This window comes from Stenotrophomonas sp. pho, assembly GCF_006228405.1.
GTDB classification, from domain to species: domain Bacteria; phylum Pseudomonadota; class Gammaproteobacteria; order Xanthomonadales; family Xanthomonadaceae; genus Stenotrophomonas; species Stenotrophomonas sepilia.
The window spans coordinates 2,479,058-2,709,743 of sequence record NZ_CP029759.1 but is presented as its reverse complement, the minus strand read 5'-3'; the positions used below and the strand labels follow the sequence as shown (position 1 = coordinate 2,709,743).

At 67.1% G+C, this 230,686-nt stretch carries 174 protein-coding genes, 6 tRNA genes and 36 pseudogenes (2 of these 216 cut by a window edge); 124 read left to right on the top strand and 92 right to left on the bottom strand.

Translation table 11 applies throughout. From position 1 onward, the window contains the following. Window positions 1–658 carry the 5' portion of an SOS response-associated peptidase family protein gene (locus tag DL544_RS12750; RefSeq protein ID WP_065178515.1) on the bottom strand. 299 nt of this gene lie to the left of the window's left edge, so the window shows 658 of its 957 coding nt (coding positions 1–658); the start codon lies at window positions 656–658; its stop codon lies beyond the left edge, outside the window. 76 nt (window positions 659–734) lie between these two features. Between DL544_RS12750 and DL544_RS12745 the strand changes: the two genes are divergently transcribed. After that, on the top strand, window positions 735–1,151 hold the full coding sequence (locus tag DL544_RS12745; RefSeq protein WP_139727277.1) for a GNAT family N-acetyltransferase: 417 nt from the start codon (window positions 735–737) through the stop codon (window positions 1,149–1,151). A 95-nt stretch (window positions 1,152–1,246) separates the two neighbouring features. On the opposite strand, the gene DL544_RS12740 is transcribed toward DL544_RS12745, so the two are convergent. The 7 genes from DL544_RS12740 to DL544_RS12710 all read right to left on the bottom strand — a co-directional run bounded on the left by DL544_RS12740 (window position 1,247) and on the right by DL544_RS12710 (window position 2,583). Next, window positions 1,247–1,322: transfer RNA gene (locus DL544_RS12740), tRNA-Glu, on the bottom strand. A gap of 47 nt (window positions 1,323–1,369) precedes the next feature. After that, a tRNA-Ala gene (locus DL544_RS12735) sits at window positions 1,370–1,445 on the bottom strand. A 44-nt stretch (window positions 1,446–1,489) separates the two neighbouring features. Further along, window positions 1,490–1,565, bottom strand: a tRNA-Glu gene (locus tag DL544_RS12730). Between the two features lie 49 nt (window positions 1,566–1,614). Then, window positions 1,615–1,690: transfer RNA gene (locus DL544_RS12725), tRNA-Ala, on the bottom strand. 185 nt (window positions 1,691–1,875) lie between these two features. Beyond that, window positions 1,876–1,951: transfer RNA gene (locus DL544_RS12720), tRNA-Glu, on the bottom strand. A gap of 54 nt (window positions 1,952–2,005) precedes the next feature. Continuing rightward, window positions 2,006–2,081, bottom strand: a tRNA-Ala gene (locus DL544_RS12715). Between the two features lie 103 nt (window positions 2,082–2,184). After that, window positions 2,185–2,583 (bottom strand): heavy metal-responsive transcriptional regulator, encoded by a 399-nt coding sequence (locus DL544_RS12710; RefSeq protein WP_049415383.1) that lies wholly within the window; start codon window positions 2,581–2,583, stop codon window positions 2,185–2,187. Between the two features lie 186 nt (window positions 2,584–2,769). Between DL544_RS12710 and DL544_RS12705 the strand changes: the two genes are divergently transcribed. From DL544_RS12705 to DL544_RS12675, 7 genes are all read left to right on the top strand, one after another. After that, a complete protein-coding gene (locus DL544_RS12705) occupies window positions 2,770–3,837 on the top strand; it encodes a GlxA family transcriptional regulator (protein WP_005417111.1) in 1,068 nt (355 codons plus the stop codon). 82 nt (window positions 3,838–3,919) lie between these two features. Next, window positions 3,920–4,723: a redoxin family protein gene (locus DL544_RS12700; protein ID WP_032954270.1), complete on the top strand. Its 804-nt coding sequence runs from the start codon at window positions 3,920–3,922 to the stop codon at window positions 4,721–4,723. Window positions 4,724–4,753: 30 nt separating this feature from the next. Further along, on the top strand, window positions 4,754–5,593 hold the full coding sequence (gene dsbG, locus DL544_RS12695) for a thiol:disulfide interchange protein DsbG (protein WP_139727275.1): 840 nt from the start codon (window positions 4,754–4,756) through the stop codon (window positions 5,591–5,593). A 514-nt stretch (window positions 5,594–6,107) separates the two neighbouring features. Continuing rightward, the gene (locus DL544_RS12690; protein ID WP_139727273.1) at window positions 6,108–7,538 is read left to right on the top strand and encodes a DcaP family trimeric outer membrane transporter; all 1,431 of its coding nucleotides are present in this window, start codon (window positions 6,108–6,110) and stop codon (window positions 7,536–7,538) included. A gap of 76 nt (window positions 7,539–7,614) precedes the next feature. After that, window positions 7,615–8,967, top strand: a complete 1,353-nt coding sequence (adiC, locus tag DL544_RS12685; protein ID WP_005410068.1) for an arginine/agmatine antiporter — start codon at window positions 7,615–7,617, stop codon at window positions 8,965–8,967. Window positions 8,968–8,987: 20 nt separating this feature from the next. Next, window positions 8,988–11,276, top strand: coding sequence for an Orn/Lys/Arg family decarboxylase (locus DL544_RS12680; protein WP_065178511.1), 2,289 nt, complete (start codon window positions 8,988–8,990; stop codon window positions 11,274–11,276). Window positions 11,277–11,304: 28 nt separating this feature from the next. Then, the gene (locus tag DL544_RS12675) at window positions 11,305–12,207 is read left to right on the top strand and encodes a cation diffusion facilitator family transporter (RefSeq protein WP_065178510.1); all 903 of its coding nucleotides are present in this window, start codon (window positions 11,305–11,307) and stop codon (window positions 12,205–12,207) included. A 216-nt stretch (window positions 12,208–12,423) separates the two neighbouring features. Here DL544_RS12675 and DL544_RS22500 read toward each other — a convergent pair. The 7 genes and pseudogenes from DL544_RS22500 to DL544_RS12645 form a co-directional block, all read right to left on the bottom strand. Next, window positions 12,424–13,136 (bottom strand): annotated as a pseudogene (locus tag DL544_RS22500) (energy transducer TonB family protein). Then, a pseudogene (locus DL544_RS21295) lies at window positions 13,129–13,299 on the bottom strand (ChaN family lipoprotein); the annotation flags it as partial. The pseudogenes DL544_RS21295 and DL544_RS22500, both read right to left, overlap by 8 nt. Before the next feature lies 1 nt (window position 13,300). Next, window positions 13,301–13,507, bottom strand: a pseudogene (locus tag DL544_RS12665) (RNA polymerase sigma factor); the annotation flags it as partial. A 210-nt stretch (window positions 13,508–13,717) separates the two neighbouring features. Beyond that, window positions 13,718–14,137: a hypothetical protein gene (locus tag DL544_RS12660; protein ID WP_255312960.1), complete on the bottom strand. Its 420-nt coding sequence runs from the start codon at window positions 14,135–14,137 to the stop codon at window positions 13,718–13,720. Window positions 14,138–14,245: 108 nt separating this feature from the next. Continuing rightward, entirely contained in the window at window positions 14,246–14,470 is a 225-nt protein-coding gene (locus DL544_RS12655) for a hypothetical protein (RefSeq protein ID WP_005417095.1), read from the bottom strand. Next, on the bottom strand, window positions 14,467–15,168 hold the full coding sequence (locus DL544_RS12650; RefSeq protein ID WP_005417093.1) for a glutamine amidotransferase: 702 nt from the start codon (window positions 15,166–15,168) through the stop codon (window positions 14,467–14,469). Before DL544_RS12650 ends, DL544_RS12655 begins: the two co-directional genes overlap by 4 nt. Continuing rightward, window positions 15,165–15,938 carry a YggS family pyridoxal phosphate-dependent enzyme gene (locus DL544_RS12645; RefSeq protein WP_065185754.1) on the bottom strand — a complete coding sequence of 258 codons (774 nt, stop codon included), beginning with the start codon at window positions 15,936–15,938 and terminating at the stop codon, window positions 15,165–15,167. The genes DL544_RS12650 and DL544_RS12645 overlap by 4 nt, the downstream gene beginning before the upstream one ends. Window positions 15,939–16,014: 76 nt before the next feature. Between DL544_RS12645 and ptsJ the strand changes: the two genes are divergently transcribed. Next, window positions 16,015–17,301, top strand: coding sequence for a MocR-like B6 salvage transcription factor PtsJ (gene ptsJ / locus DL544_RS12640; protein WP_053499651.1), 1,287 nt, complete (start codon window positions 16,015–16,017; stop codon window positions 17,299–17,301). A gap of 30 nt (window positions 17,302–17,331) precedes the next feature. Here ptsJ and DL544_RS22495 read toward each other — a convergent pair. The 7 genes and pseudogenes from DL544_RS22495 to DL544_RS12605 form a co-directional block, all read right to left on the bottom strand. Beyond that, window positions 17,332–17,836, bottom strand: a pseudogene (locus DL544_RS22495) (hypothetical protein). An 81-nt stretch (window positions 17,837–17,917) separates the two neighbouring features. Beyond that, window positions 17,918–21,028, bottom strand: coding sequence for an error-prone DNA polymerase (locus tag DL544_RS12630; RefSeq protein ID WP_139727271.1), 3,111 nt, complete (start codon window positions 21,026–21,028; stop codon window positions 17,918–17,920). 6 nt (window positions 21,029–21,034) lie between these two features. Beyond that, window positions 21,035–22,443 (bottom strand): annotated as a pseudogene (locus tag DL544_RS12625) (Y-family DNA polymerase). Between the two features lie 9 nt (window positions 22,444–22,452). Further along, window positions 22,453–23,067 (bottom strand): translesion DNA synthesis-associated protein ImuA, encoded by a 615-nt coding sequence (imuA, locus tag DL544_RS12620; RefSeq protein WP_139727269.1) that lies wholly within the window; start codon window positions 23,065–23,067, stop codon window positions 22,453–22,455. A 338-nt stretch (window positions 23,068–23,405) separates the two neighbouring features. Next, the gene (locus tag DL544_RS12615) at window positions 23,406–24,413 is read right to left on the bottom strand and encodes a cyclase family protein (protein WP_139727267.1); all 1,008 of its coding nucleotides are present in this window, start codon (window positions 24,411–24,413) and stop codon (window positions 23,406–23,408) included. A 36-nt stretch (window positions 24,414–24,449) separates the two neighbouring features. Beyond that, on the bottom strand, window positions 24,450–25,100 hold the full coding sequence (locus DL544_RS12610) for a DsbA family oxidoreductase (protein WP_053499638.1): 651 nt from the start codon (window positions 25,098–25,100) through the stop codon (window positions 24,450–24,452). 92 nt (window positions 25,101–25,192) lie between these two features. Continuing rightward, complete coding sequence (locus DL544_RS12605) at window positions 25,193–26,143, bottom strand: LysR family transcriptional regulator (RefSeq protein ID WP_176556926.1); 951 nt, start codon at window positions 26,141–26,143, stop codon at window positions 25,193–25,195. A gap of 116 nt (window positions 26,144–26,259) precedes the next feature. Between DL544_RS12605 and DL544_RS12600 the strand changes: the two genes are divergently transcribed. Next, on the top strand, window positions 26,260–27,138 hold the full coding sequence (locus DL544_RS12600; protein WP_005417061.1) for a sterol desaturase family protein: 879 nt from the start codon (window positions 26,260–26,262) through the stop codon (window positions 27,136–27,138). Window positions 27,139–27,147: 9 nt separating this feature from the next. On the opposite strand, the gene DL544_RS12595 is transcribed toward DL544_RS12600, so the two are convergent. Both DL544_RS12595 and DL544_RS12590 read right to left on the bottom strand, forming a co-directional pair. After that, window positions 27,148–27,852: an AraC family transcriptional regulator gene (locus DL544_RS12595; protein WP_065178503.1), complete on the bottom strand. Its 705-nt coding sequence runs from the start codon at window positions 27,850–27,852 to the stop codon at window positions 27,148–27,150. 303 nt (window positions 27,853–28,155) lie between these two features. After that, window positions 28,156–28,590: a VOC family protein gene (locus tag DL544_RS12590; RefSeq protein WP_005417059.1), complete on the bottom strand. Its 435-nt coding sequence runs from the start codon at window positions 28,588–28,590 to the stop codon at window positions 28,156–28,158. Between the two features lie 338 nt (window positions 28,591–28,928). Here DL544_RS12590 and DL544_RS12585 point away from each other — a divergent pair, with 338 nt between their 5' ends. Then, complete coding sequence (locus DL544_RS12585) at window positions 28,929–31,724, top strand: beta-glucosidase family protein (RefSeq protein ID WP_081275781.1); 2,796 nt, start codon at window positions 28,929–28,931, stop codon at window positions 31,722–31,724. A 99-nt stretch (window positions 31,725–31,823) separates the two neighbouring features. On the opposite strand, the gene DL544_RS12580 is transcribed toward DL544_RS12585, so the two are convergent. Next, on the bottom strand, window positions 31,824–32,720 hold the full coding sequence (locus tag DL544_RS12580) for a LysR family transcriptional regulator (RefSeq protein ID WP_065178502.1): 897 nt from the start codon (window positions 32,718–32,720) through the stop codon (window positions 31,824–31,826). A 106-nt stretch (window positions 32,721–32,826) separates the two neighbouring features. Here DL544_RS12580 and DL544_RS12575 point away from each other — a divergent pair, with 106 nt between their 5' ends. From DL544_RS12575 to DL544_RS12565, 3 genes and pseudogenes are all read left to right on the top strand, one after another. Then, entirely contained in the window at window positions 32,827–34,188 is a 1,362-nt protein-coding gene (locus tag DL544_RS12575; RefSeq protein ID WP_139727265.1) for an MFS transporter, read from the top strand. Continuing rightward, window positions 34,185–34,571: a DUF4440 domain-containing protein gene (locus DL544_RS12570; RefSeq protein ID WP_005417047.1), complete on the top strand. Its 387-nt coding sequence runs from the start codon at window positions 34,185–34,187 to the stop codon at window positions 34,569–34,571. Before DL544_RS12575 ends, DL544_RS12570 begins: the two co-directional genes overlap by 4 nt. 222 nt (window positions 34,572–34,793) lie before the next feature. Then, window positions 34,794–36,703, top strand: a pseudogene (locus DL544_RS12565) (CocE/NonD family hydrolase). A 268-nt stretch (window positions 36,704–36,971) separates the two neighbouring features. Here DL544_RS12565 and DL544_RS12560 read toward each other — a convergent pair. Then, window positions 36,972–37,925, bottom strand: coding sequence for a helix-turn-helix transcriptional regulator (locus DL544_RS12560; RefSeq protein ID WP_053499560.1), 954 nt, complete (start codon window positions 37,923–37,925; stop codon window positions 36,972–36,974). A gap of 319 nt (window positions 37,926–38,244) precedes the next feature. Between DL544_RS12560 and DL544_RS12555 the strand changes: the two genes are divergently transcribed. From DL544_RS12555 to DL544_RS12525, 7 genes and pseudogenes are all read left to right on the top strand, one after another. Then, window positions 38,245–39,003 (top strand): SDR family NAD(P)-dependent oxidoreductase, encoded by a 759-nt coding sequence (locus DL544_RS12555; protein WP_065185748.1) that lies wholly within the window; start codon window positions 38,245–38,247, stop codon window positions 39,001–39,003. A gap of 129 nt (window positions 39,004–39,132) precedes the next feature. Continuing rightward, a complete protein-coding gene (locus DL544_RS12550; RefSeq protein ID WP_005413774.1) occupies window positions 39,133–39,585 on the top strand; it encodes an MgtC/SapB family protein in 453 nt (150 codons plus the stop codon). Between the two features lie 220 nt (window positions 39,586–39,805). Next, window positions 39,806–41,464: an L-lactate permease gene (gene lldP, locus DL544_RS12545; protein WP_053499572.1), complete on the top strand. Its 1,659-nt coding sequence runs from the start codon at window positions 39,806–39,808 to the stop codon at window positions 41,462–41,464. Window positions 41,465–41,517: 53 nt separating this feature from the next. After that, window positions 41,518–42,273 (top strand): annotated as a pseudogene (lldR, locus tag DL544_RS12540) (transcriptional regulator LldR); the annotation flags it as partial. 12 nt (window positions 42,274–42,285) lie between these two features. Further along, window positions 42,286–43,424, top strand: a pseudogene (gene lldD, locus DL544_RS12535) (FMN-dependent L-lactate dehydrogenase LldD). After that, window positions 43,421–45,127: a D-lactate dehydrogenase gene (gene dld / locus DL544_RS12530; protein WP_005417037.1), complete on the top strand. Its 1,707-nt coding sequence runs from the start codon at window positions 43,421–43,423 to the stop codon at window positions 45,125–45,127. Before lldD ends, dld begins: the two are co-directional and overlap by 4 nt. Window positions 45,128–45,237: 110 nt before the next feature. Then, a complete protein-coding gene (locus DL544_RS12525) occupies window positions 45,238–46,122 on the top strand; it encodes a hypothetical protein (RefSeq protein WP_065178495.1) in 885 nt (294 codons plus the stop codon). Window positions 46,123–46,220: 98 nt separating this feature from the next. Here the strand turns inward: DL544_RS12525 and DL544_RS12520 are convergent, their stop codons facing one another. Then, window positions 46,221–46,517: a hypothetical protein gene (locus DL544_RS12520; protein ID WP_005417035.1), complete on the bottom strand. Its 297-nt coding sequence runs from the start codon at window positions 46,515–46,517 to the stop codon at window positions 46,221–46,223. A gap of 169 nt (window positions 46,518–46,686) precedes the next feature. On the opposite strand from DL544_RS12520, the gene DL544_RS12515 reads away from it, so the two are divergent. Beyond that, window positions 46,687–47,346, top strand: a complete 660-nt coding sequence (locus tag DL544_RS12515) for a hypothetical protein (RefSeq protein ID WP_032954259.1) — start codon at window positions 46,687–46,689, stop codon at window positions 47,344–47,346. Between the two features lie 68 nt (window positions 47,347–47,414). Further along, on the top strand, window positions 47,415–48,194 hold the full coding sequence (locus DL544_RS12510) for a CDP-diacylglycerol diphosphatase (protein WP_139727263.1): 780 nt from the start codon (window positions 47,415–47,417) through the stop codon (window positions 48,192–48,194). On the opposite strand, the gene DL544_RS12505 is transcribed toward DL544_RS12510, so the two are convergent. Beyond that, window positions 48,191–48,826: a GNAT family N-acetyltransferase gene (locus DL544_RS12505; RefSeq protein ID WP_065185742.1), complete on the bottom strand. Its 636-nt coding sequence runs from the start codon at window positions 48,824–48,826 to the stop codon at window positions 48,191–48,193. The two genes, DL544_RS12510 and DL544_RS12505, sit on opposite strands and share 4 nt — an antisense overlap. A 180-nt stretch (window positions 48,827–49,006) precedes the next feature. Between DL544_RS12505 and DL544_RS12500 the strand changes: the two genes are divergently transcribed. Beyond that, on the top strand, window positions 49,007–51,733 hold the full coding sequence (locus DL544_RS12500) for a TonB-dependent receptor plug domain-containing protein (RefSeq protein ID WP_139727261.1): 2,727 nt from the start codon (window positions 49,007–49,009) through the stop codon (window positions 51,731–51,733). A gap of 110 nt (window positions 51,734–51,843) precedes the next feature. Continuing rightward, window positions 51,844–52,527 carry a hypothetical protein gene (locus DL544_RS12495; RefSeq protein ID WP_255312957.1) on the top strand — a complete coding sequence of 228 codons (684 nt, stop codon included), beginning with the start codon at window positions 51,844–51,846 and terminating at the stop codon, window positions 52,525–52,527. On the opposite strand, the pseudogene DL544_RS12490 reads toward DL544_RS12495, so the two are convergent. After that, window positions 52,501–53,141: pseudogene (locus DL544_RS12490) on the bottom strand (hypothetical protein). The gene DL544_RS12495 and the pseudogene DL544_RS12490 sit on opposite strands and share 27 nt — an antisense overlap. Before the next feature lie 183 nt (window positions 53,142–53,324). Between DL544_RS12490 and DL544_RS12485 the strand changes: the two are divergent. Next, on the top strand, window positions 53,325–54,485 hold the full coding sequence (locus DL544_RS12485; protein ID WP_005417027.1) for an amidohydrolase family protein: 1,161 nt from the start codon (window positions 53,325–53,327) through the stop codon (window positions 54,483–54,485). A gap of 48 nt (window positions 54,486–54,533) precedes the next feature. On the opposite strand, the gene DL544_RS12480 is transcribed toward DL544_RS12485, so the two are convergent. After that, window positions 54,534–54,971 (bottom strand): DUF3806 domain-containing protein, encoded by a 438-nt coding sequence (locus DL544_RS12480; protein ID WP_005417026.1) that lies wholly within the window; start codon window positions 54,969–54,971, stop codon window positions 54,534–54,536. 131 nt (window positions 54,972–55,102) lie between these two features. Continuing rightward, entirely contained in the window at window positions 55,103–55,984 is an 882-nt protein-coding gene (locus tag DL544_RS12475) for a LysR substrate-binding domain-containing protein (RefSeq protein WP_005417024.1), read from the bottom strand. A gap of 115 nt (window positions 55,985–56,099) precedes the next feature. Between DL544_RS12475 and DL544_RS22490 the strand changes: the two are divergent. Further along, window positions 56,100–56,800 (top strand): annotated as a pseudogene (locus tag DL544_RS22490) (ankyrin repeat domain-containing protein). 54 nt (window positions 56,801–56,854) lie between these two features. Continuing rightward, window positions 56,855–58,311 (top strand): annotated as a pseudogene (locus DL544_RS12465) (amidohydrolase family protein). A 93-nt stretch (window positions 58,312–58,404) separates the two neighbouring features. On the opposite strand, the gene DL544_RS12460 reads toward DL544_RS12465, so the two are convergent. Beyond that, window positions 58,405–59,334, bottom strand: coding sequence for a LysR family transcriptional regulator (locus DL544_RS12460; protein ID WP_005417015.1), 930 nt, complete (start codon window positions 59,332–59,334; stop codon window positions 58,405–58,407). 93 nt (window positions 59,335–59,427) lie between these two features. Between DL544_RS12460 and DL544_RS12455 the strand changes: the two genes are divergently transcribed. Beyond that, on the top strand, window positions 59,428–60,621 hold the full coding sequence (locus tag DL544_RS12455) for an MFS transporter (RefSeq protein WP_032954258.1): 1,194 nt from the start codon (window positions 59,428–59,430) through the stop codon (window positions 60,619–60,621). A 599-nt stretch (window positions 60,622–61,220) separates the two neighbouring features. On the opposite strand, the gene DL544_RS12450 is transcribed toward DL544_RS12455, so the two are convergent. Together DL544_RS12450 and DL544_RS12445 are read right to left on the bottom strand one after the other, a co-directional pair. Further along, window positions 61,221–61,874, bottom strand: a complete 654-nt coding sequence (locus DL544_RS12450; protein ID WP_065196123.1) for a response regulator — start codon at window positions 61,872–61,874, stop codon at window positions 61,221–61,223. Then, window positions 61,867–64,895 (bottom strand): annotated as a pseudogene (locus tag DL544_RS12445) (sensor histidine kinase). The gene DL544_RS12450 and the pseudogene DL544_RS12445 overlap by 8 nt, the downstream one beginning before the upstream one ends. A gap of 96 nt (window positions 64,896–64,991) precedes the next feature. Here DL544_RS12445 and DL544_RS12440 point away from each other — a divergent pair. The 7 genes and pseudogenes from DL544_RS12440 to DL544_RS12410 all read left to right on the top strand — a co-directional run bounded on the left by DL544_RS12440 (window position 64,992) and on the right by DL544_RS12410 (window position 71,769). Next, on the top strand, window positions 64,992–65,324 hold the full coding sequence (locus tag DL544_RS12440) for a hypothetical protein (protein ID WP_005417009.1): 333 nt from the start codon (window positions 64,992–64,994) through the stop codon (window positions 65,322–65,324). A 50-nt stretch (window positions 65,325–65,374) separates the two neighbouring features. Then, window positions 65,375–65,818: a helix-turn-helix transcriptional regulator gene (locus DL544_RS12435; RefSeq protein ID WP_050562701.1), complete on the top strand. Its 444-nt coding sequence runs from the start codon at window positions 65,375–65,377 to the stop codon at window positions 65,816–65,818. Then, on the top strand, window positions 65,815–66,471 hold the full coding sequence (locus tag DL544_RS12430) for a hydrolase (protein ID WP_005417006.1): 657 nt from the start codon (window positions 65,815–65,817) through the stop codon (window positions 66,469–66,471). The genes DL544_RS12435 and DL544_RS12430 overlap by 4 nt, the downstream gene beginning before the upstream one ends. 2 nt (window positions 66,472–66,473) lie before the next feature. Then, window positions 66,474–66,898 (top strand): annotated as a pseudogene (locus tag DL544_RS12425) (DoxX family protein). Between the two features lie 119 nt (window positions 66,899–67,017). Further along, window positions 67,018–68,865 carry an amidohydrolase gene (locus DL544_RS12420; protein WP_171955791.1) on the top strand — a complete coding sequence of 616 codons (1,848 nt, stop codon included), beginning with the start codon at window positions 67,018–67,020 and terminating at the stop codon, window positions 68,863–68,865. Next, entirely contained in the window at window positions 68,844–70,127 is a 1,284-nt protein-coding gene (locus tag DL544_RS12415) for an alginate export family protein (protein ID WP_005416999.1), read from the top strand. The genes DL544_RS12420 and DL544_RS12415 overlap by 22 nt, the downstream gene beginning before the upstream one ends. Before the next feature lie 61 nt (window positions 70,128–70,188). Beyond that, on the top strand, window positions 70,189–71,769 hold the full coding sequence (locus DL544_RS12410; RefSeq protein ID WP_139727257.1) for an MFS transporter: 1,581 nt from the start codon (window positions 70,189–70,191) through the stop codon (window positions 71,767–71,769). A gap of 105 nt (window positions 71,770–71,874) precedes the next feature. Here the strand turns inward: DL544_RS12410 and DL544_RS12405 are convergent, their stop codons facing one another. Next, window positions 71,875–72,699: an alpha/beta fold hydrolase gene (locus DL544_RS12405; protein WP_065196126.1), complete on the bottom strand. Its 825-nt coding sequence runs from the start codon at window positions 72,697–72,699 to the stop codon at window positions 71,875–71,877. Between the two features lie 186 nt (window positions 72,700–72,885). Between DL544_RS12405 and DL544_RS12400 the strand changes: the two genes are divergently transcribed. Continuing rightward, the gene (locus DL544_RS12400) at window positions 72,886–73,272 is read left to right on the top strand and encodes a hypothetical protein (RefSeq protein WP_005416995.1); all 387 of its coding nucleotides are present in this window, start codon (window positions 72,886–72,888) and stop codon (window positions 73,270–73,272) included. Window positions 73,273–73,346: 74 nt separating this feature from the next. Here the strand turns inward: DL544_RS12400 and DL544_RS12395 are convergent, their stop codons facing one another. The 13 genes and pseudogenes from DL544_RS12395 to DL544_RS12335 all read right to left on the bottom strand — a co-directional run bounded on the left by DL544_RS12395 (window position 73,347) and on the right by DL544_RS12335 (window position 85,936). Next, entirely contained in the window at window positions 73,347–74,051 is a 705-nt protein-coding gene (locus DL544_RS12395) for a DUF2968 domain-containing protein (protein ID WP_032954256.1), read from the bottom strand. A gap of 99 nt (window positions 74,052–74,150) precedes the next feature. Then, on the bottom strand, window positions 74,151–76,301 hold the full coding sequence (locus DL544_RS12390; RefSeq protein ID WP_005416993.1) for a TadG family pilus assembly protein: 2,151 nt from the start codon (window positions 76,299–76,301) through the stop codon (window positions 74,151–74,153). 8 nt (window positions 76,302–76,309) lie between these two features. Then, the gene (locus DL544_RS12385) at window positions 76,310–76,780 is read right to left on the bottom strand and encodes a DUF3613 domain-containing protein (RefSeq protein ID WP_139727255.1); all 471 of its coding nucleotides are present in this window, start codon (window positions 76,778–76,780) and stop codon (window positions 76,310–76,312) included. After that, a pseudogene (locus DL544_RS12380) lies at window positions 76,777–77,666 on the bottom strand (tetratricopeptide repeat protein). Before DL544_RS12380 ends, DL544_RS12385 begins: the two are co-directional and overlap by 4 nt. After that, complete coding sequence (locus tag DL544_RS12375; protein WP_005416989.1) at window positions 77,666–78,601, bottom strand: type II secretion system F family protein; 936 nt, start codon at window positions 78,599–78,601, stop codon at window positions 77,666–77,668. The pseudogene DL544_RS12380 and the gene DL544_RS12375 overlap by 1 nt, the downstream one beginning before the upstream one ends. 28 nt (window positions 78,602–78,629) lie before the next feature. Then, window positions 78,630–79,586, bottom strand: a complete 957-nt coding sequence (locus tag DL544_RS12370; RefSeq protein ID WP_005416988.1) for a type II secretion system F family protein — start codon at window positions 79,584–79,586, stop codon at window positions 78,630–78,632. 2 nt (window positions 79,587–79,588) lie between these two features. Next, entirely contained in the window at window positions 79,589–80,935 is a 1,347-nt protein-coding gene (locus tag DL544_RS12365; RefSeq protein ID WP_053500164.1) for a TadA family conjugal transfer-associated ATPase, read from the bottom strand. After that, a complete protein-coding gene (locus tag DL544_RS12360; RefSeq protein ID WP_065185731.1) occupies window positions 80,920–82,176 on the bottom strand; it encodes a CpaE/TadZ family protein in 1,257 nt (418 codons plus the stop codon). The genes DL544_RS12365 and DL544_RS12360 overlap by 16 nt, the downstream gene beginning before the upstream one ends. Before the next feature lie 28 nt (window positions 82,177–82,204). Beyond that, a pseudogene (locus DL544_RS12355) lies at window positions 82,205–83,562 on the bottom strand (type II and III secretion system protein family protein). An 18-nt stretch (window positions 83,563–83,580) separates the two neighbouring features. Further along, on the bottom strand, window positions 83,581–84,615 hold the full coding sequence (gene cpaB / locus DL544_RS12350) for a Flp pilus assembly protein CpaB (protein ID WP_139727253.1): 1,035 nt from the start codon (window positions 84,613–84,615) through the stop codon (window positions 83,581–83,583). Window positions 84,616–84,640: 25 nt separating this feature from the next. Further along, window positions 84,641–85,116, bottom strand: a pseudogene (locus tag DL544_RS12345) (TadE/TadG family type IV pilus assembly protein). Continuing rightward, window positions 85,113–85,658: an A24 family peptidase gene (locus DL544_RS12340; RefSeq protein WP_065185730.1), complete on the bottom strand. Its 546-nt coding sequence runs from the start codon at window positions 85,656–85,658 to the stop codon at window positions 85,113–85,115. The pseudogene DL544_RS12345 and the gene DL544_RS12340 overlap by 4 nt, the downstream one beginning before the upstream one ends. Window positions 85,659–85,747: 89 nt before the next feature. Continuing rightward, window positions 85,748–85,936, bottom strand: a complete 189-nt coding sequence (locus DL544_RS12335; protein WP_005416979.1) for a Flp family type IVb pilin — start codon at window positions 85,934–85,936, stop codon at window positions 85,748–85,750. Between the two features lie 686 nt (window positions 85,937–86,622). Between DL544_RS12335 and DL544_RS12330 the strand changes: the two are divergent. The 4 genes and pseudogenes from DL544_RS12330 to DL544_RS12315 all read left to right on the top strand — a co-directional run bounded on the left by DL544_RS12330 (window position 86,623) and on the right by DL544_RS12315 (window position 94,540). Further along, window positions 86,623–87,602, top strand: a pseudogene (locus DL544_RS12330) (AraC family transcriptional regulator). Between the two features lie 235 nt (window positions 87,603–87,837). After that, a complete protein-coding gene (locus DL544_RS12325) occupies window positions 87,838–93,231 on the top strand; it encodes an ESPR-type extended signal peptide-containing protein (RefSeq protein WP_139727251.1) in 5,394 nt (1,797 codons plus the stop codon). 61 nt (window positions 93,232–93,292) lie between these two features. Continuing rightward, window positions 93,293–94,129, top strand: a complete 837-nt coding sequence (locus tag DL544_RS12320) for an OmpA family protein (protein ID WP_095377118.1) — start codon at window positions 93,293–93,295, stop codon at window positions 94,127–94,129. A gap of 147 nt (window positions 94,130–94,276) precedes the next feature. After that, a complete protein-coding gene (locus DL544_RS12315) occupies window positions 94,277–94,540 on the top strand; it encodes a DUF6959 family protein (protein WP_223224455.1) in 264 nt (87 codons plus the stop codon). Between the two features lie 80 nt (window positions 94,541–94,620). Here DL544_RS12315 and DL544_RS12310 read toward each other — a convergent pair whose 3' ends face one another. Continuing rightward, entirely contained in the window at window positions 94,621–95,448 is an 828-nt protein-coding gene (locus DL544_RS12310; protein ID WP_005416972.1) for a class I SAM-dependent methyltransferase, read from the bottom strand. Window positions 95,449–95,511: 63 nt separating this feature from the next. On the opposite strand from DL544_RS12310, the gene DL544_RS12305 reads away from it, so the two are divergent. Then, window positions 95,512–95,916 (top strand): MerR family transcriptional regulator, encoded by a 405-nt coding sequence (locus DL544_RS12305; protein ID WP_005416971.1) that lies wholly within the window; start codon window positions 95,512–95,514, stop codon window positions 95,914–95,916. Window position 95,917: 1 nt separating this feature from the next. Here the strand turns inward: DL544_RS12305 and DL544_RS12300 are convergent, their stop codons facing one another. From DL544_RS12300 to DL544_RS12290, 3 genes are all read right to left on the bottom strand, one after another. Then, entirely contained in the window at window positions 95,918–96,634 is a 717-nt protein-coding gene (locus tag DL544_RS12300; protein ID WP_139727249.1) for an MgtC/SapB family protein, read from the bottom strand. A gap of 101 nt (window positions 96,635–96,735) precedes the next feature. After that, window positions 96,736–98,508, bottom strand: a complete 1,773-nt coding sequence (locus DL544_RS12295) for a chloride channel protein (protein ID WP_050562703.1) — start codon at window positions 98,506–98,508, stop codon at window positions 96,736–96,738. Window positions 98,509–98,570: 62 nt separating this feature from the next. Further along, entirely contained in the window at window positions 98,571–100,652 is a 2,082-nt protein-coding gene (locus tag DL544_RS12290; RefSeq protein WP_139727247.1) for a TonB-dependent receptor family protein, read from the bottom strand. A gap of 131 nt (window positions 100,653–100,783) precedes the next feature. Between DL544_RS12290 and DL544_RS12285 the strand changes: the two genes are divergently transcribed. Further along, on the top strand, window positions 100,784–101,704 hold the full coding sequence (locus DL544_RS12285) for a M14 family metallopeptidase (protein WP_005416963.1): 921 nt from the start codon (window positions 100,784–100,786) through the stop codon (window positions 101,702–101,704). Window positions 101,705–101,737: 33 nt separating this feature from the next. Here DL544_RS12285 and DL544_RS12280 read toward each other — a convergent pair whose 3' ends face one another. Next, complete coding sequence (locus tag DL544_RS12280) at window positions 101,738–102,589, bottom strand: LysR family transcriptional regulator (RefSeq protein WP_005416961.1); 852 nt, start codon at window positions 102,587–102,589, stop codon at window positions 101,738–101,740. A 158-nt stretch (window positions 102,590–102,747) separates the two neighbouring features. Here DL544_RS12280 and DL544_RS12275 point away from each other — a divergent pair, with 158 nt between their 5' ends. The 4 genes from DL544_RS12275 (at window position 102,748) to betT (ending at window position 106,077) form a co-directional block, all read left to right on the top strand. Continuing rightward, window positions 102,748–103,101, top strand: a complete 354-nt coding sequence (locus DL544_RS12275; protein WP_005416959.1) for an SMR family transporter — start codon at window positions 102,748–102,750, stop codon at window positions 103,099–103,101. Continuing rightward, window positions 103,101–103,424: a DMT family transporter gene (locus tag DL544_RS12270; RefSeq protein WP_065179190.1), complete on the top strand. Its 324-nt coding sequence runs from the start codon at window positions 103,101–103,103 to the stop codon at window positions 103,422–103,424. The genes DL544_RS12275 and DL544_RS12270 overlap by 1 nt, the downstream gene beginning before the upstream one ends. A 96-nt stretch (window positions 103,425–103,520) precedes the next feature. Next, complete coding sequence (locus DL544_RS12265; RefSeq protein WP_005416954.1) at window positions 103,521–103,901, top strand: VOC family protein; 381 nt, start codon at window positions 103,521–103,523, stop codon at window positions 103,899–103,901. A gap of 196 nt (window positions 103,902–104,097) precedes the next feature. Then, window positions 104,098–106,077, top strand: a complete 1,980-nt coding sequence (gene betT / locus DL544_RS12260) for a choline BCCT transporter BetT (RefSeq protein ID WP_005416952.1) — start codon at window positions 104,098–104,100, stop codon at window positions 106,075–106,077. Window positions 106,078–106,143: 66 nt separating this feature from the next. Here betT and DL544_RS12255 read toward each other — a convergent pair. Continuing rightward, window positions 106,144–108,770: pseudogene (locus tag DL544_RS12255) on the bottom strand (TonB-dependent receptor). A gap of 201 nt (window positions 108,771–108,971) precedes the next feature. Further along, window positions 108,972–109,949, bottom strand: a complete 978-nt coding sequence (locus tag DL544_RS12250; RefSeq protein WP_065179191.1) for a zinc-binding dehydrogenase — start codon at window positions 109,947–109,949, stop codon at window positions 108,972–108,974. A 432-nt stretch (window positions 109,950–110,381) separates the two neighbouring features. Between DL544_RS12250 and DL544_RS12245 the strand changes: the two genes are divergently transcribed. The 4 genes from DL544_RS12245 (at window position 110,382) to DL544_RS12230 (ending at window position 114,648) form a co-directional block, all read left to right on the top strand. Beyond that, window positions 110,382–112,745 (top strand): ribonucleoside-diphosphate reductase subunit alpha, encoded by a 2,364-nt coding sequence (locus DL544_RS12245; RefSeq protein WP_139727245.1) that lies wholly within the window; start codon window positions 110,382–110,384, stop codon window positions 112,743–112,745. A 71-nt stretch (window positions 112,746–112,816) separates the two neighbouring features. Beyond that, window positions 112,817–113,857 (top strand): ribonucleotide-diphosphate reductase subunit beta, encoded by a 1,041-nt coding sequence (locus DL544_RS12240; RefSeq protein WP_005416944.1) that lies wholly within the window; start codon window positions 112,817–112,819, stop codon window positions 113,855–113,857. Between the two features lie 25 nt (window positions 113,858–113,882). Further along, on the top strand, window positions 113,883–114,350 hold the full coding sequence (locus tag DL544_RS12235; protein ID WP_080375118.1) for a flavodoxin: 468 nt from the start codon (window positions 113,883–113,885) through the stop codon (window positions 114,348–114,350). Next, entirely contained in the window at window positions 114,322–114,648 is a 327-nt protein-coding gene (locus DL544_RS12230) for a thioredoxin family protein (protein WP_005416939.1), read from the top strand. Before DL544_RS12235 ends, DL544_RS12230 begins: the two co-directional genes overlap by 29 nt. 86 nt (window positions 114,649–114,734) lie before the next feature. Here DL544_RS12230 and DL544_RS12225 read toward each other — a convergent pair whose 3' ends face one another. Further along, on the bottom strand, window positions 114,735–116,066 hold the full coding sequence (locus tag DL544_RS12225; protein ID WP_139727243.1) for an Nramp family divalent metal transporter: 1,332 nt from the start codon (window positions 116,064–116,066) through the stop codon (window positions 114,735–114,737). A gap of 117 nt (window positions 116,067–116,183) precedes the next feature. Here DL544_RS12225 and mntR point away from each other — a divergent pair, with 117 nt between their 5' ends. Then, a complete protein-coding gene (gene mntR, locus DL544_RS12220) occupies window positions 116,184–116,648 on the top strand; it encodes a manganese-binding transcriptional regulator MntR (protein ID WP_005416934.1) in 465 nt (154 codons plus the stop codon). A 78-nt stretch (window positions 116,649–116,726) separates the two neighbouring features. Here mntR and DL544_RS12215 read toward each other — a convergent pair whose 3' ends face one another. The 3 genes from DL544_RS12215 to fabR all read right to left on the bottom strand — a co-directional run bounded on the left by DL544_RS12215 (window position 116,727) and on the right by fabR (window position 120,357). Then, entirely contained in the window at window positions 116,727–117,275 is a 549-nt protein-coding gene (locus DL544_RS12215; RefSeq protein WP_065179192.1) for a thioredoxin-like domain-containing protein, read from the bottom strand. Then, entirely contained in the window at window positions 117,265–119,424 is a 2,160-nt protein-coding gene (locus DL544_RS12210) for a TonB-dependent receptor plug domain-containing protein (protein ID WP_139727241.1), read from the bottom strand. Before DL544_RS12210 ends, DL544_RS12215 begins: the two co-directional genes overlap by 11 nt. A 276-nt stretch (window positions 119,425–119,700) precedes the next feature. Continuing rightward, window positions 119,701–120,357, bottom strand: a complete 657-nt coding sequence (gene fabR / locus DL544_RS12205; protein ID WP_005416927.1) for an HTH-type transcriptional repressor FabR — start codon at window positions 120,355–120,357, stop codon at window positions 119,701–119,703. Between the two features lie 92 nt (window positions 120,358–120,449). On the opposite strand from fabR, the gene DL544_RS12200 reads away from it, so the two are divergent. Beyond that, window positions 120,450–121,520 carry a ferredoxin reductase gene (locus DL544_RS12200; protein ID WP_176556924.1) on the top strand — a complete coding sequence of 357 codons (1,071 nt, stop codon included), beginning with the start codon at window positions 120,450–120,452 and terminating at the stop codon, window positions 121,518–121,520. An 11-nt stretch (window positions 121,521–121,531) separates the two neighbouring features. Continuing rightward, a complete protein-coding gene (locus tag DL544_RS12195) occupies window positions 121,532–122,680 on the top strand; it encodes a fatty acid desaturase family protein (protein ID WP_005416924.1) in 1,149 nt (382 codons plus the stop codon). Window positions 122,681–122,685: 5 nt separating this feature from the next. Here the strand turns inward: DL544_RS12195 and DL544_RS12190 are convergent, their stop codons facing one another. The 5 genes from DL544_RS12190 to DL544_RS12170 all read right to left on the bottom strand — a co-directional run bounded on the left by DL544_RS12190 (window position 122,686) and on the right by DL544_RS12170 (window position 126,749). Next, the gene (locus DL544_RS12190) at window positions 122,686–123,021 is read right to left on the bottom strand and encodes a tetratricopeptide repeat protein (protein ID WP_139727237.1); all 336 of its coding nucleotides are present in this window, start codon (window positions 123,019–123,021) and stop codon (window positions 122,686–122,688) included. After that, complete coding sequence (locus DL544_RS12185; RefSeq protein WP_139727235.1) at window positions 123,018–123,596, bottom strand: flavin reductase family protein; 579 nt, start codon at window positions 123,594–123,596, stop codon at window positions 123,018–123,020. The genes DL544_RS12190 and DL544_RS12185 overlap by 4 nt, the downstream gene beginning before the upstream one ends. Beyond that, on the bottom strand, window positions 123,593–124,222 hold the full coding sequence (locus DL544_RS12180) for a superoxide dismutase (protein WP_139727233.1): 630 nt from the start codon (window positions 124,220–124,222) through the stop codon (window positions 123,593–123,595). The genes DL544_RS12185 and DL544_RS12180 overlap by 4 nt, the downstream gene beginning before the upstream one ends. A gap of 437 nt (window positions 124,223–124,659) precedes the next feature. Continuing rightward, on the bottom strand, window positions 124,660–126,171 hold the full coding sequence (locus DL544_RS12175; protein WP_065179197.1) for a thioredoxin family protein: 1,512 nt from the start codon (window positions 126,169–126,171) through the stop codon (window positions 124,660–124,662). A gap of 128 nt (window positions 126,172–126,299) precedes the next feature. Then, complete coding sequence (locus tag DL544_RS12170) at window positions 126,300–126,749, bottom strand: GNAT family N-acetyltransferase (RefSeq protein ID WP_065185774.1); 450 nt, start codon at window positions 126,747–126,749, stop codon at window positions 126,300–126,302. A 66-nt stretch (window positions 126,750–126,815) separates the two neighbouring features. On the opposite strand from DL544_RS12170, the gene DL544_RS12165 reads away from it, so the two are divergent. From DL544_RS12165 to DL544_RS12125, 9 genes and pseudogenes are all read left to right on the top strand, one after another. Beyond that, on the top strand, window positions 126,816–127,751 hold the full coding sequence (locus DL544_RS12165) for a TIGR03571 family LLM class oxidoreductase (protein WP_139727231.1): 936 nt from the start codon (window positions 126,816–126,818) through the stop codon (window positions 127,749–127,751). A gap of 177 nt (window positions 127,752–127,928) precedes the next feature. Continuing rightward, window positions 127,929–128,239: pseudogene (locus DL544_RS12160) on the top strand (DUF3817 domain-containing protein). A gap of 154 nt (window positions 128,240–128,393) precedes the next feature. Continuing rightward, window positions 128,394–129,590, top strand: coding sequence for an MFS transporter (locus DL544_RS12155; protein WP_139727229.1), 1,197 nt, complete (start codon window positions 128,394–128,396; stop codon window positions 129,588–129,590). Next, a complete protein-coding gene (locus DL544_RS12150) occupies window positions 129,587–130,780 on the top strand; it encodes an isochorismate synthase (protein ID WP_139727227.1) in 1,194 nt (397 codons plus the stop codon). Before DL544_RS12155 ends, DL544_RS12150 begins: the two co-directional genes overlap by 4 nt. After that, entirely contained in the window at window positions 130,777–132,429 is a 1,653-nt protein-coding gene (locus DL544_RS12145) for a (2,3-dihydroxybenzoyl)adenylate synthase (protein ID WP_139727226.1), read from the top strand. Before DL544_RS12150 ends, DL544_RS12145 begins: the two co-directional genes overlap by 4 nt. After that, entirely contained in the window at window positions 132,429–133,061 is a 633-nt protein-coding gene (locus DL544_RS12140; protein ID WP_139727224.1) for an isochorismatase family protein, read from the top strand. Before DL544_RS12145 ends, DL544_RS12140 begins: the two co-directional genes overlap by 1 nt. Further along, window positions 133,061–133,318: a phosphopantetheine-binding protein gene (locus DL544_RS12135; protein ID WP_065179204.1), complete on the top strand. Its 258-nt coding sequence runs from the start codon at window positions 133,061–133,063 to the stop codon at window positions 133,316–133,318. Before DL544_RS12140 ends, DL544_RS12135 begins: the two co-directional genes overlap by 1 nt. Continuing rightward, window positions 133,315–137,204: pseudogene (locus tag DL544_RS12130) on the top strand (amino acid adenylation domain-containing protein). The gene DL544_RS12135 and the pseudogene DL544_RS12130 overlap by 4 nt, the downstream one beginning before the upstream one ends. Beyond that, window positions 137,195–137,953, top strand: coding sequence for a 2,3-dihydro-2,3-dihydroxybenzoate dehydrogenase (locus tag DL544_RS12125; RefSeq protein WP_139727222.1), 759 nt, complete (start codon window positions 137,195–137,197; stop codon window positions 137,951–137,953). Before DL544_RS12130 ends, DL544_RS12125 begins: the two are co-directional and overlap by 10 nt. A 32-nt stretch (window positions 137,954–137,985) precedes the next feature. Here the strand turns inward: DL544_RS12125 and DL544_RS21940 are convergent, their stop codons facing one another. Then, entirely contained in the window at window positions 137,986–138,201 is a 216-nt protein-coding gene (locus DL544_RS21940; protein ID WP_255313145.1) for a hypothetical protein, read from the bottom strand. Between DL544_RS21940 and DL544_RS12120 the strand changes: the two are divergent. Beyond that, window positions 138,103–138,507: pseudogene (locus DL544_RS12120) on the top strand (REP-associated tyrosine transposase); the annotation flags it as partial. The gene DL544_RS21940 and the pseudogene DL544_RS12120 sit on opposite strands and share 99 nt — an antisense overlap. Window positions 138,508–138,659: 152 nt before the next feature. On the opposite strand, the gene DL544_RS12115 reads toward DL544_RS12120, so the two are convergent. The 4 genes and pseudogenes from DL544_RS12115 to DL544_RS12100 all read right to left on the bottom strand — a co-directional run bounded on the left by DL544_RS12115 (window position 138,660) and on the right by DL544_RS12100 (window position 142,580). Beyond that, complete coding sequence (locus tag DL544_RS12115) at window positions 138,660–139,028, bottom strand: DUF2894 domain-containing protein (RefSeq protein WP_065179208.1); 369 nt, start codon at window positions 139,026–139,028, stop codon at window positions 138,660–138,662. After that, entirely contained in the window at window positions 139,018–139,656 is a 639-nt protein-coding gene (locus DL544_RS12110; protein ID WP_065179209.1) for an OmpA family protein, read from the bottom strand. Before DL544_RS12110 ends, DL544_RS12115 begins: the two co-directional genes overlap by 11 nt. Continuing rightward, window positions 139,653–141,917, bottom strand: coding sequence for a DUF802 domain-containing protein (locus DL544_RS12105; RefSeq protein ID WP_139727220.1), 2,265 nt, complete (start codon window positions 141,915–141,917; stop codon window positions 139,653–139,655). The genes DL544_RS12110 and DL544_RS12105 overlap by 4 nt, the downstream gene beginning before the upstream one ends. Before the next feature lie 10 nt (window positions 141,918–141,927). Further along, window positions 141,928–142,580: pseudogene (locus DL544_RS12100) on the bottom strand (DUF3348 family protein). Window positions 142,581–142,724: 144 nt separating this feature from the next. Between DL544_RS12100 and DL544_RS12095 the strand changes: the two are divergent. After that, window positions 142,725–143,647 (top strand): annotated as a pseudogene (locus DL544_RS12095) (M14 family metallopeptidase). Here DL544_RS12095 and DL544_RS12090 read toward each other — a convergent pair. The 10 genes and pseudogenes from DL544_RS12090 to DL544_RS12045 all read right to left on the bottom strand — a co-directional run bounded on the left by DL544_RS12090 (window position 143,551) and on the right by DL544_RS12045 (window position 153,177). Continuing rightward, window positions 143,551–145,362, bottom strand: coding sequence for a phosphoethanolamine transferase (locus DL544_RS12090; protein ID WP_065185704.1), 1,812 nt, complete (start codon window positions 145,360–145,362; stop codon window positions 143,551–143,553). The pseudogene DL544_RS12095 and the gene DL544_RS12090 overlap by 97 nt on opposite strands. Window positions 145,363–145,435: 73 nt before the next feature. Continuing rightward, complete coding sequence (locus DL544_RS12085) at window positions 145,436–145,822, bottom strand: diacylglycerol kinase (protein ID WP_139727218.1); 387 nt, start codon at window positions 145,820–145,822, stop codon at window positions 145,436–145,438. A gap of 59 nt (window positions 145,823–145,881) precedes the next feature. Further along, window positions 145,882–147,113, bottom strand: a pseudogene (locus DL544_RS12080) (HAMP domain-containing sensor histidine kinase). Continuing rightward, entirely contained in the window at window positions 147,110–147,784 is a 675-nt protein-coding gene (locus DL544_RS12075; protein ID WP_139727216.1) for a response regulator transcription factor, read from the bottom strand. Before DL544_RS12075 ends, DL544_RS12080 begins: the two are co-directional and overlap by 4 nt. Before the next feature lie 117 nt (window positions 147,785–147,901). Then, window positions 147,902–148,123: pseudogene (locus DL544_RS12070) on the bottom strand (nuclear transport factor 2 family protein); the annotation flags it as partial. Window positions 148,124–148,194: 71 nt separating this feature from the next. Continuing rightward, window positions 148,195–148,542: an RcnB family protein gene (locus DL544_RS12065; protein ID WP_021204235.1), complete on the bottom strand. Its 348-nt coding sequence runs from the start codon at window positions 148,540–148,542 to the stop codon at window positions 148,195–148,197. 134 nt (window positions 148,543–148,676) lie between these two features. Beyond that, window positions 148,677–150,110 (bottom strand): annotated as a pseudogene (locus DL544_RS12060) (efflux transporter outer membrane subunit). Further along, on the bottom strand, window positions 150,107–150,991 hold the full coding sequence (locus DL544_RS12055) for an HlyD family secretion protein (RefSeq protein WP_065185699.1): 885 nt from the start codon (window positions 150,989–150,991) through the stop codon (window positions 150,107–150,109). The pseudogene DL544_RS12060 and the gene DL544_RS12055 overlap by 4 nt, the downstream one beginning before the upstream one ends. A gap of 1 nt (window position 150,992) precedes the next feature. After that, complete coding sequence (locus DL544_RS12050; protein ID WP_065179218.1) at window positions 150,993–151,202, bottom strand: DUF1656 domain-containing protein; 210 nt, start codon at window positions 151,200–151,202, stop codon at window positions 150,993–150,995. Between the two features lie 4 nt (window positions 151,203–151,206). Continuing rightward, window positions 151,207–153,177, bottom strand: a complete 1,971-nt coding sequence (locus DL544_RS12045; RefSeq protein WP_255312945.1) for an FUSC family protein — start codon at window positions 153,175–153,177, stop codon at window positions 151,207–151,209. A gap of 45 nt (window positions 153,178–153,222) precedes the next feature. Here DL544_RS12045 and DL544_RS12040 point away from each other — a divergent pair, with 45 nt between their 5' ends. Further along, window positions 153,223–154,041 carry an AraC family transcriptional regulator gene (locus DL544_RS12040; RefSeq protein ID WP_479692448.1) on the top strand — a complete coding sequence of 273 codons (819 nt, stop codon included), beginning with the start codon at window positions 153,223–153,225 and terminating at the stop codon, window positions 154,039–154,041. Between the two features lie 35 nt (window positions 154,042–154,076). Here the strand turns inward: DL544_RS12040 and DL544_RS12035 are convergent. Next, a pseudogene (locus tag DL544_RS12035) lies at window positions 154,077–154,897 on the bottom strand (alpha/beta fold hydrolase). Window positions 154,898–155,044: 147 nt separating this feature from the next. Here DL544_RS12035 and DL544_RS12030 point away from each other — a divergent pair. From DL544_RS12030 to DL544_RS11985, 11 genes and pseudogenes are all read left to right on the top strand, one after another. Next, window positions 155,045–155,428 carry a hypothetical protein gene (locus DL544_RS12030; protein ID WP_139727213.1) on the top strand — a complete coding sequence of 128 codons (384 nt, stop codon included), beginning with the start codon at window positions 155,045–155,047 and terminating at the stop codon, window positions 155,426–155,428. Window positions 155,429–155,474: 46 nt separating this feature from the next. Next, window positions 155,475–156,214, top strand: a pseudogene (locus DL544_RS12025) (RHS repeat-associated core domain-containing protein); the annotation flags it as partial. A 452-nt stretch (window positions 156,215–156,666) separates the two neighbouring features. Continuing rightward, window positions 156,667–157,092, top strand: a complete 426-nt coding sequence (locus DL544_RS12020; RefSeq protein ID WP_065185773.1) for a hypothetical protein — start codon at window positions 156,667–156,669, stop codon at window positions 157,090–157,092. Between the two features lies 1 nt (window position 157,093). Then, a complete protein-coding gene (locus DL544_RS12015) occupies window positions 157,094–157,666 on the top strand; it encodes a hypothetical protein (protein ID WP_139727211.1) in 573 nt (190 codons plus the stop codon). A gap of 14 nt (window positions 157,667–157,680) precedes the next feature. Next, a pseudogene (locus DL544_RS12010) lies at window positions 157,681–158,164 on the top strand (RHS repeat-associated core domain-containing protein); the annotation flags it as partial. A gap of 307 nt (window positions 158,165–158,471) precedes the next feature. Next, window positions 158,472–158,756 carry a hypothetical protein gene (locus tag DL544_RS21290; RefSeq protein ID WP_164229610.1) on the top strand — a complete coding sequence of 95 codons (285 nt, stop codon included), beginning with the start codon at window positions 158,472–158,474 and terminating at the stop codon, window positions 158,754–158,756. Between the two features lie 38 nt (window positions 158,757–158,794). Next, window positions 158,795–159,265 (top strand): annotated as a pseudogene (locus DL544_RS12005) (RHS repeat-associated core domain-containing protein); the annotation flags it as partial. A 175-nt stretch (window positions 159,266–159,440) separates the two neighbouring features. Then, entirely contained in the window at window positions 159,441–159,881 is a 441-nt protein-coding gene (locus DL544_RS12000) for a YbbD-related protein (protein ID WP_139727209.1), read from the top strand. A gap of 200 nt (window positions 159,882–160,081) precedes the next feature. Beyond that, window positions 160,082–160,495, top strand: a complete 414-nt coding sequence (locus DL544_RS11995; protein WP_176556923.1) for a hypothetical protein — start codon at window positions 160,082–160,084, stop codon at window positions 160,493–160,495. 487 nt (window positions 160,496–160,982) lie between these two features. Continuing rightward, the gene (locus tag DL544_RS11990; protein ID WP_065185693.1) at window positions 160,983–161,372 is read left to right on the top strand and encodes a hypothetical protein; all 390 of its coding nucleotides are present in this window, start codon (window positions 160,983–160,985) and stop codon (window positions 161,370–161,372) included. Between the two features lie 150 nt (window positions 161,373–161,522). Further along, complete coding sequence (locus tag DL544_RS11985) at window positions 161,523–162,002, top strand: hypothetical protein (RefSeq protein WP_235646153.1); 480 nt, start codon at window positions 161,523–161,525, stop codon at window positions 162,000–162,002. A 19-nt stretch (window positions 162,003–162,021) separates the two neighbouring features. Here DL544_RS11985 and DL544_RS11980 read toward each other — a convergent pair whose 3' ends face one another. Next, the gene (locus tag DL544_RS11980; RefSeq protein WP_065185692.1) at window positions 162,022–162,396 is read right to left on the bottom strand and encodes a hypothetical protein; all 375 of its coding nucleotides are present in this window, start codon (window positions 162,394–162,396) and stop codon (window positions 162,022–162,024) included. Between the two features lie 573 nt (window positions 162,397–162,969). On the opposite strand from DL544_RS11980, the gene DL544_RS11975 reads away from it, so the two are divergent. Next, window positions 162,970–163,299: a hypothetical protein gene (locus DL544_RS11975; RefSeq protein WP_005416862.1), complete on the top strand. Its 330-nt coding sequence runs from the start codon at window positions 162,970–162,972 to the stop codon at window positions 163,297–163,299. Here DL544_RS11975 and DL544_RS11970 read toward each other — a convergent pair. Then, entirely contained in the window at window positions 163,293–163,697 is a 405-nt protein-coding gene (locus tag DL544_RS11970; protein WP_139728120.1) for a ribonucleotide reductase subunit alpha, read from the bottom strand. The genes DL544_RS11975 and DL544_RS11970 overlap by 7 nt on opposite strands. Window positions 163,698–163,890: 193 nt before the next feature. Here DL544_RS11970 and moaA point away from each other — a divergent pair, with 193 nt between their 5' ends. The 20 genes and pseudogenes from moaA to DL544_RS11875 all read left to right on the top strand — a co-directional run bounded on the left by moaA (window position 163,891) and on the right by DL544_RS11875 (window position 183,701). Continuing rightward, a complete protein-coding gene (gene moaA, locus DL544_RS11965) occupies window positions 163,891–164,871 on the top strand; it encodes a GTP 3',8-cyclase MoaA (protein ID WP_139727205.1) in 981 nt (326 codons plus the stop codon). 8 nt (window positions 164,872–164,879) lie between these two features. Beyond that, a complete protein-coding gene (moaCB, locus tag DL544_RS11960) occupies window positions 164,880–165,878 on the top strand; it encodes a bifunctional molybdenum cofactor biosynthesis protein MoaC/MoaB (protein ID WP_139727203.1) in 999 nt (332 codons plus the stop codon). Then, complete coding sequence (locus tag DL544_RS11955; protein ID WP_139727200.1) at window positions 165,875–167,128, top strand: molybdopterin molybdotransferase MoeA; 1,254 nt, start codon at window positions 165,875–165,877, stop codon at window positions 167,126–167,128. The genes moaCB and DL544_RS11955 overlap by 4 nt, the downstream gene beginning before the upstream one ends. Continuing rightward, a complete protein-coding gene (locus DL544_RS11950) occupies window positions 167,128–167,388 on the top strand; it encodes a MoaD/ThiS family protein (protein WP_065177647.1) in 261 nt (86 codons plus the stop codon). Before DL544_RS11955 ends, DL544_RS11950 begins: the two co-directional genes overlap by 1 nt. A 3-nt stretch (window positions 167,389–167,391) precedes the next feature. Continuing rightward, window positions 167,392–167,892, top strand: a complete 501-nt coding sequence (locus DL544_RS11945) for a molybdenum cofactor biosynthesis protein MoaE (protein ID WP_005416853.1) — start codon at window positions 167,392–167,394, stop codon at window positions 167,890–167,892. 36 nt (window positions 167,893–167,928) lie between these two features. Then, complete coding sequence (gene mobA, locus DL544_RS11940) at window positions 167,929–168,471, top strand: molybdenum cofactor guanylyltransferase (protein ID WP_065185687.1); 543 nt, start codon at window positions 167,929–167,931, stop codon at window positions 168,469–168,471. Beyond that, window positions 168,468–168,833: a hypothetical protein gene (locus DL544_RS11935; protein WP_053499740.1), complete on the top strand. Its 366-nt coding sequence runs from the start codon at window positions 168,468–168,470 to the stop codon at window positions 168,831–168,833. Before mobA ends, DL544_RS11935 begins: the two co-directional genes overlap by 4 nt. 144 nt (window positions 168,834–168,977) lie before the next feature. Further along, on the top strand, window positions 168,978–169,952 hold the full coding sequence (locus DL544_RS11930; RefSeq protein ID WP_306287067.1) for an MFS transporter: 975 nt from the start codon (window positions 168,978–168,980) through the stop codon (window positions 169,950–169,952). Between the two features lie 20 nt (window positions 169,953–169,972). Continuing rightward, complete coding sequence (locus tag DL544_RS22240) at window positions 169,973–170,395, top strand: MFS transporter (protein ID WP_306287066.1); 423 nt, start codon at window positions 169,973–169,975, stop codon at window positions 170,393–170,395. Between the two features lie 72 nt (window positions 170,396–170,467). Continuing rightward, window positions 170,468–174,210 (top strand): annotated as a pseudogene (locus DL544_RS11925) (nitrate reductase subunit alpha). Continuing rightward, window positions 174,210–175,754: a nitrate reductase subunit beta gene (gene narH, locus DL544_RS11920; RefSeq protein WP_065177652.1), complete on the top strand. Its 1,545-nt coding sequence runs from the start codon at window positions 174,210–174,212 to the stop codon at window positions 175,752–175,754. Before DL544_RS11925 ends, narH begins: the two are co-directional and overlap by 1 nt. Beyond that, a pseudogene (gene narJ / locus DL544_RS11915) lies at window positions 175,754–176,433 on the top strand (nitrate reductase molybdenum cofactor assembly chaperone). Before narH ends, narJ begins: the two are co-directional and overlap by 1 nt. Beyond that, on the top strand, window positions 176,430–177,137 hold the full coding sequence (narI, locus tag DL544_RS11910; protein WP_005416840.1) for a respiratory nitrate reductase subunit gamma: 708 nt from the start codon (window positions 176,430–176,432) through the stop codon (window positions 177,135–177,137). The pseudogene narJ and the gene narI overlap by 4 nt, the downstream one beginning before the upstream one ends. A 3-nt stretch (window positions 177,138–177,140) precedes the next feature. After that, window positions 177,141–178,040: a peptidylprolyl isomerase gene (locus tag DL544_RS11905; RefSeq protein WP_139727198.1), complete on the top strand. Its 900-nt coding sequence runs from the start codon at window positions 177,141–177,143 to the stop codon at window positions 178,038–178,040. 23 nt (window positions 178,041–178,063) lie between these two features. Continuing rightward, window positions 178,064–179,395: an MFS transporter gene (locus DL544_RS11900; RefSeq protein ID WP_139727196.1), complete on the top strand. Its 1,332-nt coding sequence runs from the start codon at window positions 178,064–178,066 to the stop codon at window positions 179,393–179,395. Between the two features lie 195 nt (window positions 179,396–179,590). Beyond that, on the top strand, window positions 179,591–180,805 hold the full coding sequence (locus tag DL544_RS11895) for an oxygen-independent coproporphyrinogen III oxidase (protein ID WP_065177654.1): 1,215 nt from the start codon (window positions 179,591–179,593) through the stop codon (window positions 180,803–180,805). An 11-nt stretch (window positions 180,806–180,816) separates the two neighbouring features. Continuing rightward, a complete protein-coding gene (locus DL544_RS11890; RefSeq protein ID WP_005416832.1) occupies window positions 180,817–181,593 on the top strand; it encodes a helix-turn-helix domain-containing protein in 777 nt (258 codons plus the stop codon). A 19-nt stretch (window positions 181,594–181,612) separates the two neighbouring features. After that, complete coding sequence (gene modA, locus DL544_RS11885) at window positions 181,613–182,356, top strand: molybdate ABC transporter substrate-binding protein (RefSeq protein WP_065185684.1); 744 nt, start codon at window positions 181,613–181,615, stop codon at window positions 182,354–182,356. Between the two features lie 3 nt (window positions 182,357–182,359). After that, complete coding sequence (gene modB, locus DL544_RS11880; protein ID WP_065177657.1) at window positions 182,360–183,043, top strand: molybdate ABC transporter permease subunit; 684 nt, start codon at window positions 182,360–182,362, stop codon at window positions 183,041–183,043. Further along, window positions 183,033–183,701 (top strand): sulfate/molybdate ABC transporter ATP-binding protein, encoded by a 669-nt coding sequence (locus DL544_RS11875; RefSeq protein WP_065185683.1) that lies wholly within the window; start codon window positions 183,033–183,035, stop codon window positions 183,699–183,701. The genes modB and DL544_RS11875 overlap by 11 nt, the downstream gene beginning before the upstream one ends. Window positions 183,702–183,839: 138 nt before the next feature. Here the strand turns inward: DL544_RS11875 and DL544_RS11870 are convergent, their stop codons facing one another. The 5 genes from DL544_RS11870 to DL544_RS11850 all read right to left on the bottom strand — a co-directional run bounded on the left by DL544_RS11870 (window position 183,840) and on the right by DL544_RS11850 (window position 188,119). Beyond that, entirely contained in the window at window positions 183,840–185,369 is a 1,530-nt protein-coding gene (locus DL544_RS11870) for a diflavin oxidoreductase (protein WP_139727194.1), read from the bottom strand. Further along, window positions 185,366–185,794 (bottom strand): PAS domain-containing protein, encoded by a 429-nt coding sequence (locus tag DL544_RS11865; protein WP_005416824.1) that lies wholly within the window; start codon window positions 185,792–185,794, stop codon window positions 185,366–185,368. The genes DL544_RS11870 and DL544_RS11865 overlap by 4 nt, the downstream gene beginning before the upstream one ends. Before the next feature lie 136 nt (window positions 185,795–185,930). Beyond that, window positions 185,931–186,485 carry a ubiquitin family protein gene (locus DL544_RS11860; protein WP_139727192.1) on the bottom strand — a complete coding sequence of 185 codons (555 nt, stop codon included), beginning with the start codon at window positions 186,483–186,485 and terminating at the stop codon, window positions 185,931–185,933. A gap of 591 nt (window positions 186,486–187,076) precedes the next feature. Further along, window positions 187,077–187,391 (bottom strand): AzlD family protein, encoded by a 315-nt coding sequence (locus DL544_RS11855; RefSeq protein WP_005409898.1) that lies wholly within the window; start codon window positions 187,389–187,391, stop codon window positions 187,077–187,079. Beyond that, window positions 187,388–188,119, bottom strand: a complete 732-nt coding sequence (locus DL544_RS11850) for an AzlC family ABC transporter permease (RefSeq protein WP_005416820.1) — start codon at window positions 188,117–188,119, stop codon at window positions 187,388–187,390. The genes DL544_RS11855 and DL544_RS11850 overlap by 4 nt, the downstream gene beginning before the upstream one ends. A 127-nt stretch (window positions 188,120–188,246) precedes the next feature. On the opposite strand from DL544_RS11850, the gene DL544_RS11845 reads away from it, so the two are divergent. The 15 genes and pseudogenes from DL544_RS11845 (at window position 188,247) to DL544_RS11775 (ending at window position 214,861) form a co-directional block, all read left to right on the top strand. Continuing rightward, window positions 188,247–188,711 (top strand): Lrp/AsnC family transcriptional regulator, encoded by a 465-nt coding sequence (locus DL544_RS11845; RefSeq protein ID WP_005413654.1) that lies wholly within the window; start codon window positions 188,247–188,249, stop codon window positions 188,709–188,711. A 479-nt stretch (window positions 188,712–189,190) separates the two neighbouring features. Further along, window positions 189,191–189,871 (top strand): TonB C-terminal domain-containing protein, encoded by a 681-nt coding sequence (locus DL544_RS11840; protein WP_032954240.1) that lies wholly within the window; start codon window positions 189,191–189,193, stop codon window positions 189,869–189,871. Window positions 189,872–189,887: 16 nt separating this feature from the next. Further along, on the top strand, window positions 189,888–190,418 hold the full coding sequence (locus DL544_RS11835; RefSeq protein WP_005416809.1) for an RNA polymerase sigma factor: 531 nt from the start codon (window positions 189,888–189,890) through the stop codon (window positions 190,416–190,418). 68 nt (window positions 190,419–190,486) lie between these two features. Next, complete coding sequence (locus DL544_RS11830; RefSeq protein ID WP_095377489.1) at window positions 190,487–191,467, top strand: FecR family protein; 981 nt, start codon at window positions 190,487–190,489, stop codon at window positions 191,465–191,467. 58 nt (window positions 191,468–191,525) lie between these two features. Further along, window positions 191,526–192,076: pseudogene (locus DL544_RS11825) on the top strand (hypothetical protein). 120 nt (window positions 192,077–192,196) lie between these two features. Next, window positions 192,197–192,778: a hypothetical protein gene (locus tag DL544_RS11820; RefSeq protein ID WP_005416801.1), complete on the top strand. Its 582-nt coding sequence runs from the start codon at window positions 192,197–192,199 to the stop codon at window positions 192,776–192,778. Between the two features lie 57 nt (window positions 192,779–192,835). Continuing rightward, the gene (gene gspG / locus DL544_RS11815; RefSeq protein ID WP_005416799.1) at window positions 192,836–193,273 is read left to right on the top strand and encodes a type II secretion system major pseudopilin GspG; all 438 of its coding nucleotides are present in this window, start codon (window positions 192,836–192,838) and stop codon (window positions 193,271–193,273) included. Between the two features lie 9 nt (window positions 193,274–193,282). After that, window positions 193,283–194,188, top strand: a complete 906-nt coding sequence (gene gspK, locus DL544_RS11810) for a type II secretion system minor pseudopilin GspK (protein WP_032954238.1) — start codon at window positions 193,283–193,285, stop codon at window positions 194,186–194,188. Continuing rightward, window positions 194,185–195,348 carry a type II secretion system protein GspL gene (gene gspL, locus DL544_RS11805; protein WP_139727190.1) on the top strand — a complete coding sequence of 388 codons (1,164 nt, stop codon included), beginning with the start codon at window positions 194,185–194,187 and terminating at the stop codon, window positions 195,346–195,348. Before gspK ends, gspL begins: the two co-directional genes overlap by 4 nt. Beyond that, window positions 195,345–195,872 carry a type II secretion system protein GspM gene (gene gspM, locus DL544_RS11800; RefSeq protein ID WP_021203914.1) on the top strand — a complete coding sequence of 176 codons (528 nt, stop codon included), beginning with the start codon at window positions 195,345–195,347 and terminating at the stop codon, window positions 195,870–195,872. Before gspL ends, gspM begins: the two co-directional genes overlap by 4 nt. Continuing rightward, entirely contained in the window at window positions 195,869–198,250 is a 2,382-nt protein-coding gene (gspD, locus tag DL544_RS11795) for a type II secretion system secretin GspD (RefSeq protein ID WP_139727188.1), read from the top strand. The genes gspM and gspD overlap by 4 nt, the downstream gene beginning before the upstream one ends. After that, window positions 198,247–199,680 (top strand): type II secretion system ATPase GspE, encoded by a 1,434-nt coding sequence (gspE, locus tag DL544_RS11790; protein WP_139727186.1) that lies wholly within the window; start codon window positions 198,247–198,249, stop codon window positions 199,678–199,680. The genes gspD and gspE overlap by 4 nt, the downstream gene beginning before the upstream one ends. Window positions 199,681–199,687: 7 nt before the next feature. After that, complete coding sequence (gspF, locus tag DL544_RS11785; protein WP_065177670.1) at window positions 199,688–200,887, top strand: type II secretion system inner membrane protein GspF; 1,200 nt, start codon at window positions 199,688–199,690, stop codon at window positions 200,885–200,887. Window positions 200,888–201,104: 217 nt separating this feature from the next. Further along, the gene (locus DL544_RS11780) at window positions 201,105–202,280 is read left to right on the top strand and encodes a substrate-binding domain-containing protein (protein WP_139727184.1); all 1,176 of its coding nucleotides are present in this window, start codon (window positions 201,105–201,107) and stop codon (window positions 202,278–202,280) included. Window positions 202,281–202,479: 199 nt separating this feature from the next. Then, a pseudogene (locus DL544_RS11775) lies at window positions 202,480–214,861 on the top strand (filamentous haemagglutinin family protein). Between the two features lie 451 nt (window positions 214,862–215,312). On the opposite strand, the pseudogene DL544_RS22485 reads toward DL544_RS11775, so the two are convergent. The 3 genes and pseudogenes from DL544_RS22485 to gspH form a co-directional block, all read right to left on the bottom strand. After that, window positions 215,313–215,925 (bottom strand): annotated as a pseudogene (locus tag DL544_RS22485) (prepilin-type N-terminal cleavage/methylation domain-containing protein). Then, complete coding sequence (gspI, locus tag DL544_RS11765) at window positions 215,922–216,284, bottom strand: type II secretion system minor pseudopilin GspI (protein WP_005416768.1); 363 nt, start codon at window positions 216,282–216,284, stop codon at window positions 215,922–215,924. Before gspI ends, DL544_RS22485 begins: the two are co-directional and overlap by 4 nt. Further along, a complete protein-coding gene (gene gspH / locus DL544_RS11760; protein WP_065196397.1) occupies window positions 216,281–216,727 on the bottom strand; it encodes a type II secretion system minor pseudopilin GspH in 447 nt (148 codons plus the stop codon). Before gspH ends, gspI begins: the two co-directional genes overlap by 4 nt. 103 nt (window positions 216,728–216,830) lie before the next feature. Here gspH and DL544_RS11755 point away from each other — a divergent pair, with 103 nt between their 5' ends. Continuing rightward, the gene (locus tag DL544_RS11755; RefSeq protein ID WP_176556922.1) at window positions 216,831–217,307 is read left to right on the top strand and encodes a general secretion pathway protein; all 477 of its coding nucleotides are present in this window, start codon (window positions 216,831–216,833) and stop codon (window positions 217,305–217,307) included. 93 nt (window positions 217,308–217,400) lie between these two features. Here DL544_RS11755 and DL544_RS11750 read toward each other — a convergent pair whose 3' ends face one another. Beyond that, window positions 217,401–217,736, bottom strand: coding sequence for a hypothetical protein (locus DL544_RS11750; RefSeq protein ID WP_053500982.1), 336 nt, complete (start codon window positions 217,734–217,736; stop codon window positions 217,401–217,403). A 201-nt stretch (window positions 217,737–217,937) separates the two neighbouring features. Between DL544_RS11750 and DL544_RS11745 the strand changes: the two genes are divergently transcribed. From DL544_RS11745 to DL544_RS22480, 6 genes are all read left to right on the top strand, one after another. Beyond that, a complete protein-coding gene (locus DL544_RS11745; RefSeq protein ID WP_139727182.1) occupies window positions 217,938–219,554 on the top strand; it encodes a ShlB/FhaC/HecB family hemolysin secretion/activation protein in 1,617 nt (538 codons plus the stop codon). 38 nt (window positions 219,555–219,592) lie between these two features. Next, window positions 219,593–221,377: a DUF2341 domain-containing protein gene (locus DL544_RS11740; RefSeq protein ID WP_139727180.1), complete on the top strand. Its 1,785-nt coding sequence runs from the start codon at window positions 219,593–219,595 to the stop codon at window positions 221,375–221,377. Between the two features lie 10 nt (window positions 221,378–221,387). Continuing rightward, window positions 221,388–221,801, top strand: a complete 414-nt coding sequence (locus DL544_RS11735; protein ID WP_139727179.1) for an ExbD/TolR family protein — start codon at window positions 221,388–221,390, stop codon at window positions 221,799–221,801. 109 nt (window positions 221,802–221,910) lie between these two features. Then, window positions 221,911–222,504, top strand: a complete 594-nt coding sequence (gene tolA / locus DL544_RS11730) for a cell envelope integrity protein TolA (RefSeq protein ID WP_255312940.1) — start codon at window positions 221,911–221,913, stop codon at window positions 222,502–222,504. Window positions 222,505–222,547: 43 nt separating this feature from the next. Next, window positions 222,548–224,293 (top strand): putative porin, encoded by a 1,746-nt coding sequence (locus DL544_RS11725; protein ID WP_139727178.1) that lies wholly within the window; start codon window positions 222,548–222,550, stop codon window positions 224,291–224,293. Between the two features lie 97 nt (window positions 224,294–224,390). Then, on the top strand, window positions 224,391–224,720 hold the full coding sequence (locus DL544_RS22480) for a hypothetical protein (RefSeq protein ID WP_053500994.1): 330 nt from the start codon (window positions 224,391–224,393) through the stop codon (window positions 224,718–224,720). A 74-nt stretch (window positions 224,721–224,794) separates the two neighbouring features. Here DL544_RS22480 and DL544_RS11715 read toward each other — a convergent pair. Then, a pseudogene (locus DL544_RS11715) lies at window positions 224,795–225,181 on the bottom strand (OsmC family protein); the annotation flags it as partial. Between the two features lie 321 nt (window positions 225,182–225,502). Between DL544_RS11715 and DL544_RS11705 the strand changes: the two are divergent. The 4 genes from DL544_RS11705 to DL544_RS11690 all read left to right on the top strand — a co-directional run. Then, window positions 225,503–226,006: an RNA polymerase sigma factor gene (locus tag DL544_RS11705; protein ID WP_005416753.1), complete on the top strand. Its 504-nt coding sequence runs from the start codon at window positions 225,503–225,505 to the stop codon at window positions 226,004–226,006. A gap of 82 nt (window positions 226,007–226,088) precedes the next feature. Beyond that, complete coding sequence (locus tag DL544_RS11700) at window positions 226,089–227,045, top strand: FecR family protein (protein WP_065186513.1); 957 nt, start codon at window positions 226,089–226,091, stop codon at window positions 227,043–227,045. A gap of 182 nt (window positions 227,046–227,227) precedes the next feature. Next, window positions 227,228–230,350 (top strand): TonB-dependent receptor, encoded by a 3,123-nt coding sequence (locus tag DL544_RS11695; RefSeq protein WP_139727177.1) that lies wholly within the window; start codon window positions 227,228–227,230, stop codon window positions 230,348–230,350. Between the two features lie 52 nt (window positions 230,351–230,402). Next, window positions 230,403–230,686 carry the 5' portion of a Slam-dependent surface lipoprotein gene (locus tag DL544_RS11690; RefSeq protein WP_065186511.1) on the top strand. The gene runs 481 nt beyond the window's last position, so 284 of the gene's 765 nt are visible here — the first part of the coding sequence; it begins with the start codon at window positions 230,403–230,405; its stop codon lies off the right edge, out of view.

Sequence of the window (230,686 nt, the reverse complement as noted above, 5' to 3'; positions counted from 1 at the left end):
CACCGAGGGTGCGGCCGGCGATGGCGTGGCGGGGCACGTGCTCGTAGAACGCCTGTACCACCACCACGCCATGGCGCAGTCCGAACGCACCCCGCCAGTAACCTTCCAGGCTGTCGCGCCGCGCATTGTAGGTGCCGGGGTAAAGCACGTCGTTGCGCGCCGGCTTGTCCGGCAGCCGGCACTGGTAGCGCATCGGCCTGATCACGCGCTGGCCGTTCTCGCTGACCATCACCGGTGCGTAGGTGCCGGGGAAAATGCGGTTGTCACGCGGCAGCAGCTGCACCCGATGCAGGTCTTCCAGCCGGGCCTGTGCGCGCTCGATGCGGTTGCCGGCCACGCGCAGGTCGTTGCGCGCCTTCTGCGTGGGCCGGGTGGCCAGCGTGGCATGGGCAATATCGCGTCGTTCGCGTTGCCGGGCCAGTTCGGCCTCCAGTGCCTGTTGCTCCTGCGCATGCCATTGCTGGATCTTCGCCACGATGTCCCGCCCCTGTTCGGTACGCGCACCGGCGAATCCGTCATCCATCGCCTTCGGGGTCTTCGGCCGCTTCTTGCCCGGATCGTGTGCGTACAGCTCGGCGAAGTCCTCCAGCGACAGGATGGCGCCGAACTCGCGTACCAGCTTGGCGTAGTCAGCGCGGATCAGGGCGGAATAGCACATGGGACTCTTTGGGCCTGGGTCGCAGCGGCTGCGACGTGGATGCGGCAGGATAGCCCGACCCATCCGGAGATGTCGCATGAATGATTCCATCACCTGCCAGTTCCGCGAAGCCGTGCCCACGGTCGAGGACTATTGCCAGTTGCGTGTGCTCGCAGGCCTCAGCGCCAAGACCCGGGAAGCAGCTGCGCGCGCGCTGCCCAATACGCTGTTCGGCGTGTGTGCCTACCAGGGTGCAGAACTTGTGGCGATGGGGCGTATCGTCGGCGATGGCGGCTGCCACCTGCAGGTCTGCGACATCGCGGTGCTGCCGCGGTTGCAGGGGCAGGGTCTGGGCAAGGAGGTGATGCGGCGCCTGGACGGCTGGATGCAGGCCAACCTGCCGCCGTCGGCTTACGTCAGCCTGCTGGCCGATGGCGAGGCGCATCGGCTGTATGCACAGTTTGGTTTCGCACCGACTGCGCCGGCATCGATCGGGATGTATCGGCGGTTCTGAGCCGTGGGCGGGGTGAAGTCATCTACGCGCAGGGCGGTTTGATGGCAGATCGCGGGCAAAGAAAAACCCCGGCCGAAGCCGGGGTTTTCAAGAATTGGCGTCCCCACGGGGATTCGAACCCCGGTCGCCACCGTGAAAGGGTGATGTCCTAGGCCTCTAGACGATGGGGACGCACGAAAACTTCAAGTTGTAGATCCTTCGACGGCCTAATGTCGAAGTGGTGGAGCCAAGCGGGATCGAACCGCTGACCTCCTGCATGCCATGCAGGCGCTCTCCCAGCTGAGCTATGGCCCCATGAAACTCTGGATATCTGCCAGGAGCAGAGTCCGTCTTGAAACTGGCGTCCCCACGGGGATTCGAACCCCGGTCGCCACCGTGAAAGGGTGATGTCCTAGGCCTCTAGACGATGGGGACGCACGAAAAACTTCAAGTTGTAGAACTTTCGACGGCCTAATGTCGAAAGTGGTGGAGCCAAGCGGGATCGAACCGCTGACCTCCTGCATGCCATGCAGGCGCTCTCCCAGCTGAGCTATGGCCCCGTGTTACCGAGCCGCCTATCATACCTGCGTGTTCACGTTTGTGGAAGCTTTTTTCGAACTTTTTTCGTCCCGGTTCAACCTTCGCCACCAAGGGCAGGGGAACCGCAACGCCACAACCTGAATGCCAGTAGGCGGTGAACAAAAAAGACCCGGTTATCGGCCGGGTCCTCGTTGTTCGTGATGAGTGGCGTCCCCACGGGGATTCGAACCCCGGTCGCCACCGTGAAAGGGTGATGTCCTAGGCCTCTAGACGATGGGGACGCAATTCTCATCAATGTTCTTTAGCGACCTTTCGACGGCCTAATGCCGAAAGATTGGTGGAGCCAAGCGGGATCGAACCGCTGACCTCCTGCATGCCATGCAGGCGCTCTCCCAGCTGAGCTATGGCCCCACGTCGCTGAGGAGCGAAATAATAGCCTTGCCCCAGAGGGTTGGCAAGCATTTGTTGCACTTTTCTTCACGTGCGTTGCGAGGGGGGCGACGATCGCACGTACTCAGTCGGCGCCGTCGGTCAGCGCCGCCAGGATCGGGCACTGATCCAGGGTGCCGTGGCCGGGGCAGGCGTCGACCAGCTGCGAGAGCGCGCTGTGCATGCGTTGCAGTTCAGCCATGCGCTGCGCGATGTCCTGTAGGCGGGCCTGTGCCGCGTCGCGCACGCTGCCCATGTCCTGCGGGTGGCGATCACTGAGTGCCAGCAGTTCGGCGATTTGTTCCAGGCTGAAGCCCAGCGTCTTGGCGCGGCGGATGAAGCGCAGCCGGCGCAGGTCCTGCTCACCGAAGATGCGGTAGCCCCCGGCCGAGCGTGCCGCGGTGGGCAGCAACTGCTGGCGCTCGTAGTAGCGCACGGTATCGATCGGTACGCCGGCCTGGCGCGCCAGTTGACCAATGTTCATGGCGGATTCCTGCGGATGCTGCCGGTCATTCTGAAGCCTGGAGTCAGGTCCAGGGTCAAGCTCCCGTCGCTGACGGCGCATTCAGCGCACTTTGCAACTTTCTTCATAGCCCCGCCGTCGTGGCAGTTCCTACCCTGCGCCTGAACCGGCCGCTGGATGGCCTGCAACGAACCGAGGAGATGCTCTGTGGAAGGATTCAGGAACGAGGGATTCGTAGAGGTCGCGGTGGTCGAGTACCCGGGAGGGGACCCGTCGGCGGCCTCGGTGCTGACCGAAATGGCACACGTCGCCAACCGGCTTGCCCAGCAGCAGCGTCGCCCGTTCAAGCGTGTCCTGGTGACCCGCTGGGTCGTGCCAGCCAGCCAGACCGGCGTGCATCGCATTGCCGGCGCGGAGATGCTCGAGGCGGACATTCCCGCCGTGATCGCCGTGCCTGGCCAGATCAGTCAAGGCGTCTGCCTGCGCGCCGATGAGGTCCTGCTGGATTGGCTGCGCGCGCATTACGATGGCGGCAGTCTGCTGGCAGCTGCCAGCGATGGTGTCAGCATGCTGGCACGCGCGGGTCTGCTTGCCGGGCGCACCGTCAGTGGGCCGGACCTCGGGCGCCATCCGGGCCTGCAGGGGCAGTCGGCCAGCTGGGTGCCCAGTGAGCGCGCGCTGGTCGACGACGGTGATCTGCTGACAGTGGCCGGTTCCCAGGCCTGGCGCTTCCTCGCCCTGCGGCTGCTGTACCGGCTGCACGGCCAGGGCGTAGCGAGTTCCGTGGCGCAGCAGTTGGGGATCACGGTGCCCGCGGCGATCCAGCAGGATCTGGAGCGTTTCAGTGCCAACTTCGCCCACGGCGATCGCGACGTACTGAAGGCGCAACGCTGGCTGCATACCACCGCTGCGCGTGGGGCCACGCTCGGAGCGATCTGCGAGGTTTCCGGACTGGAGCCACGGACTCTGCAGCGGCGCTTCCTGAAGGCCACCGGCCTGCGTCCGATCGAGTATTGCCAGCGGTTGCGTATCGCCAAGGCGCAGACATTGCTGCAGCAGGGGGCGGGTATCGATGAAGTGGCCTGGGGCGTGGGCTATGCAGACCAGAGCGCATTCCGCCGCCTGTTCCTGCGCATTGTCGGAATGACGCCGGCCAACTATCGCCGGCAGGTCAACAACAAACGGCGCGAACGGCCGCTGTTGTCGTCGGTGGCGGGCAGCCTGCGCGGGCTGCAACCGGCGCCTGGCATGCAGATGCCGCGCAGCGCGGCCTGAAGCCGGCGTTGGGCGTCGCACTTGCAACCTGGGCGCGACGCTTTGACCATGCAGGCAACGAGATGATGGGACAGGTGGGTTGATGTCGAGTGTTGGACCGGTGCCGATGCCGGTGGTGCTGATCCTGATGTGCGTGCTGCTGGCCATGGCGGTGGCACACCTGTGGCCGCGGCCGAAGGACGGGATGGCAGTGCCTTCCGGGGCCAGCCTGGTCCTGGACATGTTGCTGATCGGCCTGCTGTGTGGACGCATCAGCTTCGTGGCCTTGAACTTCGCGCTCTACCGTGAGGCCCCCTGGAGCATCCTGCAGATCGCCGACGGTGGGTATCACCTTGCAGTCGTGCTGGTTGCGGGCCTAGCGTGGGGCACCTGGCGGCTGCGGTTGTGGCGCGCGTTACGTGCGCCGGTGTTGGCGGGGGCGCTGGTGGGTGTGGTGCTGTGGGCGGCGGGCAGCCACCTGCTGGCAACATGGCAGGAGCAGCGGATGCCGCTACCGGCAGTACAGGTGGCCGATCTGCAGGGGCGCAGGATCGATCTGCAGCAGTTCCGTGGCAAACCGGTGGTGCTGAATCTCTGGGCCAGCTGGTGTGGTCCCTGCCGTCGCGAGATGCCGGTACTGGCATCCGCACAGCAGACCCACACTGACGTGCAGTTCGTGTTCCTCAACCAGGGGGAAACCCTGGACGAAGTGAAGGGTTTCATCGCATCCGAACAGCTCTGGCTGGGCAACGTATTGCTGGACGATACCGCGTCGGCGTCAACCGTGCTGGGTGTACAGGCCTATCCGTCGACGCTGTTCTTCGACGCCGAAGGCCGCCTGCGTGAACTGCACCTTGGCGAACTGACGGCGGCGGGTCTTGAACACAAACTGCGCCGGCTGCGGTAGCCTGCGCGGGCATCTCACTACGGAGTTCCCATGTTGTCGACTTCCCTGCGCATCGCTCCGGCGGTGCTGTTGCTGCCGGTCATGCTGGCATTGGCCGCCTGCAGCCAGGCCCAGACCCCGCCGGGCAAGGCGGCCGCGCCGGCAGCGAGCGCTCAGGCCCCAGCGCCCAAGGGCGAGCGCCCTGCAGTGCTGAAAGGCATCGAGAAGCACGGTTTTGAAGTCGTTGCCGAGTTCGATGCGCCGGGTGGCCTGCGTGGATTCGCTGGCGTGGTGGGCGGGCAGCAGCCGGCCGCAGCCTATGTCACCGCCGACGGCAAGCATGTGCTGGTAGGCAGCCTGTTCGATGCCGAGGGCAACGACGTGGCCGCCGAGGCGGTGGAGAAGCTGGTCGCAGCACCGATGTCGGCCAAGATGTGGACCAAGCTGGAGGCCAGTGCCTGGGTGCGTGACGGCAAGGCCGATGCGCCGCGCGTGGTCTATACCTTCAGTGATGCCAACTGCCCGTACTGCCACAAGTTCTGGGAAGCAGCGCGTCCGTGGGTCGACGCCGGCAAGGTGCAGTTGCGCCACATCATGGTCGGCGTGATTCGCGAGGACAGCCCGGCCAAGGCTGCGGCCATCCTGTCTGCGCGTGACCCGAGTGCGGCCTTGCTGGAAAACGAACACCAGTTCGACCGTGGTGGCATCAAGGCCCTGCCGAGCATCAGCCGCGAGATCGCCGGCAAGCTCGATGCCAACCAGGTGCTGATGATTGAAATGGGCTTCCAGGGCACGCCGGGCATCCTGTTCCAGGATGCACAGGGCCAGGTGCAGCGTCGCGCCGGCCTGCCACAGGGCGCTGACCTGCAGACGGTGCTGGGCCCGCGCTGACCGGCACCCACGCCGTGATGCGACACCACAGGCCCGCATGGCAGCATGCGGGCCTGTTGCTTTTCGTCACCTGTGCGGGTGATGCAGGCTGCGCACCTCCTGTTCGTCGTCACGTCTGAATCGTGACTGACATCAAGCATCGCGCCTTGATTCCAATCAAGGCCAAAAACGACAGGCGGATTAGCCTGTGACGCATGGAATACAGCGTCAACGCGCCAGGGATGCCGCGCCTGACACGCCCTGAACCGGGGCAGTCGGCACAGCCATTCACGACGTTCTCACTCCCTGGTTGTTACCCAGACCGCTGCGGTCGCCACCTCTCCGGCAGTGCGGCCCTGATGGCGTCGATATCGGTACGGGCGGGGCAGTGTCATCGTCCTGTTGCCTGCCACGCGCAGGCTGGCCGGTGTCGTCGACGCAGTACCCGCATTTCCAGCAACGGCAACGCAACGTCGGAGCTGCGCCTGCGCGCGCGCCGTCAGTGCGCTGCGAATGTTCGTCCAGGGAGGATGCAATGCGCTTTGCGGTACTGAGTCTGGCCTGCCTGACCGCGCTGGCGGTCACGCCAGCATCTGCGCAGCAGAATGGCCAGGAGGATGCGCACGCATTGCGCCAGGAAATCGCTGCCATGCGGCAGGCACTGGAGGGCATGCAGAAGCGCCTGGATCAGCTCGAACAACGCGAGGGCGCTGTCGCGGCCGCTGCGCAGGTAGCGGCGCCGGTGACACCACCTGGCAGCAGCGCCAACCTGCTGCATCCCACCCAGGTGCCGGGTGTGGCGCAACCGGTGCTGCCGCAACGCGAATCGGTGGCCGATCCCTCAACGGCGGCCTCGCGTCCCGACAGCGCTGCTGGGCCGACCGACCCGGATCTGAAGGGCTTCTTTGCCATTCCAGGTACTGACACGGTGATCCGCATTGGCGGCTATGCCAAGCTCGATGCGATTGCAGATTCGCGTGCGGCCGGTGACGAGGATCAGTTCATCCCTTCGTCGATGCCGGTGGGCGGCAGCCATCGCGATGTTTCCAATTTCAACATCCACGCCAAGCAGACCCGCTTCAGCTTCGAGGCGCGGCGCCCGACCACGCACGGCAACCTGCGCTTCTACCTGGAGAATGATTTCTTCGGCAGCAGCGATGGCTACGCGTTCCGCCTGCGCCACGCGTATGGCCAGCTTGGCAATACCTATGCCGGCTACGGTTACTCCAGTTTCATGGACCCGGACAGCCTGCCCGACACGCTCGACTTCGCCGGTCCCGGCGGCGCCGGCTATCTGCTGGTGGCCGGCATCCACCACAGCTTCGCGATGGGCAAGGGCAACACCCTGACGCTGGCCGCCGAAGACCCCCAGACCGAACTGGCCGGTGCCAGTGATGAACGGGCCGCAGTGAACCGGCTGCCGGATGTGACCGTGACCGCACGCATGGAGCGTGACTGGGGCCATCTTCAGCTGGGCGCGGTGGCGCGCAGCCTGGCCTATGACGGTGAGGGCGAGCGCGACCGGCGCATGGCCGGCGGCCTGCAGTTCAGTGGCTCGGCATCGGTAGGCGAGCGCGATCTGTTGCTGTTCGGCGCGCTCGGCGGGCGCGGCCTCAGCCGCTACACCGCGGACCTGACCGGCTCCGGGCTGGACGCGGTGGTCGGTGCCGATGGCCGTCTCGACGCGCTGGACCTGCACGGCGGCTTCGTCGGCTACACGCATTACTGGTCCGAGCTATGGCGTTCGAACCTGATCTTCGGCCAGCTGACCCTGGAGCGGAACGCGGCACTCGCTGCCGACGCCTTCCGGCAGAGCCGATACGGCGTGTTCAACCTGATCTGGAGCCCGGCGCCGTCGTGGACGATGGGCATGGAGCTGCTGTACGGCCGCCTGGAACAGCAGGGCGGCGCGCGCGGCGACACGGTCCGGGTGCAGGGCAGCCTGCAATACAACTTCATCAAGTAAGCGCCAGCGGCGTTACGCCAGCGCAACCGTCCCCACGCCCGGCCGCACCGGGCTCATGCCAGTACAGGAGATTGTCATGGCAGAAGCAAAGAAAATCGGGGTGGTCGGAGCCACCTTCCTCGTCGCCGGCAACATGATGGGCTCAGGCGTGTTCCTGTTGCCGTCCAGCCTGGCCAAGATCGGTACCGCATCGATCTGGGGCTGGCTGATCACCACGGCCGGTGCGCTGTTGCTGGCCTTCGTATTCGCCAAGCTGGGCAAGCTGGCGCCGAAGGCGGGCGGTCCGTATGCCTATGCGCGTGACTGGTTCGGGCCTTACATGGGCTTCCAGACCAATACCATCTACTGGTTCGCCAACTGGATCGGCAACGTTGCCATACCGATTGCCGCGGTGGGCTACTTCAGCTACTTCTTCCCGATCCTGTCCGAGCCGCTGGTGCGCTGCATCGCGGTGCTGATCCTGGTGTGGGCGCTGAGCTTTGCCAACGTGATCGGCCCGGCCTTCGTCAGCCGTGTGCAGACGGTCACCACCAGTTTCGCGCTGGTGCCGATCCTGGGCATCGCCATTTTCGGCTGGTTCTTCTTCGATGCCGACATTTTCAAGGGCGCCTACAACGTGTCCGGTGAGTCCAACTTCGGTGCGATCTCCAGTGCCGCGGCACTGACCCTGTGGGCTTTCATCGGTGTCGAATCGGCTTCGGTCACGGCTGGCGTGGTCGAGAACCCGGAGAAGAACGTGGCCCGTGCCACTCTGGCCGGTGTGTTCCTGGCTGCCATCGCCTACATCGCCAGTTCCTCAGTGATCATGGGCATGGTGCCCAATGGCGAGCTGCAGACCTCCGACGCGCCGTTCGCGCTGGCGGCGGCCAAGGCGGTCGGCGGCTGGGGCGGCGCGCTGGTCAGCCTGTGCGCCTTCATCGGCGCCGCCGGTTCGCTGGGCGGCTGGATCCTGCTGACCGCGCAGAGTGCCAAGGCGGCCTCGGATGATGGCCTGTTCCCGAGCATCTTCAGCAAGACCAACAAGGACGACGTGCCGGTCAAGGGCGTGCTGATCGTGGCGGTGCTGATGACCCTGGCGGTGCTGGTGACGTCCACCTCGGAAACCGCGTCGGCCCAGTTCGACGTGATCACGTCGGCGGCCGTGGTGCTGACCCTGCTGCCCTACATCTACTCGTGCGTGGCCTGCTACTTCGTGGTCGAGCGTTCGCACACCCTGGTCCATACCGGTGCGTTCTGGACCCTCACCAGCCTGACCGTCGTGTACTGCCTGTGGGCGATCTACGGCTCGTCGGGAACCATCGTGCAGTACGCCTTCCTGTTCGTGCTGTTCATCACCGTGTTCTATCCCTTCTTCAGCGAGGAGCGCCGTCAGCAGCGGCAGCGCGCCCGCGAGGCATCGGCCATCAGCGCCGGCGCCCAGCGTTCCTGAGTTCGACAAGGAGAATCAACGTGTACTTCAAGTCCCTGGACTACCCGGTCATTGTCATCGACAACGACTACGAGTCGCCGCGCATCGGCGGCATCCTGATCCGCGCCCTGGTGGAAGAGCTGCGCAGCAACGACCAGCGGGTGCTGTGCGGGCTGAACCTGGATGATGCGCGTGCCGGAGCCCGTACCTACGTGGCGGCCTCGGCGGTGCTGATCTCGATCGATGGCAGCGAAGAGGTGGATGGCGAGTTCCAACGCCTCACCGCCTTCCTGCGCGAGCAGAGTGCGCGCCGCGCCAACCTGCCGGTGTTCCTGTACGGCGAGCGCCGCACCATCGAAAAGGTGCCGAGCAAGCTGCTCAAGTACATCCACGGCTTCATCTTCCTGTTTGAAGACACCAAGAGCTTCATCTCGCGGCAGGTGATGCGCGCGGCCGAAGACTACATGAAGAATCTCTTGCCGCCGTTCTTCAAGGCGCTGATCCATCATGCGGCAGAGTCGAACTACTCCTGGCATACGCCGGGCCATGCAGGCGGCGTGGCATTCACCAAGTCGCCGGTCGGCCGTGCGTTCCACCAGTTCTACGGTGAGAACACCCTGCGCAGCGATCTGTCGATCTCGGTGCCGGAGCTGGGCTCACTGCTGGATCACACCGGCCCGATCAAGGATGCCGAGGAAGAGGCGGCGCGCAACTTCGGTGCCGACCATACCTTCTTCGTCACCAATGGCACCTCCACCGCCAACAAGATCGTCTGGCATGGCACGGTGGCCCGCGGCGACGTGGTGTTCGTCGACCGCAACTGCCACAAGTCGCTGCTGCACGCGCTGATCATGACCGGCGCGGTTCCGGTGTACTTCACCCCAAGCCGCAACGCACACGGCATCATCGGCCCGATCAGCCTGGATCAGTTCACACCGGAATCGCTGCAGCAGCGCATCGCCGTCAACCCGCTGGCCAGCCAGGCCTACAAGGCCGGTTCCAAGCCGCGCATTGCGGTGGTGACCAACTCGACCTACGACGGCCTGTGCTACAACGCCGAGAAGATCGCCGACGAAATCGGCAGCGCGGTCGACTTCCTGCACTTCGACGAAGCCTGGTACGCCTACGCCGCGTTCCATCCGTTCTATGAGAACCACTACGGCATGGCCAAGGGCAAGCCGCGCGAGCAGGATGCGATCATCTTCACCACGCATTCCACCCACAAGTTGCTGGCCGCGTTCTCGCAGGCGTCGATGATCCACGTACGCAACTCGGCGCAGCGCGACCTGGATGCCGAGCGCTTCAACGAGTCGTTCATGATGCACACCTCGACCAGCCCGCATTATGGGGTGATCGCGGCCTGTGACGTGGCCTCGAAGATGATGGAGGGCGAGGCCGGCCGTTCGCTGGTGCAGGAAATGCATGACGAGGCGATCGCCTTCCGCCGCGCGATGCTGCACGTGCGTGACGACCTCGGGCGCGACGATTGGTGGTTCAGTGTGTGGCAGCCGACCAAGGTCGAGCGCAGCCTGGACAAGGGCGATACGCCGGCTCCGCTGGTGGCCAAGCGCGAGGAGTGGTACCTGCAGCCGGATGCGCACTGGCACGGCTTCGAGAATCTGGTCGATGACTACGTGCTGATCGACCCGATCAAAGTGACCCTGCTGACCCCGGGCCTGGCGATGGACGGCAGCATGGGCAAGCTGGGCATTCCGGCGGCGGTGCTGAGCAAGTTCCTGTGGGGCCGCGGCATCACTGTGGAGAAGACCAACCTGTATTCGGTGCTGTTCCTGTTCTCGATGGGCATCACCAAGGGCAAGTGGAGCACGCTGGTCACCGAGCTGATGGCCTTCAAGGAGCTGTACGACTGCAACGCGCCGTTGAGCCAGGCATTGCCGACGCTGGCGGCGGACTATCCGATTGCCTACGCTGGCTGGGGACTGCGTGACCTGTGCGATGCATTGCACGCGTTCAACCAGGAATTCGAGGTCGCCAAGGTGATGCGCGAGATGTACGTGGATCTGCCGACGCCGGTGATGACCCCGGCCGATGCCTACAACCACCTGGTGAAGGGCGAGATCGAGCGGGTCGACATCGAGCAGCTCAGTGGTCGCGTCGCGGCGACCATGCTGGTGCCGTATCCGCCGGGCATTCCGACCATCATGCCGGGCGAGCGATTCGGCGACAGCGACGAACCGATCATCCAGTCACTGCGTATTGCCCGTGAACAGAATGCGCGCTTCCCGGGCTTCGAGTCGGATGTGCACGGGCTCATCATCGAGCACGATGGCGATGTGACCTCGTACAGGGTGGAGGTGCTGAAGGCCTGACCGGCGACGGTCGGCCCTTCGGCGAGCGATGGATACCGCGCGCGAGCAACGCATCCTGAAATTCTCCATCGGGGTGACCATCGCGGTGAGCGCGGTCGGCTTCATCGGTGGCCTGCTGGTGGGATCGCAGGCCATCCTGTTCGACGGCGTGTACAGCCTGGTCGACGTTGCCTTGACCCTGGTGTCGTTGTCGGTACTGCGGCTGGTGGCGCGGGAGCAGAGCCCGCGCTTCCAGTACGGCTATTGGCATCTGGAGCCGATGGTCGAGGCACTCGGCGGGGTGATCCTGTCGCTGGCCTGCGTGTACGCGCTGGCCAACGCGGTCATCGGCTTGACCACGGGCGGGCACGAAGTGAAATTCGGGCCCGCGCTGTGGTGGGCGGCGCTGCTGAGTGCCAGCAACCTGGCAATGGCGACGTTCGTCGCGCAGCGTGCGCGGCGCCTGCGCTCGGCGTTGTTGTGGCTGGATGTAAGAGGCTGGCTGCTGGGTGGATTGATGAGCCTGGCGGTGGTGCTGGCCTTCGTGCTGGCCCTTGTCCTGCATGGCGGCAAGTGGCACCACTGGGTCCCGTACCTGGATTCGATCGTGCTGGCGTTGATCAGCCTGGCGGTACTGCCAGTGCCGGCGCGCAGTGCATGGAAGGCCATGCGCGAAGTGCTGCAGGTGGCGCCGGATGACCTGGACCGGCGCGTGCAGCAGGTAATGCAGGCATTCGTGTCCGAGCGTGGCTATGCCGGTTTCACCAGCCACGTGGCGAAGATGGGGCGGATGCGCTTCATCGAGATCCATGTGCTGGCAGACCCCGGTACGCCATTGGGCTCGGTGGGCGAGGTCGATGCGATGCGCGATGAGATCGCCGTGCGGCTGGATGCGCGGGGCAGCACGTTCTGGTTGACCATCGATTTCACTGCGGATCCGGCGTGGACGTAGCCCTGCCTCTTTCGCGCCGGGGCCTCGCCCGGCCAGGTTCTGTTCCCCTGTAGAGCCGAGCCCATGCTCGGCTGCCGTTCGCATGGAGCAGCCGGGCATGGGCCCGGCGATACAGCACGCTGCGATCGTTGCACACGGCGGACTGCTCTGTTGCGCCGGATGTGTTTGACCTGAACCTGGGTTGAGGTTGCAGACTGCAGCACAGTTCCACAACGCCTAGCGCAGGTAGTACTCCACCGGCACCACCAGTTCCTGTGGTGCCTTCAGTTCATCGGGAATGGGCGGCAGCGGCTGCGCGCGGCGGAAGGTCTGCAGTGCGGCGCCGTCAAGCATCGGCTGGCCACTGGACTGCTCCAACCGCAGGGCCAGCAGGCGTCCCTGGCGATCGATGCTGGCCCTGACCCAGGCAGTGCCCTGCTGGCGCCGTGAGCGGGCCGCAGCAGGGTAGTAGCGATAGCGCTCCAGCCGCGCCATCAGGCGGGCTTCCCACTGATCGCTGGCGGCGCCGGCCTGGAAGTCCGCCGGTGGGGCGTCGGGAGCGGGCGGCGCGGCCGTGATCGATGCCGGTGCGGGACTTGCATCGGTCGCGGCCGCAGGCGGGGCGACCGGCAGGGCTTGCCGGCCAGCGCCACTGCGTTCGCTGGCGGCCACTTCGCCCTCGCGTGCGGCGGTGGGCTTCGGTGGAGGGGGCGACTTCGTGGGTTGGGATGCGCGCGCCTGCTGCGCCTGGCTGGGGTGTCGGCCTGGCGTTCTTCCACTGGCTGCGGCGGCGTCGCCGGTGCCAGGAGGCGCAGGCTGATGCGCACGTCCTGCTCGGGCGGCGGCAGCAATGGCGGCGCGGCCACCCAGTGCACCAACAGCAGCAGGGGCAACAGGTGAAGCCCGATGCTGATGGCGATCGCCTGCCAGTGTTGGCCGCGCTCACTCATCGTCCAGCACCCATAGCAGGTCGGCGTCGGTCGCATCGACGGATGCACCGACTGAAGCGAGCGCGATCACCAGCGCTGGTGTGCCCGCTGGCAGGTAGCCCGGCATGCCAGTACCGCGCAGTACATGCCAGCGACCGGCCACCAGCAGCGCGGGTGCCGCGGCTCAGGTTGTGGGCGACGCGGTACAGGTAGGCGCGGCCATTGCTCAGCAGGCCACTGGCGGCGATTCTGACGACGCCCAGCCAGGTCTCCTGGACGACATCATCGGCGTCGCTGCGTTGCGGGAGCTTACGGCGGACATGGGCGTGCAGCGGCTGGTAGTGGGCCGCGCACAGCTGCGCGACATCCGTCGGTTCGACAGGCGTGGACACGGGCGGGCGACAACTGGGAAAGGGAACAGCCCGCGGCGGCAAGGGCAGCGGCTACACCTTACGGCAAAAGAGAATCATTTGCATCCATGGACGCGAGTCGCGGCATGCGTGGCCGACTGCGAGGTCAGCGCGGACGAAAGTCGCAGTGGATCTGCAGGGCTTCGGTGGGGTTGTGATGCAGCTCGAAACCGCAGTGCTGGAGGCTGCGCTTCACCCGGGCGATCGCTTCGGCATGGCGGGCGGTGCGACGCTGCTGCCAGCGCGGCGGGTGAACACGCCCAGTGGCAGCAGCCGCAGCCGCTTGCCGTGCAATACCACTGAGACATCGATATGACGGCCATCGATGTCGTGGCCGTTGGCGCCGAAGATGGCATCGACTTCATCATGGCGCTGCGGATAGCAGGCGCGGAACACCGCGATGCCGAGCCAACGCACGCCACGACGGAAGCCGCCGAGCCGGCTGTGGCTGGGTTCGAAGCCGCGCGTGACGAGCAGGCCCAGCCCGGCAGGCAGCAATGCCTGCGCGTCGAGCAAACGTTGCAGCACTTCTTCTTCCAGCTGGATGCGGGTAGAGGGCCAGCGCGGTGCGATGAGCAGTCCGTGGTGGCTGCCGCGTTGCAGGGTCAGCATGGGTGAAGCTTCGCACGCGGGCGAACAGCCGGGGTAGTGCCGGCCGCTGGCCGGCAAATCTGTTGCCCGTCAGGTGCCGGCCAGCGGCCGGCACTACCGTGACGATCGTCAGAGGTCGCGGTACTGGATCTGCGAAGCCAGTACGCGCAGGCCATCGGCATTGCTGGACAGGATGCGCTCTTCGCCGATGCCTTTCTGCCGTTTCAGCTGGAAGCCCTGGTCTGCAGGCAGCTGTGCGGCGATGGCGTCCATGCGTTGCATGGCATCGGGGCCGCTGCAGTCGAAGTGGCCCCAGTAGGCGCCATCGCGGTGGATCTGCAATCGGTAGTTCATCGCGGTAGCTCCGGCAGGTCCTGCAGCCAATGGTCGAACATCGCGGTGGCGGCCGCGGCCAGTGGCGCGCCATAGCGACGCGCCTGCGTGCGCAGGTCGTTCGGATCGATGCCGGCCTGCGCCAGTTCCAGGGTGTGACCGATCAGCCAGCGCTCGAACTGGCGCGCGTCCAGCTCCGGATGGCATTGCAGTGCCAACGCATGGTTACCGATGGCAAAGGCCTGGTGGCGGCAGGCCGGCGTGCTGGCCAGGCGGCGTGCACCCGCTGGGAGTTCGAACGCCTCGCCATGCCAATGCAGTACCGGAATGCCCTGCAGGGCCTGCAGTGGCGAGCGCTGACCGTCATCGGTGAGCAGCAGTGGCGCAAAGCCGATCTCCTTGCCACCACTGGCGGCGACATCGGCACCGAGTGCACGTGCCATCAGCTGCGCGCCCAGGCAGATGCCCAGCGTGGGCCGCTGCTGCTGCAAACGCCCTTGCAACAGCGCGATGCTATCGTTGAGGAACGGGTAAACATCAACATCGTTGACGCTGATCGGGCCACCCAGCACCACCAGCAGGTCAGCCGCTTCGGCCGGATCGAGTGCATCTACACCCGCCTGCAGCACCTGCAGCTGCCAGCTCTGGGCCAGCAGCAACGGTTGCAGGGTGCCAAGGTCCTCGAAGGCAACGTGTTGCAGGACAACCGCGTGCTTCATGCCGGGGCTCCATTGCTGGGCCAGTAGAAACTGTCCGGGGTGGCGCGTGCGCCGAAGATGGCCTGGCCGACACGGACCACGGTGGCGCCTTCCTCGATGGCCACTTCGAAGTCGCCGGACATGCCCATCGACAGCTGCGACAGGTCGATGCCGGGTGGGGCGGTACGCTGCAGCTGCTCGCGCAGTTCGCGCAGGCGCACGAAGCACGCGCGCACACGTTCGACTTCGGGAGTGAAGATGGCCAGAGTCATCAGGCCACGCACGCGTAGCCGGTCGAAGACTGGCAGCTGCTGCACGAATGCCTCGACGGCAGCGGGTTCCAGTCCGTACTTGCTGGGTTCGGCGGAGGTGTTGACCTGCACGAAAACATCCAGCGTGCGGTCTTCCAGCTGCAGGCGCTGCTGCAGCGCTTCGGCCACGCGCAGGCTGTCAAGCGCCTGGAACTCGCTGGCGAAGCGCGCCACGTAGCGCGCCTTGTTGGTCTGCAGATGCCCGATCACCGACCAGTGCACGCCCAGATCGGCCATCGTCTCGGCCTTGCGTTGCGCCTCCTGCACCTTGTTCTCGCCCAGCTCGCGGCAACCGGCGGCCACCGCCATGCGGATGCGGGCGTCATCGACGGTCTTGCTGACCGGCAGCAGGCGCACGCTGGCCGGGTCCCGGCCGACGCGGGCACACGCATCGGCGATGCGTTGGCGCACCGTGACCAGGTTGGCGGCGATCTGTTCAACAGACTGGGCGACGGGCCAGTCGGCGGCGGCAAGGGGCATGCGGGCACCTCCAATGCAGGGCGGCCAGGGTGGGATACACTGGCACAGGACAAGAATTATTTTGGCATAGGACAAAATGAAAATCACCGGGCATAGCGCCGAGTCGATCTTCGACAGCATCCGCGATGGCATCGGCAAAGGCCGTCTGCCGGCCGGCAGCGTGCTGCCGCCGGTTCGCGATCTGGCCGATCAGTTGGGGGTCAATCGCAACACCGTGGCCGCCGCCTACAAGCGATTGGACGCGGCCGGCCTGGCCAGCACCGCAGGCCGGCGCGGCACGGTGGTGCGTGGCCTGCCGCCGATGCTGGCGCGCGAGGGCAGTACGCCGGGGTTGGCGCTGCAGGACCTGGCCGGTGGCAACCCGGATCCGCGCCTGTTGCCCAGCCTGCGCCTGGCCGCGGCGGCACCGCGGTTGTATGGCGTGGGCACGGTCGACCCGAGGTTGCAGGCGTTGGCACGCGCCTCGCTGGATGCGGATTGCCCCGAGGGGTACGCGCTGGAGCTGACCCATGGCGCGGTCGATGGCATCGAGCGCCTGTTGGCGGCATGGCTGCTGCCGGGCGATCGCATCGCGGTGGAGGATCCATGCTTCCTCGGTAGCCTCAATGTGCTCAATGCCGTCGGCCATGCGCCGTTGCCGGTGACGATGGATGCGCATGGCATGCAGGTCGAATCGCTGCGACAGGCGCTGGAGGCCGGTGCACGCGCGGTGCTGTTGACACCACGGGCGCACAATCCGACCGGGGCCAGCCTGGATGCGAAGCGGGCACGGGCGTTGCGCCAGCTGCTGGCGGCCTATCCGCAGGTGGCGGTGCTGATCGATGACCACTACGCACTGCTCTCGCAGCAGGCCTACCACTCGGTACTGCCGCTGGATGGCCGGCGCTGGGCGCTGCTGCGTTCGCTGTCCAAGCCGCTCGGCCCCGACCTGCGCCTGGCCTGGCTGGCCTGTGATGACGAGACCGCGATGCGGTTGCGGTTGCGGTTGGCGTCCGGCATCGGTTGGGTCAGTCATCTGCTGCAGGATGCCGCCACTTCGGTGCTGGCATCGGCGCCGCAGCGGGCAAAGATCGCCTCGGCAGGCGAGCGGTACCAGCAGCGCCTGCAGTCGCTACAGGAACTGCTGCGCGTGCGTGGCGTGCCGACGCCGTTGCCGATGGAGGGATTGAACCTGTGGCTGCCGTTGCCGGCCGACAGCCATCCACAGGTGCTGGCGCTGGCTGCGCGCGGATGGCATGTGCGTGCTGGCGAAGTGTTTGCGGTGGCTGCACCAGCGCATGGCCTGCGCATCACCTGCGCGGCGCTGGGGGCGGCGCAGCTGCGGCAGCTGGCCGATGACCTGGCGGCGGTGTGTGGGGTATAGCGCCCAGCCATGCTCGACGCTAGAAGCAGATCAGGGCGCGGCGTTGGCGTTGGGGCGCACGTAGTAGGACTGGCCACTGTCATCGACGAACATCAGCTCCGGCTTGCCCTGCCAGGACGTGAGCATGGCGCCGGTATTGTTCTGGTGCTTGACCATCAGGCTGGCGCCACGGTCCGGATTGGCGACGACCTTGAAGACTTCGGTGGTGCCGGTGGCATCGTCCAGAGTGAGTAGGGCTTCGCCCCGCGGTCGCTGGTGCCATAACCGCCGCGCTCGGAACCGTCGGGGCCAAGCAGGATCAGGCCGGACAGCGCGGTTGCACGCGGTCCTTGGGTGCGGCCCCTGCTGAGGGGTCCGGCACCGGCGCACCGAGGATCAGCCGTGGTTGGCCAGTGCCATCGTGGATGACCAGGCCGCGCGCTTCGATGATCCGCTCAGGCGATTGGCTGCGATGCAGGCTCCAGGCGGTCCAGCCGGAAACGAGCAGGGCAAGGGTTGAGACCACCAGGGTGGTCAGCAGCAGCACACGGGGCATCGGGTCGTCCTTCCTTGGATAGGCCGACGATAGCGGATGCCAGCGGGCAAAGGCCAGTTCGTTGTGTGACGATCTGTATCGTCAGTGGAAATCGCGGCTGTGGCTGCGCAGTCCCTGCAGCAGCTCATCCAGGCAGTGCATGCGCTGCACGATGACATGCTGCACGCCATCAACGCGCTCCAGGCGGCCATCGATCTGCATCAGCTGGGTGTCGACCAGCACCCGGTGCTGGCGATCGGCCAGGTGGCGCCAGACCACGGCGTTGACCATCCCGGTCTCGTCTTCAAGGGTGAGGAAGGTAACGCCACTGGCGGTCTGCGGGCGCTGGCGCATGCGCACCAGTCCGGCGATGCGCACGCGGCGGCCATGGCCGTGCCCGGCCAGCTGCGCGGCATCCAGGCAGCCGCGGCTGCGCAGCTGCGCGCGCAGGAACGAGATCGGGTGGCGGCCGAGGGTGGTGCCGGTGCTGCGGTAGTCGGCCTGCATGTCCTCCCAGGCGCTGGGCAGTGGCAGGGGCACGCGGGCTTCGGCAGTGGCACGGGCCTGGTCGAACAGCGGCAGCCGGTTCTCTACGCCCGAGATATCCCAGCGTGCACGATGGCGATGGCCACTGAGCCCGCGCAGTGCGCCGGCATCGGCCAGCAGGCCCTGCTGGCGGCGGTCCAGCGCGGTGCGCTGGCACAGGTCGCCGACGTCGTCGAACGGGCGCCGCGCGCGCTCGCGCATGATGGCCTGCACGGCATCTTCGTTGCAGCCGTCGATCAGACGCAGGCCCAGACGGATCGCCGCCGGCCCCCTGCTGAAGTCCAGCGTGCAGTCCCAGTCGCTGTGGCGTACGTCCACGGGAAGAACGGTAATGCCATGCCGCCGCGCGTCCTGCAGCAGCTGGTCAGGGCTGTAGAAACCCAGCGGCTGGCTGTTGATCAGGCTGGCAGTGAACGCGGCGGGATGATGGCACTTCAGCCAGCAGCTGGCATAGGTCAGCAGGGCGAAGCTGGCGGCATGACTTTCCGGGAAACCGTAATCGCCGAATCCCTTGATCTGCTCGAACAGGTGCTCGCCGTATTCGCGGCTGAAGTTGTTTCTCAGCATGCCGGCCAGCAGTTTCTCGCGATGTGGTTCCAGCCCACCGCGGCGCTTCCAGGCCGCCATCGAACGGCGCAGGGCATCGGCCTCGCCCGGGGTGTAGCCGGCCGCATCCACCGCCAGCTGCATCACCTGCTCCTGGAACAATGGCACGCCCAGCGTACGCGCGAACACGCGTTCCAGCTGCGGTGGGTAGAGCGGGTTGTCCGGGTCGTTCAACGCGTCCGGGCCTTGTTCGCGCAGGATCCGGCGCCGCTCCAGGTAGGGATGCACCATGTCGCCCTGGATCGGGCCGGGACGCACGATCGCCACTTCGATCACCAGATCGTAGAAGTTGCGTGGCTGCATGCGCGGCAGCATCGCCATCTGTGCGCGCGACTCGATCTGGAACACGCCGATTGTGTCGGCGGCGCTGATCATGTCGTAGGTGGGGATGTCTTCGTCGGGGATCGCATCCATGCGCCCGCTGTGCAGGCCATGCTGTTTCAGCATCGCCAGGCATTTGCGGATGGCCGTGAGCATGCCCAATGCCAGGCAGTCGACCTTCATCAGGCCGGTGGCATCCAGGTCATCCTTGTCCCACTGGATGACGGTGCGGTCGGCCATCGCCGCGTTCTCCACCGGTACCAGGGTCGACAGTGGATGCTCGGAAATCACGAAACCGCCCGGGTGCTGCGACAGGTGGCGCGGAAAATCGATCAGCTCTGCGGTGAGTGCCAGCAGGCGCCGCATCAACGGCGTGTCCGGATCGAAGCCACGCTCGCGCAGGGTTTCCGGCAGCGGGATGTTGCCGCCCCAGTGGTCCATCGCCGCGCCCAGTTCGTTGACCTGGTCCATCGGCAGGCCCAGCGCGCGGGCCACGTCGCGGATCGCGCTGCGGCCACGGTAGCTGATCGCCACCGCGGTCAGTGCGGCGCGCTCGCGGCCGTAGCGCTTGAACACGTACTGCAGCACCTCCTCGCGCCGCTCGTGCTCGAAGTCGATGTCGATATCCGGTGGTTCGTCGCGCTCGGCGGAGATGAAGCGCTCGAACAGCAGGTTGCTGCGTGCCGGGTCGATCTCGGTCACGCCCAGCACGAAGCACACCGCTGAGTTGGCCGCTGAGCCACGGCCTTGGCAGAGGATGTCCTGGCTGCGCGCAAAGCGCACGATGTCCTGCACGGTGAGGAAGTAGGAGGCATAGTTCTTCTGCTTGATCAGCGCCAGTTCGTGCTCGATCTGCGTGCGTTGCTTCGCTTCGATGCCGCCTTTCCAGCGCCACTGGATGCCGCGCTCGACCAGCACGCGCAGCCAGCTGTCCGGATCGTGTCCTTCGGGCACCAGCTCGCGCGGATAGGTGTACTGCAGCTGTTCCAGGGTGAAGTGGCAGCGCTCGGCGATGCGCAGGGTTTCAGCCAGCAGTTCGGGCGGATACAGCTGGGCCAGCGCGGTACGCGGGCGCAGGTGGCGCTCGCCATTGGGAAACAGGCGCCAGCCGGCCTCGGCCACGCTGCAGCGGTGGCGGATCGCGGTCAGCGTATCCTGCAGGGCGCGGCGGCGTCGCACGTGCATGTGCACGTCGCCACTGGCGACCAGGGGCAGGCGGTGGCGTTCGCCGAAGGCCTGCAGCTGCTGCAGGCGGCGTGCGTCATCGTGTTCGCGGTGCAGTTCCACCGCCAGCCACAGCCGATCATTGAAGCCGGTGCGCAGCAGTTCCAGGTCGGTAGCGGCCGGTTGCCGGTCCAGCCATAGACAGAGCAGGCCGTTGGGCAGGCCGAGCAGGTCCTCGCGCAGGCAGAGGTACTCGCCCTTGGCAGCCCGCCGCCGGCAGGTCGTGATCAACTGGCAGAGCCCGGCATAGGCGGCCTGGTCGGTGCACAGCAGGGCCAGCTTCGGCCCGTCCTCGACCTGGAATTCGGCACCGACGATCAGCGCCACGCCATGCGCCTTCGCCGCTTGCCAGGCACGCACGATGCCGGCCAGCGAGCATTCGTCGGTGATCGCCAACGCGCGGTAGCCCTGGCCAGCGGCGCGCGCGAACAACTCTTCGGCGATCGAAGCACCGCGCTGGAAACTGAAGGCCGACAGGCAGTGCAGTTCGGCGTAGCCGGGCAGTTCGCTGCGCATGGCGGCTCAGCCGAACCAGCCGTGCAGCATCCACGGCGCATGCGGATCGTTGCGCGCGCGGAAGGCCCAGCCGCGCTGGCCATGCGCGGTTTCCACCACGTAGTAGTCGCGGCGCGCGTCAGCCTGGTCCCACCAGCCCGATTCGATCCGCTCCGGCCCGGCGATGATGCGCAGGCGCGGGTCACGCAGCGGCTGTGGAGCGTCCAGCAGCCAACCGGGGCGCAGTGGCCAGTATGCCGGTGGCCTGGCTGCTGGCTGGGTGCCGCTGGCGCGTTCGGGGCGATGGTCGGCCTGCACTGCCAGCGGCTGCACGGCGTCATCGCCGAGCCGCGCGCGCAGGCGCTCACGCAGCTGGTTCCACGGCATCGCCTGCGCCGGACGGGTATCGAACAGGTCACGCGCGGCGGGCACGAACGGCGGCAGCTGTTCGGCCTGCAGGCGCAGTGCGCGGCTGCCGGCCGGCAGGGCGAACGCTTCCATGCGGTTGCGCGCGATCTCGAACAGCAACGCGGGATCGCGTTCGGGCGCCAACAGGCCGATGGTCAGCACGCTGGCCGGCAACAGGTCATGCTCGAAATGCAGGTCGAAGCGCTGCACGCCGCCATCGCGCGAACACAGGAACGCGGCCAGGTCGAGCAGCAGGCGGCGCAGCGGGAACAGCAGGGCCTGGCTGGATTCGATCTCGTATTCGAATTCGATGCGCGCATCGAAACGGTCCGGTGGCTGGTAGTAGCGCAATGGCGCGGTGGGCAGCCCGCGCAATGCATCCAGCTGCTGCAGGACCTCGGGGCGAAGCGCCGGGCCAGGCTGTCGCGCGGCAGCTTGAGCACCGCGCCCAACGTGCGCAGGCCGGAACGGCCAAGCACCGTCACCGCCTCGCTGGGCAGGCCGCAGCGCGCCAGGGGCAGCTGCGCCAGCGCCGCCGGCAGCTGCTGCGCATCAAGGCCGAGGCCATCGTGGACGTTGGCCAGCACGCGCGCGGCATGTGGGGTAGGCGCGGCCACCAGGCGGTGGCGGAAGCCGAGTTCGTGCAGTTCGTTGCGCAGGCGCTGCTGGATCGTCAGCCAGTCACCGAACAGGGCGCGGCTGGCACCGATTTCCAGCACCAGCGCATGCGGAAAATCGAGGCTGACCTGCGAGCTGTAGGCATAGGCCCAGCTGGCCAGCAGCTGCCGGGTGTGCTGTTCGGCATTGGGGTCGTAGTCGTGCAGGTGCATGTCCTGCACCAGTACCTGTGCAGCCGACAGCAGCATGCCCGGGCGCAACCCCGCGGCGCGTGCTGACGGGCTGACTGCACGCACTACGCGTCGCTGTGCCGGCCCCTGCAGCAGCACCAAGGGCCGCTGTGGGTCGGGCTGCAGGCGCAGCACGCTGTCCAGCGCCAACTGCGGCAACAACAGGCAGGCCCAGTGCATGGCGCGTCCTCAGTGGGCGATGGCCAGCGGCAACGGTTGTGCCGGCGGCAGGCCGCCACGGCACTTCAGCACCCGCACCTGGCCGTGGTCGAGCTGCAGGCGCAGGCTGGCCGGGGAGGGATTGCGCGCGGCCTGCGCCTCGCGGAACACGAAGCCCAGGCACTGGCCGCTGTCGGCGGCCACCTGCAGGCGGCGCAGGGCGCGGTCGTCGGCTTGATGCGGCCAGCACAGTACCGCCGCGCAGGCCGCAGAGCGCAGGCACTGTTCGGCGGCCCACAGTGCCTGCTTCGGCGTGGCCTGGATGACCTGCAGCTGGGCCAGTTCCAGCCCGGCCGCTGCCCAGGCCGGAGCGTGCGGGCGATAGGGCGGAGCGACCAGCACGATCGGGCGGTCGCGCTGGCTCAGCCTGGCCAGTGCCGGCCATACCAGCGCCAATTCGCCAACGCCGGGCACCGCCTGCAGTACCTCGCACAGTCCGCTGGCCGGCCAGCCGCCGCCGGGCAGGCGTGCATCCAGTGCCGGATGGCCGCTGGCCAGATGGTCGCTGGCTGGGCCCTGGCGGGCCGGGCCGCGCCACAGCTGGCGCCCGTCCAGCAGCCGGTCGAGGGCAACGACCGCACCCATCAGCCGATCCTCCAGGGGAGGCGCCGGGTGGGCTGGAAGCGGCAGGAACGGGCGGAAACGGCGGGCATGGCGCGAGTATCGACGAGCCGGTATCAGGGGCTGAGACCAGACATGCTACTCGCGTTGTAAGTAGAATTACTAATGAAATCGGAGGATCCGGTTTCAGGTTGCTGAAGGGGGAAAGCATCCACGCATGGCGTGGATCTACTGGAGAGCCACGGCAAATCCATGCCGCAGCCTGGTAGATCCACGCCATGCGTGGATAGCGGTAAAGAGCGGTGCCGACCAAGGTCGGCACCCACCCGGCATGGCCCGTTGCTACCCGGGGATGCCCCTGGTTACGGGCGCACCGGCAGCGCCACCGGGCGCAGTGGCGCGGCATCGCCACCGCGGATCTTCAGCGGGCCGCCGATGAAGGCGAATTCGTAGACCTTGTCGCGGGCCAGTTCGTCCAGCGCCACCAGCTCGATGATCGGCGCACCCTGCTGTGCCAGCAGGTAGGTGTGCAGCGGCACGTAGTCGTCGGACACCTCCGAAGGGAAGGTCTCGAAGCTGAGGTTGTCGGCGCCGACGATCATCGCGCCGCCGTCCTCGACCAGGAAGCGTGCCGCGTCCAGGCCCATGCCCGGCGGGTTGGCCATGTAGGCCCTGGGCTGCTCGAACAGGCGCATGCGGCCGGTGCGGATCAGCACCACGTCACCCTGCTGCAGTTTCACCTTCTGGCGTGCCAGCGCATCCTTCAGGTCCTGGCGGGTGACGCGGTAGCTGTCCGGCAGCATGTCCACGCCCTTGGCGCCGGCCACGTCGATCAGCACGTCACGCGCGATCAGCGGCGGGAATTTCTCGATGCCGGTGACATTCCAGCCGCGGTCGCCGAGGTGCTTGTCGGCCTCGAAGCCGTTCCAGATCTTCCCGTGGATGCCGAAGTGGTTCAGCGCATCGATGTGGGTGCCGGTGTGGCTGTACATCGAGAACGCGGTGCCGGTGTAGCTGCGGGTGAGGTTCATGGCCTCGCCCACGCCCATCGGATCGTCCATCACTGTGCCGCGCGGGGTGTGGGTCATCCAGAACTGGTAGTGCGGGTCGCCGGCATCCTGCCAGCTGGGCATGCCGACGTAGTAGTCGGTGGCCAGGTCATAGGCCTTGCCGCCGCTGACCCGCGACAGGATCGCCGCACGCGAGGCTTCGGTGATCAGGTTGAGGCGGCCGATCTCGTCCTTCGGCCCCCACGGGCTGGTGCCGACCTGCTGGCCGGAGGGAACGCGTTCGTGCGCGGACACGGTGGTGGACGCGGCGGTGGCGGCCAGCAGCAGGGCCAGCGCGGTGGACAGGGTACGTGGGGTCATGGGGAAATCTCCTTGCAGGGTGGGGGAGGGGGCGGCTCAGGCCGCGACCAGGGGCGCCAGGGCCTGGCGCAGGTGTGGGAGCGGCAGGGTCTGCAGGCGCAGGCCGTTGCCGCCGATCACGGTGGGGATGGAGCGGATGCCGAGCGCGGCAGCTTCGGCGCGATCGGCCTGCACGCGCTGGCGCACCGCGTCGCTGCGCATGTGGTCAGCGAAGGCGCCACGTGGATGGCCCAGCGATTCGGCAATATCCAGCAGCACTTCGGCATCGCCGATGTTGCGGTGCTGGTGCAGGTGCGCCCATTGCACCGCGTCGAACATCGCGCCATGGGCATCATTGCCACCGATCAGCCCTGCGGTCTGGCAGGCCAGTGCGCCGAGCCAGCCGGACGGATACTCGAAGTCCTGTGCGCGCATGCCTTCGATATCGATGCGCGCGATGTCTTCATGCGCGGCGCAGTCGGTCCAGTGGCGCAGGATGATCGCCTTGGCGCGCGCCATCGAGCCGAACACCTCGACCATCTGCGCGCGCGAGTCCTGCAGCACGAAGCTGCGGTGGCGCACCTGGATGCCGAGTTCGGCGGAGACCTGCTGCAGGCGCGGGGCCAGCACGAAGCACCAGCCGCAGACCACGTCGTGGAAGAAATCGACCACCGGCGCTGCGGTGGCGGGGGAAGGAACGGGAGACATCTGCCTGCCATCGGTGAGAGGAGAGGCGGCAGAGTAGGCAGCGCGGCGTGGCCGAAACAGCACGCTGCGGACAGCTCAGTTTTCGCTGGCAGTTACGAATCCAGGCCGGCGCAGCCGGGCAGCTCGGCGTGCAGGAAGTCGATGAAGGCACGCACCTTGGGCTGCAGGTGGCGCGAGGTGGGGTAGACCGCATGCACGAAGCGCGGCGGATAGCGGTGGTCGGGCAGCACCTGCTGCAGTTCGCCCCGCGCCAATGCCGGCGCGGCCAGGAACGAAGGCAGGGCGCCGATGCCCATGCCCGCCACCAGCAGGTCACGCAGCAGCAGGCTGTTGTTGACGGTCACGCGTGCCGGAAGGGTGATCGTCACCTGGCCATCCGGGCCGAGCAGCGGCCAACTGCCCGGTGAGTCGGACAGGCTGTAGGCCAGCACGCTATGGGCCTGCAGATCCCCTACTGCCTGCGGTGCCGGATGCTGCCGCAGGTAGGAGGGCGCCGCGCACAGCACCTGCTGCAGCGAGGCCAGCCGGCGTGCCACCAAGCGTGAATCATCCAGCTCGGCACGCAGCCGCAGCGACACATCGAAACCCTCACCGACTGCATCGAGCAGGCGATCTTCCATCACCAGGTCCAGCGACAACTGTGGATGCTGCTGCAGGAAGCGCGGCAGCAGCGGCGACAGCGTGCTCAGTGCGAATGACTGCGGCGCGTTCACGCGCAGGCGCCCGGCCACCTCGCCGCGCTGTTCGGCGATGCCGCGTTCCAGCGCTTCCAGCTCGTCGAGCAGGCGGCAGCATTCGCGGTAATAGGCGTGGCCGGTTTCGGTCAGGCTCATGCGCCGCGTGGTCCGCTGCAGCAGCACCACGCCCAGATGCGTTTCCAGCGTGCGCAACTGCTTGCTCAGGCCGGCCGGCGACATGCCCAGGTCTTCGGCGGCACGAGCGAGCCCGCCGCGTTCGACGATGCGGCGGAAGGCGCGCATCAGGTTGAAGGAGTCCATGCCGGTCCCGGGCGCGATGAGAGCGTCATTGTAGATCCACGCCATGCGTGGATGTGGGAAGCGTGGTGCCCGCAGGGTTGCGCCGTTTGTTCAAGCCAGCAACCCACACGCCACGCCAGCATGCAGGCCCCTCACTTCCCGGGTTGCCCATGAAGCACTGGATGCTCCGCCTGTATGCCCCGCTGTTCCTGCTTGGATTCGTCGCCACTGCCGTCGTCTGGGTGGGCCACTGCCATGGCGATCCGTTGTGGCTGCTGACCCTGCTGGCGATCGCCATTGCGGTTTCGTTCGTCGCCGAGCGCGCCTGGCCGTATGACCCTGCGTTCAACCGTGACCACGGCGACCGTGTGCGTGACGCCCTGCACGCGCTGGTCAACGAAGGCCTGAACCTGTTGTCGATCGCGGCGGTGCCGCTGCTGGCGGCGATCATTCCGTGGCAGTTGTGGCCGCTGCAGTGGCCGTTCGCACTGCAGCTACTGGTGGCGATCATCGCTGCCGATCTCGGCATCACCCTGGTGCACTACGCCAGCCATCGCATCGGCTGGCTATGGCGCCTGCATGCCGTGCATCACAGCGTGACCCGCATGTATGGCTTCAACGGGCTGATGAAACACCCACTGCACCAGGCCGCCGAAGCGGTGGGCGGCGTGCTGCCGCTGCTGCTGTTGGGCCTGCCGATGCCGGTGGCGGCGGTGCTGGCGTTTGCCATCGCCATCCAGCTGCTGCTGCAGCACTCCAACGTGGACATGCGCCCGGGTGTGCTGGGCCGGGTGATGGCGTGGGCACCGCTGCATCGCTTCCATCACATACGTTACGGCACCGCCGGTGACGTGAACTTCGGCCTGTTCCTGACCGTCTGGGATCACCTGCTGGGGACCGCCTTCGATGCGCCGGGCTATCGACTGCAGCAACGCGACCTCGGCATCGGCAGCCAACCTGACTATCCACGCGATTACGCGGGGCAGCTGCTGGCGCCGTTTCGTGAACTGCCGCATGGCGAGGTGCCGGAGCTGCCCGAAGGCCTGCGCAGGCGTGGGTGATCGGCCGTGTCAGGTCGCGCGCAACTGCAGGCCCTGCAGCTGTGCGGCACCGATGCCGAACATGCGGCGCAGGCTGCGCGAGAGATGGGCCAGGTCGGCGAAGCCGGCGGCATGCGCGCTGGCGGTCAGACTGTGCCCCTGCAGGTGGTGCGCGAGCGCGGTACGCAAACGCTGCCACAGCACCCAGCCGCGCAGGGTCACCGCCAGGTCGGACTGGAAACGCCGGTGCAGCTGGCTGGTCGACAGGTGCGCGGCTCCGGCGATGTCGGCAGCCGGCACCGGGCCAGGCAGGTAGTGGCTGATGCGGGCCAGCGCCGCCTCTACCCGCCGGTCCAGTGGCTGCGCGCGGCTCAGCCGTGGCAGCCAGCGGTGCAGCCCGGCCGCAGTGCCGGGCAGCGAGTGCAGGTGCTGCTGGATCTGTTCGAGGTCGGCATGCGCCGGCTCAAGGAACACCGTGCAGCCCGCGTCCGGTGCCGACAGGATCGCGTGCGGCCGGAACGACGGCACCCACAGCCGTTGGCCCTGCTGGCGCACACCGTCGATCTCGACGTGCCAGGGAGTGGCTTCGCTCAACAGCAGCTGATGGGCATAGTGCGCGTGTACATCGCTGTCACCGGCACGCCCCTGCAACACGGCCACGTGAGCATCCAGCAGCAGCGTGCCATTCCAGGGCAGGGCGGGGGAGGGCATGGAGGGATTGTAGATCCACACCATGCGTGGATGAATCTCCATCGAAATCGAGTAATTCGACGATTGATCGAAGAGCATCCACGCATGGCGTGGATCTACTGCAGATTGCGACGAACTGTCGAAGGCGGGGTGGGTCCGGTTGCGGGGGCGTGAGCGCCATGGATGGCGCGACCGAGCCTCCAGGGACGGATTCACGGCGTCCCCGCAACCGGACCCACCCCGCCATCCCACAGGAAGCCCGCTTTTGCTTCGGCTGTCGCTTCTGAGGTTGCCGGCCAGCGGCCGGCACTACCGCGGGGGCCGGGCGCAGCCTGGCCGTTCGCCCCCTCACCGCCCCTGCGGATCCGGCCGGTGATGCACGTACTCGACCACCGTGCCATCGGGATGCACCGCATTGAACGCCGCCCCGGTCGGGACCACCTGCAACGGGAAGATGATCTCGGCGCCGGCGGCAACCAGTTTGTCGTGATAAGGCCGAACGTCATCGACCAGCAGTGTCCCCGTGGTCGAGGTGAACGGCGCCAGCGCCGCCTCGCTGCCCTCGATCAACAGGAACGCACCGACCATGGCCAGGCGCAGCCCGGCCTCCGGAAACGGAAAGCCCGCATCGGCCACCACGCCCTGCAGCTGCTCGTAGAAGGACACGCTGCGTTCCAGCTCACCGGGGGCCACGAACACCCGGATCAGCACGCGCGGTGCGCGCTGGCTGGAGGTATCGCAGCGGTCGCGCCAGAGATGGTCGAAGTCGCGGTGGACGGTCATGGGCTCGGTTCGTGGCCAGGGACCTTCATTATCGGCAGCCTCGCACGGCGCGCTGATGACCGCCGGTGATGGCCTGATAACTGCAGGCTGGGATCGCCCCTGTGACTTAGGTCCTGTTGACAGGTGTGAACGCCCTCGCACAATCTTCACAGGATTGGGTCGCCCTGCGCGGCCCGGGCAGGCAGGTTGTCACGGCGGGAGGAGGGTCCCGCGCGCAGACCGGCCCGTCCTTCGGCCTGCGGGAGGTTGCCTGGCAACCCCTGCGCGGCATGAACGCTGCACCCTTCGGCGGCACTTTCCCTGGACCGATTGCCTTGGCAACGGAATTACGCCCGTCGATGAAAACGTTTACAAAGCAGCTTGTACTGTCCCTGGCCCTGTCCGCTGCACTGGCCGCTCCGGCCTGGGCCGACCCTGCCGCGTTCACCGTGCTGACCCTGGAACAGGCCCCGACCGCCGAGGCGATGCCGGCCCTGGCCGCCCAGCTGAAGACCCTGCAGGTGGACGCGGTGAGCGTACGCCAGGTGCAGCGCGGCATCGGCCAGGTCGATCCGCTGCAGGTGCTGGCCGACGGACTGGGTTACGAATACCGCTTCATTGCCGCGGGCAGGGATGATGGCCAGACCCAGCGCGGCCAGGCCGTACTGACCCGGCTGCCGATCGCCGCTGAATCCGGCCCGGACCAGCCGGGCCTGAACTACCTGCGCCTGGACGATGGCCGCCACACCGTGGCGGTCTATACCGATGCCGGTGCAGGTGCCGCGCAGCTGCCAGCGCTGGTCACCCGTTCGCGGCTGGGTGCACCGGCGGTGCTGCTCGGCGCGGTGGCCGGTGAATCGGCCAAGGCCGCCGGCTTCGATCCGGCGCGTGTGGCGCTGGAAGCCGATGCCAGCTATTTCAGCGATGGTTTCCAGGCCGCCAGCAGCGCGCCGTTCAAGGTGGAAGGCAGCGCCTTGCGCGCCACCCTGCTGACACTGGCCTATGCCGCCGACACGCATGGCGACAGGCCGTGGATGGACACCACCCTCAACGCCGATGCGCGCGCCGCGCTGCTGCTGAAGGCGATGACCGAGGATGAGAAGTTCCAGATGCTGCACAGCTACTTCGGGCTGGGCAAGGATGGTGGCCCACTGCCGGAAGGCGCGGTCGGTTCGGCCGGTTTCGTGCCGGGCGTGGCGCGGCTGGGCATTCCGTCGCAGCAGTCGGCCGATGCCGGTGTCGGCGTGACCAATCCGGGCGGCATCCGCCCGGGTGATTTCGCCACGGCGATGCCATCGGGCCCATCCACCGCGTCCAGCTGGAACCGCGAAGTGGCTTTCGCCGGTGGCGCGACCATGGGCCGCGAGGCATGGCAGCAGCGCTTCAACATCCTGCTGTCGGGCAGCGTCAACCTGCAGCGCGATCCACGCAACGGCCGCAACTTCGAATATGCCGGTGAGGACCCGCTGCTGGCCGGTTCGATGGTCGGCGCGCTGATCCAGGGCGTGCAGAGCCAGCACGTGATCTCCTCGATGAAGCACTTCGCGCTGAACGACATGGAGACCCGGCGCAACTTCCACGACGTGCGCATCGGCGAACAGGCCATGCACGAGTCGGACCTGCTGGCGTTCGAGATTGCGCTGGAGGCTGGCCGCCCGGGCGTGGCGATGTGCTCGTACAACAAGATCAACGGCACCTACGGCTGCGAGAACGGCTACCTGATGAACCAGGTGCTGAAGCAGGAATGGAAGTTCCCCGGTTTCGTGATGTCCGACTGGGGCGGCGTGCACAGCGGTTCGAAGGCGGCGCTGGCCGGCCTGGACCAGCAGTCGGCCGGTGAAGTGTTCGACGCAGCGGTGTTCTTCGACGAACCGCTGCGTCTGGCCGTGCATGGCGGCGTGGTGCCGCAGGCGCGCCTGAATGACATGGTCACGCGCATCCTGCGCACGATGTTCCTGCACGGCAACTTCGACAACCCGCCGCAGCACCAGAAGGTGGATGCCGAGGCCGGCTTCGCCGTGGCCCAGCGCACGGTGGAAGAGGGCAGCGTGCTGCTGCGCAATGAAGGCAACCTGCTGCCGCTGGCCGACAGCGTGAAGCGCATTGTCATCATCGGTGGCCACGCCGACAAGGGCGTGATCGGTGGCGGTGGTTCGTCGATGGTGGGCGTGACCGCCAAGGGCACCAACGCGGTGCCGGGCGTACTGCCGACCACCTGGCCGGGCCCGGTGATCTTCCACCCGTCCTCGCCGCTGGAATCGCTGCGTGCGGCGCGCCCTGACGCAACCATCGAGTATGTGGACGGGACCAATGCCGCCGCTGCGGCCAGGGCCGCCGCGCAGGCCGATGTGGCCATTGTGTTTGCCACGCAGTGGGCCGCCGAATCGGTGGACCTGCCGGACATGCAGCTGCCGGACAACCAGGACGCACTGATCTCGGCGGTGGCCGCGGCAAACCCGAAGACCGTGCTGGTGCTGGAAACCAACGGCCCGGTGCGCACCCCTTGGCTGGGGCAGGTGCCAGCGATGCTGCAGGCCTGGTACCCGGGCATCCGCGGCGGCGAAGGCATCGCCGCGCTGCTGACCGGTCAGGTCAATCCGTCGGGCCGCCTGCCGGTGACCTGGGTGACGGACGAATCGCAGCTGCCGCGCCCGCATATCGATGGCCTCGGCTTCAAGCCGGCCAAGCCTTTCGGTGATGTGTTCGATTTCGATATCGAAGGCGCCAACGTCGGCTACAAGTGGATGGCGGTCAAGGGCCTGACCCCGACCTTCGCCTTTGGTCATGGCCTGTCCTACACCTCGTTCGCCTATGACAACCTGAAGGTGAGCGTGGAAGGCTCGCGCCTGGTCGCCAGCGTCGATATCCGCAATACCGGCAAGCGCGCCGGCGCCGATGTGGCCCAGCTGTACCTGAAGCTGCCGGCAGGCAGCACCACCCCGATCCGCCTGATCGGCTACGACAAGGTGAACCTGCAGCCGGGCGAACAGCGCCGCATCCGCATCGAAGCCGAGCCGAAGACCCTGGCCCACTACGATGCACAGGCGCGCCAGTGGAAGATCGACGGTGGCACCTACCAGGTGCAGCTGGCGCGCAATGCCGCCGAGCCGCTGCAGACCGTGGACGTGCAGCTGGTGGAGCAGGTGCTGCGCTGATGCCTGACGACACGGCCCGCACAGGGCCGTGTCTGAAAAAGGGGACGGAGGGGATTAAGTCGTTTATGCATAAACGACTTAATCCCCTCCGTCCCCTTTTTATGTGGCGAACCGGTCGCGCAGGAAATCAATCAGCTGCCGTACCTTCGGTGAGGGCTGCGTGCTGTGCGGGTAGACCGCGTAGACACTCTGCTGCGGGAAGCGGTGCTGGCGCAGCACCGGGCGCAGCCGGTCCTGGGCCAGGTCGTCCTCGATCAGCCAGCGTGGCAGCACGGTGACCCCGGCGCCGGCCAGGGCGAACGCGCGCAGGCTGCTGGCACCATCCACGCGTACCACCGCGTTGCCCGGGTTGGTGGCAAACAGGGCGCCGCTGCCATCAGGCGCGATCACCGGCACATCGGCCAGGCGCGGATAGCCCAGGCGGGGCAGGGTGCCCAGCTGTGCCGGGTCATCGGCAGCCTCGGCAGAGGGCAGACGCGCCAGCAGCGAGGGAGCGGCCACCGCGCACAGTGGGTGGCGCTCCAATTCACTGGCGTGAAGGCCCGAATCCGGCAGGCGGCCGAGGCGGATCGCCAGGTCGAAGCGTTCGGGAATGAGGTCCGCTGGCGCTGGAGAAGTTGATAGGTGCAGCTGCAGGGCCGGGTGCTGCGCGCGGAACGCCTCCAACGCGGGAATCAGGCGTAGCTGGGCGTACTCCGGTGTGGTGGTCAGGCGCAGCACGCCCTGCAGCTGGTGCTGGTCGCGGCGCGCGGCATCGATCGCCGCCTGCGCAGCATCCAATGCCTGCACGCAATGTTGCAGGAACTGCTCGCCGGCCTCGGTCAGGGCCAAGTGGCGGGTGCTGCGCAACAGCAGGGTCACGCCCAGCTCCTGCTCCAGCCGCTTCAGGTTGAAGCTGACCACCGCGCGGCTGAGGCCGAGCCGATCGGCCGCAGCGGTCAGGCTGCCGGCTTCGACCACGGCACGGAAAATATCGAAGCGATCGAGGCTGACCATGGCGATTCATTGTCAAAACAGTTTTGACAGTGTCGCAGGTGCTGTCGTGTTTTTCCAACAACCCCCCGGGCGGCATGCTGATGGCTTCTCTGTTGGAGCGCCGCCGATGCCGTCCCCCCGCCTGCGCCATGAGGCGATTTTCCTGCTGGTATTCGCCCTGGATCTGGTCAACATGTTCATCGCCACGGTGGCCTATCCGGCATTGGCAGCGGAGCTGCACGCCGACGTCAGCACCCTGGCCTGGGTCGGCACGGCGTACATGCTGGGCCTGAGCGTGGTGATTCCGCTGGCGCCGTGGCTGGCCGCGCGCTGTGGCGAGCGTCGCTTGCTGCTGGTGGCGTTGCTGTTGTTCGCGGTTGCCGCTGCGCTGGTAGGTTCCGCATCGGGGATCGGCTGGCTGCTCGGATGGCGCCTGCTGCAGGGGTTGGCCGGCGGTCTGCTGATTCCCGTGGCGCAAGCCGCGGCGTACCGGCAATGCACGGCCGGGCAACGTGGCGCGCTGACCCGTCGCATCCTGCTGGTGGCGCTTCTGGTGCCGGCCCTGGCACCGGCACTGGGCGGGCTGCTGGTGCAGTGGCTGTCCTGGCGCGGCGTGCTCTGGGCCAGCCTGCCATTGGCGGTGGTGGCCATCGGTCTGGTGCTGGCCTGGATGCCGGCCGACTGCGCGCGCAGTGCGCCGCGCCTGCAGGCCTATGCCCTGTCCACCGCGATGCTGGCGCTGGGCGCGCTGCTGCTGGCGCTGACCTGGCTGGGCGAATCGGGACATCGCGGTGCAGGTGCCGTGTTGCTGCTGGCCGCGCTGTTGCTTGCGGCGACGCACCTGCGGCATGCACGTCGGCAGGCGCAGCCACTGCTGCGCTGGTCGTTGCTGTCCCATCGCGGGCTGCGGCTGGCGATGCTGGTGTATCTCGCCGTACCCGGTGTGTTCATCGGCAGCCAACTGGTCAGTACCCTGCAATTGCACCACGCCGGTTACAGCGCGGCACGCATCGGCGCGCTGATGCTGCCCTGGGCGCTGGCTGCGGCCATCGCGATCATGGCCAGCAAGCGCCTGCTGGCTCGCTTCGGTCCGGCCGCGGTACTGCGCGCCGGCATGCTCCTGCAGGCCAGCGGCCTGTTGTTGATGGCGCTGCTGCCGCAGCCGGCCTTCGTGCTGGCCGGATTGTTGTTCGCGCTGATGGGCGCCGGCGGCAGCCTGTGCAGCAGCACCGCGCAGACGCTGGCCTTCCATGGCGTGGAAGGTGAGGCGTTGGGCGATGCCAGTGCACTCTGGAACCTCAACCGCCAGCTCAGCTTCTGCCTCGGCACCGCCGCCATCGCACTGCTGCTGGCATTGGCCATGCAATGGCTGCCGGCACGCGCCACCAGCGTGGCGCTGGGTTTGGCCGCTGCAATGACGCTGCTGCCGATGGCGCTGCTGCGCCGTTCGCAATCGATCTCTCTTTCCCAACCCGAGACAATGCAATGACGATGACCGCAGAGAACGAGTTCCATGATCTGATCGCCAAGCTGCAGGCCTGGTTCCGTGCGGAAGCAGCCGCCAGTACGCTGGATGCGCTGATGGATCATTTCTGCACCGACTTCAGCATGGTCGGTATTGCTGGGCAGCGCCTGGACCGCGAAGCACTGGCCGGCATGTTCGCTGGCGGCCACGGTGCCCGCCCGGGCCTGTGTATCGAAATCGATGCCCTGCAGTTCATTGCGGTGCCGGCACCGTTGGCAATGCTGCGCTACCGTGAAGGGCAGGGCGTTGCTGAAGGTGGGATGGCCTGGCGTGAAGCACTGGCCGTGCTGCGGCAGGAAGACGGCCGTTGGCGTTGGCTGGCGTTGCATGAAGTAACGGCAGCCTGATCGGGTAGTGCCGGCCGCTGGCCGGCAACTTCATGATCCTGGGGCGCGTTACGCGGTTGCCGGCCAGCGGCCGGCACTACCTTTCGCCGACGAGCGCAGCGGCACCGCAGGCACATGTGCCATCAGTCCTGCCCGCATCCACCGAAGAATGCAAAGCCTGCACACACTTCACGGCGCCAGGCAGGAGTAGGCTTGGGGCTTTCCTGCCGGGAGGGGTTGTCCATGCGTGTGCGTGCCGTCGCTGTAGCCATTGCCCTTTGCCTGTCCAGCACCGTGCTGGCCGCCGATACCCCGCCGATGACCCCGGATATCAGCGGCAAGCCGTTCGTTGCCCCGATGTCGGTCGCGACTACGACAAGCGCGTGGTGATGGTGCCGATGCGTGATGGCACCAAGCTGTATACGGTGATCGTGGTGCCCAAGGGCGCCCACAATGCGCCGATCCTGCTGACCCGGACTCCCTATGATGCTGCCGGTCGCGCCAGCCGCAGTGATTCGCCGCGCATGCGCGACCTGTTGCCGCAGGGTGACGAGGTGTTTGTCGACGGCGGCTACATCCGCGTGTTCCAGGATATCCGCGGCAAGTATGGTTCCGAGGGCGATTACGTGATGACCCGGCCGCTGCGCGGGCCGTTGAACAACACCAAAGTCGACCATTCCACCGACGCCTGGGACACCATCGACTGGCTGGTGAAGAACGTACCGGAGAGCAATGGAAAGGTCGGCATGCTCGGCTCGTCGTACGAGGGCTTCACCGTGGTGATGGCGCTGACCGACCCGCACCCGGCACTGAAGGTGGCCGCACCACAGAGCCCGATGGTCGATGGCTGGATGGGCGACGACTGGCTCAACTACGGTGCGTTCCGCCAGGTCAACTTCAACTACTTCGCCATGCAGACCGAGAAGCGCGGCAAGGGTACGCCGCTGCCCAGCCTCGGCTACGACGACTACAGCACTTTCCTGCGCATCGGTTCGGCAGGCGACTACGCGCGTTTCACCGGCGTGGACCAGTTGACCTGGTGGAAGAAGCTGGTCGAGCATCCGGCCTATGATGGCTTCTGGCAGGGCCAGGCGCTGGACGCGGTGATGGCCAAGACACCGCTGAAGGTGCCGACCATGTGGCTGCAGGGCTTGTGGGACCAGGAAGACATGTGGGGTGCCAACCACGCCTACCAGGCGATGGAAGGACGCGATAGCGGCAACAACCGCAACTACCTGGTGATGGGCCCGTGGCGGCACAGCCAGGTGAACTACGGCGGCAGCGAGCTCGGTGCGCTGAAGTTCGATGGCGATACCGCGCTGCAGTTCCGTCGCGATGTGCTCAAGCCGTTCTTCGACCAGTACCTGGTGGATGGCGCGCCGAAGGCCGATACGCCGCCGGTGCTGATCTACAACACCGGCGAAAACCACTGGGACCGCCTGAAGGGTTGGCCGCGCAGCTGCGACAAGGGCTGTGCCGCCAGCAGCAAGCCGCTGTACCTGCGCGCCGGTGGCAAGCTGGCGTTCCAGGCACCGGCGGCGGGCGAGGGCGACTTCGAGGAATACGTGTCCGACCCGGCCAAGCCGGTGCCGTTCGTGCCGCGCCCGGTCCGCTTCGGTGACCGCGACATGTGGACCACCTGGCTGGTCAAGGACCAGCGCTTTGTCGATGGTCGTCCGGATGTGCTGACCTTCATCACCGAACCGCTGACCGCGCCGTTGCGCATCGGCGGCGCGCCGGTGGTGCACCTGCAGGCCTCGACCAGCGGCACCGACAGCGACTGGGTGGTGAAGCTGATCGACGTGTATCCGGACCAGGAAGCGTCGACGCCGGAAATGGGGGGCTATGAGTTGCCGGTGTCGCTGGCGATCTTCCGTGGCCGCTACCGCGAGAGCTTCAGCGATCCGAAGCCGCTGCCCGCCAACCAGGTGCTGCCGTACCGTTTTGACCTGCCCAACGCCAACCACACGTTCCAGAAGGGCCACCGGGTGATGGTGCAGGTGCAGTCCAGCCTGTTCCCGTTGTACGACCGCAACCCGCAGACCTACGTGCCGAACATCTACCTGGCCAAGCCGGGCGATTACCAGAAGGCCACGCAGCGCGTGTGGCACAGCGCGGCGCAGGCCAGCTACATCGATCTACCGGTGTATTGAGGCCCGCAGGGTGACGCCGGGCCGTGCCTGGTAGCACGTGGTAGTGCCGGTCGCTGGCCGGCATCCGCGATGGCGCAGGAGCGTGTCGACCAAGGTCGACACCTACCGGGGCTGAGTCATGGCAGGTTGATTCAGGCGGGTGTGGTAGTGCCGGCCGCTGGCCGGCATCGGCGATGGCGCAGGAGCGTGTCGACCAAGGTCGACACCTACCAAAGCTGGGCCATGGCATGCCGATCGACCAAGGTCGACACCTACCGGGCAGAGGCTTTCAGCCGACCTTCGAGGGGCCCGTACGCCAGCGGCTGGGGACCAGGCCGAAGCGCTTGCGGAACGCGGCGGCGAAGTTGCTGGGGTGGCGGTAGCCGCTGGCGGCGGCAGCCTGCTCGACGGTCCATCCGTTTTCGCGCAGGCCCTGTTCGGCATGGCGCATGCGCTGCTCATGCAGGTAGTCGAACACCGAGCTTCCATATTGCTGGGCAAAATGGCGGCGCAAGGAGCTGGGGCTCATGCAGGCCAGCTGGGCCAGTTCGATCAGGCTGTGGGCATGGCTGGGGTCGTCATGCAGATAGCTGCGCACTCGCTCCAGCCGCTCGCGCTGGCCGGCGCGCAGCGTGCGTATATGCTCGGTCTGCATATCCTCGGCCTGCAGGCCGACGGCCAACACCTGCAGGGCCACGCCTTCGCGCCACAGCGCATCGATGTCGTCCTGCCAGGGGCTGTCGAACAATTGGGCGAGCGTCGGCAGCAAGGCATGCGGAATGGCCCAGTGGCGGCACTGCAGAGGGGAATGAAGGACCCGTTGTAGTGCCGGCAGGCGCAGCATGTCCACGTCCAGATCGGCCGGTACGCTCAAGCTGACCCCGCGCAGGTGGCTGCCACCGGGATGCAGCCCGGCCATCGACACAGGTTCATGGTGGCTGGTGGTCATGCCTGTGCCGGCGCGCAGGGTGAACCCCTTGCGACGAGGAAACTGGACATCCACTTCGCCCTGAAGCATCAGGCGGATGGTCAGGCCGGCACCGTGCACAGCGGTGGCCGTGTAGGTGAACCGGTTGTGCACGTCCGAGGCGATCAGGCCCAGGCCACCGCGCAGTGACTGTTCGTGGACGTCGCCACGCCCTGCCCATTGGTCGTCGCGCAGTTCACTCCCTTCGATCCGGTAGTCGTAGCCATGGCGTTCGCCGAACTGGCGGTAATCAGCAAAAGTGAAATATCGGGACATCGCTCTGCGCAAACACAGGTTGAATTGAATGTGTCGAAGAATCTGGAAGCGTTTCCCATTGTCGCCGCGATTCGCGCGCTTTTGACTTCGATAAGGTCAAAACGATTGGCGATTACGGCCAAAGTGAAAATGCCGAAGAACATACGCCGGCGTTCTGCACGCATATCCGTACGTAGTTCCATACATAAACTGCGGTTGAGGTTTCATGGCTGGAACGATCTGGAGATGCGATGTCAGCCCGACCATCACGGGCGTGCGCGTAGGGTGGGTGGGTTGGCTGTTGCAGGCCACTTTGATACCCCACCGATGGAGAATGGAGATGATTGATTACCAGTTGACCGGCAAGACCGCGATCGTGACCGGCGGCGTGTCGGGCATCGGCCTGGCCGTGGCCCAGACACTGGCCACATCCGGTGCCCGTATCTCGGTCTGGGACCTCAAGCAGGATGCAGTGGATGCCACCGTGGCGCAGTTGCGCAGCACCGGCACACAGGCCATCGGCATCGCGCTGGACGTCACCGACGACGCGGCGGTGGAGGCAGCGGTGCAGCGCACGATCAAGGAACTCGACGGCCTGCACGTGGCGGTCAACAACGCCGGCATCAGCGGGCCGGCGGCCAGCAGCGGCGACTATCCGATTGATGGCTGGCAGCGCGTGATCGATGTCAACCTCACCAGCGTGTTCCTGTGCCAGCGTGCGCAGATCCAGGCCATGCGCGCGGCCGGCACGGGCGGCAGCATCATCAACATGGCCTCGATCCTGGGCCAGGTGGGCTATGCCGGTTCCACTGCGTACGTGGCGGCCAAGCACGGCGTGGTCGGGCTGACCCAGACCGCCGCCTGGGAGCATGCGGCCGACGGCATTCGTGTCAACGCGGTCGGCCCGGGCTTCATCAGCACACCGCTGCTGGAGAAGATGGACCCGAAGGTGCGCGCCACGCTGGAAGGGCGGCACGCGTTGAAGCGGCTGGGTACGCCGGAGGAAGTGGCCGCATTGGTAGCCTGGCTGGCCAGCGACGATGCCTCGTTCGCGACCGGCACGTACTACGCCATCGATGGTGGCTACCTCGCGCAGTGATGCGCTGAACGCGGGTTGCGGCGTCGCCGGGCATCGCCCGGCGCCACCGGGTGAACGCACTGTGGGGTGGTCTTCACCTCTGTGCCACGCATGCCACGCGACGCTCGGGGAAATACCCGGAGCCTGCCCATGGAACTCACCCAGGATGTCTCGATCCTGCTGCGCGTAGCCGCAGCGATGCTGTTCGGCGGTGTGCTCGGTGTCGAGCGGGAAATGGGCAAGCACGCCGCCGGCCTGCGTACGCACATGCTCATTGCCGGAGCGGCGGCATTGATCGTCGGTCTCGGCGACTCGGTGGCCGAGCATTTCCAGCAGGAGCGTTACCGCGATCTGCTGCAGGTTGATCCGGTGCGCCTGATCGAAGCGGTGGTGGCCTGTGTCGGCTTCGTGGCCGCTGGCACCATTCTGCGCGGCTCACGCGAGGACCAGGTCAGCGGCTTGACCACGGCCAGTTCGCTGATCATGGCGGCGGCGATCGGGATTGCGGTGGGGATCAGCAAGTACGTGATCGCGATCGGGGTCAGCGTGCTGTGCGTGCTGGTGCTGGCGGTGATGCGGCGGTTGGAGAAACGGATCTCGTAGGGAAGGTCGAGTTGTCGGCCAGCGGCCGGCACCATAATGGCTCTAATGGTCGGACCAATATGAAGGCTAGCCCTATGGTCTAATAGGCTCTTCGTCGGAGAGGCGGTTAAATCCGCTGCAAGTGGTCTGATCGCGATCATTAATGGTAATACCAATGATCGACGGCCACGGCGACCCACCGCCTGCGGTGGGCTCCTTCCGTTTCCAGTCGAGAGTCTTCATGCAGCCCTGGCAACACCTGTACGACCCCGCCGGCAACCTGTGGTTGTCGAGCCTGATCGCGCTGCTGCCGATCGCGTTCTTCTTCGTTGCCCTGGCAGTGCTGCGCATGAAGGGCTGGCTGGCCGGCACGATCACCGTGGCCATCGCACTCAGCGTGGCCCTGTTGTTCTACCGCATGCCGGTGCCCCAGGCGCTGGGCGCGGCCGGCTTCGGTTTCGTCTACGGCCTGTGGCCCATCGCGTGGATCATCATCGGTGCGGTGTTCCTCTACAAAGTTTCGGTCAAGACCGGGCAGTTCGACATCATCCGGGCCTCGATCCTCTCGGTGACCGAAGATCAGCGCCTGCAGATGCTGATGGTCGGCTTCGCTTTTGGCGCCTTCCTGGAAGGGGCGGCCGGTTTCGGTGCGCCGGTGGCGATCACCGCAGCGTTGCTGGTCGGGCTGGGCTTCAAGCCGCTGTATGCCGCCGGCCTGTGCCTGATCGTCAACACCGCGCCGGTAGCGTTCGGCGCGATGGGCATTCCGATCATCGTGGCCGGGCAGGTCACCGGCCTGGACGCATTCGAGATCGGCCAGATGGCCGGCCGCCAGTTGCCGTTCCTGACCATCATCGTGCTGTTCTGGATCATGGCGATCATGGATGGTTGGCGCGGTATCAAGGAGACCTGGCCGGCGGTGCTGGTTGCGGGTGGTTCGTTCGCCATCGCGCAGTACCTGACCTCCAATTTCATCGGCCCGGAACTACCGGACATCACCGCGTCGCTCGCGTCGCTGGTGTGCCTGACCCTGTTCCTGCGCCGCTGGAAGCCGGTGCGGATCTTCCGTTTCGACACCGAAACCAGCGCCGAGGCGGCCGCACAGGCACTGGAGGCACCGCGCCACAGCGTCGGCCAGATCGCCAGGGCATGGTCGCCGTTCCTGATCCTCACCGCGATGGTCACGCTGTGGAGCATCAAGCCGTTCAAGTCGCTGTTCGCGGCGGGCGGTCCGCTGGAAGGCTGGGTGCTGAAGATCCCAGTGCCGGGCCTGGACCAGCTGGTGCAGAAGATGCCACCGATCGTGGATGCGCCGCTGAGCTATGACGCCATCTACAAGTTCGACTGGTTCTCGGCCACCGGTACCTCGATCATCCTGGCCGGGGTGATTGCCATCATCGTGCTGCGCATGCCTGCACGTTCGGCGCTGCAGACCTTCGGCGAGACCGTGCGTGAGCTGCGCATGCCGATCTACTCGATTGGCATGGTGCTGGCGTTCGCCTTCATCGCCAACTACTCGGGACTGTCTGCCACGTTGGCCCTGGCACTGGCGCATACCGGCGACGCGTTCCCGTTCTTCTCACCGTTCCTGGGCTGGCTGGGCGTGTTCCTGACCGGTTCGGATACCTCGTCCAATGCCTTGTTCTCGGCACTGCAGGCCACCACCGCACAGCAGATCGGCGTGTCCGACGTGCTGCTGGTAGCGGCCAACACCACCGGCGGTGTCACCGGCAAGATGATCTCACCGCAGTCGATCGCCATTGCCTGCGCGGCGGTCGGCCTGGCCGGCAAGGAGTCGGATCTGTTCCGCTTCACGGTCAAGCACAGCCTGATCTTCACCACGATGGTCGGCCTGATCACCCTGGCCCAGGCTTACTGGCTGACCTGGATGATTCCCTGAGCCATGCGCGGCTGGCCGACCACCCGCTGCGCGCTTCGGGCCACAATGGCGCCATGAGCACGCAACGTATTTCGGACAAGGTGGCTGCGCAGCTGCGCGGCCTGGTGCAGGAACAACAGCTGCGGCCGGGCGACCGGCTGCCGGCCGAGCGCACCCTGGCGGTGCAGCTGGGGGTCTCGCGCACCGCGCTGCGCGAGGCCATCGCGCAGCTGGCCAGCCAGGGCCTGTTGACCGCACGGGTCGGTGGCGGCACCTACGTGGCCGAGCCTGCGGCACGCGCGCGGCAGGCGCTGGATGAACCGCTGGCGCCGTACCTGCCGCTGTTCCAGGGCGACCCGGAATACCGCTTCGACGTGCTGGAGATCCGCCACGCGCTGGAAGGTGCCACCGCTTGGCATGCGGCGCTGCGTGCCACCGACGAGGACCGCGCGCGCATCGCACAGGCCTTCCAGACCATGATGGACGCGCACGGCAAGGACGACCCCACCGGCGAGGCGGAGGCCGACGCGGCCTTCCACCTGTCCATCGCCGAGGCCTCGCACAACCTGGTGCTGCTGCAGGTGATGCGCGGGCTGTTCGAACTGCTGCAGACCAACATCTCGCAGAGCCGCGAAAAGCTCTACACCTCGGCGAAGACCTTCTCGCCGCTGTCCGACCAGCACCGCGAGATGATGGATGCGGTGCTGGCCGGCGACCCCGAACGCGCGCGCGCCGCCGCGCATGCCCACCTCGAGTTCGTGCACACCACGCTGCGCACCCTCGATGACAACGAAGCCCGGCGTGCGCGGGCCTCGCGCCTGCCTTCCCCCACGGTTGACCCCATGATCATCTCCGCCTCCACCGATTACCGTGCTGCTGCCGAACGCCGGCTGCCGCCGTTCCTGTTCCACTACATCGATGGCGGCGCGTATGCCGAGCACACGCTGAAGCGCAACGTTTCCGACCTGTCCGACATCGCGCTGCGCCAGCGCATCCTGCGCAACATGTCCGACCTGAGCCTGGAAACCCAGCTGTTCGGCGAAAAACTGGCGATGCCGGTGGCGCTGGCGCCGGTCGGCCTGACCGGAATGTATGCGCGGCGCGGCGAGGTACAGGCGGCGCGCGCGGCCGACAGCCGCGGCATCCCGTTCACCCTGTCCACGGTGTCGGTGTGCCCGATCGAGGAAGTGGCACCGGCCATCCAGCGGCCGATGTGGTTCCAGCTGTACGTGCTGCGTGACCGTGGCTTCATGCGCAACGCGCTGGAGCGGGCGCAGGCCGCCGGCGTGACCACGCTGGTGTTCACCGTGGACATGCCGGTGCCGGGCGCGCGCTACCGCGATGCACACTCGGGCATGAGCGGCCCGAATGCCTCGCTGCGCCGTATCGGCCAGGCCATCACCCATCCGCACTGGGCGTGGGACGTGGGCCTGTTCGGCCGCCCGCATGACCTCGGCAACATCTCCACCTACCGCGGCAACCCGACCGGGCTGGAGGATTACATCGGTTGGCTGGGCAGCAACTTCGATCCCTCCATTTCGTGGAAGGACCTGGAGTGGATCCGCGAATTCTGGAAGGGCCCGATGGTGATCAAGGGCATCCTCGACCCGGATGACGCGCGTGATGCGGTGAAGTTCGGTGCCGATGGCATCGTGGTCTCCAATCACGGTGGCCGCCAGCTGGACGGCGTGCTGTCCACCGCACGTGCGTTGCCGGCCATCGCCGATGCGGTGCAGGGCGACCTGAAGATCCTCGCCGATTCCGGCATCCGCACTGGCCTGGACGTGGTGCGCATGTTGGCGCTGGGGCCGATACCGTGCTGCTGGGCCGCGCCTTCATCTATGCGCTGGCCGCGCAGGGCGAGGCCGGCGTGGCCAACCTGCTGGACCTGATCGCCAAGGAAATGCGCGTGGCGATGACCCTGACCGGTGCGCGCCGCATCGCCGACATCGGCCGCGACTCGCTGGTCAGCCTGCCATGAGCGGCCACGACGCCGTGCTGGCACAGTTGCGCGATGCGGTCGGCAATCGCCATGTAATGACCGGCGACAAGGCTACGCGCCGCTTCCGCCGCGGCTACCGTTTCGGCGATGGCCCAGTGCTGGCGGTGGTGCGCCCGGGGACGCTGCTGGAACTGTGGCGCGTGCTGCAGGCAGCGGTGCAGGGCGGCGCGGCGATCATCCTGCAGGCGGCCAACACCGGCCTGACCGGCGGCTCGACCCCGGACGGCGATGACTATGGCCGGCCGATCGTGCTGGTCAACACGCTGCGCCTGACCGGCATCCAGTTGTTGAACGAAGGCCGCCAGGTGCTGTGCCTGCCCGGTGCCACGCTGGACCGCCTGGAGCAGACGCTGGCCCCGCTGGGTCGCGAACCGCATTCGGTGATCGGCTCGTCCTGCATCGGTGCCTCGGTGCTGGGCGGCATCTGCAACAACTCCGGTGGCGCGCTGGTGCGACGTGGCCCGGCCTACACCGAGCTGGCGCTGTATGCGCAGGTCGATGCGCAGGGCCAGTTGCAGCTGGTCAACCATCTGGGCATCGCGCTGGGTGATACGCCCGAGCAGATCCTGCAGCGCCTGCAGGCCGGTGACTACACGGCCGCCGACGTGGGCGATGGCGACGGCCGTGCGGCTTCCGATCCACGCTATGCCGAGGAAGTACGCAAAGTCGGTGCCGATACTCCCGCACGCTTCAATGCGGATCCCAGCCGCCACTTCGAGGCAGCGGGATCTGCCGGCAAGCTGGCAGTGTTCGCGGTGCGCCTGGACACCTTCGAGAAGGAGGCTGCCGAGGTCTTCTATATCGGCAGCAATCGCACCGACAGCCTCACCGCGATCCGTCGCCAGCTGCTGACCGGCTTCGAGCGCCTGCCGATCGCGGGCGAGTACATTCACCGCGATGCCTATGACATCGGCGAGCGCTACGGCAAGGACAGCTTCCTGCTGATCGATCGCCTCGGTACCTCCCGTGTGCCCGCGGCGTTCGCATTGAAGAGCCGCGTCGATGGCTGGTTCGAACGGCTGGGCCTGCGCGGGGTGACCGACCGGGTGATGCAGGTGCTGACCGGCCTGCTGCCCTCGCACCTGCCAAAGCGCATGGGCGAGTTCCGGCAACGCTACGAGCATCACCTGTTGCTGAAGGTCTCTGCCCAGGACGCTGCGGAAACCGAGGCCTGGTTGCGCGGGTTCTTCGCCGGGCACGAAGGCGGCTATTTCCACTGCACGGCCGAGGAGGGACGCAAGGCGTTCCTGCATCGCTTCGCGGTGGCCGGTGCGGCAGTCCGCTATCGTGAAGTGCATCGTGAGCAGGTGCAGGACATCGTCGCGCTGGATATCGCATTGCGCCGCGACGATACGGATTGGTTCGAGCAGTTGCCGGCCGATATCGACGGCCGCCTGCTGCACAAGCTGTACTACGGCCACTTCCTGTGCCACGTGTTCCACCAGGACTACATCGCGCGCAAGGGCGAAGACCCGGTGGCGATCGAGCATGCGATGTGGGCGCTGCTGGACCAGCGTGGCGCCGAGTATCCGGCCGAGCACAACGTCGGCCACCTGTACCCGGCCAAGCCGGCGTTGGCAGGTTTCTACCGGCAGCTGGACCCGAGCAATACCTTCAACCCGGGTATTGGCCAGACGTCGAAGGCGAAGGGGTGGGGCAGCTGCGATTGCAGTGGGCATTGAGGACGGACAGGGCAGTCGAGCGTGGCTCGACGCTACAAGGGCGATGCCGGGCAGGTCCGCCGCCGTCCGGGTAACGGTTACCATCGGAATCCCAGCCACAGGAGCCGCCCATGCCTTCCATTCCCGTCCGCGCCGCCCTGTGCGCTGCATTGCTGGCGACCCCGCTGCTGGTGCTGGCGCAGTCTTCTATCCTGCCGCAGCAGCGCGATGCCGCCGGCAACGTGATGGAACCGCTGGGGCAGGTGCTGGAACAGGGCGGGCAGGGCGAAGTACGCACGCAGTACTGCACGCTTGATCGTGTCTGGTGCGTGCGTGTGCAACTGGTGGCCGAGGACGGTGATCGGCCAACGACGCTGGAAGTCTCTGAACGGGTGGCCGGCGAAAGCGAAGCGCATACCTACCACGTCAGCATCGACGTGCCGCAGGAAAGCGAGCTGTCGCTGTGGCCGTGGATCGTGCGCCTGGCTCCGGGTATCGGCAGCGATGAGCCGGTGACCGACCCGCAGCAGCGCGCCCACCAGAATGTGCTGGTAGGCGGCATCGTCAAGTTCAGCACCATGTACTCCGGTGGAGGTGCCGACGCGTCCACGCTGCAGTTGGCACGCGTGCGCCACCTGCAGGACGACATCCAGGTGGACGACGACGTGCTGACGGTGCCATGGCTGGGCAATGCGATGATCCGTGCGTGTTTCAGCGAGCAGGACATGAAGCAGCGCGCAGGCGCCTGCCACGACGAATACGGGTTCTCGGCCAGGCTCGGGCTGGATCCGGTGGCCGAGGGCATGCCGGTGCTGCGCTACCAGACGGTGGCAACCCGCTTTCCGGCGGGCGTTTCGCGTTTCGAGGATTCGCTGGCCAAGGGCCCGCTGAAGAAGAAGGACCTGCGCACCGAGCAGGACCCGGCATGCAGCTACACGCGGCTGTTCCGCTTCAATGATGGGGTGTTCCACCCCGACCAGGCGCTGCCGGACTGCGCGGGGTATACCGAACCCTGAGCCCTGGAGAGCCGAGCCATGCTCGACTCGGGTTCTCGCGTGGCCCGACCGCAGAGCAACCGAGCGTGGGCTCGGCTCTACAAAAACTGAGGCGGCGCTTACTCGCAACGGGTAGCGGTGATGATGTTGTCCTTGTCCACGTACACGCGCAGGCGATCCTGGCGGATGTCCTTCGTGGTGATGGTGCTGGGGCCGATCGGGTTGACCAGGCCGGCGCCGCTCTCGCTGGACAGGCGGCGGATGTTGGGTTCGTTGGCCGGCTGGCCGATTGCCCAGCCCAGCTGGCTGGCATCGCAGTGGCCGGTACCCTTGACCTGCGGGCCAGGGGTGCTGACGCAGGCCGACAGCAGCAGGGCCGACGCAGGCAGTAACAGGGACAGACGGAAGGCGGACATGCGAGCGCTCCTGCGCAGGGAAGATGGTGGAACGATAGCACCCGTCGCGCGAAAGGCGTCAGCACTCCGGTCATTGCCGGCACAGCGTGGTCATTGCATAGTGGGAGGGATGGCTGGCAGCACGCCAGCGGGCAGGCCGGGCCATTCCGGTGCAGGTGTTGGATACGCTATGACGGCAGGCAGTTTGCGCGACAAGCGCAGGGCGAGAAGAGTACTGGCAGTGTCGGTGCTGGGCGTGGCGTTTGCCGCCTCTGCCATCGAGCCGACGCCGGACGCCGCTGCGGAAGCGCCGGTGTTCGGTGCCTGGCGCAACCTGCAGACCGAGGCAGGCTACGCACCCGCCCAGCGCAACCTGGCGTTCGCGATGCTGCCGCAGGCCGCCACCCGCGGCGATCGATTCGCCATTGTCGATCGTGAGGGCAAGCGCGCGGTGTGCTGCCTGCAGGTGGCCAGCCCGTCGCTGGGCGTGGCCGCACTGCGCGAGCAATACCACCTGCCACAGGCCTGGGTGACCGACCTCAGCAATGGCCGCAGCCCGGCACGCCCCTACCTGCCGCACGTCTATGCGATGCAGCGCGTGGATGAACTGGCTGACTATGGTTTCACCGATGTGCCGGGGGCCTACAGCGACCTGGGGGGGCTGCTGATTCCCGAAGGTGCCGCGCTGGAGGCCGATGGCAGCGCCGTGCGCCTGGGTGATGACCGTTATCCCCTGCATTTCCAGCGCCAGCCGCACGCCGAAGATGATGGCGCACTGGACCGCTACACCCTGCAGGCGGGCGAGGGCGTGGCTCCGATCGTGGTTGAAGTGCCGTTCGGCACCTACTGATTGCAGCACCGCGCTGGCTAGAATGCAGTGCGGCGCCGCCTGCCGTGCCTGTTCCGTGAGTCGCCGCCGTGTCCCTGCGCTCGTTGCTGCTGTCGCCGCTGCTGCTGTTGTCCGCCTGTGCGAGCGCGCCGCCTCCGCCGCCCGCCCATTCCGATGCGCTGTGGCGCCTGATCGAGCGTGACTGCCAGGCAGCTGACGGCCCGCGCGGCAGCTGCCTGCGGGTGGAGACGGCGGCCGGCCGCCGTGACGTGCTGGTCAAGGATGCACACGGTGACTACCAGTTCCTGCTGATGCCGCTGGACAAGGTAAGTGGCATCGAGAACCGCGGTCTTTACCAGCGTGGGGCGCCCAACTATTTCGCGGCCGCCTGGCAGGCGCGCGCGCGCACCGAACAGGCCCTGGGCCAGCCATTACCGCGCAACGTAGCCAGCCTGGCGCTGAATTCACCGCACGGACGGTCGCAGCACCAGTTGCATATCCATGTCGATTGCCTGCGCACGGACGTGCTGCAGGCCCTGGATGCACACGCCGGCGCCCTGGGGCCACGCTGGTCACCGTTGCCGGTGCTTCTGCGCGGGCATCAGTACCAGGCCTATCTGTTGCCCGGTGCGGAAATGACCGCCAATCCGCTCAACCTGCTGGCCTATGGCCTGAGCGGCGTAGGCGATGTGGGCCAGTGGAGCCTGGTGGTGGCCGGACGCGATGACGTGCAGGGTGGCCCCGGCTTCATCCTGCTGGCCACCCGCGTGGATGCCGCCAGCGGCAACGATGCCAGCGGCGAAGAACTGCAGGATCACGCCTGCACGGTGCTGACCGGCGCGGGTGCGGCACTGGAGCGGGTGCGCTAGCCGATCCGCTGCAGGTGGCTGCGCCACGCTGGCGCGGTAAGCGCCAGCAACTGGCGGTCATGCCATCCCTCGGCGTCCAGGTGGAAGTCGCGCAGGATGCCTTCACGCATGAAGCCCAGGGCCTGCAGTGCCTGGGCGAAAGGGGTGGTGCAACCCGGTGGCAGCAGTACGAAGATGCGATGCAGGCCGACATTGTCGAACAGGAACGGGCACAGCGCGCGCAGTGCGGCCTGTGGATGGGCGTTGCGGTGCTGCAGCGACTGCAGTTCTGCGCAGCGCGAATGCAGTGACTGCAGGCGGACATGCAGTTGGTCGTGCAGGATGCCCTGCGCGTCGTCGAACACGCCCAGTACCAGCAGATCGTTGTCTTCCTGTAGGCGTGAACGATGGACGCTGGCGAGGAAGCGGGCCTCTTCATCAATGCCGTAGGAAGGCCGTTGGCCGCGCTGGCGACGGTCGTCGAAGGTGCGCCAGCGCGGCAGATCGGTGCGCTGGAAGGAACGCAGGGTGATGGGCGTTGCCTGGAGGTGCAGCAGGTGGCGGCGCAGGACGGGGCGCAGCGGGGCGAGGTGAGTGTAGGTGGCGCGGTTGGTCATCCATGCACGATGCGTATCGGAAGCGCGCCAGACCATGCAATTCATTGCAAAAGTGTGGCGGTGCCGTGGGTCCGTCTGATTCGGTTCAGGCATAAGCCCATCAGGGCTGGTCATTTCCGTTGAAACCACCCATTCAGGACACTTTCGTTACGGGATCGTTATGTGCCGCACAGGCCACGGCTCCCCCGTACACCCGCCCACTCCCCCAGGAAGCCCATGTCCGCCTCCCACAAGGCGTTGCGCCCGCGTCCGCTGGTGCTCGCGCTGTCGTCCCTGATGCTGGTCTCGCTGCCGGCCTTCGCGCAGGAAAGCGCACCCACCACATTGCAGGAAGTGAAGGTCACCGGCTCGCGCATTCCCCGTGCCAGTGTCGAGGGGCCCTCGCCAGTGACGGTGATCAGCCGCGAGCAGATCGATGCGCAGGGCTACCGCAATGCCTTCGACGCGCTGAGCGCGCTGACCGAGAACACCGGCAACGTGCAGGGCGAGGACTTCGGCAATACGTTCACGCCGGCCGCCAACACCATCAACCTGCGTGGACTGGGTCCGAACCGCACGCTGGTGCTGGTCAACGGCCGCCGCCAGGCCGACTACCCGCTGGCCTACGAGGGCTCGGTGAACGTGGTCAACCTCGCCAACATTCCCAGCGCCCTGATCGAGCGCATCGAGGTGCTCGCCGCGGGTGCGTCGGCGGTGTATGGCTCCGATGCCATCGCCGGCGTGGTCAACATCATCCTCAAGGACCGCTTTGAAGGCGTGGACGTGAACGTGCGCGCCGGCGGCACCCAGCAGGGCGGGGGTGACAACCAGCGCGCGCAGGTGGTCGGTGGCAGTTCCGGCGAGCGTTGGGATGCGCTGTTCGGCTTCGAATTCGACGTGCGCAAGGCGATCCACGCGCGCCAACGCGACTTCATGGATTCACTGGACGATGATCCGGCCGGCAAGGCGCCGCAGGCGACCGCGATCGCCTATCGCCGCAATGCTGCCACCGGCCGCAACATCGATCCGGGCGTGAGCGGCTGCGACGCAGCGTCGGGCATTTATGGCGGCAGCGTGTTCCGTGCCAACAACCCGCGCCAGGGCTGGTACTGCGGCAGCAACGAGGCCGCCGCCAGCTACTGGACCGTGCAGACCCAGAAGCGCAACCTCAATGGCTATGGCCTGTTGACCTTCCACGTCAACGACACCACCGACCTGTTCGCCGATGTCGCCGTGGGCAGCGCGCGCATCTACAACAACACGCGCGCGCCGACCTGGACGTCCTCACGCAACTACTTCTACAACCAGAACAGCGGGAACCTGGAGAGCTGGTACCGCCGCTTCGCGCCGGAAGAAAACGGTGGCCTGCCGCGCAATGCCAATCGGTTCCTGGAGAACTCGTGGTCGTTCAACGTGGGCGCACGCGGCCAGATCGGCGACAGCGGCTGGGACTACGAGGCGGCCTACAGCCGGTCGCGCTACGAGAACCGAACCCGTCGCCCGGTGCTGCTGGCCGGCATCAACGAGTACCTGCTGGGCCCGAAGCTGGGCGTGCGCAATGGCGTGGAGGTCTATGCGCCGGACCCGGTGCGCCTGTTCAAGCCTTTGACTCCGAACGAGTATGCGGGCCTGTCCGACTATCAGGAAAGTCGCAACGCGGCGTGGCTGCAGACCTTCAGTGCCAGTGTCAATGGCCGCCTGTTCGCACTGCCGGGCGGCGATGCTGCGCTGGCCGCAGTGGTCGAGGCCGGCAGCCAGGGCTACCGCAACCGCCCGGACCCGCGGCTGGGCACCGGCGAGTTCTGGAACACCAGCGCCGGTATCGGTGCCGGCGGTGATCGCGATCGCTATGCGGCCGGCGTTGAACTGCAGTTGCCGTTGCTGCAATCGCTGACCACCACGCTGGCCGGCCGCTACGACCAGTACCGCGCAGGCGGCGAGCACATCGGCAAGGCGACCTGGAGCTTCGGCGTCGAGTTCCGCCCGATCGAGAGCCTGTTGATCCGCGGCTCTGCCGCGACCAGCTTCCGTGCGCCGGACATGAACTACGTGTTCGCCACCGAGACCCGCGGCTACAACCCGGGCATGACCGATTACTGGCGCTGCCGTACTGCAGGCCAGTCGTACGACAACTGCGACTACAACGGCCTGTCGATCGACTACAGCAACCGCGCCAACGCACAGTTGCAGCCGGAAACCGCAAAGTCGTACGGCTTCGGCGTGGTCTGGTCGCCGCTGTCCGGGCTGGATTTCAGCGCCGACTACTACGACATCCGCATCGACAACGAGGTGACCAGCCTCGATACCAGCCGTATCCTGCGTGACGAGGCCGATTGCCGCCTGGGCCGCACGCTGGGCGGCGAAGCGCGCGATATCGGTTCACCGCTGTGCCAGGACGCACTGTCGCGGGTGATCCGCAATCCGTCCAACGCCACGGTGCAGCCGGACCAGGTGACCCGCGTGCTGATCAATCCGATCAACGCGGCCTCCGAATCGGTGCGTGGCCTGGACCTGAAGGGCAACTGGCGTTTCGATGCCGGCCGCTATGGCCGCTTCACCACGCGCCTGGCCTACACCGTGGTGCTGGAGCACAAGTACCGGCAGTTCTCCGATGATCCGGAGCGTGACATCCGCAATTCGCTGGATGATTACCAGTGGCGCAGCAAGGCCAATGGCAGCATCACCTGGAACCAGGGTGACTGGACCACCACGCTGTACGGCAATCGTTTCGGTTCACTGCCGAAGACCGATGGCAGTGGCCGGATCGCGCCGTACATGACCTACAACGCCAGCGTGTTCCGCCAGTTCGGCGAGAACCTGTCGGTGGGCGTGATCGTCAACAACCTGCGTGACAGCCGCCCGCCGGCAGACAGGAACGGGGGCGGCTGGCCGTTCTACCCGGTCGGCAACTACGACCCGTATGGCCGCCAATACTGGCTGCAGCTGGATTACCGGTTCCGTTGATCCGGCAGGCGAACGAAAGGCCCGGCATTGCCGGGCTTTTCTTTGTGCAGTGCACCGGTGCTGCCGCTGCGCGCGTGGCATGCTGTGGCGATACCCGGAGGATGATGCGCATGGATGCCAGAGTGTGGAGTGTGATTGCCGTGCTGGCCATTGCCGGTTGCAGCAGCAAGCAGGCGGCCAGTGTGGACGATGCTGCGGAGGCGGCCAGCGCCGCGCCCGTGCCGTCTCTTTCCAATGCAGTGACCGATGCTGGATCAGCGCGCGTGCCAACGGCATCGACGCGTGCGACGGCCGGGCAAGGGCCTGCGGATCCGGAGGGACACTTCCTTGAGGGCGAGCGCTTGCTGTTGACTGAAGGAGCACTGTCGGCGGAAAAGAGCGACGTGATCCTGGGCTCGGACAACGCCTTTGCGCAGGCGATCAGCCAGTTCGAGCAGGATGCGGCGGGCCACCCGGAAGTGCAGGACCTGACCCGGCTCTACAGGAAGGCTGCGACCCGGCTCATCGGCAGCGACGGCACGCTGGTGTCTTTTGCCTGTGGCTACAGCCTGTGTGTCGGCGAGATCCGCAGCCGCACCGATGAGGATTTCAGCGCCTGGTCCGAGGCGATCGGCATGGACAAGGCGAGTCCGGCCTACAGCCTGGCCACGGCACCGATGACGTGGGGCAGGGACCAGCACGGTGGGCGTTTCGTGTTCTCGGTGGACCCGGCCGCCAACGCCATCACGGGTCGGAAGCGGCGGGATATGCCCGGGACCCACTGCGCGTTACGGCAGCGCCTGCTGCAGGTATGACTCGATGACGTAGCTGAAAGGCTGCTGCTGGCGGTCGCGCAACAAGGCACGCACCTCGAGGATCACGCCGTGATCGCCTTCGCCCCGCGGCGGCCAGAACGTCTGGTCAGCCAGGGTCTGGCGCTGGAAACCGAGCGGGCCGACCACGCGACCGAACGGTTCGTCGGTGCTGTCCAGCACCTGGTTCATGGCCGGGCTGAGGTGGCCAGGCAGGTACCAGTTGTCGGCCTCGGACAGCACGCGGCTGCCGCAGACCAGCTGTACGCGGCGATAGCGCAGTTCGGTACCCGGCGTCGCGCCCAGCGCCTGCAGAACGTCGGCGGGGCAGGCTTGTCCTGGCCGTGCACGCGCACCGCGCGCACCCGGGCTTGTTCGGCCAGCCCATGTTCGGCGCACCAGTGTTCCAGCGTGGCGGTGGCGCTCTGCCCGGACAGCACGCGCTGGTGCAGGCGCTCGACCAGTGCAGCCGGTGCGATGCGCTGCTGGCCAGGCGGCGACTGCAGCGGTGCAGCGGCCGCAGCATCAGTGGCGGACAGGCTGGCGATCGGGGCGGCGGCGAGCAGGGATGCGGCCTGCCAGCGGCGGAGACGATCGTGGCGGTCGGACGGGCCCATGCGGCATCACAACGGAAACAGGCGCCCATGTTACCTGTTCAGGGGTGTGCACGGCGTGGCTGCGACCGGTTGTCGCAGGCGCAATCATCGTCCTGGTGAATGCGTGCCATCCAGATATTTCGTTGGTCGATGGGTGCAGCGGGGCGCACGATGGCGGCAGTCTTGGCATTCCAGGAGTTCCCGATGACCCTCCAGTTCGTCCATGGCGGTGTCGACCGCAACGGTGCGCCGCTGCATTTCCATATCCGTGATGGCCGCATCAGCGGCCTCAATGGCGAGGCCTCGCCGGCCGACGGGGCGGAATGCGTCGACCTGCAGGGCTTCGCGGTCCTGCCCGGGCTGGTCGACGGCCACATCCATCTGGACAAGAGTTTTGTCGGAGACCGCTGGCACCCGCATCAGCCGGTGAACAGCCTGCGTGAGCGGCTGGCGGTGGAGAAGGCCGCGGTAGCGGGTGCCGCGCCGATGGTGGACCGTGCCGAGGCATTGATCCGCCAGTGCAGCCGCTTCGGCACGGTGGCCATGCGCTGCCACGTCGACATCGACGGCAGCACGGGCCTGCGTCATCTCGAGGCGGTACGCGAGGCCTCGCTCCGCTGTGCCGGCCTCATGCGCATCCAGCTGGTAGCGTTCCCGCAGGCCGGGGTGATGTCCTGTCCGGGTACCGCCGCCGTGCTTGAGCAGGCCCTTGCAGCGGGCGTGGAGGTGCTGGGAGGCATCGACCCGACCACGCTGGATGGCGATGCCGAAGGCCAACTGGCACTGCTGTTCGGCCTGGCCGAGCGCTATGGCGTGCGCCTGGACATCCACCTGCACGAGCCCGGCGAAACCGGACTGGCCCAGTTGCTGCGCATTGCCGCGCGGACCCGGGCCGCTGGCCTGCAGGGGCGGGTGGCGGTCAGTCATGCCTACTCGCTGGGCGAAGTGCCGCTGGCGCGCGCGGTGCAGGTGGGCGAGGCGCTGGCGACGGCGGGCGTAGCGATCATGAGCAACGCGCCGGGGGATCATCCGTTCCCGCCGCTGCGTGCGCTGCATGATGCCGGCGTGCGCGTGTTCGCTGGCAATGACAACATCCGTGACTGCTGGTGGCCGTACGGCAACGGCGATCTGCTGCAGCGGGCGATGCTGCTGGGCTACCGCTCGGGCTTCTACACCGATGCCGACCTGATGCTGGCGCTGGACATGGTCACCACCCACGCCGCGCAGGTGATCGGGCTGCCGCAGCACGGCATTGCCGAAGGCCTGCCGGCCACCTTCGTGGCGGTGCGCGCCGATCACGGTCCGGCGGCCGTGGCCGCAGTGCCGGTGGAGCGACGCGTGGTGGTGGACGGCCGCTGGCTGTAGATCCAGGCCGCGCCAACCTCTGTAGCACCGAGCCATGCCCGGCGGCTTTCAGGCGTAATCGTCGGCGCGGGTAGCGACGAATTCTTCCAGCCACGCCAGCAGATGGGCGATGTCGATGACCTCGCCCTGCTCCACGCGCTTGAGCAGCAGGGTGCTGGCGCCGATCTGCAGGCTGCTGTCGGCATAGCGCAGCACCGCATCGATGCCCCAGGCATCGGTGACCTGCATCCAGGCCAGGCCCGGCACGCGCTGGGCCAGAATGTCACCGAACGCCACGCCCAGCGCTTCCCAGCCGCCGCAGTCGTCACGATCGATCAGTTCGGCATCGACCACGCGCTGCAATGTGCTGGCGGCCAGCGGCCATTGCACCGGCAACGTCGGGAAGCTGGCGGCCACGCGTGAGGCGATCCGTGCACGCTGGTGCTGCAGGTGCGTCTGCAGGGCTGCAGGCAGGGGATCGAATCGGGTCGGGGGTTGGTCGGACATGGCGAGGCGCCGTGGAGCACGGAAGCAGGGGGCACTGTACGAGGCGATGATTCCCGCCGTGCGGCAAGATTGATCAGATATCGATGATCAATGCGCGAAAGGCATCCACGCGTGGCGTGGATCTATCGTGGTCAGTCCGGTTCGCGCTGTACCTGCCGCCACAGCTCGCTGGCCAGTGCCCGCACCGCATCATCGGCATCGGCACGATGCAGCAGACCGATTTCGTAGTTGTCGATCACCGGCAGCCCGCGCTCGCCATCGATGATGCGGTGCTCGCGCGTGACCGCGCGGCGCGGCAGCAGGCTGACGCCGATGCCATCAGCCACCGCGCCCTGGATGCCACTCAGCGACGAACTGGTGAAGGCAATGCGCCAGCGCAGGCCCAGCGCTTCCACGGCGTGGATCATCTCGTCGCGGTACAGCCCTCGCGGCGGGAAGGTGACCAGCGGCAGCGGGTCCTGCTGCAGGCAGCTGCTGCGCAGGCTGTCGATCCAGTGCATCGGCTCGTGCCGGCAATGCACCGCCTGGCGGCTGTTGCGGCGTTGCTTGACCAGCACCAGGTCCAGCTCGCCGTGGTCGAAGCCCTGGGCCAGGTCACGGCTCAGGCCGCTGCTGATCTCCAGCTTCACCTGCGGGTGGCGGCGGCTGAAGGCGGCCAGCATGCGGGTGGTCTGCGGGTTGACGAAGTCTTCGGGTACGCCGATGCGGACCGCAGTTTCCACCGTCGCGCCGGCCAGCGCCTGTGCCATTTCCTCGTTCAGGTCGAGCATGCGCCGCGCATAGCCGAGCAGGGTGTGGCCGGCGTCGGTGGGGTGTACATCGCGGTGGCCGCGCTCGAGCAGGCGATGCCCGGCCAGTTCCTCCAGCCGCCGTACCTTCTGGCTGACCGTGGACTGCGTCGAATGCAGGCGCGTGGCCGCCGTGGTGAAGCTGCCGCAGTCGGCCACCATCACCAGCGCCCGCAGCAGGTCCAGTTCGAACAGGGTTCTATTCGATTTGGCACTGTCTTGCATTTGAACATTTCACTTCTGGATACCCAGGCCGACTTCTACCATGCGGGGCAGGGGCCGGCAATGCGCGGCTCCTGCGACCATCTCGCTGCGGCGATGGAGAAAAGGAGACACCGTGATGCGCTTCCATTGCCCTGCTGGCTGGCCTGCACCGTTCACGCGCGTGCTGTTGTTGTGTCTGCTGGCCATGGTCACCCCTGCCTGCACTGCCACCTCCAGAGCCGACGCAGACGCGCGCCTGCGTGATGCCGCCAGCCGCGGCGACGCCGATGCGGTGCGACAGGCGATCGAGGATGGCGCCACGCTGGAGGCGCACGATGGCCAGGGCCGCACGGCGCTGCTGCTGGCCACGCAGGGCAACAACGTGGATGCCGCGCGCGAACTGATCGAGGCCGGGGCGGACGTCAATGCCAAGGATGCGCTGCAGGACAGTGCCTACCTGTATGCCGGCGCGCGCGGCCTGGATGAGATCCTGGCGATGACCCTGGCGCACGGCGCCGATCTGCGCAGCACCAACCGCTATGGGGCACTGCGTTGATTCCGGCCGCCGAGCGCGGCCACGTCAGCACCGTGCGCATGCTGCTGCGTGCAGGTGTGGCGGTGGACCACGTCAACCGCCTGCACTGGACCGCGCTGCTGGAAGCGATCCTGCTTGGCGACGGTGGTGAACGCCATGTGCAGATCGTGCAGCTGCTGCTGGAGGCCGGTGCCGACCCGGAGCTGGCCGATGGCGATGGCGTAACGCCACTGGCGCACGCGCGCCAGCGTGGCTATGCCGGCATTGAAACCCTGCTGCGCCAGCACGGCGCGGCGCGCTGAACCGCTACTCCTTCCACCCGCACGCTGGCCGTGCCTACCAGGATGCTGTCCATCATGTTCCGTTCCCGCCCGTTGTCCCTTGCCATCCTTCTTGCGGTGGCGCCGCTGTCGGTATCTGCTGCCGAGCGCGCCGACCTGCTGATCCGCAATGCCATCGTGGTCGACGTCGAGCACGCCAGCACGCGGGCCGGGCAGAGCGTGGTGATCCGCGGCGAGGACATCGTCGCGGTGGGCCCGGACGCGCAGCTGCGCAGCCAGTGGAGCGCGGCCCGCCAGATCGATGCCAAGGGCAAATACCTGATCCCGGGCCTGTGGGACATGCATGTGCACTTCGGTGGTGGCCCGGCGCTGATCGAAGAGAACAAGGCACTGTTGCCGCTGTACATCGCGCACGGCATCACCACCGTGCGTGACTGCTCGGGCGACCTGCCCGAGCAGGTGCTGCAGTGGCGTGGCGAGATCGCCAGGGGCACGCTGTTCGGCCCGCGCCTGCTCAGTTCCGGCGCGAAGATCGAAGGCATCAAGCCGGTCTGGAAGGGCACGATCGAAGCGGGTAGCGAGGCCGACGTCGACAAGGCGATCACCCGACTGCAGCACGACAGGGTCGACTTCGTGAAGATCACCGACAGCACGCTGAAGCCGGATCTGTTCCTGTATTCGGCCAGCGCAGCGCGCAAGGCCGGCTTCAAGGCCTCGGGCCACATTCCGATGGCGCTGACGGTGGAGCAGGCGGTCGATGCCGGCCTGGCCTCGATCGAGCACCTGGACTACGCATTCAAGGCCGGCAGCAAGGACGAAGCGAAGATCGCCGCCGACTTCGGCGCCGGCCGCATCGACCGCGCGGAAGCCAATCGCCGCCTCGACGCCAGCTTCGACCGTGACACCGCGATGCACGCCTACCGTGATTTCGCCAAGCGCGGCGTATTCGTGACCCCGACCCTCAACGGTGGCCGTATCCTCGATTTCCTGGACCAGGATGACCACGCCAACGATCCGTACCTGGCCTACATCGGCCCGGGCCTGCGCGCGACCTACCAGTGGCGCGTGGACCGCGCCGCGAAGGCGACGCCGGCACAGATCGAGGCGCGCCACGCGCAGTACCACCAGGTGGCGGCCGTGCTGCCGTTGCTGCAGGAGGCGGGCGTGACGATCATTGCCGGCACCGATGCGGGCTTCCTCAACTCGTTCAACTTCCCGGGCATCGCCCTGCACCAGGAACTGCAGCTGTTCGTGAAGGAGGGTCTGAGCGCGCCGCAGGCGCTGTCGGCCGCAACCCGTTCCGGCCCGGCCTGGTTCGGCCAGATGGACCGTTACGGTGATGTCGCGCGGGCAAGGCCGCCGACCTGGTGCTGCTGACCGCCAACCCACTGCAGGACATCGCCGCCACCGAGAAGATCGACAGCGTGATCCTGCGCGGCAACGTGTATGACCGCGCCGCGCTGGACAAGATGCTGGCCGACACCAAGGCCAAGGTCGCGGCGTGGAATGCCGAGGCTGCGAAGGCGCAATGATCGACAGGGTCGGATCCCTTCTCAACGGGAAGGGCTCTGACCCTGTGGTCTTGAACGAAATCCACGCCATGCGTGGATGATGCGGCCGGTGACCTAGCGCGGTGCCGGCCGCATTCCGTGCAGCTGCGGCAACGCGGCCTTCATCGCATCGATGAAGGCGCGCAGCCGTGGCGGCTGCTGGCGCGCGGCAGGAAACACGACGTGTACCGGCAGTGCCGGTGCCTGCCAGTCCGGCAGCAGCTGCACCAGCCGCCCTTGTGCGAGGTCGTCGGCCACCAGCCAGGCCGAGACCACCGCTGCGCCCAGCCCGGCGCGCGCAGCCTGCTGTACCACGAACAGGTTATCGCTGAGCAGGCGCGGGCTGATTGACAGCGTATGCGCCCGGCCCTGCGCATCATGCAGCAGCAGGCGTTCGCGGTAGTAGGTGACCAGCGAGATCCACGGCAGTGACTGTGCCTGTTCCGGCGTACTGACCGCCGTGGCGTCCACCAGCGAGGGCGCTGCCACGACGATGCGCGGCACTTCTGCGAGCGGCAGTGCAACCATGCGCGGTTCGTCGACAGGGCCCACCCGCACCGCGCAGTCGATGCCTTCTGCGATGAAATCCGGGCGACGATCTTCAAGGATCCACTCCAGGCTCAGCTGCGGGTGCTGGGCGAGGAATGCGAGCATGGTAGGCAGCAGCTGCGCCTGGCCAAAGGCGTGCGGCACCATCACCCGCAGGCGTCCGCGCAGCGTTTCCGGTTCGCCGTTCAGCTCGGCCTGCAGCGACTCCCATTCGTCGACCACGCGCTGCGCATGACGCTGGCAGCGCAGGCCGTCCTCGGTCAGTTGCAGGCCATGGGTGGAGCGCTGCAGCAGACGCAGGCCGAGCTGCCGCTCCAGTGCCTGCAGGCGTCGGCTGACCGTCGGCTGGGTGGTGCCCAGCTGCAGGGCCGCAGCAGACAGGCTGCCGGCATCGACGATGCGCAGGAAGGTGCGCAGCAGATCCAGGCGATCAGCGCCGGTGGCGAGGTCATTCATGCGTGTGGCGTATGAAATATATGTGCCAGAGCCTACTACAGACGTTTGGCGAATACAGGCAGGATACGCTCACTTCCTCTACGGGGCTCCCCCATGTCTACCCCCTCGCTGTCTGTTGCGGCCGCACCGGCGACCGTGCCTTCCGCCCCATTGGTGCTGGCAATGGCGGCCGGTGCCGGCTTCTCGGTCGCGTCGCTGTATTACAGCCAGCCCATGCTGGGCCTGATCGCCCAGGACCTTGGCGCCGGTGAGCGCGCCGCCGGCCTGGTGCCAACCTTGACCCAGCTCGGCTACGCACTGGGCATCCTGCTGCTGGCACCGCTGGGCGATCGCTTCGACCGCCGCCATCTGATCCTGTTGAAGTCCGCGCTGCTGGCGCTGGCACTGGGCGCCGCCGCGATGGCCGGGCACCTGCCGGGCCTGCTGATGGCCAGCCTGCTGGTCGGGCTGATGGCAACGCTGGCGCAGGACATCGTTCCCGCCGCTGCGGTGCTGGCACCGGATGCGCAGCGCGGCCAGATCGTCGGCCGGGTGATGACCGGCCTGCTGCTCGGCATCCTGTTGTCGCGGGTGGTCAGTGGCGTGGTGGCTGAAGCGTGGGGCTGGCGCACGCAGTTCGTGCTGGCGGCGGTATCCGTGGCGGCGATGGGCGCGGTGATGGCGCGTGCACTGCCGCGTTTCGCGCCGACCAGCACGCTGCGCTATCCGGCGTTGCTGGGTTCGTTGCTGGCGTTGTGGCGCGAGCAGCCGCAGCTGCGCCGTGCGGTGGCCAGCCAGTCGCTGCTGGCCGTGGGATTCAGCGCGTTCTGGTCGACCCTGGCGCTGATGCTGCATGCACGTCTGGGCCTCGGCAGTGCGGCGGCGGGTGCGTTCGGTATCGCCGGTGCGGCCGGTGCATTGGCCGCGCCGTTTGCCGGCCGTTTCGCTGATCGACTGGGGTGCCATGCGGTGGCACGGCTGGCGATTGCGGTGGCGCTGCTGGGCTTCGGCCTGCTGCTGGCCGAAGCCTGGTTGCCGGCCGCCGCGCTGTTGCCGTTGCTGGTGGTGAGTGCGCTGCTGTTCGACTTCGGCTTCCAGTCGGCGCTGGTGGCGCACCAGACCCTGGTCTACGGGCTGGTGCCGCCGGCACGCAGCCGGCTCAATGCGCTGTTGTTCACCGGCATGTTCATCGGCATGGCCGCCGGTGGTGCGCTGGGGAGCCTGGCGCTGGCGCAGTGGGGGTGGCACGGCGTGGCCTGGCTGGCGGTGGTGTGTGCGGGGGGCAGCCTGGCACTGCGTTTGAAGTAGGGGGTTGTTCGGCAGGGCTTGCAGCCCTGCACCTGCTGGAGGCAACAGCAACAGCAACAGCAACAGCAACAGCGGGGTTCCTGTAGGGAGGCGGGGTGGGTCCGGTTGCGGGGGACGCCGTGAATCCCCAGTCCGGCCCAGCCGCTGGCGGCTGGGCGTTCGGGCGCTTGCGAAGCAATGCTTCGCAAGCGAAGCGCCCTCACCCATGGAGGCTCGGTCGCGCCATCCATGGCGCTCACGCCCCCGCAACCGGACCCACCCCGCCTTCTGTTGGAATGGCTCTTGGGGTCAGATCCGTTTTCCGGAGGAAAACGGATCTGACCCCAGATTGATTTCGATATCTGAGAGAAGTGTCGACCAAGGTCGACGCCTACCGACAGCCGCAGGAATCTGTCAGAGGTGGGGCGGTGTCGGAGTGCGGGGTGTCAGCCGCATGGATGCGGCTGCCAAGCTTACAGGGACGTACTTGCAGCGTCCCCGCACTCCGACACCGCCGCGCCATCCCACGGAGAGCGCGCTTTTGATTTTGCTGTTGAAGTTGCCGGCCAGCGGCCGGCACTACCGCGGGTGCAGGGCTGCAAGCCCTGCCGGACAACCCCCTAATCGTGACCGCTGTCGTCCAGGCTGATGATGCCGCGCCGCAGCGCCTGGGTTACCGCATGCGTGCGATCACCCACGCCGAGCTTGTCCATCAGGCTTTTCATGTGCGCCTTCACCGTCTGCTCGGAAATCTGCATGCGCTCGCCGATGCGCTTGTTCGACAGCCCTCCGGCCACGTGCCGCAGTACCTCGGTCTCGCGCGGCGACAAGCGATCTTCCACTACATGCGCGGCGATGCTGGCCGCCACGGCCGGGGGAATCGGTGCGCGCCGGCCGCCGGCGACCATGCGGATGGTGTCGACCAGTTCATGGCGCAGCATGTCCTTCAGCAGGTACGCGCTGGCGCCGGCCTGCAGCGCCCGCACCGCACGTACGTCACCACGGTAGGTGGTCAGCACGATGATGCGCGCGCGCGGATCCATCGTGCGGATCCGCACGATGGCTTCCACACCATCCAGGCGTGGCATCTGCAGGTCCATCAGTACCACGTCTGGCTGCAGCTGCTGATAGCGCGCGATGGCTTCCTCGCCATCGGCGGCCTCGCCGAGCAGGCGCAGGTCGGAATGGGCGCCCAGCAGCGCAGCCAGGCCGTCACGCAGCAACGGGTGATCATCGACCACCAGTACGCCGATCGGGGTAGGCGATTCAGTCATGGCTCGTTCTACTCCAGGGCCAGCGCCAACGCGATGGGCGGCGGTGATACAGGCGACGGGCGGGAACCGCCAGCGCGATCTCGGTGCCCAGCCCGGGGCGGGTCCACAGCTGCAGTTCCGCGCCGAGGCGCTGGGCGCGCTCACGCATGCCCTGCAGGCCCCAATGGCCATGGCCGGCGTTCTCGTCGGCAATGCCGGCGCCGTCGTCGCGCACGTGCAGCAGGAAACAACGCGTGCCATAGGACAGTTCCACTTCAATGGCACTGGCATTGGCATGGCGCAACGCATTGCGGATGGCCTCGCGCCCGATCAGGAACACCTCTTCGGCCGCGTCGGCCTGCAGCGGTGGCGTCGCGCCTTCCACGGTCAGGCGCAGGGGATTGATGCCATGCCCGGCGTATTCGGCGTGCACGTCGGCCAGCGCCGAAGCGAGGTCGCGGCCCGCGAACGGCGCCTCGCGCAGCGCATTGACCCGCTCGCGACCCTCGGCCAGGTTGCGCTCGGCCAGCTGCATCGCTGACTCAAGCTGACTGCGCACAGGCTCCGGTGTCTGCGCTGACTGGCTGATCGCGTGCAGGCGCAGGATCAGGCCCTGGCTACCCTGCAGCAGGGTGTCGTGCAGGTCGCGCGCGATGCGTTCGCGCTCGCCGTTGCGTTCCTGCAGTCGGGCGCGGAACAGTGCGGCCAGCTGCCCGCTGCGGATGCGTACCGCCAGCACCAGCAGTGCAAGCACGGCGGCGGTGCACAGCAGCTTGAACCACACTGTCTGCATGAAGGTGGGAGCGATGCGGAAGCTGCGGCTGGCCGGTGCGGTGCTCCAGATGCCGTCCTCGTTGGCGGCTTCCACCTCGAACCGGTAGCTGCCGGGCGCGAGGTTGGTGTAGTACGCACGTGTGCTGCTGCCAGCGTCCTGCCAGCCGTCATCCACGCCCGACAGGCGGTAGCGGTAGCGGTTGCGCTCCGGACGTGCCAACGACAGCGCCACGTACTCAATCTGCAGCTGGCTGGTGCCGGCCGGGAGGCGCAGGCCATCGCGTAGCGGCGCGTGCTCGCTGCCATACAGCACCTCGCCGATGCGCACGCTGGGAGCCATCGTATTGACGTGCGAGCGGGTGGTGTCCAGCCAGGCCAGGCCCTGGTTGGTGGCCAGCCACAGCAGGCCGTCGTCGGCCAGGGCGGCGGTAGCGATCGGTCCGCTCTGCAGGGCGATGCCGGGCATGCCGTCGATGGCATCGAACAGGCGTGGCGTCACTGGCAGACCGGTGCGCAGGGCACGGCGCAGCAACCCGCTTTCCATCCGTACCAGGCCACGGCTGCCGTTTAGCCACAGGTGCCCATTGGCATCGGCGACCATGCCGGTGATGCCCTCCAGGACACCGGCCATGTCGGTGCGCACCGGAACGAACCGGCCGTTGTCCAGCCGTGCCGCCAGCCCCGCTTCGCCGGCGACCAGCAGAAGGTCCCGGTGGTGCAGCATCGCGGTGATCGGCCCTACCGACAGGCCGTTCCCGGCGTCGAAGGTCTCGGTGCCATTCGTACCCAGGCGGCGCAGGCGGCCATCGGCATAGCCGAGCAGCAGCTGGCCATCGGCATCCAGCGCCAGCGATGAGCAGGCCTGCTCTGGCAGGCGGATTTCACGTTGCCACTGGTCATGCTGGTAGTGCAGCACCCCGCGTTCTCCGGCGCAGACCCAGGCCTGTCCGTCATCGGGAACAACAGGGCATGCAGCGGCTGCCCGGTGAACGGGGCCGGCAGCGGGATCAATGTGGTGTGGCCGGCGACCGTGCGCGCGAGGTTGACCCAGTCGAACTGCCAGATCGGCGTGGGTGCCTGCCGAGCGGCGGCCTGCAGCTGCGTGGCGCTGCCATCCAGCAAGGGGCGCCGCAGGTCGTAGGGCTTGAGGTCTTCGCCATAGCCATACACGCGGCCATCACTGGCCCGCACCAGCGAGCGGTACGGATCGCTTGGGCCGACCACCAGGGCGTGCACGCTGCGTGCGCGGAAGCGGTTGAGGCCGAGATTGGTGCCAATCCAGAGATTGCCTTCGCGATCGACGATGATCGGCACTGCCGATGTGGCGGTCAGTCCTTGCGGCGAATCGAAGCGTTCCATGCGCACGGCCCGGGTGCCGTCGAAGGTGATGCGGGCGACGCCGCCGTGCGGGCTCATCGTGGCCCACAGCGCGCCATCGGCAGTGAACTGCAGGCGCGCAGCAACCAGTTCCGGCAACCGCCGCGCCTCACGTTCGCTGTCTGCCAGCAGACCCTGCGCGTTGGCCAGCGGCGAGGTGCCTCTCACCCGGTCGGCCAGCCACACTTCACCCTGCGGGCTTTCGGCCAGCGTCGCCATCTGCGAGACCGCGATGCCGGTGTCCTCGAACGCGGTCTGGCCCGCCGCACGCATCCAGATCTTCAGGTCGGCCAGCACCCAGAACCTGCCCCGGCTGTCGTGCAGCACCCACTGCACACGGCGCTCTGGCAGGCCGGCAGCGGCCGGCAGTGGCTGCCAGCGATGTCCGTCAAAGCGGCGCAGCCCGCCATTGATCGCCGCCCAGAGCTGGCCCTGGCGATCCTGGCTGAAGCGTGGGACCACGCCGACCGGCACCCCCTGCTCGCGGCCGTAGCTGCGCAGCTGCCCATGCGTGAACTGGCTGATGCCGGCCTGGAAGTAGCCGATCCACAGCGCACCGCCGGCGGCATGCGCCAGCGTGACCATGTTGGTGGACGGGAACTGGCTGCCGGCGGGCGCCGCCTGCCGTTCGAAGCGACGGCCATCGAAGCGGTACAGGCCCGAGCCGGTAGCCAGCCACAACAGGCCCTCACGGTCCTGGGCAATGTCCCAGATATCGCCCGGCGCGCCCTGGCCGACGCGCCAGGCGGTGTGTTCGTAATCGGGCAGCCCGCCGCTCACCGGCGGGCGCTGCACGGCAAAGGCGGGCAGGGAGGTCAACAGGAGCAGGCACGTCAGCAGCGTCGGCAGGCGACGCACGGACGGGAAGGGGCGGCCACGCATGGCGCGCATTCTGGCAGGTGTGGGGCAGTCCGGGGTGACCCGAACGGGGTAGGCGGCGTGCGCCGGCGTCGGCTATCACGCCGGCATGCCCTCCGGAGCCCCGCCATGCAGCGCCTGTTCGTGATGTTCCCCGACCGCGGTCCGGGCATCGGCCTGCTGTGGTTGCGGTTGTGCCTGTCCGCTGCGCTGTTCACGCCCGGCATGCAGGCGGGCGGGTGGTCGGCGTTGTGCCTGCTGGCAGTGCTGATGCTCGTGCTGGGTGCGTTGACGCCGTTGGCGGCGCTGATGGCGGCCGTGGGCATGTTCGCGCAGCAGGCGCCGTGGCCGCAGGCGGTGCTGCCATTGGCGCTGTTGATGCTGGGCCCTGGCGCCTATTCATTGGATGCGCGGTTGTTCGGGCGCCGCCTGCTCGGCCGTCGGCCTCCCCCATTCGGGTAGGTGCTGGCCTCGACCGACGGGGGTGGGGCATCACGCAGGGGTCACGCACCATGGGGCACCCCTTCGCGGCGTCCCGCATGGCCACCCTCTTCCCGCCTGATCCGCCCGCCGCTTCACTGGCACCGCAACAGGCCGCCGCGTTGCAGCGCGCCCTGCGCTATGTCGATGAGCATCTGTCGCAGCCGCTGCGGGTGACCGAGCTGGCGGCGGCCGCCTGCGTCAGCCGCTTCCATCTGGTACGCCTGTTCCGCGCCGGTACCGGCGCCAGCCCGCTGCGCTATGTCCGCCGCCGTCGCATCGAGCGCGCGCGCCAGCTGCTGCCGGGCGCGCAGCTGCCGATGGCCTGCCTGGCCCAGCAGCTGGGCTTCTTCGACCAGAGCCATTTCGTCCGCAGCTTCCGCGCGGAGACCGGCTGCAGCCCCGGCCAGTACGTTGCCGGCGATGCCGCCCTGTTGCATCCCCTTGATCGTGTTTCCAACGGAGTCCACCCATGAGCCTTGCCACCGCCACTCCCGCCCCGGCGCTGCTGTCGCCGACCGACCACGCCCTGGTGCTGATCGACTTCCAGTCGCAGATGGCGTTCGCCACCCACACCATCGACATTTCCGCGCTGCGCAACAACGTGTCGCTGATCGGCAAGGGCGCCAAGGGCTTCAATGTACCGGTCGTGCTGACCACGGTCGCCGAGGCATCGTTCTCCGGGCCGATGTTCCCGGAACTGCCGCAGATCTTTCCGGGCCAGACGGTGTTCGATCGCACCTCGATGAACACCTGGGAAGACCAGCCTGTGATCGATGAGATCAACCGCATCGGCAAGCGCCGTCTGGTCATCGCCGGCCTGTGGACCAGCGTCTGCATCGTCGGCCCGGCACTGTCGGCGCTGGCGCAGGGCTTTGAGGTGTATGTGATCACCGATGCCTGTGGCGATGTCAGCGAGGAAGCGCACGAGCGTGCGATCACCCGCATGGTGCAGGCCGGCGCGGTGCCGATGACCAGCGTGCAGTACCTGCTCGAACTGCAGCGCGACTGGGCACGGGGTGAAACCTACGACCTGACCACCGGCATTGCGCGCGATCACGCTGGCGGCTACGGCATCGGCATCCAGTACGCCAAGCGGATGTTCGGTGCGCAGGAAGGCGGGCACTGAGCATGGTTGCCGGCCATGGCCTCGACCTGGCCCTGCTGATGCTGCGCGTGGCGGCAGGAGGCTTCCTGCTGCCGCACGCGCTGGGCAAGCTGTTCGGCTGGTTCGGGGGCCGGGGCTTTCCGGCTTCGCCACCGAGCTGCGCGGTTTCGGGCTGCCGGCAGTGGCACCGTTGCCATTGCTGTTGGCCTTGCTGCAGGTGTTGTCCGGGCTGGCCGTGCTGCTGGGGTGGCAGACCCGCATCGCCGCGCTTGCGGCGGCTGCCTTCATCGGCTTCACCGTGCTGTTGGCCCTGCCCAAGGGCTGGTTCTGGATGCGCGGCGGCAGTGAGTACCCGTTGATGTGGACCACGGTGCTGCTGGCCCTCGCGCTGGCCGGCCCCGGCGCCTGGGCGCTGGACGGCCAACGCCTTCCGGGAGAATTCGCATGAGTCACGATCCCCTCGATCACGGCCGCCGCAACGTGGTGCTGGCCAGCGGCGCCGCTGTTGCGCTCGGCCTGGCAGGTCGCGCCGGTGCCGCACTCGATTCCACTTCCAAGGAGCGTCGCATGAGCACGCTGGTCATCCGCAATGCCCGCATCACCACCCTCGACCCGCAGCAGCCGCATGCGCAGGCGCTGGCTGTACAGGAAGGCCGCATCGTCGCCGTCGGCAGCGACGAGGAGATCATGCGCGGCTGGGGCAATGAAGCGACGCTGATCGACGCGCAGGGCCGGCGCCTGCTGCCCGGCCTCAACGACAGCCATACCCACCTCATCCGTGGTGGCCTGAACTACAACCTGGAACTGCGCTGGGACGGCCTGCGTTCGCTGGGCGACGCCCTGGACATGCTGAAGGCCCAGGTAGACCGTACTCCCGCGCCGCAGTGGGTCCGCGTGGTCGGTGGCTTTACCGCCGCGCAGTTCAACGAGAAGCGCCTGCCGACGCTGCAGGAGCTCAACGACATCGCGCCGGATACGCCGGTGTTCCTGCTGCACCTGTATGACCGCGCACTGCTCAACCGCGCCGCGCTGCGCGCCTGCGGCTACAGCAAGGACACACCGGATCCGCCGGGTGGCCAGATCGTGCGCGATTCGCTGGGCAACCCGACCGGGCTGCTGCTGGCCAAGCCGAATGCGCTGATCCTCTACGCGACGCTGGCCAAGGGCCCGCGCCTGCCGATCGAGTACCAGGCCAACTCGACGCGCCACTTCATGCGCGAACTGAACCGGCTTGGCATCACCTCGGTGATCGACGCCGGCGGTGGCTTCCAGAACTACCCCGAGGACTACCAGGTCATCGAGCAGCTGCATCGCGATGACCAGCTGACGGTGCGCATCGCCTACAACCTGTTCACCCAGAACAAGGGCAGGGAAGTGGATGACTTCCGTGGCTGGAGCGAGATCCTGCAGCCGCGCCAGGGCGATGACCTGCTGCGCCACAACGGCGCGGGCGAGATGCTGGTGTTCTCCGCCGCCGACTTCGAACTGTTCAACGAGCCGCGCCCGGAACTGCCGCCGGAGCTGGAGCCCGAACTGCACGACGTGGTGAAGCTGCTGGTCGAGAAGCGCTGGCCGTTCCGCATCCACGCCACCTACGACGAGAGCATCACCCGCATCCTGGATGTATACGAACAGGTCAACCGCGAGGTGCCATTCGATGGCCTGCACTGGTTCATCGACCACGCCGAGACCATCACTCCGCGCAATATCGAGCGCATCCGCGCGCTGGGTGGGGGTATCGCCGTGCAGCACCGCATGGCCTACCAGGGCGAAGCCTTCGTCGAGCGCTACGGCGTGCAGGCGGCACGGCACACGCCGCCGGTCAAGCGCATGTTGGCCGAGGGCGTGCCGGTGGGCGCAGGCACCGACGCCACCCGCGTGGCCAGCTACAACCCGTGGGTGGCGTTGTCCTGGCTGGTGACCGGGCGCACCGTGGGCGGGTTGGCCCTGTATGGCGAGGAAAACCTGCTCGAACGCGAGCAGGCGCTGCGCCTGTGGACCCAGGGCAGCGCCTGGTTCTCCGGCGACGAAGCAGTGAAGGGGACATTGAAGGTTGGTCAGCTGGCCGACTTCATCCTGCTCTCGGCCGATTTCTTCCGCGTCGACGACGCGCAGATCGCCGACATCACCAGCATGCTGACCGTGGTCGGCGGGCGCATCGTGCACGCCGACGGCGATTATGCTGGGCTGGCGCCGCAGCTGCCGCCGGCGATGCCGGACTGGTCGCCGGTCAACCGGTTCGGTGGTTACCACGTTGGTGGTGCCGCCACCGGATTGGCCGCTGCCCATCGCCACCATCACGGTGTGGCCTGCAGTACGCATGGTGCTCACGGTCATGCCGCGCATCACGCGGCGCCGACCGATGACCTGGCCGGGTTCTGGGGCGCGATGGGATGCTCGTGCTTCGCGTTCTGAGCCTGGCGCTGCTGTCCGTGCCCTCGCTGGCGCTGGCCTGCGAGGGCGGCCGCTGCAGCGACGCGGGCAACGGTGAGCTGCAGCTGGACGCATCGCTGCGCCTGCGTGGCCTGTACTACGACCCGACCCGGTTTGGTATCGGCGGCAGCGAAGATGGCTATGGCCTGCTGCGCGCACTGGCTTCGGCCACCTATGTGGAGGACACCTGGCAGGCAAAACTGCAGCTGGGCGTGCATGCCGAGAATGGCAAGGCAGGCGGCCCGGGCCGCACCGACCGTGGTGCCTTGGACGTGCAGCAGGCGTACTGGCGCTGGCAGCGCGGTGGCTTCCATGTGCAGCTCGGCCGGCAGGAAGCCGGCTATGGCAGCTCGCGGCTGTTGTCGGTACGCGATGGGCCGAACATCCGCCTGGCCTTCGATGGTGCGCGCCTGGGCTGGAAGGGGCGGCTCGGCACGCTTGACCTGATGGCCCTGCGGCCGGTCGAGAACCGGCCGGGTGCCTTTGATGATCGCAGCGAACACGGTGCGCACCTGTGGGGTGCCTATGCCACCGCGGCACGCGGGCAGGGCGTGGGACAGTGGGATCTGTACCTGCTGGACTATCGTCGCGACGGTGCGCGCTTTGCGGCGGGCTCGGGAACCGAGCGCCGGCAGACACTCGGTGCGCGCTGGTTCGGCCAGTCAGGTCTGCTGGACTGGAACAGTGAGCTGGTGGCGCAGGGCGGTGAACTGCGTGCCGCCACCGGCCCACTCGACGTCCGTGCCTGGACGCTGGCGACCGACACGGGCTGGCGCTGGAGGGAGCGGCCACTGCAACCGCGGCTGGGGCTGAAGGCCGACATCGCCAGTGGCGATGGCAACCTGCACGACCGGCGACTGGGCACCTTCAATGCACTGTTCCCGAAATCGGCCTACTTCAGCGAGGCCAGCCTGCTGGCCCCGGCCAATCTGATGGACCTGCAGCCGACCCTGACCCTGCGCCTGCACGACGCGGTGACGACGGAACTGGGCGTACAGATGGCCTGGAAGCATCGTCGTGCCGATGCGGTCTACACCACGCCGGCGCCGCTGGTGGCGTTGCCGGGCAGCGCCGGTGGCGCGCGCCGCATCGGCACCCAGTACAAATCCGAAACCCGCTGGCAGGCCAGCGAACACTGGCAATGGCAGCTGCAGCTGGCCTGGGTCGACGCCGGTCCTGCACTGAAGCAGGCTGGAGGCCAGGACACGCTGTTCGCCTCGATCGTTGGAGCATGGCAATGGTGAACGCAACCGCGTCGCAACCCCCGTACAGGACGCAGGTGCCTGGTCCCCGCTGAAGATCCAGATGTTCCGTTCGATCTGGCTGGCGATCCTGGCCAGCAACATCGGCACCTGGGTCAATGATGTGGCCGCCGCCTGGGTGATGGCCGAGCGCACCGGTTCGCCGCTGATGGTGGCCCTGGTGCAGTCGGCCACCACGGTGCCGATCGTGCTGCTGGCGCTCGCTGCCGGCACCCTGGCCGACATTGTCGATCGTCGGAAGTACCTGTTGGCGACCCAGGGCTGGATGCTGCTGGTGGCCGCAGCGATGGCTGCGTTGACCGCGATGGACCTGCTGACCCCGCAGTTGCTGGTGCTGCTGACCTTCTGCATGGGCTGCGGTGCGGCGATGGCAATGCCCGCGCAGGCCGCCATCGTCTCCGAACTGGTGCCACAGCCGATGCTGGCCTCGGCGGTGGCGCTGAACTCGATCGGCATCAATATCGCCCGTTCGATCGGCCCGGCCATCGGCGGCGTGATCGTCGCCCAGCTGGGTGCGGTCTGGGCGTTCGGCTTCAATGCCATCACCTTCGCGGCGATGCTGTTCGTGGTGTGGGGCTGGAAGCGCGACCCAAAGCAGTCGAGCTTGCCGCCGGAAGGCTTCGGTGCCGGATTGAAAGCGGGCCTGCGCTACGCGAGCCGTGCCGGACGGCTGCAGGCGGTGCTGATCAAGTCGGTCGGCTTCTTCTTCTTCGCCGCGGCAATGAACGCGCTGTTGCCGGTGGTAGTGCGTGGGCAGATGCAGGGTGGGGCGGGGCAGTACGGCATGCTGCTGGGCTGCATCGGCATCGGCGCAGTGGGTGGTGCGTTGCTGCTGCCGAAGCTGCGCGCACGGATGGATCGCGACCTGCTGGTGCTGCTGGCGACGTTGTCGCTGGCCCTGAGCCTGGTCGGGCTGGCGCTGACCCGCAGCTGGTACGTGCTTCCGGCGGTGATGCTGGTCAATGGTTTTGCGTGGATCACCGTGCTGTCGTCGCTGCAGATCGCTGCGCAGACTGCGGTTCCGGCATGGGTACGTGCGCGTGCGCTGGCGCTGTACATCATGGTGTTCTCTGCCGGCATGGCCGCCGGCGGCCTGAGCTGGGGCGCGCTCGCTCAGCGCACCTCGCCCGAACTGGCATTGCTGGTGGCAGCGGCCGGTGCGGTGATCGGTGGGTTGCTGGTGTGGCGCGTGCGCATCGCCGGCACCGAAGACCTGAACCTGCGCCCGGCCGGGCACTGGCCGGCACCCGAGCTGTCGGTGCCGGTGTCGAATGATCGAGGCCCGGTGCTGGTCACCATCGAGTACCGCATCGATGATGCTGATCGTGCCACGTTCCAGGCGCAGATGCGCGCGCTGGGCACGATCCGCCGCCGCGATGGCGCCGTGGTCTGGGGCGTGGTCGAGGACGTGGCCAGCCCGGGCATCCACCTGGAGTATTTCGTGACCCCGTCGTGGCTGGAGCACCTGCGCCAGCATGAGCGCATCACCGCCGACGACAAGGCGATCCAGGAAGTGCTGCGGGAACTGCATCGCGGTGAGCGCGCACCGGTGGTACGCCACTTCGTGGGTGGCCATGATCCGCTGCCGAAGACCGGGGTACCACACCATCACAGCGATATCTGACACAAAAAGGGGACGGAGGGGATTAAGTCGTTTGTGCACAAACGACTTAATCCCCTCCGTCCCCTTTTTTGCGGCGGCGCTGGGTAGCGCCGCCGCCGCGATACCTCACTTGCGTGCGAACGCCAGCAGGTCGGCGTTGAACTGGTCGGCGTGGGTGATGGTCAGGCCATGCGGCGCACCGGCGTACACCTTCAGTTCGGCATCCTTGATGATCTGCGAGGACAGCTTGGCCGAGGCATCGAACGGCACGATCTGGTCGTCATCGCCGTGCACGACCAGCGCCGGCACGTCGATCTTCTTCAGGTCCTCGGTGTAGTCCACTTCCGAGAATTCGTGCACGCAGTCGTACTGGCCCTTGACGCCACCGAGCATGCCCTGCAGCCAGAACGCATCGCGCATGCCCTGGGTGACGTTGTTGCCATCCCGGTTGGCGCCGAAGAACGGGGTGGTCAGGTCCTTGAAGAACTGCGAACGGTCGCCGCCGGTACCCTTGCGGATGCCGTCGAAGACCTCCAGCGGGGTGCCGGCGGGGTTGCCAGCGGTCTTCAGCATCAGCGGCGGCACGGCGCCGACCAGCACCACCTTGGCCACGCGCGCGCTGCCGTGGCGGCCGATGTAATGGGCCACTTCACCGCCGCCGGTGGAATGGCCGACCAGGATCGCGTCCTTCAGGTCCAGCGCTTCGATCACCGCGGCCAGGTCATCGGCATAGGTGTCCATGTTGTTGCCGTTCCAGGTCTGGCTGGAGCGTCCGTGGCTGCGGCGATCGTGGGCGACCACGCGGAAGCCGTTCTGGCCCATGAACAGCATCTGCGGATCCCAGGCATCGGAAGACAGCGGCCAACCGTGGGCGAACACGATCGGCTGGCCGGTGCCCCAATCCTTGTAGAAGATGCGGGCGCCATCGGCGACGGTGACGAAGTTGCTCATTGCAGGTTCCTTGGCGGAAGGGAGGGAAGGCTTCGGCAGGATGCCGGTGCCTTCGGCAGTACAGCGCAGGCGCAGGCGACCGACTTGCACGGCTGTGCTGGATTGCATCGGATGTGACGCGTATCGCTCTGGCAGGACGGGAGCCGTATGCCGAGGATGAGCGCAGCCCGCCACAGGAACGCACGGATGCCCGCCATGCGATGGTCGCTGATGCTGTGCCTGCTGCTGCCCATGGCAGCGCCGGCACAGACCCATGTCTACAAGTGCGTGGATGGACCGCACCCGGTCTACCAGCAGACACCCTGCCAGGGGCGTGCCGCATGGCGCTGGGACGTGCCCGCGGAGCAGTCATTGTCCCGCGGCGCTGTGGCGCCAGCGGCCTCGACACCGAAGCCAACGCCGCGGCCACGGCGTGCGGCGCGGGCGCACGGTGCGCTGATCACGATCAGCACGGATGCGGCAGCCTGCGAGCGTGCCCGGCGTGATCGTGAGAAGGCGTTGCTCAAGCGTCGGCGCCTGGATTTCGTGCAGCGCCGGCAGCTGGATGACGCGGTCTACGACGCCTGCCAGTGATGCGGGACGCTGAAGTGTCGAAAACGACAACGGCGCCATAGGGCGCCGTCGCGTGAGTACCGTGAGTGCAGCTCTCAGCGACCGTCGCTTGCGGCGGCCGGTGCGGGCACACTGTCCGGCTTGGGCAGGCTCAACTCCGGGTTGCCCTGTTCGGCCTGCAGGATCTGGATGCGGCGCTGCAGGGCGTCCAGCTGGCTGTTGGTGCTCTGCACGTCGGTGCTGAGGCTCACGGCCTGCTGCTGGGCCTGCTGCAGGGCCGCGCTGACCTGTGCCGACTGCGCCTGCTGCTGTTCCATTTCCTGCTGCAGGGTGCGCAGGCGTTCTTCGTTGTAGGCCACCAGGCGCTCGGTGTAGCGCTTGCCGGCTTCAAGACGGGTGGTGTCGATGTAGACCTGGGCGAGCTGTTCGGACTGCTGCGCGAAGGTGCGGTAGACGCGCTCGGCGTTGTCCACCGCATCGGTCTTGATCACCCGCCAGAAGTTCTTCTCCTGGAACAGGGCGACGTAGTAGGTCAGGGTGTTGGCATTGAACAGCAGGCTGGCGCCGTAGTTGCCGTTGTAAGTGGTGCGCAGCTCGGTCAGCTGGCGCGAGTCCATCAACTGCTTGAGTTCGTCCACGGTATTGCGCACCACAGGCGCGCTGCGCGCCGGTTCGGCTGCCGCCTCGCGGTCGCCACGTGCAGCCATCGCTGCCGGTGCCACCAGCATCATGACCACGGCCAGCACTGCCGCGCTGCGCGCGTGCCGGGCAAAGACCGCGCCCCCTGAAGTTTCTCGCATGTCTAGACCATCCACGGATGAGTGTGGGTTGAGATGAAGGTGGTTCCCCGCCGGGAGTCTAGCATGGGTGTGGGCGCCGCCAAGGGCGCCCGTCACCGGTCAGTAGACCAGCTGTGCGGCGCTGCACTGGATCGACTGCACATTGACGTCGGTCCGGCCCAGTTCAACGCCCAGCACGCTGGCCAGCAGGTTGGTCAGCAGGGTGCCAATACTGTTGAGCACCGGCCGCAGTGCGGCCAGGATCGGCTTCAGCAGGGTGCACAGCAGTCCGCTGCAGCTGACGCTGCCATCGGGGTTGGTGACACCCGTTCCCCCGGCACCATCGAGAAAGCCGGCCGGTGCGGTCTGGATGTAGGACGCCAGATTGTTGCGCACGCAGCCGTTGTAATCGATCAGGTTGCCGAGCAGGCTGTCGCAGCGGTTGATCAGCAGGCCGCCGACCAGCGAGCCAAGCAGGCCATCGAGCAGGCCCAGGCCCTGGCCGGTGACGGTCGTCCTGTAACCGGTCCACACCGAACCGTCTTCCCAGCAGGTGGTCAGGCCCAGCAGGCAAGGCTTGGGGACGCCATTCTTCACCGTCCAGTTGCCCAGCGGGGCGAGATTGCGCGCCGGATCGCCATCGCGCAGCAGCGGGATGACCTGGTCGACGTTGTAGCGTCCGCCAGTCGGAAAGGCCGCCTGCAGGTAGCGATCGGCCAGCGCCTTGGCGGTGTCGTTGGCGTTCATGCCCTGCTTGGGCGAATTGAGCATGCCCGACAGCACCCGTAGCAGTTCGTTGACCAGGCTCGACACTGCGTCACCAATTGCGAGCGGATTGAACCGGGTCGAGCCGGTCTCGCCGGCGGCCAGGGTCAGGGTCTGCGTGCTGGTCAGGGCGGGCAGGGTAATCCTGTCGTTGATCAATGGTTGGCCCAGCAGCTTCAGCAGCTGTTCGTCCTGCAGCGTGGCATCGCAGACATTGGCCTTGGAGAAGCGCTGTGCGGGGTCGACATTGCCGACGCAGGCGCGCAGCACCGACGAGTCCACCTGGATCGTGGCCTTGGGTGGACTGCCGCCGCACTGGATGCCGGTCAAGGTGCCCATACCGTTGGCCACGTCGACGTGCAACGGCAGGTGCAGGCGCGTGCCAAGCAGGTTCAGCAGCGGCCCCAGCGCGAACAGGTTGTTGCTGTCCACGTCCGCCATCAGCCGCACCTGCGCGTTGTAGGCACGGCTGCCGACGCCGCCGATGGCGATCGATGGCGGCTCGACCACGCCGGCCTGGATCCTGATGCCCAGCAGGTCCAGTCCCTTGACCGCCACGCCGTTACCATCGTTGGCGATGGAGATCGCGGTGTTGATCAGGTTGAGCACGTTGATCTGTGACTCCAGTGCGCTGCCGACCGTGCCGTCGGGCGAGACAACTTCGGCAAATAGGCCACCGCCGCCGGACTGGCTGCCAAGCACGATGTTGAGCTTGTTGATGTCCAGCTGGGTGGCAACCAGATCGGACAGGGCGCGCAGCTGCACCCCCACTGCGGAGTCACGGCCGACTACGGTGGCGGTAGCATCGACCAGCTGTGCCAGCGAAATCTTGTTGACCGACAGCAGGCGATTGAAGTCGGCCACGCTGAGGTTGGCGCTTACCGGTATGTTGAGCGCTTTCAGCAGGCCGGACGGAGTCACGTTGGCCTGCGCCAGGCCGTCATAGGACAGCACCGTGGCATTGGTGACGTCCAGGCCAACCAGGCGCAGGGTGGACAGCAGCACTGAATCGCCATTGGTCCGCAGCAGCTGCGAGCCGACCGCAAACACCGCGGTGGGTTCGGCACGGCGCGCCACGGCCTGCACGCTCACGGTGGGCAGGCTGGAAGTCTGACCGAAGAAGGGCAGCACGCTGCGCTCGGCGATCACCTGAACCGCATTGCGGGGATTGCTGGCATCGACGCTGGTGACGAAGCGGGTGCCGGTGCCACGGCTGGCGCTCCAGTTGCCGCAGCGGATCTGCAGGGTGCCTGCGAACCCGTTCTGGACCACCGCATTCTGCCGGGCAGCGCTGTTGTCGCTGTTGTCCGGGCTGCACAGCTCCAGCCGCTGTGCGCCGGCCAGTGCGGCAAGGTCGGCCACCTTCTGCGCGTCACGCTTGGCCCAGAACAGATAGCCGATCTCGATCAGGCCCAGCATGGCCACCAGCGCCAGCATGACCAGCATCATCGTGACCGACATGCCGCCGCGTGCGCGGCTGAAACTGAACTGTCGTGGGCGTTTCATGGCCGACCTCAGCGTCCGGAGGAGGCGTCCTTGGACCGGGAGACATCGGTCTCAAAGAAGTCCGGGATCTCGTGTTCAAAGCTCTTCAGGTAACGCGCATAGCTCAGCGTGGCCTGGTCACCCAGGATCGGCAGCCGTTGGCCGGCCTGCTGCCCGGAGGCCTGCAGGCGGAACAGGTTGCGGGTCGCCTCGCCGCTCTGCAGGCGTGCACGTGGTGCGGCGGGCGGTGCTGAAAGAGGTGCGACGTCGGTCGCGATGGTCGACGCTTGCGCTCCAGTCACCTCGGCGGATGCAGCCGGTGCGGCCAACTCCACGGTGGGGAGCGGTTCGGCCTGCATCGGCGCTGTAGCCGGTGCCGACAGTGAGGGGCCACCGAGCATCTGTCCGGTCAATGGCTGTTGCTGTGCCTGCACGGCACCGGCCACAAGCAGGCAGCACAGCACGGGCAACAGGCGTCGGATCTGGCGCATCGTGGTCATGGTGTGCTTCCGGTCGGGTGGTCGGTGGCGCTGAAGCGTTCCAGCATCGAGGGTGGCAGGCGCTGCGGATCGCGTTGGTCGCGCGGGTCGCGGCGGGGTTCGCTCGCCAGCCGTGCGCCGCCCGATGCACGAGCGCCACTCTCGACGCTCGCCGTGTGTGCAGGTGTGGCTGCGTTGGCGGCGGCAGCGGCCTGTCGTTGCTGCAGGCGCGTGCGGATCTGCTGGGCCTGCTGCTGGATGCTTCGGCGCGTTTCCTCGTTGAGGCTGGCCTGTGCCGATAGCCGCTCCGCCGTGGCCTGGTCGCCGCGCAGTACCGCCCAGAGTGCAAGGTTGGCCGTTGCCTTGGCGTTGCCCGGTGAAAGTTCCAGGGCCTTGGCCAGCGGCTCGCGGGCTTGATCGAACTGGCCGGCACGCAGCCGTGCATAGCCCAGGTCGCCCAGATAGTCGGTGTTCAAGGGCTGCAGCTGCGTGGCGCGCGCCAGCGCCTGTTCGCTTCCGGCGTCGTCGTCGCGGCGTGCAGCGATCAGGCCCAGGCCGTGGGCGGCCGCCGCGGCCTGCGGCCCGCTGGACAGCTCGCGATACAGCGCGACCGCCGCGTCGGCCTGGCCGGTCTCGCGCAGTGCGTCGGCCTGCAGCAGGCGCAGGGCAGGGCGATCACCATAGCGCTGGCGGAAGGCCTCCACGTGGGCCAGCGAGGCATACCAGGCGCCCTGCTGCTGCAGCGTTCGATCAGCTCCAGATAGGCGTTGCGGCTGTCCTGCGGATCGGGTTCCGGCGGCGCAAGGCTGGGCGCCCGCACATATTTCGGTGTGGTCGAGGCGCAGCCACTGGCCAGGGCGGCGAGGGCGACGGCAAGCAGCAGGCAGGAGGTGCGCAGGGCAGGCATCAGGGAGATCCCATCTTGGACAGGGTGGTGGCCAGCGCGACCAGCGCCGGGCCGGCAAGCACCAGCATCAGTGCCGGCAACAGGGTCAGCATCATCACCACGGTCATCTTCACCGAGAGCTTGCCGACCTTTTCCTTCAACGCGTTGCGGCGCTGTTCGCGCAGGCGGATGCTGAACTGGCGCAACGGCTCCTGCACTGCGCCGCCGTGCGCATGCACCTGCAGGATCAACTGCATCAGGCTGGCCAGGTCATCATCGGCGTAGACCTCGCTCAGACGCCGCAACGACTGCGCGCGCGTGCGGCCATGGGTATAGGCCACATTGGCTTCCTGCAGTTCGCCGCCGAGTACCGGCAATGCATCGCGCAGCTTGTCACCCAGCGTCTGCAGGCTCTGGTCCATGCTGAAGCCCACGCCCTGCAGCAGGCGCAGCAGGTCGATCAGCAGGGGCAGCTCGTTCTCGACCGCACGGCGGCGGCGCTTGACCCACGACGACAGCACGAACTTCGGCAGCAGCAGCCCGGCCGCCAGCGCACCGATCACCACCATCACCTTGGCAAGCCCGTGCGCGCTGCTGAACGCCAGCGCCAGCGCCAGCACCAACAGGGCAAGCAGCAGGCGCAGGCCGAGATAGATCGCGGTGCCACGGCGCGTGTTCCAGCCAGCCAGGTCCAACAGCAGCTTGTCTTCGTTGGCAAGCAGCGCAGCCTCCAGGCGGCCGCCACTGAGCGAGCGCCCGAAACGCTCGATCCAGCCCAGCGAGTCGCGGCGCGTGGCCTCGGTGTCGCGGCCTTCCTCACGCGGCTGCAGGGCGGTTTTCAGTGTGGCTGAGGTGCGGTGCTCGCGATGGCTGCGCACCCAGCCGGCAATACCGAGCAGGGCGACGCCGGCCGCCAGCACCAGCAGCGAAAGGGCGAACCAGGCGCTGGCGCTCATCGGGCACCTCCGGGGCGGCTGTGGGCGGTCATAGTGATTTGGCCAGGCGGTACAGCAGGAACGCCCCTAGCAGTTCCAGGCCCAGCGCGATCAACAGGATCCTGTGACCGAGCGGGTCGTGCAGCACCGGCTGGAAAAACGCCGGGCTGGAGATTGCCATCAGCACCGCACTGGCGGGCGGCAGCAGCCCCAGTACCCAGGCCGACATCCGTGTTTCCGAGGTGGTGGCCGCCAGTTCCTGCTGGGCCTGTTCCAGGTCGCGCATGAAATCGCCCATGCGTTGCAGGATCTGGTCGGCGCGGCCACCGATGCGCACGCTCACGCCGATCACCACTGCCAGCACCTTCAGTACGTCCATCCGGTACGGCTGCGCGGCCAGGCTCAATGCACGATCCAGGTCCATGCCGCTGCGCGCATAGCGCACCGTGGTGTCGAGCAGGCCGCGCAGTGGTGCGCTGGTCTGCATCGAAGACACCTGGAACGCGGCCTGCAGGCTGTTGCCCAGCGCGGTGAGGCGGACCAGGTTGTCGAGAAAGTCCGGCATCTGGTGCAGCAGCTGCGCGCGCAGCTTCGTGATCCGGCGCATCACCCACAGCCAGCAGCCCAGCAGGTACAGCAGCAGGGTCAGCGGAAACATCCAGGCCGTGCCCAGCCGCATCGCCGCCACGACCGCAAGCATCAGTCCCGGCACCAGCAGCATCAGTGGCAGCTTCCAGCCCGGCGGAAGGCCGGCGCGCTGCAGGACACCGTCCCACGGCAGTACACGGGTTCCGGTGCTGGCCGGGCGGGTCGAATCGTTGGCCGCCGCAACGGCAGGCCCGGCCGGTACCGCGCCGGCCGCGCTGCCGCGCGCCAGTTGTTGCTCGGCATGCTGCAGCGAGGCCTGGCGCTGCTCACGGCTGGCGGCGGTGCCCCATAGCCAGACGGCCAGCGCCAGCAGCACCGAGATGATGCTCAACACGCCCAGCAGCAGGCCGGTGCCCATGCTCAGAAGTCCCCGTAGAGCGATTCACGCAGTTGCTGGCGGAACGGCTCCAGCTTGTGCGAGTGCGGATGGAAGCCCAGGCCGATCCAGCGGTCGGTCTCGCGGCCGGTGGCGTCGATCTGCACCTCGTGGCGGAACATTTCCTGGGTGGTGATCAGGTTGTCGCTGACCCCGGTGATCTCGGTGATCGAGACCAGCACCCGGCGCCCGCTGCCCAGCCGCGAGATCTGCACGATGAAGTCGATGGCGCTGGCAATCTGCCGGCGCAGGCTGTCCTCGCTGCCCTGGAAGCCGGCAAAGCCTGCCAGCATCTCGATGCGGTACAGGCAGTCGCGTGGCGTGTTGGCGTGGATGGTGGCCATCGATCCGTCATGGCCGGTATTCATCGCCTGCAGCATTTCCAGCACTTCAGCGCCGCGCACTTCGCCGACCACGATGCGGTCCGGGCGCATGCGCAGACTGTTGCGCACCAGGTCGCGGATGCTGACCGCGCCCTGGCCCTCGGCGCCGCCGATGCGGCTTTCCAGGCGCACCACGTGCGGATGGTTCAGCGAAAGCTCGGCGGTGTCCTCCACGGTGATGACGCGCTCGCTGGGTGGCACGTAGCTGGCCAGTGCATTCAGCAGCGAGGTCTTGCCGGAACTGGTGCCGCCGGAGACCAGGATGTTGCAGCGGCCCAGCACCATCGCCTTCAGCAGGGCCTGCATCGGTGCGTCGAAGGTGCCCTTGGCAAGCAGCTCGTCGGGGGTGAACGGGTCCTTGCGGAACTTGCGGATGGACACCATCGGCCCGTCCACCGCCAGTGGCGAGATGATCGCGTTGAGGCGGCCGCCGTTGGGCAGGCGCGCATCGACCATCGGATTGGAATCATCCAGCCGGCGGCCAAGCGGCGCGAGGATGCGGCGCAGGATGCGCAGCAGGTGGGTGTCATCGGTGAAGCGCTGGGTGGCACGCCGGAGCTGGCCACCCTGCGAAACGTGCACGTCCTTGAAACCGTTGATCAGGATGTCTTCGATGGAGGGGTCGTGGAGCAGGTCGTCCAGCGGGCCGAAACCGGTCAGCTCCTTGACCAGGCCCTCGGCAACCACCTGCATCTCTTCTTCGTTGATCGGGATGCGCCATTCCTGGATGAAGCCCACGGTCTGTACCTGCACCCAGCGGGCGATGGTATCCGGGGCCCAGGAATCGATGTCGATGCGCTCGTCCTCGATGCTGTTGAGCAGGTGCTCATGCGCGGCCGACAGCACCTTCTGGTACTGCTCGGTCTGTGCGAACGGCAGGTGGCCCGGGCTTTCGTGCAGCAGCGGGCGGGCAACGGCATGCGGGAACGGGGTTACCTTGTCTTCCATTGCGATCCACCAAGGGCAAGGGAGAGTCTTTCCCGCAGGCCATGCGGCTGGACCGGGCAGGCAGCCGGGTCCAGCCGTGACACGAGCGGGGCGAGGGCACGCAGGTAGGGATCGCGCGGCGCATCCTGCAGCAGCAGGCGGCCCTGGCTGGCGGCAAGGCGCACACGCGGTCGTTCAGGCAATGTCGCCAGCAACGGCAGTTCGAAGCGGCGTGCGATCTGTTCCGGGCTCATGCCGCTGCTGTCGTCGTGGCGGTTGATCACCAGTTGCAGGCGCTTTTCGCGCTCGCGCTGGCCTGCAAGATGCTTCAGTGCCTGGTCCAGCGAGACCAGCGTGGCGATCGACGCATCGGTGACCAGCCAGATCTCGTCTGCCTGGTCCAGCAACAGCGGCGGCAGCTGCCGCAGCGGGCAGCCGCCTGCATCACACAGCACGCTGGCGAACACCCCGCGCAGGCGCTGCAGCAGCGCGCCAGGGTCGGACGGGGGCACGGCATCACTGCCGCCGGCGCGGTCCAGCAGCACCAGCCCGGAGTCATGGCGCGCCATCGCGGTGCGTGCGAGGGTGGCGTCGATGCGGCTGGCGTTGCGCAGCGCATCCTCGTAGTGGAAGCGGCTGTCGAGATTGAGGTACAGCGCAAGGTCACCGGTGGGCTGTGCCAGTTCCATCAGGAGGCCGTCCTGTTGCACTGCATCGCCCTGGGCGAGGGCCCGCGTCTGTTGCGCCAGCACCGAAAGATGTGCGGCCAGGGTACTGGTGCCGACGCCTGCGCGCACGCCCAGCAGCACGATCAGGCGCGCCTTGTGCGCATGCTGCGCCACCGCGGCCGGGCGCGGTGACAGTGCGCGCCGCAGTGCCGCCTCGATGCCGGCGTTGTCACTGTCCAGGTCCAGCACATCGCGCAGGCCGGCGCGCAGCGCGATCACCACGCCTTCGACCTGGCCGGCGCTGGTGGCGCCGACCGCGACCAGCGCCAGGTCCGGTTGGGTCTGCTGCAGCTGCTGTGCCAGTACGCTCGAGGCAGCCGCGTGCTCGGGCCGGAAGTCAAGCAGCACCAGGCTCTGCGGGCCGCGTTGCAGGTCCTGCGCCGACGTCGGCGCACTGCTGTCCTGCCAGTGCAGGGTGGTGGTCGGCGGCAGCTTGGCGGCCAGCCGGGGCAGCAGTTCGCGGTCGATGCCGTACAGGACCAGGTTCATCGGCGGTCCTTGCGGATGCAGCGGCTGGGCGGTGGCGTAGGGCATGGGCGTGGTTCTACAGGCATCATGGAAGTCAGCGCGAGAAGCCGGGCACCGGGTCCTGGCTGACCGGCCCCAGCAACCACGATCCCCATTCGGGAAGATGCGGCTTGGCTTCGCGCTCGCCAGGCAGCGGCAGTTCGGTATTGCGTGCCAGCGGCTGCACCAGACGCGGGGTGACGATGATCACCAGCTCCTTGTCCTGGCGCTTGTAGTCGAAGTTGCGGAAGAACGAACCAATGATCGGCAGGTCGCCCAGCAGTGGAATCTTGTTGACGTTGGAGACGATGTTGGAGCTGACCAGGCCACCGATGACGAAGCTCTCGCCATCGCCCAGCTCGACCGTGGTATCGGCGCGACGGGTGGTGATCGAGGGAATCTGCACGTTGTTGAGCACGATCGCGTTGCTGTAGTCCAGGTCGCTCGCCTCCGGCGCCACCTTCAGCGCGATCCGGTTCGGCGCCAGTACCGTTGGGGTCACGGTCAGGCCGATGCCGAAGGGCTTGTAGGTGATGGTGGTGGTGCCAAGCCCCTGCGGCTCCAGGATCGGCAGCTCGCCACCGGCCAGGAAGCTGGCGCTCTGGCCGGACAGTGCCACCAGCGTCGGCTCGGCCAGCACGCGGGCCATGCCATTGCTCTGCAGCAGTTCGACATCGGCGTTCCACAGTCCCTTGGTCGAGCCGAACACCAGCCGGAACGCCGAGGAAATCGGCGACACGGCCTCGTTGCTGCTGTTGCCTTCCTTCATGCCGGGCAGCAGGCCGGTATTGCCGGGCAGGCCAGTGCCGGGCCGCGCGAAGCCATAGGCGAAGCCCCCGTTGCGGTTCTGGAAGTTGATGCCGATCTGCTTCATCGCGGTCTTGTTGAACTCGACCACCTTGACCTCGACCTGGACCACGCCCCCACTGTTGATGGTGGACGCATCGGCAAGCATGCCGTCCTTGCCCAGCGCCATCGCCGCAGTGCGCTGTTCCTGCATGTGCGTGAGCATGCTGTCGGTGCTTCCCTGCAGGAGGCCCTGCTGGTCCTGCTGGGTGAACACCAGCCCGGTACCGCCGGTGCTGGCAGCGCCCTGTACGGCGCTCTGCACCCGTACCGTCAACCGCTGTGGCTCGGCCTGTCTGTGGTGCCACAGCAGCAGGGTGGTGGTGCCAGGCGTCTTGCCGACCAGCAGCGCCTGGCGCTGCCCGCGCAGCATCACGATGTCGGCCACACCCGGTCGGCAATGGCCACCCGCTCCAGGTCGGCCGGCAGGTTCCAGGGACGCTGCTCGCGCGCCTGCAGCACCAGGTCATCGGCGGCCACGCTCGTTGCCGGCGCCAGCAGCACCAGCAGCAGGGCCAGCCAGCGCTGGCGGAGGGAGAGGCGTGGACGGCGGCGACGTTCGGTCATGGATGCACTCGATGCAGGTCAAAGGGAGGCACGGGATGCGGAACTGTCGCCGCGGATGATCTCGATCCCCGACGCGCGCGGTGCACTGCGACGTGACGCCGGCGCGCGCGCCGGTGCATCCGGGGTGCTGCGTGGCGGTGCACTGCCACGTCCGGCCAGCGCGTCGCTGTCGATACCGGCAAAGGCGTGGTTCTCCGGCCGCTGCAGGGCGAGCTGCTGTTCGGCGTCGAGCCCACGCAGCGGGTCGATCACTCCGCGCGATTGCGGGAACAACGCCAGGTCGGGCAGGCCGGTATCGGCGGGATTGCGCAGGGCCAGGAAAAGCTTGCCCTGCTGCGCACCCAGCAGCAGCCGGTTGGCGTCGGCCACCGGTACCGCAAGCACCGCGCTGCGTGCGGGTTGCGGCGCTTCATTGCTGCTGTGCGTGCTGCCACTTCCGGTGATGTCGGCAGCGCGCGGGTCGTTGCGGGTGTCGGCCTCGCTGTCGGAAGTAGTCTCTGTGGCCAGCGGCACGATGTCCTGCTGGCCGTAGCTCAGGACGCGCAGGCGCGACAGCAGCAGGCGCGTCTGCGCCGCTTCGCCAGGGCTGTTGATGCTGGGCTGGGCGTTGCGGAGGTTGAGGAAGACGTCGACGAAATCACCGGGAAGGATGCGGTTGCCGGCACCGACCAGTTCGTCCACGGGTACGGCCAGGGCACGCTCGCCCGGCCGCAGCTGCAGCGAGAAGCCCTGAGCCAACGCGCTGCCGTTGATCACACTGCCTTCGGCAATGTCCTGCACCGGCACCTTGCCGGTCACGGCGGCAATGCTGGTAGCGGCGCCGGGGACGGGTGAGGTGCGCTGGGCCAGGCGCAGGCCGTTGGCGCTGATCGGCTCGCCCGCAGGCAGGCGTGCCACGGCTTCGACCACGGTGATCGCCTGGGCCTCGTTGTGAGCGACTGGCGCGACCGTTGCAGGTGCGGCGGGTTTGCGCCCGATCATGAAGGCGATCAGCGCCAGCAGCACGGCCAGGCCGATCAGGGCGACGGCAGCGATGCGGGTCAACTTGAGCATGGAACCGTCTCCAAAGTACCGATCATCAATTGCCGCTGCCGAGATCGAGCTGCGCGACCGCGACGCTGCGGATGGGGGCCTGCATCACCCACTTGTAGAGCGTGGCGGTGCCGGGCAGGAAGGGATGGTTGGCGTAGTCGTAGCTGACCGTCACGGTCATGCACTGGGCCGTGGCCAGACCGGCGCAGGGCGCCTGTGCCGACACCACGATGGCGTTGCTGCCCCCGCGCTGCAGTCCACGTTCTGCCTGGAAAACTGCAGCAACCATTGCATCGAGGTGCGTGCGGCGACGCAGGCGGCTGTGCGTCGTTCGCTGGCGGTGCCGTAGCGCAGCGAGGCACGCGCGCCTTCGGCCGAGGCGGTGGCCAGGGTCTGTTGCGCCGCCATGATCATCACCCCGGAGAAGGTGAACAGCAGCAGCGGCAACAGGCCGAGCATCAGCATCAGGGCGAACTCGATGCTGGCGACACCGCGTTGCAGGCGTGGGCTGCGGATGTTCATGGTGCACCTCCGTAGATGCTGGCCAGCACCCAGCCGATGGCGGCCAGTGCCAGGTAGGCTGCATAGGGAATGCCACGTCGTCCCTGGCGGGCGGCCTGCATGTCACGCAGCACCGGATGCGCTTGCCACTGCGTGCTGGTGCGGTTGACCTGCATCTGCAGGTGACCGGGCAGCAGCACGCCCAGGCGGCGACCGGCCAGCACCAGCACGGCATGCAACCCAGCCGCGAGGCTCGCTACCAGCCAGACCGGCAGCAGCGCCTGCCAGCCCAGCATCAGGCCCACCACGGCGAAGAACTTCACGTCCCCGGCGCCCATCCAGCGCAGGGCATGGAACGGCAGCAGCGCCAACAGGCCGATCGCCGCGCCGGCCAGGTGGGGCAGCCACGGCTGGCGCGGCGCACTGAACTGGCCGACCACGATCACCGCAGTGGCGATCACGCATGCGGCGACCAGCCAGGTGTTGGGCACCCGACGGGCATACAGATCACTGATCGCGATCCGCAGGCAGACGCCGATGGCCAACAATCCCAGCACTGTCATCGCACACTCCATCGTCCGTCACTGGACGGTCTTCGCCTGGTTCCATGCGCCCCGCCGTCGCGGCCCTGCCGGCCGCGCGCGGTCGCCGCTCAGGTCGTCGAGCCCGACGCCTTGGTGGCCAGTGCGGAGAGGTTCTTGAACAGCGTTTCGAAGAACCCCTTGATCTGGTCGTTGCCGACCGCAATCAGGACGCCAGCGATGACGGCAGCCAGCAGCCCGTACTCGAGCGCGGTGACGCCGTCTTCTTCCTTCAGGAATTTGCGGATCGATGCGTTCATGACCAATGTCTCCCTCTACCTGTCTGCGGATGCAGTACACCTGCGTTGGGCGGTGGCCCGGCTCCGCCGGGATCGTCCGTGGGCCTCCGCGCGTCCTGGCGGAGGAGGCACGGCGGGACTGGCCCGCTGTGCTCAAGCAGGGTGATCGTTTCCAGGCGGGACATCGGCCGCACGGTCGCGACCGGACGGCCCGGGGCCGGTGGTCGAGGCATCCAGTGATGCGTGCGTGGTCATGCTGTCCCCCTGGGTGCGGCCAGATGGCCGGATCACCGTAATGTCGACTTTGCCTGAATGGCGGTTGGCTGCAACCGGAACCTATATGCAAATTCGGCAGAAACCCCGGAAGCCTGAAAATTTCAGATGGTTTCTGTGACGAAAATCCGTTCGCACGCAAAACGATTCATTGTCGTGCAGATAATGTGATTCGCTTTGTGGTCCATGCGAAAACCGTGCCAGCCGCTCCGACATTTTCTTCACTTGTGTATCCATTTTCATCATGCCGGGCCGCGGGTTTACCTTTGCCGATTATTGGGCATACTCGCATTCAAGCTCTTGCATTGATTTGTACGATCGCATCGACGCCGGTGCTGCCGGCGTGGCAACAGAAATGGATTCTGGATCGTTGCGCGCCCTGTCAGGCAGTGGGGCCGCAGCGGATGGCGGATCAACGGGGGGACAACACTGTCATGGTCGATGGTGGGGTAGAGGACAGCGACGACAGCGGCCTTCGGTCCATAGACCTGGCCACGCTGAGCGGCGTGCTTCGCGTCTGTGATGTCGAACTGCTGCTGCTGGATGGCAACGGGCCACGGGCGGCGTTCGCTTCGCGCGTGCACGAGGAAGCCCTGTTCTGCAGCATCAGCTGCGGCTTCCATTGCCGTGGCCGTTTCATGCTGCCGCCGGACTGGGCGATGCTGGGTACCTGCACGCCACCGATGAAACGATGAGCTGGTGCCACGGCGTGCCGCTCACGCCGGGCATGGCGCTGACGATCATGCCGGAGGGCATCAGTGAGTTCACCCTGAGCCCGGGCACGCACATGACCCTGATGCTGGTGCCGGTGGCCCGCGTCCAGCGCAAGCTGACCGAACTGAGCCTGCGCAGCACGCCACCTGCCGGCCAGGCACTTTCGCTGTTCAACCTGGCCAGCGACGCCACGCCGCTGGCGCGCCATTACCAGCAGCTGCACCTGCAGCTGGGACAGGGGGCAGGGCTGCAGCCGGATGAAACCGAGAACCTGCTGCATGAGCATGTGCAGGCCCTGCTGGGCGCCGGTGCGGCGGATCGCCCGGGCTGCACCCGTGCGCGGCGCACGCATTATCTGATCGCGCAGCGTGCAGAGAACTTCATGCGGCTCAACCTGCGTCGCAACATCTACATGAACGAGATCTGCGATGCCGCCGGCGTCAGCGAGCGCGGCCTGCGCTATGCGTTCGAGGACCTGTTTGGAACCTCGCCGAACCGCTACCTCTCAATGCTGCGCCTGTGCGCGGCCTGCCGCAGCCTGTCGATGGCAGACTCCAGCCGTCGCTCGGTGAAGGCGATCGCCCTGAGCTGCGGGCTGTGGGACCTGTCGCGCTTCGCTGACAACTACCGCAAGGTATTCGGCGAACTGCCGCGCGACACCCTGATGCGCGCACCCGCGCAGATCGGCCAACCGGCCTGATCCAGGCCCGGCAAGGGTTTTTGCGGTGTTTATGCCGGAATTGCGTATCCGCTTGCCGATCGTGTTGCCGCTTATGCATAGCCGGCTGCCGATTCCGGCCGTGGATTTGCCGGAATGCGCGATTGCCGTGCCGGATTGAAGTGCACCGCCCTCGTTGCAACCGCTGAAATGTCAGTCACCTGCCTAGCGGCAAGTCCACAGACATTCCAGTTGTTCGCCTACGGGGGAAATGCTCATGAACCGCATCTACCGGCGTGTATGGAACCGCCAGCTCAATGCTCTGGTTGTGGCCTCGGAACTGGCCACCGGCGACAGCGGCGGCAGCGCCGCACGCGATCCGCGCGCCTTCCTGCTGATGCCCACGGCCCTGGCGCTGGCACTGCTGTGTGCGCTGGCCAGCGGTCACGCTGGGGCCTCGGAAACCAATCAATCGCTGCGTGACCTGCAAGCACTCGCGGCAAAGTATGCGCAGCCGATGCCGGTCAAGGTTGACGCGGAAGTGGCCCTGGCTGCTGCCGCGCGGCAGGCGCAGAACAGCCCCGCAATCAGTGCGGATGCTCGTCTGGGCCTGCAGTTGAGTACCACGTCGCTGCCGTTGGTACCTGACGTGTTGCCGGCCACAGTGCAGGTGAAGCTGGCAGCGAACACCGTGCCGAAGCAAGTGGCCGTGCCGGCGCTGGCGGCTGATGTCCGCGCCAATGTTGGCGTGGGCAACGCTGCGGCCAGGGCGGCACAGGTGGATGCATCGCTGGCTGCGCACGTTGCGCCCGGCGCCCAGGCGCCGCTGGGCGTCGCTGCCGATGCGCGCGCCAGGGCCAAGGTCGGCATCGCTGGCCGCCAGGTCGCTTCGATCGATACGGGTGCCCGGGCGGCCGCCGGCCTCAGCGGTGCAGCCGCCGGATCACTGCCTGGGCTGAAAGCCACCGTCGACGGCAAGGCCGACACGCATCTGGCGGTCGCTGGCCATCACATCGAAGGGCAGGGCCAGGCCCGGGCGACGGCGGCAGTCACGCTGCCCGCCAAGGAGGAGCTGCCGGGTGAGACCCATGATCGTGCCATCAGCGCCGCCTTCGATGCCGGCGTCGCCGGCAAGGTGCGCGTGCAGGCGCCGGACGGCCAGGAGGTAGTGGCCGATCGCAACCTGAAGCTGGCCGGACAGGCGACCGTCGCGGCGCAGCACAGCGCACTGGGCGTCGGCAACCTGGTGGGTGGTGCGGTGGGTGCTGTCGGTGGGACGCTTCACAGTGCCGCGGGTGCAGTTGGTAGCGCAGTGGGTGGCGCGCTGAACGGCACAGTCAGCACGGTTGGCAGCGCCGTGGGTGGCACGCTCAACAACACGGTGGGCGCAGTCGGTGACGCAGTTGGCGGTGCTCTGAACGGTACTGTCGGTACCGTTGGAAGTGCAGTGGGCGGCGCACTGAACGGCACCGTCGGCCAGGTCGGCAGCGCCGTGGGCGGCACGCTCAACAACACGGTAGGCGCAGTCGGCGGCGCAGTGGACGGTGCTCTGAACGGCACTGTCGGTACCGTTGGAAGTGCAGTGGGCGGCGCACTGAACGGCACCGTCGGCCAGGTCGGCAGCGCCGTGGGTGGCACGCTCAACAACACGGTGGGCGCAGTCGGTGGCGCAGTTGGCGGTTCTCTGAACGGTACTGTCGGTACCGTTGGAAGTGCAGTGGGCGGCACGCTCCACAACGCGGTCGGCGCAGTCGGTGGCGCAGTTGGCGGTGCTCTGAACGGCACTGTCGGTACCGTTGGAAGTGCAGTGGGCGGCGCACTGAACGGCACCGTCGGCCAGGTTGGCGGCGCCGTGGGTGGCACGCTCAACAACACCGTCGGCCAGGTCGGCGGCGCCGTGGACGGTGCTCTGAACGGCACTGTCGGTACCGTTGGAAGTGCAGTGGGCGGCGCACTGAACGGCACCGTTGGCCAGGTCGGCAGCGCCGTGGGCGGCATTCTCAACGGCACCACCGGCAGCCCCACCGGCGACCTGGGCGGCGTGCTGGGCGGCGTGCTGGGCAGCACGCTGGGCAGTGTCGGAAGCGCGGTGGGCAACCTGCTCAACGGCAATCTCAATGGCACCGTCGGCAACCTGGGCAGCGCCGTGGGTGGCCTGGTGGGAGGCACGCTGGGCAGCCTCGGCCTGACCCAACCCTCGGCGATTCCGCCAACCAGTCCGAAGGCGCCCGCGCCGGCCGACCCGAATGCTGGCCTGATCATCGGCACCGGTGGCCTGGTCGGCAATGTCGGCCAGCTGATCGGGCCGACCACCACCAGCCTGTTCGGCGGCAACGGCTACCTGAGCAACGGCAATCTCAAGCTCAGCAACGCCAACGTCATGCAGACCTATTCGACGGTCAATGTGCTGGGCCTGCCTGTGGTCAACCTGTCGCCGGTCGGCAGCACGCTCAATGGCCTGGGCGGCGCAGCCACGGGCGGCAGCTCGCACCTGACCCTGATCGGTGGCGTGACTTCCGACAGTTACATCTACAACATCAACAACGGCAATCCCGGTGGCCTGCTGGGCCTCCTTCTGCCAACCGACTCGCCGGCGTGGGCGGCCAAGTGCCTGGACATCGCGCTGGCCGATATTTCCTGCTGGGCGGTCAACGCGGCACAGGACTACCAGGTGTTGATGGGCGATGGCGCCTTCGCCAACGGGTCCAAGGAAGTGGTGATCGGTGCCAATGCACGCCATGAACTGCCGAAGGTCGATGCCAATGTCGCCTTCCCCGGCGATGGCGTGAACGATCCCAGCAATCCGACCGGCGTGCCGACGGCCGACTATGCCGCCCGCATGGGCCACTCGGTCGTCGTCGGTGACAGTGCCGTGGGCACCGCCAACGGACAGACCCTGCTGGGTGCCGAAGCCACTTCTAACCAGGCCAACTCGGTCGCGCTGGGTTACCGCTCCGCTGCACTGCGCGGCGCTCAGGCCAGCTACAGCGCGTACGGCCTCACCGCACCCCAGGTCTCGGCCGGCGAAGTGTCGGTGGGCACGGCCGGTGGCGGCGAGCGCCAGATCACCAACCTTGCCGCGGGCAGCGCCAATACCGATGCTGTCAACGTGGCCCAGCTGAAGGGCGCCATCAGTCTGATCGACGATGTGGCCTCCGCAGCGGTCACCTATGACCTGGACGGCTCGGGCAACCCGAACTATCGCCGGGTCACGCTCGGCGCAGGCACCGGCACCACCACCATCGGCAATCTTGCCGCCGGCGCGGTCACCGCCGGTAGCCTGGAGGCGGTCAACGGCGGCCAGCTGGCGGCTACCAACAGTGCCATCGCCAGTTTCTTCGGTGGTCGTGCGGCTTTCGATCCGGCCAGCGGCATCTTTACTGCACCGTTGTTCGAGATCAGCACGATCTCCACTGGTGGTGCCATCGCCAAGGGCCTGTATGAGAATGCCACCGATGCCTTCGCCGCAGTCGATGGCTCGCTGGTCAACCTCAATACGCAGATCACCGACATCCGCAACGGTGGCACCAAGTACCTGCGGGTGAACTCGACCGGTACCGAGGCGCTGGCCACCGGCGCCGACTCGATCGCGGTCGGTACCAACGCCCGCGCCACTGCCGCCAACAGTATCGCGGTGGGTGCCGGCAGCCTGGCCGACCGTGCCAACAGCGTGTCCATCGGTGCGGCCGGTGCCGAGCGCCAGGTCACCAACATGGCGGCCGGTACTGCTGCGACCGACGCGGTCAATGTTGGCCAGCTGCAGGCATCGGAACAGGGCGCGCTGCGCTATGACCTCAACGCCGATGGCAGTGTCAACTACGCCAGCGCCACGCTGGGCCAGACCGGCACGGCAACCACGCTGCGCAACCTTGGCCCGGGCCAGGTCAGTGCCACCAGCAGTGAGGCCATCAATGGTGCCCAGCTGTTTGCCGCCAACCAGGCGGTAGCCACCCATCTGGGCGGTGGTGCCGCGGTCGATGCCAACGGCGTACTGACCGCACCGACCTACTCGATCAACAACGTCGCCGCCAACGGCACCGTGACCAAGGGCAGCTACAACGATGTTGGCACCGCGTTCGATGCCGTCAGCAACTCGCTGGCCAACGTTGCCGACCAGACCGGCGAGATCGACAAGCTGGCCGTGAAGTACGACGTCGATGGCAGTGGCAACGTGCTCAACAGCGTGACGCTGACGGGTACCGGCACCGGCGCGGTGAAGATCACCAACGTCGCCGCCGGCAGCATCCTGGCTGGCAGCAGTGATGCCATCACCGGCGACCAGCTGTTCAGCACGAACAGCACCATCGCCACCTACTTCGGCGGCACCACCGCCTACAACGGCACCACCAACGTGTGGACCGCGCCGACGTTCAGCATCTCCAGCATCGCCACCGATGGCACCTTCACCAGCGGCGACTACAACAACGTCACCGCCGCCTTCACCGCTGTCGACGGCTCGCTGAAGGTCCTAAACCAGCGCATCACCAATGGCGGTGGTGGCAGTGCGTACCTGGCGGTCAACTCAACGGCGGCCGCAGCCACCGCGGCAGGTGCGGAAGCGGTGGCGGTCGGCCCGCAGGCCAGCGCAGCCGGTGCGAACAGCGTGGCGGTCGGCAACGGTGCCAGCAGCAGTGCCGGCAACAGCGTGGCGCTGGGTGCCGGTTCGGTCGCCAGCGTCGGTGCACAGAGCGGCTACACCGGCGCCTACGGGCAGACCGGTGCCAGCAATTCGGCCGGTGAGGTCTCGGTCGGCAGCAGTGGCAGCGAACGCAAGATCACCCACGTAGCCGATGGCTCGGACACCTATGACGCGACCAATGTCGGCCAACTGAAGAACGGCGTGAACTACGCCATCGACGAGTCGAAGAAGTACACCGACCAGAAGATCCAGAACATCACCAACGTGGCGGGCAGCTTCCGCGCCAACAACACCAACAACCTGGCCGATCCGTCCGCCAGCGGCGCCAACTCGGCCGCCGGCGGCGCAGGCTCCACCGCCGCCGGTGCCAACTCGACCGCGCTGGGCAATGGTTCGCAGGCGCAGGCCGACAACTCGGTGGCGCTGGGTGCGGGTTCGGTGGCGAACCGGGCCAACACGGTCTCTGTCGGTGCCGCCGGTGCCGAACGCCAGGTGGTCAACGTGGCAGACGGCTCGCAGGCCACCGATGCGGTCAACGTGCGCCAGCTGCAGGCTTCGCAGCAGGGCACGATCCGCTACGACACCACGGTGAACGGCGCGACCAACTACAACAGTGTCACCCTGGGCAGCACCAGCAGCGGCCCGACCACGGTGCGCAACGTCGCCGCCGGTACTGCTGGCACCGATGCCGTCAACGTCGACCAGCTGAAGTCGGGCATGGCGCAGACCCTGGACTGGTCCAAGGCCTACACCGACGAGCGCATGGGCGGCTTCGAGCGCGACCTGCGCAAGACCGACAATCGTGCTTCGGCCGGTATCGCGTCGGCGATGGCCACCGCAGCGCTGCCGCAGCCGAGCGAGGCGGGCCGCAGCATGGCCTCGATCGCGGCTGGCAGCTACAACGGCGAATCGGGCGTGGCGGTCGGTATCTCCGGTGTCTCCGAAGGCGGCCGCTGGATCTACAAGTTCAGCGGTTCGACCAACAGCCGTGGCGAGGCCGGTGTGGCCGTCGGTGCCGGCATCCAGTGGTAATCCCCGCCGCCGGGCCGCACCCGCGGCCCGGCATCGCGGAAACGTCTACAGGGGGAACGACATGAAACAGCATCGCATCGCCCGCGCCGGCCAATGTGCCGCCACGCTGGGCCTGATCCTGGGGATGGGCCTGCTGGCCGCCTGCCGCAGCCATGCGCCGGCCGCCGACGGTCCTGCCGAAGCCACCGCCGTGCACTTCCCGGAGGCCTCCAAGGCCTCGCTGAAGGAAGGCATCTATCCCGACGTCGCCGACCTGCGCCGCTTCGCGCCGGGCATGAGCAAGCGGCAGCTGTACACGCTGCTGGGCACGCCGCACTTCAATGAAGGCATGTGGGGCGTGCGCGAGTGGAACTACCTGTTCAACTTCCGCACCACGCAGGGCGCGGAGTACTTCACCTGCCAGTTCCAGGTGCGCTTCGACAGCAAGGGCATCGCGCAGGGCGGTTATTGGAAGCCGGAGTCGTGCGCGGCCGTGCTCGAACCGCCGCGGCCACCAGCGCCGCTGGCACCGGCACCGCTGCCGGAGCAGCCCCTGCGGCTGTCGGCCGACGCGCTGTTCGGATTCGACAGCGCGGTACTCAGCGCCGAAGGCCAGCAGGCGGTGCAGGGCATCCTGGCGCAGGTACGCGAGGCCGCGCAGGTGCAGTCGATCAAGGTAACCGGCTACACCGACCGCATTGGCAGCGCCAGCTACAACCAGGCACTGTCGCAGCGCCGCGCCGATGCCGTGCGCAACGCCCTGGTGCAGGGGGGCGTGCCTGCAGCCAGCATCAGTGCCGAAGGACGCGGTGCGGCCGAGCCGATCGTGCAGTGCGAGCAGCGCAACCGGCGCGAGCTGATTGCCTGCCTGGCGCCGAACCGGCGCGTGCAGATCGCCGGGATGGCACAGCCACGTTGACCTTCCTGCGCCGGGGCGATGCCCCGGCATCCCGAGTCCCCCTGACCGCCGGCAGGCGTGGCAACGTCTCCCCCGTCGTCCACGCCTGCCTGCGGCTCAGGTTTCCAAACGGTGCACGCGATGAATGCCCAATTCCTGCCCCTCTCCATGAAGACGGAAGCTACGCTCAGCGTGTACGGCCAGCTCGGCAACCATGCCGTGGTGCGCATCCCCGGGCGGCGCCTGCCGGGCCTGATCCTGCAGGCCGATACCGTGGCCGGGTTCCTGGCCCAGCTGCAGGAAGCCCAGGCCTGCCTGCGCAGTGGCCGCGCACAGCGCACCGATGCCGAGCTGGACATGCTGATCGACGTGCTGCAGCAGTGGTACGCACTGATCGAATCGCGCCTGGCCGACGCCGGCGAGGCCCTCTAGCAGAAAAAGGGACGGAGGGGATTAAGTCGTTTCCGGCACAACCGGGGCATATGCGACTTAATCCCCTCCGTCCCCTTTTTTCAAGCGTGGGCGCGGATCAACCAACATGCGGCATCCACGCGAACGCGGTCACCTTCGATGAACGGCGCGAATGCGGCCAGTGCTTTTTCGCGAAGCACTGCGGCGCGGGCTTCCGGCATCGATCGTAGGGCCAGTCCCAACGGTCCCAGGTGACCGACATAGGTCGGCAGGTCTTCGCGGGCGAGCGAACAGGGCAGGTCCACCGCAACCACTTCCACGTCATTCCAGCCGGCGGCCTGCAACAGGCGCTGCACGCGCTCGCCATCGGCAAAAGCGAACTGTCCCGGTGCGCCGGGTACGCGGGGCGGAAGATCCAGTTCATCGCCAATGGCGCGCTCGGCGGTGGTCATGAACGGATTCTCCCCGGCACTGCGCCACGCGATGAAGCGCAGCCCAGCGCCCGGTGTCCTGGCACGATGCAGGTTGGCGAACGCGGCCTGGCTGTCCTCGAAGAACATGACGCCCAGCCGCGACTGGATCCAGTCGAAGTGCGCGGGCGGCAGCGGATGGCGCTGCGCGTCTGCCACGATGAAGTCCGCGTCCAGTCCTGCCGCCTTGGCGCGCTGATGGGCCAGCGCCAGCATCGGCGCGGAGATGTCCAGGCCGGTGCAATGTGCCGCGGGACGCGCTGCGGCCGCGGCCAGCAGGCTGGCGCCGGTGCCGCAGCCGATGTCGAGCAGTTCGGTAACGGTCTCAGGAAGTTCGGTGACCAGCAGGTCAGCCATCGGCTGGAACAGGCCGTCAAGAACAGCCTGTTGCGCAACCCACGCCTGGCCGCCAGGGCCGTTCCACAGGGCGTTCTGATCAATGGGAGATGTGCTTGCCATGGCCTTGCCTCGCCGGGTAGTTGCCCATAGCTTGGTGCTTGAAGGTCACTTGAGGTCAAGCCCGTGCGCGAACTGGATATCGGCGAGGTGGTCAAGCGCAGTGGCGTGCCGGCCTCGACCCTGCGCTACTACGAACAGCTGGGGTTGCTGCAGGCGCTGGGGCGCCGCGGCCTGCGCCGGCAGTACGACGCGCAGGTGCTGGAACGGCTGGCGCTGATCGGCCTGGGCCAGGCGGCCGGGCTGTCGCTGCAGCAGATCGGTGCATCGCTGCCGTCGCAGCAGGGGTGCATCTCACTCGACCGCGAGGCACTGCTGGCACAAGCCGAGGTGCTGCAGCGGCAGATCACCCGGTTGCAGCGGGTGCGCCGGCACCTGCAGCGCGCAGCGGCCTGCCCGCAGGCGGAGGATGCCCGCAAGTGCGGTTCGTTCCGGAAACTGTTGCGCGCGCAGCAGCGGATGGGCGGTTGAATCAATCGCGGGTACTGACTTCCCACGTGGCATGCAGCACGCCCGGCACCTGCTCCATCCGTGCCAGCACCACGTCCAGTTCATCGGCACTCACGGCCGTACTGACCAGCACCGCGATCACATCGGTAGGCGCGTCGGCATGCTGGACCACCTGCACATCGCCCACCGGATACTGCGCCGCTTCCAGCGCATCGACCAGGCGCTCGCGCACCCGCGGCACGGCGTCGGCATCCACGCTCAGGCGCACCTCGTAGGTGGCTTCGGTCGCTGCCTCGTTGATCGGAATGCGGTTGATGGCATTCACCAACGGCCGCAGCAGGGTGTTGCCGGCGATGATCAACACGGTCAGCAGCACGCCTTCGGCCAGCATGTCCGCGCCGGTGCAGCTGCCGACCGCTGCAGAGCACCACAGGGTGGCGGCGGTGTTCAGGCCACGCACGTTCATGCCTTCCTTCATGATCACGCCGGCGCCGAGGAAGCCGACACCGGAGACCACGTAGGAGATCACCCGCACCGCCTCGGCACTGCCGGCGATGCGCATGCCCAGGTCGACGAAGGCGGCGGCGCCGACTGCCACAAGCACGTTGGTGCGCAGGCCGGCGGTGCGTTGCCGGTACTGGCGCTCGGCACCGATCAACGTACCCAGCACGAAGGCGGCCAGCAGGCTGACCACGGTGTCGGCGAAGGGACCTGCCTGGAAAGTCTCAATGAAGCGCATGGCCGGAGTCTACCCGGTCGAGGTGACAGTAGATCCACGCCATGCGTGGATTTCGAAAGTGCCAGAAGCGACTTAATCCCCTCCGTCCCCTTTTTGTCGGGTCAGTCGGTGTCGTCGACGCGCTCGCCCATCAGTTCGCGCTGGCGCTTGTCCAGCTCCTCAGCGTAGCGCTTGCGTACGAAGGCTTCGGACACTACGCCCAGCACCTGGCCGTCGGCGCCGACCACGGCCAGTTCATCGGCCTGGGTCTGGTCGAAGCGCTGCATCACGCTGACCACGTCCGCGGACGGCGACAGCGACACGTCACGGTTCTCGGCCAGCTCGCCAATCGCCGTCTCCGGTTTCACGCCGTCGCCGTAGACGCGCGGAATCTGCACGATGCCGGCGTAGTGGCCCTCGCTGTCGATCAGGATCACCCGGCTGCCCGAGCCCAGCGGGAAGCGCTGGCGGAACGTGGCGGCGTCAAGGTCGGACGGGGCGGTGGCCACGCCCTTGCGCATCAGTCGGCCGGCGTTGAGGTTCTGTACCCAGCCCACGTCGCGGGCACTCTTGATGGTCTCCCCGCGCAGGTGCATGCGCCAGGTCGAGAACGAATAACCAAACCACTGCCGTACCAGCGTGCTGGAGACCAGCACCGCACTCATCACCACGCTGGTCAGCAGGAAGTCGTGGGTGCCTTCCAGTACCAGCATGGCCATGGTCATCGGCGCGCCGACCACGGCTGCGGCCAGCGCTGCCATGCCGGCCAGCGCGGCGGAGGTGGCGTCGACCACCGGCACGCCGGTGGCCATGGCCAGCAGTCCGGCGAACAGCGCGCCGACCAGGGTGCCCATGAACAGCGAGGCGAAGAACAGGCCGCCACGGAAGCCGAAGCCCAGCGAGATGCCCGAGGCCAGGCACTTCAGGGTCAGCAGGCCGCCGATCCAGATCAGCGGCAGGTGCGTGGTCAGGTCCAGGTGCAGGGCGCCATGTCCGGACGACAGCACCTGCGGGCTGGCCAGGGCCAGCGGTATCAGCAGCAGTCCACCGACCACCGGCCGACCCCAGGCAGGCAGCGGGCTGCGCTTGACCGTGCCCTCGATCGAGGCGATCAGCCGCATGATGGCAATGCCGACCATCGCGCAGCAGCAGCCGAGCAGACCGTAGATGGCGTAGTCGGCGGCGCGAACGTCGATGGTCGAGGCAGCGGGCAGCAGGTAGGCCTCGATGCCAGCCTGGTCGGCCACGAACGCGCCGGCCAGTGCAGCCACCGCCACCGGCGCCAGTGCGGCCGGGGTGTAGGCGCCGATGACGATCTCGAACGCATAGAACGCGCCCGCCAGTGGCGCACCGAAGGCGGCGGCGATGGCGCCGGCGGCACCGGCGCCGACCAGGATGCGCACGTCATTGCGGCGCAGGCGCATCACCCGGCCCAGCTGCGAACCACTGCCGGCGCCCATCTGCGTATACGAAGCCTCCAGACCCACCGAGGCGCCGCAGCCATTGGACAGCAGGGTCTGGGTCAGTACGATCAGGTTGTCGCGCATCGACATGCGGCCGCCATGCAGGGCATTGGCTTCCACCGCATCGAGCAGGGGCCGCTTGAGCCGGGTCGCGGCCAGGCTGACCAGGCCGACCAGCAGGCCACCCAGCGGCAGCACCAGCAGCGCGGTCCATGTCAGCGAGGGCAGGGAGCTCAGGCGCATACCGTCGTCCAGCCCATACAGCGTGCCCTGCAGCCAGCGCGCGATGCCCGACTGCAGCAGGGTCAGGTAGCCGGCGATCAAGCCGACCAGCAACGCCAGCGCGATGAACCACAGGTCGCTGCCACGCAGGCGCAGGCGCAGGCCCTGGAAGGCCAGATGCAGGCGCGATGGCGAAACAGGCAGTGACATGGTGGCGGCATGATACGCCGCCACCGTGAGCGCCACCGTCACCGCATCGGGTGGCTACCGCCTCAGAAGCGGTAGCGGCCCTGCACGTAGAACGTGCGCGGCGCGGCCACCATGCGGCCGGCGTTGCCATCAACGTTGCGGGTGTACCAGCGCTTGTCGGCCAGGTTGTTCACGCCCAGCGCAATCTCGCTGTCGCCCAGGCCCGGCACCTGCCAGGCCACCTGCGCGTTCCACAGGCGCACGCCCGGCACGCGGCCCACGCGCGCATCGGCGGTTTCTTCCCAGGTGTTGGCGGCATCGGAGAACTGGCCGCTCTGGTGGGTGCTGGAGACATTGAAGGTCCAGCCGGCCAGTGCGTAGCGGGCGCCGACGCTGTCGGTGTCGCGCGAGTAGAACGGCACGTCCAGGCCACGGTTGTCGCCCGACTGCTGGATCGCCTTGGTCCAGGTGTAGTTGGCGTACAGCTCCAACCCGGCCAGCGCACTGTCCTCGGCGAAGTGGTACTCCAGTGCACTCTCCACGCCCTTGTGGTCGGTGGCGCCGATGTTCTGGAAGGTCGGCGGGGTGATTCCCGGTACCTGCAGGATCTGGTTGTCGAAGCGCATCTTGAACACGGTCACTTCCGCGCGCAGGGCGCCGTCCTGCCAGCGCGCGCCCAGCTCGGTGGTCCTGGCGATTTCCGGGTTCAGCGGGTTGTTGGCCGTCTGCGAATTGAGCTGGATGTTCTGCACCGGCCCGAACGAGGTGGTGTAGTTGCCGAACACGGTCAGCTGCGGGGTCAGCAGGTAGGCGATGTTGAGCGAGGGCAGGGCCTTGTCGTTGCGGCTGCTGAAGGTCGCCGCGCCACCGGTCTGGCGGCGGTCCATGTCGATCCACTCCATGCGCACGCCCGGGGTGATCCGCCACTGGCCGATCGCGATGCGGTCGTCGATGTAGAACGCATGCGCATCGGTGGCGTTGTCGAAGCGGGTGGTGGCACTGGCCGCGCCGGTGCGGCGGGCGACGGTGTAGCTGCGGTCGTTGCCGCGCTCGCGCAGGAAGCGGTAGCCGGCGGTGATGTCATGCATCGCGCTGCCCCAGTGCAGGCGCTGGGTATAGCGCGGCTCGATGCCGAGCACGCGGTAGTCGCGCGGCTGCACGGTCAGCTGGGTGTTGGCGGCGTTGATCAGCGAGCTGGCACGGGTGCTCTCGTTGTAATAGGCCAGCACCTCGAACTCGCTGTTGGCCGACAGCGTGTTGGTGTAGCCCAGGTCGACGCCGGTGCGGTGGCCCTTCCAGAAATCGGTGGGGCGGGTGTTCTGGAACGGATCGGCCTCGTACTGGGTGCGGGTCAGGCCGCCCGGGGTCAGCGAGCGCACATCGTAGTAGGACAGCTTTGCGCGCAGTTCCTGCTGCGCATCGATGGCGTAGGCGAACTTCAGCGCGAGATCATTGAAGCGGTCATCGCTGCCCCGGCGCCAGCCGCGACCATCCTGGCCGGAGTACAGCAGGGCCGCGCCCAGGCCATTGTCGCCGGTACCGCCGAGGAAGGCGTTGTACTGGGTGCTGTCACCGCCGCCATGGTCGTAGGCGGTGTAGCGCATGCCGGCTTCGCCGTGCAGGCCGGCCTCGGTGGGAATGGAGCGGGTGCTGAAGTTGATGATGCCGCCCACGTTCTGCGGCCCGTAGCGCACCGCGCCGCCGCCGCGCACCACGTCGATCGACTCGATGTTGGACAGGCTGGTCGGCGCGAACGACAGCTGTGGCTGGCCATACGGCGCCACCGCCAGCGGCACGCCGTCCAACAGTACGGTCGAGCGCGGCGAGTAGCGCCCGGTGAGGCCGCGCACGCCGATGTTCAGCGACACCGAACTGCCCGCGGTGCCGGAGTTGTCGGTGACCTGCACGCCGGGGATGCGGCGCATCGCATCGCCGAGGCTGGCCGCGCCGCTGGCCTCGATGCGCTGGCGGTCGACCACGGTGCGCGCGCCGGCGAAGCTCTTCACGCTGTCATGCAGGCCGGTGCCCAGCCAGCTGCCCGAGACCTGGATGCTGTCCAGCGTGGTGGCGCCGTCCTGGGCGAAGGCGGTGGCGGCCGGGAGCAGGCACAGGGTAAGGGCGGCGGCCAGCGGCAGGCGGGCCGGTTGCAGGGCAGGGATGGGCATCGGTGCGGGCTGTGGAAGGCGGTAAATGAGAATTATTGCTGATTCCATTCGCCAATGGAATGCGCCGCCGGTTCACGCTGTTCCCCCAGTGGTAGAGTGGGCGATCGCTTCCTGACTCGCTGAGATCTGCCATGTCCCAAGCCGCCTTCTACCCCGTCGGAACCCCTGGCCAGCCGTGGGGAGCGGCGGAACGGGAGACGTGGCGTGGCCGCCAGCAGCGCCTGCGTCGCTATGACGAGGAAGTGCTGCCGCGCATCGAGGCGCTGGCCTCGCGCTTCGACAAGGTGGCCTACGGCCAGCTCGACTACGCTGGCGAGACCTACACCCTGTTCGCTCTGCGCAGCCGCGATTGGAACCCGGTGCTGCCGGCTGCCCTGGTTACCGGTGGCGTGCACGGTTATGAGACCAGCGGCGTGATGGGCGCGCTGGAATTCCTCGAAAAGCACGCCGCCGACTACGCCGGCAAGGCCAATCTGCTGGTGGCACCGTGCGTGAATCCGTGGGGCTTCGAGCGCATCAACCGCTGGAACTTCGATGCGATCGACCCGAACCGCAACTTCCGCGCCGACGGCCCGGCGCGTGAATCAACGGCGGTGATCGATCTGATCGCGCCGTACAAGGGCCAGTTCGTGCTGCACATCGACCTGCACGAGACCACCGACAGCGACGAGAGCGAGTTCCGCCCGGCGTTGGCCGCGCGTGACGGCAGGCCGTTCGAACCGGGCCTGATCCCCGATGGCTTCTACCTGGTGGATGACAGCGAGAACCCGCAGCCGGTCTTCCAGCAGGCGGTGATCGCCGCGGTGGAGAAGGTCACCCACATCGCGCCGGCTGACGACAAGGGCGAGATCATCGGTTCGCCGCTGGTGGCCCACGGCGTGATCGAATATCCGCTGGTGAAGCTGGGACTGTGCGCGGGCATCACCGGTGCGAAGTTCACTACCACCACCGAGGTCTACCCGGACAGCTCCCGGGCGACCCCGCAGCAGTGCAACGACGCGCAGGTGGCCGCGGTGTGCGCGGCACTGGATTACGCGCTCGCCCATCGTTGACCGGTAGTGCCGGCGGCTGGCCGGCAACTCGTATCACCCCAACGCGTCGGCCCACCACAGTGCGGCCGGTCCCGGCGGCGCGTCGCGGCGCCAGAGCAGGTCGCTGTGGATGCGCCGCGGCCAGCCGGGCAGCGTCAGTTCCACCAGTCGCCCGCGGTCATAACGTTGCACCAGTGCCCGCGGCAGCTCGGCCCAGCCGATGCCGTCCTCGGCCATCTCCATCACCATCAGATAGTCGGTGGCGGTCCAGGCCAGGCCGGTGACGATGTGGGATTGATCGACCTCCGCACTCAATCGCACCTGCCGGTGCCGCGCCAGCTGTGCGGCGCTGCGACGGCCGGCGCTGGCCAGTGGGTGCTCGCGCGCCACGTACACCGACAGTTCGCTGTGATGGGCCAACGGCCGGGCCATCAGGCCATCCGGATAGCTTTCCTGTTGCGGCAGCAGGCCCAGCGCGGCGCGGCCGCTGCCGACCAGCTCCAGCACGTCATCGCCTTCGGCATCCAGCCATTCCAGTTCGATCTCCGGGAATGCTTCGGCAAAGCGCTGCAGCACGCGCTGCTCCGGATCGAGCTGGTACACGTCGGAGAACACCACGGTCAGCCGCGCTTCGACCGGCGCGGCCAGGCGCACACTCAACTGCTGCAGGCGGGCATCGGCGGCGAGGATTTCCTGGGCATGGCCGAGCACCTGGCGCCCGGCCTCGGTCAACCGGGGGTAGCGCCCGCTGCGGTCGAACAGGCTCACGCCCAGGTCGGCCTCCAGATGGGCAATGGCGGTACTGACCGTTGACTGGGTCTTGCGCAGGCGGCGCGCCGCCGCCGAGAACGAGCCCAGCGCGGCCGCTTCCACGAAGGCCTGCAGGGATTCGGGGGAATAGGGCATTGATCCATCGCTCCTGTCGATGGGATCCATTTTGGTGCCACCGTAAAAGGCGATGATACTGGCCGCCGTCGCCCCTGTCTGCGGGCGTTCCGGACCCTCCACGCATGCCGTGGACCCATTGAAGAGGCGGCGCGGTCCCCGCCTGCAAGGAGCTTCACATGTCCCGTACTGTTCCCGCCCGTGGCGCGCTGGCCGCCTGGGCCTGCCTGACCGTGGCGATCATCGCCGAGGTGGTCGGCACCTCGTTCATGGCCCATGCCGCCCGCGACGGCGGCTGGAGCGGCTACCTGATCATGGCTGGCGCGCTGGCGCTGTCCTACTTCTTCCTCGCGCAGTCGGTGCGCCGCATTGCTGTGGGCGTGGCCTACGCGGTGTGGGAAGGCCTCGGCCTGACCCTGCTGACCGTGGTCGGCCTCACCGTGTTCGGCGAGAGCCTGTCGCTGCAGCAGCTGGCCGGCCTGATGCTGGCGGTGGCCGGCATCGTCTGCGTCACCCTCGGGGAGGCGCACTGATGAACACCCTGGCCCTGTTTTTCGTGATCTGCTCGGCGCTGATCGACGTCGCCGCCAACATGATGGTGGCCAAGTCGGAAGGTTTCCGTCGTTGGCGCTGGGGCGTCGGTGCGATCGTCCTGGTCTGGATCGCCTTCGCCCTGCTGGGCCAGGCCGTGCGCTACATGGATCTGGCCACGGCCTATGCGATGTGGGGGGCGATCGGCGTGATCGGCACCGCCAGCTGCGGCCGCCTGTTGTTCGGCAACCGCCTGCGGCCGATCGGCTGGGTCGGCATCGGTCTGGTCACGGCGGCGGTACTGCTGCTCAGCACCGCCAAGTAGCAGCACGCCCGGTCGCGAGCGGGGCGGCGAGGGTGCAGCGATTTGCGAAGTCGCCCGCGCTCATCGACACTGCGGTTTTCCACATGGAGTGCCCGCATGTTCAGCCACATCACCGTAGGGACGAACGACATGGATGCCGCACGTCGCTTCTACGACGCCCTGTTCGCCGCGATGGACGCGCGTGCGGGCGTATTCGACGAGAAGGGACGGCTGCTGTACTTCAAGGATGGGCGGATGTTCGGTGTAACCGCGCCGATCGATGGGCAGCCAGCGTGCCATGCCAACGGCGGCACCATCGGTTTCAGTCTGGGCAGTGCAGAGGCCGTGCGTGCCTGGCAGGAAGCTGGAGTGGCTCACGGTGGCAGCGCCATCGAAGATCCGCCCGGCGTCCGCAACATGTCCGGTCGGCAGGTGTTCCTGGCCTATCTGCGTGACCCGGATGGCAACAAGCTGTGTGCGGTGCATGTAATGTCGTGATCGGACAGGATGCGCGTGGCCGCGCCGCAGGCGGTGCGCGCGGCCCGCGCAAGCAAGGGTGCGTCGCAGCGCGCGCGTGATACCACGGAATGAGCGGACGGGCCTGCGACCACAGGCCGCAACTTCATGCTCTGTCCACTGCGGTTCAGCCAGACTCGGTCGGCTAACCCTTTGATCTTCCGGAGAACGCCGCCCCATGGAAGTACTGGAGCCGCAACAATCCCCGGTGCGCACCCTTCGGCCTGTGTTCGCCTTCGCGGCGATCGTTGTCGTGGCGTTCGCGCTGTTCGTCAGCCTGTTCCCGCTCGGCGCGGGCCGCCTTCTGCTCAAGGCACAGGACTGGGCCGCCCTCAACGTCGGCTGGTACTACCTGCTGGCCATGACCCTGTACCTGGTGTTCGTGGTGGGCGTGGCGTTGTCCAAGTACGGTGGCATCAAGCTGGGTGCCGACCATGACGAGCCGGAGTTCAGTTACCTCTCATGGGCCGGCATGCTGTTCGCCGCCGGCATCAGCATCACCCTGTTCTTCTTCTGCGTATCCGAACCGCTGACCCACTACCTGCAGCCGCCGCAGGGCGATCCGGCCGCAGGCGAGGCTGGCGCGCGCCAGGCCATGCAGCTGCTGTTCCTGCACTGGGGCCTGCACGGCTGGGGCGTGTTCGCGCTGGCGGCGATGGCGATGGCCTACTTCGCCTATCGCCACAACCTGCCACTGGCCCTGCGCTCTGCGCTGTACCCACTGATCGGCAAGCGCATCAATGGCCCGATCGGCTACACCGTGGATGCGCTGGGCATCGTCGCCACCGTATTCGGCATCGGTGCCGACATGGGCTTCGGCGTGCTGCACCTCAATGCCGGCCTCTCGCACCTGTTCGACATTCCGCACTCCAACCTGGTGCAGATCATCCTGGTGGTCAGCATGATGGGCGCGGCCGTGGCCGTGGCCGTGTCCGGCGTCGAGAAGGGCGTGCGCTGGATGGCCAACATCAACATGCTGCTGGCGATCGCGCTGGTGCTGTTCATGCTGTTCGCCGGGCCGACGCAGTACCTGTTCAGCACGCTGATGCAGAACCTGGGCGACTACCTGGGCAGCGTGGTCGGCAAGAGTTTCGATGTGTACGCCTATGGCGGCCGACCGGAATGGCTGGGCGGCTGGACGGTGTTCTACTGGGCCTGGTGGATCGGCTGGGCACCGTTCGTCGGCCTGTTCATCGCGCGCATCTCACGTGGCCGTACCATCCGCGAATTCGTGTTCGGGGTGCTGCTGATCCCGCTCGGCTTCACCCTGGCCTGGCTGTCGATCTTCGGCAACAGCGCGCTGGACCAGGTGCTCCACCACGGCCAGCAGCAACTGGCGCAGCTGGCGGTGGATGACCCACCGACCGTGTTGTATGCACTGCTGGATGGCTACCCGTGGAGCCGCACGGTGATCGCGGTGACGGTGCTGGTGAGCTTCATCTTCTTCGTGACCTCCGCTGATTCGGGAGCGGTGGTGTTGTCCACGCTGTCGTCGCATGGTGGATCACCCGAAGACGATGGTCCGCGCTGGCTGCGCGTGTTCTGGGGCACAGTGATTGCGGTGCTGACCGCAGGGTTGTTGCTGGCCGGCAGCATCGATGCATTGAAATCGGCGGTGGTGCTGGCATCGCTGCCGTTCTCGGCGATCCTGCTGCTGATGATGTGGGGCCTGACCCGCGCGTTCAGTGACGAGTCGCACCGCAAGCGCGCGCTGCAGTACCGGCCTTCGCCGTTGATCGGAGACGATCGCCATCATCAGGGCTGGCGCCAGCGCCTGAGCCAGGCCATGCACTTCCCGGTGCGCGACCAGGTCTACCGCTTCATGGATGACACCGTGAAGCCGGCGATGGAGGCGGTGGCCGAACAGCTGCGCGGGCAGGGTTGGGATGTATCCACCCGCTTCGAGGCCGGCGACATGGAGCTGACGGTGAACCACGGCGAGCAGCAGGACTTCCTGTACCGGGTGATCCTGAGCGGCTACCTGACCCCGTCGTTTGCCGCGCAGCAGCTGCGCAACCAGCGCTACTACCGCGCCGAGGTGCATCTGTTCGAAGGCAGCCAGGACTACGACCTGGTGGGCTACAGCCGCAAGCAGATCATCAACGACATCATCAGCCAGTACGAACGGCACCTGCAGTTCCTGCACCTGAGCCGGTGATGGTAGTGCCGGCCGCTGGCCGGCAACGCGAACGGGGCGGCGCACCATCGCCGCCCCGTTGGCGCATCAGAACCGGTAGCGCGCACCCAGCGAGACGAACTGTCCGCGAAGGTTGTACTGGCTGATGTCGAAGCCGTTGGAACCGCCAGCCGGATCGAACGGCGGATCCTTGTCGGTCAGGTTCAGCACCGACAGCGACAGCGTGGTATTCGGAATTCCCTCGTACGCCACGTAAAGGTCCAGCTGGTGATACGGCTTGACGCGGTTACGCAGCCCCGGATTGCTGGTCGCCGTCGCCACGCGCTGGTCGTAGCCGCTCACGTACTGCAGGCTCAGCGTGCTGCTCCAGTCGCCCACCGCCCAGTTCAATGAGGTGGTGCCGCGCGTACGCGGCAGTGCGCCGTGGCGGTTGTTGCCGGCGCCTTCGTACGGCGACTGGCCAGCCACCAGCGGCTGCTTGAAGCTCAGCAGGTGGGTCCAGCTGCCGGCCACGGTGAAGTTGCCCCAGCCGTCGGTACGGAAGGTGCGGCTGGCGTCCAGGTCCAGCCCGAGGTGGTCAACTCGCCCTGGTTGGCATACTGGTTGGAGATGAACTGGATGCGTCCCTGGGCATCACGTTGCACGCGGCCCGGGAACAGGGTCGGGTTGTCGACGATGAACTGCGCGCTGTCCGGCTTGACCAGGTTGTCCTGCTCGATGCGGTACCAGTCCAGGCCGATGCTGGTATCACCATCCGGAGACCACACCGCACCCACGTTGAAGTTGCGCGAGCGTTCGGCCTTCAGGTCGGGGTTGCCGGTGCGGATGTTGGTGACGCCACGGCTGCCGCCGGGCTGCAGCGGATCCAGCGGATCGATCACCGAGCCGTAGCTGACGGTCTGGCCGGGCGCGATCTCCGGCAGCGAGGGGGCGCGGAAGCCACGCGAGAACGAACCACGCAGCAGCAGGCTGTCCAGCGGCTGCCAGCGCAGCGCCACCTTCGGCGAGAACGCCTTGCCGAAGTCGTCATAGTGATCGCCGCGGCCAGCCGCCTGCAGCTCCAACGTGCGGTGCAGTGGCACGCTCAGTTCGGCATAGGCGGCACTGACCTGGCGCTCGCCGTTGACCACGTTGATGGCCGGGCGCAGTTCGGTGCCCGACAGCACCTGCGCGCTGGTGCGCGCGTCAAGCGATTCCTTGCGGAACTCGGCACCCCAGGCAAAGCCGACCGTACCGGCGGGCATCTGCCACAGCGAGGTCGAGGCCTTCAGGTTCAACGCGTGCAGCTTGTACCAGCCTGGCCGCTTGGTCTGCAGACGCAGTGCATCCAGCGCGCCCGGCGTGGCGGACGGGTTGAGGAAGTTGTAGCTGCCGTCGCGCAGGATCTGTTCGAACGCATAGCGGTTGACGAAATTGTCGACGTACTCGCGCTGCGCACTTTGCGAGGTCAGCGCCGCGACTTCCCAGTCCCAGCGTTCACCGCTGCCGCGCACGCCGGCCAGGGCACGGTAGAACACCTGCGTGTTGTCCTTCAGGCGCGGGCCGAGATCGAAGAAGGTGTACTCGAACGGCAGCGGCGTGCTGCCCGGGTTGTTCGGGTGGCCGACCGGCAGCACCGCCGGCACGTCAATCAGCGTGCCGGTGGCCGGGTTGTACGCGCGCAGGCCGGGGCCGACGGTCAGCGGCGCGCTGAAGATCTGGTCGGCCTTGTTGTGGCTGTACAGCATATCGGCGAAGGCCTCGACGCTGTCATTGAAGCGGTAGGTTGCACTCAACGAGGCCTGCAGGCGCTCGGCGCCGGGTTGCAGGGTCTTGAACGGCTGCGCATTGAAGGCGCAGGCCTGGCCGGGCAGGGTACTGCCGAAGTCGCTGTACGGGCGCAGCTGGCTGCCCTCGGGGCAGTTGGCGAACGGCTGAGGTGCACGTGGGTTGGACAGCCAGTTGCCACCGGCGGTGGACCAGCCGGCCAGGCGTCCGCCGGGCTTGTCGCGGAAATCGCCGCTGCGGGTATAGGCGCGCTGGTCGGCGTCGAGGCGATCACTCTTGACCAGGTCCAAGCCGAACAGCACGTTCCAGCCCTGCTGTTCGAGGTCGCCGAAGCCGGCCAGCAGGTTGGCCTTGCGTTCGTTCAGGCCGCCCTGGGTGGCGGTACCGAAGCCGCCACCCACTTCCACGCCCTGGAAGTTCCTGCGCAGGATGATGTTGATGACACCTGCGATGGCATCGGAGCCATACACCGCCGAAGCACCATCCTTGAGCACTTCGATGCGCTCGACTGCGCTGATCGGCAGCGCGTTGAGGTCGACGAACGTGTCCTGGGTATTGAGCGCGAAGCCGAAGTTGGACACGCGGTAGCCGTTGACCAGCACCAGCGTGTTCTTCGGCGACAGGCCACGCAGGCCGATCGATGCAGAGCCGGCGGCGAAGCTGCCCGTGTACTGCTCGTCGAAGCTGTTGCCGGCATTGGCCGACAGATTGCGCAGCACGTCGGTGAGGGTGGAGCGGCCGGTCTGCTCGATCTGTTCACGGCTGACGATCTGCACCGCGTTGGGCCCGGCGGTATCGCTGCGCTTGATGTTGGAGCCGGTCACCAGCACGGCGCCGAGGGTGGTGCTGTCCTTGCCGGCATCGGTGGTTTCAGAGGCGCTGGCGGTGCCAGCAGTGAGGCCCAGCGCGATCGCGCCGGCAAGCAGGTTCAGGGTGGTGCGGTACATGGAAGCGGCAACGCCGAACGGGGGAGGAGCCGTCAGTACCGCATGCAGGTACCTGCGCCTTCCAATGACGAAAGCGCATTCAGTTATACATCACAGGTTCTTAACGAGCCGACTCGGTGGGTGCGGACCGTTGGTCCGCACTCCTCCTGGGGGTCAGATCCCTTTCCGTTGGAAAAGGATCTGACCCCGGTTGTCCGGCCATCACGGCCGCAGCAGCACCTTGCCGTTACGGCCCGAACCGGCGCCCGCCTTCGCCGCTTGGGCGATATCGTCCAGCGCGAAGATCTGCTCCACCGGCAAGGTCAGTTCGCCGCTGGCCGCGCGCTTGAGCAGCTCGCCGACCAGCCGGCGCTTGTCCTCCACCGCCATCGCCTGGCTGACCTTGCTGCCCCAGAAGCCCTTCACCGTGGCCTCCTTGTAGATCAGGCCGCCGGCGGGAATGTGCATCGGTTCGCCACTCATCACACCGAACGACACCAGCGTGCCGTGGTGGCCGAGCAGGTCGACCAGATCGCCACTGGCGTCGCCGCCGATGGAATCCACTGCGGCCGCGGCCTGTGCTTCGCCGGTCGCCTCACGCACGCGATCCTTCCAGCCGTCCACCGAGGTGTCGAATACATGATCGATGCCCAGCGCCTGCAACTGCGCTACGGCCGCGGCATTGCGCACCAGGTTGGCCACGTGCACGCCGCGCGCCTTTGCCAGCATCGCCAGCGACTTGCCGACCGCGCCGTTGGCGGTGTTCTGCACGATCCACTGGCCTGCTTGGACGTGCAGGAATTCCAGCAGCATCAGCGCGCTCAGCGGCATCGCGATCAACTGTGCGGCCATCTCGTCCGGGATCGCCTCCGGCATCGGAATCACCATGCGTGCCGGTGCGACGAAGGCCTCGGCCCAGGTGCCGTGCACCGAGGCGGCGGCTACCCGCTGGCCGATCTGTAGGCCGTCCACGCCATCGCCGAGTGCATCGACCACGCCCAGTGCTTCACTGCCACCGATCGCCGGCAATGTCGGCTTGTACCCGTAGAGGCCACGCACGGTCAGCAGGTCGTGGTTGTGGATCGAGGCCAGCACGGTGCGGATGCGCACCTCGCCGGGGCCGGGCTCGGGCAGGGCGGCATCGGCAATGGCGAGGACGTCGGCCGGGTTGCCGAAGGAGGAGTACTGGGCAGCGCGCATGGGGCGGTGTTCCGGGGAAAGTGGATGTTGTACCGAACTGGGGACGCAGGGCATGTCGACAAGGCGTCGCCGCTGCAACACGGCATCCTGCGACTGATCGTCGCGGCATGTCGTGATTACCGCATCTTGTGTTGACGGTGCGCGTCATCCCCACTATGTTGTGGCCGTCACTCCCGGTCAGCCGCCGCCGCCGGACATGCAGCAAACGTCCCGCGGCCCGCCCCTGAAGGCTTGCCGTGTCGACGCGGCCGCCATCGTGCGGACGCAGGTCGCCCCCACGGCCCGGATACCGGCCGCAGGCGCAGGCAGATGCCGACGACCTACGTTCCCGCACCCTGGCAATCCACCCGTTCGCCCCGTGCGCCGGTATCGCGTCCAGGGCCGCCATGGCATCGAGCGCCAATGCGCGTGCGAGCCTGGAGTTTCACCACCATGACCGACAGTACCTTCCGCGTGGCCGATCCGGCCGGCGCTGGCGACGCCTTGCGCGCCGGTGGCGAGCGCGTACGGACCTGGATCACCAAGGAGGCCGGCAACCGCCGCCTGCCGTTCGACGCCGAGCGCCTGCAGCGCAGCATCGATGCCGTGCATGCCGAGTTCCCGCAGCTGGATGTGAGCGACTACCGCCGCGTGGTGCAGGCAATGGTCGAGCGCAAGCCCAGCATCAGCGCCGATGACCTGGTCGATCTGTTGATCCGCGAGGCCGAATCGCGGGTGGACCTGGTCGCGCCCGAGTGGGAACAGTTCGCCGCGCGCATCTACCTGCGCCGCCTGTACAAGCGTGCCAGCCGCAACCGCTTCTACGATGTCAGCCTGAAGTACGGCTCTTACGTGGGCCTGCAGGAAAGCCTGGCTGACCGCGGCATCTACAGCAACGACATCCTGCGCTGCTATTCGAAGGAAGAGCTGCAGCAGGCCGGTGAGATGATCGATCCGGAACGCGACCGCCTGTTCGCCTACAACGGCCTGTACCTGCTGGCCACCCGCTATCTGGCCAGCGACCGCAGCCGCGAGGTCTATGAACTGCCGCAGGAGCGCTGGCTGACCATTGCGCTGTACCTGATGCAGGAGGAAAAGCCGCGCGAACGCCGCATGCAGCTGGTCGGCGAGGCGTACTGGGCGCTGTCCAACCTGTACATGACGGTGGCTACGCCGACCCTGGCCAACGCCGGCAAGGTGGGCGGCCAGCTGTCCAGCTGCTTCATCGACACGGTGGACGACAGCCTGCAGGGCATCTATGACTCCAACACCGATATCGCGCGCGTGTCCAAGCACGGCGGCGGTGTTGGCGCCTACCTGGGCTACGTGCGCAGCAGCGGCGCACCGATCCGTGGCGTGGCCAACTCCTCCGGCGGCGTGGTGCCGTGGATCAAGCAGCTCAACAACACGGCGGTGTCGGTTGATCAGCTTGGCCAGCGCAAGGGCGCAGTGGCGGTGTACCTGGACATCTGGCATCGCGACATCGAAGCCTTCATGGACCTGCGCCTGAACAACGGCGACCAGCGCCTGCGCGCGCACGATGTGTTCACCTCGGTGTGCGTACCCGACCTGTTCATGGAAGCGGTCGAGCGCCGCGCCGACTGGTACCTGTTCGACCCGCACGAGGTGAAGCAGGCCAAGGGCTGGTACCTGCAGGACTTCTACGATGAGAAGCGCGGTTCGGGCAGCTTCCGCGACCGCTATGCCGAGCTGGTGGCCGATGAGAGCATCAGCCGCCGAACGGTGAAGGCCATTGATCTGTTCAAGCGGATCATGCTCAGCCAGCTGGAGACCGGCAACCCGTTCCTGTTCTACCGCGACGAGGTCAATCGCAGGAATCCGAACAAGCACGCAGGCATGATCTATTCCAGCAACCTGTGCACCGAGATCCTGCAGAACATGAGCCCGACGCGGATGATCCAGGAGATCGTCAGCGGCGACCAGATCGTCACCACGCGCCGCGCCGGTGACTTCGTGGTCTGCAACCTGTCCTCGATCAACCTCGGCCGGGCAATCAGTGCGCCGGATGACCTGCTGGCCACCGATGTGCTGGAGCGCCTGATCCCGATCCAGGTACGCATGCTCGACAACGTGATCGACCTCAATGCGTTGCCGGTGCCGCAGGCCACGATCACCAACCGCAAGTACCGCGCCATCGGCCTGGGCACGTTCGGTTGGCACCACCTGCTGGCGCAGCAGGCGATCCAGTGGGAATCTCCGGATGCCGAAGAATTGGCCGACCGTCTCTACGAACGCATCAACTTCCTGACCATCCAGGCCAGCGCGCAACTGGCGCAGGAGAAGGGCAGCTACCCGATGTTCGCGGGCAGCGACTGGCACAACGGGCGCTACTTCCGTGACCGCGACTACACTGGCGCCGCATGGGACAGCCTGGCCCGCGAGGTCGCCACGCACGGCCTGCGCAACGGATGGCTGCTGGCCGTGGCGCCGAACATGAGCACCGCGCAGATTGCCGGTTCCACCGCTTCGATCGACCCGATCTACAGCGCGTTCTACTACGAGGAGAAGAAGGACTTCCGGCGACCGGTGGCAGCACCGGGACTGTCGCTGGAGACCTGGCCGTACTACGAGAAGGGCGCCTACAAGGTCGACCAGTTCGCCAGCGTGCGCCAGAACGCGCGCCGCCAGCGGCATGTCGACCAGTCGATCAGTTTCAACCTGTACGTGCCCAGCACCATCCGTGCGAGCACGCTGCTGGAGCTGCACCTGAGCGCCTGGCGCGAAGGCCTGAAGACCACCTATTACGTGCGCTCCAACGACATCGACATCAGCGAATGCGAGTGGTGCGCCAGCTGACCACCGGCGACCCACGGTAGTGCCGGCCGCTGGCCGGCAACACGATAGAAAGAGAACGAAGGCAGAAGCCCATGGCAACCCCCCTCGACCGCATCAAGATCCTCGAACCGCGCCATCCCAACCGCAGCACCGGCATCATCAACGGCCAGACCAGCGGCATCCTCAACTGGAACGATATCCCGTACCCGTCGTTCTATCGGGCCTACAAGGAGCTGTCGACCAACTTCTGGATTCCCGACGAGGTGGACATGAAGCTGGACGCGCGCCAGTACGGCGAGCTGTCAGGGCGCGAGAAGAACGCCTACGACTCGATCATCGGCCTGCTGGCCACGCTGGATTCGCCACAGACGCGATTCATCTACAACGTGGCCGAGTACATCACCGACCCGGCTGCACATGCCAACGCGGCGATCATCGGCCAGCAGGAAGTGATCCACAACGAGAGCTACAGTTACGTGCTGGCCTCGATCACCGACCTGCCGAACCAGAACCGGATCTTCGAGATCGCCCGCACCCACCCGACCATCATCAAGCGCAATGCCCCGATCATGGGTGCGTACGACGACTTCATGCGCGAGAAGACCGCCGAGACCCTGCTCAAGTCGTTGATCCAGTCCTCGATCCTGGAGGGCATCAATTTCTATTCCGGGTTCGCGTACTTCTACAACATGGTGCGGCAGAACCGCATGAACGGCACCGGCAAGATCATCAGCTTCATCAATCGCGACGAGCTGGCCCATACCAAGTTCATCAGCGAGCTGATCCGCGCCATCATCGGCGAAAACCCCGAGCTGCAGACCAATGAGTTGACCGCCTATGTGCACCAGTCATTCGAACATGCCATCGAGCTTGAGACGCAGTGGTCGTCGGAGGTGCTGGATGGCATCGATGGCATCGACGTGGACGAGATGGTGCGCTACGTGAAGTACCGCGCCAACAAGATGGCCGGCATGCTCGGCATCGAGCGCCTGTACAGCGACACCACCGACAACGTGATGCCTTGGATCAGGGCCTACGCCGACAACTTCACCGAGACCAAGACCGACTTCTTCGAGATGCGCAATGCAAGTTACAAGAAGACCAACGTCGACAACGGCTTCGACGACCTCTGAGCCCGGCACCGCGCTGAGCATCCTGATGGTGGTCGCCTCCTTGAGCGGCAACACCCGCGAGCTCGGCCGGCAGATCGCCGAGCGCTGCCGCGCCGCAGGTCATGCGGTGCACTGGCAGGAGGCCGACGACCTGCGGCAGGCGCCGCCGCTGGCTGCCGGCGAGGCCGACCTGGTGCTGCTGGGCTGCTGGACCGACAACGCCGGGCGCACGCCAGCGGAGATGAAGGCGTGGGTGGCTGGCATTGCCGAGCGCGGTCAGCAGCCACGCCAGCTGGCGGTGTTCGGCACCGGCGAAACGCAGTGGGGGCAGGAGTACTACTGTGGTGCCGTGCACCGGCTGATCCGCTATTTCCGCAGCGACTACCCGCCGCTGGAGATCGAACAGATGCCGCATGGCGAGCGTCATGCCGAAGCCATCGACGCCTGGACCGATGCGGTCCTGGCCCACTACTGGAGCAACCACGATGCAGATCATCGACGCCACCACGCCTGAGCAGTTCCAGCAGCTGCTGGCCGAGCACCCGCGGGTGCTGGTGGATTTCCACAAGGACCAGTGCCCCGGGTGCCGGATGCTGGAAGTGTCGCTGCACCGCGTGGCCAACAGCGTGGCGGGGCAGGGCACCACCTTGCTTCGCGTGCAGCTGGAAGTGCTGGGTGAGGCGTTCTTCAGGGAACTGGGGCTGCGGCAGACGCCGACGCTGTCCCTGTTCCGTGATGGTAACGAACGCACGCGCCTGGCCGGGTTCCAGTCGCCGCAGCAGATCGAGGCCGCGATCGCGTTACATTTGTAGAGCCGAGCCATGCTCGGCTGCTGTTCGTGCCGGGTGCGATGAGTCGAGCATGGCTCGACTCTTCAACGGCGCCTTGGCATTTCACGCTATGCGCCGTTGAAGGTATCCACCAGCAGCTTCACGTTCAACACCACGATCACCAGCGCGATCACCCAGGCGATCGCGCCCAGCCAGCGCGGGGCCACCAGCGCCCCCATCGTCACCTTGTCGGTCACGATCCGCACCAGCGGGATGATCGCGAACGGCAGCTGCATCGACAGCACTACCTGGCTCAGCACCAGCAGCTTCACCGCGCCCTGGTCGCCGAACAGCAGGATCACCACCACCACCGGAATGATCGCCAGTGCGCGGGTGATCAGCCGTCGCAGCCACGGCGGCATTCGCAGGTGCAGGAAACCTTCCATCACGATCTGGCCGGCCAGCGTCGCGGTCACCGTCGAGTTCAGGCCGGAGGCCAGCAACGCGATCGCAAACAACGTTGCCGCCACGCCCACGCCCAGCATCGGCGCCAGCAGCTGGTGCGCCTGCTCGATGTCTTCCACGTCGAAACGACCATTGGCATGGAACACCGCCGCCGCCAGGATCAGGATGCTGGCGTTGATGAACAATGCGAGTGTCAACGCGAGAGTGCTATCGGTAACCGCCCAGCGCAGCGCACTGCGGCGGCCTTCATTGGTACGCGGGTAGGCGCGGGTCTGCACGATGGACGAATGCAGGTAGAGATTGTGCGGCATCACCGTGGCACCGATGATGCCGATCGCGATGTACAGCGCGTGCGGATCGGTCACCACCTGCGCGCGCGGAATGAAGCCTCCCAGCACCGCCATCACTGGCGGCGCAGCCATCGCGATCTGCACCACGAAGCAGGCGAAGATCACCATCAGCAGCGCGATCACGAAGGCTTCCAGCGCACGGAAGCCGCGGTTCATCAGCAGCAGCACCAGCAGCGTATCCAGCGCAGTGATCACCGCGCCCCAGAGCAGTGGCAGGTCGAACAGCAGCTTCAGCGCGATCGCGGTGCCGATCACCTCGGCCAGGTCGCAGGCGATGATCGCCGCCTCGCACAGCGCCCACAGCGCCAGGTTCACCGGCTTCGGGTAGCGGGCGCGGCAGGCCTGCGCGAGGTCCATGCCGGTGGCGATGCCGAGCCGTGCCGACAGCGCCTGCAGGATCACCGCCATCAGGTTGGAAATGAGGATGACCGACAGCAACAGGTAGCCGAAGCGCGAACCGCCGGCGAGGTCGGTGGCCCAGTTGCCTGGGTCCATGTATCCGACCGAGATCATGTAGCCCGGACCAAGGAAGGCCAGCAGGCGGAACCACCAATGGCCCTTGTCGGGCACCGCGACCGAGGCGTTGAGCGCACCCAGGCTGGCCGGAGTGGAGGCCGAAGGGTCGCGGGGCGCCAGGGTGTTCATGGGTCCGAATATAGCTCCTGCTATAGTCATTAGCAATGTGAAACAATCGTCTTTATCGCGTTACTGGTCCAGAATTCAGGTTCAACACTGGATCACCCCGGAAGGACAGGCGCAGGCGTGGGCAAGACCGACGATTCGACATCGCTGAAAAGCACCCCCTTGATCGAGGCCGAGCGCCAGGTCGAGAGCTTCCGGCAAGTGCGCGAGGCGCACCGGATGGAACTGGTGGAGGACTATGTCGAGCTGATTTCGGACCTGCTGGCCGATGGCGGCGAGGCCCGCCAGGTCGACATTGCCACGCGCCTGGGTGTGGCCCAGCCCACCGTGGCGAAGATGCTGCGGCGCCTGGCCCGTGATGGTTGGGTGGTGCAGCGGCCGTACCGCGGCGTGTTCCTGACCCCGGAAGGCGAGGCGCTGGCCCATGCCAGCCGCCAGCGGCACCAGACCGTGGAGCGTTTCCTGCTGGCGCTGGGCGTGGACGCAGACACCGCGCGGCGCGATGCGGAGGGCATCGAGCACCATGTCAGCGAACAGACGCTGGCGTTGTTCGAGGCATTCGTGCGCAGGGCCGAGGGCGGCTGAGCCACGTTTCCTGTAGAGCCGAGCCATGCTCGGCTGCTGTTCGCGCGATGACAGGGAGCATCCACGCATGGCGTGGATCTACAATCCAGGCGGGCAGCGCGCCTGCTGTTGCGCGCACGCGCGTTTCGTCCATTCCTTCAACACTGGCTGCAGGCCTTCATAGCGCCGGCCCTGCCATCCGTTGGCCAGCACCTTCCCATCCGCATCGATCAGCACCAGGTTCGGTGGTCCCAGCCCGGCCAGTGCCTGCAGTGCGGGCATGCGCGCGGCGCGGCGCGGGTCCAGTACCGGCCACGGCATGTCCTGCGCGTGCATGTAGCGCCGCAATGCAGCCTCGCTCTCATCCAGGCTGACGTACACCACTTCGGTATCGGCGCCGGTCTCGCGCAACGCGTCGCGCACACTGCGCAGCGTGGGTACGAAGGCATGGCACGGTGCACACCAGTCGGCGCCGAAGTACAGCGCCACCAGCTTCGGTGGCGGCGACCATTGCATGGGCCGCAGTGACCGCTGTTCTGGCCGCATCAACGAGGCGGCGACCTGCGCGTGCAGGTCTGCCGCCATCGCCGGTACGGCCAGCAGGAGCGCGCCGGTCAGCAACAGCGTCCGCAGTGCTTCAGAACGCATAGCGCAGGTTGAGGTACCACGAGCGCGCGAAGCGCGGCCCGTAGACATAGTCGCTGTCCCGCAGCGCGCCCACTTCGAGGTCCTTCTGGCGCTGGTCGAATACGTTCTTGACGCCCGCAGCTACCGACACTTCCTGCTGCGCCTGTGCGCCCAGATGCCGGTGCCAGCGCGCACCAAGGTCGGTGACCAGGAACGAACGTGTGCGGTGCAGCTCGCCCAGCCGGTTGTTCAGCACCGACATCGGCCCGGTATGGCGCAGCGCGACGAAGGTCTCCCACGGTTCGGCCGGAATCCAGCTGAGCTGTGCCAGGCCGGTCCAGCGCGGTGTCTTCAGGTAGTCGCGGCTTTCGATCACGGTGTCACCGCCGTCGCCGGTGTCATCGAAGATGCGCTGCGGTTCGCGGAAGCGTGAGCGATACCACGAGGCACCGGCGGTCAGGCGCCACTGCGGCGAGGGTTGCCAGCCGAGGTTGGTTTCCGCGCCCAGCACGTTGGAGCCGGAAGCGTTGTAGCGCAGCTGGCTCAGCTGGCCGTCATCGCCGCGCTGGATCTCGCCCAGCGCGAAGGTGTCGCGGATGCGTGCATAGGAGGCGGTGGCATCCCAGCTCCACACCGGATTGGCCGGGTCCGAACGCCAGTCGAAGCCGAACAGGGTGGTCAACGCGCGTTCCTCTTTCAGACCGTCCGTGTTGCGCACGCGCACCTGCTCGCCACCCAGCGTATCGACATGCACGTCCTCGACGAAGATCTCCGGGGCACGGAAGCCGGTGGCGATGCCGGCGCGCCACTTCAGGTTCGGGGTCGCCTGCCAGGCCAGCGCGATACGCGGCGAGAACACTGCGCTGTCCAGTTCCGAGCTCTTGTCCACGCGCGCACCCAATACCAGGTCGACGTTGTCGCGCAGGCTCCACTCGTCCTGGATGAAGGCGCCGATGTTGTGGAAGGTGGCGTCTTCCAGCACCGCCAGGCGCTGGCCATCACCGGTACGGTTGTCGTCGCCCAGCGCCTCGTGCTTGTACTGCACACCGAAGGCCAGTGCATGCGCGCCCAGCCGCCAGTTCAACTGGCTGTCGATGTAGTGCAGCGGGTTGTGGGTGTGGCCGTACTGGCGCCATGAACGCGAGGCCGCGCTGCCGGCCAGGTTGCGGTCAAGCTGCAACGGGTCATGGCCGGGCGCCGAGGGATCGGTGACCACGTCGCCCAGGCCGCCGTAGAAGCTGTCGCGGTCGATGTCGGCGAAGGCGTAGGCCAGGCGGAAATCGACGTCGGCGGTGATCTCCTGGTCCCACGACACACTGCCGCGGCGGTATTTCGTATCCAGCGATTCGGCGATGTTGGCCAGGTACTCTGGCTGGTCCAGGCGATTGCCGCCGCGGCGGGTTTCATCGGTCACCTGCAGGTCCAGGCGCAGCCGCGTGCCCGGCGTGGGCGCGTACCAGGCCTGCAGCCCGCCGACCTTGAGGTTCTTGCGGGTGATCTCGGTGTAGCCGTCACCGTTGTAGTCGATGCCGTTGTTCCAGTTGCGCTGGGCAATCACCGACAGACCGGCGTCTGCGTCCTTGGCGACCAGGTCCAGTCGAACGTCGGCGTTCTTCTGAGGTGTACCCTCCAGCACATCCACGCCGGCCTGCACATGGCCGCCGCTGCGCGCCGGCAGCGGCGGAATCAGGTTGATCACACCGGCAACCGCGCCCGGTCCGTACAGCGCCGATCCACCGCCCTTGACCACTTCGATGCGGTCGACCAACCCGGCCGGGATCTGTTCCAGGCCGTACACGCTGCCCAGCGTGGACAGCAGCGGGATGCCATCGAACAGGAGCTGGTTGTAGGCGCCGGGCAGGCCCAGCAGCTGTACTTCGCTGGTGTTGCAGTTCTGGCAGTTGCTCTCCACGCGCAGGCCGTTGATCAGCTCGGCGGCGCGCGAGAAGTCGGTGGCCGCGCGCAGCGCGATGTCTTCCTTGCGCAGCACTTCCGTGCGGATCGGCACGTCCGACAGCAGGCGTTCACTGCGCGTGGCGGTGCTGACCTTGACCTGCACACGGTCCAGTTCGGTCGGTTTCGGAGTGTCAGCCAGTGCAGGCAGCGGCAGGGCCAGGGTAATGGCGGCGGCCAGCGGCAACCTTCGGAAGCGGTGGGGGATAGAGCACATGAGGGCGTCGTCCTTGGGGAAGAAAGGCGGCGAGGGCGACCTGGCTGATGCATATGGAAGCAGCGGCTTATCAATATAGCAAGCGCTATATAACGAAGCCGCAGCAATTCCGAGTGGAGCGCCGGCCGGGTCAGATCAGGGAGTGTTATAACATTACATAAAACAACCACAAACCTGCCGGTGGTCATGTCCGGAGGATGGAGTTGCCGTGTGGGCAGTGAGGTTGGGGTCAGAGCCCTTTCCTTTGGAAAGGGATCCGACCCCAGGGCGCGATCGTCAGCCGCGGCGGAATGCGGCGGGCGTGCGGGCGCCGACGATGATCATGCGGATCATCGTGGAGATCTGTTCGACCAGCTCCGGATCCTTCTCCGGAGGCAGGTCCATGGCGGTGGCGCCCATCGCGAACACCAGCCGGGTGATGGCCTTGGCTACCAGTTCCGGAGCGTGCAGCACCGCGCCATCCAGTGCGGCCAGGCGCACCAGGTCGTGCTGCAGCTCTTCCTCGAAATAATGCAGCTCGCGCTCGACTGCGTGCTTGAAGTCGTCCGAGCCGACCGCGCCTTCGCGCAACAGCACGTGCAGCAGCTTGTCGTCGGCGCGCAGTTGTTCCATGAAGGTCTCCACCGAAACCCGCACCACGCTGGTGGCGGTGGAGGTGGCGCGCTGGCGGGCCTCGCCGATGATGGTGCGCAGCGAGCGGCCGGCTGCGTCGATCAGCGCTACGGCCAGTTCGTCCATGTCGCGGAACTGCCGGTAGAAGCTGTTCGGCGCGATGCCGGCCTCGCGTGCCACTTCGCGCAGGCTGAGCGTGGACAGGCTGCGGTGCGGCCCGATCAGCTTCAGGGCGGCGGCCAGCAGATCTTCGCGGCTCACCGTACGGCGGGCCGGGCTGTTGGCATCTTCAGGCGTCGACAAGACGGTGGCGGCGGCCATGACGGTTCCGGTGGGGCGAGGCTGAATCATACCCAATCCGGTTCAATATACACATGTATACACAGGTGTATGTGCGCCCGTATAGTGCGCCCATGAGCGCTGTCGTCCGTCCATCCCTGTTCTCTCCGTACCGCTGGCTCTCGCCGTCGCTGTTCGATTTCTGGGCGGGCCAGCTCAATCCCCTGTGGACCCTGCGCGAGCCGGTGGCCCGCCTGGTCCGGCGCGAGCCGGCCGGCGAGGGCGCGGCGACCCTGGTCCTGCGCACCAACCGGCACTGGGCCGGCATGCGCGCGGGCCAGCACGTCACCCTCGGCGTGGAGATTGAAGGACGCCTGTGGCAGCGCAGCTACAGCCCCACCGCACTGGGACCGCGCGAACTGGCGATCACCGTCAAGGCGGTCGAGGGCGGCCGGGTCAGCCAGCATCTGGTCAACCATGCGCAGCCGGGCGAGCTGTTCCGCGTGGAGGCTGCGTTCGGAGAATTCCAGTTGCCGGCCGCGGCTCCGGTATTGCTGCTGGCGGCCGGTAGTGGCATCACGCCGATGCGCAGCCTGCTGCGCGACGCCTGCCAGCGCCCGCTGGCCGCGCCGGTGGACCTGTTCTACTGGGAGCGCAGTGCCGCCCAGCTGCAGTTCCGTGATGAGCTGCAGGCGCTGGCCGCGCGCCAGCCGAACCTGCGTGTGCACCTGCTGACCACCCGCGAGGGTGATGCGCCTGCCGCACGCATCGATACTCACGATCTGCAGGTCGCCGGCGATGACACCCCGTTGGCGCAGCGCCACGTGCTGGCCTGTGGCCCGGATGGATTCGTTGCCGCTGCGCGCGAACGCCTGGCGCACCAGGTCGCGGGTTTCCAGGCGGAAGCGTTCACTCCGCCGGCGCCGTTGCGCGACGCCAGCAGCGAAGGCGAAGTGTCGCTGACCCTTGCCCGCAGTGGCCGCCAGCTGAGCGTGCCGCGCGGCCGCTCGTTGCTGGAAAGCCTCGAAGCCCATGGCATCAAGCCCAAGCATGGCTGCCGCATGGGCATCTGCAATACCTGTAGCTGTGACCGCGTCAGTGGCGCCACCCGCCACCTGCGCACCGGCGACCTGCAGTCCGAATCGGCACAGCCGGTGCGGATCTGCGTGAGCGCACCGACCACCGACCTGACCCTGGATCTCTGAGGACGCCTGCCATGACCCGCGCCACCGACCGTGCCCTGAGTACTGCCGAGATGCATGCCTTCGGCGAGGAACTCGACGCGATCCGCGACCGTGTGATCGGCAGCCTCGGCGCCTCCGATACCCGCTACATCCGCCGCGTGGCCGCCGCCGTGCGCTGGTTCGGCGTGGGTGGCCGTGGCCTGCTGTTCCTGGCAGCGTTTTCGCCGCTGTTCTGGATGCCGCTGCTGTGGCCGGCCGCGATCACCGGCACGCTGCTGCTGGCGCTGTCGAAGATCCTGGAGAACATGGAGCTGGGCCACAACGTGATGCACGGCCAGTTCGACTGGACCGGTGATCCCAAGCTCAATGGCAACACCTACGAGTGGGACATCGTTGCCACCGCCGACAACTGGCGCAAGACCCACAATTTCCGCCACCACACCTACACCAATGTGCGTGGCATGGACGATGACATCGGCTATGGCCTGCTGCGCATCTTCCCCGAACAGCGCTGGAAGCCGTTCTACCTGCTGCAGCCGATCATCGCGCCGATCTTCGCACTGCTGTTCCAGTGGGGTGTGGCGGCGCAGGACCTTCGCCTTGGCCGCTGGCTGAAGGGCCGCATGAGTGCCCGTGCGATGTGGCTGCAGACCCGCCCGGTGGCGCGCAAGATGCTGCGCCAGGTGCTGAAGGACTACGTGTTCTTCCCGCTGCTGGCGGGTCCGTTCTTCCTCACCGTGATGCTGGGCAACCTGGTCGCCAACGGCCTGCGCAACATCTGGACCTACGTGATCATCTTCTGCGGGCACTTCACCGCCGAATCGGAAACCTTCCCCAAGGAGTGCCTGCGCAATGAGTCGCGCGGCCACTGGTACCTGCGCCAGCTGCGCGGTTCGTCCAACATCAGCGGTGGGTTCCTGATCAACGTGCTGTCGGGCAACCTCAGCCACCAGATCGAGCACCATTTCTACCCGGATCTGCCGGCCAACCGCTATGCGGCCATCGCCAAGGAAGTGAAGGACATCTGCCGCCGCTACGGCCAGCACTACAACAACGGCTCGCTGCCGCGCCAGTTCGGCCAGGTGGTCTGGCGCATCCTGCGCCACGCATTCCCGAGCAAGCCGCGCCGCCTGCCGATGCCGGACATCATGTCCGCACCGGCATCGGCCAACGCGGGCTGATCGACTCAGCCCGCCTTCGCCAGGGCCGCCTGCTCGCGGTCCAGGCGGCGCAGGAACACCTGCATTTCCCTGCGTGCCTGCTGGTCGCCCTTGCTGCCGGCCACGCTCAAGCCGCGCTGCCACGCCTCACGGGCCGCCTGTGGCTGGCCACTGGCCAGCCAGGCTTTGCCCAGCAGCCTCCAGGCCGCCGAGTACTGCGGATCAAGCACCACGCAACGGCCCAGGTGGGTTGCCGCGCGTACCGGGTTGCCGGCATCCAGCCAGCCCTTGCCCAGGCCGAAGCGCAGCAGCGCGCCGTCCTTGCCGGCGGCGAGCATGCATTCCAGTGCTTCGATGTTCATCCGCGTACCTCCACCAGCAGTTCGGCCGGACCCGGCTGGAACCGACCGCGATGGAACAGCAGCGGCGCGCCGCCGTTCTCGTGCACTTCGATGATGCGACCGGCCAGCAGCAGGTGATCGCCCACCGGCCACTGCGCGTGGCGGGTACAGGTGAGATGGGCGACCGCACCGGTGATGCGGGGTGGGGCGTCCTCATCGTCATCCAGCAATGCCAGGCCGTCGAAGCGGTTGCGGACCTGCGGATCGGCGAAGCGCCGGGCCAGCGCTTCCTGGTCGGCCGCCAGCACGCTGAGCGCAAAGCGCGTGGCGCGCTGGAAGGTGGACAGGCTCTGTGCGTGCAACGCCAGGTTCCACAGCACCAACGGTGGCTGCAGTGAGACCGGCACGAACGAGTTGATGGTCAGGCCGACCGGCTTGCCCTGTGCATCGCGCGCGCAGACGATGGCCACGCCGGTCGGGAAATGGCCGAGCAGCCGCCGCAGGGCACGCGGCGGCATCTCGACCGATGGCACCGGGGCCGGGGCGGGGAACACCCCGGCCCACGGCCCGGCGTAGGGCAGTGTCTCGCCGCTCATGAGGCCCGGGCCTGGTGGTAGCGCCGGCCGACTTCGGCCCAGTTGATGATGTTGAAGAAGGCGCCGATGTAGTCCGGGCGGCGGTTCTGGTAGTGCAGGTAGTAGGCGTGTTCCCAGACATCCAGTGCGAGGATCGGGGTGTGGCCGGACAGGCCTACGGCTGCACCCATCAGCGGGCTGTCCTGGTTGGCGCTGCTTTCCACCTGCAGGCGACCATCGCGATCGCTGGTCAGCCAGGCCCAGCCACTGCCGAAGCGGGTCTGCGCGGCCTTGGTGAAGGCCACCTTGAAAGCATCGAAACCGCCGAGGTCACGGTCGATGGCGGCGGCCAGTTCGTCATCGGGTGCACCACCGGTGGTGCTGAGCACGGTCCAGAACAGGCTGTGGTTGGCGTGGCCGCCGCCGTTGTTGCGGACCGCGCCACGCTGGGCCTCGGGCACGGCATCGAGGTTGGCGATCAGCGCCTCGACCGGCTGCTCGGCGATGCCGGCCTGCTCGATGGCGGCGTTGAGATTGTTGACGTAGGTCTGGTGGTGCTTGCTGTGGTGGATCTCCATCGTGCGCGCATCGAAATGCGGCTCAAGGGCGTCGTAGGCGTAGGGGAGCGGGGGAAGCGAGTACGACATCGAAGCAATCTCCGTGGGAAGGCCAGGGGGCTGGCCGTGGGGAGATCGTTATCGCACCTCAACATTGGTTGAGGTCAAGGGGCGGGATTGAGGTGCGTGCGCGTTCATCGCTTTGATTCTTCCTGCAGGACAGCACGAGCGGAATGGTAGTGCCGGCCGCTGGCCGGCATGCTGGCAAGGTCGGGTTGCCGGCCAGCGGCCGGCACTACCAGAACCCGCTTTTCTAACCTCACCGGCGCGCTGAAGTGCTGCCCGCGCTCGCAGGAAACCGTCCGGTGGCGGGGGGAGGGGCTGGCCGGGACCGTTGGCGCCATGGATGGCGCCATCGAGCCCCCAAGGATGGGTTTACGGCGTGTCCCGGCCAGCCCCTCCCCCGGCCACAACCGGCATCAACAAAGGCGCCGGCAGGCGAACCAGCCGCCCGCGTTTTCATCAACTCAACTCAACCAGTCCTTGCACGCGCCATCCACCTGTTCACCGCACGCCTGCTGCATCCTCTGCTGCAATCGCGCCAGCGTCTCGGCACCCTGGTGCTTCCCGCTCCACGCCTTCAGCTGCCCGGCCAGGCGCTCGAAACGCTGGCGGGTGCGCTGGTGGTAACCCGACGGCTGCGCCTCCAGTTCGGCGATCAGCGAGGCGGTGGCCTGCTCGATGCGCGGCGCGTCGTTCGGCGCCAGCTTCAGCAACCCTTCCACGTACAGCACGCCCCATTGCACGCGGGTGGCCGGGCCCTGCGCACCGTCGTAGGCACGCTTCAACCACTCCAGCGCACCGGCAGTGTCGCCGCGCTGCTCGGCCAGTTCGGCCAGCTCGGGCATGTAGTAGTAGGGCTGCTCGCTGCGCTTCAGCTCCGCCAGCAACAACGCCTCGGCACCGGCGTCGTCACCGACCTGGCGCAGTGCGTAGACCGCGCTGCTGATCGTGGCCTGGCGTGCATGCGCATCAGTGGCGGTGGCGTCGGCCGCGGCCACGCGCTGCTTGACCCGATCAACCAGCGGCGCGGGCAGTGCGCCCTTCGGCTGCTGCTGGCGGGCCAGCGATACTTCCGTCAGTGCGCGCGACAATGCGTCGTCGGCGCGGTCGCCGCGCTCGGCATCTGCGCGTTCCAGCGCGACCAGCAGCTGCTGGCCCAGCGTGTTGCGGGTGGCCGGCCCAGTACTGGCCTGCGTGACCAGCTGTGCGCCTGCATAGCCCAGCAACTCACGGTTGCGGCGGACTTCGGCCGGCTGCGCCAGCACGGCCTGCAGCAGCTCGCGTACTTCGGTAGGCGAGCTGGCGGGCGTGTCGGCGGTGGCCAAGGCCAGCAGGGCGAAGCGGCGCTGCAGGGCGGCATCCGGTGCCGCCTTGGACAGCTGGCGCAGTACATCCTGACTCCTGCGCTCGCCGGCCAGGCGGTTGGCGTCGACTTCCCAGCCGTAGTCGCCCAGTACCTGCCAGTCTTCTGCAGCCAACTTCTCCGGCGTGGCCAGGGCGGTGGCCAGAGTGGCAGCGATTGCACTGCGGCGCCCGGCGGCAACGGTCAACGCCCGGGTCAGTTCGGCGGCGTCGTTGCCACCGGCCACGCGGGTAAGTTCATTGCGCTGTGGGTCCAGTACGATCAGGGTCGGGTAGCCGCGCACCCCGAAGCGTTCGCCCCAGGCCTGCGCACCTTCCTCGTCGCCATCCAGATAGACCGGCACGAACTTGCCGGTCAAGGCGATGAAGGCCGGGTCCTTGAACAGGCCGGCCTTGAGCTGGTTGCACGGCGGGCACCAGACCGCGCCCCAGTACAGCAGCACCGGCTTGCCGCTGTCTGCGGCTTCGGCGAAGGCATCATCGACGTCACCCTGGCGCCACGCGATTCCCTTGGCCGGCGCAGGTGCCTCGGCGGAGTTGGCGGTGGAAACCGGGGCCGGGGCGCAGGCACTCAGCGCCGAAGCCAGCAGCAACACGGAAAGCGCGACGCGCATCGGCAGGATCTCGAAGGGCAGGGTGACAGGGCATTGTAGGAACGCGCAGGGAACCCGCTGATTCAGTTTGCTCATGACGGACATGCGCCGGGGCATGACGCCCCGGGCATTGGCCGGGGCCCGTGCCTTCAGGCGGCTGCCCGCACCATCTGCTGGTAGACCAGTCCGTTGAACTCGCCGGCCTCACCGTCAATCACGAAGCCATAGCGCAGATAGGTCGGCACAGCGTTGAGCGATGCGCGTACGGTCAGGGCCGGCGCGCGTACCTGAGGCAGCACCGCCTCGAACAGTGCATGGCCGATGCCCTGTCCCTGGCAGCCGGGATCGACGAACAGCATCGCCAGGTGGCGACCTTCCTTCAGCTCGACCACGCCGATGATACGGCCGTCCTGCTCGGCCACCAGGATATGGTTGTCGCCGTGCAGGCGTTCACCGAACGCATCGGCGGCGGCGACATTGCCGAACGTGGCGATGCCGGTTGCGCTGAGCGAGGGCGCCACCGCCGCAGTGAACGCGGCCAGGCACACCGCGCTGATCGCGGGCAGGTCATCGACGCGGGCAGGGCGGATCGTCGGCATGCAGTGTTCTTCCCGTGGCGGGCTGCGCGTCATCGCTGCCCCATGCCTGCACGCTAAGCTGCAGGCATGAGTGATTTCAATCCCGCGTACGCTGCGTTGTTTCCAGGGCAGGGCTTGAGCCTGGGCCTGATGACGCCGGTGGCGTCGCAGGGGCTGGCCGATCCGCATCAGGCGCGGCGCATCGCGCGGTTGGCCGACGATCTTGGTTTCGCCGCGTTGTGGGCGCGCGATGTGCCGCTGATGGTGCCGCAGGGTCCGGACGCGACAGCAAGTGCGCTGGACGATCCGTTCCTGTGGCTGGGCATGCTGGCGGCCGCGACGGGGCACATCGTGGTCGGCAGCGCGGCCATCGTGCTGCCATTGCGCCAGCCCCTGCAGGTGGCGAAGTCGGCGTTGAGCCTGGACCGGATCAGCGGCGGACGCTTCGTACTGGGCCTGGGTTCGGGTGACCGCCCGGAAGAGTTCGCCGCATTCGGCGAGGATCTGGAGGGCAGGGCGGCGACCTTCCGTGAGCGTTGGACGTTGTTGCGGGCGGCGCTGTCACCGGCCGCCGATGAGCGCACCGCCGTATTGCAGGCCACTGGTGGCTTCGACGTGCTGCCAGCGCCGGCAACCCGCATTCCGATGCTGGTGGTGGGTACCGCGCGGCAGAGCCTGCAGTGGATAGCGCGTGAGGCCGAAGGCTGGGCCACCTATCACCGCGAAGAGGCCGCGCAGGAAGGGCGCATCGGCCTGTGGCAGCAGGCGCTGGCGCAGCGCGGCGGGCCAGGCAAGCCGTTCGTGCAGTCGATGCTGCTGGACCTGCAGGCAGATCCGCAGGCGCCGCCCGAGCCGCTGCCGCTGGGCCTGAAGGTCGGCCGCGATGGCCTGCGTGAGTATCTGCTGCGCGTGCATGCGCAGGGCGTGGCGCATGTGATGTTCAACCTGATCGATAACGGGCGGACGATGGATGACGTGCTGCGCGAGATCGGGGAGCAGGTTCTGCCGGATATGCCCGGGTAGGTGTCCACCTTGGTGGACACGCTCTCGCCGCTGCGCCCGCTGAACTGCTGAGTGTTTCCTTCAGTGGCCGAGGCAGAAGCAGTCGAGCACGGCTCGACTCTACATGCAGCGCGCATCTGCGTATCATTCGCATTTGATACCCCGATGCCGGAGCCCCACGTGACCCAACGTTCCCCCATGCACCCGACCGGACGCCTGTTCGCTGCGGTCGCTTTCATCGAGGCCGTGACCTGGGCCGGCCTGCTCATCGGCATGTGGATGAAGTACGGCCCGATGGCCAACGTGGCCCTGGTGAAGGTGTTCGGGCCGCTGCACGGCGTGGCTTTCCTCGTCTATGTGGCGGTGACGCTGCTCGCGGCGGTGCGCCTGCGCTGGCCGTGGTGGGCCAGTGCCCTGGCCCTGCTGGCAGCGATCCCGCCGCTGGTGACACTGCCCTGGAGTGGTGGTTCAAGCGCCGTGGCCTGCTCGGCCTGCGTGCAATGCGCTGAACCCAGTGTTGCGCGCCCATTCAAGAGAATGGGTATCAAATGCAAATACGAGCCGTTATCATTTGAGGGTGGCATCTGGCCCTGAGCAGGGTCGGTGCCGGGTGGGGCGCGCAGGCGCGCCCGGCCAATCCTTTCCTGTTACGGCTGGTGTTTCATGCACGCACGTCCCGTCGTTCCCGGCTTGCCGGCGCTGGTGTTGGCTGCCCTGATTGGCACCATGGCGATGATGTCCTTCGTCGCCGTGATCGGCCCGGTGGTCCGCATGCTCGGTTTGTCCGAGTGGCATGCCGGGCTGTCAGTCACCGCCGCAGGCGTGTTGTGGATGCTGGCCGCGCGCCCCTGGGGCCAGCTCAGCGACCGCATCGGCCGCAAGCGCGTGCTGATGCTGGCGATGAGTGCCTACACCGTGGTCTACATCGCGCTGGCGGTGTTCATCGACGTGGCCCTGCAGGCGGTGCCGCCGGTGCTGGTGTCAGTGCTGGTGCTGGTCGCTGCGCGCGGCCTGATCGGCCTGTTCTACGCAGCGGTGCCTCCTACCGCAGCTGCGCTGATCGCCGACAAGGCACCGACCGGGCAGCGTGCGAAGTTCCTCGCCCGCCTGGGCAGCGCCAACGCGTTGGGCATGGTGCTGGGCCCGGCTGCCGCGGGTTGGCTGGCCTATACGAACCTGTCGCTGGCGCTGTACGTGGCCGCACTGTTGCCACTGCTGGCGTTGGCGCTGCTGGCCTGGCGACTGCCGGCCACAGCGCCTGTAATGGGCGTTTCCGCCCAGCGCCGTGCGCCGATAAGCCGCCTCGACCCGCGCCTGCGCCTGCCGCAGCTGGCGGCGTTCATCGCCATGGTTTCCGTGACCATCGCGCAGGTCACGGTTGGCTTCTTCGCGATTGATCGCCTGGGCCTGGATGCGGCGGCCGGTGCGCGCATGGCCGGCATCGCGCTGACGGCGGTCGGCGTTGGCCTGATCCTGGCGCAGGCGCTGGTGATGAAGCTGGAGGTTCATCCGCGCCGCTGGATCGCCCTCGGCGCCGTGATCTCAGGCATCGGCTTTGCTTCGGTGGCGGGCGTGCAGCAGGCCTGGCAACTGCCTGCGGCCTACGCACTGGCTGCATTCGGCATGGGCTTCGTATTCCCTTCGTTCCAGGCATTGGCCGCCGACGCGGTGGAGGCGCACGAGCAGGGCGCCGCCGCCGGTACTGTCGCTGCCGCGCAGGGACTGGGCATGGTGGCCGGGCCGATGCTCGGCACGCTGGTGTATCGCGGCGGGCCCAGCCTGCCATACCTCCTGGTCGGCGCGTTGCTGCTGTTGCTGTGCGCGCTGGCCGCAGTGCATCGGATGAAGGAGACCCCATGAACGATTCCCTGATGCAGGGCGCGTGGCCGGAGGCTGCGCCAGCGCCGCAGGAGAGCAGCGACGACGCGACGCTGTTCCTGCTGCAGCACGCTGGCCAGCACGTGCACGCACGCGGTTGCCGCGCCACGCTGCCGGCCGGTGCGCTGGCGACGTTGGCGGAACGCGTTTCGGTGTTCTTTGCCCAGCAGCGCGGCGGCCCGGGCCTGCTGGTTGGCGCAGTCCCATTCGAACCCCGTGCCGACGACGCGTTGTACCAGCCCGAGCGCCTGCTGCCAGCGCTGGCACTACAGCCACAGGCCGCGCCAGCGCTGGAGGGTGCCCTGCAGGCCGAGCCTTCGGCGCAGGCGTACGCGGCGTCGGTGGCTGCGGCGGTGCAGGCACTGCGCGCGCCCGAACTGGACCTTCAGAAGGTGGTGCTGGCGCGCAGCCTGGTGGCACGCACCCACCGGGTGCTGTCTCCGGACGTGCTGCTGGCACGGCTGGGCGCGGATCCTTCGGTGGCGACTTATGCGGTTCCGCTGCCGGTGGAAGTGGGTCAGGCGCCAGCGTGGCTGGTGGGCGCGACCCCGGAATTGCTGCTGCGCAAGCGTGGTGCTGAGCTGTTGTCGCACCCGCTGGCGGGGTCTGCGCGGCGCTGCGCCGATGCTGCCGAGGACGAGCGCGCCGCGCAGAACCTGCTGGCCTCGACCAAGGACCATGACGAGCACCGTCATGTGGTCGAGGCGATCGTCGAGGGTCTGGCGCCGTATTGCAGCCACATCGATGCACAGCCGCGCCCGGCGCTGCATGCCACCGCCAGCATGTGGCATCTGGGCACACGCATCCATGCCACGCTGAAGGATCCGCACACGTCGGCCGCCGAGCTGCTGGCGCAACTGCACCCTACGCCGGCGGTCTGCGGTACGCCGCGGTTGGCGGCGCTGCAGCGCATCCGCGAGCTGGAACCGGTGCCGCGCGGCTTCTATGCCGGCGCCGTGGGCTGGTTGGACGCGCAGGGTGACGGCGACTGGTATGTGGCAATCCGCTGCGCACGCCTGCAGGGAATGCAGCTGCGCCTGTTCGCCGGCGCCGGCATCGTTGCCGACTCGCAGCCCGAGGCCGAGGTGGCCGAGACCGCTGCGAAGTTCGCCGCCCTGCTGAATGCGCTGGGTGTCCATGAATCCGCGCCTGCGATCGAGCCTGCCGCATGACTACCTCCACTGACGCTTCCCGCCTGCCACTGCAGCAGGTGTGGCCGGATGACCTGATGGCGCGCTATCGCGAGGCTGGGCATTGGCGTGGCGAGACCTTCCCGGGGTTCCTGCGCGAACGTGCAGAACGCTATGCCGATGACATTGCGGTGGTCGCCGGCGACGTGCGCCTGAGCTATGCGCAGCTGTGGCACGAGGCCGGGCGGATCGGTGCCGGCCTGCTGACGCTCGGCCTGCAGCCAGGGGAGCGGGTGCTGGTGCAGCTGGGCAACACGGCAGGCTTCGTCACAACGGTCTGTGGCCTGTTCCGCGCCGGACTGGTGCCGGTGTACGCGTTGCCGGCACACCGCATCACCGAGCTGGTGCACTTCGCCAACAAGGCCGAAGCCAGTGCCTACATCACCACCGGGCTGCATGATGGCTTCGACCATCGCGGACTGGCGCGGGCGCTGCAGGCCGACGTGCCGGCGGTTCGCCATGTAGTGATCGACGGCGATGCGGCGGAGTTCATTGGGGTGGAGGCACTGCAGGGCGATCGCAGCCGGTTGCCGGCCGATCCGGACCCGCAGTCTGTGGCGTTCCTGCAGATTTCCGGTGGGAGCACCGGGCTGTCCAAGCTGATTCCACGCACGCATGACGACTACATCTATTCGTTCCGTGCCAGCAATGAAATCTGCGGCATCGACCGCGACAGCGTCTACCTGGTCGCGCTGCCGGCCGCGCACAATTTCCCGATGAGCTCGCCCGGCTTCTTCGGCGCGTTGTATGCCGGTGCCCGCGTGGTGCTCAGCCCCGGCCCCGGGCCGGACGCCGCATTCCCGCTGATCGCACGGGAGCGGGTGACCTGCTGCGGCCTGGTGCCGCCGCTGGCGCTGCTGTGGGCGCAGGCCGCCGCCACCAGCAAGTATGACGTGTCGAGCCTGCAGGTGCTGCAGGTGGGCGGTGCCAAACTGGTGCCGGAAGCCGCACGGCGAGTGATCGACGGCCTTGGCTGCACGCTGCAGCAGGTGTTTGGCATGGCCGAAGGCCTGGTCAACTACACGCGGCTGGATGATCCGGAGGACCTGATCGTGGCTTGCCAGGGTCGGCCGATCAGTCCGGACGACGAAGTGCGCGTGGTCGATGACCATGACCAGCCGGTGGCCGAAGGCGAGGTGGGGCATCTGCTCACCCGTGGCCCGTACACCATCCGTGGCTACCACAACGATGCGGTGGCCAATGCGCGCTCGTTCACCGATGACGGCTTCTACCGTACCGGTGACCGTGTGCAGCAGCTGCCCGGAGGCTACCTGGTGGTGCAGGGGCGTGCGGGTGACCACATCAACCGGGCGGGCGAGAAGATCTCTGCTGAAGAGATAGAGGACCACCTGCTGGCACATCCGGGCGTGTTCGATGCGGCCGTGGTCTCGATTCCCGACGAGTACCTGGGCGAGCGCAGCTGCGCCTTTGTGATCCCGCAGGGCGAACCGTTCAAGGCGCCGGCACTGAAGGCCTGGATGCGCGGGCGCGGCCTGGCGGCGTTCAAGGTGCCCGACCAGATCGTGTTCGTCGACAGTTTCAATACCACGGCGGTCGGCAAGATCAGCCGCCGCGAATTGCGCGCGCAGCTGCGTGCGCGTCATCTGCAACAGACAGGAGGAACGCGCTGATGGCGCTGCCCCGTATCACCGACTATCCCTTGCCGACCGCCGCCGAACTGCCGCAGGCGCGTGGCCCGTGGCGCCCGCAGCGCGATCGTGTGGCTTTGCTGGTGCACGACATGCAACGCTACTTCCTGGCGGCATTCGACGCCGGCAGCACGCCCTTGCGGCCGGCGGTGGACAACATCGTGCGCCTGCTGGCGCACTGCCGCGCGCAGGGCATTCCGGTGTTCTACACCGCCCAGCACGGTGACCAGGACCGTCGCGACCGCGGCCTTCAGGCCGACCTGTGGGGACCGGGCATGCGTCGCAGCGCCGATCATGAGCCGATCATCGAGGCGCTGGCGCCGCAGCCGGGCGAGCATGTGCTGGTCAAGCATCGCTATAGCGCCTTCCAGCGCAGCAACCTGGAGACGCTGATGCGGGTACGTGGGCGTGATCAGCTGCTGGTGACCGGCGTGTACGCCCATATCGGCTGTACCGCGACCGTGGTCGATGCCTTCCAGCGTGATATCGAGGCCTTCATCGCCGCTGATGCGGTGGCCGACTTCTCGCGTGCCGATCACGATCAGGCGCTGCACTGGATCGCGCGCACCTGTGGTGTGCCGATGACCACCGATCAGCTGCTGGAGGTGCTGTGATGGCTGCCATGGGTGAGGCGCTGGATCTGGAGCGGATGCGTGCCGACGTGGCGCGTGTCCTGGAGTGCACGCCGGCCGAGATCGGTGACGACGACAACCTGATCGACCTGGACCTGGACTCGATGCGCATGCTCGGCCTGGTCCTGGCCTGGGGCAACAATGGCCTTCCGCTGGAGTTCTCGCAGTTGGCCGAGCACACCACGCTGCGCCAGTGGTGGGGTGTGGTGCAGCAACTGCAGGCCGCGCAGAACGCATGAACGCCGCAGCGCTGGCCACGCCGGTGGCGTTGACCGAGGCCCAGGCGGGGCTGTGGTTTGCACAGCGGCTGGCACCGGACAATCCGTCATTCAATACCGCGCACGCGGTATGGATCGACGGCCCGCTGGACGTGGCCGCGTTCGTCGCAGCGGCAGACCGGGCTGCGCGCGAGGCCGAGGCTTTCGCATTGCGCTTTGCCGAAGGTGCCGATGGCCAGCCACTACAGTGGCATGACCCGGTACACGTACCGCTGCTTTCCGTACGCGATGTGTCCGCCGAGGCGGATCCCGCCGCTGCGGCACGCAGCCTGATGCACGCCGACCGGCTGAGCCCGGTCGATCCCACCCGCGACCGGATCAGCCAGCAGGTGCTGCTTGAACTGGGTGGGCAGCGCTGGGTCTGGTACCTGCGGGTGCATCATCTGGCTGCCGATGGCTACGGCATGGCGCTGTTCACCGATCGCGTGTGCGCGTTGTACGCCGGCCGCAAGGGTGAGCCACTGCCAGGACTGTCCGCTGTGCTGGCCGATGATGCCGCCTACCGTGCCGATCCGCGCCGCGTGCAGGCCGGGCAGTGGTGGCGTGAGCACATGCAGGGCGCACCGGCAGGCGCAGGCCTGGCCGGCACGCTCGCGGCCAGTGACGACGCGCTGCGCTGGGTGCAGCCGCTCGATGCGGCATTCCGTGAGCTGTTGCTGCAGGCTTCGGTGCGTTGGCTGCAGCCTTGGCCGGATGTGCTGGTCGCACTGGCGGCCGAGTACCTGCGGCGGATGAGTGGCGCCGATGAAGTGGTGCTGGGCGTGCCCTACATGGGGCGGTTGGGCAACGCGTCGGCGCGGGTGCCGGCGATGGTGATGAATGTGTTGCCGCTGCGCGTGGCGGCCGGCGAGGGCAGCGTCGAGGCCTTTGCCCGGGGCCTGGGTCGCCAGCTCAGTCAAGGCCGCAGGCACGGCCGCTACCGGGGCGAGCAGCTGCGCCGGGACCTGGGCCTGGTCGGCACGCAGCAGCGCCTGCACGGCCCGCTGGTGAATGTGCAGCCGTTCTACAGGCCGCCGGCCCTGCCCGGCGTGCAGGCGGCGCTGGAGGTGCTGTGCACCGGGCCGGTGGATGACCTGGCGCTGGGTTTCCGTGGCGATGGCCAGCACCTGCTGGATCTGGAGATCGAGGCCAATCCCGCGCTGTACAGTCGCGAGGATGTCGAGGCGCACGCGGCGCGGCTGCTGAATTTCGTGTCGGCGGCGCTGCAGGCTGACGATATCGAAGCCGTACCCTTGGCCACGCCCATGGAGGCGCAAGAGGTGCTGCAGGGTTTCAACGCCACCGCGCACGCGCTTCCTGAGACCACCCTGGTTGAATTGCTGCAGCAGGGCATGGATCGGGACCCGCACGCGCCTGCGCTGGTGTTCGGCGATGCTGCCATGGATTACGCAACGCTGGAAGCGCGCAGTTTCGCGCTGGCGGCACAGCTGCGGGCGATGGGTGTCGGCCCGGGCAGCGTGGTGGCGGTGGCATTGCCGCGCTCGCTGGCGCTGGTGATCGCGCTGGTGGCCGTGCTGCGCGCAGGCGCGGCCTACCTGCCGCTGGACCTTGCCCATCCCGACGAGCGGCTGGCGCGGATCTTCGCCTCGGCGCAGCCGGTGTGCGTTCTGGCTGCGGCGGAGGTTTCGGCGCGCATGGCCGGCGTACCGGTGCTCGCGCCGGAGCAGTGGACCGCGCTGAGCTTCGCCGCGCCGTGGGCCGATCCGGCGCCCAGCGATGCGGCCTATGTGATCTATACCTCCGGTTCGACCGGGGAACCGAAGGGCGTGGTCGTCGAACACCGTGCCATCGTCAACCGCCTGCTGTGGATGCGCGAGCACTACGGCATCCGCGCCGATGACCGCGTGCTGCAGAAAACCCCGGCCACCTTCGATGTCTCGGTCTGGGAGTTCTTCCTGCCGTTGCTGTGCGGAGCCACGCTGGTGGTTGCCGGGCCCGATGCGCATCGCGACCCCACCGAACTGGCGCGGCTGATCCGCGGGCATGGCATCACCACGGCGCATTTCGTGCCGTCGATGCTCGATGCCTTCCTCGCTGCACCGGCCTCCGAAGGCCTGCAGCTGCGACGGGTATTCACCAGTGGCGAGGCGCTGGACGCCGCGTTGCGCGACCGCTTCCACGCGCGCATGCACGCCGAGCTGCACAACCTGTACGGCCCGACCGAAGCCGCGGTGGACGTCAGCTACTGGCCGGCGTCGGCGCAGGATCGATCGCGGCCGGTGCCGATCGGCTTCCCGGTCTGGAATACCCGCCTTTACGTGCTGGACGCGCGGATGCAGCCGGTGCCGGTCGGTGTGGCCGGTGACCTTTATCTGGGCGGTGTGCAGCTGGCGCGTGGCTATCTCGGTCGCGAGGACCTGACTGCCGAACGCTTCCTTGCCGATCCTTTCCTGGCGGGCGAGCGCATCTACCGCACCGGCGACATAGCGCGCTGGCGCAGCGATGGCGCGGTGGAGTACCTGGGCCGCAGCGACCATCAGGTGAAACTGCGCGGCCTGCGCATCGAGTTGGGCGAGATCGAGGCGGCTTTGCGCGAACTGCCGGGCATGGAGCGGGTGGAAGTGCTCCTGCGCCACGACGCACCCGGCGATGCCGGCTGGTAGCCTATGTGCCGTCGGCACTGGCCGACGCCAGCATGCTGCGTAGTCATCTGGCCACACGCGTGCCGGATTACATGGTGCCGTCCGCCTTCGTTGGCGTGGATCACTGGCCGGTGACCGCCAACGGCAAGTTGGATCGCAACGCGCTGCCCGTACCACCGCGGCAGGAGATCGCCGGGCTGGCGCCGCGCACGCCGTTGGAACAGGAGCTGGCTTCGCTGTTTGCCCAGGCACTCGGGCGAGATGCGCCGGTGGCGGTGGATGCGGATTTCTTCAGTCTCGGCGGTGACTCACTGTCGGCGGTGCACCTGCTGCTGGCGATCGAACAGCGCTGGCGCTGCGATCTCGGTCTGGGGGCCTTGTTTGCCCAGCCCACCGTGGCTGCGCTGGCGGTTCGCATTGCCGAGCCGCCCGCGCTGGCCGATCACGCACTGGGGCCGGTGATTGCGCTGGCCGCGACCGAACCGGCCGGGCCTACGCCGCTGTTCGTGCTGCACCCGGCCGGCGGCATCGCCTGGAACTACCGCGCCCTGGCCCGGGCACTGCAGCCGGCACGCCCGGTATATGGCCTGCAGTCGCCGGCACTGGACGCGCGGCAGCCGCTGCCGAGCAGTATCGAGGCGATGGCCAACGACTACGTACAGCGTGTGGTCGCATTGCAGCCGACGGGGGCGGTGCATCTGCTGGGCTGGTCGGTGGGTGGCATCCTCGCCCAGGCGATGGCGGTGCGACTGCATGAGATCGGGCGCGAGGTCGGCGAACTTGTACTGCTGGACGCCTATCCCAGCGAGTGCTGGCGGGCCGAGCCGGAGCCCGATGCCATCGCCGCATTGCGGGCACTGCTGGCGATTGCCGGTCATGACCCGGATGCGCATCCGGAACTGGACAGCCGGGAACGCATTCTCGCGTTCCTGCGTCGTGGCGGCAGTGCGCTGGGTAGCCTGCCGGATGTCGTGCTGGATGGCGTGGTGCGCGCCGTGACCGGCACCAATCGACTGATCCGTGAACATATCCACCGGCCGTTCGATGGCACGCTGGTGCATGTGCGTGCCGGTCGAGATCACCAGGCGCGGCCACAGTTGCGGTCGGCGTTGTGGCGGGCACACGCGCGCAGGGTGCAGTCGTTGGAACTGCCATTCCTGCACGCAGAGCTGACCGGACGCGATGCAGTGGCGCAGCTGGCGCCGTGGTTGTCGGCACGCTTGCGCCAATGGGACGAACAACAGGAGATCGCAACATGCAGTTGACCGGTTTCAAAGGCCGCGTGGCGTTGGTGACCGGCGCCGCCGGTGGCATCGGCGAGGCACTGGTACGGTTGCTGGCCGAGGCCGGTTGCACCGTGGTGGCGACCGATCGCGAGGCGCCTGTTACGGCAGATGTGCGTGTGCATACCTTCGCACTCGACGTGACCGACAGTGCCGCCGTGGACGGCTTGGTGGATCAGGTCGAGTCCAGCATCGGGCCGATCATGCTGGCCGCCAGCGTGGCCGGTGTGCTGCATGTGGGCGGCGTGACCGAGACCGGCGATGACGACTGGCGCCGGGTGTTCGCGGTGAACACCGACGGGGTGTTCCATGTCGGGCGTGCCCTGGCGCGGGTGATGTCGCCGCGCGGGCAGGGCGCGATGGTTACCGTCAGCTCGAATGCGGCCGGTGTGCCGAGGCATGGCATGGCCGCCTATGCGGCATCCAAGGCCGCCGCCACGATGTTCACCCGCTGCCTCGGGCTGGAGCTGGCGCCGTTGGGCATCCGCTGCAACATCGTCGCCCCGGGGTCCACGCTGACCCCGATGCAGACCGGCATGTGGCAGGACGAGCACGGAGCCGAACGGGTGATCGTCGGCAGCCTTGAGACCTACAAGGCCGGCATCCCACTGCGCAAGCTGGCCACCCCGGAAGACATCGCGCACTCGGCGATGTTCCTGCTCTCCGAGCAGGCCGGGCACGTAGCGATGAGCGACCTGTACGTGGACGGCGGCGCCACCCTGCGCGGCTGAGGTCTGGTAGTGCCGGCCGCTGGCCGGCAACCTCATTCAACTTCAGACATCTCCCAACCCCCATCGAGGCTTGGCCTGACAGCCAACGCCCAATGATCGACCCACCATGGCGCATGAGCAGCCATCGCCTCCGCCTGGGCCGTCACTCGATCATCGGCCAGGCCTATGTCCTGACAACCACGACCCACCAGCGCCGCCGGCTCTTTGAAAGCGAAGCTGCAGCAGCATGTGTAATCGACCAGTTCCATTACGTCGAACAGCGCGGGCTCGTATGGTCACACGCATGGGTTGTCATGCCGGATCACGTCCACTGGATGTTCGAGCTGCGTGCAGTTCACCTTCCAGACGTCGCGCGCCGGATGAAATCGTCGAGCGCACTTGCCCTGAATCGCCTGGCGGGCCGTCGAGGTACGGTGTGGCAGCCCGGCTACTTCGATCATGCAGTAAGGACCGAAGAGTCGCTGGCGCGGCAGGCCCTGTACATCCTGGGCAATCCGGTGCGCGCCGGTCTTGCTGGGCAGATTGGCGAGTATCCGTATGCGTGGTCGGCCTGGGGTGATGCCGGCCAGCGGCCGACACTACCACAGCGCAGATCCCGTTCCGGTGCACAGGGCATCCGTAAGGGTAGTGCCGGCCGCTGGCCGGCAACCGCAGGAACCCGCAGATGCGTAGCTGCCGGCCAGCGGCCGGCACTACCATTCAACGGTCAGCGCGGCTTGCGTGTCCGTTTCGGCTTTGCGGTATCACCGCCGCTGGCGGCGCCATCCTGCAGCGCCTGTAGCCAGGACAATGTGTCCACATAGTCGATGAAGTGGCGCAGGTAGCCGGGGCTGGCGGCCTGCATCATGTCGAGCATGCGCTGCACCAGCACCGCTGAGTTCAGCGGGCCGCCGTCAGCCGGGGCCTCGGCGCGCAGCGAGCGGCGCACCTGAAGTTCGCTGCGCAGCTCCGACCATTCGCGCTGCACCTGCTGCAGCATCGGCACCTGTGGGTAATGCGGCAGCGAGCGCGACCCCGCATCAAGGTCACGCACCAATGCGCGCAGGCCTTCCAGCGCGGGCGGCTTACTTGCCATCCGCCGCCTTGGGCTTGGGGATCGGCGCGATTTCCACACGGCGATTGCGCGCGCGGCCTTCCTCATTGGCGTTGGAACTGACCGGCTGCTCGCTGCCGAACGCGGCGGCGAACACGGCGTCAGCCGGTACGCCATCGGCGATCAGGGTGCGGGTCACGGTCAGCGACCGCTGCGCGGACAGCTCCCAGTTGTCGGCGAAGCGGCGGTTGCCTTCGCGCACCGGCGCATCATCGGTAAAGCCGCTGACCATCAGGATCTCTTCGCGGCTGCCCAGATAGGCGGCCAGCGGTGCGGCCAGGCTGCGCAGCAGCTCCTGGCCCTCCGGCTGCAGCTGGTCCGAGTTCAGTGCGAACAGCACGCTGCCGCTGATGCCGATGCGGCCATCGACCAGGGTCACGCGACCGGCGGCCAGTGGGCCGGCCAGCGCCTGTTCCAGGGTCTGCAGGCGCTTGGCTTCGGCCTGGCGCTGCTTCATTTCCTGGTCCAGCCGCTGCGACAGCTCCAGCTGCACCGCGACCACACCCACCAGGATCAGCACGAACGCACCCAGCAGCACCGACATCAGGTCGCCGAAGGCGGCCCAGATCGGTGCGTGCGAGCCGCCATCGACCTCCAGCTCGTCGCTCATGCGCTACCGGCCTTGCCGCGGCGCGTGGCCAGCTGCTGCAGTTCTTCCATCACCTGCTTCTGCGACAGCAGGCTGAGGTCGACCACCTCGCGCGCCTGCGCCACGTAATAAGCCAGCTGCTCATCGCTACGGGCCAGCGAGGCATCCAGTGCGCCACCGATCTGTTCCAGGCGGCCGGAAAGCGCGGTGGCGGCACTGCCGAACTGCGCGACCGCTTCACCGAAGGCGCCGGCCAGCTGGCCGACGTCACCCGCGCTGCCGGTGAGTGCTGCCGCAATGCCATCCAGCTTGCCGGTCTCGGCCGCGATATGGTCGGTAAAGCGGTTGCCAACACGCTCCAGCAGCTCGGCCGAACCGCCAACCAGTGCGTCCACCGCGGTGCGCTGTTCGTGCGATGCGTGGTTGATTGCATCCAGCAGGGTCTGCACGGTGGCCAGCAGGCGACCGCGCTCTTCCAGCATCGCGTTGTCACGCACCAGGCTTTCAGAGAGCGTGCTGCGCAGCTCGTTGATGACGTCGGCAGCAGCTTTCGGTGCCGCTGCCGCGGTCTGCAGCAGGGTGGACACTTCGGCCAGCGTGGCGCTGGCCTGCGCGCGACCGTTCTCGCCGATCTGCTGCGCGGTCGCCGCCAGCGTGTCGCAGACCTGTTGCTGCTGCGCAGCCAGGCGTTCGCCATTGGCCTGCAGGCGCTCGGCCAGCTCGGTGGAAACGTGCTGCAGGGCATCACTCCAGCGCTGCAGGCGCTGTTCGTCGCCAGCCTGCAGTTGCGCCTGCAGGGCGGCGTGGGCCTGCTGCAACTCGGCGCTGACCGCGTCCCAGCGCGCTTGGCGCTGCTGCTCGCGGCTGTCCAGGCTGGCCTGCAGTTCGGCGTGCGCAGTCGCGGCGGCGGCCTGCGCGGCCTGCCACTGCTGCGAGCGCTGCGCTTCATGATCCTGCAGCAGTGACTGGTTGGCGCTGTGCTGCTGTTCCAGTGCCTGCAGCAGCGCCTGCGCACGCGCATCCAGATGTTCGCTGGCGGCGATCAACGCCTGCTGCTGGCGCTCGACCAGCGCGCTGTTGAGGGCCTGCTGCTGCTCGGCGGCGGCACGCAAGGCGTCTGCATTGCTCTGTGCATCGGCCTGCAGGCGCTCGCCGAGGCGCGCGATCAACGCTTCGGCATGCGTGCCCTGGCCATCGCTGAAGGCCTGCAGGTGCTGGCGCAGATCACTCACCAGCGCCTGCTGCGCCTGGGTCTGTTCACTCACCACCTTGGCCCAGCTGGCTTCGGTGGCGACCCGGCTGCGTTCGAAACCGTCGCTCAGGCCGGCCAGCTGCTGCTGCACGGCCTGCTCGACGCGGGCATGCAGTGCTTCGCCGTGATGGGCCAGGCCAGCCAGGGTGGTCTCGGCCATCGGCTGCAGCGCGCCACCGATGGCCGCGGCGCTGGCTTCAGCACCTTCGCGCAGCGACTGCTGCAGCGACAGGGCCAGGCGTTCCTGCAGCGCTTGGCTCTGGGTCAGGAACTCGGCCTGGCCAGCCAGCAGGCGCTCATTGGCGGCGGCACTGTGCTGTTCAAAGGTGCTGGTCATCGCCTGCAGGCGGTCGACCAGCGCCGGCAGCGCTGCGGACTGCGCCTGCAGCAGGCGCAGCGATTCGGCACGCTGCCAGGCCTGCGAGTACGGATGCAGGTCGCTGGAAATGGCGCGGTCCAGCTGCTGCACGGCCAGCAGACGGTCACGACGCAGCAGCGCCGCCAGCAGGCCGAGCATGGCCGAGCTGGCCACACCGGCGATCGAGGTACCGAAGGCCACCGCCAGGCCCTGCACCGGCGAGGCCAGCGAGCCGCGGATCGCGGCCATGTCGGTCGCGCTCTGCAGGGCCAGGCCGGTGCCACGCAGCGTGTCCATCATGCCCAGCAGGGTACCGAGCATGCCCAGCAGCACCAGCAGGCCGACCAGGTACGGGGTCAGCACCGGTGCGGGCAGGGCGGTGCGCTCGCCTTCCACGCGCAGGCGCACGGCGTTGCGCAGGCCTACCGGCACGCGCTCCAGCCATGGGGCGAGGCTTTCCTTCGCGCTGGACAGGTCATTCAGTGCGGCGCGCAGGCCGTTGCTGGCCTGGCGGTAGCGGTACAGCTCCACGCCGCCGGCGATGTAGCAGGCCGCAATGATCGCCGCCACCGCTGCACCCAGCGGATGCACCGAAACGTAGCCAATGCCGATCCAGCACACGGCCAGCAGGCCGACAAGGAAAACAACGACATGGAGAGCAGTTCTGGACATGGTGTTCCGGTCAGTGGGAGCGCAGGGCGTCTTGCAGCCCTTCGATCGGGTGGAAGCGCAGCTGCAGCTCGGCGAGCAGCAGCGTGCGCATGTCATGGCGGAAGGCCGCGCGCCAGCCGGGCTGGCCATGCACGCGTTCAAAACGGGCGCCGAGCACCGCCGGCGCGGTGGCCAGCAGGCTGTGCTCGCGCGGGGTGAGTGTCTGTTCCATCACCGCATCAACCTCGGCCAGTCGCGCCAGCTCCGGCGAGACCTGTACCAGCTGGTCGCGCAGGCGGCCGCGCAGGCGCCCGGTGGCGGTCTGGATGGCCTGCTGCAGCACCCGGTAGCGCTGACGCAGCGAAGCGAAGTTGGGTGCGGCAGCGGCCTCGGCCAGGTCCAGCAGGCGCTCGGCCTCGGCGTCCTCGCGGATCGAGGCCAGCAGGCTGGCATGGGCCTGGGCGCAGTCGGCCAGTACATCCTCGGCCCCTCGGCAGCTTCGCCGGGCTCGGGCAGGCGTCCGCCCAACGCGCCGGACAGGGCCACGGCACGGCTCCAGTCCACCCACTGGCCGAGGCGATCGGTCAGGGCGGGACTGCTGGCCGGCATCGCGCCGTCGCTGAGACGGGCGAGCAGGCGGAGGAACTCCGGTCCACCCAGGACCGGCTGCGCTGCGTTCGCCATCAAGGGGTGAGGGGCCAAAAACCGTTGATTTTACAACCAGATGACCCCGGCTGGATGAAGGCGGGGCCTGGGTGGCGGTACCCACAGGCGCGACAAGGCTTAGAATGTCCGGCTGCATCCCCCGTTCGACCCCTGGAGTACCCCATGACTGTTGCGCAGTTCTACCCGATCGGCACCCCGGACAGCCCTGGGGCGACGCGGAACGCGCACAGTGGCGGGCCCGCCAGCAGCGCCAGCGCAGCTACCACGATGACGTGGTGGCCGCCCTTGAGCGCCTGGACGACAGCGTTTTCGACGTGATCCAGTACGGCCAGCTGGACTATGCACCGGACCATTACCCGCTGTTCGCCGTGGTCAACCACGACTGGAACCCGGCGCTGCCGACCGCGCTGATCACCGGCGGCGTGCATGGCTACGAAACCAGCGGCGTGCACGGCGCCCTGCAGTTCCTGGAACAGCAGGCCGAGCGTTACCTGGGCCGGCTGAACCTGATCGTCGCGCCATGCGTCAGCCCGTGGGGCTACGAGCGCATCCAGCGCTGGAACCCGGATGCGATCGATCCGAACCGTAGCTTCCGTGACGGCGGCCAGATCAAGGAAGCCGCCGCACTGATGGCCTGGGTGGGCGAGCGCAAGGCGAACCTGCTGGTGCACCTGGACCTGCACGAGACCACCGACAGCGACCTGAACGAGTTCGATCCGGCGCGCTGCGCGCGCGACGGCAAGCTGTTCGAGCGCGACACGATTCCCGATGGCTTCTATGTGATCGGCAACAGCGAAGATCCGCAGGCCGAGTTCCAGAAGGCCCTGATTGCCGCAGTGGCGCCCATCACCCACATCGCCCCGGCCGATGCCGACGGCAACCTGGTCGGCCTGCCGCTGCAGTCGCCGGGCGTGGTCTGGGGCGAGTCGCGTTCGATCGGCGCCTGCGCCGGCTTCACCGACGCACGCTTTGCGACCACCACCGAGGTCTACCCGGACAGCCCGCGCACCAACCCGCAGGAATGCAACGACGCCCAGGTGGCGGCGGTGTGTGCGGGCCTGGATTTCGCCCTGGCGGCGCAGTAGCGCGCCACGTTGCGGGCGGTGACCGGCATCAGCCGGTGCCGCTTCTTCGCCGGCGCGGCGGCCACAGCCGGCGAACCCGACGGGCGGCATCCGGCAAACACATCCAGATTACGCTGGTACACCGTGCTGCTGACCCCGAACAGGCCCAGCAGCGAGTGGAAGATGTTGTCGTGGCTGTGCGCCCGTTGCAGCGCATTCCCACGCAGGCAGGCCATGTCGAGGCCCGCGTTGCGGCCGAAGTCCGATGAGAACCACATCACCATCGGCACCTGGGTCTGTTCGCGCGGGGCGATGAAGTAGGGCGTGCCATGCAGGTACATGCCGCGTTCGCCGAGCGACTCGCCGTGGTCGGACACATAGATCAGCGCAACGTCGCGCCGGTCCGAATAGCCTTGCAGCAGGTCGATGGTCTCCGCCAGCACCCGGTCGGTATGCACCAGGGTGTTGTCATAGGTGTTGACCAGCGCCTCGTTGCTGCAATGCTGGATCTGGTTGCTGTCGCAGGTCGGGCTGAAGGCCCGCGAGGCAGCCGGATAGCGCTCGAAGTAGGTCGGGCCGTGGCTGCCCAGCTGATGCAGCACGACCAGGCCGTCGCCGTTGATCGCGTCGATGCGTGTGCCAAGCTGGTGCAGCAGCACGTCGTCGTAGCAGGTGCCGTCGGTGTTGACGCACTGGCCCGCCACCTTCAGCGCAGGCATGTCCTCGGTCGGCACGCGCTCGCACACGCCCTTGCAGCCGCCATTGTTGTTGTTGCGCCAGAGCACGCTGACGCCGGTACGCTGCAGGATGTCGAGCACGTTCTCCTCGGTCGCCGCGCGAACGTTGTCGTATTGCTGGCGGGTCATCTGCGAGAACATGCACGGCACCGAGATGGCCGTTGCGGTTCCGCACGAGGAGACATCACTGAAGCTGATGACGCCTTCCGTGCGTGAGAGCCGGGGATTGGTTGCGCGTGGGTAGCCGTTGAGCTGGAAGTTCTGTGACCGCGCGGTCTCGCCGACGACCATGACCACCAGCTTCGGGCGCGGGCCGGGTATGCGCCGCGCGTCCATGCCGATCGGGCGCAGCGGTTGCTGGCGGGTGCTATGGAGGCTTTTCAGGTAACCGTGGGTATGGCGCATCACGTTCAACGGCAGTACCTGGTCGCGGATGTAGCGGTTATTGCGCAGCAGCGAGGAGTAGTCCTTGTAGAACGCAAAGCCGATCACCAGCAGCATCACCAGTGACGCCAGAACGTTGGCCGGCCACACCAGCAGCGACCGTATCGAACCCGCTCCGCTGGCGGTGCGCACCAGGGCAAGCGCTGCAGCGGGCATCGCGCCCAGCGCCAGCAGGGTCAACAGCAGCGGCAGCGAGAGATAGGCGTTCAGTTCGGCCTGATTGGTCTCGAACACGTTCTGCACCATGCTGCGATCGATCAGCACGTTGTAGTGCAGCATGAAATAGCTGCAGGCGGCGCTGGTGACGATGAGTACGGCCAGCAGCGGCTTGCGCACGAAGGGTAGTGCCAGCAATGGCGTCAGCAGCAGATTGAACAGGCAGAACAACACCAGCGGCAGGCTGGCCAGGAACAGGATGCTGCGCACACCGTTGAGATCGGTCAGTTCCCACAGCGACTTCCAGAGGGCGATGTTTCCAATCGTGGTGAAGAAAAACGCTGCGGCCCAGACCAGGATGATCGGATGGGGCCGTGGAAAACGGAGGCATTGACGCACGAGCAGGGTCCGCGGAACAGGAGTGCGCGCAGTATCGAAACGGCCTTATCAGGAAGTTGTCAGGATTGCCGGCCTAGCCCAGCAGGATCACGCCCCACACCGCGCCGACCATCAACAACGCGGTGGTCTGTGCGGCGCTGCCCATGTCCTTGGCGTTCTTCGACAGCGGGTGCTGCTCCAGCGAGATGCGATCAACCACGGCCTCGATTGCCGAGTTGAGCAGTTCCACCACCAGGCTGATGAAGCAGACCGCCAGCACCAATGCGCGCTCGACCGCGCTGATGTCCAGTACGAACGCTGCAGTGATCAACAGCGCGTGCAGGAGCAGCAGCTGGCGAAAAGCAGCCTCGCCACGAAAGGTAGCGATGAATCCGTCTCGCGAATGGATCAGGGTGTGGAAGATGCGGCCCAGGCCGGTCTTGCCATGCGGGTACTTGCCGCTGTCCTTGGGGTGCTGCATGCCGTTTCCGCCGTGAAGTGAGCAATCCCCAGCATGTGCACGCACGTGTCAGGAAACCGTCAGGCGGGCCATTCCAGGCTGAACCGGCATCCCTGCTGCGAGGAGTGCACCGTCATCCTCCAACCCAGGTGCTCGACGATGCGCTGCACGATGGACAGCCCCAGTCCCTCGCCACTGTGCGGGCTGCCGGGCACGAAGCGCTGGAACTGCTGTGGGTCGATACTGGAGGGCAGGCCGGGTCCGGTGTCGGCGAAGGTGAGTGCGGTGTCGTGGAGGGTGATCCTCACTTCGCCCCTTTCGGTGTACTGGCAGGCGTTGCGCAGCAGGTTCCAGATCACGCTGTGTGCCAGATCTGCGTTGGTGTCCAGCACGGCGTCATGCCGGGCATCAAACGCAACGATCACCGGCTTGCCGGAAATCCACAGTTGGCAGCGCTCCATGCAGGATTCGATCAATGGGCGCAGGGCCACCTTGTTGCGCGGCACGGAGCCGGGGGTACGTGAGAGCAGCAGCAGGCAGGACAGCTGGCGCTGCATCTCCTGGGTAGTGCGCAGGATACGCTCCGCGCTGGGGACCAGGTGGCTGTCGGACGGAAGCTGGCAGGCAAGGGTTTCCGCAGCGCCGCCGATGATGGCCAAGGGCGTGCGCAGCTCATGGCTGGCATCGCCGCTGAAGCATTGCTCGCGATGCAGGAACCGTTCGAGCTCATCACTGTGCCGGGCGAAGGCACGGGCGAGTACACCGATCTCGTCGCGGGCGTCCTGACAGGGAAAGGGCTTCCGCCCGCTCTGCACGGCATCGGCCAACTGCGTGATGGGCGCGATGACGTGCGATGCCACCCTGCGACCGATCAGGAAGGCGCCGAGCACGCAGATCGAAATGACCACCGCGGCAAAGGCATTGATCAGGTGTTCCAGGTAGCCATAGGGTGCAGCGTCCTGCAGCAGGTAGTAGCGCTGGCCGCCACTGTCGAACACACGCAGGTGCCACTCGTCGGGTCCCGCTTCGCCGTGGTAGCCCAGGCCGTACTGGCGCAGCACCATCGGCACGCTATGGCTGTCGTACAGGTGGCTGCCCGGGGCAGGGCGGGGCGCTCGCCACGGGCCAGTGCCGCCTGCAGCTTGTGCACGGCACTGTCCTGGGTCCGGGCGATGACCGCGGCCCTGACCTGGTCGTAGTCCACCTGTTCGGCCAGGACGATGAAGCCCATCGCGCCGGCCATCAGCAGCACGAACGAAATCGTGATGCGGGTACGCAGGGCCAGGCGGCGGTAGAGAGCGGCAGGGGTCACGCCGGCATGCGCCAGCCGACGCTGTGCACCGTGGCGATCAACGTGGTGTCGAAGCTGCGGTCCACCTGCAGGCGCAGTTCATGGATGTGGGTACGCAGCGCGCCGCTGTCCGGTGGCTCGTCGCCCCAGACCAGGTATTCCATCTCCTGCTTGCGCACCACGGCCGGGGCCGCGCGTACCAGGCACATCAGCAGTTTGTGCGACGTAGGCGTCAGCGCGATGCAGCGTCCCTGCCGCCAGGCCTGCGGCGACCGCGTATCGACCTGCAGGTCCTTCCACGCCAGTACGCTGTCGACCTGGCGGCCCTGGGCGCGTCGCACCAGGGCCTTGATCCGCGCATCCAGCTCCTTCAGCGAGAAGGGCTTGACCAGATAGTCATCCGCGCCCAGCGCCAGGCCCTGCACGCGGTCTTCGACCGGATCGCGCGCCGTCAGCATCAGGATCGGCACCGGATTCTGGAACTCCTGGCGCAGCTTCCGGCACAGCGCCATCCCGTCCAGGCGTGGCAGCATCAGGTCCAGCAGGATGGCATCGTAGTCGTTCTGCGTGGCCCGACGCAGGCCGCTGGCACCGTCGCGGGCGTCGTCCAGCACGTAGCCGATAGGCTCAAAGAAAGCGTACAGGTTGGCTACGAGCTCGGGGTTGTCTTCGATGATCAGCAGGCGGGTCATGGCGTGCGTCCTTGCGCGTGGCCGAACTGTGCCCGATCCCTGACTGATTGCCAATGCGCATGCTGAATGGATCGCGGCCTGGGTTCGGCCGCGTCAAGCGACGTTTAATGGGCCGGCATCTTCGGAAACGAACTGCCAGCCGATATCTTCCGGTTTGTCCGAAAAGAACAGGCTCATGTAGGTCGGCTTGTCCTTGTTGATCAACGAGGTGCGGAACGATTCGACCACCTGTTCGATGGCATTCACATCAGCCGATGATGGGCGCTGGCTTGCGTGTGCCGGCAGGCCTGCGGCGAGGCACGCAGCGAGAAGCGCGTTCTGGATTCCGGTGGTTCGCATCGTTCATGACGGCCTTCGTAGGGTGGAAGCGCCGCCGGGCCACGGCTACAGGGCCCCGGCGCGCTCCGCATTCAACGATGCAGCGCGTCGATGATCAAGCCGGTCGCGATCTCCACCAACAGGTACTCGGTGTCGGACTGGCGCACCCAACGCTGGCCGCGACCCGGATTGCGCAGGTCATAACGCGCGTAATCGTCCACCCAGTAGCGGCGGTCCACTTCGGCCCAGGGCAGGCGGTCGCCACGACGCCAGGCCTTCTTCTGCCAGCCGGGCGGCGGCGCATCACGGTTGTGCGGGCCGCCAGCATGCGGCGGCGGGCCGTTGCCGCGGGCGTGATGCGGCGGGTCAGCGAAGGCGGGGGCCGCAGCCAACGCGGTGGCGGTGGTCAAAGCGATGGCAAGCAAACGTGTGGTCTTCATGGAAGTGCCTCCGTCATGGCCGCAGCATGCGCCGCTGTGGCGGGAATATAGGGCAGTCAGTGTGAATGAATACGGGTTTGGGCGGCACTTTTCTGAACAGACGGCGCGGCCTGCAGCCGCTGCCAGTCAACGGGTCACTGGACCCCGCCCGGGGCTGAATCTGTTGCAGCCCAGCCTCCACCCAACGACAGGAAAAGATCCATCTGCCGGTCAATGCGCTCCGCGCGCGAGACGGCCAATGCGGACTCCGCATCTGCCAGCGCGGCCTGGGCCGAAAGCAGGTCGAGAAAATCGATCCTGCCGAAACGGTAGAGCTGCTGCGCCTGTCCCGCGGCCCGCGCTGCGTCCCCATGCGCCTGTGCCAGGCTGCGCTCGCGTTCAAGCGCCTGCGTGCAGGCAGAAAGCGCAGTCTCGGTCTGGCGAAGTGCCTGCAGCACCGCGCCGTCAAAGGAAGCAAGAGCCGTATCTGCATTGGCACCGGCCGCTGCGATGCGGGCCTTGGCCACGCGGCGGTTGGGCCAGTGCCATGACAGCAGCGGCCCGACGCTCGCCCCGAAACTGTCGGCGGAAAGCAGATGCGCCGGTGTGCCAGCCACGCCCGAAGAGGCGCCCAAGGTGATCTGCGGATAGAGACCCGCCGTCTCGACACCGATCATTGCAGTCGCGGCGGCCAGGCTGCGTTCGGCTGCGCGTACGTCAGGGCGCCGCTGGAGCAGCTGCCAGCCGTCACCGACCGGCAATGCCTGCTGCAGCTCAGGGGGCTGTGGGCACCCTTCGGCCTCCCTGGGATAGTCTGCCGGGACTTTGCCCATCAGTGCGGCCAGTTCGAACAGTGAGGCCTGCCGTTCCGCCAGCAGGTGCGGTACCGCCGCCGCGCTGCGATTGACGGCTGCACCGGCACGGCTGACATCGAAGTCCGTTCCGCGTCCGCCCGCAGCCAGGCGTCGGGTTGCCTCCAGCGTGGCGCGCTGTATCGCCAGCACCTGCCGGGTTGCAGCGAGCGTGTGATTGCTTGTGCACACCTGGAGATAGGCACGGGTGACGGCCGCAGCGACGACCACGCGGACCTGGTCGCGTGCCGCAGCAACCGCCTCCGCGTCCGCGTTGGCGGCTTCGATGCCGCGGCGGATGCCACCTGCAAGATCCAGTGGATAGGAGAGGTGGAGGCCCAGCGCGTACGACTGCGGCGCGGCCGACGCCTGGGTGTAGCCACCGGCATGGACGAGCGTGCCCGATGCATCCACGTCGGCCTGCACGGCACCGCGCGCGATACTCCAGCACGGCAGCGCTGGCGCGCCGAAGGTTGGCATCGGCGGCGCGCAGGTCGGTATTGGCCGCCAGTGCATCGCGTACGTAGGCGTCAAGCTGGGGTCGCCATACAGTTCCCACCACCGATCCGGTGGTGGGTCGTGGCTGAACGATGCCTCTTTGCCCGAGACGAACGCCTGCGCCGCGCGTGTGGAGGCAGCGACGGCATTCGCAGGCAGGTGATAGTCGGGGCCGGAGACGCAGGCCGTCATCGGCAGCAGCAGGGCAAGCAGCCCACCGCGTAGTGTTCGCAGGCTCACTTGCAGGTTCCCTGTGCCGAGGGCGTGATGGTCACACTCGCAGTGCGACCGACGATCAGGCGGGTATCCGGCCGCGCATCATCAATGCGGATGCGTACCGGGATCCGCTGTGCCAGCCTCACCCAGGTGTAGGTCGGCGCCACCGCCGGCAGCAGGTTGTGGGTGCTTGAGCGCTGATCGTCGGCAATGCCGGCGGCGATGGTATCCACGTGCCCGCGCACGTCGTGGTCGTCGCCCATCAGCCGGGCCACGGCGGCATCGCCCTCGGTGATGCAGGCCAGCTTGGTTTCCTCGAAATAGCCCTCGATGCGCAGGCTGCGGGTGTCGATCAGCGCCAGCGCCTGTGCCCCCGGCTGCAGGTAGTCGCCCGCGTGCAGGTCCAGGTTGGTGACGATGCCATCGGTGGTCGCACGCACCTCGGTGCGTTGCACATTGAGCCGGGCAACGCGCTGTTCGGCCCGCGCCTGCGCCAGGGCGGCCAGCTCGGTATCGACCTTGGCGGCATTGCGTTCGCGGGTTTCCGAAGCGACCAGGTTGCCCAGTGCGTTGTCCCGCGTCGATTCGCGGCGGGCCAGTGCCAGCGTGGCGCGTGCGCTGCTGGCCGCTGCGTCGGCCTTCTCAAGTGCGGCAGCGAAGCGCGGCTGGTCCAGCACCAGCAGCAGCTGTCCGGCGCTGACCCGCTGGTTGTCGTGCACCAGCACCTGGGTGACCAGCCCGCCCATGTCTGACGCAACGCGCACCACATCGGCGCGTACCCGTCCATCGCGCGTCCACGGGCGTGTTTCGTAACGCTTCCAGATGGACAGTGCGGCAACGACAGCAATCGCGAATACAAGCAGCGTAGCGCTCCAGCGCCCGATGACGGCAAGCAGGTGTTTCATTTCATTTCTCGAGCAGGGGCGAAAGCCGGATCATCAGCTCCACCAGGATCACGAACAGGGACAGGCCCACCAATGGTCGCGCGGCGAACAAGCGGTACAGGCGGAGACTGGCGAGCAGGCGCGAGGTCAGTACCGACAGCGCCAGCGCGGCGACGGCCACGGCGAGCAGGCCGGGGATCAGCACGCCATCAATGGAGAGATCAGAAAACATGAGGTCAGTGCCGAAGGGTGAGCGCGGGTACCAGCAGGTCGCGACGTAGCCCGCAGAGCAGATGCAACAGGTGATCCCGATCAGCCCCGCTGCTGGCCGTCGCGGCCTCGCGCATGCGGTCGAGCAGTTCCAGAAGATGGGCATCGACACTGCGTGGCGCGTGCGAGCGGATCCTGAAATGTGCGGCGACGCGTTCGATCAGCGCCGCATGAAGTGCCCGAACGTGTGGGTTGTCCCGGCACTTGTCCAGTGCGCGGAGTTGGCTGGATGCACGTGCCGCACGAACATCCGCAAACAATGCCCGCAGGTCGTGCGCGGCGCTGGAACGGCCCTGCAGCCTGGGAGCGAGCAGCCCGATTCGATCCAGCATGCGGCTGAGCCAGGCGCGTGTCACATCACCTTGTCCGGCGGCGTGTCGTGCGATATCCCGACGGATCGAACGCTCCAGCCGTGCGCGGTTGCGGCCCGCATCGGCGGTCTGGAACAGCTGCATGCTGCACAGTGCCACCGTCGTACCGATGAACAACGCAACGCTGTTGTTGAGTGCGCCGACGATGTTGATCGCATTGGTCGCACCCAGGCCGGCGATGAGCGGGAAGGTCAGCACCACGCCCAGCGCGGCCATGATGAAGGGCGGCCGGGCCAGGAACGATCCGCACAGCAGCAGCACCGGCGCGAGCGCGGCGACCAGGCCGGCGATACCCGACAGCGAAGGAATGATCACCAGGGCGTACACAAGACCGACGGCGACACCGATGGCGGAGCCGACCAGGTAGCGCATGACATGCGGCGCTGGCGCTTCGATCGTGCCGAACAGCACGCACGCCGCGTCGATGATGGACACCGCCGTGGCGCCGTCCGACCAGCCGGTAGCGATCCACAGAATGCAGCTCAGCAGGATGCCGACGAACGCGCCCAGCGCGCTGCGCAGGGCAAGCCGATGATCCTGGTGAAGTACCGCACCCTGCACATGTCGCGCAAGGCGGGCAGGTACATGCCGACGCCAGTGGGGCCTGGCGGTGTGCAGTTGCGCCTGCAGCACGCGGCAGTCGGCGTGGGCGAGGTCGAGCTCCGTCTGTTGCGCGGCGAGGCCGGCCTGTAGCAGATCGCGCCAGCCCGTTGCATCCATCGCGCCGGCCTGTGGTGAACGCAGCCGGTCGATGGAATCTTCCACCGCGCTGGACAGCATCAGCACGTCCAGCATCCGGTCATGCAGGGCACGCAGGATCTGCACCTGGGCCACGCCGTGGGCGCTGTCGAAGGGCAGGTGGATCGACAGCACATGCAGCTCGAGCAGGTCGGCCGCCACTTTCGAGCGGTCCGTCGCCAGCACCGTGTCCGATGCGCCGGCGCGCATGTCCCGTGTCCATCGTTCCGCGTCATCCAGCACGGCAGCGACCCGTGCGTGCACGCGCATCGAGACCCGGCGCGGCAGCACCAGCCCATGGACCAGCGTTGCGGCCAGGATGCCGATGGCGATTTCCTGCACCCGCGTGATGGCGATGGTGAACACCTCTCCCGGCACCATCACCGCAGGAAACCCGATCAGGCTGGTGGTATAGCCGGCCAGCAGAAACGCATAGGCACGTGGCGTGCGGTCGAGCATCGCCAGATACAGGCAAAGCGACATCCAGGTGGCGAGCGCGGCGCTCAGCACCAGGGGTGCATTGGCGAAACGCGGCACCAGCACGACGGTGGCGACGGCCCCGCCCACGGTACCGAGCAGGCGGAACAGGCCGCGGCTGAGTGTCGCCCCGGACAGAGGCTGCGATACCAGATAGACCGTGCCGATCACCCAGAACGGGCGATTCAGGCCGATCCTTAGAGAGACATACAGCCCCAGCGACGCGGCGAGCAGGCATTTGAGCGAGAAGAGCACCGCCTCCTGGTCGGTCCTGAGGGCAGGGCTTTTCAATCGGGCAATTGCCTGGAACACGTGGGGGCGGAACGGGGAGGGGGAGTGCATGCGGCTCATGCTAGTGATCGGCCGCACTGGCGAATTTCGCTACAATGACAATCAATCGCTAAAACCGGTCAATGTGAGAATGGCTCGCATTTCGCTCCCGGCTTTGACCTGGACCCGGACGAGACCGATCGCCCGGCGGTTGCCAGCCGCCTGCAGGTGGCCGAGCACGACGCGGAAATTCCGGTGCATGAGCATCGAAAGGGCCAGCTCATTCTTGCGCTGCATGGGGCGGTGACCTGCGAAGTGGCCAATGCGCTGTGGATCGTGCCGCCCCAGTGTGGCGTCTGGATTCCGGGCGGCATGCCGCACAGCAACCGCGCCACCGCAAACGCGCGCCTGTGCTACCTGTTCGTCGAGCCCGGCATCGTCGACCTGCCGGCGCAGTGCGTGACGCTGGCCATCTCGCCGATGCTGCGCGAGATGATCCTGCACCTGGCCGACGCGCCGCTGGACTATCCGCATGGCAGCCACACCGACCGGCTGGCGCGGGTGTTGCTGGACGAGCTGGTACAGATGCCGGCTGAGCATCTGTCGCTGCCGGTCAGCCATCACCCGAAGGTGCGTGCGCTGGCTGCGGCGCTGTCTGCGGATCCGACAGACCGCAGCACCATCGGCCAGTGGGCCGTGCGCCTGGCCCTGGGCGAGCGCACGTTGACCCGCCTCATCGAACGGGAAACGGGACTGTCTTTCGGGCGCTGGCGGCAGCAACTGCACCTGCTCATCGCCATTCGGGAACTCGCCGCCGGTGCACCCGTACAACGCGTTTCCGAGACGCTGGGCTATGAGTCGGTGACGGCCTTCATCACGATGTTCAAGAAGGCGCTTGGCCTTTCCCCGGCGCGGTACTTTGCGGTGCGCCTGCGTGGGCAGTAGCAGGGAACAGCGGGGGAAGCCCCTGCCTGGAACAGCTACTTTAAAGTGCCTGAGACAGATTGAATCGCGGCCACCACCGCAGCAGGATCCTCGCGCTGGAGGGTGTGCCCGGTCGCCAGGTAGCGATGCGAGCCGCGCGTGAATCCCGAGAAGAGCAGGGCGTGCTGTGCTTTCCAGAGCGCCTTGCCCGCTGCGGTCTCTTCGAAGAACAGCGGTTCGGCAGCCAGCTGGGTTGCAGTCAGCAGCGCTACCGGCACGTCCGGCATCGTGCGCGGGTTTCCGCACCGGGTGCATCCAGCTGTTCGGTCAGCACGGCATAGTCGGCGGCCATGGCCGGCGGCAGCATTGCCTGCAGCTGGGCATCGTCTGCCTGCACGCGTGCACTGTCGGCCTGCTTGAACGCATGGCGCTGCCCCATCGTGGCCGGGTCCACCAGCACCAGGCCCTGCAGCCGCTCCGGATGGCGGCGTGCAAACTCCGTGGCCAGCAGGCCGCCATAGGAGTGACCCACCAGCACCACGCGGCGACCGGGAGCGAGCGTATCGATCACGGCCGTGAGGTCGGCCAGATGCGCATCGATGCGCTTGGGGTGACCGTCGCTGCCGGACTTGCCGAGTCCCGCACGGGCGTAGGTGATGCTGTGATAGTCGTGCCCCAGACCCGCGACCACCTCTTTCCAGGCGCCCGCGCCCTGGCCGAAACCGGATTCAAAGACCACGGTGATCGGGCCTGACCCCGTTTCTTCGGCCTGCAGTGCGTAAGCGCCTCGATCCACCTGGATTTCCCCTGCGTGGGCGGTGCTTGCAGTGGCCATCAACGCGGCCAGCACCCACAACGTCACTCGGCTGCTCTTCATTGCCATTCCCCTGGGCCGTGACGCGTGCCATCCCTTCCGACGGGTCAGGTCTGCAGCGGAGTGCCACAGCCTGGCGACCTCGCGACGGGTCGTGCTGGTAATGTAGTGAGGTATAACACCTGCTCCCTGTGCAGGAAGTCATGGTGCATGAGGTCGCTGCGCCTGCGCTGCGGGTTCTTCCGCCCCCTATCAACGCGGCTGACCTTGCCGGCATCTGGTGCGTCGGATCTGACGCTGCTTTTGCCCTTTGTCGCCGGCGTTGCAGCAGTTGGAGGAAGGGATGCCGGCAATCTATTGGGTTGCATTGGGTATCGTCTGCGCTATGGTTGGAATTCAAACTGTGTATTGAGCCCTATGAAGCTGACGCGCGGATGGTTTCTTGCACTATCTGTAATGTGGCTGGCCATTTTCACTTTGATGCTGTGGCTTGACCGAATATGGGATGCGTGTGGCGCGTTGCTAGCTGCGACAGCCTTCTTTCTCGTTGCCTTGAGGAGAAAGCAGCATTTGGCTGGTGGATCACAAGAGTAGCGTGCCTTCTCAGCCCCCTCTTCGAAGGGGGGGGCTTGAGAATCTTGACTCCACCGGTAATCGCACCCCGCTGACCACTTCGGCAGGCACCGCCAGCTACACCTATCCCCAACCAGCCATCGCCTGGCTGCGGTGGATGGCGAGGTACGCAACCATGACGCAGCGGGGAATACCACCAGCATCGGCAGCAAGACGTTCATCTACAACGATGCGAACCGCATGAACGCGGTGAGGCAGGGTGATGCCGTGCTGGAAAGCTACGGTTACAACCATCGCGGTGAACGCGTGCTGCGCACCCCGGCCGGTGGCGCGGCGCAGATCACGCTGTACGACGAGGCAGGACAGTGGCTGGGCAACTACTCGGCCACGGGCCAGGCGCAGCAGCAGGCCATCTGGCTGGATAACTTCCCGGTGGCGCTGATCAATGTGCCGGCTACCGGCGTGCCGGCGTTGGCCTACGTCCAACCAGATCATCTGGGTACGCCGCGCGTGGTGATCGATCCGGTGCGGAATGTTGCAATCTGGGGGTGGAGCAACAAGAGCGAGGTATTCGGCAACCAGATTCCGAGTGCAGACCCGGACGGGGATGGTGTGGCGTTCGAACTGGCACTGCGCTTCCCGGGTCAGCAGGCAACGAGTGCGAGTAGCTTGTTCTACAACTATCAGCGCGAGTACGACCCATCCGTGGGGCGCTACTCTCAGAGTGATCCCATCGGGCTGGATGGCGGCATCTCCACATTCTCTTACGCTGAAAGCAATCCTCTGTCCTATGTTGATCCTCTAGGGGAAATGTCGCGACGCAAAGGTGAGCGCAATTTGACTCGCTCGCCAGATGGCACAGGCAACCCGGATAAGCATTGGAAGGATGATCCCAAGCGGCCAGGATGGGGTTGGCAGCTGGATGGCCATTCAGGCAAGCCGAAGTACAAAAAGAGACCGCACTACCTGCTTCCCCCAAAGGCAATCGGGCCGGGTCTGGTCCTCCGGGTTGCCCTTCAGGTAGCCTGTGAGAATGGCGACCTTGCCTCCTGCAAGACGCTCTGTACTCTGTTCCCTGAGGTCTGTGGCAATGTTGACTTCGCCGGACCCAATGTAGCGATGTGTTCAACTGAGGGGCCGTCGTTGAATTTGCAGTGATAGGCAGTGATCCGTCGATCTTCATGGTTCCAGGCACAATGCGGCCTGGATTCCGTGATGGTTCGCAGCATGCCTGTAGATGACAGGACGTGGAGTTGATAGTGAAGTCATTGCATTCGCGAGCGAAGATTGACTTGGCGCCCTTGACCGCAAGGGCTCTAAGAAAAATAGTGGGGAGTCTGTTCCATCGCCGGCACGACTATGGTGATTTCGAGCCCGAAGAACTGCTGGATGAGCTTGCGCGGCTAGGTGTTACAACGGCCAAGCAATTCAGACTGCTTATGAAAAAACATCGTCGCGCAATTCTTCGGGACGAGAGGGCGAAGATGTCTAGAAGAAAGATGCTCTACCTCTTGGACGAGTTCGGCCCTGAAGGTCTTGACATGCATACCAATACCTCTTGGTTCGCGACTTCGGGATTGGTGCGGCAAGCCATTGAGAAGGAATTCGGCTGGGAGGCATTTATCGCTTTGTACGATCGCCAGCCAGGCGCCGCCTCTGGTTCTTCTGAACAGTCGGCGCCCTAGCATGAAGTCCATTGCGCTTTGGAGAATGAAGCGCGAGGCCAAGAGGAGCGGTCTGCGAGTCGTTGGCAATTTTTTGATTGCGTTACATACGCGCGATGTTATCTCAGGTTTCACGTTGGATCCTGCGCCATCCTCTACCTATGTATGGACCTTCGTAATTCCGACATATGATGATTTGCCCTACCTGCACATGTCTCTAGGTCAGAGGATTGCAAGCGCGGAAGTGGATAAAGGTTTTTTCTGTGGAATGCATGAGGCGCATGCCAAAAAGCTTGAGACAGTGAGAACGGCGGCAGACTTGTTGCTCTATGTCGACAGTCTTGACTTCACAAGCGACTATTCGGAATGGGTAAAATACATATCCGCCATCCGGCTTGGCGATTTCGTGGCGGCGGACGCGACGCTGAAGACGCTTTTGAAGTTGCCAATGTCCAATGCTATTAAAAGTAGATTAGATGCGATTCTTTCTGTACTGAAGAATGGTGGTGAATCCGGCGCGCAGCATCTTTTGGAGGCGTGGTCTGTTCAGACGGATCGATTAGTGGGTGGCAGCTCCAGGGGCAGCGGACGGTAGCGAATCGTCGCGCTGCACGCAGCCCTAATGCAGCAGGGAATACCACGCTCTGACAGCAGATCGTTTACCTGCAGCGATACCAACCGCATGAACGCGGTGAAGCAGGGTAATGCCGTGCAGGAAAGCAACGCCTACAACCATCGCGGCGAGTGCGTGCTGCGTACCCCTGCCGGTGGAACTGCCCAGATCACGCTGTATGACGAAGCAGGGCAGTGGCTGGGCAACTACTCGGCCACGGGCCAGGCGCAACAGCAGGCCATCTGGCTGGACAACTACCCGGTGGCGCTGATCAATGTGCCGGTTACCGGCGTGCCGGAGCTGGCCTACGTGCAGCCGGATCATCTGGGCACGCCGCGTGTCGTGATCGATCCAGCGCGTGATGTCGCGATCTGGGAGTGGAGCAACAAGAGCGAGGTGTTCGGCAACCAGCTTCCGAGTGCCGATCCGGATGGTGATGGTGTGGCGTTCGAACTGGCATTGCGCTTCCCGGGCCAGCAAGACGGAAGCCGCTACCTTGTGCTGCCAAGTCTGATAAAAGGAAATCCGATCAATCAGACCGTTGATCCTTGCGAGAGAACCATCAAGAATGTGGCTTTGCCAGGTCACCAATTGGCGGATCGGTCACTATTTCAATTCAACAGAGGAGCGGTGTGGTGGGTGCGCATATCGTTGGAGCTGTTATCGGGCCGAATCCGATCATGAATAAGCTTATGGGGCCGATGATTTTTGAGTATCTCGGTTCCCGCGCTGCGAGGTCTTTGGGGCCATGAATAATGTGCTAAAGAAGGGCTCAAGGCGCCGATTGGTGTTCGCTCTGTTTCTGCTCGTATGGTTCGTAAAATCTATTTTGGGATTCATTGCTGTCGCAGGACGAGATGCTCCTGGCTACCCGGGCGCTGTGAGAGGCTTCCCATATCCGTATCTTGGAGATGCGACATTTTACGTTGTAATACCGGCTATGTTTGTAGGGCTTAACGTGATCATGTTTTTGTTCGCGAGCAGGATTCCGAAATGGTTAGCCATCATCGTTGCGGGGCTGCAATTATTTACTCTGCTGATGCTCCTGTTTCTTGGTGCAGGAGGAATTTAAGTGAGCTGCATATCCGAAGCCCCGCCACGCGGGGCTTCTCTTTCACCTGCAACGATGCCAACCGCATGAGCTCGGTGAAGTTGGGTGACGCCACAATTGAGAGCTACGGTTACAACCATCGCGGCGTGCGCGTGCTGCCTACCTCGGGTAGTGGCGTAGCGCAGATCACCCTGTACGACGAAGCAGGGCAGTGGCTGGGCAACTACTCGGCCACCGGCCAGGCGGAGCAGCTGGCCATCTGGCTGGACAACTACCCGGTGGCGCTGATCAATGTGCCGGCTACCGGCGTGCCGGAGCTGGCCTACGTGCAGCCGGATCATCTGGGCACACCGCACGTGGTGATCGATCCGGTGCGCGATGTGGCGATCTGGGAGTGGAGCAACAAGAGCGAGGTATTCGGCAACCAGCTTCCGAGTGCCGATCCGGATGGCGATGGTGTGGTGTTCGAGCTGGCGTTGCGCTTCCCGGGCCAGCAGGCCACGGATGCGAGCGGGTGGTTCTACAACTATAGTGGTTCGATCAAAACATCAAGGGCGACTCCACCGCTGACTCCGCTGCGGATCAGCTGGCAAACCGCCTCGGACGATCATCTGGACAAATGAGCCGTACGCGGAGTTGCTCGCAGATGTGCGGGAGCTATCGACCCGGTGGAAACTTCCCTTGCTGATGACTCGGATGCCTCAGATGTACGCCCCCAAGCTGCTCCCAATCGTGACGCTGTCAATCGCACTTTCTGGTTGCATGGAAGTTGCCAGCACCGAGTATGCAGACCGCAATCAAGCCGTCTCAAGGCAAGCAATCGGTGAATCCAAATGGTTGCCTTCATGGTTGCCAGAAGATGCAGTCAATATACGCGAGTCGCACGACATTGACACAAATGAATCGTGGCTGGTTTTCCACCTGACCAGCGGGGTTCTTACTTTGCCCGAAGAATGTAGGCTGGTGAGCAGGCCGGAGCTGTCCGGCGCGCGAGTCATGCGGAGATTTCCTCAGTTTGCCCGCAGCGCGTGGTCACGAGCATCAAGCTACTCCGGGAAGTTCTATCTGTGCCCGGAGGGTGATGTTGGTCGCTGGGTCATGCGCGATGAAGAGCTGGGCCTTGTTTACAGCGGAATAGCGCTATAAGTGGCTGGGCGGTCTCGCCTGGGAAGCGAAATGCGCGGCTGGCACTTTGCGATGTCCTTTCCCGGTGCCTGATTCGCTACTTTCCGGCCGAGCGTCGAGGTCGGGCATGGGTCACATCGACCTCGCCACTGGCCATGTTCGCGAATGGGAAGGCGCTGTCAGAGCATCGCAGGTTCCGGCAGGTCCTGGGGCGCGTGGCCGTGATGACGACTGTATGGGAGGGGATCTGGGATGTCGGCTCCATGCTCTATTGCGGCTGCAGCGCAGGCGGTGGATGGAGGCGAATAGAAATGAAAGAAAAAATGAGAGAAAGAGAGGCGCTGTCGCCAACTGGCTTCTATGACCAATACTATGCGGACAGTGGCCTGGATCAGGAAACCGTAGTGGAGCTGCTGGAGCATGTTGCAGACGAGCTTCGTTTGCCCTCCGGGAAGCTCCGTCCTGGAGATCGATTTTCGAAGGAACTGTCGCCTGGTGAAGCTGATGGCTGGGACTCGGGATATGGAGTTTTAATATTCGAGCTTCAATCGCTCGCGAAAGAACGGGGTATTGCAGTCAATCGGCGGGTGGATTCGCTCGACGACTACCTTCGTATCATGGCGGGTATCTATTGATGAGGTTGATGCGTACCTGAATGGTTGTATGCGTGAGACGTCGCAGTGCGTACTGAGGATCCGAGGATGCCAAAGGTGAGGTGTGCCGCAGCTGTCATGGCCGGTCTGGTTCTGGCCGGCTGTGCAACATTGGGTGGCGATATGATCGTGCGCGTCTCGGGAAGCGTGCCGCCAGGTCAGGGTGACGTTCGCGCTCTGGATTGTGAGCTGAGCATGCTCGGGGAGGGCGAAGGTGTAGTTTCGTCGAAACCGGTTGGAAGCACATTCTCGGTCCCCATGATGGTCGTTGCAGGTCCGGAACCCCAGAGCTACCAATTCGCCGTTGAATGCACGGACGGCCGGAGGTTCGCATCCAAGCCGGTGCTGATCAGTAGTCGGCGCTCCTATGCTCGGGATCTCAACCTTGGGGAGCTTCAGGAGTGGTGAGAGAGAGGAAGGGGCGGACGAGGTCGCACCACCGTGGTATGCATCTGGTGGATTCCAGTAGATGAACCAAGATTTCAACTCCCTCGAATGGTGTGACGCCACGTTGCTGGCCATCAACATTGATAGGAGCAAACCTGGCGTATGCGACGAGGTAAAGGTCCACGTGCGCTGGCCGGACGGCCGGCAGGCAACCGTCTGCTTCTCGGAAGCCTACGGGTGCTCGGCGCTCATGAACTTCGGCGTACTGGGGGAGGAGGGAATAGAGTTCGCCAGGGTCGAGGACGACGAGCCGGGGCTTGCTCATCTTCTTGATCGTTGGAAGGCGGTCGGCTATCCGTTGTCCGGCCTGAAGTGTTTCCGTATCGAGACTACCTCGACCGGAAGCGTAATTCTCATCTACGCCAGGACATGGCGGATCGAGCATCTGCCGATGGCGGGTGCAGTGTCCTGAAGGATATTCCGTGCCCAGATTCCTCACCCCGACAAGGTCTCCCTCATCCAGGGGAAGCGGTCTGTGAAGAACGAGCGGAGATGTGCTTGGGGTCATGATTTTTGGCCCTGCGGCGACGTTGTCCGCCACACTCTGCAAACTGGGGTCTTGATGATGGTGAGGATCCTGACAGCACTACTTCTGATTGGATTCGGACTTGGATTCTCTGGCGGTGCATGGGCTGTAGGAAAGCGGCCCTTCAAGATGATCCAGTTCTGCGTGCATGACCAAGAGGGCGTGAATCGGTTCAAGCAGACCCTCAGCTCTATCGCCAAGGACGAAGGAATGCAGTACTTCGATGGCAGCGCTGAATTGGATCGCCAGCTTGCCAGGGCAAAGGTGGACGTGAAGCGCCCTGTCGTCTACGTCGGAGTGAAGCGGGAAGATGGCTCAGGACTGGAGGCGGGGAACCTCGGATTGGATCGCTTCGAGATAGCTATCGGCTTCTCTGAAGGGAAGATGCCCGCCGAGGCACGGTCATTTTCTGTTCGCGTCGAACGCACCTTGGCCGAGCGCTGGAATGTACTCGCGATTCGCTCGGCGAAGGGCGCTACGCCGCTGGCATGTCGGGTGGAAGGCGGTTCTCGTTGAAGTCCGTTGCACATGACATTCACCCTTCGGGCTGCAACCGCCCCACCGCCTGGGCGCACAACGACTGGCAGGCCATGACCAACCCCTCCATCACCCGGTCGCCCACGTACTGCCCGGGTTCGCCGTTCTGCCGGGTGCGTTCGGCCGCCAGCAGCATTTCCAGCACCACCCGCAACCCGGTCAATGCGCAATCGGCGTCGGCCAGGGCGAGGCAGCGGCCGGGCAGCTGGTGACGCTCCGGCCAGGGCTGCCCGTCGGCCGCCGCACCGGAGCCGATGCGGTGGAGGTTGGCAATGAAGGTGTTCCGGTCAATCGCAGGCGAAGCCGGTGGCGAACCGTCGTCAGTGGCGGCGCTGCGGTAGGCGTGCAGAGGCGGGAAGTCCGATTCGTTCATGGCAAGGCTCCGTGCAGGGCAATCGGCAGCCGCCACTCATAAAAGTGGCGGACGGTACGTGGTTCGAACACCGGGTTGATGTCAGTCCGGCGGGCCCGAAGGCCCCCACGCACCGCCCGCCATAGCCGGCAGACGGATTGCCAGCCGGCGCCACGCTGAGGTGGCGCCGGCTGGCAAGCGCATACATCAACATCAACTCGGGTGTTCGAAGCCCGGCCACCCTTTTCCGGTGGCACGCCATCTGAGCCCCTGGCGCTGTGCAATGCCAATCAGAAGAGTTGTAAACATCACTCGATTGGAGACGCTTTCGGCATTCTCCCATGCTGTTAAGCACTGCCAGCGCTGGCTGGCGCGGCGGTCCGCCCGCACCGTGCAATCTGCGACAGATGTCGAGGTTGGGGGGCGTTAGGGAACAAGGGGGGAGGGGCGATGACGACAGGCTCTGCGGGGAGCGACCTGTGTCGAGCACGGCCCGCGTCTACAGGTGCCAAAGCGTGACGTGCGACTCGGGTTGACGTTCCCAGCCACCAAGCGCAGGCTTGCTCAGCACGTTTCCTAAACAGAAGGAGACTTATGACCGCCACCGCTTCGCTGCACCCCACCCCCGACACCCAAGGCCGTTCCCGCCTGTGGAGTGTGTTCTGGCTGCAGGGCGTCATTCCCAGCAACATTCTGTGGGCGGTGGCCCTCTGGGCGCTGGCCAACCAGCGCACCACGCTGCTGCTGGGGGTATTTGCCGTGCTGCTGCTCTATACCGGCTGGATCATCCCGGCGGTCTGGCGGGCGGCGCCCACCGCGCACAACCCCAACCTGGGCGTGGCGGCGCGCGGGCTGACCGTGGCCTGGGGGCTGAACACCGTGCTGGTGATCTTCTTCCTGACCCTGCAGCTGGTGGCTCAATAGAACTGAACGGGCTCGCCGCCACGGTCGAAGGCGGCGAAGCGGCCGATCTGACCGTCATGGATGGCGTTGACCATCAGCCGCAACGGGCGCGCGGCTTCGTCGCTGTTCGGCGCGAAACCGCCACGGCCATCCAGCGCCGCTACGAACACCAGGTCCCAGCCGATGCCGGTGGTGGTCGATTCGGCCGCCAGCGCCTGGAAGCTGGGCACCTCGGCCGGCAGCTTGTCCACGCACAGCACCGGCGACAGGGTGCCGCCCTCGCGGCGGTCATGACGGTCGCGCTGGTCGCTGGTGGGCGATTCGGGCAGCTCGGCGCGCACGAATACGAACAGCAGGCGTTGCGGTTCAGCCTGCTCGCCGGCGGCGTGCAGCAGTTGCTGGAAATCGTTCATCATCATGAGGGTTGTCACACGCCCGCTGCACGGAAAGCCGCATGCTGCCACAACGCCTGCCGCGCGGGCCGAACGCGATTGATTTAAGTCATGCCGATGGAACTGAAGGCCGCGTACTCTGGCAATCGTTCCAGCAGGCGAGGGTATCCGGGCCGTTCCGGGCACAGGCAAGACGGTGGAGCAACAAGGTGGACCAGCCATGAGCCAACTCACCGACGGTTTCGGACGCAGCTTTCCGTACCTGCGCCTGTCGCTGACCGAAGCCTGCAACTTCCGTTGCAGCTACTGCCTGCCCGACGGTTACCAAGCCGATGGCCGCCCGCGCTTCCTGCAGGTGGAGGAGATCGGCCGCCTGGTGCGGGCCTTTGCCGCGCTGGGGATGAGCAAGATCCGCCTGACCGGCGGTGAGCCCAGCCTGCGCAAGGACCTGGACGAGATCATCGCCACCGTGGCGGCGGTGCCGGGCATCCGCAAGGTGGCCATCACTACCAACGGCACGCTGCTGCCGCGGCGCCTGCCGGGCTGGCACCGGGCAGGCCTGACTGCGCTGAACGTGAGCATGGACAGCCTGCAGCGCGAACGCTTCAAGACCATCACCGGCCATGACCGCCTGCCGGAGATCCAGCAGGGCCTGGCCCTGGCGCAGGCGTTGGGCCTGCCGGCGATCAAGCTCAACGCGGTGCTGCTGCGCGGCCTGAACGACGACGAGCTGCCGCAGTGGATGGACTACCTGCGCGACCGCCCCTTCAGCGTGCGCTTCATCGAGCTGATGCGCACCGGCGACAACGAAGCTTATTTCCAGCGCCACCACCTGCGCGCCGACGTGGTGATCGAGCAGCTGCTGGCCGCGGGCTGGCACGAGCGCCCGCGCGCGGCCGATGCCGGCCCGGCGCGCGAGTTAGGCCACCCCGACCATCGCGGCAGCATCGGCATCATCGCGCCGTATTCGCGTGACTTCTGCAAGGGCTGCAACCGCCTGCGGGTGACCGCCAGGGGCGACCTGCGGCTGTGCCTGTTTGGCGAGTTCGGCGTTCCGCTGCGCCCGCTGCTGCAGCGCGACGAGGACCGCGACGCGCTGCTGGCACGCATCACCACCCAGCTTGGCCTGAAAGCGGCCGGGCATGGACTGCACCAGGGCCAGACCGGGCTGACCCCGCACCTGGCCTCCATCGGAGGATGAGCAACACGATGAGTGGGGAATTGAATGCGGCCTTCCATATGGCCGATGTCCGTGACAAGCGCATCACCCGCCGCCGTGCGGTGGCGGTGGGCGAGTTGCATGCCGGTCCAGTGGCGTATCCGCTGATCGTCGAGCGCCGCCTGCCCAAAGGCGATGCGCTGGTGATGGCCGAGATTGCCGGCCTGCAGGGCGCCAAGATGGCGTCGATGCTGATGCCGCTGTGCCATCCGCTGCCGCTGGAACTGGTGCAGGTGTTCTGCGCACCGGTGCCGGAGCGGCAGGCGATCCGCGTGTGGTGCGAGTGCGCCAGCGAGGCGCGCACCGGCGTGGAGATGGAGGCACTGGCCGGCGTCAACGCGGCGCTGCTGACCCTGTACGACCTGAGCAAGCCGGTGGAACCGGCGCTGCGCATCGAAGGCATCCGCCTGCTGTTCAAGGAAGGTGGCAAGCGCGGTGTCTGGCTGCACCCCGACGGCATGGACGATGCCGAGCGCACGCGTTTCAAGCCGCGTGCGCCGAAGGGCCTGGAGGGCGCGGCCTGCGCGGTGATCACGCTGAGTGATCGCGCCAGCGAAGGCACCTATGAGGATGTGTCCGGCCCAACCCTGGTGACCGGCGTGAAAAAGCTGGGTGGCGACGTAGTGGCCGCCGAGGTCTTGCCCGATGGCATCGAGCCATTGGTGGGCCGCCTGCAGGCCTTGGCCGCCGAGGGCGTGCGCCTGTGCCTGTGTACCGGCGGTACCGGGCTGGGCCCGCGTGACCTGACCCCGGAGGCGCTGCGTTCCTTGAACGCGCGGCCGGTGCATGGCCTGGCGCAGATGGTACGGGCACTGAGTGCACAGCACACGCCGATGGCCTGGCTGAGCCGCGCCGAGGTGGTGCAGCTGGGCAACATGCTGGTGTTTGCATTGCCCGGCAGCCCGAAGGCGGCGGCGCAGTGCCTGGACATCCTGGCGCCGGTACTGGGCCACGCCCTGGCGATGGTCGAGGGGGATGGCCACGCATGATTCCCTACAGCGAGGCCTTGCAGCACCTGCTGGACGCGGCCACGCCGCTGCCGGCCGAGCGCCTGCCGCTGCATGAGGCCGGCGGCCGTACCCTGGCCAGTGACATCCACAGCGGGCAGTCGTTGCCGCCGTTCGACAATTCGGCAATGGACGGCTTCGCGCTGCGCGCCAACGGCGCGACGTTCGAGGCCGGTACCGAATTCGCGGTGCAGGGCTGGCAGGCGGCCGGCGATGCCGGCGCCGAAGGCGGCGAGGGTGCCTGGGAAATCATGACCGGTGCGCGCATGCCGTCGGGGCTGGATACGGTGGTGCCGGTCGAGAACGTGGACATCCTCGCCAGCGAGGAGGGGCGCCCGACCCGCATCGCCCTGAAGGGCACGGTGAAGCCGGGCCAGAACGTGCGCCTGCGCGGCCAGGATGTACGCGAAGGCGAGCGTGTGCTGCAGGCCGGGCAGGTGCTGGATATCAATGCGCGCACCCTGCTGCATGCGATCGGCGTGGGCGAGGTGGCGGTGGTGGCGCGGCCGAAGGCGGCAGTGATCGCTACCGGCAAGGAGTTGGTGACCGAGGCGGCGCAGACGCTGGAATCCGGCCAGATCCGTGACAGCAACCGGCCATACCTGGTCGGCCGCCTGCAGGCCGCCGGTGCCGAGGTGGTGTGGCAGGGCACGGTGGGCGACGACGTGGCCGCGTTCAATGCGGTGCTGGATGAAGCGCTGGCTGCGGGTGCGCAGCTGTTGATCAGCACCGGCGCGGTGTCGGCCGGCCGCTACGATTTCGTTCCCGACGCGCTGCGCGGACGGGGTGCGCGCATCGTGTTCCACAAGGTGGCGATCCGCCCCGGCAAGCCGTTGCTGTTTGCGGTGCTGCCCAATGGCGCGCTGTATTTCGGCCTGCCGGGCAATCCCGTCTCGGCGGCCGTGGGCCAGCGCTTCTTCGTCGAGCCGGTGCTGCGCCGCCTGCTGGGGCTGGCACCGGAGCCGGTGCTGACGTTGCCGCTGCAGGCCGACGTGCGCACGCCGCCGGGCCTGCGCTTCCACGCGCGGGCGCGGGTGGAAGTGGACGCGCAGGGGCGCCTGAGTGCGCGCGTGCTGTCCGGGCAGGAATCATTCCGTTTGATGTCCATGCTGCAGGCCAACGCCTGGGTGGTGTTGGAAGGCGAGGGCAGCGTGGCCGCTGCCGGCACGCCAGTGCGCGTGCAGGGCTGGGGTCATCAGGACCCGGTGCAGCTGGCGAGCCAGGAGCCGTGATGAGACAGGTGAATCTGCAGTTGTTCGGTGCGTTTTCCGATCTGGATGCAAGCCGTGAAATCGCGGTGGAGGTGGCTGGTGGCACCGTGGCCGATCTGCGCCAGGCGCTGCGCGAGCTGCTGCCACTGCGTTGGCCGGGTTTCCGTGCCGGCCTGCTGGATTACTCGGCATTCGCCGATCAGCAACGCGTGCTGCGCGACGACGAGGCGCTGCCCGACGATGGCCGGGTGGCGATCCTGCCGCCGGTGAGCGGGGGCTGAGCGATGAGCGAGACGATCATTGCCAAGGTGGTGGACCGCGCGCAGGCGGCGATCGATCCGGCCGAAGGCATCGCGGCGGTCTCCGATCCGGGCTTCGGCGGCATCGATGTGTTCATCGGCAAGGTGCGCGACGTCAACATCGGCCGGCCGGTGACCGGGATCACCTACGACCTGTTCGAGCCGCTGGTGTTGAACGAGTTCAAGCGGTTGGCCGCCGAGGTCGAGGCGACGTTTGGCCCGAAGCTGAAGCTGTATGTGGCCCATGCCAAGGGCCGGCTCGGCATCGGCGATGTGGCGGTGGTGGTGGCCGCCGGCAGCCCGCACCGTGACGAGGCATTCCGGGCCTGCCGGCAATTGATCGAGGTGGTCAAGCACCAGTGCCCGATCTGGAAGCAGGAACATTACGAAGACGGCGACAGCGCGTGGAGCGAGGGCTGCAGCCTCTGCCACGCGGACAGTGAACCTGCACATGCCCATGACCATGCGCACGATCATCAACATTGATGCCGGCGCAGCCACGCATGGCGTGGCTCTACTGCGATGAGCATCACCGGCATCGTGCTGGCCGGTGGCCTGTCCACCCGGATGGGCTGCGACAAGGCGCTGCTGCCGTGGCAGGGGCGCACGCTGCTGGAACACATGCGGGGCCTGTTGATGCAGGCTGGCGCACGCGAGGTCTGGGTCAGCGGAAATTACCCGGCGTTCGGCGGCATACCGGACCGCCTGGCACGTTGCGGGCCGCTGGGCGGGCTCTACAGCGTGGCGATGCGCATGCCCGATGGCCCGGCCTGGGTGGTGCCGGTGGATACACCGCTGCTGCCGCCGCGATTGCTACAGAAATTGCGTGACGGCCATCGCGGTCCATGCACGATCTTTGCGGGCCACCCCCTGCCCATGCTGGTGGATATAGACGATGCTTGCCGCAACGTACTTGGATCGATGCTGGATGACCCGGACGGCCCGCGCTCGCTGCAGGCCCTGCAGCGCCGTCTTGGCGTGAATTCCGTGGCCCTGGCGCCGGTTGACGAGGCCGGGCTGGTCAACTGCAATACCCCCGAACAATGGGAGGATGTTGCGTCATGAAAGTGCAGTTGCAGGACCAATCGGTACGGCTTCGCCTGGACGAGGCCGAATTGGCGCGCCTGCTGGCCGGTGAATCGGTCGAGAACATGACCCGCTTCGGCGGTATCGAGGGCTGGGGCATGGCGGTGTCGCTGCATGGCGGCGAGCGGCCGGTGCTGCTCGATGGTGGCACCTTCTGCCGCCTGGTGCTGCCGCGCCCGGCGGTTGAGGCCTTGGCGGCGCGGCTGCCGTGCCGGGATGGCCTGCCATTCGACATTGCCCTGGAAGATGGCAGCCGGCTTCAGCTGCAGTTCGATGTGGACGTGCGCGACAGCGTGCGCCAGCGCGGAGTCACGCGCCGCAATACCGCTTCATCGGTTTGACATTTGTCAGGGGCAGGGTGAAAACCGGCCCCTGATTGATCCAGATCAACCCCGTCGTAGTTGCCGCACGGCCTAATGGCTGCACGACGACGGGTCACAACTTGAAAGCAATACCCACGTCATTCCACAGCCTTGGAGCCATGTATGACCGTCGGTAGCGATCCTGTTGTCCGCAGCACTGCCCGTCCGGGTCGCGTCATCAGCGACTGGACGCCGGAGGACCCCGGCTATTGGGAGCGCACCGGCAAGCGGGTTGCCACCCGCAACCTGGTCATCTCGATCCCCTCGCTGCTGCTGGCCTTCTCGGTCTGGGTGCTGTTCTCGGCGGTGTCGATCAGCCTGCCGAAGATCGGCTTCAACTTCAGCACCGACCAGCTGTTCTGGCTGGTGGCGCTGCCCAGCCTGTCCGGCGCGACCCTGCGCATCTTCTATTCGTTCGTGATCCCGATCTTCGGCGGCCGCCGCTGGACCGCGCTGTCGACCGCCTCGCTGCTGGCGCCGACGCTCTGGCTCGGCTTTGCGGTGCAGGACCCGGCCACGCCGTACTGGGTGTTCGTGGCCATCGCGATCCTGTGCGGCTTCGGTGGCGCGAACTTCTCATCGTCGATGTCCAACATCTCCTTCTTCTATCCCAAGCAGAAGCAGGGCCTGGCGCTGGGCCTGAACGCTGGCCTGGGCAATGTGGGCGTGTCGGTGGCGCAGGCGGTGATCCCGCTGGTCATCACTGTAGGCGTGTTCGGTGCGCTGGGTGGTGCACCGCAGCCCACGGTGGAGGGTGGGGCACCGCTGTTCCTGCAGAACGCCGGCTTCATCTGGGTGCCGGCCATCGCGCTGTGCGCCATCGCGGCCTGGTTCGGCATGAACGACCTGACCAGCGCCCGCTCGTCGTTCTCCGAGCAGGCGGTGATCTTCCGCCGCAAGCACAACTGGCTGATGTGCTGGTTGTACATCGGTACCTTCGGTTCCTACATCGGTTTCTCGGCCGGCTTCCCGATGCTGGTGAAGAGCCAGTTCCCGGACGTGAACCCGCTGGCCTACGCCTTCATCGGCCCGCTGCTGGGCGCACTGATGCGCTCGGTGGGTGGCAGCATGGCCGACCGCTGGGTGGCGCACGCCTGACCTTCTGGGCGTTCGCGCTGATGATCGCCGCGGTGTTCGGTGTGTTGCACTTCCTGCCCAGCGATGGCCAGGGCGGCAACTTCCATGGCTTCCTGCTCAGCTTCATGGCGCTGTTCGTGCTCAGTGGCATCGGCAACGGCACGACCTTCCGCATGATCCCGGTGATCTTCCGCACGCTGCATGAGCGCTGGTCGGCCAACGACAACGCCGAGGGCAAGGCTACCGCCGCGCACCAGGCCAGCATCGAGTCGGCTGCGGTGGTCGGCTTTTCCGGTGCGATCGGCGCCTACGGCGGTTTCTTCATTCCCAAGAGCTACGGCTCGTCCATTACGTTGACCGGCAGCCCCGACATGGCGCTGTACGGATTCGTTGTTTTCTATGTCACCTGCCTGGCCGTGACCTGGTGGTGGTACTACCGGCGCGGTGCCGAGACACCCTGCTGACGACATGAAAACGCACCGCAGCCAGATGACACACACAGCCACGATGCCGATGTCCGCAAAGGGAGATCCCCGATGAGTTATTTCCTCGATCGCTTGCAGTTCTTCAAGCGTGACCCCCAGACCTTTGCCGATGGCCATGGATGTGCCAAGAGCGAGGGCCGCGACTGGGAAAACAGTTACCGCGCCCGCTGGCAGTACGACAAGATCGTGCGGTCCACCCATGGGGTGAACTGCACCGGCTCCTGCAGCTGGAAGATCTACGTCAAGAACGGCCTGGTCACCTGGGAAACCCAGCAGACCGATTACCCGCGCACGCGTCCGGACCTGCCCAACCATGAACCGCGTGGCTGCCCGCGTGGCGCCAGCTACTCCTGGTACCTGTACAGCGCCAACCGGCTGAAGTACCCGCTGATCCGCGGCACGCTGCTGCGCCTGTGGCGCGAAGCGCGCAGGAGCAAGGCCCCGGTCGATGCCTGGGCCAGCATTGTTGAAGACAAGGAGAAGGCGCGTTCGTACAAGACCCGCCGCGGCATGGGCGGCTTCGTGCGCCTGCAGTGGGAAGAGGCCAACGAGATCATCGCCGCTTCCAATCTGTACACGGTGAAGCAGTACGGCCCGGACCGCGTGGTCGGCTTCTCGCCGATTCCGGCGATGTCGATGGTGTCCTACGCCGCCGGCGCGCGTTACCTGTCGCTGCTGGGCGGCGCCTGCCTGTCGTTCTACGACTGGTACTGCGATCTGCCGCCGGCCTCGCCGCAGATCTGGGGCGAGCAGACCGACGTGCCCGAATCGGCCGACTGGTACAACAGCCGCTACATCATCGCCTGGGGCTCGAACGTGCCTCAGACGCGTACGCCCGATGCGCACTTCTTCACCGAAGCGCGCTACAACGGCACCAAGACGGTGGCGATCTGCCCGGACTATTCCGAGCTGGCCAAGCTGACCGACCACTGGCTGCACCCCAAGCAGGGCACCGACGCTGCGCTGGCGTTTGCGTTCGGCCATGTGATCCTGCGTGAGTTCCATGTCGATTCGCCCTCGCAGTATTTCCAGGACTACTGCCGCCAGTACTCGGACATGCCGATGCTGGTGCGCCTGGAGCGCCGCGACGATGGCCGCCTGGTGGCGGGCCGCTTCCTGCGCGCCAGTGAGCTGGGCGGGCTGGGTGAAGCCAACAACCCGGACTGGAAGACCCTGGCCTACGACGAGAACAGCGGCCAGATCGTGGTGCCCAATGGCTCGATCGGTTTCCGCTGGGGTGAAAAGGGCCGCTGGAACATCGAAGAGAAGGCCAGCAATGGCGCCGACACGCGCCTGCGCCTGAGCTTGTCCGACGCCAATGACGGCATCGAGGCGGTGAGCTTCCCGTACTTCGGTGGCATTGAAAGCGACGGCTGGACCGCCGCACCGGCCGAAGACGTACTGGACCGCAACATTCCGGTGCGCCGCCTGGCCACGGTCGACGGCGGCGAGACGCTGGTGGCCACGGTCTACGATCTGCTGCTGGCCCAGTACGGCGTGGACCGTGGCTTTGGCGGCGGCAACGTGGCATCGAGCTTCGATGACAGGGTGCCGGGCACGCCGGCGTGGCAGGAGCGCATCACCGGCGTGTCGCGCGCCGAGGTGATCGAGATCGCCCGCGAGTTCGCGCGTACCGCCGACAAGACCCACGGCCGCTCGATGATCATCGTCGGCGCGGGCATGAACCACTGGTTCCACAACGACATGAACTACCGCGGCCTGATCAACATGCTGATCATGTGTGGTTGCGTGGGCCAGACCGGCGGCGGCTGGGCGCATTACGTGGGCCAGGAGAAGCTGCGCCCGCAGACCGGCTGGCAGCCGCTCGCGTTCGGCCTGGACTGGAGCAAGCCGCCGCGCCACATGAACGGCACCTCGTTCTTCTATTTCAACACCGGGCAGTGGCGTTACGAGAAGCTGCAGGTGGACGAGCTGCTGTCGCCGCTGGCCGATGCCCGCAAGTACAGCGGCAGCCTGGCTGACCTGAACCTGCGCGCGGTGCGCATGGGCTGGCTGCCGAGCACCCCGCAGCTGGACCGCAACCCGCTGCAGCTGGTGCGCGAGGCCGAAGCGGCCGGCGTGGCCCCGGCGGACTACGCGCTGGGCAAGTTCAAGGATGGCTCGCTGGACTTCGCCTTCGCCGACCCGGACGCCAGTCAGAACCACCCGCGCATGATGTTCATCTGGCGCTCGAACCTGCTCGGTTCCTCGGGCAAGGGCCACGAGTACATGCTGCGGCACCTGCTGGGTACGCGCCACGGGCTGCAGGGCAAGGACCTGGGCGAAATGGGCGCAGTGAAGCCGCAGGAGGTGAAGTGGCGCGACGAGGCGCCGGAAGGCAAGCTGGACCTGCTGGTCACGCTCGACTTCCGCATGTGCACCACCGCGCTGTACTCGGACATCGTGCTGCCGACGGCAACCTGGTACGAGAAGGACGACCTCAACACCTCGGACATGCACCCGTTCATCCACCCGCTGTCCAAGGCGGTGGACCCTGCGTGGGAATCGCGCAGCGACTGGGACATCTTCAAGGAGGTGGCCCGCACCGTGAGCGAGATGGCGCCGGGCGTGCTGGGCGTGGAGAGGGACCTGGTGCTGGTGCCGACCCTGCACGACACCCCAACGAGCTGGGCATGCCGTTCGGCGTAGCCGACTGGAAGAAGGGCGAGTGCGAGGCCATTCCGGGCCAGACCATGCCGTCGATGACGGTGGTGGAGCGTGACTACCCGAACCTGTACCGCAAGTTCACCTCGCTCGGCCCACTGCTGGACAAGCAGGGCAACGGCGGCAAGGGCATGAGCTGGGACACGAAGCACGAGGTCGAGTTCCTCGGCAAGTTGAACCACACCGTGCACGAAGAAGGCATAAGCCAGGGGCGCCCGGCCATCTCGACCGCGATCGACGCGGCCGAAGTAATCCTGCACCTGGCGCCGGAAACCAACGGCCACGTGGCGGTGAAGGCCTGGGAATCGCTGGGCGCCTTCACCGGTCGCGAGCATACGCATCTGGCGGTGGGCAAGGAGCACGAGGCGATCCGCTTCCGTGACATCCAGGCGCAGCCGCGCAAGATCATCTCTTCGCCGATCTGGTCGGGACTGGAAGACGACAACGTCAGCTACAACGCCGGCTATACCAACGTGCACGAGCTGATTCCGTGGCGCACGGTGACCGGTCGCCAGCAGTTCTACCAGGACCACGAATGGATGATCGACTTCGGCGAGGCCTTCATGAGCTATCGCCCGCCCGTCAACACGCGCACGGTGGAGCCGCTGCTGAACCAGCGCCCGAACGGCAACAAGGAGATCGTGCTGAACTGGATCACCCCGCACCAGAAGTGGGGCATCCACAGCACCTACAGCGACAACCTGATCATGCAGACGCTGTCGCGCGGTGGTCCGATCGTGTGGATCAGCGAGGACGACGCGCGCAGTGCCGGCATCGTCGACAACGACTGGATCGAGCTGTTCAACGTCAACGGTGCGATCGCCGCGCGTGCGGTGGTCAGCCAGCGCGTGATGCCGGGCATGGCGATGATGTACCACGCGCAGGAACGCATCATCAACGTGCCGGGCTCGGAGATTTCCGGCACCCGCGGCGGCATCCACAACTCGGTGACCCGCATCGTGCTCAAGCCGACTCACATGATCGGCGGCTACGCGCAGCTGGCCTATGGCTTCAACTACTACGGCACCTGCGGAACCAACCGCGACGAGTTCGTGATCGTGCGAAAGATGGACAAGATCGATTGGCTGGACGATGAGGCAGTACCTGCAGCTGTAAAGGAGGTGGTGTGATGAAGGTCCGTGCACAGATCGCGATGGTGCTGAACCTGGACAAGTGCATCGGCTGCCATACCTGCTCGATCACCTGCAAGAACGTCTGGACCTCGCGCGAGGGCGTCGAGTACGCCTGGTTCAACAACGTGGAAACCAAGCCGGGCATCGGCTACCCGAAGGAATGGGAGAACCAGGACAAGTGGAACGGCGGCTGGGTGCGCAGCCGCGCCGGCAAGCTGGTGCCACGCGCAGGTGGCCGCTGGCGCATGCTGGCCAAGATCTTCGCCAACCCGGACCTGCCGCAGATCGACGACTACTACGAGCCGTTCGATTTCGACTACCAGAACCTGCACACCGCCAAGGACAGCCAGCACCAGCCCACCGCACGCCCGCGTTCGCTGATCAGTGGCGAGCGCATGCAGAAGATCGAGTGGGGCCCGAACTGGGAGGAGATCCTCGGTTCGGAGTTCAGCAAGCGCTCACGCGACTACAACTTCGACCAGGTGCAGAAGGAGATCTACGGCGCCTTCGAAAAGACCTTCATGATGTACCTGCCGCGCCTGTGCGAGCACTGCCTGAACCCGGCGTGCGTCTCGGCGTGCCCCTCGGGCGCGATCTACAAGCGCGAGGAAGACGGCATCGTGCTGATCGACCAGGACAAGTGCCGCGGCTGGCGCATGTGCGTGTCGGCGTGCCCGTACAAGAAGATCTACTACAACTGGAAGAGCGGCAAGTCGGAGAAGTGCATCTTCTGCTACCCGCGCATCGAGATGGGTGAGCCAACCGTGTGCTCGGAAACCTGCGTGGGCCGCATCCGCTACCTGGGCGTGATGCTGTACGACGCCGACCGCATCGCCGAGGCCGCTTCGGTAGCCGCCGAGAAGGACCTGTACCAGGCCCACCTGGACATCTTCCTGGACCCGAACGATCCGGCAGTGATCGCCGCCGCGCGCAAGGAAGGCATCCCGGACAGCTGGCTGGATGCGGCCAAGCAGTCGCCGGTGTACAAGCTGGCGATCGACTGGAAGCTGGCGCTGCCGCTGCACCCGGAATACCGCACGCTGCCGATGGTCTGGTATGTGCCGCCGCTGTCGCCGATCCAGTCCGCCGCCGAGCGTGGCCGCGTGGGCATGAGCGGCGAGCTGCCGGACGTGGCGTCGCTGCGCATCCCGATGCGCTATTTGGCCAACCTGCTGACGGCCGGTGACGAGGCGCCGGTGGTACGCGCGCTGGAGCGGCTGATGGCGATGCGTGCCTGGCGCCGGGCCAAGAACGTGGACGGCGTGGAAGACACCGCCGTGCTGGAACAGACCGGGCTGAGCATCGCCCAGGTGGAAGAGATGTACCGCTATCTGGCCATTGCCAACTACGAGGACCGTTTCGTGATTCCGACCGGCCACCGCGAGTACGCCAACGACGCCTTCGGTGAGCGCGGCGGCTGCGGCTTCAGCTTCGGAAACGGCTGCAATGGTGACAGCCCGGCGGACCTGTTCGGGCAGCGCAAGACCACCACCTTCGTGGTGGACAAAGGCCCGAACCAGCGCCGCAAGGAGGTGGTGTGATGAGCGTGCTCAAGCTGGTCGGGGTGTTGCTGGACTACCCCCGCGAGGAACTGTGGGAGCACGGCGAGGAGCTGCTCGCCGCCTGTGACGACCCGGCGCTGAACCCGCCCGCCGCCAGCAGCTGCGCAGCTTCGTGCAGCAGCTGCTGGCCACCGATGCGCTGGATGCACAGGCGGCGTGGCTGGCCAGTTTCGACCGCGGCCGTTCGATGAGCCTGTTGCTTTTCGAACACATCCATGGCGAGTCGCGCGACCGCGGCCAGGCCATGGTCGATCTGGTCGAAACCTACCGCCGCAACGGCTTCGAACTGGATGCCCGCGAGCTGCCGGATTACCTGCCGTTGCTGCTGGAGTTCCTGGCCCACCGCCCCGGTAGCGAGGCCCGCGAGTGGCTGCACCACATCGGCCATATCGCCGGCATGCTGGCCGCGCGTGCCGCCGAGCGTGAGCTGCCGCACCGGGTGCTGTTCGAGATCCTGGTCGAAGCCGGTGACGGCAAGGCCGATCTGCAGGCGCTGCGCCAGCGTGCCAGCGAGGAAGTCCGCGACGATACCGCCGAGGCCATGGACCGCTTGTGGGAGGAGGAGGCGGTGCGCTTCGGCGCCGAAGCCCCTGCCGAAGACTGCAAGCCGCCCGTGCGTTCGCCGGCCCGTCCTTCGCATCGTGAGGTCCAGCCATGAGTTACTCCCTGCATCAATTCGCCTTCCAGTACTACCCGTACATCGCCGTGGCAGTGCTGCTGATCGGCAGCTGGGCCCGCTATGACAAGGCCATGTACACCTGGCGCACCGGCTCCAGTCAGATGCTGTCGGACAAGGGCATGCGGCTCGGCAGCAACTGCTTCCACATCGGTATCCTGGCCATCCTCGGCGGCCACCTGGTCGGGCTGCTGACGCCGCACGCGGTGTACGAGCACTTCATCACCTCCTCGCAGAAGCAGATGCTGGCGATGGTGGTCGGTGGTGTGTTCGGCGCACTGTGCTTCATCGGCATCAGCATCCTGCTGGTACGCCGCCTGTTCAATGCGCGTGTTCGGGCTACCGGCAGCTTCGGTGACACCCTGGTGCTGGTGCTGCTGTTCGCGCAGCTGTGCCTGGGCCTGTACAGCATCCGCGTCTCGTCCGGTCACCTGGACGGTGGGGTGATGGTGCAGCTGGCCGAGTGGGCGCAGCACATCGTGACCTTCCGTGCCGGTGCCGCTGATTACATCGAGGGCGTCAGCTGGGTCTACAAGATGCATATCTTCCTGGGCCTGACCCTGTTCCTGATCGCGCCGTTCACCCGCCTGGTGCACGTATGGAGCATTCCGATCAGTTACCTGTGGCGGCCCTACCAGGTGGTGCGCCGCCGTCAGGCCACGCTGCGCTATGGGCCGCGGGAGTAAACCATGCGCAGCCTGCCGAAATTCCTGCCGATTACCGTGATCGACTCCGCCGCACCGGTTCCCGCCGAGGCGCATTCGCACCACCATGACGCGGCGGCGCAGGGGCCGCGTTCGCTCGGGCAGCCGGCACCGTGCCGGCTGTTCGTGGACGAGACCGCGATCAGCGAGGCCGACATCGCCCGCGAGATGCAGCACCACCGGGCGATGCGCCCGCAACAGTCACGTGCCGAAGCGGCACGCGCACTGGTGGTGCGCGAACTGCTGCGCCTGGAAGCGCAGCGGCTGGGCCTGCAGGCGCCGGAGGGTAACCGGGTAAGTGACGAGGAAGTGCTGATCCAGCAGCTGCTGGAAGACGCGATCGAAGACCGCGTGCCGACCGATGAAGACTGCCGGCGCTACTTCGAGCAGAACCCGGAGCGCTTCCGCTCCCCCGACCGTGTGCGCCTGCGCCATATCCTGCTGGCCGCACCGGCCGACGACGTGGCCGGGCGCTTCGCTGCACGCACCGAGGGCGAGCGGCTGGTCGGACTGCTGAAGGAGTCGCCGCACCTGTTCGCCGATTTCGCCCTGCGTCATTCACGCTGCCCGTCCAGCAGCGAAGGCGGTGACCTGGGCTGGCTGCAGCGTGGGCAGACCACGCCGGAGTTCGACCGACAGGTGTTCCGCCTGCGCGAAGGCCTGGCCGGTTTCCCGGTGGAATCGCGCTGGGGCTACCACGTGGTCTGCGTCGATGCCCGCGAGGAAGGCAAGCCGCAGCCGTTCGAGGCCGTGCTGCCGCAGCTGCGTGACTACCTGGAGTTGCAGGTGCGGCAGCGCGAGGTGCAGGCCTACCTGCTGCAGTTGCAGGAACGCTACCCGGTGCGCGGGCTGGATGAGATCGAAGCCGAAGCGGATATCGGCTGAACCCCTTTGAACGAGGAAAATTCATGAACCAGGCCCTTGCCCCCGCCAGTGCCGGGCAGCAGCAACGTGCGCTGTGGCTGAGCACGTTCGCCTTCACCGTGTGCTTTGCGGTGTGGATGATCTTCTCGATCATTGGTATCCAGATCAGTCAACAGCTCGGTTTGAATGACACCCAGTTCGGTCTGTTGATCGCCACGCCGGTGCTGACCGGCTCGGTCAGCCGCGTCTTCCTCGGCATCTGGTCCGACCAGTTCGGTGGCCGCAAGGTGATGGTGCTGGTGATGCTGTGTGGTGCAGTCGCTACCTGGATGCTGACCTACGCACAGACCTACAGCCAGTTCCTGGTTGCCGCGCTGTGCGTGGGTATCACCGGCGGCAACTTCTCGGTGGGCGTGGCCTACGTCTCGAAGTGGTTCCCGGCCAGCAAGCAGGGCACTGCGCTGGGCATCTTCGGTGCCGGCAACATCGGTTCGGCGGTGACCAAGCTGCTGGCGCCGCTGGTGATGGTGGCGGCCGGCTGGACCATGGTTGCCAAGGTCTGGGCCGTCGCGCTGGCGGTCACTGCGGTGCTGTTCTTCCTCTTCAGCAAGGAAGACCCGTCTCTGGAACAGCGCCGCCGCGAAGGCGTGAAGCCGGTGCCGTTCGCCGAGCAGATGGCACCACTGAAGAACCTGCAGGTATGGCGGTTCTCGCTGTACTACTTCTTCGTCTTCGGCGGCTTCGTGGCGCTGGCGTTGTGGCTGCCGCACTACCTGGTTGGCGCCTATGGCATGGACGTGGGCCACGCCGGCATGCTGGCGGCGTGCTATTCGATCCCGGCCAGCCTGTTCCGCGTGGTCGGTGGCTGGATGTCGGACCGGATGGGCGCGCGCCGGGTGATGTACTGGACCTTCGGCGTGTCGGCCATCTGCACCTTCCTGCTGGCCTACCCGGATACCGAGTATGTGGTGAAGGGTATCCACGGGCCGCTCCATTTCCATCTGGCCATCGGCGTGGTGATGTTCACCGTGCTGGTGTTCGTGCTGGGCTTCTTCATGTCGCTGGGCAAGGCCGCGGTCTACAAGCACATTCCGGTGTATTACCCCAGGCATGTGGGCGCGGTGGGCGGCGTGGTCGGCATGATCGGCGGCCTGGGTGGCTTCGTCCTGCCGATCGTGTTTGGCGCGTTGAACGATGCGGTGGGCATCTGGAGCAGCTGCTTCATGCTGCTGTTCGTGCTGGTGGCGGCTGCACTGGCGTGGATGCATTTCGCGATCCGCCGCATGGAACGTCGCCACTTCCCGCAGATCGACCGCGAAACCGACCTGCCCGAAGCCATCGACGCGGCCGCCGCCGAGCGGGTGCGCGGCGGGTGAAGGGTGCTGCCGGCCAGCGGCCGGCACTACCAGGACGATACGCGGCGGGTGAAGGGGTGATGCCGACCAGCGGCCGGCACGACCGAGTGGTGGGTGAAAGGGTAGTATCGGCCGCTGGCCGGCAGGAACCATCAGATGCGCCACGCTTGATTTCAATCAGGGCCACGCGAAGAGGAACGCCCGAAGATGTCTGCCATGAGCTTCCACGTTGACGAGAGCGAGGACACTGCGCTGCAGGCGGCATTGCTGCGGCAGCCACGGCACGTGCTGTTTCCGCCGGCTGACCAGTTCAGTACCGGCTTTGGCGAAAGCGGGTGGCGCGCCGCCGTGCGCGCCAGCAACGAGCACCTGATCCCGCGTGGTTTGACGCTCGGCTTCCAGGCGGGTCGTGGCGGGCGCGACGTGCCACCGCAGGCGTATCTGGACACCCTGCTGCTGGCGCTGCGCCTGCAGGCCGGCGCGCTGGCTGAAGATCGCGAGGTGGTGGCAATGGTGCTGCAGTTGGGGCTGGCCGAGACGCTGCCGCCACCGCAGCTGGGCCAGCTGCTGGATGCCGTGCCGCAGTACTTGCGCACCGTGGCGCGGCCACAGGTGGAGGTGCGGCTGGACGCGGGCAGCACGCTGGCGCCGGCACAACTGCGTGCGGTGGGCTGCACCCGCCTGAACGTGATCGATCGCGCCGATGCACCCGGGCCGACGCTGCTGGCGCATGCGCGACAGGTGGGCTTTACCGCGCGCTACTACCAGTTGCGGGTGCCCGGCAGCGCGGATACCGGCTTCATCGAACGACTGCATGAGGTGCTGGCCGAAGCGCCCGAGCGCATCCTGCTGCCGGCGCCTTGCGCGCTGCCAGAGCATCCCTCGGCGGCACGATGGCTGCAGAGTTGGCGCCTGCTGCGCGCAGCAGGCTACGAACCGATCGGTGGTGACCACTACCAGCGCGGCGACCTGCCGATCCCGCATGGCCCGGGCGATGGCCAGCGTCATTGTGACCTGGCCGGCGTGCCACGCCGCGACCGCAGCGATTTCATCGGGCTTGGCCTGTCCGCCTGCAGCCAGATCGGCGAGGTGTTCTACCGCCTGGAGGACGAACTGGGCGAATGGAGTGCGCGGCTGCAGGCCGGGCATATGGGCGTGTCTGCCGGATTGATCCTGTCCGAAGACGAGCGACTGGCGGCCGAGGTGGCGCAGAGTATCGCCTGCGATCACGCGCTCGATGCGGCTGCCTTCGAATGGCGCAACGATGAACCATTCGAAGAATGCTTCGCCGGGCAGCTGCCAGCATTGGCACCGTTGCTGGCGCGCGGCTGGGCGCACTGGGATGCGCGCGTGCTGCGGCTGGCCGAAGAAGGGCGCCTGCTGTGGCGTATGATGGCCGCATGCTTCCGGCCGGCGGCCGCCATCGCTTGAGTCTTGCCCAGATGTCTTCGAATCCGCCTTCGCACGGCCGCCTTGGACAGGCCACCCCGAACCCCGCCGCCGCCGATGACGGCGACGCGCTGCACTTCTGCAGCACCTGCGCGTTTTCCGACGCCTGCATGTCGCAGGGCTACGACAAGACCGCACTGGGCGATCTGCACGTGCTGGTCGACCACGTCGGTCCGTTCCATGCGGGTGACTACATCTTCCGCGCTGGCGAGTCGTTTGATTCGATTGCTGCGGTGCGCGCCGGCATGGTCAAGACCTTCGTCGACGACAGCCAGGGCAACGAGCAGGTGCTGGGCTTCAGCCTGCCGGGCGAAGTGATCGGCCTGAATGCGATCCACGGTTCGCGCTTCCCCTGCAATGCGGTGGCGCTGGATACGGTGCATCTGTGCCGCATCTCGTTCCCAAAGCTGAGCTCGCTGGCCACGCGCATGCCCGGGCTGCAGGCCAAGCTGTTCAGCCTGCTCAGTGCGGAGATCGGCAAGGTCGCCACGCTGGCCGCCAACCACCGTACCGAAGAGCGCATGGCCGCATTCCTGCTGGACATGTCCGAGCGCTACGCGCGGCGCGGTTTTTCTGCCACGCGCTTCAACCTGACGATGGCGCGTACCGAGATCGCCAACTACCTGCGGATGGCGCCGGAAACCGCCAGCCGCGTGCTGCGCCGCCTGAGCGATGATGGGATCATCGCGGTGAAGCAGCGTGAGATCCTGCTGCTGCAGCCCGAGCGCCTGGCCGCGCTGGCGGTGGCCGACGAATCCGATCCGAACTGAACCTGGCCGGGAGCCGACGATGAAGCGAGCTGGACTGTTGTTGCTGGGCCTGCTGGCCACGGTGCCGGCCTGGGCGGCCACGCTGACCGTTTCGGCGGCATCGAGCCTGACCGAGAGCTTCCGCGAACTGGGCAATGCCTATGAGAAGGCGCACCCGGGCACCAAGGTCGATTTCAACTTCGCCGCGTCCGGCGTGTTGCTGCAACAGATCAGCCGCGGTGCGCCGGTGGATGTGTTCGCCTCGGCCGACGAAACCACGATGGACCAGGCCCAGCAGCAGGATCTGCTGGCGGCCGGCACCCGCGAGGTGTTCGCGGTGAACGCGCTGTGGGTGGTGGTGCCACCGCAGGCCAAGGCGGCGCCGCGTACCTTGAAGGACCTGGCCGGTGCCGGTGTGCAGCGCATCGCACTGGGCAACCCGGACAGCGTGCCGGTCGGCCGCTATGCCAAGGGCGCACTGGAAGTGGCGCGCCTGTGGTCGTCGGTGCAGGGCAAGACCATCACCACGCAGAACGTGCGTCAGTCGCTGGATTACGTGGCGCGCGGTGAAGTGGATGCCGGCTTCGTCTATGCCACCGATGCGCAGGCGATGCCCGACCGGGTGCGCCGTGCGTTCGCGGTGCCGGTGTCCGGGCGCATTGCGTATCCGCTGGCGGTGACCAGGGCCAGTACGCAGCCGGCAGAGGCACGGCGCTTCGCTGCCTTCGTGCGTTCGGCACAGGGGCAGGCGATTCTGGCCAAGCACGGGTTCGGCAAGCCCTGAGGCATGGATCTGGACTGGACCGCGCTGGGGTTGTCGCTGAAGGTGGCCGGCTGGGCCACCGCGATCAATCTGGTGCTGGGCGTGGCGCTGGGCGCGTTGCTGGCCCGCCGTCGCTTCCCCGGGCGCGAGCTGCTGGATTCGCTGCTGACCCTGCCGATGGTGCTGCCACCGACGGTGCTGGGGTACTACCTGCTGGTGTTGATCGGTCGCAATGGTCCGATCGGTGCGTGGCTGCAGTCGTGGTTCGGCATCAACCTAGTGTTCACCTGGCAGGCGGCCGTGATTGCTGCGGCGGTGGCCTCGCTGCCGCTGGTGTTCAAGCCGGCACGCGCGGCGTTCGAGGAAGTGGACGGGCAGCTGGAGCAGGCCGCACGCACGCTGGGTGTGTCCGAAGTGGCGGTGTTTTTCCGCATCACGCTGCCACTGGCGTGGCGCGGCATCCTCGCCGGCCTGCTGCTGGCGTTTGCGCGCGCAATGGGCGAGTTCGGCGCGACGCTGATGGTGGCCGGCAGCATTCCGGGCCGGACGCAGACGTTGTCGATCGCCATCTACGAGGCGGTACAGGCCGGCCAGGACGGCAAGGCCAATGCGCTGGTGATTCTCACCTCGGTGGTCTGCATCGTGATCCTGTTGCTGGCCGCGCGGCTGGTGGGCGGGCGTCGCCGGGAGCTGCGCGATGTGGCTTGACCTGCAGGTGCAGCGTCGCCTGCAGGCGGCCGGCCAGGAGTTCGTGTTGGACGTATCGCTGCAGTGCACGCAGCGGCAGGTGGTGTTGTTCGGGCCTTCGGGCGCGGGCAAGAGCCTGACCTTGAAGGCGGTGGCCGGGCTGCTGCGGCCGGGCCAGGGTCATGTGCGCGTGCAGGGGCAGACCCTGTTCGATGCGGCCACCGGCGTGGATCTGCCGCCGCAGCGCCGCCGGCTGGGCTATGTGTTCCAGGATTACGCGTTGTTCCCGCATCTGAGCGTGCGCCAGAACGTGGCGTTCGGGCTGGAGAAGGGGTGGTTGAATCCACGGAACCGCCAGCGCTTCGGTGCGGTGGAGCAGTGGTTGCACGCCTTCCGCATCGACACCGTGGGTGATCTGCTGCCCTCGCAGATTTCCGGCGGGCAGCGCCAGCGCACCGCACTGGCGCGGGCGCTGGTGACGCAACCGCAGGCGCTGCTGTTGGATGAACCGTTCTCCGCACTGGACCACGACCTGCGCCAGCACCTGCGCCAGGAGCTGGAAACCGTGCTGGACCGGACCGGGATCCCGTTGTTGTTGATCAGCCACGACCCGCAGGACGTGGCCATGTTCGGCCAGCAGGTGGCGCGCATGGTGGACGGCCGCATTGTCGGCAATTGACCCGTGATGGACGCACCGGCGATGGTTGGTCACATCTGATGGTAGTGCCGGCCGCTGGCCGGCAACCACGGAATCCTGAGCAGCCGGCCAGCGGCCGGCTCTACCGGTTCAAGGTCCGTGCGGTCCGGTGGTCATGGATCAGTACAACTCGCAGTGGGTGCGGCCTTCGCCCCGCAACGCGTCCCAGTGCCCTTCACCACCGATGGCATCGATGGCCTTGCGCACCGCGCCTTCCAGGTGGCTCTTGTTGCCGCACAGGTACAGGTGCCCACCGCGGGCCAGGACATCACGCACCTCGCTGGCGCGCTGCTGCAGCACGTGCTGCACATAGACCTTTTCGGCGCCATCGCGCGAGAACGCGGTATGCAGGCCGGCCAGCACGCCTCGCGTGTGCCAGTCCTGCAGCTGGTCGCGGTACAGGTAGTCGTGCTGGCGGTGCTTCTCGCCGAACACCAGGTGCACTTCACGTTCGCAGGCGTTGGCCTGCAGTTCCTGCATCAGGCCCATCAACGGTGCGATGCCGGTGCCGGTGCCGACCAGCAGCAGCGGTGCCTGGCCGGTATCGGGCAGGTGGAAGCCGGGGTTGGAACGGCAGTACACCCGGGCGTGGTCGCCGCCGTGCAGCAGGCTGCCGGTGGCGGTGCCGAAGCGCTCGCGGTCGCGCAGGGTGTAGCGCACTTCGCGCACGCACAGGCTCAGCTGGTCGTCGCAAGGGTGAGAGGCGATGGAATAAGCGCGAGGCAGCCGCGGTGACAGCAGCCCGCGCAGCCGGGCCAGAGGAACGCTGTGCGGGGTGGCGTGGTCCTGCAGCACGTCCAGCAGGTCCAGGCCGTGCAGGTAGGCGTCCAGCTCGCGCTTCTGGCTGACCTTCAACAGACCCTTCAGTACCTCGCTACCGCCGAGCCTGGCCAGTTCGCGCAGTACGCCCTTGCTCAGCAGGCGCAGCTCGCGGTCGTGCAGGGCGGCCACGGCGGCGGTGTCGCCATACCAGGCAGCCAATGCCTGCAGCAGGGCGGGATCGTTCTCGGGTACCACGTGCAGGGTGTCACCTGCGCGGTAGGCCATGCCACTGCCGGCAATGTCCAGCTGCAGGTGCCAGGCAGCGGGGTCGCTGCTGTTCAGGCGGCGACGTTCGAGAATGGGGGCGGCAAACGCATTGTCTTCGCCATAGGCGGTGACCTGCAGGCGCAGGTCCTGGCCAGCGTTGAGGTCGCCCTCCAGCACCTGGCCGAGCACCGGCCGCCATTGCTGGAAGAACTGCTCGTAGCCCAGGTCGGCGTCCACCCGATGCAGCAGCGGCTGCGCCTGGCGCTCGCTCAGTGCAGCATCCAGCGCCTTGGTGAAGCCGCAGAAGCTCGGGTAGCCGGTGTCACCGAGGCCGAACACTGCATAGCGCAGCCCAGCCAGCGTCGGGGTCTGGCGCAGTGTTTCGAAGAACTGTTCGCCATTGGCCGGCGGTTCGCCATCGCCGAACGAGCTGGAGATCGCCAGCAGCACGTCGCCGTGACCGAGACTGGCCACCTCGATGTCGTTGAAAGGGAGCACCTGCGGCGCGTGCGGCTGCAGGTCCACGCCCAGGCGCTGGGCCAGGGCGCGGGCATTGCCCGACTCGGAAGCGAAACCCACCAGCAGGCGGCTGAAGGGCGTACTGGTCGGGAGGGCGTTCACGCGGCCTCGTAGAAGTCGTCGAACTTTTCCTTGCTGAACTCGACCAGCTCGTAGTTCTGCATCAGGTCGTTCACCACGCGGCGGATGCTGATGTAGGAGGTGATGTTGCCGTCGGCGTCGAACAGCGGTTGCACGGTGGTGTCGACCACGTAGAGCACGCCGCCCTTGCCGAGGTTGGGCACGATGCCGGTCCAGGTCTTGCCGGCCTTGATGGTGTCCCACATGTCCTTGTAGACCGCCTTGGGCACATCCGGGTGGCGCACGATGCTGTGCGGCTGGCCGATCAGTTCCTCGCGGGCGAAGCCGGTGAGGGTGCAGAACAGGTCGTTGGCATAGGTGATGTTGCCCTGCAGGTCGGTGGTGGAGATCACCATGACGTTCTGCATGGCGTTCAGCAGCTGGGCGTTGTCGGGGGTGTAGCTCATCGCAGGGTCCTTGTGGATGCCGGTAACGCCGGCGTGTTCGGGTCCTGCATAGAGATACGCCCGCACCGCAGCGGGCGGTTTGACATTGGTCAAGCGGGTGGCGCGAAGGGCTGCGACCGGGTGTCGCAGGGAGCGTTCACTGCTGCAGGGGAAAGCCGATCGTCTCGTGGCAATGCTGCACGAGGTGGCGACCTCCCTCATTGATGTGCAAGGTGTCTGCGTCACCGAAGAACCGCAGCAGTGCTGCCCCGGTCGTACTGCCCGCGTGCGCGGAGCGTCTGGCTGCAGATGGCAGGAACGGATCAGCTCGCGGATCGTGTCCGCCCGGGAGGTTCGCGCGCGCAAGGGTGCCTTCGATCAGCAACTGCGCACATGCGCCAGCCAGATAGGCGACTGGTTCCCGTTGCCGGCCGCGCCGAGGTTGCCCTGACAATGCGGTGGCGATATGCTGGAACTCATGAGCGGTGGTGGCGATCACGCGCCTGCGCAGCGAATCAGCGTCCGGGCCGGAGGGAAACCAGAAGCTGACCACCTGGCCCGGCCGCTCTGGTCCTGGCAGTTGTCGCCAGATGCCGCCTCCGTCACTTACGATCGTGAGCTGATAATGCACAGGCGTCCGTTCCTGCCCATTGGCCTCGAGCGGCAGTCCAGCGGATCGTGCAGCGGACTCGCAGAGCTGTGATGCTTGCATGGCCGAAAGCGCTCCATCTGCCCAGAGAAGTCGAGTTGCGACGGATGACCACCCGCACTCGATGGACCGATTGGGATACTCCGAGCTTTCCGGGCCGGGTAGCACCGACACTGTGCTGATCTTCAGATGTGAGGATGGGCCTCGCAGCAGGGTGGCATACCCTCCATCGGGACTGACCAGGTCCCGGGGAGGCAGTTGGATGGATTGGCACGCACTTGTGGCCAGAAGGATTGCCGCCAGCCCAGCATAGAGCCCGAGGGCGGAGCCCGATTGGGTACGCTTGGGCTGACGGCGCTGCATCAGGGGGGCAGCCCGCCAGCAGAGATGAGGGCGATACCGATTGCTGCCACGATAGCTCGTAGATTGCTCATTGGTACTCTCCAAGTTTGACGTCGATTGACCGATCAGTTCAACTCGCTGGCTCGGTACTCAATGCGTATCGACTCTGGCTCGATCAGGCAATCGGAATTGTTTCAAGCACCTGCAGTAGTTGGCTCCGGCTCACATTCGATGCACCAGAGACATGCGCAGGTCGCGCCAATGGCGACACTTGCGCATCCAGTCACACCCTGTGGGGAAGTCGCGGGCGCGTCAGCCCATCAGATAGCGCAGCACACCCGCCGAGACCACGCCGATCAGCACCGTCGGCAGCATCGACAGCCGCGTGGCGGCCAGCAGGGTGATCGCCAGTGCGGCCAGGTCGGCCGGCTTGTCGGCGACGAAGTCCGGGGCGATCACCGAGATCAGCACGCAGCCCGGCGCGGCTTCCATCACCGTCACGGCGCGTTTGCTCAACGTGCGGTTGCGCAGCGCGAGGAAGCCGACGATGCGGGTCAGGTAGGTGGCGGCAGCCATCAGCACGATGGTCAACACCGAGGTCCAGTGGATCAGTCCATTGAAGATCATGCCGGGTCCTCCGCCAGCAGCCAGGCGGCGGCCAGGCCGGCCAATGCGCCGCTGGCCACGTACCACGCGCCCGGGATCAGCAGGTAGGTGGCGGCGGCGACGACCAGGCTGACCAGCCACGGTCTAGCCGCCTTCATGCCCTGCCACATGCCGCGCAGCAGTACCAGGAACACGGCGGGGAAAGCCATGTCGAAGCCATAGGCGTGGATGTCGCCCAACATCGGCCCGACGATCGCACCGAGTGCGGTGCAGGCCACCCAGACGGTGTACAGGCCTGCCGACACGCCCAGGTAGTAGGCCAGGCTGAAGCCCAGCGCGCGTCGACGCGCATCGGCCACGCCCATTGCCCAGCTTTCGTCGCACATGAAGAACAGCGCCGGCAGCACGCGGCGGCGCGGCAGGTGCTGCAGCAGCGGGGCCAGGCTGGCGCCCATCAGCAGGTGGCGGCTGTTGACCAGCGCGGTGATCGCCACGATCAGTGCGATGTGCGGTGGCGAGGTCCACAGTTCGACGGCGGCGAACTCCGAACCGCCAGCGAAGTTGAGGCCGGTCATCAGCGGTACTTCCAGTGCGCTCAGGCCCTTCTGGGCCGCCTGCGCGCCGAGCACCAGGGCGAACGGAATGAAGCCGATCATCACCGGTACGGCGGCGCGCAGGCCGCGCAGGAATTCGGCACGCGGCGCGGTATCGCAGGTGTCTGGCAGGGGGAGGGTGGTACGGGCGTCCATGGAACGGCACGACGAGGTGGGGGTGGCCCATGCTAGCGGTCCGATCACGAAATCGGGTTGCGTTGATGCCACTGGATTCTGGATGATTGATATTCCATGCGGCCAGAGTCGACCAGGACGAAATTTCATGCAGTACCAGCTCGACAACCTTGATCGCCGCATCCTCGACGCCCTGCAGCGCGACGGCCGCCTGCAGAACCTGGAGCTGGCCCGTCTGGTCGGGCTGTCGCCGTCGGCCTGCCTGCGCCGGGTGCGGCTGCTGGAGGAGGGCGGTTACATCGACCGCTACGTGGCGCTGTTGAACGAGGCCAAGGTGGGCCGCGGCTTCACCGTGTTCGTGCGGGTGTGGCTGCGCGGGCAGGACGAGGACACCACCAATCACTTCATCAACAGCATCAAGTCTTTCCCGGAAGTGCTGGAATGCCATCTGATGGCCGGTGACTGCGACTTTCTGCTGCGGGTGGCGGTGGCCGACCTCGACGCCTACCGGCAGTTCCAGATGCAGCACCTGAACCGGATCGCCGGAGTGCAGAACACCAAGACCGAGATTCCGATGCAGCGGATCAAGCAGACGACCCAGCTGCCGCTTTGAGGGATGGGGTTTGCGGCCGGGTTGCACCCGGCACCCGCCGGTAGTGCCGGCCGCTGGCCGGCAACCTCAGAAGCAACGGCCGAAGCAACAGCGTGCATTCCGTGGGATGGCGGGGTGGGTCCGGTTGCAGGGGACGCCGTAAACCCTTCCATGGGGGCTTGGCCGCGGCATCCATGCCGCGGACACCCCTGCAACCAGACCCACCCCGCCTTCGACAGTTTCCCACGACCTGTCGGGGTCGGATCCCGTTGCTGCGCAACGGGCTCTGACCCCAGGGGCAGATGATCATGTCTGTTCGATTCATTGATTCCTGATGCGTGACTGGCCCCACGGAGCCTGCCTCGGCGTCAGCCGTGGCGGCGGTCATCGCAATGACATGTGCCCTCGGTACGGTTTGAGCCCGCTTGCGGGTCGCGCGTGGGCCGGGGTTCCGGTTGTGGTGCGCGACCGTTGCAGCTGCTGTCGCTGCCGAGGGTCATGTGTTCTACGTCAGGGGGCTGAATGGACACCATGCGGTCAGAACTTGGAAGGTGGCCATCGCCGCATGGCTGCTGCTGTCCTTTGCCGCTGCCGCACAGGACGCGGTTCATGCCTACGACATCCCTGCGCAGCCGCTGGAACAGGCGGTCGAGCGCTTCAGTGTCATCAGTGGGTGGTCGGTGATGTATCCCGGCGACCTTGCTTCGGGCCGCAGCAGCCATGCGCTGCGCGGGAGCCTGGCGCCGCTTGCGGCGCTGGAGTCGCTGCTGCAGGACACCGGGATCGAGGCAGAGGTGATCGGCGAGCAGCGTGTGGTGCTGCGCCGGGGCAAACCCTCGGCCGCGGAACCCGGTATTGGCGCGGGGCTTCCCGAGGCCGAACGCCGGCGTCGCTACGGCGGGTTGCAGCAGCGGCTGCGTGCGGCGTTCTGTGACGACCCGGAGATTGCGCCCGGCCGCTATGCCGCAACGCTGCGCTTCCGCATCGACGGCGCGGGCCAGGTAAGCGAGCCGGAGCTGCTGTCCGGCAGTGGCAGTGATCGCCGCGACGCACGCCTGCTGCAGGCGCTGCAAGGCCTGGTGCTGGCGACCGAGGCCGCCGCGCTGCCACAGCCGGTGACGCTGCAGATCCGTCCTTCCGGCACCGACCACGACTGCGGCCGGCGCGCGCCCCTTCCATGACTTCAAGGATTCGAACATGAGCAACGGTACGGCTGGGGCGGTTGATCTGATGGACCACCTCCTGGGTGCCTACGACGAGCTGAAACGCCGGTTGGTGCGCAAGCTCGGATCGGAAGAGCTGGCCGGCGACGCGCTGCAGGACACGTGGATGCGCCTGAGTGCGCGCCGTGACCGCCTGGACGCGGTGCAGAACCCTGCGGCCTACCTGCTGCGGATGGCGATGAACACCGTGATCGACCGCCAACGGGCAGACCACCGCCTGCTGAGCCTGGAAGAGGTGGATACGCTGATGGACATGGCCGACCCGGGGCCGGGGCCGGCGCAGGCGGCCGAGCTGGACTTCGCGCTGGAAGACATGGTCGGCCTGCTGCAGCGCATGCCCGAGCGCCGTCGTCGCATCCTGCTGGCGATCCGCGTTGATGGCCTGCAGCAGCGCGACGTGGCCGACCACCTCGGTGTGTCGCTGCGGTTGGTGCAGCGGGAGCTGAAGGCAGCCCAGGACTACCTGGCCGAACGCAGCGGGCAGGGGCGCCAGGTGCGGTTCTGAGCGACGGCATCCGTCTACACTTTGACGCCGAGCAGAACCCCGCAGCGTGCGGGTCCGGCATGAGACCCATGGATCCTGACGACCGCCCGCAACGCCCGCTGGATGCCGTTGAGCGTCAGGCCCATGCGTGGGTGGTGCGGCTGACCTCGGGCGAGGCGACCGCTGCCGATGGGCGCCGGTTCCGTGCATGGTGCGAGTCCGACCCGCGTCATCGTGAAGCGTTTGGCCGTGCGCGCCGGCAGTGGGAGCAGGTGCGGCTGGCCGGCGAGCGACTGCCCGCCGGCGCGCGCCAACCGGTCGCGCCGACGCCGGCCCAGCGCTGGAGTCGGCGCGCCTTCCTGGGCGCTGCGGTGGCAGCGCCAGCCAGTCTGGTGGTGGCGGCGGCGCTCCGCCCGCCGCTGGGATTGTGGCCCTCGGTGACGGCGATGGCGGCCGACTTCCACACCGGCACAGGTGAACGACTTCAGATCGCGCCCTTGCCGCAGCTCAAGATCGAACTGGATACGCAGAGCAGCCTGCGCCGCCGCGCGCACGCGCAGGGCGAAGGCTTCGAGCTGGTGCAGGGCCAGGCCGCGATCGAAACCGGCGCTGGCCTGCGCCTAGCGCTGTTCGCGGGCCCGGGTTGCGTGATTACCGATGAAGGTGCGGTGCGCCTGGACGTGCGCAACACCCACGGCCAGGTACGGGTGACCTGCCTGCAGGGTAGCGCCCGTATCGAGCACCCGCAGGGCCGCCTGCAGCTGCAGGCCGGCCAGCAGACCCGGTTCGACGAGCGCCTCAGTGGCGTCGTGGCCGAGGCCGTAGCTTCGGAAGTGAGTGCCTGGACCGAAGGCATGCTTGTGTTCCGCCGCGCACCGCTGGGCGAGGTGGTGGACGAGATCAACCGTTACCGGCGGGGCAAGGTACTGCTGGGTGAATCGGCATTGGCGCGCGCGCCGGTCAGTGGCCGCTTCCGCATCGATGATCCGGACGCGGCACTGGAGCAGCTGCGACTGACGATGTCGCTGGATCTGCGTCGCTTTCCGGGTGGCATCGCCGTCCTTGGATAGATGACGACGCTGGCCGTGCGCGCCGCGCAGGGCTGTTGCAAGCGAGGAGAGGCCAAGGATGCGCAACGAGACCATCGGTGTGCTCGATCTGCGTCGCAATCTGTCTGCATTGCTGGAAACCACCCAGCGAAGGCCCTTGATGGTGCATCGCTATGGTTCGCCCTGGGTGTGCGTGGTGTCCGACGCGCAGTGGCAGCAGCAGGCGGTGCTGCTGGACTTCAATCCGCAGTCACACCCATTGGCGATGCTGCTGCGGTTGCAGCAGCAGGAGATGCCCCTGGTCGAATCCGGGGCGCTGCCGCCTGCGGCGCTCGCACGCGCACTGCTGTTGGCGGACATCCATGGCATCGACGATCTCACGCAGCTGCATGAGCAGGTGCTGCATCATCGGCTCTGGCACTGGTTCGTGGCGGGCGCCCATGGGGTGATGGACGGGTGGCAGCTGCCCGCACTGCGCGTCGCGCTGGCGTCATGGTGCGATGACGTGGACATGACCGATGCACTGGTCGCATTCGCTGCCCGCAGCGACGTGGCGGTACTGGCCCGCCGTTGTGGGGTGACGCACCGCGGCTGCAGCGCGAAGCCTGCAGGCGGATGACGCTGCGATGACGTTGCCGATGAAGCGCCACCCCGTGCACAGAGTTGCATTCGCGGTGTCGCTTCACCTGCCTTGCTGACGTCTTCTCCAGAGTACGACGCACCACGCGTCGCGGAGCACGGGCGGCGCAGATGGAAGACAGTCGCAGGATCAGCATGCTGGAGCTGGATCGCCACCTGAGCCAGTCACTGGAACAGGCACGGCACACGCCACTGAACGTGCAGCGCTACGGGCGCTCGTGGGTCTGGGTGCTGTCCAGTGACGCCTGGGCGGATGCGGCACGCTGGGCGGCACTGGACAGCAGTGCGCATCCACTGGCGGCACTTCGAAAGGCCCTCGACCTGCGGCTGTCGCCCTGGCCCGACGCGGCCATGAGCGCGCTGCCGCTTGGCGCAGCCGATGCGCGGCTGCTGCAACGTGCGGCCCTGCTGGTGATCGTGCGTGACCTCAACAGTGCGCAGCGTGTGTACGACGACCTGCGCTACCACCAGGCGTACCGCATGTTCATCGGTTTCGACCACGGCACCGCGTGGTCGCCGACGCAGTGCATGCGCCTGCTGCAGGCGTGCGTGCATCCGTTGCTGCGCGAGTGCATCGACCAAACACTGGCCAGCGTGCCGCCGCACCTGCTCGAGGCGGCACGCGTGCCGGCTGCACGTGCGCCCGCACAGGCAACCGCGCAGCGAATCGCAGGCGGATGTTTATCGTACTGACACATGCACCGCTGACCATGGTGCAGCGGTCTCTTCCAGGATGACGAGGGCGGAACAATGGCAAGGCAGGCAGGTGGTCGCAGGGCTCGGCAGCAGGGCTTCAGCCTGATCGAGATCATGGTGGTGGTGGTGATCATCGGCATCCTTGCCGCGCTGATCGTGCCGCGGTTGATGGACCGTCCGGACCAGGCGCGTGTGGTGGCGGCGCGCCAGGACATCGCGGCGCTGATGCAGGCGCTGAAGTTGTTCAAGCTGGACAATGGGCGCTATCCCAGTGCCGAACAGGGCCTGCAGGCGCTGGTGAAGCCGCCGCAGGGCAGCGGTGCGTTGCCGGTGACGCCGTATCTGGATCGCCTGCCGAATGATCCGTGGGGCCATCCTTACCAGTACCAGGTTCCAGGCACTCATGGCGACATCGATGTGTTCTCGCTGGGTGCGGACAGCAAGCCCGGTGGCGACGCCGGGAACGCAGACATCGGCTCCTGGCAGCTGTGAGGCGTGCTGATGGCAGCCCGGACGCGTTCGATTTCATGCATCCACCAGCGTGGCGTGGCGGTGATCGTCGCCTTGCTGGTGGTGGCATTGGTGGCCGTGATTGCCACTGCGCTGTTGACCCGGCAGTCGGCGCAGCTGCGCGCGCTGCGCGGCGACCAGTTGCGCGCACAGGTACGCATGGCGGTGGATGCGACGCTGGAGCGTGCGGCGCAGCAGCTGCGTGAGGATGTCAAGGAACAGCTGACCACGGTGCGCAGCGGGCGCTGGGCGCGCCCGTTGGAACTGCAGGCGCCATTGCCGGTGCAGCTGCAACTGGTCGATGCGCAGTCGATGTTCAACCTGCGCAACCTGCTGGCACAGGGCAGGCCGGACCCCGAGGCGCGGGGCGCGTTCGTCGCGTTGTGCGCCGGGCAGGGGCTGGGCCAGGGCACCTGCGCATCCGCGGTGGACCACATCCAGGCGCGCCTGCGCGACGGCGATGTGCAGGCGCAGGCACCGCTGCCGCGCGAATCACTGATCGAACAGGCGCTGGTCGGCGCTGACCCGGTGGCGTTGCAGGCGTTGGTGCGGCGCACAGTGGTGTTGCCGGCGCAGACCCTGGTCAACGCCAACACCTGCGACCTGAGCGTCCTGCAGGCGGTCGCGCCTGCGGTGGAACCGGCAAGGCTGCAGGCGCTGCTCGCTGAGCGCGACGCCGGCCACTGGCTGCTCAACCGCGGTGACATCGCCAACCGACTCCAACTGAGCAACGAACAGATGGCCGTGCTTCCGCTGGGTATCCATAGCGAGTGGTTCCTGGCCGTGGGCCGGGTGCAGGCTGACGGCAGCGCGGTTGATTTTCGCGCGCTGCTCTGGCGCGAGTACCGCGACGACGGGGTACGTGTACAACGGGTGTGGACGAGGATCGGCGCATGACGGTGCAGCTTCGGGTGCGCCTGCCGCCGTTGGCGCACCTGCGCGCCGACAGCGCGGTGGACTGGGCGCAGCTGCACAAGGACGAGGTAGTGGCACACGGCCGCGACACGCTGGCCGCGCTGGGTCTGCGGCATCCGCGGGCCACAGTGCATGCCTGCCTTGATCCGAACGACCTGATCCTGCTGGAACTGCAGCTGCCGCCGCTGTCCGGGCGCCGCCTGCAGGCGGCGTTGCAGGGCGAGGTGGAGGCCATGCTGCTGGATGACCTGCAGGAGGTGGCGCTGGCCCACGGTGCGCAGGCGGCAGACGGTACGGTTCCGGTGGCCTGGCTCGGCCAGCAGGCCATCGCGCAGGCGCAGCAGCTGCTGGCCTCGTGTGCGCTGCAGCTGCAGGCGTTGTATCCGACGCCACTGCTGCTGCCTTGGCAGCGCGGCCACGCCACGCTGCAGGTCAGCGGCGAGCATCTGCTGGTGCGCAGCGGGCGCGATCGGGGACTTGTCCAATGGTATGGCGGACGTGACGCGTCCGCGGTGATGCAGGCGTTGGCCACCCGCCTGCAACAGGCCGGGGTGCGGGCCGTGCAATGGATCGACAGCGTACCGCCGGCGTGGCCGGACAGCCTGCCGGCCAGCGCCGTTGCGCATGAACAGCAGGCCTGTGGTCCGTTGCCGGGTTGGTCATTGCCGCTGCCCGGCGCAGGCCGTCAAGCGCCGCGACTGGCGATCGGCCTGGCACTGGCGGCGGTGCTGCTGGCTGCACTTGGCCTGCAGTGGCAGGTCTCGCGTTGGCGGATCGAGGGTGAGGCGCTGCAGCAGGGCATGGCACGGCAGTTCAGCGCACGCTTTCCGGAGGTCACCGATGTGGTGGACCCGGTGTTGCAGGCAAGGCGAGCGCTTGCGGTTCCACCGCCGACGCCGCCGTTGCCGGCGCTGCAACGTCAGATCGCCAGCACGCTGCACGCGGTTCCGGAGCTGGCGGGTCAGGTGCACAGCCTGCACTACCAACCCGGGCAGGTGTACCTGGAGCTGGACGCCGATGCCCAGGCATTGGCCGACGATCCACAGCGGCTTGAGCGCTGGCAGCAAGCGATGCAGGCGCAGGGACTGCAGCTGGCGCGCGATACCGGTGGACGCCTGCGGGTGAGCGGAGCGGGACAGTGACGACCCGAACCCTGCGGCTGGGTCAGGGGCTGGTGGGCCTGCAGCAGCGCTGGCAACGCCTGCCACCGCGCGACCGGCTGATGCTGTGGGTGATGGTGGTGGCGCTGCTGGTAGCGGGCCTGTGGTCGTTATGGCTGGAGCCCCTGCTGAAGCAGCGCACGCACTGGCAGGCCGAACTGCCACGGCTGCAGGCGCAGTCCCGCGCACTGGCGCCGCTGCTGCGCGCGCGTGAGCGCCAGCAGCTGGCGCAGGGCCAGCATCCGACCCTGGCCGGGCTGCGTGACCAGATCAAGGCTGCCGGTCTGGCCGACGGCCTGCACATCGAAGCGCGCGACGGGCGCTGGCACCTGCAGGTACGGGCCGTACCCGCCGATGCGCTATGGAACTGGCTGCTGCCGCTGCTGGCCGACCCGGCCATCGAGTTGCAGCAGCTGCAATTGACACGCACAGGGGATGCGAACATGCCGGCGGCACGGATTTCAGGACACATCGTGATGGTGGCAACTGCGGGTGCCCATCCATGAGGGCGATGCGCAGCCTTGCCTGCAGTGCCGCATTGGCACTGATCGTGTGCATGGGCCACGCGCCGGCACCCGTGCTGGCGCAGGACACCCGCGATGAGCCGGTGCAGTTGAACCTGGTCGACACCGACATCGGCGGCGTGCTGCGCATGGCGGCGCGCTTCACCGGGCGCCAGTTCCTGGTCGACCCACGCGTGACCGGCAAGATGACGGTGGTTTCCGATGGCCCGGTCAGCCGTACCCAGGCCTACCAGTTGCTGCTGGGCGCATTGCGCATGCGTGGCTTCGCCGTGGTCGAGAACGGCGGCGTCAGCCGGGTGGTGCCGCAGGCCGATGCCAAGTTGCTCGGTGGACGGGTGGGCAGCGGTGGTGCAGGGGGCGAGATCGCCACGCGCACCTTTGCGCTGCGCTATGAGAATGCGGCGGCGCTGGTGGCTGTGCTGCGGCCGATGATCAGCCCGGACAACCCGATCACCGCCAATCCAGGCAACAACACCCTGGTGATCACCGACTACGCCGACAACCTGGATCGCATCGCGCGGGTGATCGCCAGCGTCGACACGCCCGCCGGCATGGACACCGATGTGGTGAAGCTGCAGCAGGGCATTGCGGTGGATGTGGCGGCAATGGTCGCACCGCTGCTGGATGCGCAGGGTGCCGAGCCAGGCCAGAAGGTGGTGGTGATGGCCGACCCGCGCAGCAACAGCGTGCTGCTGCGTTCCAGCAGCCCGGGTCGCACCCGCCTGGCGCGGCAGCTGGTGGAAAAGCTGGACCGTGCCCAGGACGAGTCCGGCAACCTGCATGTGGTCTACCTGCGCAACGCCCAGGCCAACCAGCTGGCCGGTGTGCTGCGTGGCGTGGTAGCCGGACAGAGCGATGCACCGGCCATGGGCAGCAACCAAGGAATCACCCCGCTGCCGGGTGACGCCAACCGTCCCACGCCCCCCCAGACGTCGCAGCCGCAGCAGGCCAAGCCCGGGGGCAATGCGCTGGAATCGCAGCGGCTGGACCCGAGCCGGGGCGACCCGATCGATGCAGGAAGCACCGGCTTCAGCCAGAACGGCATTTCGGTACAGGCGGACGTGGCCACCAACACCCTGCTGATTTCGGCGCCGGAGCCGGTGTACCGCAACCTTCGCCGGGTGATCGACCAGCTCGACCAGCGCCGTGCGCAGGTGCTGGTGGAAAGCCTGATCGTGGAGGTCAACCAGACCGACGCGGCCGAGCTGGGTGTGCAGTGGATGCTGGGCAATGGCCGTACGTTTGGCGGCACCCATTTCGGGGGCGCTACCGGCGGTAGCGGGCTCAATACCGGTGCGCGTACCACGCTGGACGTGCTGCCCAAGGATGGCCTGAAGATCGGCGTGATCGACGGCACCATCAACCTGCCCGGTGTCGGCCAGATCCTCAACATGAAGGCGCTGGCCACTGCGCTGCAGAGCAAAGGCGGCGCCAACATCCTGTCGACGCCGAACCTGATGACGCTGGACAACGAGGCAGCCAGCATCATGGTCGGCCAGACCGTGCCGTTCGTCAGTGGCCGCTACGTGACCGACGGTGGCGGCGGCAGCAACAACCCCTTCCAGACCATCGTGCGCGAAGACGTGGGCCTGAAGCTGCGGGTGCGCCCACAGATTTCCGAGGGCGGTACGGTGAAGCTGGACATCTACCAGGAAGTCAGCAGCATCGACGCGCAGAGCGCGAACAGCACGGCCGGCATCATCACCAACAAGCGCGCACTCGATACCAGCGTGCTGCTGGACGATGGCCAGATCATGGTGCTCGGTGGCCTGCTGGAAGACAGCGTCAGCCACGGCCGTGATGCGGTACCGGGGCTGGGGAAGATCCCGGTGCTGGGTGCCTTGTTCCGCAGCGACTCGCGCAAGCGCGCCAAGACCAACCTGATGGTGTTCCTGCGTCCGCACGTGGTACGCGACCCGGCCGCAGGACAGCGCCTGACCCGCGACCGCTACGACTACATGCGCAATGCGCAGGCCGGCGCGCAGCCCGTACAGAGCTGGGCCTTGCCCGCGCTGTCGGCGCCGCTGCTGCCACCGCAGGACCTGACGGTACTCGGCCAGGGCAATGCGCGCGATGGCCACGGCCAGCCGTTGCAGAACACCAGCCTGGCAGCGTTGTATCCGGCCGGTGACGGCGATGCGCAGCTGGTGCAGTTCGCACAGGGGCTGGAGCCGAGCCGTGCCAGCCAGGGCGTGGCGCAGGTGCGGGCGCTGGGCCTGCAGGCCTACGCGGAGGCGACGCCGGGCGAGAGTGGGCAACGCCTGCGCGTGCGGCTGCCGCGTGATCCGGTGAAGTTGGACCCGGCATTGCAGCAGCTGCGCGGGCTGGGCTACACGCCGGAACTGGTGATCGAGCCGTGAGCGCCGTTGTGCCGCTGCCGTACGCGTGGGTGCGCAGCCACGGCGTGATGCTGACCGAAGCCGGTGGCGAGCCGGTGCTGCTGGGAACGGACGATACCGCAGCGTGGGCCGTGGCCGAGCTGCGCCGGCGGCATGGCCCGCTTCCGTTCCAGGCATTGGATGCCGCGACCTGGCAGCAGCGGTTGGGTGAGCAGTACCGCGACGGCGGTGATGCCGCTGCCGTGGTCGGTGCCGCCGAAAGCGAAGTCGATCTGGACCGGCTGATACAGGACATGCCGGAGGTCACCGACCTGCTGGATGCGCAGGACGATGCACCGGTGATCCGCATGATCAATGCGCTGCTGGCACAGGCCGCGCGCGATGGCGCCAGCGATCTGCATATCGAGCCATTCGAGACCCATTCAGTAGTGCGCTACCGGGTGGACGGCACCCTGCGCGACATGGTGCAGCCACGGCGCGCATTGCACGCGGCGCTGGTGTCGCGCATCAAGATCATGGCCCACCTGGACATCGCCGAGAAGCGGTTGCCGCAGGACGGGCGCATCGCGATCCGCGTGGGCGGGCGGCCGCTGGACATCCGTGTTTCCACTGTACCGACCGGGCATGGCGAGCGCGCCGTGCTGCGATTGCTGGAAAAGGATGCCGGCCGCCTGCAGCTGCAGCGCCTGGGCATGGCCGATGACACCTTGGCCACGTTCGCCGGATTGATCCGCCAGCCGCATGGGATCGTGCTGGTGACCGGGCCGACCGGCAGCGGCAAGACCACGTCGCTGTACGCCGCACTGGGCCAGCTCGACAGCAGCACCAGCAATATCCTCACCGTGGAAGATCCGGTGGAGTACGACTTTGCCGGCATCGGCCAGATCCAGGTCAATGCGCGCATCGGCATGAGCTTCGGCACCGCGCTGCGCGCGATTCTGCGCCAGGATCCGGACACCATCATGATCGGCGAGATCCGTGACCTGGAGACCGCACAGATCGCGGTGCAGTCGTCGCTGACCGGGCACGGTGTGCTGGCTTCGCTGCACACCAACGATGCGGTCTCGGCGGTGACCCGCCTGGCCGACATGGGCGTGGAACCGTTCCTGCTGGCCTCGTCGCTGCGCGGTGTGCTGGCGCAGCGGCTGGTGCGGCGGCTGTGCACGCAGTGCCGGCGTGCCGAGCTGGATGGCGAAGGCCGAACCGTATGGCGCGCAGTGGGCTGCACGGCCTGTGCCAACAGTGGCTATCGCGGACGCACGGGCATCCATGAGCTGTTCGTGGTGGACGACCGGGTACGCGCACTGATCCATGAAGGGCAGGGTGAGCCTGCGCTACGCGAGGCGGCGCGGCGGGCCGGCATGCGGACCCTTCGGCAGGACGGCCAGCGCTGGGTCGACAGCGGGGTGACCACGCTGGAAGAGATCCTGCGCGTCACCGGCGACGACTGAGGCCTGCATGGCACTGTTCGATTACCAGGCTGCCAACGCGCAGGGCCGCATCGAGAAAGGTCAATTGGATGCCGACAGCCCGCGCGGTGCTCGCCAGCTGCTGCGTGGGCGCGGGCTGACACCCGTACAGGTCAGCGCGGCGCGGAGTGCAGGCACTGGCTGGGGCGCTCGCCGCCTGTCGGCCAGCGAGCTGGCCTGGGCCACGCGCCAGCTGGCCAGCCTGCTGGCGGCCAGCCTGCCGTTGGAAGCTGCATTGAGTGCGGTGATCGAACAGGCCGAGCGCCCGCACGTGGCCCAGGCACTCACCGCTGTGCGCGCCGACGTGCGCGCCGGCCAGCGCCTGACCGTGGCACTGGCCGCGCGGCCACGCGACTTCCCGCCGATCTATCGGGCGCTGGTGGGTGCAGGTGAGGATTCCGGCGATCTGGCGCGGGTGATGGAGCGTCTGGCCGACTACATCGAGGAACGCAATGCGCTGCAGGCCAAGGTACTGACCGCCTTCATCTACCCGGCGGCGATCAGCCTGGTATCGGTGGCGATCGTGATCTTCCTGCTCAGCTACGTGGTGCCGCAGGTGGTGACCGCATTCGTGCAGGCGCGGCAGACGCTGCCGATGCTGACCCAGGTGATGCTGGCCGCCAGCGCGTTCGTGCGCAGCTGGGGCATGTGGGTGGGGCTCGGCATCGCTGCGCTGGTGGTGGCATGGCGGTTGGCGTTGCGCCGGCCGGAACTGCGCCTGCGCTGGGACGCGATGCTGCTGCGGCTGCCGATGGTCGGGCGCTTCGTGCTGGGCGTGAACAGTGCGCGTTTCGCCTCGACGCTGGCGATCCTGCTCGATGCCGGCGTGCCGCTTCTCCGTGCACTGGAGGCGGCGCGGCAGACCCTGGGCAACGCGTTGCTGGCGCGCTGCGCCGATGATGTGTCCGCGCGCGTACGCGAAGGCGCTGCGTTGGGTTCTGCATTGAAAATACAGAAAGTGTATCCGCCGATCCTGGTGCATCTCGTGGCCAGCGGAGAGAAGACTGGCTCGCTGGCGCCGCTGCTGGATCGCGCCGCGCAGACCATCTCGCGCGAGATCGAGCGTCGCGCGATGGCGCTGACCGCCCTGCTGGAACCGACCATGATCCTGGTGATGGGTGGCGTGGTGCTGACGATCGTGCTGGCCGTGCTGATGCCGATCATGGAAATGAATCAGCTGGTGCAGTGATGCGCAACGCGCAGCGCGGCACGCTTTCGATTCTCCACACAATCCTCCACACCTTTTTCCGATCTTCCACAGGTTTCTTAAGCGGCCTGTCATCGGCGCGGACCAGCATGGACCCGTCGCCGCAGAGTGGGCTGGGAGGCCCTCGGCGGCAGCAGGCGTGTAGTGACCGTTCCTCCCTTGGCGTTTCCCTTCGCAGTAAACCCTTCAGGAGAAGATCATGACCAAGTACAAGACCCTGGCCGCGCTGGTTGCCACCGCGCTGCTCGCTACCGTGGGCGCCGCCTCGGCGCAGACCGTTACCGGCGGCGGTGCCTCGCTGCCGGCCGACCTCTACAAGGGTTCGGCCGACAGCATCCTGCCGGCGAACTTCACCTACGCCGTGACCGGTTCGGGTACCGGCAAGAAGGCCTTCCTGGAAAACAACTCGGCGCTGTTCTCGACCACCGGCACCGTGCATTTCGCCGGCAGCGATTCGGTGCTGAGCAGCACCGAGCTGAGTAGCTACACCACCAACTTCAACCAGCCGACCAACGCCAACCGCTACGGCGCGCTGATCCAGGTGCCGTCGGTGGCCACCTCGGTCACCATCCCGTTCAACAAGGCCGGTTCGGCAGTGGACCTGAGCGTGGCGCAGATCTGCGGCGTGTTCTCGGGTGCGATCAGCGACTGGTCGACCATCGATGCCAACCGCAGTGGCCCGATCCAGGTGGTGTACCGCGCGGAAAGCAGCGGTACCAGCGAAATGTTCAGCCGCTTCCTGACCGCGGCCTGTGCCGCTGAGAACGCTGAAACCTCGAAGCTGGTGGGCGGCAAGTTCGCCATCAAGTCGACCTTCGCCGACCTGTACAAGCGCGATGCCAACGGCAACCTGCCGGCGTTCCTGGTGGCCGCCCCGGCCACCGGTGGCACCTCGCTGTACAACACGGTCTACGCTGCTGAAGGCCGTATCGGCTACGTCGGCCCGGACGTGATCCCGAGCCTGACCGATGCGACCAAGGTCGCCAAGGTCAAGGGCTTCTCGCCGGACCAGGTGAGCGTGCAGGCCACCCTGGACACCGTCGCTCCGCCGACCGGCACCGATGCTGAGAACCCCGCCAACTGGGTGCCGGTGTTCGGCAACCCGTCGGCTGGCTATCCGATCGCCGGCTACACCAACCTGGTGATCGGCCAGTGCTACAAGGATTCGAGCGTTGCCACCAGCCTGCGCGGCTTCCTGGCCCGCCACTATCCGGCCACCTACACCGTCACGTATGAGAAGTCGATCACCGACCACGGCTTCATTCCGCTGACCAAGGCGTGGCGCGATGCGATCCGCAACCGCTTCGTGCTGGCCAGCAGCACGGCCGGCCTGAACAACCCCAGCACCTGCGCCGGCATCGGTCGTCCGCTGTAATCCGCAGCACCGGTTGAATCCTGCTTGACGCGACGCCGGCCTCTGGGCCGGCGTCGCCATTTCCGCGACGGTGCCGCCACCGCAGTGTTTCGCTGTCGGTTTCGTGCCACGTGAACCGTCTATCAGTGGCAGGGCATGCGTTGCGCGTGCCTCCCCGATCGTCGCCGCAGCCGCGGCCCACCAGGTTGATGAGGTTCCGATGTCGCACCCGCTCCCGTCCGTTGTTCGTCCGGCCGCGTCGATGCGCCGCAATCATCCGATGGCGTGGGCCATCGCAGTCGCACTGGGGAGCATGGTGGCCCCGGCCAGCCAAGCGCAGCAGGCGTTCAGTCCGGGCTGGTTCGCCGAACGAGGCGCGGCCCAGGGCAGCGCGGCACAGAGTGGCCGGATGCCCAACGGCGTGCCGATCCAGTTCCAGTTGCCGGCCCAGCAGCAGGACGCAGCACGGCAGAAGCTGCAGCAGTCGATCGACAATCTTGGCACGGCGGCGCAGGCGATTGCCCTGCAGCAGCGCCTGCAGGAACAGGCGCGGCAGGCGCGCCGCGAAGCTGGCTTCATCGTTGCCGATGGCCTCGGCAAGGACGGCCTGAGCGTCGACCAGAATCCGCTGACCCGTGGCTGGCTCAATGCGCGCGAGGCGATCCAGTCGCAGGGCAGCGACGGGCGGGTGCAGGTCACGGTCGAGCAGACCGCGGACAAGGCGATCCTGAACTGGGAGACCTTCAACATCGGCGGCAACACAACGCTGAACTTCCTGCAGCACCCTGACTGGGCAGTACTGAACTGCGTCAACGATCCGCAGGCGCGTCCCAGCCAGATCCTGGGCCAGCTGAAGGCCAATGGCACGGTGTTCGTCGCCAACCGCAACGGCGTGGTGTTCGGCAACAACAGCCAGGTCAATGTACGCAATCTGCTGGCGGCTGCAGCACGGATCAGCGATGCGCAGTTCCGCGACAATGGCCTGTACAGCCCCGACGCCAGCAGCAGCACGCTCAGCGATGCATTCGGCAAGGTGATGGTGGAGCAGGGTGCCCGCATCGCGACCCATGAGCCGACCAGTGCGACGCGCGGCGGTGGCTACGTGCTGCTGGCCGGGCACAGCGTGGAGAATGCTGGCCATATCGAGGCGCGCAAGGGCCAGGTGCAGCTCGCTGCGGGAGACAGTTTCGTGATCCGGCGCGGCGTGGGTACGGCCACCAACACCAGCTCCACCACCCGGGGCAATGAGATCGCGCCGCGCTTCATCGCCGGCAGCACGGCTGGCAGCGTGCGCAACACCGGCCTGCTGCGCGCGCTTGAGGGTGACGTGACTCTGGCCGGGCGCAGCGTCGAGCAGGCCGGTGTGGCCGTGGCCAGCACCACGCTCGCACAGCGCGGCACCGTGCATCTTCTGGCCTCGGCCAGTGATGCCGGCAGCAGCGTCACGCTGGCCGATGGCGCCACTACGGCGGTGCTGATCGAGGACGATGGCAAGGCCACGGTGCTGGATACGCAGCGCGACAGCCTCATCAAGGAGTCGGCAGAGCAGGACGCGATCCGCGCTGGCGCGCGCTCGGCAACCTTCGACAATCTGTCCCAGCACAATGATCGCCGGGACCAGTCGCGGGTGGAGATCGTCTCGGGTGGCAACATCCATTTCAGCAGGGATTCGCTGACGGTTGCCACGGGCGGCCAGATCATCGCCGATGCGGCGGCCCGCAGCTACGTAGACGACGCCGCGCGCGTGGACGTGTCCGGCGCAGTGGGCGTGCAGGTGTCGATGGAAAGCAACAATGTCCAGGTCAAGGTGCAGGGCAACGAACTGCGCGATGCCCTGGACAACCGCGACAGCGGCAAGCTGACCAGCAGTGAAGTCTGGGTCGATCGCCGCAGGCTGGTCCACGTTCCGGCCGGTACCGGGGGCTACGAGGGGGAGCGCTGGTACGCTGCAGGCGGCCTGCTGGAGGTGGGTGGCTACCTCGACAACCAGGGGCACTCGATCGGCGAGTGGGCTGCGCAGGGAGGCACCGTCCTGTTGGGCGGCAGGGAAGTGATCACGAACGGTGGCTCACGCATCAACCTTGCCGGCGGCAGCCTGGATGTGCAGAGCGGCGTGGTCCGGCAGAGCTGGGTGCGCGGCGTCGACGGCCAGGTCTACCGCCTTGATGAGGCGCCGGCGGAGATGCTGTTCGATGGCCTGTACAGCGGCCATGAAGTAAAGCAGGAGCGCTGGGGCATCACTGAGACCTTCCGTGATCCGATCGTATTCGCGGCGCAGCGTGTCGATAACGGATACACCGTCGGCCGCGATGCAGGTCGGCTGATCGTCTCCGCACCGACCGCAGTGCTGGATGGGAAGGTTGAGACGACCACCTTCCAGGGCGCGCAGCAGAACCGCAGGCCGGAGGCCGCGCTGGATGGCTATGCGCAGGCGCAGACGGCAGTGGCGCGCAATGCGCAGCTGTACCTGGGGCGCTACGACGGCCAGGGCCGCAGTGGTGTGTTCGGCTCGGATGTGCGCCTGGATGACAAGGCTCCGGCGAAGGCGGCGTGGTCGCTGCTGGCTCCGGTCAACGAGGAGCGGCGTGACACGGTGTGGTTGGATATCGCAGCGCTGAGTGCCCAGCAGTGGGGACGGATCGACCTGGCGACCGCCGATCGCATCCGCATCGACGGCAGCCTTCGGCTTCAGGCAGGTGGACAGCTCAACCTGACCGGCAGCGAGGTGGAACTGGCAGGCGACATCGGCATTGCCGGCGGCCAGCTGTCGGCGGGCAACCTGCTGGATGTCCAGGGGCGGCCGACGGCGCTGCTGCACGATGGCCGCGCCCGCACCGCCATTGCCGGCGGCACGCGGATCGATCTCTCCGGTGAATGGAGCAACGCGTCACTGGCGATGCCGCTCGACGCCAGCGGTGCCTGGACGGATGGCGGCCGCCTGAGCCTGAGCAACAGTCATGACGTGGTCGTGGGCGCCGAGGCAACGGTGGACGTCGAGGCCGGCGCCGCGCTGGACCTGCGCGGCAAGGGCCGCATCGGCAAAGGGGGCAGCGTCAGCCTGCAGGCCAACAGCAGCACGGTTACGACGGACGGCAGTGGCCGGGTGCAACTGGGCGAGGGGAGCCGGTTCAGTGGCCGAGGACAGGGCAGTGGTGCCTTCTCGCTGGGAACCGGTGGCCGCGTTCGAGTGGGCGATGCGGACCCGGCGGACGCGTCGCTGCGACTGGATCCCGGCCTGTTCGGCAGTGGCTTCGCACAGTACGACATCAACGGCCACCAAGGCGTGGCGGTGGCCGACGGCGCGCGGCTGGTCGCTGCCCTGCCAGGCCTGCGCCTGACCCAGGACGCGCAGATGGCAACCGATCGGGCGTCCGCACTGGCGGCGTGGGATGTGCCGCTGTACAGCGCCGATCCGTCGAACGGGCGCGTCAGCCAGCGCGCCGGTGCGAGTATCAGCCTGCGTTCGGACCGCAACAGCGTGGGCGGTGACCTGCGCGTCGGCAAGGATGCGCTGGTGGCGGTCGACCCAGGGCAGACGATCTCGCTGCTGGGTGCAGGCAACATCGATGTTGAAGGCACACTGCTTGCGAAGGGCGGCCGTATCGTGATCGACGATGTGCGTCCGCAGAATGCGCTGTACGCCGGGCAGCGCACCGAACGCACCTGGCGTTTCGCCGAAGGCGCGCTGCTGGATGCCGATGCAGACGCAATCTCGTTGCCCGATCCCAGCGGCCGTCTGCGTGGGCAGGTGCGCGCGGGTGGACGCATCGAGATCGGCGGGGCGCTGGACTGGGAGACCGCAGCATTCGTCGACAACCGACCACCGGAAGCGTTCGTAGTGGTCGAACGCGGCGCGCGCCTGCAGGCGCGGGGGGCGTCGGCCGAGCTGGATATCGACGGCCAAGGCCGTGTACGCGTGGACAGCGACGGCGGGCAGATCGTGCTGCGCTCGGCCAATGCGCTGTATCTGGAGGGCGGAATGGACGCGGCCGCCGGTGGTGCCGGCGCACGCGGTGGCACGCTTGGGCTGGCCTTCGGCGGCAGCATCCATGCACGTGGCGCCAGCGAGGAGGTACTGCGGGCACGTGCGATCACCCTCAGCCAGCACAGCGCACCGGTGCAGCCACTGCCGGCCGCATTGGAGTATGGCCACGCCGCGTTGTCGGTCGAGCAGCTGCAGGCGGGCGGCTTCGACAACCTGTCCGTGTTCGGTGACATCCGCGCCGTTGGCGATGTCGACCTGCGCCTGGCCCAGAGCCTGCGCATCCATGGCCAGGGCACTTCGAGCCTGGGCATGGCCGTGGATGCCGGGCCGTCGTCGGCGTTGCGGCTGAGTGCGCCCTACGTCCGCCTGGCGCAGGCGCGCTGGGGCCAGCTGGCGGGCGAGAACCTGCAGGGCACTGCGGCGGTCGCTTCGGCCGGGCCGGACGATCACGCGCTGGCGGTGCAGGCCGCGCTGATCGACATCCGCGACGTCACCTGGCTGCCCGGGTTCGACCACGTGGCGCTGGAAAGCCGCAGTGACGTGCGCCTGACCAACGGCATTGCCAGCAGTGGCAACACCAGCGCGCTGATGACGGCCGGTTCGATGGACGTCACCGCTGCGCGCCTGTACCCCACCGCAGGCGCGGTCGGCACACTGGTGGCCGGCGCTTCGGCGCAGACCGTGCAGACCGCTGATTACTGGGCCGATCCAGCTGCCGTGCTGCGAATCCACGGCACAGGTGCGGCCACGCAGCCGGCGCCGGAATCGGCGCTGGGCACGCTTCGCCTGGTGGCCGCCACGGTGCAGCAGGGCGGCAACGTGCAGGCGCCGATGGGCACGCTGCAGCTGGGCGGCCTGATCCAGAACGGAACCATCGGCAGCCGGGTGGAACTGCTGCCAGGCAGCGTTACCTCCACCAGCGGTGCCGGCCTGTCGCTGCCCTATGGTGGCACCGTCGATGGTGTCGACTGGCGGGTAGGCACGCGCAGCCTGAGCTCGCTGGCGCCGGCCGGCATCTCCTCGATGGGGGTGACCCTGAAGGCCAACGAGATCGAGGTGGCGTCGGGGGCACTGCTGGACATGTCCGGCGGTGGTGAGTTGACCGGTGCCGCCTTCGTGTCCGGGCGCGGCGGCTCCGTCGACGTGCTGCGCACGGCGTTGGCCGACGCCAATCCGCGCTACGCGTTCAGTGCGTCGGGCAACCCGGTGTACGCGATCGTACCGGGACGCGCCGAGGCGTTCGCCCCAGCGGCGAAGAAGGATTCGCAGCTCCGGCGGTGGGCCAGCAGATCACCGTGCCGGCTGGCGTGCCCGGCCTGGCGGCCGGCACCTACACGCTGATGCCGGCAAGCTATGCGCTGCAGCCCGGTGCATTCCGGGTGGAGCTGGGCGCTACCGGCACCTCTGGCATCGTGCAACCGATTGCGACCGGCACCGGCACCTGGCGTGTGTCCGGGCAGCAGCGCACGGCGCTGGGCGCGGCAATCTCGCCGTTGCTCACCGACATCCTGCTGACGCCCGCCGCAGTGGTACGCCGGCACTCGGGCTACAACGAAACCTCCTACAACAGCTTCGCGCAGTCGGTGGCCGACCGCCGCGGCGAGTCGCGTGGCTGGCAGACCATCGATGCGCTCGGGTTGACCCTAGCGCTGGGCGAAGGTGCAGGTCGTGCAGACACGCCTGCCATCCGCTTCGCCGGCACCGCGCGGTTCGGCGCCGCCACCGACAATGGGCGCGGCGGCACGCTGGCAGCCACGTTGGCGAGCCCGGCGGTCGGTTCACTGGAGATCGTTGACGGTAGCGCGCAATCGCAGGCCCGTGATCGCGGCGCCACCTTCAGCGACGACGCGCTCAATGCCTTCCTGCCTGCGCGGATGATCATCGGCGGGCAGTTCAGCCAGGAGGCCTCGCAGGTGGCGGTGACCGGCCAGGCGCGCAGTGTGGCGATCCGTTCCGGCGTCACCCTGAACGCACCGGAAGTGCTGGTGGCAGCGGCCTCCGGTGGCAGCGGCGTGCTGGTCGAGGCCGGTGCGACCCTCGATACACTGCCGTTCGCAACCGCCAACGCGGGTGCCAGCGCGACGCTGCCTTACCAGGTCTCCGGCGGCCTGCTGGCGGTGTCCAACCAGCGCCTGAACCTGATCACCGGCACCACGGGCGTGGAGGCCGGTCCGGTGGCGATCGACATCGGGGGGTGCCAGGCGGCGTGCGACGGCCAGGCCCGGCTGGTTTCCGATGGCAGCATCGCGGTAGCGACCGATGGCACGCTGCAGATGCGCGACTCGGTCAGCTATGGCACCCGTCAGCTCGGCCTGAGCATGGCGGCGCTGAACCTCGGCAGTGCCGAAGCGATCGCACAGGCCGCTGCGGCAGGGGCACTGCCCAGTGGCATGACCATGAACCAGTCCGTGCTGCAGCAACTGCTGCGCGGCAATGATGCCACCGGCGCGCCGGCGCTGGACACGCTGAGCCTGGTCGCGCGGGAGTCTGTCAACGTGTTCGGCAGCGTCGACCTGGACGCGCGCGACAGTGCCACCGGCCGCAGTGGCCTGCAGACGCTTGTGCTGGGTGCGCAGGCCATCCGCGGCTACGGCGCGGCGACCGACCGTGCGCGCATCCTGGTGGACACGCTGGTCTGGGACGGCGCATTGGCGGCGAGCCAGGCGCCGGGCAGCGACGCGTCGGTGCCGCCGGCCGATCCGATGGTGGACCGGCTCGGCGCCGGGCAGCTGGACCTCGTCACCCGCCAGCTGCAGCTCGGGCGGGCACCATTCAGCCGTCCCAGCTCTGAAGTACCTGCGAACCGGCAGGTGCTCGGATTCAGTGCGCTGAACCTGAGTGCTTCGGAGCAGCTGTCGTTCTCCGCGCAGGGCACGCTGGACGTGTTCCAGCAGCGCGGCGACTATCTGGCCGACAAGGGCTGGCAGTACAGCGGAGGCAGCCTCGGCATCGATACCCCGTTGTTGACCGCCGATCCCGCCGCGCAGCTGCGCGTGCGCACTGGCGGCGAGTTCCGCCTGCAGGGGGCACCGGCAAGGCGGGTGGCGATGCACTGGGCAGTGAGCTGAGCATCGACGCCAACCGGATCACGCTGGACAGCACGATCGCGCTGGCGTCAGGACGGCTGTCGGCGAGCGCACGCCAGGGCATCACGCTTGGCGGCCGGGCGGTGCTGGACCTGGCCGGGCGCAAGGTCCCGCTGTACGACGTGGACAAGTTCAGCTGGGGCGGTGATGTCCTGCTGTCCAGCGACACGGGTGACATCCGCACCGATGCTGCCTCCCGCATCGATGTTTCTGCCCGCAACAACCGCGCCGGGCGCATGACGGTCACCGCAGTGGCCGGCCAAGCCGATCTGGCCGGTGTTCTGCAGGGTGCCGCCAGTGGCCGCTACGATGCCGGCGGCACGCTGGTGCCCTACGACGGTGGCGAACTGGTGGTGCGGGCACGCCAGCTGCAGGACTTCGCCGGCCTCAACCAGCGATTGACCGCCGGCGGTGTCGTCGGCGGCCGCAGCTTCCAGATCGGTGAAGGCGATCTTCGGATCGGCGACGAAGTGAAGGCGCGCCGGGTCGACATCAGTGTCGACGCGGGCAGCCTGACCGTGGCCGGCCGCATCGATGCCAGCGGCGAGCAGGTCGGCAGCATCCGCCTGTACGCCCGCGACCAGTTGCAGGTGGACGGCACGCTGGACGCGCACGGTACCGGCCTGCGCGTGGACAGCCATGGCAAGATCATCGACAGTCCGAACCGGGCCACCATCACGCTGGGCAGTGCCGAAGGCGCCGTGGGTCTGGGCAGCGCGGCGCACCTGGACCTGCGTGCCGGCAGCGGCGTGGCCGTCGGCGACGGCGCTGGACAGAACGACGGCATGGCGCGGGGCTCGCTGAAGATCGATGTGCCGCGGGTGGGCAGCAACGACGCGGCGATTGCCGCGGCCAATGGCCTGCGCATCGATGGCGCGGCCGACATCCAGCTCAATGGTGTCCGCCGCTACGACGATGCGCCCCTGGCCAGCACCGCTGATGTGCGCGGCAACCGCGCGCAGCTGGTTACCCAGCAGTGGCTGGACCAGGTGGTCGATCCGCACAGCGTGGCGTGGGTCGATGGTGCGCTGGGCAACCCGGACCTGCAGCAGCGCACGCGCGCGCTGGGTGATGTCCGCCTTCGTCCCGGTGTGCAGGTGGTGGCGCGGCGCAGCGACGCCAACCCGGACGGCGACCTGACCATTGCCGGCGACATCGATCTGTCCGGCTGCCGCTACGGGCCCGACGCCAACCGCGCCGATCCATCGCGGCGTGGCTTCGGCGAATCGGCCTCGCTGGTGCTGCGGGCCGAAGGCAACATCAACGTCTACGGCAGCATCAACGATGGCTTCGCACCGCCGCCGTCCACGCCGGATGAGGGGGGCTGGCAGCTGTATGAGGGTCGCAATGGCAGCGCGGGGCACACCCCCTTCGGCAGCGGCCTGGTGGTGCCGGTGGACGGAGTGAAGCTGCAGCCCGGCACCGAGTTCCAGGCCGGCACCCGCCTGAACTACGACGTGCCGGTCGAATCGGTAACGCTTCCGGTTGGTACCGTGCTGCCCGCGCCGATGGTGATCTCGCAGAATCTGCGCCTGCCCGCGGGTACTGTACTGGGTGCGGCAGTGACCACCGACTCCGGGCAGACGCTGGCCGCGGGCACCGTGCTGCAGGAGCCGCTGGTGCTGGCGGCAGGTGCGCGGCTGGGAGCCGGCTTCCGCCTGCGCAGTGCGGTACAGGTGGCGGCACAGGAGTGGCCCGCCGGCGCGGTGTTGCCGGTTGCGCTGCGCCTGGCACGGGAAGTCGCGCTCAAGGTGGGCGCGTACATTCCTTCGTTGACCAAGGTGGAACTGCCCGGCGACGCGCCAGTGAATCTGCGGCCGGCCGATGCCAACGGCAACCAGGGGCGCAACTGGGCGCTGGCGCCGATGCTGGCCGAGGGCACCACCTCCTGGGACTTGACCGTGGTTGCCGGTGCCGATGTCGGGGCGGCCGATCCACGCAGCCGGCGCTGGGGCAGCGAAGGCAGCGTGGTGCTGGCCGATACCCACCAGGGCTCGATCGGTACGGTCAAGACCGAGATCATCTGGGTGGGTGATCGTGCGTTGACCGAGCGGGCATCGCTGGACTGGATCGGCGACACGTCCTATGCGGGCCGCCCGATCGCAGAGCTGGCCGACATGTTCGGCTTCACCGAAGATGAGTTCTGCGCGATGTCGGCCGACTACTGCGGCCCGGCACCCCGCCAGGTGGCCGCGCAGGGCTCGCTGGATTACTGGGGTGACGAGTCCTACGTGGGCACCCCTGCGAAGGACTTCGCCGCGATGTTCGGCATGACCGAAGACGAGTTCTGCAGTACCGCGCCCACCTACTGCGCCGGCGGCGGCACGCAGACCGAAGTGACCACCTACGGCAAGCGCGCGGGCACGCCGGCGTGGAGCGTGCTGCGCACCGGCAAGGGGGACATGGAACTGCTCGCTGCCGGTGACGTCGTGATGAAGTCAGGCTTCGGTGTCTACACCGCCGGCACTCCCACCGCGCTGGGTGGGGGCCACGACGCTGCCTTCAATTCGCCCCGTGCAGCGGCTCCCTGGAACACCGCACTGCTGGGGCCGAACCTGGTGCCGGGCAGCTATGACGCAGCGATCGCAGGCTACCAGGCCTGGTATCCCGATCATGGTGGCAACCTGCGGGTCGAAGCCGGGCGCGATATCGTCGGCGACGCCTGGACCGCGCGCGCGGAGTCGGGCACCAGCGAGCGCGACTGGGCGCTGTACTCCAGTGCCGCGGTCGGCAATTGGCTGTGGCGGCAGGGAACCGGGAGCACCACCGGCGTGGAGCCGGTGCCGACCAGCTGGTGGGTGAACTTTGGTACCTACACCAACGTGTCCGCTGCCGCTGGCGCCTCTCCGCGGATGGTCGGCTTCACCGGCTTCGGCACCTTGGGTGGCGGCGACCTGACGCTTGAGGCCGGGCGCAATGCCGGCGTCCGCGATCCGATGGGCGACGCGCTGGGCTCGCTGAGCGCACCACGCTCGGGCGCGATCATCGCGGCGGTGGGATCGACCGGCCGCGTCAGCAATGGCCAGCTGCACCTGACCGGTGGCGGCGACCTGCGGTTGCGCATCGGTGGCGCACTGAATCCGAATCTGCAGGCGACGATCTCCAGCCTCAATCCCTCCAGGGCGGGACAGAATCTCGACCTCAACGGTACCTTCAGCAATCTGCGTGGCAGCCTGAAGCTCGATGCCGGGCGCATCGGTGCAATGGGCGTCACCCTGGAAAACTACGCGACGCTGCGTCAGCAGCGCGCGGCAGACCTGTTTGCGCCCGACGCCGCCCGCGCAATGGGCGGACCGGTGCTGGTGCTGGGCGATGCGGTCGCGCAGCTACAGGCACGGGGCGATGTGGTGCTTGGCGGGGTCGCCGATGCAGGCCGGGTTCCGCTGGCCAACTACAGCGCGGTGCTGCAGGATGATGGCGCGCGCGCTGCAGGCAGCACGTGGTTTTCCCTGTGGACCGCCAGCACGGCCGTGGATCTGTTCAGTGCCGGTGGTGACCTCGCGCCAGGCCTCGCCGGGCCGGATAACGTGACCGGCAGCAATCTGTGGCGCGAGCAGGTCCAGCTTGATGTGCGTGGTGGTGATGATCTGCTGAATTACTGGCTCTATCCTTCGCGCTTCAGCGCCATTGCTGCGCAGGGCGACATCAAGCTGGACCGGATCAGCGCCACGCCGGGGACGCAGGATGTGATCCTGCTGGCACCCTCGGCAACGGGACGGTTGGACGTGCTGGCCGGTGGCAGCATCTTCGCCCAACGTGGCGCGACCCAGATCGCGCGCTCGGGCGCGGATGCGCGCCTGCCGGGACCCTTCGACCCCGCATTCCTGGCCCAGCTGGGGGATTCCGGCGGCAATGTGACCCGCTCGCGGCACAACCTGTCGGTCGACGGCAACATTGCATCGCCGGACGCGTCGCTTCCGCTGTTTGCGTTCGGTCCGAATACTCCGCTGTCCTCCGTGTCTGCGGCCCTGGCGCCGAGCCGTTTCTACGCGGTGCAGGGCGACATCATCGGTCTGGCCACCGGCGCCCGGCGCACGCTGGATCCCAACGTGGGGCAGCGCACCCAGCTGAACTGGTTCGAGGCCGCCGGCGCCGTGCAACTGCGGGCAGGCCGGGACATCCTCGGGGTGTCGATGACCGCGTTGAACACCGCGCCCACCGATATCACGGTGGCAGCGGCGGGCCGCGACATCGTGCATCTGAACGCGACCATCGCCGGCCCCGGCAACGCCGAGATCAGTGCCGGCCGCCAGCTGCGCCAGGAGGATGCGGGCAGCATCGTCAGCCTCGGTGGCATCGTGCAGGGCGACACCCGTCCCGGCGCCAGCATCGCGCTGACGGCCGGCAACCAGCAGATCGATTTCGCGGCCCTGCGTGCCCGCTATCTGGACCCCGTCAACCTTGCCGATCCCGCGCAATCGCTTGCGTCGCAGCCGGGCAAGGCAGTCAAGGTCTACGACCAGGAACTGAAGCAGTGGCTGCAGCAGCGCTTCGGCGTGGCTGCCGACGGCGACGGGGCGCTGGCTGCCTTCGATGCGCTGCCGCAGGAACAGCAGCACATCTTCCTGCGCCAGATCTATTACGCCGAGCTGCGCGAAGGTGGACGGGAATATACCGATGCAGAAGGACCCCGCTTCGGCTCCTACCTGCGTGGGCGAGAGGCCATCGCTACGCTGATGCCAGACAAGGCTGCGACCGGCGCGACGATCGACCGTACCGGCGACATCGTGATGTACGGCGGCTCCGGCGTGCGCACCGAAGCGGGTGGCAACATCGAGCTGATGGCGCCGGGTGGGCAGATCGTGATCGGTGTGCAGGGCGTGGTGCCCCCGGCCAGTGCCGGACTGGTGACCCAAGGGCAGGGCGATATCCGGCTGTTCGGCCAGGACAGCGTGCTGCTGGGCCTGTCGCGGGTGATGACCACGTTCGGCGGCGACATCCTGGCGTGGTCGGAGCAGGGTGACATCAATGCCGGTCGTGGTTCGCGCACGACCCTGCTGTACACGCCACCGCGCCGCGTCTATGACGGTTGGGGCAATGTGATCCTGTCGCCTCAGGCCCCGGCCAGCGGTGCTGGCATCGCGACCTTGAACCCCATCGCCGAAGTGCCGCCGGGCGACGTCGATCTGATCGCACCGCTGGGCACCATCGATGCGGGCGAGGCCGGTATACGCGTCTCCGGCAACATCAATCTGGCCGCGCTGCAGGTGCTCAACGCGGCCAACATCCAGGTGCAGGGCGAGAGCAAGGGTCTGCCGGTGCTGGCATCGGTCAACGTCAATGCGCTGGCCGCGGCCAGTGCGGCAGCCAACAGCGCCAGCCAGGCGGCACAGGACGTGATGCGCAAGAGCCAGGACGACGCACGGCGCAACCAGCCGTCAGTGATCAGCGTGCAGATTCTGGGCTTCGGCAGCGGCACCAGCAGCGTAGCGCCGCCGGCCCGTGGCACTACCGCCAACAGCGGCTACGACGCCGACAGCGCATTCCAGTTCCCGCAGGCCAGCCGCGACGACGGCACGCAGCGCCGCTAGGTGCCGACCCTGATCGGCACGATCGCGGCCGGCAGTAGATCCACGCCATGCGTGGATGGGACTGACCAGGAAGAACGGACGGCATCGGGCCAGCCGCCAGGGAATGGTGGCGGCCCCAGCCAGGACGGCACGGAGGGCAGGGAGCGGCCATCGGCGGTGAGGACCACCGACACGGCGCCGCCGGGCGCAGGATGGCACCCGGCGGCAGGCTCGGCAGTAGATCCACGCCATGCGTGGATGGCTGGGCCAGCATCAGTGCCGACCAACGGTCGGCACCCACCAGGGCAGGCCGGGCAGTAGAAGCCGCTCGGCAGTAGATCCACGCCATGCGTGGATGGCTGGGCCAGCATCAGTGCCGACCAAGGTCGGCACCCACCAAAGCAGGCCGGGCAGTAGAAGCCGCTCGGCAGTAGATCCACGCCATGCGTGGATGCTTTGCCTGGGAGGAATCCTAAAGCTCCAGCACCCGCCGGTAGCTCAGCGGCCCACGCCCATCGCGCAGGCCCAACCGCAGTTCCAGCCCGGTGGCCGGCAGCACCTCGCCTTCGCTCGGCAACAGCGCCCACCCGCGCCCGGCTGCCAGGCGCGTATCTCGAACCGCTGCACATCCCTGGCCACCGCAATGCCTTTCGACGGCTCAGGCGCGGGCAGGGGTATCGATCCGTCGCCGCGCCACTGGCCCGCCACAGCGTATTGCCCTGCCGCCACCAGCGCACCCGCTGCCAGCGTAGTCCATCACTGCCGACACTGCGGGTGATCTCCAGCGCGAAGCTGCCATCCGGGTGCCGTTCGCTTACCAGGGACGGAGGCAGCAGCCGCTGCGGTTGATCGGCCGGACGCACTGCACCATTCATCAGCGCGTCGTCGGCACGCATCTCGATATCGCGCTGGAACTGCTGCAGGATGCGCAGCGCCGTCGTGGTTTCGGCATCGGCCCGGCGCAGGCGCTGGTCGCTGCTGGCCACGCTGTCCAGCGCACGCCAGCAGATCAGCGCCAGCACACCCATGATGGTGATCGCGATCATCACTTCGATCAGGGTGAAGCCACGCGCGACCCGCTTCATTGCATGGTGGTCCATGGCAGCTGCATCCGCGCCAGGGACTGCTGCGGTGCATCTTCGGCCACCACGCTCAGTTCCAGTTGCGGCTGGCTGTCGCTGCCGGTGCCGAGATGTTGCAGCACCAGGAACGTGCTGCGCCCCTGCACGCAGCGCTGCCGTGCATCCTGCGGCGGCTGCCCAGCCAGGCGCAGCTCCTGCCAGCGGTCCTGCGCGCACATCAGTGCCAGCCGACGGTCGCGCAGGCGCGATTGATCGTCGGTAGCCACCGCCACCGAACGCATCACCGCCGCCAGTGCGATTGAAACGATCGCCAATGCGATCAGCACTTCGATCAGGGTGAACCCGTGCCTGTTCCGCTTCACTGCACGACCTGCAACTGTCCGCTGCCATCATCACGAAGACGCAGCTGGCGGCCCTGCAACGACAGCGTCAACTCCCACGCCACGCCAATCCATTCGGGGCTCAGTTCAATCGGCGTGGTCGGCTGCACCGCGATGCCCGCCAGCTGCCATGGTTGTGGGCGCAGCAGGTCGTCGCGCTGCACATCCACCCAACGGGTGCCTTCGCGGCGGCTGAAGCGGTAGCCGGCGGCGTCGGCCTGCCAGCGCAGGGGGCGGCCATCGATCCGGGCCTCGTCGCGCGCCACCTGCAGGCGCTGCGCCAACTGTTCGGCTTCCTGTCGCAGCTGCCGGCCCGGGTCGAGCAGGCTGCCCAGGCCCAGCCCGATACCCGCCGTGCAGATACCGATGATCACCAGCACCACCATCAGTTCCAGCAGGGTGAAACCACGCGGCACGCGCTGCATCGACGTTGCCTCCTGTCCGGGTCGATGCCTGCCAGCGTAGGCCCGCATGATGAAACAAAAGCGTCAGCCGCACCTGCTAGCGTGGGCAGACATGAACGTGGCGATGGTGCGGAACATGGACGGCAGGCGCTGGGATCGCAATCGCATGTTGGCCCTGCTGGCGGCGGCGCTGCTGCTGGCGGTGGTGGCCTACTGGAGCGTCACCCTGTCTGCGGTGGCGCCGGCGGCCGTGGCCAGCGAGGCGAAAGCCGAGGCGCCGGTGCGGCCGATGTTCGATGCAGTGGCCAGCCTGCCGCTGGTGCGCCTGTTGTCCCCCGGCGCAGTGCAGACCGAGGTGGTGGTGCTGGGCGTGTTGGCCGGCGACCACGCACCGCTGGCGCTGCTTTCGGTGGATGGGCGTCCTGCCGAAGCGTACGCGCCGGGTCAGCGGTTGGGGCCCTGCACGGTTCTCGCCAGCATCAGCGCCAACGCGGTGGAGCTGAACCAGGCGGGGCAGTTGCGCAGCCTGCCGGTTCCCGAGCTGCCGCCGGTACCAAGCGATGGCATCGTGCCGGCCGGTCGGCAGAGCGGCACGCAGTAGCGCCGAGCCTGCGCTCGGCGGCTTTCGCGCCGTGGCATCGCCGATGAATGCAAAGACAGCCGAGCGCGCGCTCAGCCCCACAGCTGCGGAGGCTCAGCGCGCAGGTCGCTGCGGCACCACCGAGCGACCGAACGCATCGCCCATGCGCTGCCGCGTGCCTTCCAGGTTGTACTGCATCAGCTGGTTGCCGGGCTGCTGCATCAGGCGTTCGGCTTCGGGGAGCGCCGCCGACTTCGCCGGCCTTGTCGCAGGCGCCAGCTTGCGTTGCAGACAGTCCCAGGCCGGAATCCGCTCGCCGTTGACCAGTACTTCGATGCAGGGCGCAGCTTCTTCCTGCTTCTTCGCCTCGTCGGCGCGACCCGATGGCAGCGCCAGCAGCAGGGCGAGGGCGAGGGCAGCGCGCAGGTCCGGCATCAACGATTCACACATCTCGAATCTCCCGCAGCAATCGATGTCCTGCAATGAAGACGGGTGGCCAAGGCAGGGTCCGCCTGCGTGCGTTGCGGCGCTTTCAAAAGATGACAGTGCTGTCACAAAACTGTTGGCGGCTTTGACGCGATGTACACGTCCTGTTGGTAGATCCACGCGCCGCTCCCTGGCCCCTCCCTTCGATACGACGCGATGCCTTCAATGAATCCTGTTCCGTGCCGAGCCGTTCGCCTTCCGCTGTGCCTGCATCCGCTGGTGCTGGCCCTGGCCGCGATGCCGCTGCCGCTGTTCGCGCAGGAGGCAGCACCCGCGCCCAGCGTGAACATCAACGAATACGTCGTGCGCGGCAACACGGTGCTCGATCCGCGGCAGATTGAACGTGCGGTGGAACCGTTCCTCGGCCCGGGCAAGACCCTGGCCGATGTTGAGAAGGCGCGCGATGCGGTCCATGCGCTCTACCAGCAGGCCGGCTACCAGTCGGTCTACGTCGAGCTACCCGAGCAGCAGGTCAGTGGGGGCGTGGTGCTGCTGAAGGTGCAGCAGACGCCGATCGGCCAGCTGCGCGTGGTCGGCACCCGCCACGAGTCGCCCGAACGCATTCGGGAACGTGTACCGGCGCTGGCCGAGGGCAAGGTGCCTGACTTCGACCAGGTCCAGAAGGAATTGACCGCACTGAACGAAGGCGGACGTCGCCAGGTGATGCCACTGGTGCGCGAAGGCCAGGTGCCGGGCACGATGGATGTGGACCTGCAGGTCGAGGAGAAGTCGCCGTGGCGTGCCAGTGCGTCACTCAACAACGACCATAGCGCCGACACCGAGAAGCTGCGCCTGAGTGCATCGCTGGCCTACGACAACCTGTGGAAGCGTGGGCACAGCGCCAACCTCGGCGTGTATCTGGCGCCGGAAGACACGAAGCAGGCCGAGGTGTTCTCGGCCTCGTACACGATGCCGTTCGAAGGTACGCCGTGGAGCCTGGAAGCCTCCGGCTACAGATCCGACAGCCGCGTGTTGAATGCAGGTGGGCAGGTCGGTACCGGCACCGGCACCAATGTGATCGGCAACGGCCATTCGATCGGCCTCAAGCTCAACTACCGCCTGCCGGGCAGCAGCCAGTGGTGGCGCCAGCTCAGCCTCGGCGTGGATTTCAAGGACACCGAGGAAGACACGCAGATGGGCAAGGAGAGCCTGAAGACGCCGCTGAGGTACGCGCCGATCACTCTGGCGTTTGTCGGTGTACGCCAGGGCGAGCAGGATCAGTTGAGCATCAACACCCAGCTGGTGGCCGGTACGCGTCGCTTGTTCGGCTACGGCAGTGACGCCACCGCGTTCGGGCAGAAGCGCTACTGGGCCGACCCGAGTTTCGTGGCGTTCAAGGCCGACGTGGCCAACACGCATACCTTCGGCAGCGACTGGCAATGGTATGCGCGCGGCTCGCTGCAGGTAACCGATGCGCCACTGGTGTCGGCCGAGCAGTTCGCCGCAGGTGGAATGTACACCGTGCGCGGCTACCTGTCGGCCGAGGCGATCGGCGACTACGGCGGCCTGGCCAGCCTGGAATGGCGCACGCCTGCGTGGTCACTGTGGCGCGGCACCGACCTGCGCGTCTACAGCTTTGCCGACGCGGCCTATCTGCGCCTGCGCCAGCCGCTGCCCGAACAGCGCGACAAGTACAACCTGGCCTCGGTCGGCCTGGGCGCGCAGCTGCGCCTGGGTCAACACCTGCAACTGCGCCTGGACTACGCCTGGCCGTATGCCGATGGCCCGGTCACGCGCAAGGACGACCCGCGCCTGCATTTCAACATCAGCACCAGTTACTGACCCTTCCCTTGAACATGCGTTCTCCGGAGACCCTTCGCATGGACCGTTTGCTTTCCCGAGTGTTGTTGCTGCTGGCCGCGCTGGTTGCGCTGCCGGTGGCTGCGGCCGATTCCAATTGGTGGCAGGCCGAATGGAAGTACCGCAAGCCGATCACCATCGACGCCGGCCCGCAGGGCGCGGGCCTGGCCGGTGACCCGGGCCGCACGCCGCTGCTGCTGCGCCTGCATACCGGCAACTTCGGCTTCGACGGAACCCAGGATGCGGGCAACGACCTGCGCTTCGTCTCGGGTGATGGCCGTACCGTGCTGGCCCACCAGATCGAACAGTTCGATCCCAGGATGGGCCTGGCCCTGGTCTGGGTCGACGTACCGGCAGTCAGCGCTGCCGCGCCGCAGACGATCTGGATGTACTACGGCAATGAGAAGGCACCGGCCAGCGGCAACGGCCAGCAGGTGTTCGATCCGGACTACACGCTGGTCTACCACTTTGCCGAGGCCAATGCGCCGGCACGCGACACCACCGCCTATGGCAACAATGCCGGTGCGGTGGTGCCGCCGTCGGAAGGCTCGGTGATCGGCCGTGGCGTGCAGCTGGGCGCCGGTCCGCTGCCGCTGCCGGCCAGCGCATCGCTGGCTCAGGAAGCGGGCGCGCCGCTCACCGTTTCAGCCTGGATCAAGCCGGGCGGCAACACTGCGGCGCAGGCGATCTATGCGCGTCGCGACGGCGCATCCGAGCTGGTGCTGGGCATCGAGAACCGCGTGCCGTTCGTGCAGCTCAATGGCCAGCGCAGCACGCCCGCGCAGCCGGTTCCGGAAGGACAGTGGGCACACGTTGCACTGACGGCAGAGAAGGGCGCGTTGCAGCTGTACCTCAACGGGCGCGTCGTTGCCCAGCTGAGCGGTGCGCTGCCGGCGCTGGGCACGGCTCCGGTGGTGGGTGCCGATGCGCCGGGGGCGGTGCAGCCACTGGCCAACTTCGAAGGTGCGCTGGATGAACTGCGCGTCTCGCGCGTGGCACGGCCGGCCGCGCTGCTGCTGGCCGATGCCACCGCACAGGGTGCCGATTCGCGGCTGATCAGCTACGGCGCGGACGAGCAGTCAGCCGGGCAGAGCCACTTCGCCTTCATCCTCAAGGCGATGCCGTTCGATGCCTGGGTGGTGGTCGCGATCCTCGGCCTGATGATGCTGCTGTCGTGGGCGATCATGATCGCCAAGGGGCGGCACTTCGGCCGTACCAGCAAGGCCAATGCGGTGTTCACCGAGAGCTTCGGCAAGCTGTCCGGCGTGCCGCTGCGCACCCTGTCCGACATGGACCGCCAGGGCAAGGCGCCGGCCGCGATGCACGATGGCTCGTTGTGGCGCATCTACCAGGTGGCCATCGATGAAATGCAGCAGCGCCACCAGCGCGATGGCAACAGCGGTTACCTCAGTGGTGCCACCATCGCGGCGATCCGTGCCTCGATGGATGCGGTGATGGTGCGTGAGCAGGAGGCGATGGCACGGCGCATGAACTGGCTGTCGACCACCATCGAGGGGGCCCCGTATGTGGGCCTGTTCGGCACCGTGATCGGCATCATGCTGGTGTTCGTGGTGGCGGCGATGGCTGGCGCGGTCGACATCAACTCGGTGGCACCCGGCATGGCCGCAGCGTTGCTGTGTACTGCGGCTGGCCTCGGCGTCGCGATCCCGGCGCTGTTCGGCTACAACTACCTGGGCGCGCGTGCCGAAGCGATCGGCGCGGACATGGCGGTGTTCATCGACGAGTTCGCCGCGCGCCTGGCTGAAGAGCAGGACGGGCGCGGCCCGGCCGCGGTCCAGGGCTGAGGAGCGCGCCATGGGCCAGAAGGCGAAGTTCGGCATCAAGAAGCGCGAGAAGGGCATCAACGTGACGCCCTTCGTCGACGTGCTGCTGGTGGTGCTGGTGATCTTCATCCTGACCAGCAACGCCTCCGTCCCCGGTATCGAGGTCAACCTGCCGAAGGCGAGCAACAGCGTGGCGCTGGAGAAGCCGAAGACCAAGGCGATCACCATCGACCCCAGCGGCCAGGTGTTCCTGGATGCCTACCCGGTGACGATGGCCGAGCTGGAAGACCGGTTGCGTACCGAGCGCGCGACCACGCCGGATTTCCCGGTGATCGTGCGCGGAGACGCACAGGTGCAGTATGCCCGCGTGGTCGAGGTGCTGGACCTGCTGCGGCGCCTGGAGCTGGCCCAGGTGGGCCTGGTCACCGGCAAGGCGCAGGGCTGAGGCATGACCGCCCATCAACCCCCCGGCCGGAGCCCGGCATGCGTGGTCGCCCGTTGCTGGTGACCGTCGCGCTGGTGCTGGTCGCGTTGCTGGTGCTCGGCGTCGCGCTGTGGTGGCTGTTGTTCAAGGACACCGCCAGCACCCGCCGGCCGGTGGTGCAGCCGCCGATGCTGGCGTTGCCGCCACCGCCTCCGCCACCCCGCCGCCACCGGAAGAACCGCCGGAACCGGAAACGCCGCCGGAAGAGACGATGCCCGAACCGGAGCCGCTGGATCAGCCGACGCCGGCCGAAGAGCCGACGCCGACCCCGGACAACAGCGATCCGGTGACGATGAACGCCGACGCGCAGGCCGGTGGCGACAACTTCGGCATCCAGTCCGGCAGTGGTGGCGGTTCGTCCGGTGTCGGTCGTGGCGGTGCCGGCAACGCCACCTATGGGCGCTACCTCGGCTACCTGATGCAGCAGGCGATCTCGCGCGACGACAAGGTCAAGCGCCTGGCGTTCCAGTTGCAGGTGAATGTGTGGCTGGCCAGCGATGGTCGCCTGGAAAAGGTCGAGCTGGTGCGTGGCAGTGGCAACGAGGAGGCCGACGCGGCCGTGCTCGATGCACTGCGTCGCATCGGCAAGGTCGACCAGGCACCGCCGCCGTCGCTTGATTTCCCCGCCCGCGTCCTGATCCAGGGCCGCCGGCCCGGGGCCTGATTCCCCGACCTCCATGATTTCCCTTCATTCGATGAGAACCGTGATGAACGACCACGTCCGCGCACGAACCGATTCCCGCCGCCCGCGGCCGGCCCGACGGGCGCTGCTGTGCTGCGCCGTGCTGCTCAACCTGGCCGCCCCGGCCGGCGCGATGGCCGCCGAAACCACCATGGTCAAGCTGATCAAGGGGTTGATCGCCAGCGGTGCACTGAAACCCGAAGACGGCCAGGCATTGCTGGTGCAGGCGCAGGCCGAAGCAGCAGCGTTGCAGCACACCGCGGCCGCCGGGACACCGGCCGCCAGTGGTGGCGTGGCCCTGGAGGCCGGTGACGTGCGCGTGCCGTACGTACCGCAGAGCGTGCGCGACGGCATTCGTGACGAAGTGCGCCAGGAGGTGATGACGCAGGCCAGGTCCGAGGGCTGGGCGGCGCCGAACGAAGTGGCTGAGTGGACCAAGCGCATCAAGGTCACCGGTGACATGCGCGTGCGGAGCGAGTCGCGCTTCTTCTCCGAACGCAACAGCGACATCGTCAGCAACTGGTCGTCGATCAATTCCGGCAACGGCTTCGACACCAATACCAACACCAACCTGCAGCTGCCACCGCTGCTGAACACCCGCCAGGACCGCCGCAACCTGTGGCGCATCCGCGCCCGCCTCGGCATCGAGGCGACCATCGGCCAGCACACCACGGCTGGCGTGCGCCTGGCCAGCGGCAGCAGCAATGGCCCGGTGTCAACCACCGAGCAGCTGGGTGGTGGCCTGAGCAAGAAGGACGTGTGGCTGGACCAGGCCTGGCTGGCCTATAGCCCGGCCGACTGGGTGACGGTGCGCGGCGGCCGCTTCGGCAATCCGTTCTGGACCAGCGATACGCTGTTCTCCAACGACCTGAACTTCGATGGCCTGGCCGCCAACCTGCAGTACGACTTCGACGGCGGTGACCTTGGCCTGTTCGGCAATCTGGCGGTGGTACCGCTGGAGTACACCTCCGACAGCGCGCCCAGCCAGAGCCGGGTCAAGACCCCGAACGAGAACAAGTGGCTGTCCGGTGCACAGGTCGGCGTGAACTGGCGTTTCAACGATGACAACGCGCTGCGCGCGGCGCTGGGTTACTACGACTTCAAGAACATCAGCGGCCGCCTGTCCTCGCCGTGCGCGCTGTATGCGGGCGCGGTGGGCTGCGATACCGACTGGTCGCGCCCGGCGTTCATGCAGAAGGGCAACACCCTGATGCTGATCCGCGACATCGCACGCAACCCGCTGGATCCAGCCAACACGCCCACCCCGCAGTACGTCGGCCTGGCCTCGGCATTCCGCCTGGCCACGCTGAACCTGCGCTGGGATACGCAGCTGGCCCAGGGCATCGGCCTGCGCCTAGACGGCGACTACATCCGCAACCTGGCCTACGACAAGCAGGCGATGTTCAGCCGCGCCAACAACGGCATCGTCAACAACTACGGCGCCGGTGGTACCGCCAGCATCGACACCTTCCGCAGCGGCGACACCGCCTGGATGGTGCAGGCCACCTTCGGTGCCACCGACCTGAAGGAGAAGGGCCAGTGGCAGGCGCTGCTGGGCTACAAGCGCATCGAGGCCGATGCGCTGCCGGACGCCTACAACGACCCGAACTTCCACCTCGGAGGCACCAATGCCCGCGGCTACTACGTGGGCGGCGCCTACGCGCTGGACGCGCGCAGCTGGATCAGCGGCAAGTGGATGGCGGCCAAGGAAGTGTCCGGTGCTCCACTGTCGATCGATGTGTTCCAGCTGGAGTTCAATACCGGGTTCTGAGTGACGGCGTGATGTGGATCACGTAGTGCGTGGCGGGGGCGCAGCGATGCGCCCGTCTAAGGAAAGGAGACCACGCGCTGCACATAAGGAGGAGTGGATGAGCCGTCGCAAGCTGTTCGAGAGTTCCGAACCGTCCAGCCGATCGCTGGGCATCGGCCCGGCCTATGTCTCGGTGGAGGGGCTGCGCCAGCACCTGGCGGAGTTCCTGCTGTACGCAGGCCGGCCGGTGGTGATCATGCGCGGGCGCAGCGAAGTGGGGTATTTCCTGCCAGCGCGCTGCTGGCGCCAGCGTGACGATGATCCGCTGGCCGCCGCCGCCGCCGACGAACTGCTGGACGCGGCCGGGTTCCAGGCCGAGGATATCCAGCAGGTAGAGCAGGAATTCAACGCGATGCGCCAGCGCACCGTACTGCATTCACGGCGCTGAGCCTTTTGCAGAGCCGGGCATGGGTTTGGCTCTACAGTAGATCCACGCCATGCGTGGATGGGGTTACGCAGCACCCCGTGCTCACTGGTGATGCGTGCACCCTCGCGCATCACCAGGGTCACCGGGGTCTTCTCCACCACCTCCAGCAACCGCTGCCACTGCGCATCACTCAGCTCGGCGCTGGCATGCAGCACGCGGTGCACGTGGAAACGTCCATCCTCGTCACGTTCCGAGCGCAGCTCGGCATGGAACTCGCCCAGATCCCAGCCCTTGCGCTGCGCATACATGCGCAGGGTGATGGCGGTACACGCCGCCAGCGAGGCCAGGTACAGGTCGAACGGCGCAAAGCCCTTGCCCTGGCCACCCAGCGAGGCAGGCTCGTCCGCATCGACATCAAAGCTGCCGTTGCTGATGTGGTGCAGATAGTCGTCGGCGGTCGAAACAATGTGTGCGTAGGCCATCACGTTCTCCATCTGTCTGTGGCGTCGAGCCACGCTCGACTGCGCCAAAAAGGGCGGCCCCAGCCAGGACCGGGGCCGCCACCCCATCACTCGGTACGATCGTACGAGAACTGGATGCCCGCGGTACCACCGGTTGCGATGAAGAGGTTCATGAAATCCGGGACCGTTGCCGAGCGGGCCCAGTCGCGCTGCAGTTCGCAGAGCACCTGCCATGCGTGGATGAACGAGCCCGCGGCTTGCCGCCCACGGCCGCGCAGCCCACAATCCACGTCCGGACCGTCGCCATCACGCCCATCATTCCCCGGTCCGGCCTTGGCACCTATGTCTCCCAATGCCCTGGCGCTGGTCGAGCTGCTGATCCGCGAGCGCCGCGCGTTGTCCCGCTTCATCGCACGCTATCTCGACCCGGCCAGTACCGAGGACACCCTGCAGAACCTGTACCTGAAGGCCAGCAGCGTGCCCGGCGATCCGCCCATCCTGGAGCCGCGCGGCTATCTGTACCGGATGGCCTACCATCATGCGCTCAACCGCAGCCAGGCCGACGCCCGCGAGCGACGTGCCATGGCCGAGTACGCCGTCGACATGGCCGAGGCCAGTCGCGATGGCGAGGCACAGGCGCTGGACCAGGCGCAGCTACGCGAGATCACCCAGACCATCCTCGCCCTGCCGGTCCAGGTGCGCGAGTGCTTTGTCCTCAATCGATACCTGGGCCTGAGCGAGCGTGAGATCGCTGCGCGCCTCGGCATTTCCAAGAGTCTGGTCGGCAAGCATGTGCTGCGTGCAGCGTTGCTGATCCAACAGCATCAGCAGGGGGCGCGGCGATGAGCGGCGATTACCGTGGGCAGATCGCGCCCGCCGTTGTCACAACAGGAAAGCGCACCCGTTCGTGGTGCGGCAGGCCACAATCATGACCACCTCCGAACCCTCGCCGCGTCAGGCCAGGCAGGCGTTGCGCTGGGTGATACTGCGCAGTGCAGGCCCGCTGCCGGAACGCCAGCAACGAGCCCTGCAGCGCTGGCTGCAGGCCGATCCCCGCCACGCGCGGGCCTGGCGCCAGCAGCAGGCCTTCTGGCAGCGGTTGGACGCTGCCGGGCCGGAGGTGCTGGCAGCGCTGCCCGAGCTGACCGCAGATCGGCAGGGGCTGCGCCCGATCGCACCGCGCCGCCGTCTGCCCTGGCTGCTCGCCAGTGCTGCGGCCGCAGTGCTGATGGTCGCGGCCGCACCACACGCGTTGCTGCTGGCGCGCAGCGATGTGCGCAGCAGTGATGCGCCGCGCGTGGTGCGGCTGGACGACGGCAGCACGGCGGTACTCGATGCCTGCACCGCACTGGCATTCACGTTCGATGGCCAGCAGCGGCGCGTGCAGCTGCTGCGCGGGCAGGCCTGGTTCCAGGTGGCGCATGAGCAGCGACCGTTCCAGGTCGAGGCCGGCGGTGGCCAGATCCGCGATATCGGTACGGCGTTCAGCGTGTCGATGCAGGGCGCCACCATCACCACCGACGTCAGCGAGGGCGTGGTCGATGTGCGCCCGGGCGATGGCAGCGTGCAGCGCCTGCGCGCCGGGCAGGTGCGCGCGTTCCGTGACGGGCGCTGGTTGCAGCCGCTGCGGGAGGCCGCGCCGGAGGCGATGGCGCCGTGGCGCCGTGGTGAGGTGGTGATCGACGGTCTGCCTGCCGCGCAGGCCATCGCCGATCTCGGCCGCTACCGGCGTGCCCCGGTCTGGGTGGTGGCCGGGCAGGGCACACGCGTGCGGGTCAGTGGCCTGTTCCATCTGCAGCAACCGGACACGGCCATCGACGCCGTGGCCGCGCAGGCGGGACTGCGGGTGCAGCGCTTGCCCGGTGGTGCGTTGCTGGTGTGGTGAGGCGCCCGCGGAGCACGCATGAACAGGCTGCATGAAAAAACATGAAAAAACCGTGGGCAGTCGTCGTACCCCGCTGTCTATAGAGGTATAGCCAGAGCGAAACCGCGTTTCTTCTCAAGCCAGACACACCACCGGGCACCGGTCGTGACCGTGGTCCCGCCCCGCTTGAGGAGTTCCTGTCCATGCCGTCCACGGCATCCGCCTGTCATCGTCGCGCTACCGTCCTGTCCTTGGCGATCTCCACCGCATTGTTGCCGTTGGCCTGGGTGCCGGTGGTGCAGGCGCAAGCAGCGGTGGCCGCACCGCTGCGCACTTACGCCATTCCGGAACAACCGTTGGCCGATGCCGTGCGCAGCTTTGGCCGCCAGGCCGATGTGCAGGTGGTCTTCCGCAGTGACCTGGTGGAGGGCCGTCGATCCAGCGCGGTGAGCGGCGAGTACAGCCAGATGCAGGCCCTGCAGCAGCTGCTGCGCGGCAGTGGGGTGCGTGCCCAGCGCGGCATGGATGGCACCTGGAGCCTGCGCGCCGCAGCGGAGGCGGGGGAAGGGGACGGGGAAGGGGTGCGGGTGACCGAAACACTGGACGTGGCCGGTCGCCTGCAGTCGGAAGGGGGCGAGGCCCGCGATCGGCGCGGCTACGACGATGTCTTCGCGCTGGATCTGACCACGGCGTACTCGGGGCGCGACCGGGTGGAGCGCTACCGCGGCTCCAATCCGGCCGACGTGGTCAAGGATCTGGTCGGTGTGTTCAGCGGTGATGCGCGCAACAGCGGCGCGCTGGACATCAACATCCGCGGCATCCAGGGGCCGGGGCGGGTGCCGGTCAGCATTGACGGTGGCGAGCAGGCGCTCACGGTCTGGCGCGGCTACAACGGCGTCAGCAACCGCAACTACATCGATCCCAACCTGATCGGTGGCATCCAGGTCATCAAGGGGCCAGGGCTGGTGCGCGATGTGCACAGCGGGATTGGTGGTGCGCTGGTGATCAAGACCATCGACGTTGACGACATTGTTGCTGCCGGCGAGCGCTTCGGCGGGGAGCTGAAGATCGAAGGCAGCAGCAATGCGGTGGCGCCACGCCTGCCGCGGCTGCATACCGGCGAGGATTACCGCACGGTGCCGGGGTTCCCGCAGGGCTCGCCCTCGGCACCTTATGCCGACAGCACGCTGCTGGTGCCGGTGAAGTCGCGCGGTTCTGAAACCAATGTGTTCGCCGGGGAAGACCAGGCCTGGCGGCTGGCGTTGGGCCTGCGTGGCGAACACGTGGACCTGATGGCGGCCTATGCCTGGCGCAAGCGGGGCAACTACTTTTCCGGCACCCGGGGCGCGGCGTACTACGACCGGGATCCGCGCGAGCAGTTCGAGTACAAGGGCCTGGACTACATCACCACGCTGGCGCGCTACTTCAAGCCCGGCGACGAGGTGCCCAACACCTCCAGCGAGCAGGAGTCGTGGTTGCTGAAGGCGACCTGGCAGATCAGCGACGACCAGCAGCTGCGCGCGACCTGGCGGCGCACGCTCTCGCACTACGGCGAGATCATGCCCTCGCGTATCCTGTCCGCGCCCGACTACGGTCGCATCCAGTGGCCGCTCAGCCGCGTCGATGCCGATGCCTGGAACCTGGAATACCACTGGCAGCCTGCCGGCAGCCGCTGGCTGGACCTGCGTGCCAACCTGTGGCGCACCGAAACCACCAGCGATACGTACACCGCTGGCGGCTTCCCCAATTTTGCCAGCAACCCCGACTGGAACCCCGGCAGCAGCCCGATCCTGCGCAATACCGCGCTGGCCAATGCCCGCAACGACCGCACCGGCCTGACCCTGAGCAACCGCTTCGCGTTGCATTCCACCCTGGACCTGACCGTGGGCGGCAACTGGCAGTTCGAGAAACTGCGCTCGGCGGACCCGTACTTCGGCGTCAGCGATGGCTGGCGCATGTATCCGCGCGCGGGGCGCCGCCAGGAAGGCGAGGGCTACCTGGTGCTGGACTGGCGGCCGGTGGATTTCCTCTCCCTGAGTGCCGGCGTGCGCTACGCGCGCTATTGGGCCTTCGATGATTTCCTGCAGGACCACCCGGAGCTGATGACCACCTCGGTGTTCCCCAAGGAGGCCCGCTACCGCGTCAACGAACTGCCCGAACGCCCGGCCAGCCTGCAGGGCGAGATCGACGCCATCGAGTCGCAGCGCGCGTTCTGGGACAGCATCGGCATGGGCTTCATCGTTGATGATCTGCTGAAGGGCCTGCTGGGCAGGTATGAGACGCCGGTTGCGGTGGACCACACCATTCCGTGGCTGCCGGATGCGGACGGCAACTACAGCCGTGCCAGCAACCCTTGCCTGAATGGCCAGGTGGCGGCCATTCCCGGGCTGTTGCCGGTGCAGGGTGCGCAGATCCTGTGCAGCATCCAGAGCGGGCCGCCGCAGACGGTGTCCGGGCGCAATGAGCGCAGGCGCGACCATGCCTGGCTGCCGACCTTCTCGGCCACCGCGCATTTCTCGCCCAATGCGCGCGCCTACGTCCGCTACAGCGAGGCGGTGCGTTTCCCCAGCATGTTCGAGAGCACCATCGCGTTCTCCAGCAGCCTGAACCCGCTGTACCCGCTCAAGCCCGAGCACGCCTACAACTACGAAGTGGGCTACGTGCACAACCTGTCGGCGGTGTTCGGCAACACCGCTGATGCCGACGTGAAGCTGGCCTACTACGTGCACAAGACCCGCAACGTGATCGAGCGCGACGGCAATTTCCTGTTCGACAACCTGGACAAGCAGCGCATCCGCGGCGTGGAGCTGCAGGCGCGCTTCGACAACCGCCGCTTCTTCACCGACCTGGGCATCACCCGCACGCTGGAAAACAAGGTCTGTGATGAAAGCATGGCGGTGCAGCTCGACGCACTCGCCGGCAAGGTGCCCAACTGCGTGCAGGAGGGCTTCGTCAGCGGCTACCTGCTGACCCAGGCCATTCCCCGCTTGTCGGTGAACGCGTCGCTGGGCACCCGGCTGTTCGATGAGCGCCTGGAGCTGGGCAGCCGCATCGTGCATTACCAGCGCCACCAGAACCCGGACCTGCAGGCCTACCGTGACCGCCTGTACGCCGGCAGTGGTGGCCTGATCTGGCAGAACGTGCCGTTCACCTGGGGAAACATCACCACCGTCGATGCCTACGCGCGCTGGCGCATCAACGACCATGCCAGCGTCGAGCTGGTCGGCACCAACCTCGGCAACCGCTACTACGTCGACCCGGCCACGCGCTCCACGCTGCCGGCGCCAGGGCGCACGCTGAAGCTCGGTGTCACTGCACGCTTCTGATGACCTGCCTCGTTGTTGTACCCGTTGTTCCCTCAACCCAAGGAGTAGTTCCATGAAGATGATCTCCCGTTCCGTACTGGCCATGGCCGCCACCTTCGCCCTGGCCGGTGCCGCCCAGGCCGCCGACATCGTCGGTGCGGCCAGCCCGGCCACCGATTCGCAGCTGTACGTCAAGGTCGGTGCCTCCGAAGTCAATGGCGGCCCGCACAGCGCAGGCAAGGCCGGCATCGGTGTCGGCACCGTCTCCAACGCCAAGCCGGTCGATTTCCAGGGCCTGGCCGCATACTCGGCCCCCACCACCGTGGGCAACGTGACCGTACGTACGCTGGCCATGCC

Excerpts from the sequence above, each read along its gene's own strand:
- DL544_RS12745 (WP_139727277.1), top strand. The coding sequence starts at position 735 with ATGAATGATTCCATCACCTGCCAGTTCCGCGAAGCCGTGCCCACGGTC.
- DL544_RS12135 (WP_065179204.1), top strand. The coding sequence starts at position 133,061 with ATGGCTGCCATGGGTGAGGCGCTGGATCTGGAGCGGATGCGTGCCGAC.
- DL544_RS11945 (WP_005416853.1), top strand. The coding sequence starts at position 167,392 with ATGAGCGAGACGATCATTGCCAAGGTGGTGGACCGCGCGCAGGCGGCG.
- DL544_RS12310 (WP_005416972.1), bottom strand. The coding sequence starts at position 95,448 with ATGGCAAGCACATCTCCCATTGATCAGAACGCCCTGTGGAACGGCCCT.
- DL544_RS12440 (WP_005417009.1), top strand. The coding sequence starts at position 64,992 with ATGCAGCGCCTGTTCGTGATGTTCCCCGACCGCGGTCCGGGCATCGGC.
- DL544_RS12710 (WP_049415383.1), bottom strand. The coding sequence starts at position 2,583 with ATGAACATTGGTCAACTGGCGCGCCAGGCCGGCGTACCGATCGATACC.
- DL544_RS12155 (WP_139727229.1), top strand. The coding sequence starts at position 128,394 with ATGCACGCACGTCCCGTCGTTCCCGGCTTGCCGGCGCTGGTGTTGGCT.
- DL544_RS11980 (WP_065185692.1), bottom strand. The coding sequence starts at position 162,396 with ATGAACGAATCGGACTTCCCGCCTCTGCACGCCTACCGCAGCGCCGCC.
- DL544_RS12165 (WP_139727231.1), top strand. The coding sequence starts at position 126,816 with ATGAGTGATTTCAATCCCGCGTACGCTGCGTTGTTTCCAGGGCAGGGC.
- DL544_RS11950 (WP_065177647.1), top strand. The coding sequence starts at position 167,128 with ATGAGACAGGTGAATCTGCAGTTGTTCGGTGCGTTTTCCGATCTGGAT.
- DL544_RS12270 (WP_065179190.1), top strand. The coding sequence starts at position 103,101 with ATGAACACCCTGGCCCTGTTTTTCGTGATCTGCTCGGCGCTGATCGAC.
- DL544_RS12655 (WP_005417095.1), bottom strand. The coding sequence starts at position 14,470 with ATGAACTACCGATTGCAGATCCACCGCGATGGCGCCTACTGGGGCCAC.
- DL544_RS11895 (WP_065177654.1), top strand. The coding sequence starts at position 179,591 with ATGAGCTTCCACGTTGACGAGAGCGAGGACACTGCGCTGCAGGCGGCA.
- DL544_RS12450 (WP_065196123.1), bottom strand. The coding sequence starts at position 61,874 with ATGACTGAATCGCCTACCCCGATCGGCGTACTGGTGGTCGATGATCAC.
- gspK (WP_032954238.1), top strand. The coding sequence starts at position 193,283 with ATGGCAGCCCGGACGCGTTCGATTTCATGCATCCACCAGCGTGGCGTG.
- gspH (WP_065196397.1), bottom strand. The coding sequence starts at position 216,727 with ATGCAGCGCGTGCCGCGTGGTTTCACCCTGCTGGAACTGATGGTGGTG.
- DL544_RS11725 (WP_139727178.1), top strand. The coding sequence starts at position 222,548 with ATGAACGACCACGTCCGCGCACGAACCGATTCCCGCCGCCCGCGGCCG.
- DL544_RS11930 (WP_306287067.1), top strand. The coding sequence starts at position 168,978 with ATGACCGTCGGTAGCGATCCTGTTGTCCGCAGCACTGCCCGTCCGGGT.
- DL544_RS12410 (WP_139727257.1), top strand. The coding sequence starts at position 70,189 with ATGTTCCGTTCGATCTGGCTGGCGATCCTGGCCAGCAACATCGGCACC.
- DL544_RS12455 (WP_032954258.1), top strand. The coding sequence starts at position 59,428 with ATGTCTACCCCCTCGCTGTCTGTTGCGGCCGCACCGGCGACCGTGCCT.
- DL544_RS11780 (WP_139727184.1), top strand. The coding sequence starts at position 201,105 with ATGACCAAGTACAAGACCCTGGCCGCGCTGGTTGCCACCGCGCTGCTC.
- DL544_RS11705 (WP_005416753.1), top strand. The coding sequence starts at position 225,503 with ATGTCTCCCAATGCCCTGGCGCTGGTCGAGCTGCTGATCCGCGAGCGC.
- DL544_RS12495 (WP_255312957.1), top strand. The coding sequence starts at position 51,844 with ATGGATGCCAGAGTGTGGAGTGTGATTGCCGTGCTGGCCATTGCCGGT.
- modA (WP_065185684.1), top strand. The coding sequence starts at position 181,613 with ATGAAGCGAGCTGGACTGTTGTTGCTGGGCCTGCTGGCCACGGTGCCG.
- DL544_RS12385 (WP_139727255.1), bottom strand. The coding sequence starts at position 76,780 with ATGACCACGATGCGCCAGATCCGACGCCTGTTGCCCGTGCTGTGCTGC.
- DL544_RS12290 (WP_139727247.1), bottom strand. The coding sequence starts at position 100,652 with ATGCCCATCCCTGCCCTGCAACCGGCCCGCCTGCCGCTGGCCGCCGCC.
- DL544_RS12570 (WP_005417047.1), top strand. The coding sequence starts at position 34,185 with ATGACGATGACCGCAGAGAACGAGTTCCATGATCTGATCGCCAAGCTG.
- DL544_RS12265 (WP_005416954.1), top strand. The coding sequence starts at position 103,521 with ATGTTCAGCCACATCACCGTAGGGACGAACGACATGGATGCCGCACGT.
- DL544_RS12370 (WP_005416988.1), bottom strand. The coding sequence starts at position 79,586 with ATGGGCACCGGCCTGCTGCTGGGCGTGTTGAGCATCATCTCGGTGCTG.
- DL544_RS12245 (WP_139727245.1), top strand. The coding sequence starts at position 110,382 with ATGACCGACAGTACCTTCCGCGTGGCCGATCCGGCCGGCGCTGGCGAC.
- DL544_RS11935 (WP_053499740.1), top strand. The coding sequence starts at position 168,468 with ATGAAAGTGCAGTTGCAGGACCAATCGGTACGGCTTCGCCTGGACGAG.
- DL544_RS11970 (WP_139728120.1), bottom strand. The coding sequence starts at position 163,697 with ATGATGATGAACGATTTCCAGCAACTGCTGCACGCCGCCGGCGAGCAG.
- DL544_RS11905 (WP_139727198.1), top strand. The coding sequence starts at position 177,141 with ATGCGCAGCCTGCCGAAATTCCTGCCGATTACCGTGATCGACTCCGCC.
- DL544_RS11745 (WP_139727182.1), top strand. The coding sequence starts at position 217,938 with ATGAATCCTGTTCCGTGCCGAGCCGTTCGCCTTCCGCTGTGCCTGCAT.
- DL544_RS12615 (WP_139727267.1), bottom strand. The coding sequence starts at position 24,413 with ATGACCCCACGTACCCTGTCCACCGCGCTGGCCCTGCTGCTGGCCGCC.
- DL544_RS12390 (WP_005416993.1), bottom strand. The coding sequence starts at position 76,301 with ATGAAACGCCCACGACAGTTCAGTTTCAGCCGCGCACGCGGCGGCATG.
- DL544_RS12000 (WP_139727209.1), top strand. The coding sequence starts at position 159,441 with ATGTACGCCCCCAAGCTGCTCCCAATCGTGACGCTGTCAATCGCACTT.
- DL544_RS11865 (WP_005416824.1), bottom strand. The coding sequence starts at position 185,794 with ATGAGCTACACCCCCGACAACGCCCAGCTGCTGAACGCCATGCAGAAC.
- DL544_RS12515 (WP_032954259.1), top strand. The coding sequence starts at position 46,687 with ATGACGGCAGGCAGTTTGCGCGACAAGCGCAGGGCGAGAAGAGTACTG.
- imuA (WP_139727269.1), bottom strand. The coding sequence starts at position 23,067 with ATGGGTGCGGTCGTTGCCCTCGACCGGCTGCTGGACGGGCGCCAGCTG.
- DL544_RS12140 (WP_139727224.1), top strand. The coding sequence starts at position 132,429 with ATGGCGCTGCCCCGTATCACCGACTATCCCTTGCCGACCGCCGCCGAA.
- gspL (WP_139727190.1), top strand. The coding sequence starts at position 194,185 with ATGACGGTGCAGCTTCGGGTGCGCCTGCCGCCGTTGGCGCACCTGCGC.
- DL544_RS11835 (WP_005416809.1), top strand. The coding sequence starts at position 189,888 with ATGAGCAACGGTACGGCTGGGGCGGTTGATCTGATGGACCACCTCCTG.
- DL544_RS12525 (WP_065178495.1), top strand. The coding sequence starts at position 45,238 with ATGCCTTCCATTCCCGTCCGCGCCGCCCTGTGCGCTGCATTGCTGGCG.
- DL544_RS12400 (WP_005416995.1), top strand. The coding sequence starts at position 72,886 with ATGCCCGCCATGCGATGGTCGCTGATGCTGTGCCTGCTGCTGCCCATG.
- DL544_RS22240 (WP_306287066.1), top strand. The coding sequence starts at position 169,973 with ATGATCGCCGCGGTGTTCGGTGTGTTGCACTTCCTGCCCAGCGATGGC.
- DL544_RS12485 (WP_005417027.1), top strand. The coding sequence starts at position 53,325 with ATGACCCTCCAGTTCGTCCATGGCGGTGTCGACCGCAACGGTGCGCCG.
- DL544_RS11850 (WP_005416820.1), bottom strand. The coding sequence starts at position 188,119 with ATGGACGCCCGTACCACCCTCCCCCTGCCAGACACCTGCGATACCGCG.
- DL544_RS11875 (WP_065185683.1), top strand. The coding sequence starts at position 183,033 with ATGTGGCTTGACCTGCAGGTGCAGCGTCGCCTGCAGGCGGCCGGCCAG.
- DL544_RS11855 (WP_005409898.1), bottom strand. The coding sequence starts at position 187,391 with ATGATCTTCAATGGACTGATCCACTGGACCTCGGTGTTGACCATCGTG.
- DL544_RS12280 (WP_005416961.1), bottom strand. The coding sequence starts at position 102,589 with ATGCCCTATTCCCCCGAATCCCTGCAGGCCTTCGTGGAAGCGGCCGCG.
- DL544_RS12555 (WP_065185748.1), top strand. The coding sequence starts at position 38,245 with ATGATTGATTACCAGTTGACCGGCAAGACCGCGATCGTGACCGGCGGC.
- DL544_RS12460 (WP_005417015.1), bottom strand. The coding sequence starts at position 59,334 with ATGAATGACCTCGCCACCGGCGCTGATCGCCTGGATCTGCTGCGCACC.
- DL544_RS12375 (WP_005416989.1), bottom strand. The coding sequence starts at position 78,601 with ATGAGCGCCAGCGCCTGGTTCGCCCTTTCGCTGCTGGTGCTGGCGGCC.
- DL544_RS12550 (WP_005413774.1), top strand. The coding sequence starts at position 39,133 with ATGGAACTCACCCAGGATGTCTCGATCCTGCTGCGCGTAGCCGCAGCG.
- moaCB (WP_139727203.1), top strand. The coding sequence starts at position 164,880 with ATGAGTGGGGAATTGAATGCGGCCTTCCATATGGCCGATGTCCGTGAC.
- dld (WP_005417037.1), top strand. The coding sequence starts at position 43,421 with ATGAGCGGCCACGACGCCGTGCTGGCACAGTTGCGCGATGCGGTCGGC.
- DL544_RS12055 (WP_065185699.1), bottom strand. The coding sequence starts at position 150,991 with ATGAAACACCTGCTTGCCGTCATCGGGCGCTGGAGCGCTACGCTGCTT.
- DL544_RS12235 (WP_080375118.1), top strand. The coding sequence starts at position 113,883 with ATGGTGGTCGCCTCCTTGAGCGGCAACACCCGCGAGCTCGGCCGGCAG.
- DL544_RS12115 (WP_065179208.1), bottom strand. The coding sequence starts at position 139,028 with ATGGCAAGTAAGCCGCCCGCGCTGGAAGGCCTGCGCGCATTGGTGCGT.
- DL544_RS11860 (WP_139727192.1), bottom strand. The coding sequence starts at position 186,485 with ATGCAAGCATCACAGCTCTGCGAGTCCGCTGCACGATCCGCTGGACTG.
- DL544_RS12285 (WP_005416963.1), top strand. The coding sequence starts at position 100,784 with ATGTCCCAAGCCGCCTTCTACCCCGTCGGAACCCCTGGCCAGCCGTGG.
- DL544_RS12560 (WP_053499560.1), bottom strand. The coding sequence starts at position 37,925 with ATGTCCCGATATTTCACTTTTGCTGATTACCGCCAGTTCGGCGAACGC.
- cpaB (WP_139727253.1), bottom strand. The coding sequence starts at position 84,615 with ATGCTCAAGTTGACCCGCATCGCTGCCGTCGCCCTGATCGGCCTGGCC.
- DL544_RS12195 (WP_005416924.1), top strand. The coding sequence starts at position 121,532 with ATGACCCGCGCCACCGACCGTGCCCTGAGTACTGCCGAGATGCATGCC.
- DL544_RS12475 (WP_005417024.1), bottom strand. The coding sequence starts at position 55,984 with ATGCAAGACAGTGCCAAATCGAATAGAACCCTGTTCGAACTGGACCTG.
- DL544_RS11735 (WP_139727179.1), top strand. The coding sequence starts at position 221,388 with ATGGGCCAGAAGGCGAAGTTCGGCATCAAGAAGCGCGAGAAGGGCATC.
- DL544_RS12360 (WP_065185731.1), bottom strand. The coding sequence starts at position 82,176 with ATGCCCTACGCCACCGCCCAGCCGCTGCATCCGCAAGGACCGCCGATG.
- DL544_RS12690 (WP_139727273.1), top strand. The coding sequence starts at position 6,108 with ATGCGCTTTGCGGTACTGAGTCTGGCCTGCCTGACCGCGCTGGCGGTC.
- DL544_RS11975 (WP_005416862.1), top strand. The coding sequence starts at position 162,970 with ATGACCGCCACCGCTTCGCTGCACCCCACCCCCGACACCCAAGGCCGT.
- DL544_RS12230 (WP_005416939.1), top strand. The coding sequence starts at position 114,322 with ATGCAGATCATCGACGCCACCACGCCTGAGCAGTTCCAGCAGCTGCTG.
- DL544_RS12180 (WP_139727233.1), bottom strand. The coding sequence starts at position 124,222 with ATGTCGTACTCGCTTCCCCCGCTCCCCTACGCCTACGACGCCCTTGAG.
- DL544_RS12700 (WP_032954270.1), top strand. The coding sequence starts at position 3,920 with ATGTCGAGTGTTGGACCGGTGCCGATGCCGGTGGTGCTGATCCTGATG.
- DL544_RS12170 (WP_065185774.1), bottom strand. The coding sequence starts at position 126,749 with ATGCCGACGATCCGCCCTGCCCGCGTCGATGACCTGCCCGCGATCAGC.
- DL544_RS12580 (WP_065178502.1), bottom strand. The coding sequence starts at position 32,720 with ATGGTCAGCCTCGATCGCTTCGATATTTTCCGTGCCGTGGTCGAAGCC.
- DL544_RS12015 (WP_139727211.1), top strand. The coding sequence starts at position 157,094 with ATGAAGTCCATTGCGCTTTGGAGAATGAAGCGCGAGGCCAAGAGGAGC.
- DL544_RS21940 (WP_255313145.1), bottom strand. The coding sequence starts at position 138,201 with ATGGAACTGGTCGATTACACATGCTGCTGCAGCTTCGCTTTCAAAGAG.
- DL544_RS12215 (WP_065179192.1), bottom strand. The coding sequence starts at position 117,275 with ATGCGTTCTGAAGCACTGCGGACGCTGTTGCTGACCGGCGCGCTCCTG.
- DL544_RS12250 (WP_065179191.1), bottom strand. The coding sequence starts at position 109,949 with ATGCGCGCTGCCCAGTACTCCTCCTTCGGCAACCCGGCCGACGTCCTC.
- DL544_RS12575 (WP_139727265.1), top strand. The coding sequence starts at position 32,827 with ATGCCGTCCCCCCGCCTGCGCCATGAGGCGATTTTCCTGCTGGTATTC.
- DL544_RS12320 (WP_095377118.1), top strand. The coding sequence starts at position 93,293 with ATGAAACAGCATCGCATCGCCCGCGCCGGCCAATGTGCCGCCACGCTG.
- DL544_RS11900 (WP_139727196.1), top strand. The coding sequence starts at position 178,064 with ATGAACCAGGCCCTTGCCCCCGCCAGTGCCGGGCAGCAGCAACGTGCG.
- DL544_RS12275 (WP_005416959.1), top strand. The coding sequence starts at position 102,748 with ATGTCCCGTACTGTTCCCGCCCGTGGCGCGCTGGCCGCCTGGGCCTGC.
- DL544_RS12520 (WP_005417035.1), bottom strand. The coding sequence starts at position 46,517 with ATGTCCGCCTTCCGTCTGTCCCTGTTACTGCCTGCGTCGGCCCTGCTG.
- DL544_RS22480 (WP_053500994.1), top strand. The coding sequence starts at position 224,391 with ATGAGCCGTCGCAAGCTGTTCGAGAGTTCCGAACCGTCCAGCCGATCG.
- DL544_RS12190 (WP_139727237.1), bottom strand. The coding sequence starts at position 123,021 with ATGAACATCGAAGCACTGGAATGCATGCTCGCCGCCGGCAAGGACGGC.
- DL544_RS11955 (WP_139727200.1), top strand. The coding sequence starts at position 165,875 with ATGATTCCCTACAGCGAGGCCTTGCAGCACCTGCTGGACGCGGCCACG.
- DL544_RS12645 (WP_065185754.1), bottom strand. The coding sequence starts at position 15,938 with ATGCCCCTTGCCGCCGCCGACTGGCCCGTCGCCCAGTCTGTTGAACAG.
- DL544_RS12415 (WP_005416999.1), top strand. The coding sequence starts at position 68,844 with ATGCTCGTGCTTCGCGTTCTGAGCCTGGCGCTGCTGTCCGTGCCCTCG.
- DL544_RS12480 (WP_005417026.1), bottom strand. The coding sequence starts at position 54,971 with ATGTCCGACCAACCCCCGACCCGATTCGATCCCCTGCCTGCAGCCCTG.
- DL544_RS11695 (WP_139727177.1), top strand. The coding sequence starts at position 227,228 with ATGCCGTCCACGGCATCCGCCTGTCATCGTCGCGCTACCGTCCTGTCC.
- DL544_RS12430 (WP_005417006.1), top strand. The coding sequence starts at position 65,815 with ATGAGCCTTGCCACCGCCACTCCCGCCCCGGCGCTGCTGTCGCCGACC.
- DL544_RS12145 (WP_139727226.1), top strand. The coding sequence starts at position 130,777 with ATGACTACCTCCACTGACGCTTCCCGCCTGCCACTGCAGCAGGTGTGG.
- DL544_RS12185 (WP_139727235.1), bottom strand. The coding sequence starts at position 123,596 with ATGAGCGGCGAGACACTGCCCTACGCCGGGCCGTGGGCCGGGGTGTTC.
- DL544_RS12590 (WP_005417059.1), bottom strand. The coding sequence starts at position 28,590 with ATGACCGTCCACCGCGACTTCGACCATCTCTGGCGCGACCGCTGCGAT.
- DL544_RS12500 (WP_139727261.1), top strand. The coding sequence starts at position 49,007 with ATGTCCGCCTCCCACAAGGCGTTGCGCCCGCGTCCGCTGGTGCTCGCG.
- DL544_RS12335 (WP_005416979.1), bottom strand. The coding sequence starts at position 85,936 with ATGAACGCATCGATCCGCAAATTCCTGAAGGAAGAAGACGGCGTCACC.
- DL544_RS12395 (WP_032954256.1), bottom strand. The coding sequence starts at position 74,051 with ATGCGAGAAACTTCAGGGGGCGCGGTCTTTGCCCGGCACGCGCGCAGC.
- DL544_RS12300 (WP_139727249.1), bottom strand. The coding sequence starts at position 96,634 with ATGCGCTTCATTGAGACTTTCCAGGCAGGTCCCTTCGCCGACACCGTG.
- DL544_RS12175 (WP_065179197.1), bottom strand. The coding sequence starts at position 126,171 with ATGCGCGTCGCGCTTTCCGTGTTGCTGCTGGCTTCGGCGCTGAGTGCC.
- DL544_RS12595 (WP_065178503.1), bottom strand. The coding sequence starts at position 27,852 with ATGGTGTGGATCTACAATCCCTCCATGCCCTCCCCCGCCCTGCCCTGG.
- DL544_RS12045 (WP_255312945.1), bottom strand. The coding sequence starts at position 153,177 with ATGAGCCGCATGCACTCCCCCTCCCCGTTCCGCCCCCACGTGTTCCAG.
- DL544_RS12675 (WP_065178510.1), top strand. The coding sequence starts at position 11,305 with ATGGATACCGCGCGCGAGCAACGCATCCTGAAATTCTCCATCGGGGTG.
- DL544_RS12240 (WP_005416944.1), top strand. The coding sequence starts at position 112,817 with ATGGCAACCCCCCTCGACCGCATCAAGATCCTCGAACCGCGCCATCCC.
- DL544_RS12600 (WP_005417061.1), top strand. The coding sequence starts at position 26,260 with ATGCTCCGCCTGTATGCCCCGCTGTTCCTGCTTGGATTCGTCGCCACT.
- DL544_RS12105 (WP_139727220.1), bottom strand. The coding sequence starts at position 141,917 with ATGTCCAGAACTGCTCTCCATGTCGTTGTTTTCCTTGTCGGCCTGCTG.
- DL544_RS11740 (WP_139727180.1), top strand. The coding sequence starts at position 219,593 with ATGGACCGTTTGCTTTCCCGAGTGTTGTTGCTGCTGGCCGCGCTGGTT.
- DL544_RS12075 (WP_139727216.1), bottom strand. The coding sequence starts at position 147,784 with ATGACCCGCCTGCTGATCATCGAAGACAACCCCGAGCTCGTAGCCAAC.
- DL544_RS11890 (WP_005416832.1), top strand. The coding sequence starts at position 180,817 with ATGTCTTCGAATCCGCCTTCGCACGGCCGCCTTGGACAGGCCACCCCG.
- DL544_RS12630 (WP_139727271.1), bottom strand. The coding sequence starts at position 21,028 with ATGCGCAGCGAACTGCCCGGCTACGCCGAACTGCACTGCCTGTCGGCC.
- gspG (WP_005416799.1), top strand. The coding sequence starts at position 192,836 with ATGGCAAGGCAGGCAGGTGGTCGCAGGGCTCGGCAGCAGGGCTTCAGC.
- moaA (WP_139727205.1), top strand. The coding sequence starts at position 163,891 with ATGAGCCAACTCACCGACGGTTTCGGACGCAGCTTTCCGTACCTGCGC.
- mobA (WP_065185687.1), top strand. The coding sequence starts at position 167,929 with ATGAGCATCACCGGCATCGTGCTGGCCGGTGGCCTGTCCACCCGGATG.
- DL544_RS12605 (WP_176556926.1), bottom strand. The coding sequence starts at position 26,143 with ATGGCGTGGATCTACAATGACGCTCTCATCGCGCCCGGGACCGGCATG.
- DL544_RS12150 (WP_139727227.1), top strand. The coding sequence starts at position 129,587 with ATGAACGATTCCCTGATGCAGGGCGCGTGGCCGGAGGCTGCGCCAGCG.
- DL544_RS12650 (WP_005417093.1), bottom strand. The coding sequence starts at position 15,168 with ATGAAGCACGCGGTTGTCCTGCAACACGTTGCCTTCGAGGACCTTGGC.
- DL544_RS12200 (WP_176556924.1), top strand. The coding sequence starts at position 120,450 with ATGAGCGCTGTCGTCCGTCCATCCCTGTTCTCTCCGTACCGCTGGCTC.
- DL544_RS12030 (WP_139727213.1), top strand. The coding sequence starts at position 155,045 with ATGAGGTCGCTGCGCCTGCGCTGCGGGTTCTTCCGCCCCCTATCAACG.
- DL544_RS12295 (WP_050562703.1), bottom strand. The coding sequence starts at position 98,508 with ATGTCACTGCCTGTTTCGCCATCGCGCCTGCATCTGGCCTTCCAGGGC.
- narI (WP_005416840.1), top strand. The coding sequence starts at position 176,430 with ATGAGTTACTCCCTGCATCAATTCGCCTTCCAGTACTACCCGTACATC.
- DL544_RS12405 (WP_065196126.1), bottom strand. The coding sequence starts at position 72,699 with ATGAGCAACTTCGTCACCGTCGCCGATGGCGCCCGCATCTTCTACAAG.
- DL544_RS12225 (WP_139727243.1), bottom strand. The coding sequence starts at position 116,066 with ATGAACACCCTGGCGCCCCGCGACCCTTCGGCCTCCACTCCGGCCAGC.
- DL544_RS12505 (WP_065185742.1), bottom strand. The coding sequence starts at position 48,826 with ATGGTCTGGCGCGCTTCCGATACGCATCGTGCATGGATGACCAACCGC.
- DL544_RS12110 (WP_065179209.1), bottom strand. The coding sequence starts at position 139,656 with ATGAGCGACGAGCTGGAGGTCGATGGCGGCTCGCACGCACCGATCTGG.
- gspD (WP_139727188.1), top strand. The coding sequence starts at position 195,869 with ATGAGGGCGATGCGCAGCCTTGCCTGCAGTGCCGCATTGGCACTGATC.
- ptsJ (WP_053499651.1), top strand. The coding sequence starts at position 16,015 with ATGAAAATCACCGGGCATAGCGCCGAGTCGATCTTCGACAGCATCCGC.
- DL544_RS11985 (WP_235646153.1), top strand. The coding sequence starts at position 161,523 with ATGATGGTGAGGATCCTGACAGCACTACTTCTGATTGGATTCGGACTT.
- DL544_RS12340 (WP_065185730.1), bottom strand. The coding sequence starts at position 85,658 with ATGACAGTGCTGGGATTGTTGGCCATCGGCGTCTGCCTGCGGATCGCG.
- DL544_RS12325 (WP_139727251.1), top strand. The coding sequence starts at position 87,838 with ATGAACCGCATCTACCGGCGTGTATGGAACCGCCAGCTCAATGCTCTG.
- narH (WP_065177652.1), top strand. The coding sequence starts at position 174,210 with ATGAAGGTCCGTGCACAGATCGCGATGGTGCTGAACCTGGACAAGTGC.
- DL544_RS12610 (WP_053499638.1), bottom strand. The coding sequence starts at position 25,100 with ATGTCTCCCGTTCCTTCCCCCGCCACCGCAGCGCCGGTGGTCGATTTC.
- DL544_RS12085 (WP_139727218.1), bottom strand. The coding sequence starts at position 145,822 with ATGCAGCACCCCAAGGACAGCGGCAAGTACCCGCATGGCAAGACCGGC.
- DL544_RS12315 (WP_223224455.1), top strand. The coding sequence starts at position 94,277 with ATGAAGACGGAAGCTACGCTCAGCGTGTACGGCCAGCTCGGCAACCAT.
- DL544_RS12435 (WP_050562701.1), top strand. The coding sequence starts at position 65,375 with ATGGGGCACCCCTTCGCGGCGTCCCGCATGGCCACCCTCTTCCCGCCT.
- gspF (WP_065177670.1), top strand. The coding sequence starts at position 199,688 with ATGGCACTGTTCGATTACCAGGCTGCCAACGCGCAGGGCCGCATCGAG.
- DL544_RS12660 (WP_255312960.1), bottom strand. The coding sequence starts at position 14,137 with ATGCTGACCCTGCAACGCGGCAGCCACCACGGACTGCTCATCGCACCG.
- DL544_RS12420 (WP_171955791.1), top strand. The coding sequence starts at position 67,018 with ATGAGCACGCTGGTCATCCGCAATGCCCGCATCACCACCCTCGACCCG.
- DL544_RS11820 (WP_005416801.1), top strand. The coding sequence starts at position 192,197 with ATGGAAGACAGTCGCAGGATCAGCATGCTGGAGCTGGATCGCCACCTG.
- DL544_RS11830 (WP_095377489.1), top strand. The coding sequence starts at position 190,487 with ATGGATCCTGACGACCGCCCGCAACGCCCGCTGGATGCCGTTGAGCGT.
- dsbG (WP_139727275.1), top strand. The coding sequence starts at position 4,754 with ATGTTGTCGACTTCCCTGCGCATCGCTCCGGCGGTGCTGTTGCTGCCG.
- DL544_RS12365 (WP_053500164.1), bottom strand. The coding sequence starts at position 80,935 with ATGGAAGACAAGGTAACCCCGTTCCCGCATGCCGTTGCCCGCCCGCTG.
- betT (WP_005416952.1), top strand. The coding sequence starts at position 104,098 with ATGGAAGTACTGGAGCCGCAACAATCCCCGGTGCGCACCCTTCGGCCT.
- DL544_RS12125 (WP_139727222.1), top strand. The coding sequence starts at position 137,195 with ATGCAGTTGACCGGTTTCAAAGGCCGCGTGGCGTTGGTGACCGGCGCC.
- DL544_RS12585 (WP_081275781.1), top strand. The coding sequence starts at position 28,929 with ATGAAAACGTTTACAAAGCAGCTTGTACTGTCCCTGGCCCTGTCCGCT.
- DL544_RS11755 (WP_176556922.1), top strand. The coding sequence starts at position 216,831 with ATGGTGCGGAACATGGACGGCAGGCGCTGGGATCGCAATCGCATGTTG.
- DL544_RS12065 (WP_021204235.1), bottom strand. The coding sequence starts at position 148,542 with ATGAAGACCACACGTTTGCTTGCCATCGCTTTGACCACCGCCACCGCG.
- DL544_RS11700 (WP_065186513.1), top strand. The coding sequence starts at position 226,089 with ATGACCACCTCCGAACCCTCGCCGCGTCAGGCCAGGCAGGCGTTGCGC.
- DL544_RS12050 (WP_065179218.1), bottom strand. The coding sequence starts at position 151,202 with ATGTTTTCTGATCTCTCCATTGATGGCGTGCTGATCCCCGGCCTGCTC.
- adiC (WP_005410068.1), top strand. The coding sequence starts at position 7,615 with ATGGCAGAAGCAAAGAAAATCGGGGTGGTCGGAGCCACCTTCCTCGTC.
- DL544_RS11750 (WP_053500982.1), bottom strand. The coding sequence starts at position 217,736 with ATGTGTGAATCGTTGATGCCGGACCTGCGCGCTGCCCTCGCCCTCGCC.
- fabR (WP_005416927.1), bottom strand. The coding sequence starts at position 120,357 with ATGGCCGCCGCCACCGTCTTGTCGACGCCTGAAGATGCCAACAGCCCG.
- lldP (WP_053499572.1), top strand. The coding sequence starts at position 39,806 with ATGCAGCCCTGGCAACACCTGTACGACCCCGCCGGCAACCTGTGGTTG.
- modB (WP_065177657.1), top strand. The coding sequence starts at position 182,360 with ATGGATCTGGACTGGACCGCGCTGGGGTTGTCGCTGAAGGTGGCCGGC.
- DL544_RS12210 (WP_139727241.1), bottom strand. The coding sequence starts at position 119,424 with ATGTGCTCTATCCCCCACCGCTTCCGAAGGTTGCCGCTGGCCGCCGCC.
- DL544_RS11990 (WP_065185693.1), top strand. The coding sequence starts at position 160,983 with ATGAACCAAGATTTCAACTCCCTCGAATGGTGTGACGCCACGTTGCTG.
- DL544_RS11845 (WP_005413654.1), top strand. The coding sequence starts at position 188,247 with ATGCAGTACCAGCTCGACAACCTTGATCGCCGCATCCTCGACGCCCTG.